This window comes from Streptomyces sp. NPDC039465 (assembly GCF_055639315.1).
This window is the reverse complement of the sequence record NZ_JBVKAP010000002.1, coordinates 1-222,123: the sequence shown is the minus strand read 5'-3', so window position 1 is coordinate 222,123 and position 222,123 is coordinate 1. Positions and strand designations below refer to the sequence as shown.

The window sequence follows — 222,123 nt, the reverse complement described above, 5'->3', positions numbered from 1 at the left end:
GCGGGAAAACCATTGGGGTGGTGGGGGCGCCCCCCCCCTGGGGCGGAAAAAAAGGAGGGGGGGAAAGGGGGGCGCTGTTTTTCCAAAGAAAACGCCCCGCCGCCCAGCTCGCGGCCGGGCCGACACGCTCCCGCACTACCGGGAGCCGGCTACACCCGTGCGTGCGTGGTGATGTCCGACTCGAACTGGGTGATCATCGCGGGTGTCACGGTCGGACGGCACTGCGCGATCGCCGCCAGATAGTCCTTGGTGCTCGCCCCCGGCGAGCGCGCCTCGCCCAACGGGCCGCCGACCGCGACCAGATCACGCTCGAAGGAACTCTGCGCCGCTATTCGCGCCGCGTGCTCGATGTCGGCCGGGGTGAACAGCTCGCTCGCCGCCACCAGCTGCGCCACGTCCACATCCGGCCGCCCGTCCGTGTAGCGCGACCAGATCGCCGCGCGTGCCACCTGGTCAGGCGTCCCGATCGGGATCAAGTAGTCGAACCGACCGGGCCGCAGGAACGCCGGGTCCAGCGACCGGATGGAGTTCGTCGCGCAGATCAGCAGCCGCTCGTCCCGCTCACGGAAGCCCGGGATGAGCTTCAGCAGCTCGTTGGTCACCCCGTGCATGCCGCCCGGCTGCGCCGGCTCCGTACGCACCGGGGCGATCTCCTCCACCTCGTCGATGAAGACGAGCACCCGCTCCAGCTCCGCGATCCGCGCGAACGCGCTGCGCAGCGCCGCCGCCAGATTCCCCTCGTCCGCCAGCCGGGACGGCAGGAGTTCCACGAACGGCCAGCCGAGCCGCGAGGCGATGGCCCGGGCGAAGGTCGTCTTGCCGGTCCCCGGCGGCCCGAACAGCCCGATCGCCCGCGGCGGCCGCACCCCGTGCCGGGCGGCCCGCTCCGGCTCGGCCAGCGGCAGCACCACACGCCGTTCGATCAGATCCTTCTCCGCCTCCATGCCGGCGACCTTGGTCCACAGGTCGTTCGGCAGGACCCGCCCGCCGAGGTCCTCCAGGAGATTGGCCGCCGGGCCGTGCAGCGGCTCGACCTTCTCGAAGTAGGCGACGGCCGGCTGGCGGGTGTAGCCGGCGTTCAGCAGCCCCTCGCCGAGCAGCTCCTCCTCCGGCAGCACATACGCGATCCGGCCCACCCGCGCCGCGACGAGCCGCCGCTCCAGCTCCACGAGCAGCGCACTCGCCAGACCCCGGCCCCGCCAGGCCGAGGAGATCGCGATCCGCATCACCCAGGCGCGCTCCCCGGCGACGCAGGCGAGCGCCGCACCGATGGGCACGCCTTGGTGGACGGCGACGACGGCGGGCTGCCGGGAGGTGAGCGCGCCGATACACTCGGCGAGCGAGAACACCGACTCCTGGCCGAGCTCGGCCGTGGTGTCGATGAGGTGGACAACGGCAGCGAGATCGCTCTCGCGGTAGTCGTGGATCAGCCAGTTCACCGGTACCGCCCCTCGTTCGTACTGTTCCGGCGAGGCTAGGGGCGCCGGTACGGAGCGGGCTTGTGCCGTCCTGCACAATCCGGAGACCCGAAACGCTACGTTCCGTCACTCGCGCGGACGGCGTCGGAGCCCCGTCGGCTGGTCAGGGCCCCCTTCCCGGGCGCGCCCAAGGGAATGGCCCTCCCCCCGGCCCCGTTCGGGACGGGAGACCGAGGTCAGAGCCGGTGGACGACCTCGCCGCCCACCACCGCCAGTTCGGTGACCGTGCCGGGGATGTCCTCGGGCGCGCAGCGCAGGATGTCCCGGGAGAGCACCACGAAATCGGCGAGCTTGCCCGCGGTCAGCGAACCCCGCTCGTCCTCCAGGAAGTTGGCGTACGCGGAGCCCATCGTGTACGCGTGCACGGCGGTCTCCACATCGACCGTCTCGGCCGGCTGCCACGGCGTGCCGCCGCCGAGCGGACGCCGGGTCACGGCGGTGTAGATGCCGATCATGGGGTCCATCTCGGCCACGTTCCAGTCGCTGGAGAAGGCCAGCACCGCCCCCGCAGCGTGCAGAGTGCGCATCGGCCACGCCTTGTGCCAGCGCTCCTCGCCGACGTTCTCGGCCCAGTCCTTGCCGGGGCCGGCGATCTCCGGGGCGCAGTGCCGGGGCTGCATGCAGGCGACCACGCCCAGCTCCGCGAAGCGCGGTGCGTCGGCCGGGTCGAGGCACTCCACGTGCACGACCTGATGGCGGGCGTCCCGCGGACCGTTGACCTGGCGTGCGTGGGTCACGGCGTCCAGGACGGTACGGATGCCACGGTCGCCGGTGGCGTGCACGAAACACTGGAAGCCGCGCGCGTCGAGCTTGGCGAGCAGTCCGGCGAACTCCTCCGGCGGATAGAACGTCTCGCCCCGGTGGTGGCGGCAGCCCGCGTACGGCTCCAGGAGCGCGGCCGTGCGCGGTTCGACGACGTCGTCGATGTAGAGCTTGAGGGGCCCCACCCGGAGCCGGTCGTCGGCCCACCGCCCGGCGGCCTCGGCGAACTCGTCGAGGTCCGCGTCGCTCGTGCCGCGCGGATGGAACAGCGCCGCCACGATCCGGGACCGCAGTCGCCCCTCGGCGCGAGCGCGCTCGAAGAGGGCCAGATCGTCGAGCGAGTTCTGCGGCTCGACGACGGTCGTGATGCCGTAGCGGATCGCGTCGTCCAGGCTCTTGGCCAGCCGCCCGTACTGCCGGTCCGGCGAGGCCCACGGCACACCGAGTTCGCGCAGCGCCCGGTGCCCGTCGCGCGAGAGGCCCTTGACCGCGAAGTCCTTGATGAATCCGGTGGGTTCGCCGGTGTCCGGATCGGTCACGGCCTCGCCGAACGGCAGGCGCGTACGGTCACGTGTCACACCGAGTCGACGCAGGGCCGCGGTGTTCAGCCAGGCGGTGTGCACGTCGTAGCTGAGGACGAAGGCCGGCAGATCACCGGTGGCCGGGTCCAGGTCGGCCGCGCACGGCATCCTGCCGCCTGGGATGGCCGAGTAGTCGAAGGCCTCCGCCTCGATCCACCGGGCGCCGGGATGCGCGGCCAGCCAGGAGCGGATGCGCCGGTGGATGCCGTCGAGGGTGCGTACGCCCGCGAGCTGGACGCAGGCGTCGTCGGAACCGAGCCGTACGTGGTTGTGCGCGTCGATGAAGCCGGGCAGCACCAGCCGCCCGTCCGCCTCGATCACCTCCGTCTCCGGCCCGATCCAGCCCCCGGCGTCCGCGTCCGGGCCAAGCCAGGCGATCCGCCCGCCGCGCACGGCGAGTGCCTGCGCCTGGGGGAGGGCGGGGTCGACGGTGTGGACGCGGGCACCGGTCACCACGAGGTCGGCGGCGGGGAGGGTGCGGGTCATGAGATGTGCTCCAAGGGTGGTGCGGATCGTGTCGCGGTACGCGGTGGTGTGTGAGGTGTCACATGGCGGTACGGGTGGGGGAGGGGCCGTTCTCGGCCGGTGGCTCGGCCACTGACGACGTGGCTGTCGGTGTGGCCGTACGGGGCCGGGCCAAGGCCCAGTAGGTGAGCCCGGAGACGACCGAGCCGAGCAGGGTGAGGTCGGCGCCGCCCAGTGGCGCGACCAGCGGTCCGGTCCACAGCTCCGAGTCGCAGGTGAGGACGCCGAAGAGCAGTCCGGCCAGCAGGGCGCCGACACCCGCCGGGTGGTAGCCGTGCCGGTACCAGTACGCGCCCGCACGACCGGTGTGCAGCGCCTCGGAGTCGTACCGGCAGCGCCTGAGGACCATGTCGGCGAGGAAGACGCCGGCCCAGGGGGCGAACACCACGATCCGCGAGGCCCCGTGCGGTGGTGCCGCCCTGCGATCCGCCCGTCGCGCCGCCGCGCTCTGGTTCGGCTCCAACCGCGGCGGCACCGGGCGCCGCGGCCGCCGAGGACGGCCTTGCCGCGCTCACGATGTCGGCCCTGGCCGAACGGCTCGGCACCAGCGGCGGCCACATCCTCTACTACTTCGGCAGCAAGGACCGGCTGCTCCTTGAGGCCCTGCGCTGGAGCGAGGCCACCCTCACCGAGGAACGCAAGGCGCTGCTCGCCCGCCGGGTCACGGCCGAACGCAAACTCGACCTGTTCCTGGAGCTCTATCTCCCCCGCGGACCGCGTGACCCGCGCTGGACGCTCTGGATCGAGCTGTGGGCCCGTACCCCCGCCAACGAACAACTCCGGCAGGCCCAGGAGGAGATGGACCTCGGCTGGCAGCAGGACCTCGAAGCGCTCCTCGCCCGCGGCGTCGCCGCCGGCCGGTTCGCCCCCGACCTGGACGTACCCGCCCGCGCCTCGGAACTGCTCGCGCTGCTCGACGGCTTGAGCACCCGCGTCGTCCTCGGCCAGCGCGGCGCCGACCCCCACCGGGCCCTGGCCACGGCGCGCTCCGCGTCGACCCGGCTCGTCGAGCGCGCCTGACGTCCGCTTTGCGCGCGCCTTAGAGGTCATCTCAATTGGTGGTACGGGCAGTGCGAAAGCTCGTTGGCTGACATGGCGCGAAGCGCAGGGCGCTGGGCCAGCGGCCGACCCCCCGCCATCCAAGGCGGCCGTAGAAGGACTCCAGCCCTTCCTTCCCCCGGGCCGCGAGACGCAGTTGCTCGAGCCCCAATTCGTCACGCGCAACGGCCCGCAGTTCCTGCATGAGAGCGGAACCGACACCACAGCCGCGGAAGTCCGGATGGGTCTGGAGGTGGTGGACCGTTCCCCAGTGCGCGACGAGCCGAAAGGAGTCACGCCGGAGGGCGACCCATCCGGCAAGATCCTCCCCGAACCTGGCGACGACGAGACGGCTCCGTGACGGGTCGAGATGACCGAGAAGCTCACCCACGGCCGGCTCGACGTCGTCGTCACGGACAGGCGGAAAGGGGAATCCCGCGGCGCCACCAGCGTTCGTCACCGCGATCCAGCAGTCGATGAGCTGACGCCTCCCGACTCGCCCAAGGCATCACCCGCGAACACTGCGACCGGGTTGGCCCAAGCACTCGGCACCTGGCCCACGCCGTGACCACAACCTGTCCAGGGTCGACAAGCACGCGAGACGGACAGAAGCAAGCACCAGCGCGCTACCAGAAATCAGCAACACGCCTTCTGTCGCCAACGGACCGTTCTCGGCGGTGACCAACAAACGCTGCCGCCTCTCGGCGCCAAAGCCGGCAGGCCCCGTGCCATGCGGTCACCGTGCGTCGTCGTCCGCGTCTTCAAGGGCGGGAGGCTCCTGCCAGGTCAAGGTGTCCAGTGGCCGCGGCAGGTTCCGGGCCGCGCCGGGTACGGCCCTCGTCACCTCAGACGCCTCGTCGCTGAAGAGGGCGCCAAAGGTGCCCGGCGTCCGGCTGGTCGCCGATGCTGCCGGGCTCGAGGTCTTCGTGGTGGTCATCTCGTCCCCCTGATTCGTCCCGGGCCGTGCCCGGCTGAAGGCCGGCACACAGGCCGGCCGCGAAAGCGTATCCGGATTCCGAACTGCGGCTCGAGGAGATTTCTTCGGGCCGCGTTCCCAGGTCAGGCCTGCCCCGCTCCTGACCGGCCGCCCGCCGCTGCTGGCATGCTCGCCCATGCGCGCGTCCGCTGCCGAAAGGTGTCGACCACCCTTCCCGGCCTGCACCCTCACCGCTCGTCCGCCGATTTCCGATCACCCCTCGGAGACCGCCGGATCGGTCTCGCAGTGACCGATTCAGCTCGTACGCCCAGCGGAGAGGCAGGAGTGGATCCGCAGTCTTTCGAGCCCGGCACCGATGGGTCATCAGCCAGGGGCGGAAGTGATGACGCGTCCAGACCTCGGGAAGTCCATGCCTGGCATCGTCCGCCTCTCTGGGACCTGTGCGACGGTTCCATCATCCCTCTTCGGTCCGGGCGTCTGAGTATCCACACTCATGCCGTCGGCCGGTTGACGCGCGAAGATGTGCGGGTCGCTGTCGACGATTCGAAGGAGACCCTTGATGCGTCCGGTGCACCCGGCTCGTGTGGCGCCCGCGTACCCGTACGGCCCGCCGGCGCGCCGGCGGCCGCACGGCGGGTGGTATGCCGTACCGGCCGTCATGACGCTCGGCGCGCTGCTGATCTCTCTCTACGGCGTCCTGTGGGGCCTGATCACGAGGGCGGGCAAGCACATCGTGTGCGACTCGACCACGAGCTGCGCCGCGTCCCCGTACGAGGCGGCCTACACTGCCCCCGGATGGCCCGTCTGGCCCTTCGTCACGGCCGCGACGTTGTTCGTCCTGGCACTGCTGGTGTCCGCTGGACTGTTCGCGGCCCGCCGCAGCAGGCTTTCGCAGGTGACCGCGTGAACGACAGTGCCGGGATGGCGGAGACCCAACCGCCCGTCAACCGACCGGCCCGGCTCAGCACATACTTCGCCCTGGGCGGTGTCGCACTCCTGATGAGTTTCCTCACCCTCTACGGCTGGATGTTTCCGCAGCTCAACTTCACGGGGGCGGTGGCGTGCGGGCTGTTGGCCGTCGTCTGCGGCCACGTCGGGCGCCTGCGCCGACGACGGGACGGGCGAGGCATGGCGTTGCTGGGCATCGTCTGCGGCTGGCTGGTGCTCCTCACTTGCGCGGTGCTCACCACCGTCGTCCTCGTCGTCTTCGGCGGGCTCGCGACCCTGCTGGACCGGCCCTAGCGGTGTGACCGGAACGGTCACGAGGTCGGTGGCACCGACGGTAGAGCCCGGCCGACGGCGCCGCGCGCCCAGGGGCGAAGACCTATGAGGCGATAACCCGGCCGGTGGCTGCCACCGTGTCAGCCGAGCGGGAGTTGGAAGAACCGGGTCGCGAACCGGCCCGGCCACGAGAAGAGGGCGCCGAAGAACGTCAGGTTCCGGGAGTAGGTGGCCTCCAGCAGGATCGCCAGGCCGATGTCCATGCCGTCCGCCCGGCCCTGCCACGTGCCCGTGATGTGGCGCGGGAGGCGCCATTCCGAGCGGGTCACCGTCACGGATGCACCCTCACGCCGCAGCTCGTGCTTCTTTCGCCCGCCCACGGACAGGTACCTGTACGACCGTCCGGCGACCTCGATCCGCAGGGCGCGGCCGTGCCGACTCACGCCCAGGCTCCGCCGCTTCACCTTGGCCTCCCAGCCATCGGTCTGCAGCTCCATGCCGGCCAGGCGTGGCCGCCCGCCATATTCGATGCCGCGGAAGATCATCGACGGTATGCCCTGCCCCACGACTTCGGAGGCGTAGTACGTGTCGTCGTACAACGACTCCACCGGGTAGCGCAGCTCCACCGGATCGAAGCCGTCCACCATCCCGGACCACATGTGCGTCGCCATCCTCCCGGCGTACCCATGGACTCCACCCGTGTACGCCAGCTCGAACCGACCCGTGCTCATTGATCCCCCTCTGCGTGACAACGCCGACCAGTACACCAAACGACGCGAGCTGCGCAGCTACTGGTGGCCGCCGTCACGCAACTGCTCGGAGGACAACACGGCACCGCACTGCGTCGACGCATCCATGAACACCATGGTCGGCTCGGGCGGCACCAGGACGACGTCCACGGCCGGTCCCCGCTCATGGACCGCGCGCCAGTTGGTGGAGCTCGACTTGGCCGGGGTGGCGCACCCGGGGTTGGTCCTCGTCCATGAAGACAGGCACGCGGCCGTCCGCTGTGCCCGCGAACGGTCCGAACTTCCGCCCGGCGGCCTCCGGACCGAGTTCGGGCATTCGACAGAGTGCAGGGCACGCCTCAGCACGGCCGCGTACTGGTCGGCTTCGGCGATGACGGACCGGATCGTCGGCTCGGCCGAGACAGCTGCGGGCAGCAGGCGGCGCTGCTTGCGGTGTTCGCGCTGGAAGGGCAGGCAGACCGCGGCCTCGATCGCGGCGTGCTCGGCGAGCAGGACGGCGGCGCTCTGCGAGGGCGCGGCTTCTCGCTCCCATTCCACGCTGTCGTCCTCGTCGGCGAGGTGGCTCAGCCCCGGTGCGTCCAGGCTGACGTGGTAGACGCCGGTCGTGGTGGCGGTCAGGGTCAAGATGCCGTCCCGGTCGGGCAGCGGTGGGTGTGCTGAAGCGTGCCGTCGGTCCTGTCTCGCGTCCAGTTTCAGGCGGTTGGCAGGGCGGGTCGCGATGGCGAGCGCCCAGTCGAGCAGGTGGACGAGCTCTTCCTGGCCGGCGCTGACGAGGTCGGTGCGGGAGCTGTCCGAGGGCTGACTGCAGAAGTACCGGCCGAGGCGCTGGAGGGCTTCCTCGGGGAGGTCGATGACCGTCTCGGCGCCGAGCGGGAGGCAGCAGTCGCTTCCGTGGACCGTGCCTTCGGCGTACGTGCGACAGCTGCCCGCCCAGCCGCGGGGGCGTACATGCTGGCGTGGGCGGGGTCGCCGAGGAGCACCCTGCAGAGCGGGCGCCCGCTGACCGTGCACACCACGGCCATCCTGCTGGCCTTCGGCGCCGACCCGCAGCTCGCGGATCCCGATGGTCATACGCCGATGCACATGGCCGAGCAGTACGACCACACGCTGGCGGTAGAGCTGTTGCGCAGGCACTTCAGCAGACAAGACGGCGCAGGCATATGAACGTGCAGGCGATGGCCGTGAATGCCAGAAAGTGCTCGGCTTTGCGTTCATAGCGTCGGTGCAGTCGGCGGCAGCCGGCGAGCCAGGACATGGTGCGTTCGATGGTCCAGCGGTGGCGTCCCAACCGCTGGGAGGACTCGATGCCCTTGCGGGCGAGGCGGTGGGTGATGCCGCGTTCGCGTAACCATCGCCGCAGGTGGGAGTAGTCGTAGCCCTTGTCGGCATGCAGCTTGCCTGGTCTGCGTCGCCGGGGTCCCCGGCGGGATCGGATCGGCGGTATGCCCTTCACCAGGGGGATCAGGGCCTGGCTGTCATGCAGGTTCGCTGCCGAGATTCCGACGGCCAGGGGCAGACCGGTCCGCTCGGTGATCAAGTGGATCTTCGAGCCGTATTTGCCCCGGTCCACAGGATTCGGACCTGTCAGGTCCCCCTTTTCAGGGCTCGCATGTTCACCGAGTCGATCGCGCAGCGGGACCAGTCCAGCTCGCCGCGGGAGCCGAGCTCATCGAGGACCAGGCGGTGGAGCTTGGCCCACACCCTGGCCTTCGTCCACTCGGAGAAGCGCCGGTGGGCCGTCGGCCCTGACGGCCCGAATGAAGCGGAAGGCAGCTGCCACGTGCAGCCTGACGTGGCCACGAACACGATCGCGGCCAGCACTTCCCGGTCGCCATGCCGGCGGCGACCGCCACCCTGCGGCCGCGACGGCGCCTCCGGCACCACACGCTGGAACAGATCCCACAACTCGTCCGGAACCAGCCGCTCAACGATCCCCACCACGACCGACAGCGTACCGACCCAACCAATTGAGATGACGTCTTAGGCGCCCGTCTCAGCCGTGCGCCGGGCCGCACCGGTCCGGCGCGTCGGCCCCGGCCCCGGGCTGACACGGCCAAAGAGCCCGGAAGTGGGCAGGCGGCGGGCCGGGCTGGTGGAATGACAAGATCGGCGGTGTCCGGCCGGCGGGGTGCGTGGAGGTGGGCATGTCGGAGCGCGAGGGTTCGTCGGCGCACCCGCCCGGTGAGCACCCGGCGGTCGAGGCCCGCCTGCGCGCCATGGAGCAGGCGGTCGCCCGGATCGGCACCACGCTCGACGAGATCTCCACCTGCCGTGAGCTGGCCGACTTCCTCTGCCCCTCCCTGTGCGACACCGCCGCCGTCGACCTGCTCCCCCGAGGGGCAGCCACGTCAGGACCGCCCGGGGCCGCTGCCGGACAACTGCAGCGGATCGTCGTCGCCGGACACGTGCGACTGCTGGAGGCCCAGGTCGCCGAGGGTGCCCCGCCTGCAGTACGGGCCATGGACGAGGGCCACCCCATCGCCCTGTGGGCCGCCGCGGCCGCCGGCGCGCCGGTCCACGTCGTCTCCGTACCGCTGGTGGCGCACGGCAGCGCCCACGGCGCACTGGTCGCCGTCCGCGCGGGCGGCGCCTTCACCGACCACGAGACGGCGACGATCCACTACGCGGCCCGTCTGGCCGCCGTCCACATCGGGCACGCCCGCCGCCTCGCCGCCACGGAGGAGACCGCGCTGCACCTCCAGCGCGCGCTGGTCGCCGAGCCGGGACGGCCCCACCCCAATCTGGAGATCGCGAGCCGCTATCTGCCGGTCGGGCCGCGAACCCTGGTCGGCGGCGACTGGTTCGAGACCGTACGGCTCCACTTCGGACGCACCCTGCTCGTGGTCGGGGACGTCATGGGGCACGGACTGGACGCGGCCGTCGACATGAACGCGTACCGCACCACCCTGCGCGACGTCGCCTCCACCGACCTGCCGCCGCACCGCGTGCTGCGCCAGCTCGACGCCGCCGTAGCCGAGGACGGCGCCCGCCGCCCGGCGACCTGTCTGCTCATCCGCGTCGACCCGGCACGCGGGGTCGCCACCTTCGCGAGCGCCGGCCACCTGCCGCCCGCGGTCTTCACCGCCGACGGCACGGCCGAGCTGGTGGAGGTGCCCGTCGGACCGCCGCTGGGCACCGGCATGGGCGGCTACGAACTCGCCACCCGCGATGTCACCCCCGCCGAAACCCTGCTGCTCTTCACCGACGGGCTGGTCGAGCGCCGCGGCGAGGACATCGACGCGTCCCTCGCCCGCCTCGCCGCGGTACGCATGCCGCTGGGCGCCGGCGTGGACGAGGTCGTCGACGAAGTCCTGCTCCGGCTGGACGCCCGGCACGCCGAGGACGACGTCGCCGTCCTCGCCGCCCGGATCCGCCCCCGCCCGGCCGACCGGGCACCGTCGGCCTGAGACGGCCCCGGCTACGCCCTGTTGACCGGCCCGCGACCGACCGCGACACTCGATCGCCGGTTCTCCGCCGGCACCGCATCGGTGACGACCGACAGGGGGCCTCATGGCAGGTCAGGTTCTTCCGCACGACGTGCACGGCAGCGGACCCGAGCGGGTCCTCGTGATCCACAACTGGTTCGGCGACCGGTCGAGCTTCGATCCGGTACGGGAACATCTGAACGGGGACGACTTCAGCTACGCGTTCCTGGACTGCCGCGGATACGGCGAGGCCATCGACACCGACGGCGACTTCACCATGGAAGAGGTCGCCGCGGACGCCCTGGCCGTCGCCGACCATCTGGGCTGGGAGACCTTCTCCGTCGTCGGCCACTCCATGGGCGGCAAGGCCGCCCAGCTGATGCTGCTGGACGCGCCGGCCCGGATCCGTTCGATCATCGGCGTCTCGCCGGTGTCGGCGGCCGGCTTCCCGCTCGACGCGGCGACATGGGAGCTCTTCACCGGAGCCGCCGACAACCCCGGCAACCGCAGGGCCATCATCGACAACACCACCGGAGGCCGGCACGGCGACGCCTGGCTGGACGTCATGGTGAAACGCTCCCTGGAGCGTTCCTCCCCGGCGGCCTTCCGCGCGTACCTCGACTCCTGGTCACGCACCGACTTCCACGCGCGCGTGGACGGCAACCCCGTCCCGGTGCTCCTGGTCGCCGGGGCGCACGACCCGGCGCTCGGGGCGGAGGCGATGGCGGCGACCTGGCTGCGGTGGTATCCGAACGCCCGGCTCGAAGTCCTCGACGACGCGGGCCACTACGCCCCCGAGGAGGCGCCGCGCGCGCTGGCCGCCGCCGTCGAAGGCTTCCTGACCCGCTGACCCGCTGACCCGCTGACCCGCTGACCCGATCAGAGTCAGAGGTCGACCGGGGCCACCCGTTCGGGCGGCAAGGTGGAGGGGTGGCGCGCCGGGACGGGTACTCGTTCGGATCATGTCCCTCCCTTCCGGCACGCCGCCCGACGGCGGCCCCGCCCCGCACGGCCACTGGTTCCTGCGGTTCCACCGCCGACTGCTGACCTCGGCCGTAGGACTGGCCTGGAACCGCGGGCGGGAGATGGAACTGATGCACCGCGCGATGGGCTTCGCCGCGCTCAGCCTCCTCACCCTCGTACCGCTCCTGATCGTCGTCGCCTCCGCCGACCTCGCCAGCGGGCAGGGCTTTGCCCGCTGGCTGGTGCAGGGGCTGGGCGTGTCGGAGGTGTCCCAGGAAGAGGTCGAGCGGCTGTTCGGCCAGCCGGGGCAGGCGCTTCAGCGGACCACGGCGTTCGGTCTCGCCGCGCTGGCCGCGTTCGGTGTCACCTTCGGAGCCGCCGTCCAGACCGGCTACGAACGGGCTTGGGACCTGCCGACGGCCCGCTGGCACACGATGTGGCGGCACGTCGTCTGGCTCGCCGTGCTGGTCGCCTGCCTCCTGCTCTTCGTCGGCGCGCCGCCCCCGGCGAAGGCCTCCACCCTGGTGTCCTTCGCGGTCGCCGCCGCCGACGTCTTCGGCGCCTTCCTCTTCTTCTGGTGGTCCCAGCGGCTGCTGCTGTGCGGCCGGATCCGGTGGCGCGCCCTCGCGCCGGGCGCCGCGGCGACCGCGCTCGGACTGTTCGGGCTGCGGATCTTCTCCCAGTTCGTCTTCTCGCCGCTGATCGCCTCGAACGCCGTGACCTACGGCCAGTTCGGGACCGTGCTCGTGCTGCAGTCCTGGCTGGTGGGGGTGGGGTTCGTCGTCTACGGCGGGGCGCTCGTCGGCAGGCTCGTGCACGAAGCCCTCGTCCACCGCAGGCTCGCCCGCCCACCGGAGGACCTGACCGTGCCCTTCTGACCCTTACCAGCGCCATCCAGGCGTCTTATGTCTCCTTGCGGGCGGCGTAATGCCGCGCGGCCCGCACGCGGTTGCCGCACTTCGTCGTGCACCAGCGCCGCGCCGCGTGCGCGCGCAGGAACCACCGGACGCATCCCTGCGCGCCGCACCGCGCCAGCTGCGCCGCGTCCGGGCCGGTCAGCAGGTCCGCGGCGTCCTCGGCGAGGAGGGAGAGCGCGGCGGCCGCCGGGTTGCCGGCGTCCGGTTCGTCGTCGCGGTACGGACCGTCCGTGCCCCAGGCCAGGCGCGGAGTCGACGGGGCGGCGGCCAGCGCCGCGTTCAGCGTGTCGAGATGCGTCCCGGGCGGCCCGCTCCGGTCGCCCCTGGCCTCGAACAGCGCCCGTACGGATTCCCGTAGCCCGAGCAGTCGGCTGAGCTGGCGGCTGCCCAGCGCCACCGCGTCCGGCAGTAGTTCGTGCCGTACCAGCCACAGATGCGCGGCCTCGGGTCCCTCCAACAGGTCGACAGTGCCGTGGCTCAGCGCGAACCGGGTGTTCACCAACGCCAGCGAGACGAACCGCTCCTCGCCGGGGACCGGTGGCTGGTGGAGGTAGTAAGGGGCGTCGTGATCCACGACCTCATGGTAACGCTTGTCATTCTCCGTGAGAACAAGCTAGCGTCTCTCACGGTAAATGTGATTGGAAACCATGAGACGGGAGTCGTGCTGTGACCATCGACGTGGAGAAGGTGCGCCGGGATTTCCCCATCCTGGAACGGACGGTCGACAGCGGCGCCCGCCTCGTCTACCTCGACTCGGGCGCCACGACCCACAAGCCCCGCCAGGTCCTCGACGCCGAACGGGACTTCTATCTGCACCACAACGCCGCCGCGCACCGCGGCTCCCATCAGCTCGCCGTCGAGGCCACCGACGTGTACGAGGAGGCCCGGCGCACCCTCGCCCGGTTCATCGGCGCCGAGGAGAGCGAGGTCGTCTTCACCCGCAACGCCACCGAGGGCATCAACCTCGTCGCGTACGCCCTTGGCACCGCGGGGCGCGTCGGCCCGGGTGACACGATCGTGGTCACCGAGATGGAACACCACGCCAATCTGGTGCCCTGGCAGCAGCTCGCCGAGCGGACCGGCGCGCGGCTGACGTGGTTCGGGCTGACCGACGACGGCCGTCTCGACCTGGACGCCCTCGACCGGCTCATCGACGACACCACCAAGCTCGTCGCCCTCACCCACCAGTCGAACGTCCTCGGCACCCTCAACCCGGTCCGTACGATCGCCGACCGCGCCCATGCCGTGGGCGCGCTCGTCGTGGTCGACGGCGCGCAGTCCGTGCCGCACCGCCGTGTCGACGTCACCGAGCTCGGCGCCGACTTCCTCGTCTTCTCGGGCCATAAGATGCTCGGTCCGAGCGGCATCGGCGTGCTGTGGGGACGGGCCCGGCAGCTCGACGCCCTGCCGCCGTTCCTCACCGGCGGTTCGATGATCGAGATCGTCGAGATGGACCGCACGACCTTCCTGCCGCCGCCGCAGCGCTTCGAGGCGGGAGTCCCGATGACCGCCCAGGCCGCCGGGCTCGCCGCGGCCGTCGACTATCTGGAGGCGCTGGGCATGGACGAGGTGGCGGCCCACGAGGACGCCCTCACCGCCCGGGCGCTCGAACTCCTCACCGCCATCCCGGGCGTACGCATCGTCGGCCCCCGCGACCTCACCGACCGGGGCTCTGCCGTCTCCTTCACCGTCGACGGCATCCATCCGCACGACATCGGCCAGGTCCTCGACGAACGGGGCATCGCCGTCCGCGTCGGCCACCACTGCGCCCGCCCGATCGTCAGCCGCTACGGCATCCCGGCCACCACCCGCGCCTCCTTCTACGTCTACAACACCCTGGACGAGGTGGACGCCCTGGCAGCGGGGGTGCGGGAAGCGCAGGCGTACTTCGGCGGCTAGGCGGCGCGGCGCCGTGCTCGTACGTGCTCGTACGGGCTACGGCGATCCGGGGCGCGCACGGGGCTTGTGGTGGGCGTGGGGCATCGTTACCGTCCGGTAGGTAGATCTGATTGGCTGTCAGGTCGCCCGCTCGGCCCCCCCATGGAAGGAACGTCGATGTCTCTTCTCCGCTCCGGGCTCCTCGCCGCCGCGCTCGCCGTCGTCGCCGGGACGGCATCCGTCCCCGCCGCGCCCGCCCGGGCGGACGACCGCGCCGGACTGCGCGAGGTGATGTTCGTCGGCAACAACTGGGACGGCACCGCCGATGTCATCGGATCCACCGGAGCGCTGACGAAGATCGGCCGGATCAACGTCATCCCGGACAGGGAACAGCGGCTGCGCGAGATCTACCTCAACCCCGTGAAACTGGTCTACTTCCTCGGCATCCGGGAGACCGCCGGCGAAGGACACGACCAGTTCGTCGACGACATGTACTCCACCCCCGACGGAACGGCCGTCGTGGTCTCCCGGCCCAGCTTCGCCGATGTCGTCTCGATCGACCTCGCCACCGGGGCGATCAACTGGCGCTTCCCCGTGTCCGGCTACCGCTCCGACCACATGGCCGTCTCACCCGACGGCACCCGCGTCGCCGTCTCCGCCTCCACCTCCAACACCGTGCACGTCCTCGACGTCACCAGCGGCAAGGAGCTCGGTTCCTTCAAGACCGGCGACAAGCCGCACGAGAACGTCTTCAGCAAGGACGGCCGGTACCTCTGGAACATGGCCATCGGGGAGGTCAACACCGCCCTCGACCAACCCTGGCTGGACTTCACCAAGGGCGACCGCCGTATCACCGTCGTCGACGCGACCACCTTCCGGCCGGTGCGGACCGTCGACATGCGCCAGCGTCTCGACGTATTCGGCCGCGGCGACCTCTCCGACGCCGTCCGACCCGTCGCCTTCACCCCGGACGAGGGCACGCTCTACTTCCAGGTCTCCTTCTTCAACGGCTTCGTCGAGTACGACGTCGCCAGCGACAAGATCACCCGTATCAAGACCCTCCCCAAGAACCCGTCGACCAGTGAGGACCGCACCACCTGGGTCAACGACTCCCGCCACCACGGCATGTCCATGAGCCCCCGCGGCGACAAGCTGTGCATCGCCGGGACGATGGACGACTACGCCACCGTCGTCGACCGTGCGTCACTCCAGGAGGGCCCGCTGGTCCCCGCCTCGAAGCCGTACTGGGCGACGGTCAGCGGCGACGGCGCATCCTGTGTGATCTCCGAGAGCGGCGCCGACCGCGTCACCGCCATCGACTTCGCCACCGGCGCCAAGGTCGCTTCCGTACCCGTGGGGGACCACCCCCAGCGTGTCCGCATCGGCCACGTGGCGAAGGGCTGGACGGGCCCGGCGGCCCGCTGACGGCCCCCAGCCCATCCGCTACCAGTCGATCCGGTCGACGACCCACTTCCGCAGGGCGGTGTCGTCGGCCGGCAGCTCCTCGTCGGCCGCGCACGGCGTCAGCACCAGCACGAAGTGAGTGAGGTACCCGTACGGCCCGTGGTCCTCCAGCGGGCTGAGGACCACGGCGTGCTCGCCGCCGCGCCATATCCGGCAGAGGGCGAACGGACCCATGCTGAAGTGTTCGTCGGTGCGTATCGTCCGCTCCGGCGGGCAGCCGAGCACCTCGCTCACCGTGGCGGCAGCCTCGGTCAGCAGTGCCTCGCACTCGTCGAGCGTCGGGTCCGCCTGGAACCTCCATCCGAGCTCGTCCGCCCACGCTCGGACGTCGCCGGTCAGCCACTCCTCGTTGTCGAGGCCGTCCGGCTCGAACGGATACGCCTCCGCGAAGACCAGGTTGAACGTCGTCTTCATGTCGCCCAGCGGGTTGTTCGCGTCGTAGAAGAGCACATGCCCGTGCCGCGTACGCTCCGCCTCGCACACCAGGTCCGTGAACTCCCAGCCCAGCACCTTCGAGCTGTGGTCGAGGAACTCCTCGTCGGGGACCGGGGCCATCGTGGGGAGGGCCAGCAGTTCACAGACGGCGGCGGCGGTCAGGGTGGAGGCGGCGAGCGCTTTCACGGTCATGCAAACGACCGTACGCGCCACCACTGACAATCCCTCAGGCCGGGCACACACCCGGGTGCCGGACGTCGAGCACGAACCGCTCCGGCGCATGCAAGGTGTACGCCTTGTACACGGGTTTGGTGTCGAAGGCCGCCCCGAAGGTGACCACCCCTTCGAAGTCGCCCGTCATGGCAACGCCTTTGAGGGTGGGCAGCCAGACCTTGACCAGCCGGGGACCTTGGTAGACGGACCGGCCGCGGTCGTCGTGGGCGGCGGCGGGGGAGAGCTTGATCTCCAGGAAGTAGCGGCCGGCGAGCGGCACCTTGTTTCCCGAGCCGTCGTACGTCAGGACCTTGACCGGCTTGACGGTGACCGGCGGCATGGTGCCCTTCACATCGATGACGAGCCGGTCGAAGGAGGCGTGTCCGCCCCAGCGCGCGTTGGTCACGAGCGCGGTGGCGGGCTGTGCCGCACCGGGCGAGGCCGGTGCGGCGGACGAAGAAGCGGAGGCGGGGATCGTGGCACCGATCCCGGCGGTGAGAAGAATGCCCGCGGCGAAGGCCGCGAGGCGCTGACGGTGCAGCATGACGTCCCCCAGTTTCTCCAGATACGGGGACAGTGGTGTCACTGAAGAAGACATCCGGAAAAATCCTATGGTTCCACCTTTGCGGGTGGAAATCACCACGCATGGCGCAGTGGCTGGCCGACGCCCCGGCGCGGACCGGACATGATCACTCACATGTCCGGTCCCGCGGGTGGCTCAGAGCTCGCCCTCGACGCCCGCGCGGCGCTCCGAGTCGTACGCGTCGGTGACGCAGTCCGCCACGCAGTCCGCGTACTCGTAGCGCAGGCGCAGCGCGGCCGCCGCGTCACCGCGCGGGACGTGCGTGCGGCCGAAGTGGTCCCGGGCGATGTCCACGACCGCGTCGACCGTGACGATGGCGGGCTCGCCGTGGGACGCGGCGCCGCGGGCGGAGGCGATGGCCATGTCGGCGGACCGGAGCAGATCCTTGGGGTAGCGCCGGCCCAGCGTCGACTGGGCGCGGGCGGCGGACAGCGGTCGTATCGCGCGGCCCTTCCACACCACCCCCGCCGCCATCAGCGCCAGTCCGAACGCCACCACACCGAAGCCGACCGCATGCGCGGGCTGCATGGAATCCCCCTCTCACCGCCGAAAACGGTCCACCGAATCCATTGCCCAGCGCCGCGCCCCATGACACCGTCGACCGACGGCGGACCCTTGCCGACCGATGCCGGACCGATGCCGGACCGATGCCGAGCGGTGATCAACATGCCGCTGGGCCGACCCAGCGCGCGCCTTCCGGGTCGGAGATGTCAGGATGTCACCATGACGATCAAGGTCTATTTCGACATCACCATCGACGACGCGCCCGCCGGGCGCATCAACTTCAACCTCTTCGACGAGGAGGTCCCGAAGACGGCGGAGAACTTCCGCGCTCTCGCCACCGGCGAGAAGGGCTTCGGCTACAAGGGCTCCTCGTTCCACCGCGTCATCCCCGACTTCATGCTCCAGGGTGGCGACTTCACCCGCGGTGACGGCACCGGCGGCAAGAGCATCTACGGCGAGAAGTTCGCCGACGAGAACTTCAAGCTCAAGCACACCCGCCCCGGCCTGCTGTCGATGGCCAACGCGGGCCCGAACACCAACGGCTCGCAGTTCTTCATCACCACCATCGTCACCAGCTGGCTGGACGGCAAGCACGTCGTCTTCGGCGAGGTCGCCGACGAGGAGAGCATGGCCGTGGTGAAGAAGATCGAGTCGCTCGGCTCGCAGAGCGGCCGCACCTCCGCGAAGATCACCATCGCCGACTCCGGCGTTCTCTGATCGGGATCTGACCCGGTCAGGTCCGCACGGCCCTGGAGCTCTGAGAGCTCCAAGGGGCGTACGGGGACGGACGCGGGTCGCCTCGCCCGAATCGAGGCGACCCGCGCGACCGTGTCCCCGCTCAGCGCGGCCCGTACGCCGCCGCTGTCAGCCGCTCGTACGGGCACCGACAGGCCGGGACGGTCACTTCCTGCCCTGATCCGCGGGCTCGGCGGTCCGGCTCATCAGCCGTTCGTAGCGCTGCCGCGCCGCCTGTGGTGTCCCCAGGCCGAGGCCGAACGCGATCTCCGGCCACGTCATGCCGCGCCCCCGCGCCATCCGGAGCAGGCCGGCCTCCAGCTCGTCCATCTCCCCCCTGGCCCGCGGGACCAGACTGAGCGCGGCCGTGATGTCGGCCCGGTCGACCTCGGGCTCGTCCTCCTCCGTGAGTGCCGCGCCGCTGAGCAGGAACGCGACCAGCCTGACCGCCTCGTGCGGGCCGATCAGCGAGGGATGGATCTGCCTGCCGCGACGGGCGTCCGTACTCGCGTGGCGCTCGGCGATCCGGAATAGCGCCGCCATCTCCCGGTGTGCTCGCGCCTGGTCCGGATCGGGCGGCGTGAAGGGGTCGTTGCCGGCGGGATCCGAAGGGTGAGCGGCGGGCTGCTCCGGAGTGGACTGCATGGCACCAGCATGCGGGCGTACACAAAGCAGTGTCAACGATCCTGGATGAACACTTTGTTTGTATGAGTGGAATCAGGGCCGGTGGGACGTCACTTCAGGATGTTCCGCGCTCGGACCGTCAAGGAGCGGCTGCGGGAGCCCGCGCAGATGCTGGTCGAAGAAGGCGGCCACATAGGTCCGGTTGATCTCCGCCTTCCGCGAGGCCGGCAGCGGGGAGCGGGGCAGCCCGAAGTGCTCCTCGATCACCGGGCTGTCGGAGAAGGTGAAGTGGTCGGTTCCCGCAACGGTCAGCCAGCGCTTCCAGCCGCCCAGCCGCGGCCAGGTGTGGTCCCATGTCGTGTCCTTGCCGCCGGGCCGGTGGACGGCGTCGTCCGTGCCCAGCAGCATGAACGGCCGACCGCCAAGCCCCCCGGCCGGGAGCTCCTCCCAGAACGAGCCGTCCATGTTGATCCCGGCGTCGACGCGCCGGTCACCGGCCATCGCGGAAGCGGCACTCGCCCCGCCGATGGAGTGCCCCGCCATGCCGACCCGCCGCTCGTCGATCATCTTGGCGTGCCGCCACACCGGGTGACGTCCCGTCAGCCGGTCGAGGACGAACGACACGTCCTTGGCCCGCGTCGACGTCGACACACTGCCGTGCACACCACCCGTGTCGACCGCGACGCAGGCGGCGCATGTCAGCATCCGGCCGCCTGGAACGGCGATGCCGAAGGACTCGTAGGCATGGTCGAGCGACGCGACGACGTACCCCCGGCTCGCCAGGTCCTCGGCGAGGCCGGTCAGGGTGTAGCGGGAGACCCCGAAACCCGGCGAGAGCAGGATCAGGGGGTGCTTGCCCTTCGCCGGGCGTGCGTCGCGGCGGCTGTGCGTCCGCATGGCGCTCAGCTCCTCCGCCGGAACTCCCGCGTAGGGCTTGAGCCCCTGAGTGAGGAGCCTGGCCTCCTCGGTGGTGGCGTACGGGGCAGGGCCGCCGCCCGATGAGCGGGCCGCCGGATAGTGGACCGTGACCATGAGCTCCCGGCCGTCGGCGGTCGGCACCCATGGGTCCGTACGGGAACGGTCCAGAAGGTGGAGGACGGAACTGCCCACCGCGTACGGACCGGTGGGGGAGGGGAGTTGAGGACGGTCCGCTCGCGCGGCGGACGCCGTGCCGGCCGAGGCGGGGGCAGCCGTGGCCGGGTCCGCATGGGCGGTGGCGACCGGCAGGGAGAGGGTGAGGGCGAGTGCCGCGGCCGTCGCCGCGCGGATCAGTAAGGGCATGGCCGCGACGCTAGCCGCGCCGTCTCGTGTCGCGCGTCAGACTACGGTCGCGCTTTCGGGGCCCTCTTCGTACGACTTCGGGAGCACATCGGCCGCCTGGGTCCGCAGCCAGCCCAGGAGCAGCCGGACCCGTTCGTCCCGCTCGGGCGGGCGGCGGCTGAGCAGGTGGTAGCTGCTGCCGTCGGGGACGAAGCCGTACGGGGCGGCGAGCCGGCCGCGCTCGATGTCGTCGCGCACGAGCGCGTACGGGCCGATCGCCACGCCGAGGCCGGACTCGGCGGCCTGGAGCGTCAAGGAGAAGTGCTCCAGATGCTGGTGGCCCGCCCCCGCCGCGGCATCCGCGGCCAGGCCGCTCGCCCGGAACCAGTCGTCCCAGGCCCGCGGCCGGGTGCGGGTGTGCAGGAGCGTGGTCTTCGAGAGCCGGGACGGGTCGGTGAGGCGGGCGGCGAGGTCGGGGCGGCAGACCGGTCCCGTCCGTTCGGCGAAGAGGGGGGCACGGCTGATCTGTTCGGGGAACGGGAAGTCGTTGCGCCGGATCGCCACGTCGACACCGTCGTGACGGTCGCGCGCGAAGGAGACGGGACCGCCGCCCGCGGACAGGTGCACGGTGACTTCCGGCGCGTGGACGGCCAGGTCGGGCAGGCGCGGAATGAGCCAGCGCATCAGCAGGGTCGGCTCGCAGGAGAGGGTGAGCGGACCGCTGTCGGCGTCCTCGCGCCGCGCGATGCGCCGCGCCGCCGTGTCGATCCGGTCCAGCGCGTCGCGGATGACGGCCGCCAGCTCCCGCGCCTGCGGCGTCGGCCGCAGCGAACGCGCCGACCGCTCGAACAGCGCGACACCCAGGGCCCGTTCCAGATTCCGTACCTGGCGGCTGACCGCGCCATGGGTGACATGAAGCTCCTGCGCGGCCGCGCTGACGCTCGCGTGCCGGACCACCGCCTCGAACGGCAGCAGCGTGTTCGGAGGCGGAAGGTCAGGCCATGTCATGTGTGAATTCTAGTCATGCTCGTCGTGAGAAAGATTCGCTTGTCCAGGGCTTTTCGCTCCCGGAGGATGGCTCGCATGACTCATCCCGTCACGGATGCCTCCCCTCCGTCAGGGCCCGCCTCGTCCACGGTCGCGGTCCTCGCCGACGACCTCACCAGCGCGGGGGACGGCGCGGCACCGTTCCGCGCGGCCGGGCACGAGGCCCGGATCCTGCTCTGCGATCCGCCGTCCTCCAGCCCGGCGCAGGCTTTTCCGCCGCTCGGTACGGGCGTGACCGCCCTCGACCTGGGGACGCGCGTGCTCGACGCGGCCGAGGCCGCGCACCGCACCCGGGGCGCGGCCCGAGCGCTGGCGGCCGCGGATGTGCTCGTGAAGACGGTCGACTCCACCCTGCGCGGCCATCTGACCTCCGAGGTACGCGCCGCATGGGCCGGGTCCGGGCGGCGTGCGGTGATTCTCGCCCCGGCATTCCCGGCGGAGGGCCGGGTCACGGTCGGCGGGGTGCAGTTCGTACGGGGCGTGCCCGTGCACCAGAGCGAGTTCGCCCGCGACCCGGTCCACCCCGTGACCTGCTCGGACCTCTCTCGCCTGTTCCCCGATGCCGTACTCGTCGGCCCCGACCGGCTCGACCGCCTGCCCCAACTCCTCGACGAAGGCGGGCTGTTCGTGTACTCCGCCGTACGGGACGAGGAGCTGGACGCACTGGTCGCGGCGGTCACGAGGCCCGAGACCGTGCTGTGGGTGGGGTCGCCGGGGCTGGCCGGGGCGCTGGCCCGACGCCGCATCCACACGCCCGCCGCCACCCCGCCGGTCCTCACTCCCCCCCTCCGCCCGCTGGTCGTCGTCGGCAGCGCCAACCCGTCCTCCCTGCGCCAACTCGATCTGCTTCACGCCCGGTCCGGCGCGGACGGCACGACCATCACCGCCGACCCCGGCCAGGCGGTCGCCGCGCTGCGCCGCATGAGCACGCCCGTGCGCACCCTGCGCATGCCCGCCGACCGGCACGCCCCGGCAGCCGCGAGGGCTCTCGCCCGCTCGCTGGCCGACGCCGCGTGCGCGCTCGTCGAGTCGGGGGACGCCGACGCGCTCGTGGTGACCGGCGGCGAGACCGCCGTGACCGTCCTGACGGGGCTCGGTGCCGCCGGTATCCGACTCGTCGACGAACCCGAACCGGGGGTGGCCCGGGGCCTTCTGCTCGGCCCGGGCGGTACGCGTGGCCCGGACACCGTGCCCGTACTCATCAAGGCCGGCGGATTCGGGGACGACGGCACCCTGCTGCGTCTGGCCAAGATCGCCGCGCATCCGTACGGCCAAGGAGGATGCCCGTGAACACCCCTCTGGCGAACACCCCGCTGGCGATCACCATGGGCGACCCCTGCGGCATCGGCCCCGAGATCATCGTCAAGGCCTGCGCCGACCCCCGCCGCACGGAACCGGTCGTCGTGATCGGCGACCCCGGAGTCCTCGCCCGCGCCTGCCGTACCACCGGCGAACGCCTGGAGATCCGTCCGATCAGCCAACCCGGAGAGGCCGCCCACAGACCAGGGACACTGAACGTCCTCCCGGTCGCCGAGGCGGACACCGCGAACCCGGGAGGCGAACCGCTCTCCGGCCTACCATGGGGCACACTCCACGCCCGCGCCGGCGCGGCCTCCTTCTGCTACGTGCAATGTGGCATCGCACTCGCGCTGCGCGGCGAGGTCGGAGCGCTGGTCACCGCACCGGTCAACAAGGAGGCGCTGCGGCTGGCCGGAGTTCCGTACCCCGGCCACACCGAGATGCTCGCGGACCTCACCCGCACCCGCGACTACGCCATGATGATGGCCAACGACGAACTGCGAACTGTGCTGGTGACGGTCCATCAGTCGCTGCGTACCGCCATCGACGCGCTCACCACCGCGCGGGAGCTGGACGTCATCCGGCTCACCCACCGCACGCTGCGCCGCGGTGGCCTCGCCGCCCCGCGCATCGCGGTCGCCGGGCTCAATCCGCACGCGGGCGAGAACGGCCTGTTCGGCCGCGAGGACCAGGAGGTCATCGCGCCCGCGGTCGAGGCGGCCCGCGCCGAGGGCATCGACGCGAGCGGCCCCTGGCCCGCCGACACGGTCTTCATGCGGGCCAGGGCAGGCGAGTTCGACGTGGTCGTCGCCCAGTACCACGACCAGGGCCTCATTCCGGTGAAGTACCTGGGCCTGGAGCACGGCGTCAACATCACCGTCGGTCTGCCGTTCGTCCGGACCAGCGTGGACCACGGCACGGCGTTCGACCTCGCCGGCCGGGGGACGGCCGACCACACAAGCCTGCTGACGGCCCTGCGCCACGCGGCCGTCCTCACATCCCAGAACCGACCGACCGAGACGCCGAGGCACTGACCGTGGACTTCATCTTCATGCTCACCCGCGAGGACCGTACGGTCTCCGACAGCTTGCGCGTCCTCGACGCGGTACGGGACCTGGGCATCGCCCACATCGGCTTCAAGGACGTCGGGGCGGATGCGGACACCCTGCGCCTGCTCCACGAGCGCATCAAGGAGATGGGGGCGACCTCCTACCTGGAGGTGGTGAGCACCGACCGCGACCAGGCCCTCGCCTCCGTACGGACCGCCGTCGCCCTGGGCGTCGACCAGCTGATGGGCGGCACCTGGATCGACGAGACCGTCGCCCTGCTGCGCGGCACCCCGATCGGCTATCTGCCCTTCGCCGGCCGCCCCGAGGGCCACCCGACCCGCCTGGCCGGCGGCCCCGAACGGATCGCCGCCGACTGCCGGCGTGCCGAGGAGGCCGGCTGCGCGGGCGTCGACCTCCTCGCCTACCGCGCCACCGAGGCCGAGCCCCTGGAGCTGGTGCGCGCGGCGCGCGCGGCGACGACCGGCCGTCTCGTCGTCGCCGGCTCGATCACCACGACGGAGCAGATCCGCGCCCTCGCCGCGGCCGGCGCCGACGCCTTCACCATCGGCTCCGCGGCCTTCGACGGTCGCCTCGTCCCGCACGCCGGAACCCTCGCCGCACAGCTCGCCCCGGTGGTCGAGGCGGCGGCAGCGTGATCCGTATGGCACGGCCCCATGTGACACGTGACCCGACGCAGCACCCGGTGACACGCCGCCACGTGACGCGGCGGCGTGTGACGTGTCACCACTGGGCCGTGCAGGCGGGCGTGTTGGCCGGGAGGCCGCGTCGGCCCGTGCCTACAGTGACGCCGTGCCCCGCGCTCCTCACCCCGCAGCCGCCGCCTTCGTCGCCTGCTCCCTGTTCGCCGGGGGGAACGCCGTCGGCGTCCGATTCAGCAACCGCGAGCTGGATCCCCTGTGGGGCGCCGCCGTACGGTTCGGGGCCTCCGCGCTCCTCCTGCTGGCGATCATGGCCGCGCTGCGGCTCCGCCTGCCGCGCGGCCGGGCGCTGGGTGGCGCGGTGCTCTTCGGCACCCTCAACTTCGGGGTCACCTTCGCGCTCGCCTACTACGCGCTCGTACGGATCCACGCCGGCCTGGGCCAGACCCTCCTGGCGCTGGTGCCGCTCGTGGCGCTGCTGCTCGCGGTGGCGCAAGGGCAGGAACGCTTTCGCGCCACCGCGCTCGCGGGCACCGTCTTCGCCGTCGCCGGGGTCGCCCTCGCCTCCCGCGCGTCCCTGGAGGAGTCGGTCCCGGTGCTCTCGCTGCTGGCCATGGTCGGCGCCGTCTTCTCCTTCGCCCAGGCCACCGTCCTCGTGAAGCGGCTGCCCCCGCTCCACCCCGTCACCATGAACGCCGTCGGCATGACCGCCGCCGCGGCGCTCCTGTTCGCGGGCTCCGCCCTGGTGGGCGACGCGTGGCGGCTGCCCGACCGCGCCACGACCTGGTGGGCGCTGGTCTATCTGGTGGTGGCCGGCTCGGTCCTCACCTTCGTCCTCTTTCTCCAGGTGGTGGAGCGGTGGGGCGCGTCCCGGGCCGCCTATGTGTTCGTGATCATCCCCGTCGTCACGATCGTGCTCTCGGCCTGGCTGGATGACGAACCCCTGACCCTGGGTCTGCTGCTCGGCGCTCCACTGATCCTTCTCGGGGTGTACCTCGGGGCGCTGAGACCGGCCCGGCAGCGCGGCACCTGACCGCGCCCGGGCGCCGACGGCGGCCATGTGGCGGGGGTGCCGTACGAGGCGGCTACGGCGGCCGCATAGAGTCGCCGGGAAGTACGTCCTCCCACGACCGTCGACGACGAGGAGCAGCAGCCGTGACCGAGCCGGCGTCCACCGCCCTGCAGCAGGAGATCGCCCGGGATCTCGAGGTGTCCGAGACCTTCGACGCGGCGGCGGAGATCGAGCGCAGGGTCGCGTTCCTCACCGAGCGTCTGACGTCCACGGGGATGCGTTCCCTGGTCCTCGGCATCAGCGGCGGCGTGGACTCCACGACCGCCGGGCGGCTGTGCCAGCTCGCGGTGGAGCGGGCCCGGGCCGCCGGGCACGATGTGACGTTCTACGCGATGCGACTGCCCTACGGCGTGCAGGCGGACGAGAAGGACGCCCAGCTCGCCCTCGGCTTCATCCAGGCCGACCAGGTCCTGACCGTCGACATCAAGCCGGCCAGTGACGCCGCCCTGGAGGCCTGCGCCGCGTCCGGTGTGACCTTCCGGGACGCCCACCACCAGGACTTCGTGCACGGCAACATCAAGGCCCGGCAGCGGATGATCGCGCAGTACGCGGTCGCCGGCGCGCACGACGGCCTGGTCGTCGGCACGGACCACGCCGCCGAGGCCGTCTCCGGTTTCTTCACCAAGTTCGGTGACGGCGCCGCCGACCTCGTACCGCTGACGGGCCTGACCAAGCGCCGGGTGCGCGCCGTCGCGGAGGCGCTGGGCGCCCCGGCCGAGCTGGTCTGGAAGACCCCGACCGCCGACCTGGAGACCCTCGACCCGGGCAAGCCCGACGAGGACGCGCTCGGTGTGACGTACGACGACATCGACGACTTCCTCGAGGGCAAGCCGGTCGGCGAGCCGGCCTTCGCCTCGATCGTGCGCCGTTACCGCCTGACCGAGCACAAGCGGCAGCTGCCCGTCGCTCCCTGAGTCCCCCGCGCGCGGCGACCGCGCGCCACCGCCTCCGCTCGTGCCCACCGGTGTTGTCCACCGGTGGGCACGAGCGGTTTTGGGACGTTGTCGCAGCAGGGAATACCCCGGGGTGGGCGCCGGGGTGGTGTGGTGGTCAACTGGCTGCATAAAATAGAGAGTGTTCTTTATCTTTGATGAGGGGGTGGGTGAGCTCGACGCTGGGGCTGGTCCAGGGGGTGTTGGGGGGTGCGGTTATTGGTGTTCGTGTGGCTGTAGTGAGCGTGGAGGTAGAGATGGCGCGGGCGACGCAGGAGCGCGCTGTGCGGACCCGGGAGGCGATTCTCCAGGCGGCCGCAGAGGTGTTGGACGAGAACGGCTTCGCGGGCGCGAGCATTACGAAGATCGCGGAGCGGGCCGGTTCGACGACAGGCGCGTTGTATTTCCATTTCAAGTCGAAGGAAGGAATCGCGCTCGCCGTGATGCGGGCGCAGCCGGACACGATCGTCCCGCGACTCTCCTCGGTGGGTCTGCAGCGGCTGGTGGACATCACGCTGGTGTGGTGCTGGCGGTTGCAGCGTGACCCCTTGCTGCGGGCGGGTGTGCGGTTGTCGGTGGAGCAGGGGGCGTTCGGCCTGCAGGACGACACGTCGTTCCGCGAGTGGGCCGGAATCATGGAGGAGTGCCTGGCGGAGGCCCGGGCCGAGGGCGATCTGCTCGACTCGGTCGATGCCGCCGAGGTCGCCGAGTTCGTCGTCGGCGCCTGTACGGGAACGCAGCTGCATTCGCAGCTGATGTCGGGCCGATCGGATCTGCCGGAGCGCGTGCTGCGGATGTGGCGCTTTCTGCTGCCCGGCATCGCGACGCCGGAGGCGGTGTCGCGGATCAAGCTGGACCTGGAGCGGGGAAGGGTGGGATGACGGGGTGCTGAGCCGGTTATCGCGAGGGCACGAGGCACGTACGGGCGTCGTCGGCATGGGCGGGTGCGGGGAGCCGGCGGGTTTGGGGCTCGGCGGCGGCGCGCGGCTGCGCATCGTGGTCGCCGGAGCCAGCGGGACGGTGGGGTCGCGGGTGGTGCGCATGCTCGTACGCGGACATGCCGTACGCGCACTGACGAGGGATCCCGCCCGCGCCGCCCGGGCGGGGCTGGCCGGGCGGATCGTGGGCGCGGACCACCACGACGGCCCCGGTCTGGTGCGGGCGTGTGCGGGCGCCGACGCCCTGCTCCTGATCACCGGGGATCCCATGCGCCCCGACCTGGACGAGTGTCTCCTCGTGGCGGCGCGCCGGGCGGGGGTCCGGCGCGTGGTGAAACTCTCCGCGCTGGCGGTGAGCGACCCGCAGGCACGCGACCTGATGACCTGTCGGCAGCGCGAGAGCGAGGAGCTCGTGCGGTCCTCCGGGCTGGAATGGACGCTGCTGCGACCGCGTGCGTTCATGTCGAACGCGCTGGGCTGGGCCGCGGCCGTGCGCGAATCGGGAGTCGTACGCGCGCTGCACGGAGACTCGCGCAACGCGTGCGTGGACCCGGAGGAGGTGGCGGCGGCCGCGGTCCGCGTCCTGACGACACCCGGGCACGCATCCCGTGCGTACGGGCTGACCGGCCCGGAGGCGGTGTCCGCCCGGGAGCAGACGGAGCAGCTCGGGCGGGCGCTGGGGCGGCCGCTCGACTTCGTGGAACTGACCCGCCGTGAAGCGGTCGAGACATGGCGCGAGCGGTATCCCGAACCGATGGTGACCGCGCTTCTCGAGAGCGCCGAGCGGCAGCGGGAAGGCGCGAAACTCGCGGTCACCAGCGGGGTGGCGGACCTCACCGGGCGCGCCCCGGGCCCCTTCTGGACGTGGGCGGCGCGCCACACGCACCACTTCCGCTGACCCGACGCAGGTCCGGTCCGGCCCCTACGGGAGGGACCGGACCGGACGTGTGGACCAGCCTGCGGACTAGAAGGTGAGGTTCCAGGCGTCGATCCTGCCGGTGTCCTGGGACGCGACGTCACCGACGCGCAGCTTCCACGTACCGTTCGCCACCTCCGCGGAGGCGTTGACCGTGTACACCTTGGCCACGTTGTCCGTACCGTCGTTGTTGGCGAAGTCCTCCAGCAGGTACACCGTGCCGTCGGGGGCGACCAGAGAGACGACCAGGTCACCGCGGTAGGTGTGCTTGATGTCCACACCGACCTTGAGGGTGGCCGGCGCGTTTCCGCTCACGCCCGAGACCGTCAGGGGGCTCTCGACCGTGGCGTTGTCCGCGATCGCGACGTCCGTCGTGGTCTCGAAGTACGGCCCGGTGGGCGGCGTGGTGGTGCCGCCGACCGCCTTCAGGGCGTCGGTCTGACCCTCACCGAAGAAGCCGTTCTTGGCGGTCGTCCCGGTGCACCGGCTGTCCGACGGGCAGGCGGTGTCGGTGGCCTGGACGCCGAGCTTGGTGCGGATGTCGGCCGGGGTGTACGTCGGGTTGACGCTCGCCATCAGCGCGGCGACACCCGCGACGTGCGGGGACGCCATCGACGTACCGTTGCTGTTGCCGTACTTCCCGCCCGGCAGCGTGGAGTAGACGCCGCTCGCGCCGTCGCCGCCCGGGGCCGCGATGTCGATGACGCCGTTGCCGTAGTTGGAGTACGAGGCCTTGACGTTGCCCTTGCCCGTCGCGGCCACGGTCACGACACCCGGCAGCTCGGTCGGGATGTCGAGGCAGGCGTTGGTGATGGTGCGGGTGACCGGCGTGGAGTCGTTGGGGCTCTCCGTGTCGGTCGTCTTGTTCGCCAGGTCGAGGTTGGAGTTGCCGGCCGCGGCGATCTGCAGGGAGCCCCGGCTCTCCGCGTACTCCTGGGCACGCTTGACGCCCTCGATGATGGCGGCCTGGTCGACGTTGTCCGGGCAGTTGAACTGCCACGGGTCCGTGTAATAGCTGTTGTTGGTGACCTTGAAGCCGTGGTCACCGGCCCACATGAAGCCGCAGATGGTGTTCTCCGCGAAGAACAGGCTGCTGCCCGGCTCGGCGATACGCACCGAGGAGATCTTCACGCCGGGGGCGACACCGACGACGCCCTTGCCGTTCTTGGCGGCCGCGATCGTGCCCGCGACATGCGTCCCGTGCGTACCGACGTCACGCCAGGAGCCGACGCGGGTGTCCGCCTTGCCGTACGCGCACGAGGCGGAGTCGGCGGCGTTGAAGTTCGGGGCGATGTCCTGGTGCTGGTCGTCCACGCCGGTGTCGAGCACACCGACCTTCACCGACGCCGAGCCGGTGGTCACGCCCCATGCCTGGTCGGCCTTGATCTGGGTCATGTCCCAGCGGGTCAGGCTCTCGGTCAGCGTCGTCGGCGCCTGGGCCGGGTTCGCCGGCAGCGCCGGGTTGTACGCGTCGGCCGGAACGTCCGACGTACGCGTGGCACCGACCTGCTGGACCCCGGAGACCGTGCGCATGGCGGCGGCGAAACCGGTCGAGGTGGAGTGCGCGACGATCACGCCGATCGCGTCATACGAGGCGAAGACCGAACCGCCCTTGGTGGTGACGGCCGCGCGTACGGCGGAGGTGTCACCCGGCGTCGTGATGACGAGGTAGGCGCGGGTCCCGGCGGCCCAGGCCGCGGCTGTCTGCGGCGCGGTCGTCGTGGCGGTCGAGACGGTCGCGGCGGTCGCCGTGGCCGGGGTCACGAAGGCGAGGGTGGCGCCGATCGCGAGGGCGGCGGCCGCGGGGGCCCGGAACCGGGTGCGTATGTGACGTATCAATGCGTCCTCCGAGTCCCGGCATGCCGGTGGGCCGCCGGGCCGAGTGTGTAGGGGGCGAACGCAAGATGTCAGACACGTCGACTGCGGAGGAAGAGGGGAATCCCTTGCCTCGCCGCCGCCCCACCCTGGCAGCGGGCGGACGGCGGGATTCCCCTTGTCGGAAGGGGCTTCCGCGCGGGTGAGGGGGAGTTGAGCGGGCGCGCGGGCGGCACGGAAGGCGGCCCCCGCAGGGGGGCCGCTTCAGGGGAAGGAGGGGGCCGGAGGCCAGGTGGTGGGGGAGCGGGACTACCAGCCGAAACGCCGGTCGACGACCGCGGCGAACTCCTCGAACGTCAGCACCTCGTCGCCGTTCGCGTCAGCCGCGTCGAACAGCGCGGAGGAGCCCTCGACGTCCGAGACACCCCAGAACGGCAGGTCGCCCTGGGCGGCGAGGGTGGGACCCTTCGTCCGGAGCGCGTTGATCACCTCGGAGCGGGTCAGCGTGCCGTCCTTGTTGAGGTCCAGCGCGTCGAACAGCTTCCGGGCCTTGGCACTCATCACGTGTCGTTCCTTCCCGCGACGGTCGACGGTGGCTGTGATTGGCCGGATCGGCCGTCGCCCTCGCGCTTACACCGTGTAACGGCACGGGCCCGGCTTCGGTTCCCGAGCCCGTACTGCTCGTCGATCCGTAACAGTCCGTAGCACCTCTGCGGCTACATGCCGCGCAGCCACGCGGCGAGCGCGTCGAAATCCGCGTCCGTGAGGCCCTGGCGCGGATCGACGCGGTACAGCAGGGCCTGTCCTCGGTGGTGACGGGCCACCCAGCGCCGGTCGGCGTCCGTGATCTCGTCGTCGACCCAGACGAACGGCCGCCCGCCCGCCCGCTCGACCAGGGCGCGCGTCTTCCAGTGAACCCGATGGTGCGCAGCGCCCCGGTCCTGGCCGGACTCCTCAGGCCAGTCCACCACGGGCAGCTCCGGCAGACCCAGCCAGGGGGAGACGCGGTCGTTCGCATCGCCCATCCACGTCGTGGCCCACATCAGCTCGCACGGAAGGGCCTTGAGCCGGGCTCCGTAGGCGGGGTTGATCCGGGACAGCAGCGGGTGCGCGTCGGCGTCGCCCGCGCTCGACCGGTAGGTGGGGTACCCGCCAGGACGCTCCTGCGATGTGGCCCCGAAGGGAATGAGGGGGCCGTCGACGTCGAGGAAGAGGAAGGGGCGCTCTGCGGATCGGGTCACGGCCGCACGATACCGAGCGGGCCGACACCTGCCCGGGCCCGTCTCCTCAGTGCCCGGCATCTCACGTGATTCACCTCTCACCTGTCAACCCATCAGCCCCTTCTGTGCGTATGGCCAGTGAACCCGCACTACGAGGAGCCCCGTTGCACCAGACTCTGAGCGAGACCGCCCGGCCGCCGAAAGCCGCACCCGCGCCCCCGCGGGGAGGCGCTCCGGCCGTCCTTGCGGCCGGTCCGCGGTGGCGGCGGCCGGGATGGACGCGTGCGGCGGGGGTCGCCCTGGGGGCGTACGCAGGCGCCGCGGCGCTGCATCTGTTCGCCCTCGTCCTGCTGGACAAGCCGGGCGGCCCGGGCATCATGGGCCGTCTGGTCGCCTGGGACGGCGGGCTCTACGTCTCGATCGCGGAGGACGGCTACCCGAAGGGCTTCACCTACGGCCCGGACGGCGAACTGACTGGCAACACCCTCGCGTTCTTCCCCCTCTACCCCCTCCTCGTACGAGCCGTCGCGGCGACGACGGGCCTGGAGGCCGCGACCGCGGCCGTCGTGACCGCTCATCTGTGCTGCGCCGCGGCGCTGTTCGCCGTGCTCCAGCTCATGACCCGTCTCTACGGCTCCCGTACGGCCACGATCACCGTCATACTCCTGGCGGGCGCGCAGCCCATGGCCGTGGTCTTCTTCATGGGCTACAGCGAGGCGCTCTTCCTCGCCCTGGCCGCCGCGACGCTGCTCGCCGCCCACCGCCAAGCGTGGAAGACCGCCGGCCTGTCGGCCCTCCTGGCCGGCCTGACCCGCCCCGCGGCCCTCGCGGTCGTGCTCGCCGTGGCCGTCGCGGCCGTGCTCCACATGAAGCGCGAGGCACGCCCGACCGCGCGGCCGCTCATCGCCGTCGCACTGGCCTGCCTCGGCACACCCGCCTACCTCCTGTGGGTCGGCAACCGGCTCGGCCAACTCGACGGTTGGTTCGTCGTCCAGGAAGCCGGATGGGGAACGGCGTGGGACAACGGCGCGGCCACCGTCGAGTTCCTCGCCGCCGCGGTGAGCGAAGAGGGCGGGTGGGTCCCCGTCAGTACGGCGCTTCTGTTGCTCGCCTTGACCGTGGCGGCGGCCATGACCTGGCAGCGGCAGCAGGCGACGTGGCCGCCGCTGCTCGTATACGGCACGACGATGCTGGTGCTCACGCTCGGCCAGAGCAACTTCTACCACTCCAAGCTCCGCCTGCTCATCCCCGCGCTCCTCTTCCTCATCCCGACCGCCCGCGCCCTCGCGACGGCGAGTCGGCGCACCGCGATCACGGTCCTCACCGGGGCGACGCTGTTCGGATGCTGGTACGGGGCGCACATGGTGACGGTGTGGCAGTACGCAATCTAGGCCGTCATCACGTCCGCCGGGGCAGGGTGCTGCTCGTCCGGCCGTCGAGGCGTAATCGGCGAGTAACTGGCGTGTCGGGAGCGGGCGTTGAGGGTTGAATGGGTCCATGACAAAGGTGGGGTTGCTTGAGGGCAAGGTCGTGATGGTGACCGGTGCGTCCAGCGGGATCGGTGCCGCCGCGGCGCTGTTGTTCGCGCGGGAGGGCGCGGCGGTGGTGCTCGTGGCGCGGCGTGAGGACCGTTTGCGGGTGTTGGAGAAGGAGATCGTGGGGGAGGGCGGGCGCTGTGCCGTCGCCACGGGTGATGTGACCGTGATGACCGATGTCGAGCGGGCGGTGAACACCGCGGTGGGTACGTTCGGCAGGCTGGACGGGGCCTTCAACAATGCGGGGTGGGCGGTTGCCGGATCGTTGCTGCATGAGACCGGGGAGGACGTACACCAGCAGATCATGGATGTGAACGTGCAGGGCGTCTGGAACTGCATGCGGGCCCAGATGCCGGCCATGCTGGACTCGGGCGCGGGCGGAGCAGTGGTGAACACCTCCAGCGTGGCGGGGATGCTGGCGACCGGCGCGTCGTCCTCGTACGTCGCGGCGAAGCACGCCGTGGTGGGGCTGACGCGATCGGCGGCGGCCGAGTACGGAGAGCGCGGCATCCGCGTCAACGCGCTGATCGTGGGCTCGACGCGGACCGAGCTGATGGAGGAAGTGCTGGAGCGGACGCCGGAGTTGGAGGCCGCGTTCACCTCCCGCGCCATTCAGAAGCGGATGGCCGAGCCCCGCGAGGTCGCGGAGGCGGCGGCGTGGCTGTGCAGTGACCGGGCGTCGTTCGTGACGGGCACGGCGCTGGCCGTCGACGGCGGCTGGACGGCGGTCTGACGCCGGCCGACTGCAACCGGCGGTCTGACACCGGCCGTCTGACCCCGGCCGGCTGAATCGAGGCCGCTTCCCCTGCCCGTACGGTCGCGTCGCCTCACGGCCCACGCGACCGTACGGGCCGACACACCCGCCCCGCCTCGCTCAGCGCGGCTCGAACCAGTCGGTCATCGCGCGTACTTCGGGGGACGGTTCGCCGTCGGGAGCGGTCCAGTCGCCCGGGCCCTGCTTGTGTTCCCACTCCAGATGCAGGGCGTTCACCGAGTCGACGAGGTCCGTGGCCAGCCGGGCCGCCTCGTAGAGGTCCTGGTCGGGGGTCTGGGAGCTGGCGGCCACGATCTGGCCGCGTACGTGCGCGGAGTGGCCGTAACGGAACCCGCCCGTACCGAGAAGGTGCGGGTCGGTATGGACGGCCTCGCCGTTGTTGCGGCCGAGGCGGCGGTGCGCGCCGGCCTTGGCGGCCGCGTTCGGGAGGAAGTCGGGGCCCCGGTCGCCGATGGCGACGACGCCGAGGACCGCGTCCTCGTTGGGGGTCCAGGGGCCCACCGTGGCGTCCAGCAGGACGAACCCCATCGCCGGGCGGGGGTAGGTGCCGCGCGGGGCGTGCTCCTCGGCGGTGGTGTGGTTCCGCCAGACGCTCGCGGCCCGACGCAGCCCCACCTCCAGTAGCAGGGCGTCGAGTTGCGCGTCGTCGAGCAGGTACGCGTAAGGGTTCCGGCGGTGTGCCACCTGGACCTTCAGGCCTTCGGGCGAGACGGTTCCGACGCCTGTCATGCCGGCCTCCGAGACGTGATGAGGGGTGCGGGAGGCCATCGTGCGATCACGGAGCGGGAAAGATCATCTGTGATCGGGGTCACGTTTGGGGTCGGTCCTGGGGTGGCGCCGGTGACGACCGGGCGAAAGATCGCTGGTAGGGCGGTGTCGTCACGCCGAGTGGCTCATTTTAACACGAACCTTTCATTAATTCTGGCACGGAAAAAGGCGGCCGAAAATCGCCGCTGGGCGATCTGGATTCGGCCAAACCGTGGAATGGGCGGGCGCTCGGTGAATTCGATGCCATCCGGCTCGCCCAACCGGTCTGGACCAATCCCTTGACCGGTCTTGAAGTCGTCCCATAGGTTGCCGATGCAACAAAGCCGGTGTGGCCGGCAGCTAACCGTAGTCGACGGATGCGCATAGGCATCCGGACGGCCTGACGGGACTTTGGGGTGCCCTGTGCGAATTCCCCCGGGCCCGGTATGCAGAACTGCGCAGGATTCCCAGCCCAGGCAGCTGGCTTCGATGTGTAAATTCCGACGGCAGCGACTGAATGAAAGGTTCCATCGTCATGACGGTGAACGCCGGTCTCGCGCGGACTCAGGCATTCCAGCAGGACGGGTTCGCTTCGACCGGAGCACTCCTCTCCCCGGAAGAGGTCCAGACCTATCGTGAGATCTACGACCGGCTCCTCAGCGGCGAGATAGCCAGCGGGGACAAGCGGTCCGACCTCGGTTCCCATGTGCCGCGCCGGGAGGGTGTCCGCGAGAACATCACCCAGATCATGTGGCCCTCGGCGCTCTACGCTCCTCTTCGCGACCTCCCGCTGCACTCCCGTGCGCTGGCCGTGGCACGTGAGCTGATCGGCGACGACGCCATGCTCGACTTCGACATGATGATCCACAAGGCTCCCCGCACCGGGGTGCCGACCCCCTGGCACCAGGACGCCGCCTACTGGGTCGACCTGCCCGACACCCGCGCCGTCTCGATCTGGGTGGCCCTGGACGAGGCGACCGTGGACAACGGCTGCATGTGGTACATCCGCGGCTCCCACCGAGAGCCGCTGCGTCCCCACCGACCCACCGGCGACGGCCGCAACATCGAGACCGACTGCTCCGAGGTCGAGCCCGGTGCCACCGCGGTACCCCTCTCCCCGGGCGAAGCGGTCGCCCATGCCGGCCAGACCCTGCATTACTCCCGGGGTAATACGACGGACCGCAGCCGACGCGCCTACATTCTCAATTACCGGCCCGCCGAGATGATCCGGCTGGAACGGGAACAGGGCATGGACCACGGCCTTGAGAAGAACGAGCGGAAAGTGCGCAACAAAGGCGCTGAAGAATCCGCCGCCTGATCGTCCCTGAGCGTGCCTGGGTGCGGCCGAGTGGATGACAATCCCCGATCCGCCCTTCCGAGCCTTCATGCCCGGGCACCTTTACCTTTCACTCTGCGAGGTACCGCACGATGAATTCTCATAACCCTACGGCCATCACCCCGGCCACGGTCCGGTTGAGCGGTGCGGTGATGACCCATCCGAAACGCATCACCACCGCCCAGCTCCTGGCCGAAACCGATACGGCCGGTCGCATCCGGGTCGTGACCGACCCCGAACCCGACGGCCCGCCGACCGCCCTGCGCTCCGCCGCACTCGCCTGGGCGTGCGTGGACCCCGCCGCCACCCACCACCTGGTCCTCCAGGACGACGTCGTCCTGGCCGAAGGTTTCTACGCCTACGCCGAGCAGATCGCGGCAGCCGTTCCCCATGAAGCCGTCGCCTTCTATGCGGGCTGGGAAGGCCGCACCGGCGCGACCGTGCGCCTGGCGGCGCTCGCCGGGGAGCAGTGGACGTACGCCGTCGAGGAACACGCCCCCTGCCTGGCGCTGATGCTCCCCGCCGACGTGGCCCGCGGCTACCGCGCCTTCGCGGCCGAGCACGGCGTCGGATGGCCGTACGACGTGGTGATGCAGCGCTATTTGAACGCGCTCAGGGTGCCGATCCGGGTGTCCGTGCCCAGCACCGTGGACCACAGCGAAGTGCCCAGCATCGCCGGCAACAGCACCCACGGCTGGCGGCAGGCCGCCCTCTTCACCGACCGGGCCACCCTCCCCACCACTTACGACTGCGCGCAGTTCGCGGTCGTCCCCTTCTACCAGTACGGCGACGCCCGGACGGCGATCCGCGACGGCGAGGACGCCGCCTGGGAGTACGTCGAGACCGAGCGGTACCTGCGACGCCTCGGGCTGGCCGACCGGTCCGAGGCCGCCTTCGCCGCGGCCGGCCCCTCCCCGCTGCCGGAGCACATCGCCCGGCCGGTGTGGGAGACAGGGTTCGCGATGGGGGTGGTCGTGGCCGCCGCCACCGCATCACCGGTGCGGGACGTCACCCGCGCCGTCATGGACTCGCTCGGCCCCGGCGGACTGTGCGAGGACTACACCGCCGAGGAACTGGCCGATCTGATCCCGCCCGTACGGGAACTGGCCCTGGCCGCGTACGAGCAGGGGCGGGCCGCCCACGCGGCAGACCGGCCGAGCACGGAGAGCGGCAAAGGCCGGGTCACCGTCGTCGGCGGAGAGGACGGCTCTGGGCGCCAACTGGCCGGACTCCTACGAGACGTGGGGTACGAGGCCCGCCATGCGCCGGAGGTGACCGCTGCCGAGGACCTCGACGGCGCCATGTACCTCGTCCACCTGGGTTCCCCCGCCACAGGAGAGGGCACGCTCTCCCAGGTGCTGTCGGCCGCGGAGAAGGTGCGGGTCGAGCGGCTGCTCCACGTGAGCTCCGCCGCGGTCTACCGAGGCAGCGACGAGGAGGTCGTCACGGAGACGTCGGTGACCGGGCCGCCGAGCGACCCGCAGGCCCTGGAGTGGTGGCGCCAGGAGGAACAGGCCCGGCGCTGGGGCGAGGACAGCGGCATCGCCGTGCAGGTGTTGCGGCCTGCCGAGCCCGTGGGGCCCGGCATCCACCCGCAGGGCACGGCCGCCCGCTGGATGCACCTCGCCTGGACGCGGCGCTCCCTGCCGCTGGACCGTGGCCGCCGCCACCAGGTGGTGGACCACCGGGACGTGGCCGGAGCGATCGACGCGGTCCTGTCCGCGCCGCCCCGCGAGCGGGTGTTCAACATCGCGTCGGAGGCGTACGGCGAGGAGGAACTCGCCGAGCTGGTCGCCGTGATCGCGCGCCGCACCGCCTGGGAGGACGTGGCCGAGCCCGGCGTACGGCAGGGTGTCATGGCGACCGGCCTGATCGAGCGCGAGCTGTCGTGGCGGCCGTCGGCACCGCTGCGGGAGGGGCTGCGGGCCCTGGCGCAGTGGCTCGCCTGCGACACCCATGACGCCATCACCGGCCTTCCGCAGCTGGGCGCCGACGCCCGTCCCGGCAGCGGCCGGACGGTCGGCGCGGCGCCCTCGGGCTGCAATGTCTGACCAGGCGCCGACCCGGCCCGAAGCCGCCAAGGAGGGCCTGTTCTCACGTGAGTTCGGGGCGGCCACGGCCTGCTTCGCCGCGGTCATGTTCCTCACCGGTTTCGCGGCGCTGGCCGTGGTACCCACCCTCCCGACGGCCGCCCGCGACCTCGACGGGGTATCGCTGTTCCCGCTGGTCGCGGGCTGCTTCGTCGCGGCGAGCCTGCTCGGCGGGGTCCTCGGCGGCCACTGGGCGGACCGCTCAGGTGCCCGAGGCCCGCTCGCCGCCGGAATGGCGCTGACCGTGGTCACGCTGCTGGTCGCGGCCACCAGCACCTCCATATGGCAGCTCGCGGCCGGACGTTTCCTGGACGGTCTGGCGGCCGGGATGGTCGCGGTCGCCATCAACACCGCCATCGGCCAGGCCTACCCGGAACGCCTGCGCCCCCGGGTCCTGGCCTTGATGAGCACATGCTGGATCATCCCGTCCCTGGCGGGGCCCCCGCTGGCCGGGCTGGTCTCCGAATGGTGGTCCTGGCGGGCGGTGTTCTACGGCCTGGCCGTCCTGACCGTCCTTCCCGCGCTCGTCCTGGTCGTCGTCCTGCGGCGCCCCTCCTGGCCGGGCGCCGCTGCGCCGCCCGCCGACGACCAGCCGCCCCGACCGGCCCTGCTGATCGCGACGGTCGTGAGCGTGGGTGCGGCGCTCGGACAGTACGGGGTGTCCGGCTGGGACGTACGCCATCTGCTGTTCGTCGTCGCGGGCCTCGGCCTGCTGGTGGTCTTCGCCCCCCGGCTGCTGCCCGTCGGCACCTGGCGGGCCGCCCGCGGCCTGCCGACCACGGTGCTGCTGCGCGGCCTCGCCTCCGGCACGTACTTCACGGTCGAGGCGTTCGTCCCGCTGATGCTGATCACCGAACGGGACACTCCCGCCGTCGTCATCGGTCTGGCGTTCACCGGCGCCGCCGTGGTGTGGGCGGGCGCCTCCTGGGTGCAGGGGCGGCTGCTGCAGAACATGCCCCGGCACCGGCTGGTCGCCATCGGCGCGGTGGTGATGGCGGCAGCGGTCGCCCTCGCCGTCGCCGGGACCTTCCCCGAAATGCCGGCGCTGACCGCCGCATCGGCCATGCTCGTCGCCGCCGTCGGCATGGGCATGCTGGACCCCTCCCTCACCGTGCTGTCGCTCTCGCACAGCCCGCCCGGCCGGCAGGGCTACGCCAGCAGCGCGATGCAGACCAACCAGAACCTCGGCCAGATCACCGTCATGGCCGTCTCCTCCGCCGTGCTCAACACCTGCCTGGCGTTCGGCACGTCCGAACTGGCCGGCTACGGCGCCGCCTTCGGTCTGCTGCTCGTACCGAGCCTGCTGGTGGCCCTGCTCGCCGGGCGCGCCGGCCGCGGCGCCTGAGCGCTCCCGCGGACGTACGCGTACGCACGGCTGCTCAGTACCCCTCTCCACCTCCCCTTCTCTCATCATGCTTACGAAAGGGACCATCGTGCGCAGTGACCTGGTCGTCATAGGCCTGGGCTACGTAGGACTGCCGCTCGCTCTGGAGGCGTGCCGGTCCGGTATGGCCGTCACCGGCCTGGACCGCGACGCCGACACCGTGGCGCGGCTCAACGACGGCACCTCCCACATCGACGACATCGACGACGAGACGGTCGCCGGTATGCGTGCGGCCGGCTTCACCGCGACGACGGACGAGCGGGTGATCGCCGACGCTGACGCCGTGGTGGTGTGCGTACCGACCCCGCTGTCCCCGCACGGCGGGCCGGACCTGGCCATGGTGGAGGACGCCTGCGCCATGGTCGGCCGCAACCTGCGGCCCGGGACGCTGGTCGTCCTGGAGTCGACGACGTACCCGGGCACCACCGACGAGGTGGTGCGTCCGATCCTGGAACGCTCGGGCCTCACCGCGGGCGTCGACTTCCACCTCGCCTTCTCTCCCGAGCGGGTCGACCCGGGCAACAGGCAGTACGGCATCCGCAACACCCCGAAGGTCGTCGGCGGGTACACCCCCGACTGCACCGCCGCCGCGGCCGCGATGTACGGCAAGGTCGTCGACAACGTCGTCCAGGCCGCCGGCACCCGCGAGGCCGAGATGGCCAAGCTCATCGAGAACACCTACCGGCACGTCAACATCGCCCTGGTCAACGAGATGGCGGTGTTCTGCCACGAACTCGAGATCGACCTGTGGGACTCGATCTCCTGCGCCGCCACCAAGCCCTTCGGCTTCCAGGCCTTCCGCCCCGGCCCCGGTGTGGGCGGCCACTGCATCCCGATCGACCCCAACTACCTTGCCCACAAGGTCCGCACCCTCGGCTACCCCTTCCGGATGGTGGAGCTCGCGCAGGAGATCAACACCCGGATGCCGCGGTACGTGGTCGAGCGCGCCCAGCAGCTCCTCGACCGGGCCGGCACGACGCTCGGCGGGGCGAACGTACTGCTGCTCGGCGTCACGTACAAGGCCGACATCGCCGACCAGCGCGAGACGTCCGCCCGTCATGTGGTGCGGCGCCTGCGGGCGCTCGGCGCCCAGGTGACGTACCACGATCCGTACATACCGGCCTGGGAGGTCGACGGAGCGCCGGTGCCGACAGTCACCACCGCGCTGTCGGACGCCCTGGAGCAGGCGGACGTGACGATCCTGCTCCAGCAGCACCGCGCGTACGACATCGACATGATCGAGCGCCACGCCCGGCTGCTCCTCGACACACGCGGGACGACCCGCCCGCGGCCGCATGTCGAACGCCTCTAGGCCGCGACTGCGAACACGTCACCTCCCCGACTCACTTCTCTCTCAGGAGCAAACTTCATGTGCGGTATCGCCGGCTGGGTCGACTACTCACGCGATGTGACACAACAACAGGACATCACGCGGGCGATGACCAGGACGATGGCCCGGCGCGGCCCGGACGCCGAAGGCATCTGGTGCGCGGAACACGCCGCGCTGGGCCACCGACGGCTGTCGGTCATCGACCTCGAAGGCGGCTGCCAGCCGATGGCGGCCGAGGAAGGCCCCGGCTCCCGAGCCGTCCTCACCTACAGCGGTGAGACCTACAACTTCCAGGAGCTGCGCGGCCAACTCCAGTCGCTCGGACAGCGGTTCAGAACCAGGAGCGACACGGAGGTGGTCCTGCGGGCCTATCTGGAGTGGGGCCCGGAGTTCGTCACCCGCCTGGAGGGCATCTACGCGTTCGCAATCTGGGACCTGGAACGGGAGGAACTGCTCCTGGTCCGGGACCGGATGGGCGTGAAGCCGCTCTACTACGCGCAGACGCCCGCCGGAGTCCTCTTCGGCTCCGAGCCGAAGGCGATCCTCGCCCACCCGGACTTCTCGGCCGTCGTGGACGCCGACGGGTTCCGCGACATCCTCTCGATCGCCAAGGTCCCCGGACAGGCGATCTTCCGCGGCATGCGCGAGGTCCCGCCGGGCTGCACCGTACGCGTGACCCGGTCGGGCCTGGTCGAACAGCGCTACTGGCGCCTGCGGGTGGGCGAGCACACCGACACCCTCGAACAGACCGTCGCCACCGTCCGCGACATGCTCGAATCCATCGTCGGTCAGCAGATGGTGGCCGATGTGCCGCTGTGCACCCTGCTGTCGGGAGGACTGGACTCCAGCTCCCTCACCGCGCTCGCCGCCAAGGTGTCCCGAAGCCAGGGCATCGGACAGATCCGCTCGTGCTCGGTCACCGACGCCGACCCCCGACACGGGCCCGGCACCCCTGCCGCTCCCGGCAACGACGACCACGTCTACGCACGGCTGCTCGCGGAACACGTCGCCTCGGACCACAGCGAACTGCCCCTGCACGCCCCCGATCTGCTGGATCCGGCGCTGCGGGCGTCCGTCCTCGCCGCCTACGACCTGCCCCTCGCCAAGGGCGACGAACACGCCTCTCTGCACCAGCTGTTCGGCATCGTCCGCCGGCACTCCACCGTCGCCCTCTCCGGCGAGTGCGGCGACGAGGTGTTCGGCGGCTACCGCTGGCAGCGCGTCCACGAGACGGTCATGTCCAGCACGTACCCGTGGGTGCACGAGGGCAGGGAGAACTACCAGGGCAACGAGGTCATCTTCGAGCCCGATCTGCTGACCAAGCTCGACCTGGCCACGTACGAGCGCGACACCCACAGCGCCGCGGTCGCGGAGATCGCCGCCCCCGACCACCTCAAGGACCCCGACGAGGCCCGCTACCGCGAGGTCACGTACCTCGCGCTCACCCGCCACGCCCAGGTGCTCTTCGACCGGAAGGACCGGATGAGCATGGCGTGCGGGCTGGAGGTGAGGGTGCCGTTCGCCGACCACCGGCTCGTCGAGTACACGTTCAACGTCCCTTGGGCGATGAAGAGTTTCGACGGCCGGGAGAAGAGCCTGCTGCGTGCGGCGATGCGGGACCTCCTGCCGGAGGCGGTGGCCCAGCGGATCAAGACCCCGTACCCCTCCATCCGGGACGACGCCTACAACCGTGTCCTGCGTGAGCGGCTGGCGGAGGTCGTACGGTCCGGGGAGAGCCCGCTCGCCTCGCTCTTCTCGACGCGGCTCAAGCAGTCGGTGGAGCGGCGGGGGGCCGCGGCGCTGGAGGAGGGCATGAGCCGGGCCGCGCTGGAGACCACGCTCCAGATGGACGACTGGCTGCGGACGTACGGGGTGCGGATAGCGCTCTGACCGGGGCACTTGCCCGGCCGCCCACCCCGCGCGCCGATGTGCCGCGTGGGGTGGACGGCCGGGCAATTCCGCCGGTCCTGCTACGTGTTACTCCCCAAACTTCCTCAACCTTCCCTGTTGTGCCCTGAAGTGAGAGGTGGTTAGGGTGCTTGAGTGAATGATCGTCTCTACTCCGTGGAACAGGTCGCCGAGCGGCTGGGGCTGCATGTGCGCACGGTCCGCACTTACGTACGGGACGGGCGGCTCCCCGCCGTCCGCATCGGCAAGCAGTACCGCATCGCGCACGAGGACCTCGAAGCGTTCACCGGCCGACCGGTGCCCGCGCCCCGCCCGGACGAGCCGGGGGAGACGGAAGGGGGCCGCGGGGCGGACGGCAGGCGGCGGCACACCGACGTGACGAGCGTCGTGGAGATCGACGGTGTCGACACCGCGACGGTCCATCGCCTCACCAGCCTCCTGACGGCCACGGCGACGGGCCCGCGCCCGGGCGGATCCGCCCTGCGGATCGAAACCGTCTACGACGAGGAACGGCGCCGCCTGAAGGTTGTCGTCCTCGGCGGCCTGACGGAGACGGCGCTGCTCTTCGCGTACATGGACGGGGTGCTCGAATCGTGAGTACGAAGCCCATGAAGCCGATCTACTCGTCCCCGACCGGTGCGGAACAAGCCCTTTCCCTGCCGTTCCCCCCTCCACCTCAAGGAACTCTGTCCCATGGCTGACACCCTTCAGCACCTCGCCGGCACACCCGTCTTCGTCTGCGCCCCGGACGGCACTCCACTACGCACCGAGCAGGACGCGCTCGACCTGATCGGCGAAGGCTTCTACCAGGGCGCCAGCTGGGTGGCCGTCCCGGCGGCCCGATTGCCGGAGGAGTTCTTCCGGCTCCGGACGCGCCTCGCGGGCGACATCGTCCAGAAGTTCGTCAACTACCGCATGGGACTGGCCGTCCTCGGGGACATCTCCCGGCACACCGACTCCGGCACGGCCCTGCGCGACTTCGTCCGCGAGAGCAACCGGGGGACTCAGCTCTGGTTCCTGCCGGACCTCGATGCCCTGGGCACCCGGCTGACACCGGCGTGACCCGGGCCCGGTAGGTCAGCGGTCCTGGGAGAGGCGGAGGAGTTCGGCGAACGTCCCGCCGGCGTGGACCAGGTCGTCGTAGCGGCCCTGTTCGGTGATGCGGCCGTGCTCCATGACCACGATGTGGTCCGCGATTCTCGTGTTCTCCAGGCGGTGCGTGATCACGATGGTGATGCGGTCGCCGGAGATCGCCTTGATCTTCTCGAAGATCTGGTGCTCGCCGCGCGGGTCCATCTGTGAGGTGGGTTCGTCGAGGATCAGCAGGGACGGACGCCGGTACAGCGCCCGGGAGCAGGCCAGGCGCTGCCACTGCCCTCCGGAGAGCTCCGCGCCGCCGAACGTCTCGCGGGCGAGGAGGGTGTCGAGGCCGGACGGGAGGTCCTCGATCGCCTCGCGCATGCCGACCGCGTCGACGGCCTCCCACACGGCCGCGTCGTCGTGGGTGCGTGGCTGGCCCAAGGTCACGTTCTCCCGGACCCGTAGCGGCCACTGCGCGAAGATCTGCGGGACGAGGCCGGTTCGGCTCCAGACGGTCGCGGGGTCGACGTCGGCGAGGTCCGCGCCGTTCCAGGAAACGCAGCCCTTGTCGGCCAGGTAGATCCCGGTGACCAGTCGGGTCAGCGTGGACTTTCCGGATCCGTTGACCCCGACCACGGCGACGATCTCCCCGCGTCGCAGGGTCAGGGAGACTCCGTCGACGGCTGCCTTGTCCTTCCCCGGGTAGCGGTAGACCACCTCGTCGAGCCGGATCTCCTCCACCGGCGCGCCGATGGCGAGGCCGCCGCGCTTGGGGGCCCTGTCCGCCGCGTCGGCGAGGAACGTCTGCATGTCGCCGAGGTAGAGGCTGGTGTGGAACACGGCGGCGCCGTTGACGACCACCTGCGACAGGGCGGCCAGCGTCGTCTGCACCGCGACGACCGCGGTCGCGGCGATCGCGAGGGCGACCCTGCCCGTCACGGCGAGCCAGGCCAGCGCTGCCCAGGTGGCGACCAGGAAGACCCCTCCGGCGAGTGCGGAGACCAGCGCGATGCGCAGGGTCCGCGGCGCCGCCGCGAGGGTGCGCCGGTCGCACCGCTCGGACAGGGAGCGGTACCAGAACAGGAGGTAGTCCGTCATGCCGTTGGCACGGACCTCGTCGGCGAACCTCGGCGTCGTCGACCACCAGCGCATCATGCCGCGGACGTTGCGGTCGGCGATGTTCGCGTAGTGGATCTCGTAGTCGACGCGGGCGGTCAGGACGGCCCCGATCCCGGCCGGCAGCACGGCGAGGAGCAGCAGCGGAAGCATCAGGATGTTCAGTACGGACAGGACGCCACCGGCGGTGATCATGCGGATCAGCGCGGACATGAAGCGCTGGGCGTCGGTGACCATCACATGGGTGCGGAGCACACCCATCTCCGCGGCCTCCTGACGGTCGGCGAACCCGTCCACCGCATAGGCGGCGGCCTCGACCCGGCAGACCGCCGCGACCAGGGCGGTGTCGGTCCTGGTGGTGAGCGTCGGCGTGATCCGCCGCTCCGCGTACGTGGCCACCGCGCCCGCACCACGGGTGAGCGCGGCCGCACCGGCCACGACCAGAAGGGCCGGCAGGGCCTCGCGGAGGCGATCGACCACCGCGCCTCCGCCGAGGATCGGCCCCATCGCCCGCGCGGTCGCGGCGAGCAGAACCGCGGCGGCCACCCCCGTCACCACCTGACAGGCCAGTAGCAGTCGAACCGCCCGGCGGTCGGTCTCCCAGGACATCCGGGTGACGTGGCGCAGGACCGACGGGATCTGTGCGCACAGTCTCCAGAAGGAGACCTCATCGAGCGGATTGACCGAGTGCTGACCGCTGTAGTTGATCTCCGCGGGTGGGGGCGGAGGGGGAGTGGTGTCCGGCTGCTTCGGGCTGTGGGTGTCTGCTGAGGTCAACTGCTCCCCCTGGAAGGCTGCTTGGGCGGTCGCTGTCGACGGGCTCAACGAGGGGGAGCGGAATATCGAACACACGTGTTTGAGACGTGGCCCGTTCCGCGTGACGGCGCGGCGAACGGACCGTGCGGGATGCACCGACCCTTGGCGTACCTGCGTACGGTCCGGGAGCACACATGGCCGAAACGCCGCGCCTGAGACGGAGGTTCCGCAAGGGATCTGGGATCTGGGATCCGGGATCCGGGACCGGGGATTCGTGATCCGCGAAACGAAGCCGACCGCGCCGCCGTCAGGGGGCGTTGAGCTCGATGACGCGCCAGACGGTGCCGTACTGCTCGGCCCGGAGCCAGGTGTAGCCCTCCGGGCAGTGGATGGCGACGCGGACCGTCTCCGGTGTGTCCTGGGCGTCCGTGGAGATCTCGTAGTTCTGCAGCTCCTCGACGCACGCCTTCTGCGTGAAGACGTACCGGCTGTCCGTGGCGAGTTCGGCCAGGGCCTCGGGGCACGATCCGCCGGGGACCCTCGCGCGGAGGGTGGGGGAGGCCAGCCCGCAGGCCAGGCCGGCATCGCCGTTCGCCAGCGCGCGGGCGAAGTTCCGGGCCGCGGCACGGGGGTTGTCCGCGGGCTTCGTCAGGTCGTCCGGGGCCGCGGAAGGGGTGGTGGCAGCCGACGGCTTGACCGGGGGCGGCGCGTCGGCGGTCGGTGCCGACGGCCGCGACGTCGGGGTGGGGCTCCCCGACGGGGCCGGCTTGGCGTCGGGGCCGCCGGTGTCCGCTCCGCAGGCCGCCGTACCCGCGAGGAGGGCGAGCGACAGGACGGCGACGTACGCCGTTCGCTTGGTGATCATGACAGGAGACTAGCCAGATGCAGGGCGTCCTCACCCATGGGGCCGGGTACCGGACACCCACGCCGCCATGGGGCCCGAGACAGGGCCGCCGAGCACACCACATGTTCCGGCCAAGATTGCGAAGAGATTGATCAATGGGAAAGGAGGGCTTGCAGAGTCCGACGCCCAACTGATGAGATATTCAAGCCGTTCGAATGAACGCCCGGAACTCCGGCCCCCGTCGTCCAACCTGAGAAGCGCGTACGAGAACCAGCCATCACGGCCTTCGGCCCTCGATGTGGTGCAGCGGGAGGACTGGTACATGGCTTCGGACATCTCTCCTGTCGAACTCACGCATCTGGATGTCCTGGAGTCCGAGGCGGTACACATTCTCCGGGAGGTCGGGGGTGAATTCGAGCGCCCCGTACTGCTGTTCTCGGGCGGGAAGGACTCGCTCGTCATGCTCCATCTCGCGCTCAAGTCCTTTGCTCCCGCACCGATTCCCTTCCCGCTCCTGCACGTCGACACGGGGCACAACTTCCCCGAGGTCATCGCGCACCGCGACCGCGTGGTCGACAAGCACCAACTACGCCTCCATGTCGCCTCGGTGCAGGAGTACATCGACGCGGGGAAGCTGCGGGAGCGGCCGGACGGTACGCGTAATCCGCTGCAGACCGTGCCGCTGACGGAGGCGATCCAGGAGCACCGCTTCGACGCTGTTTTCGGTGGCGGGCGTCGGGACGAGGAGAAGGCGCGGGCCAAGGAGCGGGTGTTCTCGCTGCGGGACGAGTTCTCGCAGTGGGATCCGCGCCGGCAGCGGCCGGAGCTGTGGCAGCTCTACAACGGCCGTCACGCGCCCGGTGAGCATGTGCGGGTCTTCCCGCTGTCCAACTGGACCGAGCTGGACGTGTGGCAGTACATCGCCCGTGAGGGCATCGAGCTGCCGGAGATCTACTTCGCGCACGAGCGTGAGGTGTTCGCCCGTAACGGCATGTGGCTGACGGCCGGCGAGTGGGGCGGTCCGAAGGAGAACGAGCCGGTGCAGACCCGGCTGATCCGCTACCGCACCGTCGGCGACATGTCCTGCACCGGCGCCGTCGACTCCGACGCCACCACGCTGAAGGCCGTGTTGGCCGAAATCGCTTCCTCCCGTGTCACCGAACGGGGTGCGACCCGCGCCGACGACAGGCTGTCCGAGGCCGCGATGGAAGACCGCAAGCGCGAGGGATACTTCTGATGACCACAGCACATGACGGCTCCGGGCCCGAACACCGCACGCGGGAGGAGTCACTGTCGCCCCGCCGGCGCGCACTGCTGGAGCGGCTGCGCGCCCAGCGCTCCTCAAGCGCGCCCCGGCCGGACGGGGCCACCCTGCTGCGTCCCGGCGAAGGTCCACCGGTCGTCCTCTTCCACCCCGTCGGCGGAGACATCCTCTGCTACGGCGAGCTCGCCCGGTTACTGCCCGGCACCTACCCCGTGTACGGCCTGGCCGCGGACGACGCCCTGCGCTCGGACGAGCCCCCCACGCTGCTCGCCCTCGCCGCCCACTACGCCGACCGAATCGTTTCGGCGCAGCTGCGCCCGACCCTGCTCGCCGGCTGGTCCTTCGGCGGCATGCTGGCCTTCGAGACGGCCCGGCTGCTGCGCGCACGGGGCGCCTCCTGCGCGGTCGTGGCGATCGACAGCATGCCCTTCCACCGGGGCGTCCGCCCCGCGGCCCACGAACTGACCCAGGCGTTCGCGCACGACCTCATCCGCTCCGCCGGGCAGGACCCCGACCAGCTGCGCGTGCCCCCGGAGCTGTGGCGGCTGCCCCTGACCGAGGCCGTCCCGGCGCTCCACGGCCACCTGGAGGGCCTGGGCGTCACCGTCGGGCTCAGCGCCGACGAGCTGCTGGACCGCGCCCGGTGCCACCTCAACGCGTACATCGCGCTGGAGACCCACCGGCCCGAGGCCGACGGGCCGCCGGTACGCGTGCTGTGGGCCACACTCACCGCCACCGACCCACTGGTGTGGTGGCGCGAGATCGCCTCGCCTCCGGTGACCGGCACGGCCGTCGAGGCGGATCACTACACCCTGCTGCGCGGCCCGGCCGTCCACCAGGTCTCCTCCTTCCTCCACACCGCCGCCACCGACGCCATGAAGGGCGAGCTTTCATGACCGACCCGCACCCCACGTCCGTCCCGCCCGGCACCGCGACAAGCCTCCGGGCCCTGGTCGCGGCCCTCGCCGCCGGCCGGCCGCAGGCCGTGGCCGTACGCGGAGAGGGCGCGCCCGTCACCTACGCCGCGCTGCTGGAGCGTGTCGACACGCTGCCGGGGCCCCGCGGACCGGTCGTGGAGCTGCCGACGGACCAGCCGCTGGACGCCCTGGCCACACTGCTCGCCCCGAGCGAGGACGGTGCCGACCGGCTCTTGCGGCTGCACACCGCGGGCACCACCGGCCCGGCGAAGAGCGTGCCGGTGTCCGAGAGGGCACTGGCGGCCGTGGTCACGGCCGCCGCCGGAACGATGGGCCTCGGTCCCGAGGACCGGCTGCTCACGCTCGCGCCCGCCTTCCCCGGCAGCGCGCTCGCGGCTCTGCTGCTGCCCTTGGTCGCGGGGGCCGAACTGATCCTGGCCTCCCGTACGGACGCTCAGGGACCGGACCGGGTGCTGAGCCTGCTGCGCGAGCACCGCCCGACCTTCGTCCACGCGACACCGACCCTGTGGGGCCATCTGCTGGCGGCCGGTTGGACGGGCGCACCCGACCTCACCGTGATCTCCGGCGGCGAGGACCTGCCGCTCTCCCTCGCCCACACCCTCACCACGCGCGCGAAGGCGGTCTGGAACGTCTACGGCCAGGTCGAGACCACGGTGTGGGCGGCCCTGGGACAGGTACGGCCCGAGCTCGACGCCGTGCCCCTCGGCGCGCCACTCGCGGGGGCGCGCCTGGAGATCCTGGACGACGACGGCACACCGGCCGTCGACGGCGCGATCGGCGAGCTGCACATCGGCGGTCCCGGTGTCGTCGAGGCGTACGACGACGCCCCGGAGCTGACGGCGCATCACTTCCGGCCGGACCCCCGTTCGGACCGGCCCGGCGCCCGGCTGTTCCGTACCGGCGACTGGGCGCGCGCCCTGCCCGACGGCTCGATCCGGGTGGTCGGCCGGCGGGGCGGCACCTCGGAGTCCTACGGCCCGCCGGTGCCGTACGCCGACATCGAGCAGGACGTACGGCGCATCGACGGGGTGGCACAGTGCGCTGTGGTGCCCCACATCGTCGGGGGCGAGCCGGAGTTGCTGGTCTTCCTGGCCCTGGACGCCGGCGGGACGGCGACCCCGGGCCATGTGGTCGACACGGTGAAGACACTGCTCGGCAACGTCGGGATCGCGCACCAGGTGGTCTTCCGGGCGGCGTTTCCGCTCACCCCCGACGGCCGGGTGGACCGCGCCGAGCTGAGCCACCACGGTCCCGGACAGGAGGGGGCCGAACCCGCCTCCGAGGAGGCCCGGGTCATCGCCGACACCTGGGCGGACCTGCTCGGCATCCCGGATCCGCCCGCCGATGTCAGCTTCTTCGAGCTGGGCGGCCACTCGCTCGCTCTCATGCGGCTCGCGGCCCGCCTTCAGGAGGCGTTCGGGCTCATCGTGCCGGTCGCGGACCTCTTCGAGAATCTCACCATCTCCACACAGGCCGCGCTCGTGGAACGGCTCTACGAGGAGCAGCTGGCCGAGCTGACATAGCAGTCGCGAACAACCCGATCAGGCCTCAGCAGTACCCGAGCGAGGAGTTCTTTCATGGCAGGTCCGATACCGTTCCCTGAACGCCCGTTGCCCGTTCTCGCGTTGTGGAGCGCACCGCGATCCCGTTCCACGGCGTTCTTGCGCATGATGAAGGAACGTGGCGATTTCACCATTCTGCACGAGCCGTTCTCCCATCTCGCCGACTTCGGTTCGGTCGACGTCGACGGGACGAAGGCACACAGCGAAGCGGAATTGATCGAGGCCATTCGGAATCTGTCCCGGTCCGGGCCCGTGTTCTTCAAGGACACCACCGATTTCCCCTATCCGGGTCTGCTGGCCGACGCCCGTTTCCTCCATGACGCGGTGCATACGTTTCTCCTGCGCGACCCCGCCGAGGTCATCGCCTCGCACTTCGCCCTGGCCCCCAAGCTGACCTGCGAGGACGTGGGTATCGAGCGGCTCGCGGAGATCCATGACGCGGTGGCCGCACAGACCGGGGAGACGCCGGTGGTGATCGGTTCCGAGGCGCTGATCACCGACCCGGCCGAAACCGTACGCGCCTACTGCGAGGCCACCGGCATCACGTTCCGCGCCGACGCCCTGTCGTGGCAGCCGCGGATGCTGAACGAATGGCAGTCCACGTCACGCTGGCACGAGTCGACCAGCCGGACCGACGGCTTCACCCCGCTCGCCAGCACGTACGAGCACACCGTGGACAACCATCCGCTGCTCGCCGCCTACCATGCCCACCATCTGCCCCACTACGAGCGGCTGCACGCGCGGCGGCTGCGGTAGCTAGCCGGCCTCGGCGTCCGTGTCCGCCGCCCCGCGCTGTTCCGCGGCGGCCACGGCCCCGGGCGACAGCACCCGGGCGGCCACCAGACCCGCGGTGGCCAGCACCGCCGCACTGACGAAGAACGGCGCCCGCAGCCCGTAGGCATGGGCGACCCATCCCGCGCAGGCCCCGCCGAGCGGTCCGATGCCCACGGCGACCACCCGGAAGGACGCGTTGACCCGGCCGAACAGGTCCCTGGGCACCAGATTCTGACGCAGCGTGATACTGGCGACGTTGCCCAGCGCGACGCTGAGCCCGACGAAGAAGAACGATCCCGCGGCCGCCGCGGGATGCGCGGTCAGCGCGGTGACGACAAACGGCACGGGGGACAGCGCGAAGCGCAGCCGCAGCGTCGCGCCCAGCCCGAGGCGCTCGCACAGGGGCGGCGCGAGCACCAGCCCGACCGCCCCGCCGATCGCGATCACGGCCATGAGCAGTCCGTACGCGCCCGAGCTGACGCGCAGCACCTCCAGCGCGTAGAGGACCGCGATCGACTGCACACCGACGGTGGCGAAGTTGTCGAGCGCGGTCAGCGCGCAGAGTGTGCGCAGCAGACGGTGGCGGGCCAGCCAGCGTCCGCCTTCGGCCATGTCCTGCCACAACGCGCGCAGGGTGATCCGTTCCCGCGCGGGCCCTTCGGCGGAGTCCGGCCGGATGCGGAACACCAGCAGGGCGGCGAGCGCGAAGGACACGCTGTCCAGGGCGAACGGCACCCAGGCGGCGATCCCGAAGAGCAGGGCGCCGACAGCGACCCCCACCAGATCACTGGCGACGCTCTGGCCGCCCTGCAGCCAGCTGTTGGCCACCGGCAGGTTCTTGCGGTCGACCAGGTCGGGCACCGAGGCCGCCTGCGCGTTCATGGTCAGCGTGTCGGCCGAGGCCAGTACGAACGCGACGAGCACGATCAGCGCGAGAGAGGCGGTGCCGGTACCGACGGCCAGGCCGAAAAGACCGACCACCAGGGCCTGGAGCACCGCGACCCGGCGCAGCAGCTGGAACCGGTCCAGCCGGTCGGTGAGCGCGCCGGTGACGGGACCTATCAGGACCCACGGCAGTTTCGCCGCGACCGTGACGGCCGCGATGAGCACCGGATCGCGGGTGAGGGTGGCGGCCAGCAGCGGCAGAGCGGCGAGGTACATGCCGTCGCCGAGGGCGGAGACCAGGGTCGAGCCCCACAGCAGCCGGAACCGGCGGCCGTGCGGCCCCCGCAGCAGGCCGCCGCCCTTCGCCTCGGATCGTGCCTCCCGCGCCGGCATCTAAGGGTGCGGTGCCGGGTCGACGCCGTCGGCCTCGTGCGCCTCACGTTCCGCCGCACTGCGCAGGACACAGAACTCGTTGCCCTCCGCGTCGGCGAAGACGACCCAGCCGGTGCCGTCGGGTTTGCGGTGGTCGGAGAGCTCCTTCGCACCCAGCCGGAGCAGCCGCGCGACCTCCTCGTCGCGGGGCCCGTCCGGCTGGAGGCACAGGTGCACCCGGTTCTTCGTCCGCTTCTCCTCGGGTACTTCGGCGAAGTAGAGGTGGAGTCCGGACGGCAGCTTGATGCTGGCGGTGGAGTCGCCGGGCAGGTCCTCGTCGTGGAGCGGATGCCCTACGACATCGCTCCAGAACCGTGCCAGCTCATAGGCGTTGGCGCAGTCGAAGGCGACGTTGTACACGGTGGATGTCATTGGTCGGTGCCATTCGGTCGATCGTCGGAACTGTCGGAACTCTCGAAACTCTAGGAACTGACGGAAGTCTCGTGACCGCCGGGGCGAGGGAGCTGGGAGACGCTCACGTCACGCAGCCGCGCCGCGTCGGTGAGGGTGCGGGTGAAGGCGTCGCGGAGCCGCGCCAGCTGCGCCGGGCCGAAACAGGCCGGATCGGCCACCAGATGGCCCCTGATCCCGTCGTCGCCACGGCTCACGTCGACGACGAGGTCGTAGCCGACAGGATCGGGCGGCAGCGGGACCTCCGTCATGTCGGTGTCGTCGATGCCGGCCCAGGGCCGCATGGCCTCCCGCAGGACGAGCAGCACCGGCGCGAGCGGCTGCCGGCCCGGCACCCGCGGCGGCGACACCGCTTCGACGATCTTCTCGAAGGGCGCGTTCTGATGACTGAGGGCATCGAGCGCGGTGTCCCTGGCCCGCCGCACCAGCGCGGCGAGGGTGGGATCGCCCGACACGTCCAGCCGCAGCGGCACGGTGTTCACGAAGAAGCCGACGACCTTCTCGAAGTCGACCTGGCTGCGGCCCGCCACCGGAGTGGCGACGACGAGGTCCTCGACGCCGTGGTCGCGGGCGACCACCGCGGCCAGCGCCGCCAGGAGCACGGCGAAGAGCGTGGCACCCTCGGCGCGGGAGAGCCTGTTGAGGGCTTCGGCGGCCGGCCCGGTGATCTCGAAGGTGACCGCGGGCGGCCCGGCGTCGCCGGACGGGACCGCGGGCTCGGCACCGACCCCGCTCAGCTGGACCGGCCGCACGCCGTCGAGCCGGTCGCGCCAGTGGGCGAGCTGCTCCCGCAGGGCACCGGACTCCATGAAGGAGCGCTGCCAGACGGCGAAGTCGGCGTAGCGCAGGGGAAGGTGACCGAGATCGGCCGGGACGCCGGTCAGCTGGGCGCGGTAGAGCCGCCCCAGGTCGTCGCGGAGCAGCTCCATGGACCAGCCGTCCCCGGCGATGTGGTGCATGACGAGTGCGAAGACATGGTCGTCGGGCCCCAGGCGGTACAGACCGGCGCGGAAGACCGGGCCGTCGGCGAGGTCGAAGGGTGTCCGGGCCAGATCGGTCACCCAGGCGCCGGCCAGCCGCAGCCGGGCCTCGTCGTCCGCCGGGGCGTCGTCGGCGGGCTGCCCGAACACCGGCTGGACGTCGGCACCGGACCGGATCACCTGCTGAAGCTGTTCCGTGGCCGGGTCGAAGCGCAGCACGGTACGCAGGATCTCGTGCCGGTCGACGAGGGCACGCAGCGCCTCGCCCAGCGCCGCGGGGTCCAGCGGCCCGCGGATACGGAACGCGTTGACCATGTGGTACGGCGTGTGTCCGCGATGCATGTGGTGGATCAGGTACATGCGCTCCTGGCCGAACGAGGCGGGCACCGTCTCCAGGTCGACGATCGCGGCGCCGGGGCCCACCGGGAGCCGGGACGAGGATCCCTGGGCGCGAGGAGGCACCACCGCGCCGGTGGGGCCGTCGTCCCCGAGCGCCTCGACGGACGCGGCGAGTCCCGCGACGGTCGGCGCCTCGAACACCGAGCGCAGCGGCAGCCGGGGGGCGAGTTCGTCACGGACGCGGGCGAGCATCTGGGTGGCGAGGATGGAGTGTCCGCCGAGGTCGAAGAAGTCGTCGTCGACGCCGACGCGTTCGACGCCGAGCACCCGCCGCCAGATCTCGGCGACGCGTTCCTCCAGCGGGGTGCGCGGTGCGACGTACCGGCGGGCCAGCTCGGGCCGTTCCACGCCCGGTTCCGGCAACGCCGCCCGGTCCACCTTGCCGTTGGCGGTCAGGGGCAGGGCGCTCAGGAAGACGTACCGGGACGGCACGAGATACGGCGGCAGCAGCGCCGCCATATGGGCGCGCAGCGCCTCGGGAGTGACGGGGGTGCCGGGCCCGGCGACCACGTAGCCGGTGAGCGAGGACGCCGACGTACCCGCGTGATGGGCCGCCGCGGCGGCCGCCGTCACGCCCTCGGCGGCGAGCAGCGCAGCCTCGATCTCGCCGAGCTCGACCCGGTGTCCGCGTACCTTCGCCTGATGGTCGCGGCGGCCCTGGTACTCCAGGAGCCCGTCCCGGCGCAGTCGGACGATGTCACCGGTGCGGTAAAGCCTGCCGCTCCCGTCCCGGCCCCCGAAGGGGTCGGGGACGAAGCGCTCCGCGGTGAGTTCGGGCGCGTCGAGGTAGCCGGCCGCCACACCGGCGCCGCCGATGTGCAGCTCGCCCGGTACGCCCACCGGGAGCCGGTGGCCGTGCGTGTCGAGGACATGCACCTGGGTGTTGGCCAGGGGGCGTCCGATCGTGACGTCGTCCGGGTCGACACGGGTCGACGTCGACCAGACCGTGGTCTCCGTCGGGCCGTACATGTTGTGGATCTCGGCCGGGGTGATCTCCCTCAGCCGCCGCACCAGGTCGCTGTCGAGAGCTTCGCCGCCGAGCAGCAGGGTGCGCAGCCGGCCGAGGGCGGCCGCGTCCGGCTCCGCGAGCAGGGCCCGGGCCTGCGAGGGCGTGCACTGCAGATGGGTCACGCCGTGTTCCCGGATCAGCTCGGTGACCAGCGGGTCGACGGCCGGTGCCGAGGGCGCGGGACGGGCGGTCGCGGTGGCCCGGCGGACCTCGTCCAGCAGCGGCAGGGCGTCGAGGACGGCGTCGGGGGCCACACCGAAGTCGATCAGACAGGCGATCTCGTCCACCCCGAGGGCGGTCAGGCGCTCGGCCAGTGCCGCGCACTCCTCCACCGTCCCGATCATCGCGCTGTGGCCCATGTAGCGGGCACAGGCGTGATCCAGCAGGGCTTCCATGTCGTCGTCGGAGAAGTCGGCGGAGCGGATGTCCAGCCCCAGGCCCTCGGCGAGGTTCCGGATGAGCCCGACCGAGGAGCGCAGATAGGACCGGAAGGGCTGCCAGGCGGCCTCCCGCACGGCCTCCCGGTCCCGGCCGACGAAGGTGTGCAGCATCAGCGTCACCTGGCCGTCGCCCGCATGGCCCGCCTCGCGCCAGGCGGCGCGGTACACGGCGAGCTTCTCCGTCAGCTCCTCGACGGACTGCCCGAGCAGATGCGTCAGCAGCCCCACGCCGAGCCGGCCGGCGGTCCGGAAGGTCTCGATGTTGCCCGCGGAGGTGAGCCAGACCGGCAGCTCAGGCTGGACGGGGCGGGGCAGGGTCCGCACCCGCACCTTGTGGTCCCGCGGCCCGGTGAAGGGGACTTCGTCGCCCCGCCACAGCGCCCGGACCTCCTCCATGGCCCGCAGCATCACCTCGTGCCGGTCGTCGTAGCTGTCCTTGGCGAACACGAAGTCGTCGACGTGCCAGCCGGAGGCGAAGGAGAGCCCCACCCGCCCCGCGGAGAGGTTGTCCACGACGGACCATTCCTCGGCGACCCGTACGGGATGGTGCAGCGGCAGCACGACACTGCCGGCCCGGATGCCCACCCGCCGGGTGGTCACGGCCACGGCGGCCGCGAGAGTGGAGGGAGCGGGGAAGGGGCCGCCGAAGGCGTGGAAGTGGCGCTCGGGAAGCCATACGGCGCTGAAGTCGTGGGTGTCGGCGAACCTGGCGCCCTCCATGAGCAGGCGGTACTGCTCCGGTCCCGGCTCACCCTCGGCCGAGCTGGCGAAGTAGAAGAGGCTGAACCGCGCGGCGGAGGAGGGCGCCTGGCCGTCGTCCGCGGCGGCGGCCTGCCCCGGTCCGGGGGCGAGCACCACACGGTGGCCGGAGGCGAGCGTCCACAGGAGTTCCAGGACCGAGATGTCGAACGAGACGCTGGTGACCGCGAGCCAGGTCGCCGGCTCCGGCCGGCCGATCCGCCGGTCCATGGCGACCAGGAAGTTCCGCAGGTTCCCGTGGGTCACCACCACACCCTTGGGGCGCCCGGTGGAACCCGAGGTGTAGATCACGTACGCGGGGCGCTCCGGCTCGGGATCCGCCCAGGGCTCCGGGACGCTCCCAGGCTCGTGCGGGCCGGACCCGCGCGGGTCGAGAAGCGTCACGCCCGACAGCCCGGGCGGCGCGCCGCGTTCCGGCGCCACGACCAGGGCCAGCCCGGCATCGCTCGCCATCTGTTCCAGCCGGGCGGCCGGATACGTCGGATCGAGCGGAACGTACGCCGCGCCGGTCCGCAGGGTGGCCAGCATGGCGACGACCAGGTCCGCGGTGCGCGGCAGGCAGAGGCCGACTCGGGCGCCGGGCCCGGCGCCGTGGGCGCGCAGCCGGGCGGCCAGCGCGTCGGTCCGCCGGCCCAGCTCGCCGTAGCTGAGGCGGTCCTCGCCCGCGACGAGGGCGACGGTGGAGGCCTGCTCCCGTACCCGCTCCCCGAGCCGGGCCAACAGGCCGTCAGCAGGCCGCAGTTCGTTGGCCGTGTCGTTCCACGCCGCCATCAGCCGGAGGTCCGCGTCGGTCGGCAGGGCGAGCTCGGAGACCGGCCGGCGCGGATCCTCGGCGGCGCGGGTGAGGACCGCGCGCAGCAGGTCGACCAGGGCCTGCGCGGTCGGTCCGGAGAACAGGTCGCGGCTGTACTCGCACACGCCCACGATCTCGCCGTCCCGCCGGACGAGCTCCAGCGCGAGGTCGAAACGGCACCTGCCGTTGTCCAGTTCCGCCATCTCCACGGCCACGCCCGGCAGTTCGAACTCTGGCATGGGGACGTTGTGGAAGCCGAAGTGCACCTGGTACAGCGGCGTGTAGCCGACGTCACGCGGCGGACGCAACTCCCTGACCAGGCGTTCGAACGGCAGCCGGTCGTGGCCCAGAGCACCGAGGACCGTGTGCCGGACACGGGCCAGGACGTCGTCGAAGGCCGGGTCGCCGGAGAGGTCGGTACGCAGCACCAGGCTGTTGACGAAGGCCCCGATCGAGGCCTCCAGTTCGGGGTGCGTCCGGCCCGCGACGGCGGTGCCGACCACCATGTCGTCCTGCCCCGACCAGCGGCGCAGCACCAGCTTCCAAGCGGCGAGAAGCACCATGAACGGTGTCGCGGAGGCTTCCCGGGCCAACCGGTCGACCGCCTCGCTCAGCTCCCGCCCGAGAGCGAGCGGCACGCGTCCCCCGTGCGACGACGGGACCGCCGGGCGCGGCCGGTCCGCGGCGAGCTCCAGCACGGGCGGCGCGCCGGCCAGGGTCTCGCGCCAGTACGCGAGGTCGTCGGCGAGCACCTCGTCGGTGAGCTCGCCCCGCTGCCAGGCCGCCCAGTCGCCGTACTGCACCACGGGCCGGTTCTCGGGCTCGCCGCCCGCCACCGCGGCCCGGTAGCCGGCGACGACCTCGTGGAGCAGGACCGCGCGCGACCAGGTGTCGCCGATGATGTGGTGGTTGACGACGGTCAGCAGCGCCTCGCCGGGGGACAGGCGCACGAGCACGGCCCGGAAGAGCGGCCCGCTCTCCAGGGACAGCGGCCGCGCGGCCTCGGCGGCGGCCAGCCGTTCGGCACGCGCGCGATCGGCGCCGGGCAGCTCGACGACGTCCAGCCGGAAGGCCGCCTCGTCCCGTACCCGCTGGACCGGCCGGTCTTCGCTCGCGTCGATCACGGTGCGCAGCGCCTCATGGCGTGCCACCACACCGGCCAGCGCCCGCTCAAGGTCGACCACACTCAGCGCTCCGGTCAGCCACAGGGCCGCGTACTCGTTGAGGGCGGCGCCTTCCGGGTTGAGCTGGTCGACGAACCACATGCGTTCCTGTCCGAAGGACAGCGGGGCCGCGGAGCCGTCGGGCCGCGGTGGTACGACGGGCTGCCGCCGGGGCCGCACGGCGGCGCCGGAGATCCGCTCGCGCAGCCGCTCGCGCTGTTCGGGGGTGAGCCGGGCGAGTCGTTCCTCGCGGTTTTCGGCCCGCGGGCTACCGGACGAGGACTCCGCGCTCATGACCCCTCCAGGTCGGCGATGATCAGGTCTTCGATGTACGGGGCCAGTTCGGCGACCGTGCCCCGCTCGAACAGCGCCCGGACGGGCACCTCCACGCCGTACAGGGCGCGGACGCGGGCGGCGAGCTGGGCCGCCATCAGGGAGTGCCCGCCCAGGTCGACGAAACTGTCGTGCACGCCGATCCGTTCGACTTCGAGCAGCTCCTGGAGCACGGTGGCGAGCTGTTCCTCCAGTTCGCCCTCGGGCGCGGTGTACGGGGTGTCGAGGTCGGGGCGCGGGTGGTGCGCCGCTCCGGCCGTGCCCGGTTCGGCGGATGCGTCGACCGGCCCCGCCGCGCGGGCGCACTCCGGTGGATCGACCCAGTACCGCTGCCGCTCGAACGGGTAGGTGGGCAGGTCCGCCCGGGGCCCGGGAGCCAGGTCGTCGTCCCGGCGGACCGGTACGCCATGGGTCCACAGACTGCCGAGGGCAAGGAGCACGCTCGTCGGCTCGTCGCCCCCGCCCTCGGCACCCGTGGGCCTGGGCAGCGGAGCGGCGGCGCGGAGCAGGCCGGGCAGCCGGGCGCCGTGGGCGAGGTCCGTCAGGACCGAACCGGGGCCGGTCTCGACGAGCACCGGCCGCCCGGGGCCCTCGGACAGGGTGCGCAGTCCGTCGAGGAAGCGGACGGGGACCCGCATCTGACGCAGCCAGTACTCCGGGTCCGTGGCCTCGGCGGGGGTGATCCAGGTGCCGGTGACGTTGGAGACGAACGGGACCGTGGGGGCGGTCATCGGCGTGCCGCGCAGGGCGGCCTCGAAGGCGTCCCGCACGTCGTCGACCATCCGGCTGTGGAAGGCGCGGTCGGTGGCGAGCCGCACGGTCCGTACGCCGCTGTCGGCCAGTGCGGCCAGCGCCCGCTCCAGCGCGTCGGCGGGACCGGACAGCACCGTCGAGCCGGGGCCGTTGACGGCGGCGAGGTCCAGGCCGTGCGTGGCGGCGAACTCGCCCGCCCGCTCGGCGTCCCAGGGCACGGCGGCCATGGCGCCGGGCGGCAGCGCGGCGAGGAGTCGGCCGCGTTCGGCCACCAGACGCAGCGCGTCCGACAGGGTGAAGACCCCGGCCAGGCACGCGGCCGTGTACTCGCCGAGGCTGTGCCCGAGCAGGGCGCCCGGCTCCACGCCGCGATGGCGCCACAGCGCGGCGAGCGCGTAGCTGACGGTGAACACGGCCGGCTGGGTGATGTCGGTGCGGCGCAGCCGTTCCCCGTCGGCGAGCACCTCGCGCAGGTCCAGGCCGAGTTGGGGCCTCAGCAGCTGCGCGCACTGGTCGACGGCGGCGCGGAACACCGGCTCGGCCGCGTACAGCCCCTGCCCCATACCGGCGAACTGGGCGCCCTGCCCCGGCAGGAGGAACACCGGGGTCGGGGCCTGCGCGCCGGTCCGTCCGTCGGTGACGCGCCGTCGGTCGCCGCCGGTCAGGGCGCGGAGCGCCGAGCCGGAGTCGCCGGCCACGACGGCCCGGCGGTGCCTGAGCGGGCGCCGGCCGGTGCGCAGGGTGCGCACGACCGGACCGAGATCCTCCGTGGGGTGTGCGGCGAGGTGTGCGGCGAGCCGGTCGGTGGCCGCGTCCAGGGCCGACGCGGTGGCCGCGGAGAGCTCGATCAGCTGCGGGCCCGTGGCGGGCGGGGCGGGCGTGGGGGCGCTGCCCGCTTCGAGGATCACATGGGCGTTGGTGCCGCCGATGCCGAAGGCACTGACCGCCGCGCGGCGCGGCCCGTCCGTGACGGGCCACGGTTCCAGATCGCGGGGCACGAAGAAGGCACTGCCGTCCAGTGCCAGTTCCGGGCTGGGTTTGTCGGTGGCCGCGAGACTGGCGGGTATCCGGCCGTGCCGGAGCGCGAGCACGGTCTTGATGAGGCCGGTGATCCCGGCGGCGTTGTCGAGGTGGCCGAGGTTGTACTTGGCCGAGCCGAGGCCGCAGCGGTGCGTGCCCCCGGCCGCGCCGTACGTGGCGTGCAGGGCGGCGACCTCGATCGGGTCGCCGATGGGGGTCCCGGTGCCGTGCGTCTCGATGTAGCCGACGCCTGCCGGATCGATGTCGGCCATCGCCAGGGCCTCGTGGATGACCTCGGTCTGCCCGGCGACGCTCGGGGCGGTGTAGCCGACCTTGCGGCCCCCGTCGTTGTTGACGGCGGAGCCCAGGATCACGGCGTGGATACGGTCGTTGTCGGCGAGCGCGTCGGACAGCCGCTTGAGGACCACGATCCCGCTGCCGTTGCCGAACACGGTGCCGTTCGCGGCCTCGGCGAACGGCCGGCAGTGCCCGTCCGGAGACTCGATGCCGCCCTCGGTGGGCAGATAGCCGGAGTGGCTCGGCAAAGTCACCGTCACCCCGCCGGCCAGGGCGAGGTCGCATTCGTGGCTCAGCAGGCTCTGCGCGGCGAGATGGACGGCGACCAGCGAGGTGGAGCACGCGGTCTGCACCGTCAACGCGGGTCCGTGCAGGTTCATCTTGTACGCGATACGGGCCGCGACCTGGTCGGGGAGATTGCCCTGAAGCACCATCGGCATCCCGAGCCGGGCGAGGACGTCCTTGCGCGGCAGCAGGTTGTTGATGAGGTAACCGCTGAGCATGGCGCCCACGTAGACACCGACGGGCCCCGCCACCCGGCCCGGCTCCCAGCCCGCGTCCTCCAGCGCCGTCCAGGCACATTCCAGCAGGATCCGCTGCTGCGGATCGAGGACGGAGGCCTCGGCGGCGCTGTACCCGAACAGTTCGGCGTCGAACATGTCGACGTCGTCCAGCGCTCCCTTGACCGGCATGTACGCGGGATGACCGACGAGTTCGTCCGGGACGCCCGCGGCGCGCAGCTCGTCGGCACCGAACCTGCGGATGGCGCTCGTGCCCCGGCCGAGCAGGTCCCAGAGGGCATCGACGCCGTCCGCGCCGGGGAAGCGGCCCGCCATGCCGATCACCGCGACGCGATCGATGTCCGGCGTTGTCGTGTCGGCCGGTTCGGCCGCGGATCCGTTCACAGTCGCTCTCCGGGGTCGTACGGGGGCTGCTCGGGGTCGCTGTCGGGGGCGGGGCCCGGTCGGGGCCCCGGCACACCGGGCCGGTCGGGTCCTGTCCGGCGGGCCCGCGACAGCTGGCGCAGCGCGGTGCGGCGTTGCCGGGCCCGCGGTGCCTCGCCGCCGGAGGCGCCCGGCGGTTCCGGCCGCCCGAGGACATGGGCGGCGAAGTCGGCGATCGTCGGGTGGGCGAAGATGTCCACCAGCCGCACCGGCGTGTGCAGGCGTTCGTCGAGGAGGATCTGCAGCCTCGCGGCCTGCAGGGAGTTGCCGCCGGCCTCGAAGAAGCTGACGGTGCGGTCCACCTGGCCGACCTGGAGGATCTCGCGCCACGCGGCGGCGATCAGCTCCTCGGTCCCCGCGCGCGGTGCCTGGCCCGCCCCGACCGCGGTGTCCGCCCGGCCGGGGGCGGGCAGCCGCCGCCGGTCGATCTTGTTCGTACGGGTGCGGGGCAGCGCGTCGAGGACGACGACGGTGTCCGGCACGGCGGCCGCCGCCAGGGTGGCGGCGAGATGGGCGCGCAGCCGCGCCGGTGTGGGCGCGTCCGGTCCGGGTGTGGTCGGCACGGCATAGGCGGCGAGGACCGGTTCGCTGCCGGCCTCGTCCCCCTGGTGCGCGACGACGGCCGCTTCCAGGACGCCGGGATGGGCCGCGAGCACGGCCTCGACGGCGGAGAGTTCGACGCGGTTGCCGCGGATCTTCACCTGGGTGTCGGCGCGGCCGCGGAACTCCAGCACGCCGCGGGTGGTCCAGCGGCCGATGTCGCCGGTGCGGTAGAGGGCCCCGCCCGGTTGCCACGGATCGGGCACGTAGGCCCGCGCGGACTCCTGCGGCCTGCGGTGGTAGGCGCCGGCCAGGAAGTCGGAGCGGATGTACAGCTCGCCGTGCACGCCGGTCGGGCAGGGCCGCATCGCGGCGTCGAGGACGAGGACCTCGCGGCCGGCCAGGGGGCGGCCGACGGGAGTCCGGGCGTCCCGTGCCGGGCCGGGTTCGACGACGTGGTGCGTGGCGAGGATGGACTCGGTCGGGCCGTACAGATTGTGCAGCCGGGGCCGGCCGTTCTCCAGCTCCGTGCGCCAGCGCTCCACCAGGGCGGTGGGCAGCACCTCGCCGGCCAGCAGGACGTCCTTGAGGTCGGGGAGGTGGGCCGCGCGGTCCGGGCCGGGGTGGGCGCGGTCGACGACGTCGGTCACCAGCCGGAAGAAGGAGGGCACCGTCTCGAACTGGGTGATGCGCTCGGTACGCAGCCACTCCACGACGGCGATCGGGTCGCGCCGGATGTCCGCGGCGGGCAGGCACAGCGTCGCCCCGGCGAGGAGCGCGGCGAACACCTCCGTGTAGGCGGCGTCGTAGGTGAAGGGGGACCACTGGGCGATCCGGTCCGCCGGCCCGATGGCGAACCGCTCGATCTGCCAGTGCGCGAACTGCGCGAAGGTGGCCTGGCTGAGGAACATTCCCTTCGGTGTGCCGGTGGAGCCCGAGGTGTAGACGAGGCAGAGCGCCTCGCTGTGCCCGGCCGGGTCCGGTGCCGGCTGCGGGGCCTGCGTGGGGGCGGGCGCGGACGGGTCGACGGTGAGCACGGGCGGACCGGTTTCGGTCAGGACGCTCGCGCGGCGTTCGGCGTGGTCCGCGGTGGTGATCAGCAGCGCGGGCTCGGCGTCCTGAAGGATCTCGGCGAGGCGCAGATCCGGGTCACCGGGCTCCAGACAGACGAAGGCCCGTCCGGCGGCCAGCGCGCCGAGCACCGCGGCGATCTGCACCGCTCCGGTGGGCAGGAGGAGGGCGATCACGCCCTTTGTGCCGCGGGCCCGCTCCAGGACGTGTGTCCCCAGCAGGTCCGCCCAGCGGGCCAGTTCGGCGTAGGTCACCGTCTCGGTGGCGCAGCGCACGGCGGTCGCCGTCGGGGCGGCGGCGGCCTGCCGCCGGAACAGTTCCACGACGGGGGTCGTGTGGGCGGCGCGTTCGCGGCCCGCCGGGGCCGCCGGGAGCGGCGAGCGGTCGTCGAGCGGGACGGTGTCGAGACTTTCGTCGGGCCGTGAGGTCCCGGCGGTCAGCAGGGTGGTGAAGGAGCGGCTCATCCGCTCGGCCGTCTCCCGGTCGAAGAGCCCGGTGGCGTACTCGAGTTCGCCGTCGAGGGTCTCGCCCTCGTCCCCCAGGGCCAGCGTCAGGTCGTACTTGGCGTACGGCGTCCGCAGCGGGGTCACACTGCCGTCCAGACCGGCCAGGCCCGGGCGCGGGAAGCGGTCCTGGAAGACGAGCGAGGTCTGGAAGAGCGGGGTGCGGGTCGCGTCGAAGGGCCGGCCGAGCCGGTCCAGGAGGCGGTCGAGGGGAGCCCGCGGATGACTCAGGTCGATCAGTGCGCGGGTGCGGATACGTTCCACCAGAGCGGCGAAGGAGGGGGCCCCTGAAAGGTCGAGCCGGACCGGCAGCACGGACACCAGACAGCCGATCGTCCGCTCGGCCCGGGGGTCGGCGCGGTTGGCCACGGGGACGCCGACGACGATGTCGTCGGTGCCCGCGTACCGGGCGAGCAGGGTGCCGTACGCCGCGAGCAGCACCATGAACGGGGTGGCGCCCAGCCGCGCGGCGAGCCGGCGGACCGCGCGGGTCTGTTCGGGAGTGAGGCGTACGGGAACGGCGTCGCCGCGTATGTCGCGGATCGGCGTCCTGGGGTGGTCCGTGGGCAGTTCGAGGACCCCGGGATGGTCCGCGAGCCGCTCGGCCCAGTGGTCCAGGTCCGCGTCGTCCAGGGGGTCCCCGGGCACGAGGTCGGCGTACGGGGTGCCGGGCGGGGCGGGCGGGGGAGCGGTGCCGGTGCGGTGCGCGTAGCAGGCGCCGAGGTCGTCCATCGCCACGGCGACCGACCAGCCGTCGGCGGCGATGTGATGCATGGACACGACGACGAGGGTCTCGTCCTCGGCGGTGCGCATGGCGAGGGCACGGATCATCGGCGGCCGGGCCAGGTCGAAGGGGCGGGCCGCCTCGGCGGCGGCCAGCTCCTCGGCCGCGGCGGTACGCCGACCGGGCGGCAGCGCGGTGAGGTCGACGAACCGCAAGGGGCGTTCGGGCAGGTCGCCGGGGAGGACGACCGGCTCCTGGCCGCGCAGCGTGTAGCCGTGGCGCAGGACGTCGTGGCGGCGTAACAGGTCCCCGAAGGCGGCTTCGAGCGCGGCGGTGTCCAGCGGGCCGGTGAGCCGCAGCGTTCCCGCCATGGTGTACATGGCCGTGTCGGGATGGACCCGGCTGTGCAGCCAGAGCTGGCGCTGCTGGTCCGAGAGCCGGCCCGGGACGGAAGCGGTGGCGTCCGGCGCCGGATCGGCCGGGGGCCGGGGCGCGGCCACGGCGGAGGTCGTGAGGTGGGCGGCGAGCGACGCGATGGTGGGGTGCTCGACGAGGTCGGCGAGCCGCAGGCCGGTGCCGAACGCCTCCCGTAACCGGGCGACCAGCTGGGACGCGCCCAGGGAGTTGCCGCCGAGGGCGAAGAAGTTGTCGTGCCGGCCGAGCGACTGCGGCGGCGCCCCGATGATCTCCCCCCAGAGGTCGGCGAGGGCGCGCTCGGTGTCGGTGCGCGGGGCCTCGGAGGTGGCGGCGACGGGGGCGGCGGTACGGGCCTGTCGGGCGAGTGCCGCGCGGTCGATCTTTCCGCTCGGGTTCAGGGGCAGTTCGGGCACGACGACGATCGCCGAGGGCACCATGACGTCGAGCAGCCGCCCGCGCAGCCCCTCGCGCAGCGCGACCGGGTCGAGGGCGCCGTCACCGGCCGACGGGTCGGCGACGACGAAGGCGACCAGCCGGGTGGGGTGTTCGACGAGCTGGACGGCGGCCTGGCGCACCTCGGGCCGGGCGGTGAGCACAGTCTCGATCTCGCCGAGCTCGACCCGGTGGCCGCGGATCTTCACCTGCTGATCGCCGCGGCCGAGCAGGCTGAGCCGCCCGTCGGGCAGTCGGCGGGCGAGGTCCCCGGTGCGGTAGACGGTACGGCCGGACGCCGGCTCGACGGGGTCGGGGACGAAGGCGCGCGCCGTGAGCTCCGGCTTGTTCCAGTAGCCGGCGGCCACTCCGGTCCCACCGATGAGGAGTTCACCGACGGCGCCCACCGGCAGCAGCCGTCCCCGGGCGTCCACGACATGACAGTAGGTGCGGGCCAGGGGGCGGCCGATGGTGATGTCGGCGCCGTCGCGGACCCGGTCCAGGGTCGACCAGATGGTGGTCTCGGTCGGCCCGTACAGGTTCCACAGTTCGGCGGTGGTGCGCAGCAGGTCGTCGGCGAGCCGTGGGTCGAGGGGTTCGCCGCCGCTCAGGGCGCGCAGCTGTGGCCTGCCCTGCCAGCCGCTGTCCAGGAGCAGCCGCCACAGCGACGGGGTGGCCTGCATGACCGTCGCCCCCACGGCGTCCAGCAGCGCGGCGAGCGCGGCGCCGTCGCGGCTGAGGTCGTCGGGGACGATCTCCAGCCGGGCGCCGGCGACCAGGGGCGCCAGGAGCTCCAGCAGGGAGATGTCGAAGGAGAGCGAGGTCGCGGAGACGAGGACGTCCGCGGCGGTGAGGCCCGGTTCGTCGACGACGCTCGCCAGCAGGTTGGCGAGGGAGCCATGGGTGACGGCGACGCCTTTGGGCTCGCCGGTGGATCCGGAGGTGTACATGAGGTAGGCGAGCGTGTCGCCGTCCGGCGGGGCGATCGGGGCGGACGTGTCCTCGGCGTCGACGCCCCCGGTCAGCAGGGAGTCCAGGGCGCGCGCGGTAGGGCATGCATCGGCCCAGGCGGGGCGTTCCCCGGTGTGTACGAGCAGGGTGGCGCCGCTGTCGGCGAGGGTGGTGCGGGCCCGGGACTCCGGCTGGTCCGGCCGGACGGGTACGTACACCGCGCGCCGCCGCCAGATGGCGAGGAGCAGCGGGAGGAGGTCCGGCGTACGGCGGGCGCAGACGGCGACCCGGTCGCCCGGCGCGACGCCGAGCCGGGCGGCGATGGCCGCGGCGCGCCGGTCGACCTCGGCGTAGGTGAGGGTGTCGCCGCCGCTGCCGACGGCGATCCGGTCGGCGTGGGCGACGGCCTGACGGCGGGCGGTCTCGACGACGGTGGGCGGCGCCGCGGGCGCGCCCTCAAGCGCGTGCGCCACCTCGCCGAGGAGCGCCCGGCGTTCGGCCTCGGTCATCACCGGCAGGTCGGCCACGAGGGTGTCCGGTGCGTCGACCGCCGCGGCCAGCAGCCGCTCGAAGGCGGTCGCGAACCGCCGGACGTCGTCGGGGGAGTAGAGGGCGGTACGGAATTCGAAGCGGGCGCGCATCCCGTCGCCGTCCGGGCGCACCGTCAGGGACAGGTCGTACTTGGCGGTGCCGCTGTGCGCGGGCACCTCATGGGCGGTGACTCCGGGCAGCACGAACTCGGTGGCGGGGCCGTTGTGCACGGCCAGGAGCAACGGGATGAGCGGGGTGTGGCCGGCCCCGGCCGAGGCGGGCGCCAGCGAGTCGAGGACCTGGGTGAGGGGTACGTCCTTGTGCCGCAGAGCCCCCTTGAGGGTCTGCCGGACGCGGGAGAGCAGCGTACGGAACGTCGGCGTCCCGGAGACGTCGGTACGGCAGGCCACCACGCTGATGAGGGGGCCGAACATCTCGGCGAGCCCGTGGCCTCCTCGGGTGGCGACCGGCATGCCGATGACGACGTCGTCGTGGCCGCCGTACCGGTGCACGAGCGCGGTGAAGGCGGCGAGCAGGGTGGCCGCGGTGGTGGTCCGCTCCGCCCGGCTCGCCTCCTGGATCCGTCGCGTCAACGCGGGCGGCAGTGTCACGTCGTACACGTCGCCCGTGTGGTCCGGGACCGCGGTGCGCGCGGCGGCGGTCGGCAGTCCGGCGTCGGGCGGGTCCTCGAGCCGCATCCGCCAGTAGTCGAGGCCCTCCTCGTCCGGGTCGCGGCGCGTCTCGGACCAGGCGTGGTCACCGAACCGGGGTGCTTCCGCCACGGTGAGAGGCTCCCCCGACACCAGTGCCGCGTAGCCGCCGCTGACGTCCCCGAGCGCGAGCGCCATCGACCAGGCGTCCGCGACGATGTGGTGCGCGACGAACACCAGGACGTGGTCGTCGGGGGCGAGCCGCACCACATGGACACGGGCGAGCGGCGGGCGGCTCAGGTCGAACGGCTGGGCCACCAGACGCCGGACGGTGCCGGCCAGCGTCGCCGGGTCCGGCCGGCCCGGCAGTTCGACGACGCTCACCGGCAGGTCGACGTCCTCGGCGAAGCGCTGCGCCGGGGTGCCGTCCACGGTCTCGACGGCGGAGCGCAGCGCCTCGTGCCGGCGCAGCGCCCCGGCGACCGCCTTCTCCAGCGCGGCGATGTCGAAAGCGCCGGTCAGGCGGTAGGCCATGGCTTCGTTGTGGAGCGGGACGCCGTCCGCGACCTGCTGGGCCCGCCAGATGCCGAGCTGAGCCGGGCTCAGCTCGATCCGGTCGGCGGTGTCGGGCCGGCGCTGCGTCCGGGTGTTCATGGTGCCTCCGGGTGTGCTCACCAACTCAGGCCGAAGCGGTCGATCCATTCCTGGGCCCGGGTCGTGACGAACTCGCGGGCGATCTCCATGTCCTCGTTGAGCACCCGGTCCTCGCCGAGGGAGGGGACGACCTCGCGGAACGCCTTGAGGATCTCGGCGGCGGGCTGGGAGGCTTCGAGTTCGGCGTTCATCTCGACGGCCTGGGCCGCGAGCATGAGCTCGATACCGAGCACGTACTCGGTGTTGTCGAGGATCTCCAGGAGCTTGAGGCCGGCGGTGCCGCCCATGCTCACATGGTCTTCCTGCAGCTGGCAGGTGGGGATGGTGTCGACGCTCGCCGGGTGGGCCAGCGTCTTGTTCTGGTTGACCAGGGCGGCGGCGGAGTACTGGGCGACCATGAACCCGGAGTGGAGGCCGGGGTTGGAGGTCAGGAAGTCGGGCAGGCCCCGGGTGCCGGAGAGCAGCTGGTAGCCGCGCCGTTCCGAGATGCTGGCCAGCTCGGCCACGGCGATCGCCAGCGAGTCCATCGCCATCGCGGTCGACTCGCCGTGGAGGTTGCCCCCCATGAGGACCTTCTCCTCCTCGGCGAAGAAGAGGGGGTTGTCGGAGACTCCGTTGCATTCCTCCTCGATGACCTCGTGGGTGAACCGGATCATCTGGCGCGCCGCCGCGTGGACCTGGGGCAGGCAGCGGAAGGAGTACGGGTCCTGACGCGACTTGTTGCACGTCGACAGGGAGTCGTGGTTGCTGCCGGCGGTGAGGGTGCGGAGGTTGTCGGACACCAGCCGCCGGTGCACGTTGAGCGAGGTGCTGTGGTACAGGTCGTCGTAGAACGTACTGCCGCAGCTGAACGCCTGGAGGCTCAGCGACGCCACCACGTCGGCGCAGGCCGACAGCTGCCGGGCGCGGTGCACGGCGCTCGCGGCGATGGCGTTGATGTACTGCACGCCGTTGGTGAGGGCCAGTCCGTCCTTGGAGCGCAGACGGATCGGCTCCAGACCGGCTTCGTCCAACGCCGTACGGGACGCGACGAGTTGGCCCTTCCAGTGGACCTGGCCGAGCCCGAGCAGGGGCAGGGACATATGGGCGAGCGGGGCGAGGTCGCCGCTGGCTCCGACGGTGCCCTTGGCCGGGATCGCGGGGATGATCTCCGCGTTCCACAGCGCGAGCAGTGCCTCGACCGTCTCCAGGGAGACTCCGGTGCGTCCGCTGCGCAGGGTGAGCAGCTTGTTGAGGACCACCAGGCGCGCGATGTCCTCGTCGATCGGCTCGCCGACGCCGCAGGCGTGTGACAGCACGTGGTTGTACTGGAGTTCCTCGACCTGGGAGGGCTCCACCCGGGTCTCGCACAGGGACCCGAAGCCGGTGTTGACGCCGTAGACGTGCTCGTCTCCGCGGGCGAGGACGTCCACGAACTTCCGTCCGGCGAGGATCTGTTCCCGTACCTCCGGGGACAGTTCGATCTGCTGCCGGGTGCGCGCGATCTCGATCAGCTGGGAAAGCTCATAACGGTCCGCCGTAAGCGTGTGCATAACTCCCCGAAGTTTTTGGTCCCACCGCGTCGTCCGTGCGGGGATCAGCCGCGAAGGCTCTTGCGAACCGTCTCCGATTCGGCATCCCAGTCCGGCACTTCGAACGCCAGTTCATCACGACAGAAATCTCGCCAGGCTGCCGAGTCGTCTGCATGGAGGATTTCCGCGTCCACCATCGGATCGGCTCGGACGGTCAATGATTCATCGATGAATACGAGTGAATCCGGGTCGCCTTTTCCCGGCCATCCGGGAAAGCGATTCAAGGTGCGGGCCTCATACGCTCGATAATAGATCGGCACCTTCAGGAGGCTAACAACCGTACGCTCCTGTCCGCAATAGAAAGATCGATGTGACCTACCTCACAGGCCCGGTTTCCGGGTCTCGTCCGCCGATATCGTTCCCAGACGCCGGCCACTTCACGGGAACGTCGTTCACGAAGGGTCAGAAATTGTCTTCAACTCCAGCACTCACGGTAGTCAAATGCGGCGGCAGCGATGCCATCGACCCGGTCTCCTTATGCGCGGACGCGGCCGTTCTTCGGCGCCGTGGCGAACGCGTCGTCATCGTCCACGGCGGAGCGGCGGAAATCGCGCGGGTGGCCCATGAAATGGGGGTTCCGCTCCGGGAAATCCAAGCCCCCGACGGCATGGTCAGCAGATATTCGGACGCGGCTCTCGTCGACGTGCTCACCCTCGCCATGGCCGGCCGCGTGAAGCCACGCTTCCTGCGCGCCCTCGCCGCCGAGGGGATCCCCGCCGTCGGACTCACCGGGCTGGACGCGGCGGTCGTCCGCGCCGCCCGCAAGGGCCCGCGCCGGTCGGTGGAGAACGGACGCGTCCGGCTGATCAGGGACGACCTCAGCGGGCGCATCGGCGAGGTCGATCCGACCGTCCTGCACACGCTGCTGCGTGACGGAGTCACCCCGGTCCTCTCCCCGCCCGCCCTCGGTGACGAGGGCGGGCCGCTCAACGTCGACGCCGACCGGATGGCCGCCGCCGTCGCCGCGGCCCTCGGCGCCGACCGTCTGATCCTGCTCACCGCGGCACCCGGCCTGCTGCGCGAGGTGTCGGACGAATCCACCGTCCTGACCAGGTACGCCCTGCCCGCGGAGGGCCCGGCCCCGCACGCGGCGAGCGCCGGCATGCACCGCAAACTGCTCGCCGCCCGTGAAGCCCTGCTCGGCGGCGTAGCCCAGGTGCGGATCGCCGACGGCCGGGTGCCGGACCCGCTGACCGGCGCGCTGGCCGGCGCCGGAACGGAGCTCACGCTCGCGGGGTGACGGCCACCGCCCGGCGGGCTCATCCCGGGGCCGGCGCGGGTGCCTCCGGCGCCCCGCGCCGCGCCCCGGCCAGGGCCACGACCCGGACCGACAGCACCGCCGCGCAGCACAGCCCGGCCACGGCGACCAGCACGCTGAGCGCGGGCCAGACGTACGCCGCCTCCAGCCGGGACAGATCCACGCCACCGCCCGCGAGGCTCGCGACCTGCGGAAACCACATCAGCACGGCGACGGGCACAAGCAACGGCAGCAGCCGGACCACCGGGATCCACACCGGCCCGCCGGCCCGGAGCCGCGCCCAGCGCCGGGCGCGCGCCACGCCCCGGACGGCAAGGACCAGCACCCCGACCGTCAGCGCGGCCAGGAGCACATCGGCGTACACCCGGCCCGGCCCGCCCGCCTCGGGCTGCCGGCCCTCGACGAGCGCCACCACCCCCTGCGCCAGCGGGTAGGCGTCCGTGACGGTCAGCACGAACCCGCCGTTGGTGAGCACGGCCACGCCGTACCCCTCCTCCGGCAGGAGCACGGCCTCCGCGCTGAACGTGAAACACGCACCGCCGTGACCGAGCTGCGGATTCTTGCCGTCCGGCCGCCGGAACTCCCATCCGAGCCCGTACTTTCCCTGTTTCCCGGACGGCGTGTGCATCAGCCGCACCGATTCCGCACCGACAATGCGCACACCATTCGCGGCCACTCCGTCGTTGTTCTGCACCGCCAGCCACTTCGCCATGTCGTCGGCCGTGCTGATGATGTCGGCGGCACCCGCGAGATACCATTCCGGCTCCGCCATGGCGATTTCCGCCCCGTAGGCGAAGACATGTCCTTCGGATACCCCCGGAAACCCATTCCGGGTGGTTTCGGCAGTGGTCGTGTTCTTCATCCCGACGCGGTCGAAAATATTCCGTTCGAGATAGGTCCCGTACTTCTCGCCGCTGACCACCTCGACCAGCCGGGCGAGCACATGGAAATTTGGGTTGTGGTAGTGGTAGGCGCTTCCCGGATCGCTCGCCAGTTTCGCCGACCGTAACCTTCCGACGGCCTCCTCGGTGGAACGCGGCTGTTTCTCCCGTTTCTCCGCGAAGGTGCCGTCCGACATGCCGGAGGTCTGGTCGAGCAGCTGTCCGACCGTGATGCGGGCACCCCGCGGATCGTCCACCGTGAACGCCGGCAGATAGTCCCGCACCGGTCTGTCGAGAGAGACCTTGCGCGCTTCGACGAGCTGCATCACGGCCAGCGCGGTGAACGTCTTGCTCAGCGACGCCACCGGGAAACGGGTGGACCCGCCGACCCGCTTCCCCTCCGACGTCGTGCCGTACCCGGACACATGCAGCGTCCGGTCGCCCTTCGTCACGGCGACGGCGGCGCCCGGCAGACCGGTCCGGTCGAGGTAGTCGCGGACATAGCGGTCGACGGCGGCGCCGTCGAACGTGGCCGTGCTCTCCGCCGCGACGGCCGCGCCCGGAGCCCACCACGCGCCGAGCACGAACAGCACGGTCAGTACGAGCGCAGCGCCTGGGCGTCCGGCCCTGCGGGGATGGAGCATGTCCGCCTCTTCACCTGTCGGTTCGGATCGGTGGCCGTGGGCCAGCGAAGGGGGTTCAGGGTGCGTACGGGGCGAGATTCCGGCTCACCTCGGCCTCCGGCATCGCCTCGATGCGGTCGAGGGTCTCCGCCAGCACGCCCGGCGCGACCCGCGCGATCAGTTCCTTGTGCAGCAGCTGCGCCATCCGCTCCACGGTGGCCGCCCCGGAGAGCAGCGTCGCGAGAGGGAGGTCCACACCGCTCGTCTCCCGGACGCGGGCCAGCAGCCGGGCCGCCGCCAGCGAATGGCCGCCGACGCCGATGAAGTCGTCCCGGACACCGACCCGTTCGACGCCGAGCACCTCCGCCCACACGCCTGCCACCCGCTCCTCGAGCGCGGTGCGCGGAGCGAGGAACCCCTCACCGTGCACACCGTCCGGGCTCACCGGGGGCAGCGCCTTCCGGTCGGTCTTCCCGTTGGCCGAGACCGGCAAGGACTCCAGGACGCGCAGAGCGCCCGGAACCATGAAGCCGGGCAGCCGCTCCGCGAGGAACGTGCCCAGCGCGGCGGGATCCGTCGTCCGGTCCGCGCAGACCGCGTACCCGGCCAGGTACGTCTCGCCGGCCGGGTCGGTCCGCGCGACCACCGCGGCGGCCGTGACATCGGGGTGTTCCCGCAGTACGGCCTCGACCTCGTCGGGCTCGACGCGCTGGCCGCGGATCTTGACCTGGGTGTCCAGCCGGCCGAGGTACTCGAAGGTGCCGTCGGGCAGTCGACGGGCCCTGTCCCCGGTGGCGTAGAGCCGCTCCCCGGGAGCGAAGGGGTGGGCGACGAACCGCTCGGCCGTCAGGTCGGGCCGGTCGTGGTAGCCGCGGGCCAGCTGGACCCCGCCGATGTACAGCTCGCCCGCGACGCCCGCCGGCAGCGGTTCTCGGTGCCGGTCCAGCACATGCAGCTCGACACCCGGGACCGCGGCGCCGATGGGGATGCGGCCGGGCGGCACTGGCGCGGTGACCTGGTGGGCGCTGACATCGATCGCCGCCTCGGTGGGCCCGTAGAGATTGTGTAGTTCGGCGCCGGGACAACGGTCCAGGAAGGACCGGGCGAGGTCGGGCGTCAGCTCCTCGCCGCTGCACAGCACCCGCCGCAGATGCGGGTGCGGCTGGGGCGGCCACTCCAGGAACACACTCAGCATGGAAGGGACGAAGTGACACAGGGTGATCCGCTGCTCGTCGAGCAGCTGGTGCAGATGGCCGGGGTCGCGGTGACCGCCCGGCTTGGTGTGGACGAGCGTCGCCCCCGTCACCAGGGGCAGCAGCAGCTCCCAGACCGAGACGTCGAAGCTGACCGGCGTCTTGTGCAGGACCCGGTCGGCCGCCCCGACACTGTGGAGGTCGCGCGCCCAGCGCAGCCGGGACGCCAGACCGGCATGGGTGTTGACGGCCCCCTTCGGGTGTCCCGTCGAACCGGAGGTGTACAGCACATAGGCGGCCTGCTCGCCCCGCAGCGCGACAGCGGGTCGCGTCTCGGGGGCTTCGCCGATCCGCCGGTCGCCCACGTCGACGAGCGGTGTGTCCGGGGCGCACGGCCGTAGCGCGGAGAGCCGGTCGGCCGAGGTCAGCACGGCGCTGGGCCGCCCGTCCGCCAGCAGCCGGCCGACCCGCTGGGCCGGGAGGTCGGGGCCGATGGGCAGGTACGCGCCGCCCGCCTTGAGGATGCCGAGCACCGCGACGCTCAGGTCGGCCCCCCGGTCCAGACAGACCGCGACCCGGTCCTCGGCGCCGACGCCGAGCCCGGCAAGGTGGTGCGCCAACCGGTTGGCGGCGCGGTCCAGCTGACGGTACGTCATGGTCTGGCCGTCAGGGTCCACGACTGCGTCCGCGTCCGGGGTGGCATCCGCCTGCGCCTCGAACCAGGCGGGTACGAGCGGCCCTTCGGCGACCGGCAGCCCGGCGCGGGCCTCCCGCACGATCCGGTCGCGCTCCTCGGCGCTCAGCAACGGCAGCCGTGACACCGCACGCTCCGGGTCGGCGACGCCTTCGTCCAGGAGCCGCAGCCAGGCGTCGGTGAACCGCCGGGCAGTCGCCTCGTCGAACGGGCCGGCCGCGTGGACCACCCGGCCCTCCAGCGACCCGTCCGGCAGACGCCGCAGCCGTACGTCGAGCTCGGCCCGCGCGTGCGGCGCCAACGGCACGATCACGTCCTCGTCGACGGGTGCGTCGTCCAGCGTCATCAGATGCCGCAGGAGCGGCTCGGCGCCGCCCGTGGGCGCGGCGGCGCGTGCGATCCGCCCAAGGGGAGCGTCCCGGAACTCCACCGCCCGCCGCCACTCCGTCTGCAGGCGCTCCACCAGCGTGCCGAACCCGGGGTCCCCGCCGAGGTCGACACGTAACGGCAGCACCACCGTGAAGGGCCCGACCACGCCCGGTGGGGCGGTCCTGCCCCCGGTCTCCGTACCGGTCAGCACCCGGCTCTCGCCCGACCAGCGGGCGATCACCGACGCGAAACCGGCCGCGAGCACCGTGAACGGCGCCACCTCCCGCCGCTCGGCGAAGCGCTCCACGCGCCGTACGAGCGCGGCGGGAACGCGCATCGTCACGTGGGCGGTCGGCGTGCCCCCCTCCCGTGTCCCCCGGATCCCGTGGGCGGGCCTGGCCGGGGCCGCGTGGGCGAACACGTCTCGCCAGTGGTCCGCCGCCGCGCCGTCCGAGGGCTCTTCGGGGGATGACCACACGGCGGTCGCTGGCGGGGCCGGCGCCGGATCGACCTCCTGCCCCGCGCTCAGCAGGACGTACGCCTGCTCGCACTCCCGCAGCAGGATCCGCAGCGAGGGTTCGTCCACCGCGACCCGGTGCGCGACGAGCACCAGCGCCCACCGCCCGCCGGGGAGGTCGCGGAGCACCAGCGCCCGCAGCAACGGGGGACGCGACAGCTGGACGGCCGGCCAGGTCCCCAGGTCGTCCAGGTCCGTCGGCAGCGGGCCGTCGACGACCTCCACCAGCGCCTCGGGGGACTCGGGGGACTCGGTGGCGACCGTGAACTGCCGCACCTCACCGCCCGCTTCCTGCCGCACTCCGGTGCGCAGGACCGGATGCCGGTCGCACACCGTGCGCAGGGCCGCGCCGAGCGCATCCAGGTCCGGAGCGCCCTCCTTGCGAGCCGCCACCGCCAGCAGCCGCGCCTGACCGGCCCCCAGCAGATCCAGGAGCCACTCCCGTTCCTGCTGCCAGCCGGCGGGCGAGCCGGGGGAGTGGTCCCCCGACGGCGCGTCCACGCCCTGCGACCGCGCGTGCAGCCGCATCAGCTCCAGCGTGAGCAGCGCCCTTCTCCGGGCGCCCAGACCGGCCAGGCGGCGTGCCACGGTGCGCGTACCCCTCATCCTTCCGCCTCCTCTTCGGTCAACTGGAGCCGGCTGAGCGTGGTGAGCGCGCCGGCCAGCACATTGATGCCGCGCAGATACTCGTCCAGATGGATCCGTTCGGCGTCGCTGTGGTCCAGCTTGCTGTCGCCGGGTCCGTAGGTCGCCATCGGTACGTTCCAGACCTCGGCCAGGGTGTTCATGTCGGAGGTGGCCGTCTTCACCTTGCTCCGGGGCGTGCCGCCCTGTTCGCTGATCGAGCGGCACAGGGCGCGTACGACCGGATCGCTGCGCGGTACCCGGCACGCCGTCACCGCGTTGAGCACGTCCACCGTGCCGGCCGGCAGGCGCCTGCGAAGCTCCGCCGACAGCCCTTCGATGTCGAAGCCCGGTGGGATACGGACGCTGAACTCGGCCACGGCGGAGGTGAGCCCGGCCTCGATCGAGACGAGCGTGGCGCCGGGGGTGTCGAAGGTCAGGTGCGAGGCGTCCGGGCCCAGGATGTCGAGGAGCTCGGTCCAGGCGAGCGCGGCCAGCTCGGAGGCCTTCGGGCGGGGATTGCTCGGATGGGTGGCCTCGCACTCCACCCGGTACAGCAGATCCAGCTTGCCCTTGTAGCCGATGGCGACGCCGGACCAGCCGCTCGGTTCACCGATGATCACCGCGTCCGGTTTGGGGTGGCTGCCGCGCAGGTGCATCGCGCCGCGCGAACCGGGCGTCTCCTCCTCCACGGCTCCCACCACGACCACCCGCCCGCGGAAGTCCCGCGCCCTGACGGCCGCGCAGATCATGGCGGCCAGCGGTCCCTTGGCGTCGACGGCGCCCCGCCCGTGCAGCCATCCGTCCTCGATCCGCACGGGTACGGTGCCGGACACCGTGTCCATGTGACCGACGAGCATCACCGTCGGCCCCGGCCCCCGGTCGATCTCCCCGATGACGTTGCCGACCTCGTCCAGACGAGCGTCGAAGCCCAGCGCCCGCAACTCACCGACGAGGTGCTTGGCCAGCTCGGCCTCCGCGTACGACACGGAGGGGATCTCCAGCATCGACTTGAGCAGCGCGGCGGCGTAACTGTCGTCGGCCGCGCCGTCGCGGTACGTTCCGTCCATCCGCCTCTCCCCGCTCACACCGGATGCAGGCCGGGGAACTCCAGCCCGAGATGTTCGGGCCAGCCCTGCCGTACGTTGAGGCATTGCACCGCGTTCCCGGCGGCGCCCTTCATGAGGTTGTCGAGCGCGCCGACGGCCGTGACCGTGCCGTCCTCCTCGTCGACGGCGTAACCGACGTCGCAGTAGTTCGTACCGGAAAGGATCTTGGGTTCGGGGAGGCGGTAGGTGCCGCGGCGGTGGGCGACCACGCGGACGAAGCGTTCGTCCGCGTAGGCCCTGGTGAAGGCGGCCCGCACGGCCGCCGTGCCGGTGCCCTCGGTGAGGGGAGCGCGGCAGAGCACCTGCACTCCGCGCACGGCCTCGACGCCGGTGGCCGACATCCGTACCCGCCGGCCGATCTCCTGGGCCACCTCGGCCTCATGGCGATGGCCGAGCGGCGCGAACACCCGCATGGCCCCGCTGCGTTCGGCATGGGTGTTGGCGGGGCCGGCGGTGGCGCCCGAACCGCTCGATCCGGTGCGCGCGTCGACGGCGACGGGCCCGTCGAGGAGTCCCGCGGCGGCCAGCGGATGGAGGGCGAGCACGGCGGCGGTGGCCATGCAGCCGGGCACGCTGATCCGGTCGGCCGCGCGGATCCGGTCGCGGTGGAGCTCGGGCAGTCCGGTGGCGAAGGTGCCGAGCAGCTCCGGGGCGGCGTGCGGCATCCCGTAGTAGTGGGCGAACCGCTCGGCGTCGCGCAGCCGGAAGTCGGCGGACAGATCGATCAGGCAGCGGCCCAGGGACAGGTACTTCTCGATCCCGCCCATCACCTCCGTGTGCGGCGCCGCCACCAGCACCACGTCGTGGCCGCCCAGCGCGGACGGCGGGACGAAACGCAGATCGGTCAGCCCGCGCAGATTCGGGTGCGCGCCGTCTACCCGGCGTCCCGCGAGCCGCTCGGAGGTGACCGCCGCGACGGTGACCCGCGGGTGGCACAGCAGCAGCCGGAGCAGTTCGCCCCCGACGTAGCCGGATCCGCCGACGATCGCCACGTCCACCATCAGCGCCCCACGGCCAGCAGATGGTCGACCATACGCGCGGCGACGTCCACGTCGTCGCCCAAGGCGCTCTGGAGTCCGGCGAACTCCACCCGGTCGTTGACCTCCAGCACGTACATGTTCCCGTCCCCGTCCTCGATCAGATCCACGCCGCCGATGTCCGCCCCGGTTGCCTCGGCCGCGGCGAGCGCCAGCTTGGTGATGTCGTCCGTCGGCGTGCAGCGCCTGACGGTTCCGCCGCGTGCCACGTTGGTACGCAGGTCCTCGCCGACCCGGTAGGTGGCGCCGACGACCTCGTCGCCGACCACGAGCACCCGGAGGTCCCGCCCCGGCTTGTCCACCAGTTCCTGCACATACACGTGGTGCTGGTGGGGCGAGGGAAGCGCGGCGATGTACTCGAGGACGGTGACGGCGGTCCGGCGGTCCGGCACCGGCGTCACGAGCCGTCCCCACGATCCGACGAGCGGTTTCACGACCGCCGGGTACCCCAGGGAATCCAGCGCCTCCAGGGCCGCCTCGGGCGTGAGCGCCAGCGCCGTACGCGGGACGGGCACACCCGCCGCGCGCAGCGCCAGCGTGGTCCGCCACTTGTCGCCGCACACCTCCGCGGCCTCGGCCCGGTTGACCACCCGGGCGCCGCGCGCCTGGAGGGTACGTGCCGCCTGGACGGCCCGGCTGTGTCCGATCTCGCGGTTGAGCACGGTCGCCCAGGGGCTCGGCGTACCGTCCGCCGCGGACCACAGGCGCCGTGCGTCGACGTGCACCGGATCGGCGCCGCGCCGCCGCAGCTCCGTCAGGAGACGCTTCTCCTCCACCCGCACGCGCGACGCGACGACCGCGACGGCTCCCCCGTCCCCAGGGCTCATTCGCCCCAGTCCTCCTCGACCTCCGGCGCGAGGGCGAGCAACGGCGGCTCCTTGCCGACGACCTCCAGCTCACTGCGGCAGTCGGCACAGTCGACGACCTCGTTGAGGTGCACCTCGCCGGTCAGCACCACCGGGGCGTCACACTCGGGGCAGATCCACATCCGGACCGTTCTCCTTCCGATACGGCACGACGCCCACGGCGCCGTGTTCCGACAGTGCGCGACGGACCTCGCCGGCGATTGCGGCCGCCGTGATTCCGGCTCCGTCGAGCAGTTCCTCCTGGGTCCCGACGACCCGTACGAAGTCGTCGGGCATCCCGATCCGCAGCACCCGGCGGGGCGCGGATCCGGCAAGTACCTCGGCGACGGCCGAGCCGAGCCCGCCGGTCCGCCAGTGCTCCTCGACGGTCACGACCAGCGCGGCCCCGTCGACGGCCGCCGACAGGCCGTGCTCGTCGAACGGCTTGAGCGTGTGCGCGTGCAGCACGGCGGTGTCGATTCCGGCGGTGGCCAGCCGCTCGGCGGCGGCCAGCGACCGGGCCACGGCCAGGGGCCCGGTGGACACGATCACCACGTCCCGGCCGGGACGCAGGGTCTGGAGCCGGCCGAGGACCGGCTCGTCCGCGTCCGGCAGCGGCGGCGTCGCCTTGCGTCCCAGCCGTACGTACACCGGTCCTGGGCAGTCGGCCAGCTGCCCGAGGAGCGAGACCAGACCGCGGGAGTCGCCCGGCACCACCACCGTCATATGGGGCAGGGCCCGCATGACGGCGAGGTCCTCCAACGACTGGTGGGTCGGACCGAGATGGCCCGACGACACGCCCCCGTGGGTCGCCACGATGCGCACCGGCAGCTGGTTGTAGGCGATGTCGATCTTCACGGCCTCCAGAGCGCGGGTGGCCGCGAAGGTCGCCATGGTGTGGACGAACGGGATCCGCCCCGAGGCCGCCAGACCGGCGGCCACACCCATCATGTTCTGCTCGGCGATCCCGACGTTCACATAGCGGTCCGTCGCCTCCTCGAAGTCGACCCCGGCGAACAGGCCGGTGTCCGTGTCGAGGGCGACCAGCCGCGGATCGTGACGCATCAGCCGCACGAGTTCGTCGCGGTAGACATGGCGGGTGGCCGGGTTCGCCTCCGCGGGCCGTGCCTCACTCATCGGCGGGCCTCCCCTGCGGCGTCCAGCGCCCGGTGGGCCCGCAGCGCGATCCTGGCCGGCAGCGTGGCGTAGTGACTGGAGGTCTTTCCGGCGGCGAAGGGCAGGCCCTGCCCCTTCACCGTGCGGGCGATGACCACGGACGGCCGGCCCGGCACGAAGGGAGCCGCGTCGAAGGCCTCGGCGAGCCGGGCGTGGTCATGCCCGTCGACCTCACGGACCTCCCAGCCGAACGCACGCCACTTGTCCGCCAGCGGCTCCAGGGCGCAGGTGTCCTCGGTGGCACCGGCCAGCTGAAGACCGTTGCGGTCGACGACGGCGATCAGATTGTCCGCGTTCTGCGCGGACGCGCACATGGCGGCCTCCCAGGAGGATCCTTCCTGCAGTTCGCCGTCGCCCAGCAGGACGAAGGTCCGGCGTCCGGTGCCGTCCAGCCGGGCGCCCAGGGCGAAGCCGAGGCCCAGGGCCAGCCCGTGCCCCAGGGAGCCGGTCGGCATCTCCACCCCAGGGACCTCCCGCACCGGATGCCCCATCAGGGGCCCGGCCGACGTGCCGTATCCGGCCAGCCGGTCGGCGGGGAAGAAGCCGCGCTCGGCCAGCGTGGCGTACAGGCCGATCGCGCCGTGCCCCTTGCTCAGGAGGAAGACGTCGCGCCCGGCCCAGTCCGGGCGGCCGGGATCCACCCGCAGCGTCCTGAAGTACAGGACCGTGAGGATGTCCGCCATGGACAGGGAGCCGCCCAGATGCCCGCCCTCCGGCCCGGCGCACATGTCCACGATGTGGTGCCGGATGCGGCGCGCGTGCTCGGCGAGCGTGTCGAGGGAGTCCACCGCGTGCGGTGCGTCCGCCGTCGTCATCGTGCCCTGGCCATCTGCGCGACGATGTCGAGATTGCTCCACACCTTGTCGAAGGCGTCCGCGTAGAGCTGGAGTGCGGGGCCCGCGTCGGGATGCAGGTGACGTTTCTGCAGGGTCAGGGAATCCTCGACGACGGCGCGCGCCGTGCGGCAGTGGGCCTGCGGAGGCTCCTCGGCGGCGGCCCAGGGGTAACCGCGGCCGAAGCCCGTGCGCTCCGTGAAGACGGTCTGCTCCGGCAGCGGCATGAGCTGGTAGCGCGAGACCGGGACGCCCTCGGCCCGCAGCAGCCGGTGCACGACCCGGCGGAAGTCCGCGGGCGCCACACCCTCCAGACCCGCCGCCGCGGAGTCGAGGCGGAAGCGCAGGATGTGCCAGGCGTGCGTGCAGCCGTCGGCCACCGTGGGAACGGTCAGCCCGGGCAGCTCCGCGAGCCGGGCGAGGAACTCCGGCACATGGCGCCGGCGCGCCGCCTCGTAGTCGTCGAACCGGTCCAGCTGGGACAGGGTGAACGCGGCCTGCACCGCGTTCATCTTGTAGTTCCAGCCCAGGCGGTACGACACGTAGTCACGGTCCTTGCCGGGCGTGATGACCTCGCCGAACTCCCGCGACATCCGGGCCGCCGCGGCGGTGTCGGCGTCGCGTACGGTGACCAGTCCGCCCTCGCCGCAGGTCGGCAGGTTCTTGGTGACCTGGAGACTGAACACGCCCGCGTCGCCCAGGGAGCCGACGGGACGTCCCCGCCAGCTCGCTCCATGGGCCTGGGCGGCATCCTCGACGACCGCCAGTCCGTGCCGGCCGGCGAGGGAGCCCAGGGCGTCCATGTCGGCCGGGTGGCCGTGCAGATGCACCGGCAGGATTGCGGCGGTGCGCGGCGTGATCAGCGCCTCGACCGACGCCGGGTCGAGGGTGAACGTCACCGGGTCCACGTCCGCGAAGACCGGGACCGCCATCTGGTGCAGCGGTGCAAGCCCGCTGGCGATGAAGCTCAGGGACGGCACGATCACTTCGTCACCCGGACCGATACCGAGCGCCGCGAGCGCCAGGGCGAGGCCGGTCGTTCCGTTGGAGGTGGCCACACAGTGGTCGACCGCGCACCGGCGCGCCCAGCTCTCCTCCAGCAGGCTCACGGCCGAAGGCCCGTCGACGTCGGACACGAACCCGCCGCCGTCCAGGACGGCGAGCACGGCCTTGCGGTCGTCCTCCGTCACCACAGGCCAGGGGAACGAACGCTGTTCACGGGGGACCAGAGCGGCGCCACCGAAGGCGGCGAGCTTCGTCGGATTCCTCACGCGTCCACCTCAGACCGATCCGGCCGCGGCGCGTATGCGCACCGGCAGCGACGTGATGCCGTTGAGGAAGTTCGACGCCAAGTGCCGTACCTCACCGGTGAGTTCGACCTGCTCCACCCGGCGCAGGAACTCCTCGACAAACATCTGCAGCCCGAACTGGGCCGTCGAGTTGCCGATGCACCGATGGGCACCGAAGCCGAACGCCACATGGGGATTGGGCCGCCGTCCGGGATCGAAGACGTACGGGTCGGTGAACACGGACTCGTCGCGGTTGGCCGAGGCCAGCCACGCCGCCACGAGACCGCCGGCCGGGATCACCTCGTCACCCAGCCGCACCTCCTCGGTGGTGCGGCGCAGCAGATGGTTGACCGGGCTGGACCAGCGCAGCGTCTCCTCCACCAGGTCCGTCACCGCGACACCCTCGCCCCGGACCCGCTTCCACAGATCGTCGCTCTGCGCCATAGCCAGCACGAAGTGCGCGGCGGCCTGCGGCACGGTCGGATTGGCCCCCATCAAGAACGCGTAGCAGTTGAGCACGACCTCGTCGTCGGTGATCGGACGGCCGTCGATGGTCAGGCCCAGCAGGCGGGTGACGAGGTCCTCGGCCGGCGCGGCGCGGCGCTCGGCGATCAGCTCCTGGAACACGGTCATCAGGAAGACATGAGCCTCCATCAGCGTGGCCGCGGCGTTGCCCGTGGTGTAGGCGGGGTCCTCCGGAGCCATGCTGGCGACCGTCCACCGGGTCGTCTCGGGCCACAGCCGCTCGGGAACGCCGAGGACATCACCGGCCACCGCCATCGGCAGCGCGGCGACCAGGGCGGCGATGTCGCACTCCCCTTGCCGGAGCGCGCCGTCGATCAGAGCGCCCACCCTGGCCCGTACGCGCTCCTCCTGCGCGCGCATGACGTTCATCGACAGCGTGGAGATCGTCCGGCCGCGCACCATGCCGTGCCGGGGCGGATCCATCAGGTGGATCGCCTTGCCGCGAGCGCTGTCCCCGTTGCCGAGAACGGTGAGCATGGTGCTGTACGCGGAGCTGAACCGGCTGGTGTCACGCAGCACGTCCAGGACGTCCTGGTGCCGGTGGACCGACCAGAACGGGGTGCCGTCGGCGGTGGTCTGCCGCCAGACGGGCGCCTCGGACCGCAGCGTGCGCCATACGGCGTGCGGGTTCCCCGAGCGGTACAGCTCCGCGGGGAAGACGTCGATGTCCGCGAGGGCCACGGGCTCGGGGACGGTGGTCGTGATGAACATTCAGGCTCGCTCCGCTGCTGTCGTCGTCAACCGCTGCTCGGCCAGGGCGGCCAGCCGGCGGGCGCCGGCCTCGCGCCACAACCGGGCGGGCGGGCCGAACCTGCTCGCGCCCTGCCGGACGGCGAGGAAGAAGTCATGGACCGGGTTGTCGCGGCGCATGCCGCGCGCGCCGTGCGTCTGGACGGCGACGCGTACGGTGCGTACGGCGGCCTCCGCGGCCTGGGCCACGGCCGAGACCGCGTCCAGCGCGAACGGCTCGTCCGCGTCGGCGGCCCACGCCGCCCGGCGGATCAGCAGGGCGAGCGCCGACAGCTCCACGTCCGCCCGCGCCAGCGGGAACGCGACGGCCTGGTTGTCCAGGACGGGACGGCCGAACTGCCGCCGCGTGGCGGCGTGCCGTACGGCGAGCAGATGCGCGCCTTCGGCCAGCCCCAGCAGGTACGCGGCATGACGCACCCGGGCCCGGGCCAGCACGCCATGAGGGTCCTCGGGCGGCCGACCGGTACCCAGATCGCCGATCACCTCGTCCGCCCGTACGGACAGCCCGTCCACGTCGAGCCGCACCACCGGCGTACCGGTGGCGGTGGCACGTCGGCGCCAGGTCGGCGCGTCCAGCAGGACGAGCAGCGTCCGGTCCGCCGCGGCGACGGCCACGACACGGCCGGCGTCCAACTGCCCGGTGTCGTCGGTCATCACCGCGCCGGCCAGCTCCCAGCCGTCTTCGGTCCGTACGGCCACCGGCGGCCGCCCCGCGCCGGCCGTCAGCAGGTCGAGCCCCGCCGCGAGGACCGAGGTCTTCCCCTCCGCGACGGCGGGGGCCAGGCCCTGCGGATCGCCCGCCGCGCGCAGCGCGTCCAGGGCCAGCGCGCCGCCGGAGTACACATCCGGCAGCGCGCGCCGGCCCAGTTCGCGGCAGACCACCACGCCGCAGCCGAGACCGAGGTCAAAGCCGCCGGCGTCCACCGCCGCCTCGAAGGCGGGCGCCTCCATCTCGCGCAGCGCGAGGAGCACGTCGGCGGGCCCGGAACCGGCCGCGAGACGGCCCCGCACGGTTGTGGCGAGCCGGTCCACCAGCGGGTCGGGTCGCAGATCCATCGTCAGTTCACCCCCGCGTCGCCACGGTCGAACGCCGAGGCGACCAGTTCGAGCATCATCTGGGACGTGCCGGCGGAGAGCGTCAGTCCTGGTGCCTCCCGGTAGGCGGCTTCCAGGACGCCGAGGTCGGCCGGGGCCAGATCCCCCAGGCCGTAGCCGAGACCGTGGGCGAGCGAGGCCCAGCAGGCGACCTCCTGGGCCGTCTCGCTGGTGTGGTACTTGGCCCGGGCGGCGGCCACCGGATCGACGACGTCCCGGTCGAGCCCGCCGATCACGTCCCAGGCCAGCAGCCGGCCCGCGTCGACGGCGGCACCGAGGCGGCCGATCCGTTCCAGCAGCGTGTCGTCGTCGGTGGCGGTGTCGACACCGGCCAGCGCCTTCCCGTACCAGCGCGCGGCCTTCAGCGAGTAGTCGAGACCGGTCCGCTCGATCGCCAGGCAGCGGTTGAGCAGTGCCCAGCCCTCGCCCTCGGCGCCGAGCAGGTCCGCCGCCTCCACCCGGGCGCCGTCGAAGACGACACAGTCGAACTGCTCGTCGGCGACGCTCGCGATGGTGGAACGGCGCACCCCCTCGGCGTGCAGGTCCACCAGGAACAGACTGATGCCGTCGTACTTGCTCGCCCCCGTGGCGGTCCGCGCCGCACACAGGCCGATGTCGCTGAACCCGCTCTTGAGGCCGTAGACCTTGGTCCCGGTCAGGCGGTATCCGTCGCCGTCCCGGACCGCCTCGGTCCGCAGCGAGGCGAGGTCGGAGCCCACGTCCGGCTCGGTGTAGAGCACGGTCGCGAACCGGTCCCCGCTCGCCAGGGCCCGCAGGTACCTCGCCTGCTGGTCCGGCGAGCCCGCCTGGAGCAGGAACAGGCCGACGATCTGCACGCTGAGCACATGCAGCATGTCGGGCACACCGCCGTGCACCAGCTCCTCGACGACCGCGGCGGCCTCGGCATGTCCCACGCCGCGCCCGCCGTGTTCCTCCGGCCAGTTCACGGCGAGCAGCCCGTGCCGTCCCAGCAGGCGGTAGAGCGGCCGTACGTCCGGCTCCGGCTCGCCCGCGAGTGCGGCCAGCGCGGCGCGGGTCTCCTCCAGCGCCAGCACCTCCCGCACCTCGCCACGAAGGCGGGCCTCACCGTCGGCGGTTGCGAAGTTCACGACTCCCCTTCCCCGGCCGACGAGCCCATGATCCGGTCGACCTCCTCGTCGGACATGTGCTCCAGCAGGTCCAGCAGTTCGTCGTCGGGCAGGGCGGCCACCCGCTGCCGCTCCACGAGGGCGGCGAGCCCGGCGACGGTCGGGTCCTGGAAGAAGTCCGCCACGCTGATCTCCACCTCGAAACGGCGGCGGATGCCGGAGATGAGCTGCGCGGCCTGAAGGCTGCTGCCGCCCAGTTCGAAGAAGCCCGTGACCACGTCCGCCCGTACGAGACCCAGGGCGGGGGCGAACAGCTCTTCGGCGATGATCCGTTCCGTGTCGGAGCGCGGCGCGGTGATCACCGCCCCGCTCTGCCCGGCCGGAGCCGCCGGAGCGGGCAGGGCCCGGCGGTCGACCTTGCCGCTCGCCGTCAGCGGCAGTTCGGGGAGCACGACGACGTGCTGCGGCACCATCGTGGGCGGCAACCGGTCCGCGAGTCCCGCGCGCACCTGCTCCGAGGTGAGTCCCTCGGCCCCGGGGGCGCCCACATGGGCGACGAGCGAGACCTGCCCCCGCGGATCCGTCCAGGCCTGCACATGCGCCTGCCGGATCCCGGGCAGCGCGATCAGCGCCGCCTCGATCTCGCCGGGTTCGATCCGTACCCCGCGCACCTTGATCTGACGGTCCACCCGGCCGAGGAAGACCAGCGCGCCGTCGCGGCGCCGTTTGACCAGGTCGCCGGTGCGGTAGAGCCGGCCGCCGGGGGCGGTGCCGAACGGGTCGGGGACGAACCTCTCCTCCGTGAGCCCCGGCGCGCCGAGATAGCCACGGGCCAGCCCCTCACCGCCGATGACCAGCTCCCCGGGTGCGCCCAGCGGCACCGGCTGCAACCGCTCGTCCAGCACATGGGCGACGTGGTTCGTCATGGGCAGTCCGATCGGCGGCGAGCCGTCCCAGTCGCCCGCGCACTCCTGGACGATCATGGTCACGGTGCACTCGGTGGGACCGTAGCCGTTGAAGAACCGGGACACCTTGTTCCACCGGTTGACCAGCTCGCCGGAGAAGGCCTCACCTCCGACGAAGGAGATACGCAGCCGCTCCAGAGGGGCCGGGTCCAGCAGCGCCATCACCGTCGGCGGCAGATCGATGACGGTGATGCCGGAGTCCTGGAGCATGGCCTGCAGCCGGTCCACGTCCAGCCGCGCGGTGTCCTGCGCCACATGCAGCTCGGCGCCGGTGAGCAGGGCCGAGAACATCTCGAAGACGGAGACGTCGAAGGTGTAGGAGGCGTAGCCCAGCACCCGGTCGGCCGGGGTCAGGTCGAAGAGCTCCTGCGTCGAGGTGATGAAGTTGACGACGCTGCGGTGCTCCACCAGCACGCCCTTGGGAGCACCCGTACTGCCCGACGTGTAGATGACGTACGCGAGATCGCCCGGCTTCGTCGTGACCGGCGGGCGGTCGGCGGGCAGGGCGGACAGTTCCCCGGCGACGGCGTCCAGCGCCAGGGAGGGGGGACCGTCGGCCGGCAGACCGGCCACGAGATGGCCGAGCGTGACCACGAGACGAGGCCCGGCGTCCCGCAGGAGCGTGGCCAGCCGCTCGCGCGGATGCCCCGGATCGAGAGGGACGAACGCCGCGCCCGCCTTGAGCACCCCGAGGACGGCGGTCACATAGGAGCAGCCGCGCGGCAGGGACAGCGCGACCAGGTCCCCGGGACGTACGCCACGGATGGTCAGCAGACCCGCCAGCCGGTTGGCCTGCTCGTCGAGCTGACGGTAGGTGAGCCGCTCGTCCCCGGCCACCACGGCCGTGGCGTCGGGCGTGGCCGCGGCCCGCTCGGCGAACCAGGCGTCCACCGAGATGTCGCGCGTGGGCCTGGTCTCACCGCTGCCGCGGCGCACCATCGCCTCGCGCTGGTCGGCGGGGAGCAGCGGGGCGTGCGCCGCGACGGTGTCCGGGTCGGCCACCAGGGCCCGCAGCACCTCGCGGTAGTGCGTCTGCATGCTGTCGATCGTCTCGGCGTCGAACAGGTCGACGCAGTACTCGACATCGATCGACGACTCATGGCCGGATTCATACATCTGCCAGGTCGTGTCAAATTTCGCGGTGTGCGTTTCCGGGCCGTCGAAATCGACGTCAATTCCGTGCAGCGGCATCGACTGGCGGCGCTGCGGCAGGAGAAATGCGTTCTGTACCAAGGGAGAACGTGCGGGGTCACGGGTCGGGGCGACCGCCTGCACGATACGTTCGAAGGGAAGCTCCACATGAGCGAAGGCACCCCGGACGACTCCGTCGACCCTGCGGATCAGCTCCCGGAACGTCGGTTCCCCGCCCATGTCGACCCGGAGCGGCATCATGTTGACGAAGAAACCGATGAGCGATTCGAGTTCCAGGCGGCCACGGACACTGGTGGAACAGCCGACCACCAAGTCGTCCTGCCGGGTGTAGCGGTGCAGCATGGTGAGGAAGACGGACACATAGACCGCGTAGGGAGTGGTGTCCATCTCCTGGGCGAGCCGGTGGACCGCGTCCACGACGTCCGCCTCGACGGGCTTACGGGCGAATGCGCCACGGAAGGTGAACTGTTCCGGACGGGGCCGGTCGGGAGGTAATTCGACGACCGGCACGTCCTTGAGCGTGGTGCGCCAGTAGGAAAGCAGCCGGTCGAGTTGCGGCCCTGCCAGCCATTCCCGCTCCCACAGCGCGAAGTCCGCGAACTGCACGTGAATTTCCGGGAGATCCGGCTCGCGCCGTTCCACCGCGGCGCCGTAGAGCTCCGCCAGTTCCGCCGTGAACACCTCGCTGGAGGTGGCGTCGAAGACGGAGTGGTGCACCACCCAGGCGAAGTAGTGCTCCTCGGGTCCCGTGCGGTAGAGCGCCGCCCGCCACAACGGGCCCTCGCCGAGCGCGAAAGGACGCCGCACCAGCTCCCCGGCCAGCTCCCGGCAGCGGTCCCGTCGCTCCTGCGGGCCGTCACCCGTGACGTCGGTGACCGGAAGAGCGACCGCCGGGGCGGGGGAGACGACCTGCACGGGCCCGGAGTCGATCTCCCGCAGCGAGGTGCGCAGCGTCTCGTGGCGCTCGACCACGGACCTCAGGGCCGCCTCCAAGGCGTCGGTGTCCAGCGCGCCGCGCAGCCAGATGCCGGCCGGGATGTTGTAGGCCGACATGCCGGGGGAGAGCCGGTCGAGGAACCACAGCAGGTCCTGCGAGTAGGACAGCGGGGCCGTGTCGCCCCGCTTGCGCGGTGTGGGCCGGTCCTGGACCGTCCCCTCCTGGCCCGAGCGCAGCAGCGCGAGGAACTTGACGCGCCGTTCGAGCGGCAGCCGTCCGAGTCGTTCTCTGATGTCACTCATGGCCCTGCTTCCGCACGGTCGATTCGGATCCCGCCGTCGCGCACCCCGTCATGACTCCGCCACCGTGGAAAGGGTGCGTACGGCCTGTTCGTAGGCCTCGGTCAGCCGGGCACCGTGGTGCTCCAGCCGGGCCGCCCAGGCGGCCGGCTCCCGGTGCCCGTGGGCCGCCGACACCCGTAGCGGTGTCCAGCGGTGGGCCACGGTCTCCACCCGGCGGCCGGCCTCCGCCAGCGCCGGGGAGTCCCAGGCCCGGCCACGGGCGCGCAGCAGTTCACCGTGGAGCGCGGCCTGGGCCTGCATGGCCCAGCCGAACGTGTACACCTCGGCCACGGCGGCGCCGTCCCCGGCGTGCGCGGCCGCGACGACCTGTTCGGTGAACCGCCGCACGCCGGCCAGGCCCGTGAGAGCGCCGCCGTCGTCAGGTCCGCTCCCGGTGTCCCGGAACTCCGCGAGGTTGGCGCGCAGGACGGCGCCCAGACGTTCGGCCGTGAGCGCGGGCACCCGTTGGGTGACCCGTACGTCGAGCCAGCGGGCAGCGGCGGCGGCCCCACTGAAGAACACGTCCTGCTCGTCGGCCGGGTTGCCGGACTGCCAGGCGCGCAACAGGTCGGGCAGGTCGAGGCGACCGTAGTGAGCCGGTGGCATGGGGTCGGAGACGAGGGCCGCACCGCCGCGGCGGTCGACGTCCCTGACCACGATGAGGTGCGCCGCGTGCACGTCTCCGTACGCGGGCCGGAACGGCAGATGAAAGTTGTCCACGGCGATGACCGGCAGGCGCCCCGCGGACAGCGCCTCCTCCAGCGCCGACAGGGGGTCGCCGGGCGGCGCGGTGCGCCAGCGGGAGGTCACCGGCGAGTGCGGCAGGACGCTTCCCGCGAGGTCGCCGGGACGGCGGCATGGCCAGTAGTACTCCTCGGGGCGCACGTCCCCCGGGATGAACCGGAACTCCCAGCCCAGACCGAGTGTGTCGAGGGGTTCGGCGCCCGCGTGGGTGAGGACGGCGGCGAGGGTGGCCTGCAGACAGCTGACGGGGTCGCGGTACCACTGCTCGACGCGGGCTCCGAGCGGAGCGGCGGAGACTGTGGGGACGGTGGCCACGCGATCAGCTCCGTCCGGGGCGGCAGAGCGTGGCGGCGAAGACATGGAGTGCGATGTTCCGCGGCAGGCGCAGCGCCCGTAGCGCCCCCCGTCGTACCACCGGCACCCGCTGACACCACAGCATGCCCGGTACGCCGCGCTGCACATGGTGGGGGTAATGCATCACCGACGTGGCGAAGGCCTGGCTCTCCCCGAAGTGAGGAGCGGCTGCCCAGAAGTCGGATATTCGTATGTGCTCGAAGTCGACGGCACCGTCGTCGAAATGGAGGGCGATCTCGTCCTCGACCCGGCGCTCCCCGGCGGCCAGCAGGTAAATCCAGTCGAAACGGCCGGGCGGAAAGGAAAGCAACTGCCCGTCGCTGCGCACGTTGTCGAACTGCCCATGCCCGGCCTCCGGGAACCGAAACGGCACACCGTCGACCACGGTCTCTTTTCCGGCAGGTAACTCGGCGACCGGGAGAGAGTTTCTCCACACGTTGAACGCGCCGACACCGGTGGCGGTTTCGGCGGTGACACCAACATTGTTGTACGCGTCGCTCAGATCCAGTGGAACGAATTGCCAGGCAGGCGTATCCGTCTGGTTGTGACCCGGTACTTCCGATTCGGTCCTCAATAACTCCGCGCTGTTACGAGACGTCACCCCTGGGGTTGACATGCTCCTCCACGGTTGTAGTCACCGACTGACTCCGAGAGCTGTTTAGGTTCCCAATTGTTATCACCGCACCCCCTGTGCAGCAAGGTTTTTTCGTCGTAACGGGCTCTCACCGGCGATCCTCAATGATGTTGGCCGGTTTCCGCTTCATGGAAGGGTGGCGACGGCCAGGTTCGGCCATGCATCTCGGGATATGGGCGATTTACGCCCGGGTTACGTCAGCCACTCTGCACGGTCGTCTGCGGGCAAACGCCGTTCCGAAGGCCGATCTTGTGCTAAGCGCGCGAATATGTACGGCACGTTTGTTTTCCAGCGGCCGTATGGCTCGCCTCGCTCTCATGGGCAACGAAATCCGTAGTCGATGCGCACCTCGGCCATCGATTCGTAAGTTACTGAGGGGTTTTCCTTCAAGAAACACGGTCAGCCACCTTGCGCGACGCCCCGCCCGTCCGTAAGGATCTGTGTCCGGCCCGGGCCGTTCGCCCCAGCCCCCTCATGCCTCCCTGTCTGGACGCCTGGCCGCGCACCGGTAACCCCGGGCCGCCAGCCGGTGAACCGCCTGATCCGCGCGGCCGCCCGGATGCCCCCTTCGAGGCTCTCCCCGCGACCCCGCCGTCGCGCTCCCTCTCATTCACCTACCTCAAGGCAAGGCAGAGATGGCACCACCGGCCTCACGCCGACGACTCCCCGCCACCCCGCATCCGGTGGACGAGGTCCTTCCGCTCCCCAAGCTCTCGCTCTACGGCTTCCAGCACGTCCTGGCCTTCTACGCCGGCGCCGTGCTCGTGCCGGTGATCCTCGGCAACAGCCTCGGTCTCTCGCGTGAGGAGCTCATCTACCTCATCAACGCCGACTTGGTCACCGCCGGAATCGCCACCATCATCCAGGCGTGGGGCTTCTGGCGGATCGGATCCCGGCTGCCGCTCGTACAAGGGGCCACCTTCACCGCCGTCTCACCGATGATCGCCATCGGCCAGGGCGCGGGAGGCGGCACCGCGGGGCTGCTGGTGGTCTACGGCGCCGTCATCACCGGCGGTGTCGCGGCCTTCCTCTTCGCCCCCTTCGCCGGGCGGCTGGCCAAGTACTTCCCCCCGATCGTCACCGGCACCCTCCTGACCGTCATCGGCATCGTCCTCATACCGGTGGCCCTCCAGGACGTCGGCGGCGGTTCGACCCTGATCGGCGGACCCGGCTACGGCGACCCGGCCAACCTCGCCTACGCCGGCGGCACGCTGCTCTTCATCCTGCTGGTCGTGCGCTTCGGCGGCCCGTTCCTGCGCAGCATCGCCGTCCTGCTCGGGCTCGTCGGCGGAACGGCCGTCGCCTGGCTGCTCGGCGACGCCGACCTCGGCGCGGTCGACCAGGCCGACTGGCTCGGCGTCAGCACCCCCTTCCACTACGGCCTGCCGACCTTCTCCCTCTTCCCCATGCTGGCGATGGTCGTCGTCATGCTCATCACCATGGTGGAGACCACCGGAGACGTGTACGCCATGGGCGAGATCACCGGCCGGAAGGTCGACGGAGACACGGTCAGCCGGGCCCTGCGCGCCGACGGCGTCGCCACCGTCCTCGGCGGCGTGCTCAACTCCTTTCCGTACGTGGCGTTCGCGGAGAACATCGGCCTGGTCCGGATCTCCCGGGTCACCAGCCGGTTCGTCGTCGTCGCGGCCGGAGTCTTCATGATCCTCCTCGGCCTGGTGCCGAAGGCCGGCGCCGTCGTGGCCTCCGTACCCCATCCCGTGCTCGGCGGCGCGGCCGTCGCCATGTTCGGCATGGTCGCCACCGTCGGCATCCAGATCCTCGCCAAGGTCGACCTGCGGGAGGAACGCAACGCCCTCATCCTGGCCGTCAGCCTCGGCGCGGCCATGCTGCCGACGGCCGTCGCGCCGTTCTTCGAGCGCATGCCGACCGAGGTCCGGGCCGTCCTGGGCAGCGGGATCACCCTCGGCACCCTGACCGCCGTGCTCCTGAACCTCTTCTTCCACGCCTTCGAGAGCCGGCGGAAACGGGAGGACATCGACTGGGACGGTCTCGCCGAGTACGACGACGGCACGGGCCCGCAGACCGCCACGGCCCGCTGACCCGCCCGCCCCGCCGAGCCCACCGCCCCGCGGGGCCACCCACCGAGGTGATCCGTACGTGTCCCACCCACCGTTCTCTCCCACCCAAGCCCGGGCCGCCCGCCTCTGCATCGGCCTGACCCCTGACCAGGTCGTCGCCTCGATGGCGCAGCTGGGGGTACGCCGCCCGCCCGAGGCCGTCGTTGCCTGGGAGGCGGGCACGGTGGCGCCCTCGGAGGCCGAACTCTTCGCGCTGGCCGACGCATTGTGGTGCCCCGTCCCCGTCCTGATGGCGCTACAGCCCCGATCGCTGCGCGAGCACCGCCTGGCCCGGCAGTTCACCGCCGAACGGCTGGCCCAGCGCATCGGCATGGACGTACACGACTACGCGCGGGCCGAGAACGACCACCGATGGAGGGGAACCGACCGGCAGACCATGCTCCTGGCGGACGCGCTGGGCCTCGAAGCGGAGGAGCTGCTGCGCATCATCGGCCGGGCCGGTGAGCTCGACGGTCTGCTCCGCCAGGCCGTCGAAGGGCGCTGGAAGCAGTACACCGCCCCGCTCGCCCGGCTGGTCGGCGCCCCCGAGCGCAGGGTGGCCCAGGCACTGCGCACCCTGCACCAGGAGTACGCCGGGTTCAACGAGCGCTACATGGGCCACCTCGTCGCCCGCAGCGATCACGCACGGCTCAAGGAGATCGCCACGGAACGCGCCCGGTGGCTGCACGCCCTGTCCGACCGCTTCCTCCACCTGGCCGGCCACGACACCCGGCCGTGACCGTGCCGACCGGCACCCTTCCCGCTACGTCCTGGTGCCGGCGGGCGGTGGGGTCGTCGGGGCGGGGGAGGGCGACTGCGGCACGTCCAGGACGAAGTCGAAGGTTCCCTCGCGTGTCCTGCCGACGTCCCGGACGGTCATCAGCAGGCGCGCGTCGAAGATCGCGTCGGTGTTGTTGCGCGGTTCGTCCGGGAAGTACAGCTGGGTGGTGAGCACGGGCCGGTTGGGGGCCTGCACCTTGACGTGGATGTGCCGGGTGCGTCCCGGATAGAGCCCGGGGACGATGGTGGACAGCCGGAAGGCGCCCCGGGCGTCGGTGAACTGGTGGCCCCGAAACGCGTATCCCGTGTTGTCGTAGGCGCCGTTGACGTCCGCCTGCCAGAAGTCGAGCAGGGCGCCGGCGATGGGCAGGCAGGCGCGGCCGAAGACGTATCCGGCGACGGTGAGCCGGATGCCCGGGGTGCTGGGGCGCACCAGCGAGGTGCGGTGCGGGGAGTTGGGCTTGAAGTACGGCCCCTCCGTCTGCGGGACGGTGGGGTCGTCGCCGTCGTCGCAGGCCGGTGTCGGTTCCAGGCCGGTCGCGGCGCCACCGGCGTGCTTGCGGGCGAGTGCGACTCCGGTCCCCGCGAGGAGCGGCACGGCGCCGACCGCCGCGGCCGCTCTGAGCAGGCTCTTCCGGCTGACCGGCCGGGCGCCGGCGGGCGGGACGGCCGTGGTCTCCGGCTCGTGGTCGTGGGGGGAGGGCATGCGCGTGCTCCTTCGCGTCATGGGGAGGTGCGAGTGAGGGACGGTGCCGGACCATGGGGGGACGGAGCGGTCACGGCGAGGAGGGTCGTCAGCTGTCCGCTCGGCCCGGCACCGCGCGAGCCAACCTACGGGCCCTCCTTGGGGCCCGCGAGGGACGCGATCCGGGGATCGTGGTGTTTTCCTCCGACCCCGGCCCGGAACTCCTTCGGTGTCAGCCCGGTCTCACGCCGGAAGAAACGGCTGAAGTAGGAAGGGTCCTCGAAGCCGGTCTGCCGTGCGACCTGCCGGACCGTCAGGCCGGTCGCGGCGAGGAGCCGTTTGGCCTCCAGGGTCTGCTGCTGACGGATGAGCCGCCCGGGGGTGTGACCGGTGGCCTGCTTCACCAGGGCATGCAGATGCCCCGCGGAGACCCCGAGTTCCCGGGCGTACTCCGGTACGGAACGCAGCTCGGCGTCCGGCCGCGCGATCAGCCGGGTGAAGGACGCGGCCAGCTCGGCGGCGCGCCCGGCGGCCGGGCAGGGGCCCGGCTCGGAGGCGCGCAGCGCCCGTACGACCAGGATGTGCAGATAGGCCCGGAGCACACCGGCGTACCCCTCGCGCAAGGCGGCGTACTCACGGTGCATCTCGGTGAACAGTCCGGCGATGTCGGCGTTCTCGCCCGTGAGCCGCAGCCATGGCCGGCCGGCGAGCAGACGCAGCGCCCCGGCGTCCTCGGGGTGGGAGAGCAGGAAGTCCTCGTTGAACAGCACGACGTCACCGGTCAGACCGTCCGCGTCCTTCCAGTAGTGCACCTGGCCGGGGGTGATGACGCATAAATGCGGTGGCTCGAGCGGCCAGTGCGCGAGATCGAGCACATGCGCGCCCCGGCCGCCGGTCACATGCACGATCTCGTAGAAGGTGTGCCGGTGGGGGAATCCGGCCCTGGACAGCGGGCCGATGGAGTCGAAGGAGCCGATGGCGAAGGGCATCAGATGCGGCAGCGGGACCTCCAGCCGGTGCAGCGGGAGGTCCGGCGTGCGGGCCGCGGTCATGGGGTGGTCCGTCGCTCGAACATCCGCCCAGTCTGGGACGGGCTGCGGCCAATGGCCCAGACCATCCTCGGTCGTTCGGGCCGCAGCTGTCAGCGGGTGGACGCCGGGGGCCGCCGCCCCGTGCCAGGGCCGGCGAGGTGGCGTTCGAGAGGGGTGCGGTAGCACGGCGTGACCCGGATGCCGCCGAGGAAGGCGGTCAGACGTCCGATCTCGGTGTCGATGGCGGCGCGGGCCTCTTCGCCGGGGTCGGTGAGGAGGTGGTGGCTGATGTGCCCGTCGGGGTGCTGTGCCCAGCCGCCGATGATGCGGCCGTTCCACCAGACGGTGGGGCCGATGTTGCCGTTGCGGTCGAAGAGAGCCGCCGTGTGGGCGGGGTCGAGGTACCAGTCGCGGTGGCGCCAGCCCATGGCCGTGGGGTCCAGGCCCGGCAGCAGCACCGCTCCGGGAGCCTCGACGGCCGGGACCGGATCCAGGTCCTCGGGCAGGAGGTAGCCGGTGCCTTCGTCGAGTTCGACTGCCTCGGCGCCCGTGGCGGCCAGGGCCTTGCGCGTGTCGGTGAGGTTCCAGCCGGTCCACCACTTCAGGTCGTCCACCGTGACCGGGCCGTACGCCGTGAGGTACTGGCGGGCCAGCGTGGTTCTGGCCTCTGCGGCGGGCAGTTCGGGCAGCGGTCGGGCGGGCGCCCAGCGGAACTGCGCCGAGGTCCATGACCCGGCCGGACGGGACCGGCGGATCCGGCCTTCGGCGGCCAGCACTCCGAGGACGGGGGAGCTGGCCCGCTGGCGGGACTCGTACGACTTGCCGGCGAAGGTGACGAACTGCTCGCGCAGGTCGGACACGTCGTCGGCGAGCTGGGCGGCCGTGGCCTCGCCCCGGTCGGCGAGTGCCTCCAGAACCGCCTGCTCGACCGCGTGGTAGCGGTCCTCGTCCCAGCCCAGGGAGCGGCTCAGGGTGGCGAGGGCTTCGGTGCGGTGGCGCCGCGAATCGGCGACGGTGGCGGATCTGACGGCCGGGGCGAGATCGGCGGGGACGACGAACATGGTGCGGCGCATGCACCGTATGCGCTCCAGTGCGAGCGGGCTGTCGTAGAGGGAGCGGTCGATGGACGCGGCGGCGGGTTCCTTCATGCGGGCCGCAGCGGCGAGGAAGACGGTCGCCGGGTCGGTGGCATGCAGGCCGATCAGGGCCTCGGCCACCTCCTGGGCCGACTCCTTGCGGAGGTGCGGTGCGAGGAGGTGACGGGCCGTGAGCCGATCACGCCGCTGGGCCGCGCTGATGCGGGGGAGGGCGGTCACGCTCAGCGCACGACCTTGATGCCGAAGTGGCCGCCGAACTGGTGGCCGAGGCCGAAGCCGAGGCCGAAGCCGATGGCGGAGTGCATGTGGGCGTACATCTCCATGCCCCGGGCGCACACGAGCGGCCCGAGGTCGAGGATGTCGCTCCAGCCGTACGCCTTGAGGAGATCGGTGGCCCGCTGCTTGGCGTCGGCGTGGTCACCGGCGACGAACATGGTGTGGTCCCCGCCGCCCACGCTCCGGGGGTCGACCACGGTGGTCTGCTCCTGGGTGACGAAGGACTTGACGACCTTGGCGTCCGGCAGGGCCCGCTGGATCTGCTCGCCGAGACTGTCGGTGTCGCACGGGTCCAGCTTCGGCATGACGCCCCACGGCGTGGGCCAGGGGTGCTCGCTCTCGTGCTGGTAGATGAACGGCACCGCGTAGTCGATCAGGGTCTTGCCTGCCAGCTGACCGGCGATGGCGCTCAGCGCGGCCATGGCGTTGTGGCCGTCGATGCCGCTGATGACCACCTCGTCGGCGGCGGCCGCGGCCTCGCCGACGGGCAGCAGGGTGATCCCCGGGTGCTCGGCGAGGAACTCCTTGTAGGGGGCGTTGCCCATCATGTCGGGCTCGGTGCGGGCGAGGGTGCATTCCACGTCGCGGGTGCCGACGTAGACCTCGTGTCCGAGCTCGAGCAGCTTGGCGGTGTGCGCGCGGGCACCGCCACCGGTGCCGAGAACGGCGATCTCCATGAGGAACCTCCTGGTTTGATCCGCTTGATCTATTTGATCCGATTCAGACGGATCCACCATAGGAGCCTTTGAGGACACGAGATGTCCTTTGACTCGGGCAGAGTGGGGGTCATGACGAGTGACATGACCGTACGGATGCTGCGGCTGCTGTCCCTGCTGCAGGCCAGGCGGGAATGGTCCGGGACGGACCTGGCCGACCGCCTGGAGGTGACCGTCCGTACCGTCCGCCGGGACGTCGACCGCCTGCGTGGGCTGGGCTACCCCGTCGACAGCGCCCGCGGCCACGCCGGCGGCTACCGCCTGAGGGCCGGCACCGACCTGCCTCCGCTCCTCCTCGACGACGACGAAGCCGTTGCCGTCACCGTCGCCCTGCGCACCGCCGCCGGTCTCGCCGGTCTGGAGGAGACCGCCCTGCGGGCCTTGGCCAAGTTCGAACAGGTCCTACCGCGCCGCCTGCGCGGTCAGGTCTCCGCCCTGCAGGCATCCCTCGCCGGCATCACTTGGGAAGACCGTGGCCCCCACGTCGACCCGACCCTGCTGGCCACCCTCGCCCTCGCCTGCCGCGACCACGAGATCATCACCTTCGACTACACCACCCGCCACGGCACCCCCACCGCGCGCCGAGTCGAACCCTGTCACCTGGTCGCCTCCGGTGACCTCTGGTACCTCCTCGCCCACGACACGGAGAGGAACGACTGGCGCCTGTTCCGCCTCGACCGCATCACCGACCCCGCCTTGACCGCGGCCCGCGTCCCGGCCCGCTCCGTACCCGGCGGCGACCCGGCGGTCTTCGTCGCCGCCCGTCTCTCCGCGGTCCCCACCCGCTACCGCGCCGTCGCGACGGTCCGCGCGCCCGCCGACCACATCCGCGCCCGAACCCGCGGTCTCGCCACCCGCGTCCAGTCCGTCGACGAGAAGACCTGCCGCGTCGACGCCTCGGACGACTCCCTGCCTCGTATCGCCCGGACCCTGGCCTGGTTCGACACCGACTACACCCTCGACGCCGACCCCGAAGTCCTCACCCACCTCCGCGAAACGGCCCACCGCGCCCTGCGCGCCACCGGCTGACCCGTGGTTCCGGAGGGCGCCGTCGAGTTCTCCGCCGCGGCGGCTGAGCCGGGCTAGGCTCTGTCTCCTTGGTCAGCGTCGGGCTCAGATGAGGATGCCCGCGAGGTGCAGGGCAGCCTGGCAGGCGATCGCGAGCTTGTCGGTTCGTGTGGCCAGGCCGCGCCACTGCTTGAGGTGGTTGATGCACCGCTCGACAGTGTTCCGCTGCTTGTATGCCTCGCTGTCGAAGCCTGGCGGATGGCCTCCGAGTCTGCCTCGCCTCAGGCGGTGGCCAACCTGGTCGGACGGCTGTGGAATGACAGCGCGGATGCCCCGACGCCGCAGGCGGGTACGGATGGCGCGTGAAGAATACGCACGGTCGGCCAGGACGGCGAGGGGCCGGGTTCGTGGCCTGCCCGGGCCGCTGCGGGGCACGCGGATGCCGGACATCACCGTCTCGAAGGCGGGTGCGTCACCGGCCTGGCCTGCGGTAAGGGTGAAGGCCAGAGGTCGTGCCCGGCCGTCGGCGGCCAGATGAACCTTCGTGCTCAGCCCACCGCGGGAACGCCCGAGGGCGTGATCAGCGGGTTCGGCTCGGTCGGCTGCCCCCTTGTGAGTGCGCCGGCGGCGTGCTGATGGGCTCGGACGATGGTCGAGTCGACCGACACGGTCCAGTCGATGTCGTCCTCGGCATCGGCTGCGGCCAGGAGAGCGGCGAGGATGCGTTCCCAGGTGCCGTCGACGGCCCATCTGATCAGGCGCTTGTGAGCAGTCTGGAACGGACCGAGCACGTCCGGCAGGTCTCGCCACGGCGAGCTGGTGCGGTACTTCCACGCGATGGCCTCAAGTGTGCGGCGGTGGTCAGCCCACCGCCGCCCGCGAACGGGATCGGCCGGCATCAGTGGCGCGATCCTGTCCCACATCGCATCAGTGATCACTAGTCGGACAGACACATCCAGTCAACCGAGCAACCAGCCAGGCGGACACGTGTCAGGACTGCCCATCCCAAGCCGGAAGTTCGGTGGCGGTGACAATGCTGCGGACGCCCAGGTTCGCCCGCCGGGCCGGGGCTGTCTGGTCAACAATGACGGAGCAGCCGGCCCACTGCCCGCCGCATTCCTCGACCATCGACCGCACCGCTGACGCCTGGCTACCCGTCTCGATCCAGTCATCGACCAGCAGCACCCGGTCCCCGGGGCCCACCGCCGTCCGCTGCAGACGCAGCTCCTGGCGAGTACCCCGGTAGTCGGGGTCGCTGCACCTGGTGACCTTCTTCCCAGGGAAGATGCCCTCGCCCTTGCGTACCGCGACGAAGCCGACGCCGAGCTCGACGGCCACTGCCGCGCCCAGCAGGAAGCCCCGCGACTCAATGCCGCAGACGGCCGTGACGCCGTCTTCCCGGAACGGCCCGGCCAGTCCACGGACTACCGCAGCAAGAGTTTCGGGGTCACGAAAGACCTGCCAGACGTCAGCGTGGCCGCCGATCCAACGGAAGCGTTCAAGGACCAGACCGCGCGCGTGAGACATCATGATCGTGAGTCTGCGGACGAATCGGCAGCCCAGGCAACCGGATTCTCCGCTCGGGGGATACAGACGGGCAGGCGGCACTCCACCTTCGCCGGGATCCTCATCTGGGCCCGACGCTGACCAAAGAGACAGAACCTAGCCCTCCAGGGCGGTGGGCCGGGCGGCGGCCTCGGACGCCGCGTCGGTCGCGGCGCCGGCGAGGATGGCGTCCAACAGGCCCGGGTACCTCGCGTCGAGGTCCTGCCGGCGCAGGGAGAGGAGGTTCTCCCGCCCGGAGGGCCGCTGCCAGATGACTCCGCTGTCCCGCAGCACGCGCCAGTGGTGGGTCATCGTCGACTTCGACACCCCGTCGAGGATGCTGCCGCAGTTGTGCTCCCCGCCGTCGTTGAGCACGCGCACAACGGTCAACCGCATCGGGTGTCCCAGGGCGGACAGGACGTCTTCGATGCGGATCTGCTCGCGATCGGGGTGACGGGCGGTCATTGTCCCACCGTACCGCGACAGTCGTGGCGACGGCCCCGGCCCCCTGTTGCGGTTGATTCGACTGTACGTGAATATACGTACAGTCGAACTTGACCGGGGCTGCCCGCCCCTGAACCGAAGAAGGGCCGACCCTCCCATGTCCATTTCACCCCCGCCCCCGCGGCGGCCGGGACTGAGCCTCGCGCTGCTCGCCCTCGCCCAACTCATCTTCTCGCTCGACCTGAACATCGTCTTCGTCGCGCTGCCGGACATCGGGGCGGACCTCGGATTCCCGGGCCAGACACAGCAGTTGGTGGTCAGCGCCTACGTCGTCCTGGCCGGCGGCTTCCTGCTGCTGGGCGGCCGCGCCGCCGACCTCTTCGGCCGACGGCGGATGTTCGTCCTCGCCCTGGCCCTGTACGCCCTCTCGTCCCTGGCCGGAGGAATGGCCGGCAGCCCCGCGGTCATCATCGCCGCCCGGGCCGTCCAGGGCATCGGCGGAGCCCTGCTGCTGCCTTCGACCCTGTCCCTGATCAACACGCTGTTCGAAGAAGGACCCAAGCGCAACAAGGCGCTCGCCGTGTGGGGCGGCGCGGGAGCCAGCGGCCTGACCGTGGGCGCCCTCCTCGGCGGCGTACTCACCGAGTCCTACGGCTGGCCGGCCGTCTTCTACGTCAACGTGCCCCTGGCCGGCATCGTGGCGCTGGCCGCTCTCGCCGTCATCCCCCGCGACGAAAAGCCCACCGAGAAGCGCCCCTTCGACCTGCCCGGCGCACTGGCGGCAACCGGCGGCGCCACCCTGCTGGTGTTCGCCCTCGTCGAAGGGCCGGAGATCGGCTGGACCTCCACCACTGTCATCGGCGCCTTCATCACCGCGGTCGTGCTCCTCGTCGTCTTCGCGGCCGTGGAAGCCCGCAGCAAGGACCCGCTCATGCCGCTGCGCCTCTTCCGCAACCGCAGCCTGCGCACCGCCATCACCGTGACGTTCCTCTACATGGCCACGTTCGGCACGCTGCCCTACTTCCTGACCGTGCTGCTGCAGACCGTCCACGGCATGAGCGCCCTGGAGACCGGCCTCGCCTTCCTCGTACCGTCCGTGGCGATCGCCACCGGCACCCAGCTCGGCGAACGCCTCACCACCCGGCTCGGCACCCGCACGACCCTGCTCACCGGCTTCGTCATCGGCGCCGTCGGCACAGCCGTCCTGGCCGTCGGCTTCGACAGCGACGCCTCCTACCTGACCGCCGTCCCCGGACTGATCGTCTCCGGAGTAGGCCAGGGCATCGTCTGGACCGCCATGTGGATCGCCGCCTCCACCGGCGTCGCCCCCGGCGAACAGGGCATCGCCAACGGCCTCGCCTCCACCACCCTCAACCTCGGCAACGCCATCGGCCTGGCCCTGCTGACCGCCGTCGCCGACGCGGGCACCGAGGGCAAGACGGGCGACGCGTTACGCGCCGCCACCGCCGACGGCGAGTTCCTCGTCGTGCTGCTCACCGCGGCGGGCATGGTCCTCGGCCTGCTGATCACACTCGGCCTGCCACGCAAGGCCGCCGACGCCCCCTCGCCGGCCATGGAGGACCCCGTGCTCACGCCACGGTGAGCCCGGCGGCGCGACCACGCGGACGTTCCCGTCAGCCGCACTGCCAGGTGAACATCGCGCGGTCGAAGCGCCGTTCGGCCAGATCCTCGGGGCGTATGAGCCAGTACAGGACGCCGCAGTCGCCCCACATCATGTCGGCGTCGTCGTCCGAGTCGAACTGGGCGAGCAGCGTCCAGCGCAGGGCCTCGTCCTTGATGCGGGGGTCGACCCACGGCGGACTCCCCAGCGCGCCGCGGGCGACCTCCGCCTCCACCTCGTCCTGCACCGGGTCGGCATGGCCGCCGACCCGGTGCTCCGTGCCCTCGGAGTGGTCCCACATGGCGTCCTGGAAGTCCTCGCCCCACACGGGGTGGTCGTCGGACATCGGCGCGAACTCCCGGTAGACCACCGGGTGCCAGAGATACGGCGCCGTCGTCTCCACGCGCGCCGTCAGCGGCACCTCCGGGTACGGCCGAATCCCCTCCGGCGCCGCCCGCTCGGCGACTGGAACCCCCGCCGGTATGTACAGCACACGTGCCCCCGCCCACGAGTCGGGCTCGTCGGGCGCGACCACCGCCACGCCGCCGTCCAGCTGCCCGTCGAAGTAGAAGAAGACCAGCGTGCCCTCCGTCGGCAGGTCGATGTCGAGCGCGGCGGAGGGCAGGGCCGCGCAGTCGAGCGAGGCGACGAAGGCGAGCGGGCCGTGCCCCTCCCACTCGGGCCACCGCTCGCTCTCCGGCAGTTCGGGCAGTCCACCGAGGCGTCCGACGACCGTACGGACCGCCTCGCCCCCGTCGGTGCCTTCGTCCGTGTCCGCGCCCGCGGCCCGCTCCAGACGCAGGCCCGGCCGCAGCAGCCCGATCCACCGCTCGGCGATCTCGTGGGGCAGGTGCTCGCGGGCAAGGACGTGCAGCGCGTCGGCTGTGCTGTGGCTCATGCTCCGATCATGCACCGCCCCACTGACAACGGACCGACCAGGCCGTCGATCGCGTCGCCGTAGGGGTGCTGTTGCGGTATCAGCAAACTTTCTGGGCCGAAAGGCGATCCCGGACAGAAGGTGGGCCCGTGACCACGACATCGCTCCCCACTCAACCCGCGCTGAGTGCGCGCCGGCGCTGGACGGTGCTCGCCGTCTGTGCGCTGAGCATGTTCCTCGTCGGCCTCGACACCACCATCGTCAACGTCGGCCTGCCCGTGATCGGAGAAGGCCTGGGCGCGGACACCCGCAGCCTGGAATGGGTCGTGGACGCCTACACCGTCGTCCTGGCCAGCCTCCTCATCGCCGCCGGCGCGCTGGCGGACCGCTTCGGGCGACGCCGCGTGTTCCGGTGCGGCCTGGCCGTCTTCGGCATCGCGTCCCTCGCCTGTGCGCTCGCCCCGTCGCTCGGCTTCCTCGTCGTGGCCCGGGCCGCCCAGGGAGTCGGCGCCTCGATGCTGAGCCCCGTCGCCCTGGCCATCGTCGTGAACGCCATGCCCGACCCACGGGAGCGGGCCCGGGCGATCGGCGTATGGGCGTCGGTCTTCGGCCTCAGCATGGCGGCGGGCCCGGTCACCGGCGGGGCGCTCATCGAGGCGTTCGGCTGGCGATCGGTGTTCTGGATCAACGGACCGATCATCGCCGCCGCACTCGTCCTGGTCGCCGTCTTCGTGCCAGAGTCCCGCGGGCAGCGCGCCCGGCGGCTCGATCTGCCCGGCCAGGTGCTCCTCACGCTCGCCGTGTGCTTCTCGGTGGCCGTCCTCATCGAAGGCCCCCGTATCGGCTGGACTTCACCACTGGCCATGACCGGTTACGCGCTGATCGTGGCGACGACAGCCGGGTTCATCCGGGTGGAGCTCCGCCACGGCGAACCCCTGATGGACCTCGGACTCTTCCGCCGACCGCTCTTCGCCACCTCGGTGCTGGGCGCCATGGCCGTGTTCATCGCCCTGAACGTCAGCCTGCTGCTCACCACCTTCTACCTCCAGCACGCCCGCGGGTGGACGCCGCTCCAGGCAGGCATGGTGACCCTGCCCATGGCGCTCGGAGCGACCCTGTGCGCGCCGTGGGCCGGCACCCTGGTGGGGCGCCTCGGACCGCGGCGCCCACTCGTCCTCGCGGCCGGCTTCACCACCGCCGGCGGCCTGTGCATGGTGAACCTCGCCCAGGACACGAGCGTCCTTGTGCTGCTACTGGCCTACCTGCTCATAGGCATCGGATTCGGCTTCGCCAACGCCCCGCTCACCAACACCGCCGTCAGCGGCCTGCCGCCGTCCCGCGCGGGCGTCGCCGGGGCTATCAGCTCCACCGCACGCCAGGTCGGCGCCGCGGTCGGCATCGCGATCGCCGGCGGCCTGGTCGCGGACGTGAGCCCCGTAGGCCTCGCCCGAGCCTCCCGCCCCGGATGGCTGCTCGTGACGGCCTGCGGCCTGTTCCTCTTCGTCGTGGCGCGAGCCTCCCGGCCGGTGACCGACCGTAACTCGTGATCTTTCCCCGCGTTGGTCCCCGAGGGGCCTCACCCGTCCGGCACCGCCGGCTGCCCGGCCCCGACCCGCATCGATCCGCATCCGTGCCTCGTCACGAACCCACGGAATGCCTGAGGGACTCGCCATGCACCACATCGCCAAGAAGATCGCCTCGGTCGTCGGAGCGGCAGCGGCGGCGCTCGGCTGCGTCATCGCCTCAGGCCCGCCCGCCGCGGCCGCCGGCAAGTGGTGCAACCACTCGGTCTGCATCGAGACGTACGACACCGGCACCTACCTGGGCCGGGTGGAGGTGTCCGTCACCAATACCAACCAGCCGAACCGCATCTCCGCCCGCGTCTGGACCACCAACGGCTGGAGCGCCCACACCAAGGTCGAAGACGTGGCCAAGTTCCGCACGTACCGGGACCAGGCATACCCCCAGCGCCACTTCCCCGCCGGCACCCGGCTCTGCGCGGAAGGCTTCCGCGGCGGCGCGAGCGTGGGGCTTCCCTGCGTCACCCTCACCGCCGAGTAGGGTCACCTCCAGGACGTTGTCACTTGGGGGGCTGATGACGACAGCGGACGCACTGTCCATCGTCTTCGTGCACGGCACTCGGTTCAGCGCCGGCCAGTGGAGCACGCAGGTCGCCGCGCTCCGTGACGAATTCCCGGTCGCCGCCGTCGACCTGCCCGGCCACGGGGAGCGTAGGGCCCAGCCCTGGAGTCTGAGCGCGGCGACGGAGATCATCGCTTCCGCGGTGGACGCGCTCGGCCGCGGGCCCGCGCTGGTGGTCGGGCACTCGCTCGGCGGATACGCCTCGCTGGAGTTCGCCAGGCGGTGCCCGGACCGACTGCGCGGCCTGATCCTCGCCGGAGCCAGCGCCTCCACCTGCGGTCCATGGACCACGCCCTACCGGTGGGTGGCCCGGCTGGTCCCCCGGATACCGGCGGACCGACTGGCCCGCTGGAACGACCAGTTGCTGCGACGGCTCTACCCACCGCACGTGGTGGAGGCGACCATCCGCTCCGGCTACGCCTTCCACACCCTGCCGGCCGCCTGGGACGAGGTACTGGGACGCTTCGACGCGGGCGCGATGCGCCATGTGAAGGCACCCGTACTGATTCTCAACGGCGAGAAGGACAGCCTCTTCCGGGCAGGGGAGTCGGACTTCGCCCGCGCCCACCCGCACGCCCGCGTCGAACTGATCCCGCGCGCACGGCACCTCGCCAACTTCGACGCCCCGGACGCCTTCACCGACGCCGTCCGCAGATTCGCCCGCCAGCTCCTCGCCGACGACTGAGCAGACTTTTCTACGCCTGACGCTCCTGGGCGGCCGTGACCTCGTCGCCGTACTCGAAGGCCCACGCACCGAACGCGTCGATCGGCCCCAGCAGCGTCCTGCCCAGAGCGGTGAGCCCGTACTCGACCCGAGGCGGCGCCTCACGATACGTGCGCCGCTCCACCAGCCCGTTGAACTCCAGGCGCCGCAGCGTTTCGGTGAGGACCTTGGAGCTGATGCCGCCGATCCGCTCGCGCAGTTCACCGGGCCGTGCCGGCCCGTCGCGCAGCGCCCACAACACCACGGCGTTCCAGGTGTTGGAGAGAAGGTCGAAGGCGAGGCGCGCACGGCAGTCGGCGAGGAAGGCGTCGGTCGTCACACACCACATGGTGCCTGACGGGCTTTCTAGTGTCTTCCCGGAAACGTTCGGAGCACGTACGGAAGGGACGACTGATGAGGATCGGCGTACTGGGAACGGGCAACATGGCCGACGCGCTCGCCACCCACTGGGCGCGGGCAGGCCATGAGCTGCTCGTCGGCGGGCGGGACGCACAGACGGCGCTGAGCCTCGCGACCCGCATCGGGGGCGGAGCGCGGCACGGGAGTCCGCGCGAGGCGGCCGAGTTCGGTGAGGTGGTACTGGCCGCGCTGCCGTACGGCGCGGGACAGGAGGTGGCGCGAGAGCTGCGCGCCGCCCTTGACGGGAAGGTCCTGCTCGACTGCTCCAACCCCGTCGGCCCCGGCTTCCGCCTGCTGACGCACGACGGCGGATCGGCCGCGCAGCGCCTGGCCGCGGCGGCTCCGGGGGCCCGGGTCGTCAAGGGGTTCAACCTCTGCCACGAGGACGTATGGCGCATGACCCCGCCCGCTTTCGACGGGAGGCCCCTCGCCGTCCCGGTCTGCGGCGACGACGAGACGGCCCTCGTGCTTGTACACGAGCTGGTACGGGACGTGGGCTGTGAGCCCGTGGCAGGGGGAGGCCTCGAACGGGCCGGGCTGCTGGAGGCCACCGCCGCCCTCTTCATCGGCCTGTGGGTCGGCGAGGGAGCGGACGCCCAGGCCATCGCCCCGCCCCTGGCGTACGCGACGGGACCCGGCGGCGGCTCCTGATCGGCACCCCTGCGTTGAATGCGCTGAGTAACGGCGACGGCCGCCATTCGTGGGGCATATGCCGACGCCCCGGGACGTTATCCACAGCTCGGCACGCTCGGGCCCTAGCTTGACTACGGTAAGTGACACATCCTCACGCCCCGGGAGCCGAAAATGTCCCCTCAAGAAGTCGCCTCCCGCGGGAGTGCGGTCTCCCCCACGTTCTGCGCCGTCGCGCCCAGCCCCGAACTGCGCCAGCGCATGCTGGAGGAGCTCGAGCAGTACCGTGGCGGCCCAGGCGAGCTGTCGAGCCTGCTCGCCTGGGCACGCACGCCACGGCCGTTGGGTTTCGACGACGGCACGATCTATCCGCCGGAGGAGTTCCCTGCGGGCACCCCCGAGGCCGTCATCAACTCCGCGGCCGCCGAGCGCGCGCCGCTGCGCGGCACCCTGCGGGCCATCGTCGTCCTGGTGGACTTCTCGGACCAGCCGATGACGGCGACGACGGCGGACATGGAGAAACTGTTCTTCTCGCTCGGCGCGATGCCGCAGGGAAGTGTGCGCGAGTACTACCGCGAAGTGACCAACGGTCTCATCGACATCGTCGGTGAGGCCGTCGGTCCGTTCCGGATGCCGGAGACATTGGCGTGGTACGCCAACAACAACTTCGGCATCGGCAAGCCGACCGGAACGCAGCGTGCCCGGGACATGGCCAAGCACGCCGTGGAGGCGGCCGACCCGGTGGTGAACTTCGCGCCGTACGACAACGACGGGAACGGCTTCGTCGACGCCTTCATCGTGGTGTTCGCCGGGCGGGCCGGCGACGAGTCGGGAAACCCGGGGCACATCTGGTCGCACAAGCACATCCTGCCCGCGGTCCACAACGCGGACGGGACCAAGGTCTTCGGCTATCTCGCCATCTCCGAGCAAGCGAAGATCGGGGTCTGCGCGCACGAACTCGGGCACCTGCTCTTCGGTTTCCCCGACCTCTACGACATCGACGACTCCTCGGAGGGCGTGGGCCGCTGGTGTCTGATGGGGTCCGGCTCGTGGGGCGGCGGCGGTGAGCGGCCGACCCACCCCTCCGCCTGGTGCAAGGTCAACCAAGGCTGGGCCACCACGAAGGTCGTCACGACCAGCGGGAGCGAGTCCTTCACGGACGTGAAGGCCAGCCGTACCGTCCACCGGCTCTGGAAGAACGGCGCGGGCGGCAGCGAGTACTTCCTGATCGAAAACCGCCAGCGAACCGGATACGACGCGTCCCTGCCCGGCGAGGGGCTGCTGATCTGGCACATCGACGAGAACCAGCCGAAGAACAACGACGAGAACCACTACAAGGTCGGCCTCGTGCAGGCCGACAACAAGCGGGACCTCGAACTCAACCGGAACCGCGGCGACGACGGCGACCCCTTCCCGGGCAGCAGCGGCAACACCACCTTCTCCTCCTCCAGCACGCCCAGCTCACGCTCCTACGCGGGCGCCGACACCTGTGTGTCCGTCACCCGGATCTCTCCTTCCGCCACCACGATGACCGCGGCCGTGTCGGTCTCCTGTGGAAAGTCGCCGATCAAGGAGGTCAAGGAGTTCAAGGAGCCGTTGAAGGAGACGAAGGAGCCGTTCAAGGAGCGGAAGGACTTCAAGGACCGCAAGGACGGCGTCAAGGACGGCCTGAAGGACGGCGTCAAGGAAGACTTGAAGGACGGCCTGAAGGACGGCAAGGAGCCGTTCAAGGAGCAGATCAAGGACGGCAAGGAGCCGTTCAAGGAGCTGATCAAGGACGACAAGGAGCCGTTCAAGGAGCGCAAGGACATCATCGACGTCCAATTCCCGCAAGCCTCGTCCGGACCGGCCGGTGAGGAAGGGACCTCCGACCCCACCGCCGCCGCCATCCTGGATCTGCAGACCCGCCTCACGGCGCTGGAGCACTCCGTCGGAGGGACGGCCGATCAGTCCGAGCCCTTCATCGGCACCGACCTGCGACCGGATCTGGTCGGCGGGCCGCAGTACGGCGCGGACGCCGCGTCGCTGCAGGAGGCTGTCGAGTCCGGCGACGCGCAGGCGAAGCGCGCGTTCGACACCCTGCCCCAGCTGTGAGCGGAATGCTCCTGGTCCTGGCACCCCCCGGCGACATGGGCGCGGTCGCGGTGACCCGCGAACTCGCCGCCCGCGTCGGCCACGACCATGTCCTCGCCCTCACCCCGGCCGAGCTGGCCCGCGCCCGGTGGAGCCACCGGGTGACCGCTCGGGGAGCGCCCTCCACCCGGATCACCCTGCCGACCGGAACCGTGCTCCACGACGAGGACATCGGCGCGGTCCTGAATCGGCTGACGCAGATTCCGCCCGCGGCCGGGGCCCCGAAAGCGGCGGCCAAGGACCTGGTCTACGCCTGCAGCGAGCGTCAGGCGCTGGCGGCCAGCTGGCTGCTGTCGCTGGCCCCTCGGGTGGCCGGCCTGATCAGCGCGTACGGAACCGTCCACGGGCCCGTCTCTCCCACCACGGCGCTGATCCACGCCGAGCGGTGCGGGCTGCCGGTGGCCCGGCGGGGCGGCGCCACGCGCAGCGGCCTGATCGGACGGCCGGCTCACGGGGAACGGCATGTGCCGCGGCTCGCCTGGCCGGGCGGACGAGGCTCCCCGGTCCCCGTGGACGTCGTGCCCGAGCAGCCGACGGCGGACTGCGAACGCCTCCTCGTCGCCGGCGATCGCGTCGTCGGCCGCCATACCGGCTACACGGCACACTGCCGTCGCCTCGCCGGCGAACTGGGCACCCCGCTCTTCGAGCTCCGGCTCGCTCCCGGGGCGAGTGGCCCCGTCGTGACGGACGTGAACCTGTGTCCGCGGCTCGACGACGCACGGCACGTCGCCGCCACCGCCGCGCTGCTCGTGGCCCTCGCCGAACAGCCGACCAGGAGGCAGTCGTGATCCTTTTCTACGGCCGTACGGACGACCCTCCGCTCACCCGCGCGATCCGCGCGGCCAGGGGCGCCGACCTCGACCACCTGGTCATCGATCAGGCCCGCCTCTCCCGCTACGACCTCGTCACCGGCACCGGTGCGCTGGACGGCGTACTGACCATGGAAGGGATGAGAGTCCCGCTCGCCGAGGTGTCCGCCGTCTACGCCCGCCCGCTGGAGCCTCCCGCGGGCGGGGATCCGGCCGCCCGGGCCCGGGTGGCGGCGTTCCAGGAGTGGTTCGTCGCCTGGCTGGACACGACCCCCGCCTTCGTGGTGAACCGGCCACGCGCCATGGAGTCCAACTCATCCAAGCCCTACCAGGCACAGCTCATCGCCCGTACGGGGTTCGCCGTACCCGAGACGCTGGTCACCGACGACCCCGAGGAGGCCCTCGACTTCCGCGCCCGCCACGGGCGCATCGTGTACAAGTCCGTGAGCGGCATTCGCTCCATCGTCAGGGAGTTCACGGCGGCCGACGAGAGCCGGGTCCACCTCGTCCGGGGACTGCCGACACAGTTCCAGGCGTACGTGCCCGGCCGCGACGTACGCGTCCACGTCGTCGGCGAGGACGCGTACGCCGCGGCGGTCGACTGCGACGCCATCGACTACCGCTACGCCGACGACCAGGGCAAGGACGCCGCCCGGTTGACCCCGCTCGACCTCTCCCCGGACACGGCCCGCCGCTGCGTGGACCTGGCACGCTCCCTGGGCCTGCCGCTCGCCGGCATCGACCTGCGGTGCACACCGGACGGCGAGTGGGTGTGCTTCGAGGTCAACCCCATGCCGGCCTACAGCTACTACGAGGAGCACACCGGCCTGCCGATCGCCATGACACTCGTCGGCCTCCTCGACGGCGAGCGAGTGGCCGTCCCGGCAGGGGCCTGATCGTCGTGGTCCAGTCCGTCGAGAACCTCACCGTGCTGACGCTCCGGCTCCTCGCCCGCACCGCCCACCCCCGGCTGGCGGACTGGGACCTGGTCACCGCCGAGGTGCTCTCCACCGCGCCCATGCCGGGCGTGGCGGACCTCATCTCGCCCAATCTCACCACGGGGCGGATCAGCCTGGGAATCCGGCGGGAGCTCCTCCACGACGTACCCGTCGGAGCCGTCCTCAGGCTGCGGGCGAAGCTCGGCTCCTCGGGCGACATCCTGGCGGAGCCGCATCCGGATCCCGCCGACTTCCAGGTCGAGCGGGCCTGACGCACCGCCGCCCACGGGAGCGCTTCGCCGTCCCGTGGGGGGTGTGTCAGATGTGGGAGGCGGCCAGTCCCCGCAGGCTCGCCGCTTCCGGGCGGGCGTGGCCGTCGGTCCAGCTGCCGAGGGCGATCTCGGCGGTGATACCGGGGCCGAAGCCCGCGATGAGGCCGCGGGCCTCGTCGTCGGCGCCGCCGTCCGCGCAGAAACGGTCCAGGGCGTCGAAGACCACGGCGCTGGCGATGTTGCCGCGTTCGGTGAGCGTGGCCCGGCTGTAGCGGAACATGGCCGCGGGCAGCCGCAGATGTGTGCCGAGGTCGTCGAGGATGCGGGGGCCGCCCGCGTGGACGATGTAGAAGTCGAGGCCGGCGATGTCCCAGTCGCGGTGCCTGCCGAGGTCGGTCATGGCGGGCGCGAGCTGGGCCATGGTGCCGGGGACCCGCTTGTCCAGCATGAAGTGGAAGCCCGTGTCACGGACCGCGTAGGAGATCCAGTCCTCGGTGCCGGGGACCAGATGGGAGCCGTTGTGCTCCAGTCGTACGCCCCGGCCGCCTTCGCCCCGTACGACCGCGGCGGCGACGGCGTCGCCGAAGAGACCGTTCGACAGCAGATTGCCGACGGCGAGGTCGGTGGGCTGGTAGCAGAGGGAGCAGAACTCGCACGACACGATCAGCACGTTCGCCCGCGGGTAGGCGGTGCAGAAGTCGTGGGCGCGGTTCACGGCCGCACCACCGGCCGCGCAGCCGAGCTGGGCGATCGGCAGCTGCCGGGTCTGCGGGCGGAAACCCATGGTGTTGATGAGCCAGGCGGTCAGGGACGGCATCATGAAGCCGGTGCAGGAGACATAGACGATCATGTCGACGTCCTCCGGACCGAGACCCGCGTGCTCCAGCGCCCGCCGTACGGTGTCGGGGACCCGCGCCTTGGCCTCGGCCTCGTAGAGCGCGTTGCGGGCGGTGAACCCGGGGTGGTCGAGGGTGGCGGCCCGTGAATCCGCGCGAGCCGGACGCCCGGCTGCCCGGCGAGCGGCGAACCGGGCGGCGGGGGAACCCGGTCCACCGCCGCGCCGAGCAGACTCTCGTCGATGACCAGGGCGACGAGCGGTCCCGGGGTCTCCCGGTGGAAATGGCCGGCTGCGGCGAGGACCGCCTCGGGCGCGCAGACGCAATGGACCGTGCCGTCGCGGGGCGTTGAAGGCGGGGTGTACGGCCCGTCGGGGTCGGCGAGCCAGGCGTCGAGAGGGGCGATATGGAAGATCACCGGGTTGTTATAGCCGCTCATGATCATGGCGCCCGCCACGCCCGCTTCCCCTACCGGGCCCTACGCCGCCCGTCCCGGGCCGCCGACCTGCTCGTGACCGGCTGCGGACGCTACGGCCGCCGTGCGTGGACGGTACGCCGACTCATCCCTACGGGTGACGCGTCGCCGCAAGCCCCCCGGCAGAATCACCGACCTCAGCCAACGATCATGAAACGGGGAGTCACGACATGCGTGTGGTGTTCTCGACGTACGGGGCGCGCGGAAGCGTCGAACCGATAGCGGGACTCGCGGTGCGGTTGCGGGAACTCGGCGCGGAGGTCCGGGTGTGCGCGCCGCCGGACAAGGAGTTCGGGGAGCGGCTGGCCGAGCTTGGCGTGGAGATGGTGCCGACCGGGGCGCCGGTGCGCCAGGTGGTGACCACGGTGACGCCGGGGTCGGCGGTGGGCTTGGCGCAGCGTGCGGCCGATTTGATGGCCGCGCAGTTCGACACGGTCGCCTCGGTGGCCGAGGGATGCGATGCGCTGGTGGCGACCGGCCCCTTGCCGGTCACGGCCGGCGCGCGGTCGGTGGCCGAGAAACTGGACATCCGCTACGTCCACGCGAGCCACCAGCCGGTCATCCTGCCCTCGCCGTACCGCCGGCCGCCCGCGCGGAGGGGCCGGCCGTTGCCACCGGACGCGACCGACAACCGGGCGCTGTGGGACGAAGACGCCCAGATCGCGAACGCGATGTTCGGCGACATGCTCAACACCCAGCGGGCGGCGGTCGGCCTGCCCTCGGTGGACAACGTCCGCGACTACGCCTTCACCGACCAGCCGTGGCTGGCCACGGACCCGACCCTCTCCCCGTGGCAGCCGACGGACCTCGACGTGGTGCAGACAGGTGCCTGGATCCTGCCGGACGAACGCCCGCTCCCGGCCGAGTTGGTGGCGTTCCTGGACGCCGGCACACCACCGGTGTACGTGGGCTTCGGCAGTACGCCCCTGAGCGCGCCGAAGGACGTGGCCCAGGTGGCCATCGAGGCCGTCCGCGCGCAGGGCCGCCGCGCGGTCGTCTCCCGCGGCTGGGCGGACCTGGCCCTGATCGACGACCAGGACGACTGTTTCGTCGTCGGGGAGGTCAACCATCAGGCACTGTTCCGGCGGGCGGCCACCGTCGTACACCACGGCAGCGCGGGCACGACGACAACGGCCACCCTGGCCGGCGCGCCTCAGGTGGTGGTGCCGCAGGGGGCGGACCAGCCGTACTGGGCCGGCCGAGTGGCCGACCTGGGCATCGGCGCGGCACACGACGGTCCGGTGCCGACCACCGAGTCCCTGTCGGCCGCGCTCACAACGGCCCTGACCCCCGAGACCCGCGCACGCGCGACCGCCGTGGCCGGCACGATCCGCACGGACGGGGCGACGGTGGCGGCGAAGCTGCTGCTCGACGCCGTCGGCGAAGAGAGGCGGCCGGCGCCCGCGTGAACCACGCGGGATGGTCGGGCCGGGGACGGGTGCGGCCCACCGCGGCGGCGTGGACGGCGGGCTCGGAGGGAGCAGCGGCTGGCGGGGGCCCAGCGGGATCTCTTGACCTCAAGTGTGGTTGAGCTTCTAGCGTCGTCGGTGACGAAAGGAACTCGACTGTGACGACATTGGTGACGGGTGCCACCGGGAACACCGGCCGGCATGTGGTGGCGGAGCTGGTCCGACGAGGAGAGCGCGTTCGGGCCCTGACGCGGAACCCGGCCGCGGCGGCGGAGAGGTTCCCGGCCGCGGTGGAGCTGGTCGCCGGCACGCACACCGAACCGGAGAAGCTGGACGCCGCTCTCGACGGAGTCAGCCGCTTGCACATCACGGTGACCGCGGGACTCGCCGAGGTCGGGCCCGAGTTGGTGGAGCGGGCGGTTGACGCGGGCGTACAGCGCATCACCGTACTGTGGGGTGGCTGGGTCGGACCGGTCGAGAAGGCTGTGGCGGACTCGGGTGTGGAATGGACCCGACTGGAACCGCAGGAGTTCATGTCCAACACGCTGACGTGGGCCGAATCGATTCGGGCCGAGGGCGTCGTGCGCGAGCCGTACGACTTTCCCAGCGCGCTCGTCCACGAGGCCGACATCGCGGCGGTGGCGGCTGTCGCGCTGCTCGACGACGGCCATGCGGGGCGTGCCTACAACCTGACCGGACCGGAAGCGCTGACGCCGCGTGAGCGGATCGCGCTCCTCTCCCAGGCAGTCGGCCGTGACATCGCCTTCGCCCCGATCACGCACGAGCAGGCCATCGACAGGCTGATGGCGACCGGTGTCTCCCGGGCGGACGCCGAATACGTCGTCGGCTGGTACGCCGCTCCCAGCGACGACTCGACGACCGTCGTCGACACCGTCGAGCGGGTGACCGGCCGCCCGGCGCGTACGTTCGCGCAATGGGTGGCGGAGCACGCGGAGCGCTTCTAGCGTGTGTCCGGTCGGTCAGCCGGCAGGGCCCCCGGACACGCCTCGGGGCAACAGAGGTTTGTCGAGACGCTCCAAGCCCGGCTGGACAACGTTGTGCCGGTTCAAGATCACCGAGTTCATCCGTACGGCCGCAGACTTGCAGGACGCGGTGGCCAGACGGCCGCCGCGTCCTTGTCCGTGACGACACCTGGGACACCACACCGTGAGCGAACGCGTCATTGCGCCCAAGAGCCGGGGCTTCCTCTTCCTCGACTCCCATCCTGGCGGCTGCCGACAGCTGGTGGACGAGATGTGGCAGGCCGTCCCCGCCCCGGTCACCGCCGGGGGCGAAGGGCCGGTGGCTCTGATCATCGGCTCCTCCGCCGGGTACGGCCTGGCCGCCACGATCGCGGGCCTGGCCCGGGTCGGTATACGCGGCATCGGCGTGTGCTTCGAGAAGGCGCCCGCGCGGCGCACCGGCACGGCCGGCTGGTACCGCACCGCCGCCACCGCCCGGCTCGCCCAGCAGCACGGGCGGGACATGGTCTTCCTCAATGGCGATGCGTTCAGCGACACGATGAAGGAGCAGGTCGCCGACCTCCTCGCCGAGCGGTTCGGGGGACGACTCGACTTCCTGATCTACTCGGTGGCCGCGCCTCGCCGCACCGACCCGGACAACGGCAACGTTTACGCCTCGGTCCTCAAGCCGATCGGCTCGCCGTACACCACCAAGACCCTCGCCTTCGGCGAGGACGGCGCCCCCGAGGTGACCGAGGTCACCACCGCGCCGGCCGAGGGCGACGACATCGAGCAGACCGTGGCGGTGATGGGCGGCACCGACTGGGAACGGTGGATCACGTACCTGGCCGACCGGTCCCTGCTCGCCGACGGCTTCTCCACTGCCGCCCTGTCCTACATCGGCTCGCCCCTCACCGCGGCGATCTACCGGCAGGGCACCATCGGCGCCGCGAAGTCCCATCTGGAAGCCACCGCCCGTACGTTGGACGAGCGTCTCGGCAAGACCCTGGGCGGCCGGGCCGTGACCTCGGTCAACGCCGCCGCCGTCACCCAGTCCTCCACCGCCATCCCCGGCATCGCCCTGTACGTCGGGCTGCTGCGCGGCCTCCTCGGCGACGCCATGGTGCCTCCGATCGGTCAACTGGTGGAGCTGTGGGACCAGCTGACCGGCGCCCGTCCCCTCGACGTCGACGACGAGGGCCGGGTCCGCCTCGACACCTGGGAACTCGACCCCGCCGTACAGAACGCCGTCGCCGAACGCTGGTCCACCGCCACCAGCGACACCATCACCGAACTCGCCGACCTCGACTGGTTCAGCGACGAAGTCCGCCGCCTCTACGGCTTCTCCGTCCCCGGCGTCGACTACACCGCCGCTGTCGAAACCGACGTCCCCTGGCCCACTCCCACCACCTGACCCGCGGTCCCATGGCCCTCACCCTTCCGGGGGAGAGGGATCGTCCCGGCGGTCGACGTGCCGCACACCGGGCGATGTGACGCTCAGGCCATGACCGATGTGAAGCAGGCACCAACGACCATCCCTTGGCAGCACAGGTGGGGCAAACAGCCACGGATCGTGGGGTGGGCCACGGTGGGCTGGGCGGTGCTCCAGGGAACGACCGCTCTGGCGTGCGTATGGGCGGGTGCGTCGGGTACAGCCGTGGGCGCCAACCAGCCGCCGGTGGGCCTGGCCTGGTTCGCGGCGGCGGTGGCCGTACTGGGCGGGGGGTCGGCGACGGCCGCCGTGCGAGGGCGTGACCGACGTACCGTACGGGGGCTGTTGTGGGTGGCCTGCGCCCTGTCCGCGGTCACGGCGTTCAGTCTGCTGATGGACGTGGTCGGGCTGTTGTTCGCGCAAGGTGTCGACAATGTCGCCGCCGCGGTGCTGCACGCCCTGGGCATGCTGGGCGCCGTTCTCCTGGCCGCCACGAGCTACGCGCAACGGCCGGCGGCCTGCGCCCGGTGCGGCCATGTACACGAAGCGGTCGTCAGGCCGCAGCCGTCCCACGCTCCCCGCCGTGTGCGCCTGGTCGCGTACGGCGGGGTCCTCGGCTTCGTCCCGTACCTGGGGATGAAGCTGACCTGGGCGCTGGGCGGGACGTTCGCCGGGATCAGCGGTGCGGAGCTGCTGCGGATCTCGGAACGCAACGGAGCCTCCGGCCTGTGGCTCACGCTCGAATCGTGGGGCGTGGACGGGACCGTACTGCTCGCCGCCCTGGGGATCTTCCTACTCTTCGGACTGATCCGTCCCTGGGGCCAGGTCTTTCCCCGCTGGGCCCTCGGTCTGAGCGGCAGGAGAGTGCCGCGTTGGCTGCCGCTGGTGCCCGCGCTGATCGGAGTGACGACCCTGGTGCCCTACGGCGTGCTGGGCGTCGGCTACTTGGCCCTGGTCTCGATGGGTGGCGCCTCGATGCGGCTCGGTGACTCTCCTACGTTGCAGGACGCCCTGCTGATGGGCTGGGTGGGCCACGCGGGCTTCGCCGTCTACGGCCTCGGGCTCCTGGCGGCCACCCGTTCGTACTGGCTGCGCACCCGCCCCGTCTGCTGAGACCTTCCCGCGGGGCGCGGGCAGCTGGCCCGCGACGATCGCGGCCAGTGAGAGTCCGAACCCGAGGAGCTGGATCGGACCCAGGGTCTGGCCGAGCATGACCGCGCCGAGAACCGCGGCGACCAGCGGCGAGAGCAGGACGAGAACCGCGACCGAGGCGACGGGCAGGGTGGTGAGGCCGCGGAACCACACCACGAAGGCGAGGAGGCCGCCGACCAGGCCGAGCCAGAGGTAGCCGAGGGCGGCGGGAAGGTCGATGGCGGGAGGCGCCCCCTCGACGAGAAAGGTGAGGGGCAGCAGGAACAGGCCACCCGCGGTGAGTTGCCAGCCGGCGAAGGCCGCGGGACCGGCCCCGGCCGGACGCCCCCAGCGCTTGGTGAGCGTCACCCCGAGCGCCATCGTGACCGCGCTCCCGAGCCCGGCCGCGACGCCGACGACGTCGAGTGCCGCGTTCGGCCCGATCACCACGAGGCCGACGCCGACCGCGCCGACCAGTCCCCAGGCGAGGCGCCAGGCGGAGAGGGGCTCGCGGAGGACTGCCACGGCGAGGACGGCGATGACGATCGGCTGGGCCGCCGCGAGGGTCGCGGCCACGCCTCCTGGCAGGCGTTCAGCGGCGATGGAGAGCAGCGGGAAGAGCAGCCCGATGTTCAGCACGCCGAGCGCCGCGGCTTTTCCCCACCACGCCCCGCGCGGCAGCGTCCGGGCTATCACCAGGGCGATCAGGCCTGCGGGGAGCGCACGCAGAAGCGCCGCGAACAGGGGGTGTCCTGGCGGGAGGAGTTCGCTGGTGACGACATAGAACGTCCCCCACGTGAGGGGAGCGAGTGCCGTGAGGAGAGTGCGCGGCAGGTTCGCGCGGGAAACAGCGCCGGTCTCCTTGGAAACCCTCTGTGCTGCGGGACTTGTCATGCTCGAAGTCTCGGTCGGCAGCGATCAATGAGTCCAACACATGTTTGTCACTCTATCAATCGCGATACAAGATGGATCGATGGACCTCCAGCAGATGCGCTACGTCATCGCCGTCGCCGAGACGAACAGCTTCACCCGGGCCGCCGAACGATGCCTGGTCGTTCAGTCCGCCCTCAGCCACCAAATCGCCCGGCTGGAAAAGGAACTGGGCGCCAGGCTCTTCGAGCGCACCAGCCGCCGGGTGCGCCTGACCCCGGCGGGTACGGCGTTCCTCCCGGCTGCACGCCAATGCCTGGACGCCGCCGAGCGTGCGGCCGCCGAGGTCGCCGCCGCCGTCGGAGAGGTACGCGGACGCCTCGCCGTAGGCCTGATCCCCACGGTCGCCGCGGTCGACATCCCTGGCGCGCTGCGCGACTTCCGCCGGCGGTACCCCCATGTGCGCGTCAGTCTGCGGGTGGGCGCGAGCGAGGAGCTTGCCGAGCAGGTCGGGCAGGGAGCCCTCGACGTGGCGTTCCTCGGCCTGCCCACCACAGCGCGGCCTCACGGTGTCGCCGCCCACGAACTCGCCCGCGACCGGCTCGTGGCCGTGGTCGCGCCGGACCACCCACTCGCCGGCGAACCGGCGGTCGACCTGCGCAGACTCTCCTCCGAGGTCTTCGTCGACCTCCCACCCGGAACGGCAGGCCGCGCCCAGTCCGACCAAGCCTTCTCAGCCGCCGGCCTCAGCCGCGACGTCGCCTTCGAAGTGACCACCGTCGACTTCATCATGGCGCGCCTGGTCGGCCAGGGCCTCGGCATCGCCATGCTCCCCTCCGCGTACGTTTCCCAGCTCCCCGGCGTCACCACCATCGAGATCACCGACGCACCGACCCGCGTCGAGTACGCCATCTGGAACCACGCGACCCACACCCCGGCGGCGACGGCCTTCCTCACCACGCTGGGCATCCCGGCCACGCTCGGCTCGGAGTGACAGCCGTGAGCACGCCGTCCTCGTCGGATACCGGTGCGGCCCAAGCCCGCCGAGGGCTGTCCGTCCAGGGCGGATGGAAAAGGCAAGGAGGTGTTCCCACTCCTTGCCACTCTCAACTTATAGCGCACAGGGGGGCTTGCGGCAAGGCCCCGGTCATACCGCAGAATCGCTGGCCTAAGGCCAGGACCTGCGGAAACGGTGCAGGCCGTGGCCTCGGACTGGAGCTGCTGACATGAACCCCCCGACTGCGAGGACTCCCCTGACCACCAGCGCGTTCAACCTTGCCGACCACCTTTCCCCCAAGGCCGACCCGACCCTGATCGCCGGCGACGAGCAGCACTTCGCGGCTATCGCGGAGAGCCTTGAGCAGGCCATCGCCGAACTGTCCGACCGTCTCGATGCCCTGCGCAAGGCGCCCGGCGGCATCGGCCGGGAGGCCATGGAGCGGGACATGGAGATCCACCGGCTGTCCGGTCGTCTGCGCGCCCTGCGCCGCTTCGGTCTGGACCTGTGCCTCGGACACGTCGTCAGCGCGGACAACTCCGAGCCCGTGTACATAGGACGGCTCGGCCTGACCGACAGCACAGGCCGTCGACTGCTGCTCGACTGGCGTTCCCCCGCGGCCGAGCCGTTCTTCGCGGCGACCCACGCCAACCCGATGGGCCTGGCGAGCCGCCGCAGGTACCGCTGGACCCGCGGCCGGATCAGCGACTACTGGGACGAGGTGTTCACCGCGGAGGGGCTTGAAGGGCACGCCGCGCTCGACGACCAGTCCGCCTTCATCGCCAGCCTGGGCAGCAACAGGTCGAGCCGCATGCGGGACGTACTCTCCACCATCCAGGCCGACCAGGACGCCATCGTCCGAGCGGAATCCCGCGGCGCGCTCGTCGTCGACGGCGGGCCGGGTACGGGCAAGACCGTCGTCGCCCTGCACCGCACCGCCCACCTCCTCTACTCCGATCCCCGTCTCGGTCACCGTCGCGGCGGCGTACTCTTCGTCGGTCCGCACCGGCCCTACCTGGCGTACGTCGAAGACGTCCTGCCCAGCCTCGGCGAGGAGGGCGTGCAGACCTGCACGCTGCGGGACCTCGTCGACGAAGGCGCCACGGCGGCGGTCGAGACCGACCCGGAGGTGGCCCTCCTGAAGTCGTCCGCGGACATGGTGAAGGCCATCGAGGGGGCTGTCAGGTTCTACGAGGAGCCGCCCGCCGAGGGGATGACAGTCACGACCGACTGGGCCGACCTCTGGCTGAGCGCCGACGACTGGGCCGAGGCGTTCGAAGCGCCAGGACCGGGGACCCCGCACAACGAAGCGCGCGAGCTGATCTGGGAAGAGCTGCTCACGATCCTGATGGACAAGCTCGACGGCGACGTCTCGCCCGAGCAGTTCCGCAAGTCGCTCATGCAGGACAGGGAACTGGTCAGCACCCTCAACGGCGCGTGGCCGCTGCTCGAAGCGGCCGACATCGTCGGCGACCTGTGGTCGGTCCCCGCCTACCTGCGGATGTGCGCGCCCTGGCTCGATCGCGAGGACGTACGCAAGCTGCAGCGCAAGGAGGCCCCCCAGGCCTGGACGGTGTCCGACCTACCGCTGCTGGACGCGGCACGTCAGCGGCTCGGCGACCCGGAGGCGTCCCGCCGCAAGCAACGGCACGACGCCGCTGTCGCCGCCCAGCGCGAGCGCATGACGCAGGTCGTCGACAACCTGATCGCCGCCGCGGCCGACTCCGGCGCCGACGGTGACGACGGCGAAGGCCTGGTGACGATGTTGCGCGGCAAGGACGCCCAGGTCAGCCTGGTCGACGAGGCCGAACTGCCCACCACCGGCCGGGACCTGCTCGCCGGCCCGTTCGCGCACATCGTCGTGGACGAGGCCCAGGAACTGACCGACGCGGAATGGCAGATGCTGCTGCTCCGCTGCCCGTCCCGGAGCTTCACCATCGTCGGGGACCGGGCGCAGGCCAGGCACGGGTTCACGGAGTCGTGGGAGGAGCGGCTGGAACGGGTCGGGCTGAACCGGATCACCATGGCCTCTTTGAGCGTCAACTACCGCACGCCGGAAGAGGTCATGAAGGAAGCCGAGCCGGTCATCCGGGCCGCGCTCCCGGACGCCAACGTGCCGACCTCCATCCGCAGCAACGGCCTCCCCGTCGTGCACGGCTCCGTCGCGGATCTGGACACGGTCCTCGACACCTGGCTCGCCGCCAACGCCGACGGGATCGCCTGCGTCATCGGCGACCCCACGTTCCGGGAGACGTCCCGCGTCCGGTCGCTGACCCCGGGGCTGTCGAAGGGCCTCGAGTTCGACCTCGTCGTCCTCATCGACCCGGAGACGTTCGGCCAGGGCATCGAAGGAGCGGTCGACCGCTATGTCGCGATGACCCGAGCGACCCAGCAACTCGTCATCCTGACCAGCTCCTGACGAGCTCCTGACGGGCCGTCCTCGTGAGCTGAATCACGATCGTGGACTGTCACGGTTCTCCGACGCGGCGTGTCTCGATGGGCGTGCGAAGAAAGGAGTCGGGGCATGGCTGAGGACGCCTTCAGCGAGCACCGTCCGCTGCTGTTCACCATCGCCTACGAGATGCTGGGCAGTGCCGCCGACGCCGAGGACGTGCTGCAGGAGAGCTACCTTCGCTGGAGCGGGGTCGATCCGGCCACCGTAGGGCACCCGCGCGCCTATCTGGTGCGCGTGGTGACCCGGCAGGCCCTCAACCACCTGCGAGCGGTCAAGGCGCGGCGCGAGGAGTACGTCGGGACGTGGCTGCCCGAGCCGATCCGTACCGCGCCCGACGTCGGCGAGGACGTGGTCCTGGCCGAGTCGGTGTCCATGGCCATGATGCTCGTCCTGGAGACACTGAACCCGCACGAGCGTGCGGTGTTCGTGCTGCACGACGTGTTCGGCTACACCCACGGCGAGATCGCCGCCTCGATCGGCAGGACCGAGGTCGCCGTCCGGCAGATCGCCCACCGCGCACGCCAGCATGTGCACGCGCGGCGCCGCCGCTTCGAGCCCGACTCCGACGCCGCGCGGGAGGTCGTCCAGCGGTTCCTCCTCGCGGCGGCGAGCGGTGAAGTGCAGGGACTGATGGACTTGTTGGCGCCCGATGTCGTACAGATCTCGGACGGCGGAGGAAAGGTGGTCGCCGCCCGCCGGCCGATCACCGGCCGCGCCGACGTCGCCCACTTCGTCCTCGGCGTCCTCCGCACCACCACCACCGCGACGACCCAGGTCGAGCACACCGCGTACAACGGCATGCCCGCCGCACGGTTCCTCAACGACGGCGTGCTCGACTGGCTGGTCGCGTTCGAGATCGACAACGGGCGGATCACCGGCCTCTACGGCATCCGCAACCCGGACAAGCTGCACAGCGCCGATGCCGTGCGGCCACTCGACAGAGGAGGACGACAGACATGGAAACCATGACCGTCGAGCGCGTCATCGACGCCCCGATCGACGAGGTGTTCGCCTGGCTCACCACCACCACCAACTACACCCGTTCACCACTGGTGGTGCGCTGCCGCCTGACCCGGCGCGGCAAGGGCGCGCCCTACGGTGTCGGCGCGGTGCGCAGCCACCTCTGGCTGATCGGCTGGTTCCGGGAAAGGATCACGACGTACGAGCCGCCGTACGCCACCGAGTACGTCGTCGAGCGCAGCCTGCCACCGTCCAGGCACGAACTCGGCCGCATGACGTTCACCGCGGTCGACGGCGGTACGCACGTGTGCTGGACCACCCGGGCCGAGATCCCCGTCCCCCTGATCGGCGCCCTCCTCACCCGGCACTTCGCGCGCCCGATCATCACCCGTACCTTCGGCAACATCCTCGACGCTGCCAACACCGCGCTGGCTCAACGCACTCGGTCGGCGCGGGCCTGACGACCCCGATGCAGAGCTACGCCCGGGTGCTGGTGTGCACGGCGGCGAACACTCCCCGGGCGCGGGTGCCACCCGGTATCTGCCAGGAGCCGGTGACGTGGCCGATCGCTCCCCGCGGAGGAAGGAGCGGGCCGTCCGGGGCGGGCTTCAGGACCCGGTGCAGGCGGAGGGTCGTGCCCTGCGGCGTGGTCAGTCCGGTGCCCTCCTGATCGTCGGTGGTGGTGAAGTCCGTGGAGAGGGAGCCCTCACCGGTGTACGAGGCGATGACCTCCGGGTCGGGGACGTCGCTGATGTTCTGATCCTGGGCCTGCACCCGCCCCTCGATCAGGGCCAGCAACTGGGCGCCCATCACGGGGTCGTGGCACCCGTCATACGCCCAGCGCTGCCCCAGCACACCATGCTCCATGGTGCCGACGAGGGCGTGCTCGGCACCGTCGAGCGGGGCGCCGCGGTAGGTGAGCGGGACCAGGTAGGTGGCCGGGTGGGGGCCGGAGGCGTCGGTGACCACGATGAACTCGATCCCGACCTCGCCCTGCGGATCGTCCAGCCGGAAGCCGCCGGCCTTCGCCAACTGCGGTTCGCCCGCGCCGGCCTGGTACCACGGACGGGAGGGAAGCCAGGAGGTGAGCAGTTCGAGCTTGGTCGGCTTGAGGACGGTCTGGTGGATGACGGCCATGGTGATGGCTCCCTTCCGTTGAGCGGATGCGAACCCTCACACCTTCGCATCCGCGCGGGCTGACAGGGCGGTTGTCCAATCGGCAAGATCCAAAAGAGGGTCGGTGGTCAGACGATCAGGAATGGAGAAGCGCCGGTCGCCGAGCCGCTACTAACGTGGCGGCCATGGACATCACCATTCACACCACCGCCCTTCCTCATGACGACCCGGACGCCTCCCTGGTCTTCTACCGGGACACCCTCGGCTTCGAAGTCCGCAGCGACGTCGGACAGGGCAAGATGCGCTGGATCACGGTCGGCCCCGTCGGCCAGCCGGGCACGTCCATCCTCCTGGCACCGCCGGCCGCCGACCCGGGCATCACCGAGGACGAGCGCCGCACCATCGCCGAGATGATGGCCAAGGGCACCTACGGCTGGATCCTGCTGGCCACCCGGGACCTCGACGGCACCTTCGAGAAGGTGCAGGCCGGCGACGCCGAGGTCGTCCAGGAGCCGACCGAGCAGCCGTACGGCATCCGCGACTGCGCATTCCGTGATCCCGCGGGCAACCTGATCCGCATCCAAGAGCTCCGCTGAGCCGTCCGGTCATGGACCGGGCCTCGGTGGCGTCCTCAGACGCCGGCGAACATCGACGAAAGGTTCCCTCATGTGTCACCCCGCATGGAGACGCGCACTCGTCGCCGCGCAGCGACTGGGCGACCTCGCACGACTGCGCCGCGTCCGCGACCGGATCGACCGGGAGTACGCGCAGCCGCTGGACGTCGAGGCGCTCGCCCGCGACGCGGGCATGCCGGCCGGGCACCTCAGCCGGGAGTTCCGGCTCGCGTACGGCCTGTCGCCGTACGCCTACCTGATGGCACGTCGCATCGAGCGCGCCGCGGCGCTGCTGCGCCACGGCGACCTCGGCGTCGTGCCGAAACAACCGATCAGTTTCGAAGAAGCCACCGTCCGGGCCTCGCACCTAGCCTGAACTGGCCCCGGTCAAACCCCTAAGAGAGGAAACCCGCCATGAAGGACACGCAGACCTCCGCCAAGAAGTACGACGGATTCACGGAGGAGGAGCGGGACGCGATGAAGGAGCGCGCCAAGGAGATGAAGGCGTCGGCGCGCCGCGGCACGCGTGCCGCCAAGGCGGACACGGAGAGCGAGGTGCTCGCGAAGATCGCCGAGATGCCGGAGGCGGACCGCATCCTTGCCGAGCGGATCCACGCCATAGTCAAGGCCGACGCGCCGGTCCTCACGGCGAAGCTCTGGTACGGGATGCCCGCGTACGCCAAGGACGGCAAGGTCGTCTGCTTCTTCCAGAGCGCGCAGAAGTTCAAGTCCAGATACGCCACGCTCGGCTTCAGTGACCAGGCGAACCTCGACGAAGGCACGATGTGGCCGACCTCCTTCGCCCTGACGGAGCTCACCCCCGCCGACGAGGCCCTCATCGGTGCGCTCATCAAGAAGGCGGTGAGCTGAGGCCGTCACCCGGTCCCGGTGACCGGCACCGGGCTCACGGTCGGCGCCTGCGTGTCTTCCTGCGCGTCGACCGGTGCGGACTCCCCGCCCTCCTCCTCCGCTTCGTCGGCCGCTTCGATCATGCTGCGCACGAGCGGAGACAGCAGCGTCCCGAGCAGGGTGGCCGTGGCGATGGCGCCCAGGGTGATGCCCCACGCGACCGGGCCCAGAGGGGTGCAGCCGAAGAACTGGCTGACCCCCGGCGTCTGGATGATGCCCGCGAGCACCCCCGCCGAGCCCAGGCCGGCGAGCAGAACATGGCGGTCCAAGCCGCCCGTGATGAGTGTCTGGGCCAGCTGGGTCCCGACGACCGCCGCGAGCGCGACGGTACTGGCCCGCGCCGCGCGCCCCGTCAGGCGGGCCGCGCCCCAGGCCAGGCCCGCCCCAGTGGCGGTGGTCAGTCCACGCAGCAGCATCTCGGCGGTGAGCGCCGAGCCCAGGGAGCGGTGGGGGCCTTCCATCAGGAGGCGCTCGGCGGTCTGGCCCGTCGGCTCGCGTACGGCGATCGCCAGGGACGGCGCGAGGTCGGTGAGGAGGTTGACCAGCATGATCTGGCGGGCGTTCAGGGGGGTGCTGCCGGTGAGCGCGGAGGCGAGGACGCTGAAGGTGACCTCGCCGAGGTTGCCGCCCAGGAGAATGGCGAGCGCCGCCCGGACGGAGGTCCACATGGCCCGGCCCTCCATCAGGGCCGAGACGATCGTCTCCAGTCGGTCGTCGCTGACCACCAGATCGGCGGCCGCGGTCGCCGCGGGGGTGCCCCGCCTGCCCAGGGCTATGCCCACGTCCGCGAGCCGGATCGCCGGCGCGTCGTTGGCGCCGTCGCCGGTCATCGTCACGACGCGGCCGATGCGTTGGTAGGCCTGGACGATACGGACCTTGTGGTGCGGGCTGCACCGGGCGATGACATCGACCGTCGGAAGGAGCTCGTCGAGCGCGTCGTCGTCGAGCTCGTCCAGCTCGGCTCCCGTGCACACCTTCGGCTCCGCCACGTCGCTGATGGTGGCGGCGATGGCATCGGCGGTCGCGGGATGGTCCCCCGTGATCATCACGGTCTGTACGCCCGCCTCCCGCAGACGCGCGGTGGCGGGCGCCGCGCTCGTACGGACCGGGTCGGCGAGCGTGAGGAAACCCAGGAACTCCAGGTCGCGCACGGCGTCGTCGGTGAGCTCCTCGCCCTTGTCCATGGTCCGTTCGGCCACGGCGAGGACCCGCCGTCCCGCGCCCGCCAGCTTCTCGGCACGGGCGGTCAGTTCACCGAGCCCGTCCTTGTCGAGGCGGGGCTTCTTGCCGCCCTCCCGTCGCCGCGTACAGCGTTCGAGAACGTTCTCCGGGGCGCCTTTCACACTGAGCAGCACGCCGTGCGTGGTCTGTCCGGAGGTGGCGTGGTAGGCGCGGGACGGCTCGAACGGCAGGCTGTCCATGCGCCGCCAGCGGGCCGCTCCCTGCCGCGCGGCGACATGGGCGCGGCGCGCTCCCGCCGTCACCGCCCGGTCGGTCTGGTGTGCCATGGCCTCCGCCTGCCGGGCCGGGGGAGTGGCCCGCAGCGCCGCCGCGAGCACCTGCTTGCGCGGGCCGTCCAGCGCGTCGACGGGCAGTGCCTCGTCCGCGTCGCTCACCTCCGCGAGCTGGAGCTTGCCCTCGGTGAGCGTCCCGGTCTTGTCGAAGCAGAGGACGTCGGCGCGGCCGAGCGCCTCGATGGTGCGGGGGTTGCGGACGAGCGCACCGGCATCGGCCAGTCGGCGTGCGGCGGCCATCTGGGCGGCGTTGACCAGGAAGGGAAGCCCTTCGGGGACCGAGGCGACGGCGAGATTGACCGCCGAGGCGAGGTTGTCGGTCAGAGGCCGGCCGTGCAGCAGTCCTGAGGCGGCGACCGCGGTGACCGAGCCGAGCGCGACCGGCAGGCTGGCCCGGGTGAGCGCGGTCAGCCGGGCTTCGACGCCGGTTTCGGGGGCCGCCTGCCGTGCGGTGGCCAGGCTCCGGCCGACCTCGGTGGCCGACCCGGTGGCCACCACGACCGCCACGGCGCGGCCCGCGGACACCGTGGTGCCCTCGTAGAGCATCGAGCGGCGGCCGGTGAGTTCGGCGGCGACCACGGGAGAAGGATCCTTGCTCACGGAGAGCGACTCACCGGTCAGGGACGACTCGTCGGCCTCCAGACCTTCCGCCTCAAGCAGTCGGCAGTCGGCGGGCACCACGTCCTCGGGGCCCAGGACGACGACGTCGCCCGGCACCAGGTCGCCCGCCGCGACCAGGCGTTCGCGGCCTCCCCTGCGCACCCGCGCGCCGATCGCCGAGCGGGCGAACAGCTCCGCGAGGGCCCGTTCCGTCCTCACCCGCTGGAAGCCGCCGACGAGCGCGGACGTCCCCGTGATGGCGGCGACGAGCGCGCCGTCCGTACGGGAGCCGAGGGCCGTGGACAGGGCGGCGCCCGCGGCCAGGATCGGAGTGAGCGGGTTCGCCAGCTCTTCGATGAACGCCCAGGGCAGCGTGAGCCGCGCCGGTTCGCCCGGTGCGGAGGCGCCCCTGGCACGGGCGGCCGCCTCGTCGGCGCTCAGTCCGTCCGAGCCGCTGCCGAGGCGCTCCAGCACCCGGTCGGCAGGCATGAGGTGCCAGGGAACGTTGCTCACCGGCGGGGCGAGCGGGCGGGCGAGAAGCTGCCGGGCCCGCCAGCCGCCGAGACAGAAGGCGAACCCTCCCGCCGTGTCGCCGACGCCCAGGGCCCGGGACGTCGCCAGCCGCGGTCGCGCCCGCAGGGCCGCCACCGCGCCGACTCCGCTGCCGCCGGCGGCGAGCATCGCGCTCTCGTGGTCGACCCTGGCGGCCACCCCCACGGCATCCACGATCAGCCCCGCCGATTCCAGGTCGGCGCCCACAAGAAGGTGCGCCCCCCACGGCGGGGGTTCGCCCTCCAGCTGGACACCGACTCCGCAGTCGGCCGCGGCCAGCGCCCGCCGGTTCCCGGAGAGTACGAGGACGACCGCGCCGTCCGCCTGGAGCCCGCGCACCGAGGCGACCAGCCGCCCGCCCGCCGGGACCACGGCGTCCGCGAAGGAGAGCCCCGGCTTGTCCCGGTCGGTCGCCAGGACCACGCGGGCACCCGCCCGGCGCGCCGCGGCCACCACGGCGTCCGCGCCGTGGGCCTTCTGCGCGGAGAGTCCGGCCACGGCCTGGAGCCGGCGGCCCTTGGCCAGCCCGATCACCCGCTCGCTGCCCCTGCGCCGCAGCCGCCCTTCGGCCTGGCGGCCCGTACGGCCCGTCAGGTCCAGGTCGGCGAGCGGCCCCAGCGTCCAGCCCGCTTCATGGTGGGTGGTCCGCAGCGGTTCGTCCGGGTCGAAGAGTGCGAAGAGCCGCTCGGCCGTCAGTTCCGGGTCGGCGCCGCTGAGCACTTCCAGGTCGACGGGTTCGTACCGGTCGCTGCGCAGCGTGGCCTCGTCGAGGAGTACGGTGTCGACCTGGCCCAGCCGCCGGAGGGCGCCGCGGTCCATCGTCACGACACCGCGCAGGGCCAGGGACCGGCCGAGGGCGGTGGCGAAGCCCTCACGCCCGGCTTCCGGGGCCTTCGGGACGGCCGAGAGGGCCACGGCCAGGGCACGCCGGAGGCCGACGAAGGGGATGGCGGCCGCGCCGGCCGCGGTGCCGACCGCCGCGGCCTGCCGGGCGTAGCGGTCCGTGACGTCCCGGGGTGTCGCGCCGGGCCGTTCGACCACGAGGGGTTCGGCCGCCGCGTCCTCGGGGCCGCGTACCAGCCGGGGTTCGGCTTCCTCCCAGGCCTTCCGCTCGGCGGTGGCCTCGCGCCACTGCGCCTGCCGCTTGACGACGTCGAAGATGATGCCGCCGCCGCGGGTCGCCACACCCTTGGCCAGTGCGCTGATCACGGGCAGCAGCGACTCCGTCTGCTCCGGGGTGCTGAGCGCGGCGACCAGATGCCGCAGGTCCGGGTGGTACCTGAGCGCGTCGACGAGCGCCGGCACCTCGGGCGGCAGCCTGACCCAGGGCGCGACCAGCCGGGCGGTGGAGATTCCGAGCCCGACCGCGTCCGCCGTCAGCGCGGACAGTGTCTGGCGGGTTTTCGGGCCTTCACAAGGGTGGTGCGGTTCGGGGCACCATTCGTCGAACTGGTCCGCTTCCTCGGGGCCGTGGGCTTCGGCGTGTTCGACCAGTGCGATCAGTTCCCGCTCGTCCGGTTGCGCAGCCCCCACGGCCACGACGACCCGTTCGGAGGGGGCGTTCACGCGCGCCCACAGCACACCGGGATGGCGTTCCAGTACGCGCTCCACCCGCCGGGCGACCCGCTCGCCCTCCGGGCCGTGCACGCCGTGGACCTCGATGTAGCAGCGCCCCGGGCGCCACCAGACGTCACGCCGCGGAAGCCCGACGGCGACCGCCAGACCGCGTACTCCTGCCGTGACGCCCGACGTCAACCACCCGATCGGGGAAGGCACCCACATGGCTCCAGTTTCATGCACCGGTCCCGGATGGGCCATGCAAGAGGGGGCATAAGCGGTTTGTCCACTGTTTCGCATCGTCGGGATGTGAGATCCATGACGGCACCCAAGAACACCGGCAAGCGTGAGTCCGCGGGCAAGGCGAAGGCCGCGAAGGCCGCGGAGGGCATGGGGCCCGGGCCGGTTCCTGAGCACGCCGACCAGAGCGGCGGCACCGCCACGAAAGAGCGCGAAGAGCGCACCATCACCGTCACCGTCCCCTCCTTCGACAAGGTGGCGAGCGGCGCGGTGAACGCGGCGATGCTGCCCGTGGCGCTGGCCCGCCAGGTCCTGCCCGCGAAGCGCGGCGTCCCGGTCTATGTGGGACTGGGGGTGCTCGGCGTCGCCGACGTCCTCGAATGGCCCGTCGCCATCGGCTTCGGCGTCTGCTACGCCATGCTCCGCCGCCGCAACCAGGGCGCCACGCCGTCCACCCCGGGCCCCGGCACGCCTTCCGCCACGCGGCCCGCGGCCGCCTGAGGCCCCGCCCAGGGATGCGACCGGGATCGCCCGGCTCCGGGCGGAGCCGGGCGCACGGGGAGGCACGTACCGGCGGCGGAGGAGAGGCTGACGTGCGGCCGGGCGTGCGGCCGGGGCATCACCGTCCGCGCGCCGCTCGTGGCGTACCATTTGTCCGGTTCGGACTGATCTGGCAGTACCGCCGATTCCGCCCACGCAGCATCCGGCATTCGGCGCTCGTGCCTGACGGACGGGCAGGACGGAGCGCGTCATGAATTCCGCGACAGAGAGTCACTCCACGGCCGAGGGCACGACAGGGAGCGCGGCGGAGAGCCAGGGCGAATCCCGGCGGTTGCACGTCGCCGACGCCCCCGATGCCGCACGCTCCGCCCCGCCGCGCCGTGACAGGGCCGAGAACCGAGCCCCGGGCGAGGCCAGGACCCTGCCGAAGGATCACACCCAGGCGATCCTGGAGACGACCAAACAGGTGGCCGTGCTGCTGAAGGCGTCCGGCTACCCCTTCGCGCTCGCCGGCAGCGTCGCCGCGCACGCGCACGGCGTCCCGGCGGTCCTCCAGCACGACACGGACTTCTGCATCCGGCGCCAGGACGTCGACGGCGTGGTGCAGACCCTGCGGGAGGGCGGCGTGGAAATCGTGCCCAGCCCGGAGGACTGGCTGGTCAAGGCCCGCGCCGGCGGCGAGGAGATCGACCTGATCTTCGAGCTCTCCCACCGGCCCGTGACCGACGACATGCTGCAGAAGGCGCCGGTGCTGGCCGTCGACTCCGTCCGCATGCCGGTCCTGGCCCCGTACGACATGCTGAGCAGCCGGCTCGCCGCCCTCTCCGAGCAGTACTGCGACTTCGGACGGCTGCTCACCATCGCGCGGGCGCTGCGGGAGCGCATCGACTGGGACGCCCTGCGCAGCGAGTACGAGCAGGAGCCGCTACCCGACGCGTTCCTCTATCTCCTCGAACGACTCGGAGTCATCGAGCCCCGGAAACCCAAGGAGGAGAGGCCATGACCACCGGCGGCACCCCGGAGCACGGGTACCGCATCGCGCGCCTGCGTGAGCGGCTTGCCCGCGACGACATCGCCGAGCTGGGCATCCGGATCGAGGAGCGCGGCGGAGCCTTCCTCCTCTCCGGCACCGTCCCCACGGCCGCGCACCGGGACCACATCCTGCGCATCGCCCAGGAGGAGCTGGGCGACACCGTCGTCGTGCGCTCCGACCTGATGGTCGCCTCGGCGTCCGCGCCCGACCGCTCCGAGGAGCTCCCATGATCCGAATCGCGGCTGTCGGCGACATCCATCTGGGTGAGGATTGCCGAGGCCTGCTCCGCCCTGCCTTCGACACCCTCGGTGACTCCGCGGACGTCCTCCTGCTGGCCGGCGACCTCACCCGCCACGGCACCGTCCCGGAAGCCGAGATCGTCGCCGCGGAGGTGGATGGGCTGCCGGTCCCGGTCGTGGCCGTCCTGGGAAACCACGACTACCACTCCGACCGCGAGGCGGAGGTGACGGCCGTACTGGCCGACGCCGGGGTCGCCGTTCTGGAGGGGGGCGGCACCACCCTGGACATCCGCGGCACCAAGGTCGGCATCGCCGGGACCAAGGGCTTCTGCGGCGGCTACGAGGGCCGCAGCGCGGGCGAGTTCGGCGAGCCGCTGATGAAGGAGTTCGTCCGCTACACCCGCCGCTGCGCGTCCAGCCTGCGCAGCACGCTCGAAGCGCTCGCCGAGGACGGATGCGCCGTCCGGATCGCGCTGACGCACTTCTCGCCGGTGCCGGACACCCTCGCCGGCGAGCCGCCGGAGATCTACCCCTTCCTCGGCAGCTACCTGCTCGCCGAGGCGGTGGACGAGGGCGGAGCAGATCTGGCCGTGCACGGCCACGCCCATCTGGGCGTCGAGCACGGTATGACGGCGGGCGGGGTACGCGTACGCAATGTCGCACAGCCTGTGATCGACCGCGCGTTCGCCGTCTACCACCTGGAGGTGCCGCACTCCTCGGTGCCGCAGGCATCCCTGGCCGGTCATCAGTAGGGGCCATGGCCGGGCATCAATAGATCGGGGCAAACCGGGCAGCTGCCGCGTATGACTGCCAACAACCCCGACCCTGTCAACAACCCCGACCCCGATCCCCGAGTCTCCTCCGGCCTGGAGCCGGGTGGCTCGGTACCGCCGGGCGAGACGCCACCCGCCGAGTCGAGCACGTCCTCGGGCGCGGGCCCGTACGAGCCCCGAAACCGAGGCTGGGCCAAGGGCCCGCTGTTCGTCATCTCCCTGGTGGTTCTCCTGATCGCGGCGTTCTTCCTGGTCTACGCGCTCGTCCTGATCTTCTGAGCGCGGACCGTCCGAGGGCCGCCACCGCTGCCGCTACGGCTTCAGCAGCGTCTTCACCATCCCATCGGCCTTCGCCTGGAACGTCTCGTAGGCCTGCGGCCCCTCCTCCAGCGGCAGCACGTGGGTGGCGAAATGCTCCACGCCCAGAGGATCGCTGTCCGTGAGCAAGGGCAGGATGTCGTCCACCCAGCGCCGGACATTGGCCTGCCCCATGCGCAGCTGCAGCTGCTTGTCGAAGAGGGTCAGCATCGGGATGGGATCGGCCATCCCTCCGTACACCCCGGCGAGGGAGATCGTGCCGCCTCGCCGCACCACGTCGATCGCCGTGTACAACGCGTTCAGCCGGTCGACCCCGAGATGCTCCATGACCCGCTGCGCGAGCCCGCCGGGCAGTTTGGACGTGGCCCACTGCGCCGCCTTGACCAGCGGCGCGCCGTGCGCCTCCATGCCGACGGCGTCGATGACGGCGTCCGTGCCGCGGCCGTCGGTCAGGTCGCGGATCGCGTCGCCCAGCCCATGGTCGTACTCGCGCAGGTCCAGGGCCGTCACCCCACGCGAGGAAGCCCGGCGCAGCCGTTCGGGTACGAGGTCCACGCCGACGACGAGCCCGGCGCCGCGGTGCAGCGCGATACGGGCGGCCATGTCACCGATGGGCCCGAGGCCGAGGACAGTGAGCGAACCACCCGCGGGGACGGCGGCGTACTCGACGGCCTGCCAGGCGGTGGGGAGCACGTCGGACAGGTAGACGAAACGTTCGTCGGGCGGCCCCTCAGGCACCTTCACCGGCAGCGTGTCACCGAACGGCACCCTCAGGAACTGCGCCTGCCCGCCCGGCACCTGCCCGTACAGCTTGGTGTATCCGAACAGCGCGGCACCCGTTCCCCGTTCGCGTACCTGGGTGGTCTCGCACTGCGAGTGCAGGCCCTGCGCGCACATGAAGCACGTACCGCAGGAGACGTTGAAGGGCACCACGACCCGGTCGCCGGGCGACAGGCTCCGCACCTCGGGACCGGTCTCCTCCACGATGCCCATCGGCTCGTGGCCGAGGATGTCACCGGGATCGAGGTACGGGCCCAGGACTTCGTACAGATGCAGGTCGGAACCGCAGATCCCGGTCGAGGTCACCCGGACGATCACATCGGTCGGGTCCTGGATCCGCGGGTCGGGGACCGTCTCGACCCGGACGTCCCTCCTGCCCTGCCAGGTCAGTGCACGCATCGTGTCCTCCCGGTCCGGATAGGTTCCGCGTAGGTTCCGGATAGGTTCGACGGCCGGCCGTCGACGGGCGGGCCGTCCCACCGGCGGGTACCCCGAGGCGGATGGATCATCCTGAATCCGGCCGCGGATCCGAGGCCGTGGTTCTGGCCGTGGTTCCGGCCGTCCGATGTTTCTCCGGCGGCAGACGGGTAGGCGCGCCGTACCGATCGAACCGGTGACAACGGACGGAGTCCCCCGTCATGAAGGTTTCGGACCACATCCTCGAACGCCTCCGCGAGTGGGGCGTCGAGCACGTCTTCGGCTACCCGGGTGACGGCATCAACGGTCTGCTGGCCGCCTGGGGGCGCGCCGACAACGTGCCGCGGTTCATCCAGTCGCGGCACGAGGAGATGAGCGCCTTCGAGGCGGTCGGCTACGCCAAGTTCTCGGGCCGCACGGGAGTCTGCACGGCGACCTCCGGCCCCGGCGCCATCCATCTGCTCAACGGCCTCTACGACGCGAAGCTCGACCACGTCCCCGTGGTCGCGATCGTCGGGCAGACCGACCGCACCGCGATGGGTGGCTCGTACCAGCAGGAGGTCGACCTGGCGGCCCTCTTCAAGGACGTGGCCTCGGACTTCTGCGGCATGGTCACCGTCCCCCAGCAGCTGCCCAACGTCCTCGACCGGGCCATGCGCGTGGCGACCGCCCGCCGCACCGCCACCGCGGTGATCGCCCCGGGGGACGTGCAGGAGATGGAGTACGAGGCGCCCGAGCACGCCTTCAAGATGGTGCCCTCCAGCCTGGGCATGGGCCGATCCGTGGTCGTGGCCGCCGACGAGGACATCGAGCACTGCGCCGAGATCCTCAACGCCGGCGAACGCGTCGCCGTGCTCGTCGGGCAGGGGGCACGCGACGCCCGCCCCGAAGTCGAGCAGGTCGCCGAACTCCTGGGAGCCGGCGTCGCGAAGGCGCTGCTGGGCAAGGATGTTCTGCCCGACACCCTGCCGTACGTCACCGGCGCGATCGGTCTGCTGGGCACCCGGCCGTCGTTCGAGCTGATGCGGGACTGCGACACCCTGCTGGTGATCGGTTCCAGCTTCCCGTACAGCCAGTTCCTGCCGGAGTTCGGCAAGGTGCGGGCCGTCCAGATCGAGCTGGAGCCGTCCATGGCGGGGCTTCGCTACCCCTTCGAGCTCAATCTCGTCGGGGACGCGGCGGCGACCCTCAAGCGGCTGATTCCCTTGCTGCACCGCAAGTCCGACCGGTCCTGGCGCGAGGGCGTCGAGCGGCGCACAGCCCGGTGATGGGAGGTGATGGAGCGGCGCGCCGCCGTGTCCGCCGACCCGATCAACCCGGAGTACGTTGTCCACGCCCTCGACGGTCTGCTGCCCGACGACGTGATGCTCGCCGCAGACTCCGGTTCCGCCGCGAACTGGTACGCGCGGCACCTGCGGATACGGGGCGACATGCGCGGGTCCCTGTCGGGGACGCTGGCCACGATGGGGTCGGGCGTTCCCTATGTGATCGGCGCGAAGTTCGCCCAGCCGGACCGGCCGGCTGTCGCGATCGTCGGCGACGGCGCGATGCAGATGAACGGCCTCGCCGAGCTGATCACGGTCGCCAAGTACTGGACGCGGTGGCGCGATCCGCGGCTCGTCGTCGCCGTCCTCAACAACCGGGACCTCAATCAGGTGACGTGGGAGATGCGCGCCCTGGAGGGAGCCCCGCAGTTCGAGGAGTCCCAGCGGCTGCCCGACGTGCCGTACGCCGCGTTCGCCCGGGAACTGGGCCTGGACGGAGCGCGCGTGGACGACCCCGGGGACGTGGAGTCCGTCTGGCGCCAGGCGCTGACGGGGGACCGGCCGTTCGTCATCGACTTCCGTACGGACCCTGCCGTGCCGCCCATCCCGCCGCACGCCACCCTCGAACAGATCGCCAACGTCGCCGAGGCCGTGGCCCTGGGCGACAGCGACCGGGCATCGGTCCTGCGCCAGGGCCTCAAGGCGAAGGTGCAGAACCTCCTGCCCGGCGGCAGGAGCAAGTGAGGACGACTACGAAGCACCCTTGCCCTGGGACAGCACGTCCGCGACGACCCGCAGATCGGAGACCAGACCGTCGTACACGGCGTCGCGGTCGTCGGCGCGCAGGACTGCCGACGGGTGAATCGTCGCCACAAGGCCTCGCACACCCTCCGCGGCCGCGCCGCCGTCGCCGTCCCCCGCGTCGCCCAGATCCGGCCACGGCAGGAGCGCGCCACGCTGTTCGGTGACGCGGAACGACGAACCGAGCAGCGCTTTTCCCGCCGTGGCACCGAGCGCGACGACCACCTCCGGGGACACGAGCCGCAGTTCGGCGAGGAGCCACGGCCGACACGCCGTCATCTCCCGCAGGTTCGGCGCTTTGTGGATCCGGCGCTTGCCGCCTTCAGGGGTCGTGAACTTGAAGTGCTTGACCGCGTTCGTGACGTACGCCGACTCGGGGTCGATGCCCACGTCCCCCAGCGCCCGCGCCAGGACCTTTCCGGCCGGACCGACGAACGGCCTGCCCTGCCGGTCCTCCTGGTCGCCCGGCTGCTCCCCGAGGAGCAGGAGACGGGCGGCGGTGTCGCCCTCGCCGAACACCGTCTGTGTCGCGTTCTCGTGCAGGGGACATCCCCGGCACTGGGCCGCGGCCTTGCGGAGACCCGGCAGGCCCGCGCGGCCGCCGGGAAGGAAGGGTGTGGCGTCGTACGCCTGCTCCGGCTGCCCGTCATGGGTCGTTCCCATGCCTCGTCACCTCCGCTGTTCCCGCTGAGGCACGGCCGGCACCGGGCCGCCCAGCGCCTGATGCCACCCTGCGCCCGGGCGAGCGCTGCCGCAATCCGGCGTACGGCCGCACGCCGAGAGGGCCCGGGTGACGGGACACGCGCCGCGGCGGCCGTGGATGCCGGGTGGATCGGGCGTGGGCGGGCGAGGATGCGTACGGGAGAGGACGAACCGGTCCTTGTCAGGCGAAAGAAGGCCGCATGAACCACCGAGCTCTGAGCATCTACCTCAACGACCATCTGGCGGGGGCCACGTCCGGAGTCGAGCTCTCCCGGCGCATCGCTGGGGCGCACCGCTCCTCGGCGCGGGCGGGGGAGCTGCGGCGTCTGGCGGACGACATCGCCGAGGACCGGGAGAGCCTCCTCGCCTTGATGGACGCGCTGGACGTCACTCCTCGCCGGTACAAGGTCTACGGCGGGTGGGTGGCGGAGAAGCTCGGCCGGCTCAAGCCGAACGGCCGTGTCTACCGGCGCTCGGGCCTGAGCACGCTGATCGAGCTGGAGACGCTGCGGCTGGGGATCCAGGGCAAGCACGAGCTGTGGCAGGCGCTCCTGCCCGTCGCCACGGAGCACGACGGCTTCGACGAGGAGCGGCTGCGGGCGCTGCTGGAGCGGGCCGCGGACCAGATGGCCTCCGTGGACGAGCTGCACCACACCGCCGCGGAGACCGTCCTGAGTGGCCACCGCGCCTGAGGCCGGCCGGGGCCACCCCCTGAGCGACCTGAGGTGCCGGGACCCTCACGGGCGGCGCCAGGAGTCGTCGTCGAGATGGGAGCCCGCCATGGGGCCCATCCGCAGCATCCCGCCGTCGACCGACCAGGAGGCTCCGGTGACGTAGGAGGCCTCGGGGCCCGCCAGGAACGCGATCACGGCCGCGACTTCCCGGGCGTCCCCAGGGCGCCGCAGCGGAATGCCGCGGCGCGTCACCCTCATCACGTCCTGGTCCTCCTGGCCGGTCATCGGGGTGGCGATCTCACCCGGGGCGACGGCGTTGACCGTGATGCCGTGCTCGGCGAGTTCCAAGGCCATCACCTGCGTGAGCAGCCCCAGACCGCCCTTGGCGGCGCAGTACGGTGCCGCGCCGACGCGTGGCTGGTGCTCGTGCACGGACGTGACGTTGACGATCCTTCCCCCGCCGCCCTGCGCGATCATGCGGCGCGCCGCCCGCTGCCCGCACAGGAAGGGGCCGATCAGGTCGACGTCGATGACCTCCTGGACCTTGGCGTGGTCGAGCTCCAGATACGGTGTCGCGGTGCCGGTGCCGGCATTGTTGACCAGCACGTCCAGGCGCCCCAGATCCTCGGCGAGCGCGTCGATGACATCGGCCGCCTCGGGCAGCCGGGTGAGGTCCATCTCGGCGACGGAGGCGCGCCGGCCGTGGCGGCGCACCTCGGCCGCGGTGGCTTCCGCGCCCTCCCGGTCGGTGTGGAAGGTGATGCCGACGTCCATGCCGTCGGCGGCGAGACGGACGGCCGTGGCCCGTCCGATGCCGGAGTCGCTGCCGGTGATGACGGCGACCGGGGTGTGTGCACCTGCTGAGGCGGACATCTCGCTCCTTCATATGGCATGGCCGGAAGCGCGATTCACGGCCAGGAAGTCACGGCCAGGACGGCTCCTTGCGGGGGACGACCACCAGTTCGGAGACCGCGCTGCCGGCCGGCACCGAGAGCGCGTACAGCACGGTGTCGGCCACGATGTCCGGGCTCTGCAGCATCGACACGTCGGCGTCCGGGAAGCGCTCGAGGATGAACGGCGTCTCCATGCCGCCCGCGATGACCCCGGTGACCCCGATGCCGGGGCAGTCCCGCTGCGCCTCCTTGAACAGCGTGTGGGTGAAGGCGCGCAGCCCCGTCTTGCCCGCCGCGTACGGTCCCGCCTCGGTCCAGGTGCGGTTCGCCGCGGTGGAGAGGATGTTCACGATGTGACCGCCGCCACGGGCCACCATGCGGCGGTAGTTCTCCAGACACAGATACATCGGGCCGAGCAGATTCGTGGTGACCACCCGCGTCACCTCGTCGGCCGTCAGGTGCTCGATCGGCTTGGACACGTCCACGGCGGCGTTGTTGATCAGCACGTCCACCGCATGTCCCTCGGCGTCCAGGTCACGGAAGACGTCCGCCACCATCCGGGCGTCCCGGACGTCCATCTCGACGAAGCGGGCGTCGCACCCGGCGCCGGTCAGGTCGTCGCACAGTTCGCGTGCCATGTCCTTGCGTACGTCCGCCACCAGCACCGACGCCCCGGCCGAGGCCAGTCTCCGGCAGATGGACGCGCCCAGACCGCGCGCCCCACCGGTCACCAGCGCCCGCCTGCCGTGGAGGTCGACCCGTACTCCGCTGTCCATGCTCTCCGCCTTCCGTCACTTGCGTGCGTCCGCGCCCGGCCATGTGCAAGGAGTGACCACTCCGTCTCCCACTGTGGAGCCTGCCGGGGGATCCGGCACGCGGTGCTAGACCGCCGGCCGGACCCCGGTTGCCGCGCGAGCGTGGCCCGCATCACGTCGACGCGCCCGCAAGCGTGCGGGCGAGCCGGAGCAGCGGTTCCTGTGAGCAAGCACACCAGAAGTTCAAGTCGCCGTGTTCCCCAAGGATTTCGGGCTGTCCGCGGCGCCGCTTCCCCACCCCTACCTTTCGATTCGGGCTATTTCTGCAAAACTGGACACCGCTGTGCCCGGAGGCCCGAAGGAGCGCCCGACGAGCGGTACAGCACGCAAGAGTTCCGGCGGAGCGGCCGCACCACGCCTCTCGTAGCCCGCTCTCCGCCGCATCCGCCACAGCCCGGGCATGCTTCCGCGCCCGGGCTCGTCACTGAGTACTGGACTGTGCCCTCTCACTCCAAGGCCCCAGCCGCGCCGCGTCCTGCCCCCGTACGGGACGACCGCTCGCCCTGGCGCTCCCTCAAGTACCGCAGCATGCGCTGGTGGTCCGTCGCCAACTTCGTGTCCAACGCGGGCACATGGATGCAGCTCACGGTGCAGAACCTGCTCGTGCTGCAGATCACCGGATCCGCCGCGGCGACCGGCCTGTCGCTGTCCGTCCAGGCGGCGCCCGGGCTGCTCATGGGCGTCGTGGGCGGCGCCGTCGTCGACCGGTGGCCCCGGAAGCTGACCGCTGCCGTCAGCCAGGCCCTGCTGGGCGCCGTCGCCTTTGTGACGGCCGTCCTCGTGGTCACGGACCAGCTCAACCTCGGCGTACTGATGGCCCTGGCGGCGATCACCGGTCTGATCGCCACCGTCGACGGGCCCGCGTGCGCGCTGCTCGGCAACGACCTGGTCCGCACCGAGGACGTTCCCTCCGCCATCGGGGTCGGATCGCTCGTGCACAACGCGGGGCGGCTCGCCGGGGCCGCGCTGGGCGGTATCACGGTCGGCTTCCTCGGTACGGCCGCCGCGTACGCGGCCAACGGGCTCTCGTTCCTCTTCGTCGCCCTGGTGATCCCCTTCCTGCGTCCCGTACCGCAGGCCGCGCGCCGCCCCGAGGCGCGCCACAAGGCCGCGGACGGGCCGTCGCCCGGCCGGAGCCAGGAGGACAGCCAGGACGACAGGACCGTGCGCCAAGGGCTCATGTTCTTCTTCCGCCGGCCACGGCTGGTCGCGCTCGCCGGCATCACGGGCATCAGCGCCGTCTTCGGCCGGAACTACGGGCTCACCCTGGCGGTCCTCGTCACCGGTCCGCTCGCGGGCGGAGCCGGCGCCTTCGGCACCGTCTCCACCGTGCTCGCGGTCGGCGGCATCCTCGGCGCGGTGCTGGGCGCCCGGCTGCGCAAGCCCTCCGTCCGGCTCGTCGGCACCCTCGCCGCGGCCGGAGCCCTGCTCCAGGTGGTGGCGGGTCTGTCGCCCTCCCTCGCCGTCCTGCTCGTCCTCGTCCTGCCCATGGCCGTCGTCGAGTCGGTGTCGGACACGGCCGGCACGACCATCCTCCAGACGGATCCGCCCGCGCACATGCGAGGACGCGTACTCGGCGTCTGGAACACCATCAAGACCTCGTGGGGTCTCGCCGGACCGCCGCTGCTCGGCCTCCTGATGGAACTGGCCGGGGCGCGGGGCGCTCTCGTCACGGGCGGACTGCTCATCGCCGCTGCCATCGGGGCCGGCTACGTGCTCCGCAGCCGCAGCACCGCGACCACGGTCGTGCTGCGGACGGACGAGCCGCTCGCGGCCGGAAAGCCGGCCCTGACCACCGCCGCCTGACCCGGGGCTAGCCGCCCGGGCGTCCGGGTTCCGGGAGCGCGGCCACCGCGTCGAGGACCTCGTCGACGGTGATCCGCAGGAGCCGCTCGTCCGGCACCGGGCCATGGGCGTCCCCGGGCCGTGGCGAGCGGTCGCCCGTGTGATGCCACAGCACACGGTGGCGGGCGTGTGCGGGAGGCCCCCACAGGCGGGGGGAGACGGGCCCGAAAAGGACCACGGACGGGGTGCCGAAAGCCGTCGCCAGATGCGCGAGCCCGGTGTCCCCCACGATCACGCAGCGGGCGTGCGCCACGAGTGCGGCAAGCTGCTCGAACGGCACGTCGTCCTGCCCGCCCAGCACGGCGTCCGGCGGCAGCCCGGCGCGCTCCGCCACGCTCCGGGCCAGGGCCGCCTCTCCCGCGCCCGCGGTCACCACGACCCGGTGGCCCGCGCCGTGGAGCGCCCGCGCCAGCGTCGCGAACCTGTCGCCGGGCCAGCGGCGGGCGGCGGCGTCGGCACCCGGGTGCACGACGGTCGCCCCGGGCGCGGGGGAGGGCGTCGCCGGAGGGTCGATCATCAGGTCGTCCGCGAGCGCCGGGACGCCGTACCAGCGCAGCAGCCTGCACCAGCGATCCCGCTCGTGCTCGTCCGCACGCCATACGGGACCTCGGATCCCGGGAGTGCCCGCGTGCCCGTACGCGAAGAGCCTGCCGGGCCGCAGCCGCTCCAGCAGCAGATGGCTGGAGGGGCCGTTGCCGTGCAGATCCACGGCGACGTCGGGCGCCCGCCCCTCCCACGCGAGCGACGCGGGGACGGACCGGCCGGGGGCCGAGGCGGGCAGGAGCCGGTCGACCAGACCGATAGCGGCGACCGCTCCCGCAAGCCGCTCCGGAGCGGCCAGGACCACGTCGTGCCCGGGCAGATGCCGCCGCAGCCCCCGCAGCGCGGGCACCGCCGTCAGCAGATCACCCAGCCCGAGCGCCCGCAGAACGAGCACCCGTGGCCGTCGCTCGCCGCTGTCTCCACCCCACGCGCCGGACGCGCGCGTACGCGAGGTCCGCTCGCCGTCCGCCGCGCTGTCGTCCCACGCGCCGGACGCGCGCGTACCGGGCATCCGAGCACCGTCCGCCGAGCCGCCGTCCACGTCAGCCGGCCGGTGGGTGCGCCGCCCGGGCCGCCCGGCGTGCCAGCAGGGTGGTGGAGCGGCCGTCGAGGTAGGGCAGCAGGACGGCCTGTCCGCCCCAGGTGCGCAGGACGGCCGCTTCCGGCAGGTCCTCGACGGAGTAGTCGCCGCCCTTGACCCAGACGTCCGGCCGCAGCCGTTTGAGCAGTTCCACGGGCGTCTCCTCCTCGAAGACCGCCACGGCGTCCACGCTGCCGAGGGCCGCGAGGACACGTACGCGGTCGGCCAGGTCGTTCAGGGGGCGCCCCGGGCCCTTGCGGCGGGTGATCGACTCGTCGGAGTTGACGCACACGATGAGGCAGTCGCCGATGCGTCGGGCGCTTTCGAGCAGTCCCACATGCCCCGCGTGGAGCAGGTCGAAGCACCCGCCCGTGGCGACCACCGTGCCGCCGCGGGCCCTGACCTCCTCGGCGAGGGCGAACGGGTCCGTCCCCGGGGGCCGGGGGGAGCGCGGCGGGGGCGGGCTCTCCCACAGGGCGGGGTTGCCGGCGCCGCCCGCGGTCACGAAGGCGGCGGCTTCGGCGACCGCCCGCTGCACGGCTTCCTCCGGCAGCGCGCCGTCCGCGAGCGCGGCGGTGGCCGCGGCGGCGAAGCAGTCGCCCGCGCCGCACGGATCGCCCTCCGCGCGGTAGGGGGCCGGGACGAGCATCGGTGTCACGTCTCCCGCGCCGGCCAGCAGCACGCCCCGCTCGCCGAGCGTGACGGCGACCGTGGCCGCCTGCCAGCGCGCGGCGAGTTCGGCGCCCCGCTGGGCGTACGCCCTGAGCGACGTGCCGACGCCCGGACTGAGGGCACAGACCTCCGCGGCGTTCGGGGTGACCAGCCTCGCCCCGGCGACGGGCGTGTCGCCCCGCGGATGCGGGTCCCACACCACCGGCGTCCGGCGGGCGACGGCCGAGAGGTGCTCCCGTACCGCCCGGACCGTGTGCCGGCCGTAGTCGGCGACGAGGACGGCGTGGGCCTGGGCCAGCGCGTCGGGCACGGCCTCGCCGGCCTCACCGGGCGTACCCCCGCCGCGGTCGATTCGCACGAGCGGCCGCCCGCTCGCCATCACGCGGGTCTTCACCGGGAGCGTGCCGGCGAGCGGTATCTCCACGAGCCGGACCCTGCCGTGCAGCGCGCGCCGTACGTCCTCGCTGGCCGGGTCGTCACCGAGCGCCGTGACCAGCGTGACCTCGCGTCCGTCGCTCGCGGCCAAGGCGGCGGCGAGGCCCGCACCACCGGGATGGCGACGGTCGCCGGTCACGTCCACGACCGGAGCCGGCGCGTCCGGTGCGAGCCTGGTGGCGACGCCCTCGATGTCGTGGTCCAGCAGGACGTCACCGACCACGACGACCGGCTTGCCCGCGCTCATGACACTCTCCGGTGGACGGCGACGGCCCGCGGCGGGGCGGCTGCCGCCCCGGACGGGCCCGGGGAGCGGCCGATCATGGCGTCGAAGCTCTCGCAGAGCAGGTGAACGGCGACCAGGTGGGCCTCCTGCACGGTCGCCGTCGTGTCGGCGTCGATGCACAGGGCATCGTCCGCGGCCTCCGCCAGCGGGTTCGGACCCGGTCCGGTCATCGCCCAGACCCGCAGCCCGGCGGCCCGGCCGGCCACCGCGGCGGTGATCAGATTGGCGCTGCGCCCGGACGTCGACATGAGGACCAGGACGTCTCCGGGCCGTCCGTGGGCGGCCACTTGGCGGGCGTACACGTGCTCGAAGCCGTAGTCGTTGCCGATGGCGGTCACGCTGGACGTCTCCGCGTGCAGCGATATGGCGGAGAAGGCCGGACGCTCCCGGCGGTAGCGGCCCACGAGTTCGGCGGTCAGGTGCTGCGCCTGGGCGGCGCTTCCGCCGTTGCCCGCGGCCAGGAGGCGGCCGCCGCCCGGTAGGACGCCGGAGAGGTGTACGGCCCAGTCGGCGATCCGGCCCAGGCCGTCCCGGCGGAAGCGGCCGAGTGCGTCCTGAAGTGACTGGCAGTGCCGGTGGGCGCTGTCGAGTGCGTGGGATTCGCTCATCGTGATCGGGGTGGCCTCGGCCTCCGCGGGGGAGTCGGCCGGCCCCGCACCTCCTTCGGGACATCGGTGCTCTCGGTGTGACGGGCCGGCCTGCCGGTGGTCCACGGCGGCCCGCGGGATGGGATCGGCGCCGGCGGACGGGGACCGCCGACCGGTCACCTCGCTCCTGTCGTGGCGTAGCGCTCGGTCAGCACCGCGTCGTACACGCTCTCGGTGACGGCCGCGACCCGGGTCCAGCCGTACCGGCTCAGGACCCGGCGGCGGCCCGCCGCCCCGCACGCGCGCCGCAGCGCCGGGTCCGCCAGCAGCTCGGCGACCGCCCCGGCCAACGCCTTCGGAGCCCGGGGTGGCACGAGCCGGCCCGTCGCCGGATCGGCGACGGTGTCCAGCTGCCCGCCCACGGCGGTGGCGACGACCGGTCTGCCGCAGGCCATCGCCTCCAGCGGCACGATCCCGAACGGCTCGTAGTCCGCCGGGCAGAGCACCACATCGGCGCTGCGCAGCAGCGGCGCGACCTGGTCGCGGGGTATGCCGCCGGTGAGGCGGACGCGGTCCGCGACGCCCGCTTCCCGGGCGAGCCCGCGCAGCCTGCGCACCTCCGGGTCGTCCTCCAGCCGATCCGGCGCGGGCCCGCCGACCACGACGAGCTCCGTGTCGGGCAGCCGGGCCAGGGCGGCGATGGACACCTCCGCTCCCTTGCGCGGGACGAGACGGCCCAGTTGCAGCAGTCGGTAGGGGTACGGGCCGCGTGCGGCGACGGGTCCTTGGGGGGTGAACTGTTCGGTGTCGACACCGCAGGGGACGATGCTGACCCGGTCGGCGGATATGCCCATTCCGGCCAGCTCCATGACCTCGTCGCGGCAGGTGGCGACGATCCGGTCGCAGCCGAGGCCCACCTTCGTCTCACAGCTGACACGCACGGGAGGGCTCGTGTCGGCCGCCTTCTGATGACGCCTCTTGACGGTGCCCAGCGCGTGGTACGTGTGCAGCAGAGGCAACCGCAGGGAGCCGGCCGCCTCCAGCGACGCCAGTCCGGACATCCAGAAGTGCGAGTGCACCAGCTCGGGTGGCCGCACCCGCCACTCCTTTTCCAGGTGGCGGGCGAAGGCCCGCATATGCGGCAGCAGTTCGTCCTTCGGGAGCTGCTCGGGCGGGCCGGCCGGCACATGATGCACCTCCACACCGGCCTGGAGCGGCACGCGCCGCTCCAGGCCGGGCGAGTCCCGCCGGGTGTAGACGGTGACGTGATGGCCGCGGTCGGCGAGTGCGGCGGCGAGGCGGGCGACATGGACGTTCTGACCTCCGGCGTCGACCCCGCCCAGCGTGGCGAGCGGACTCGCGTGCTCGGAGACGAGGGCGATCGACAGCGGGCCGGTGGACGCCGAGCAGTGGGGTGTCATGACCGCACCTCCGTGATCAGCTCTTCCCAGTCGTCCAGGAAGCGTTTGAGGCCGTACCGTTCGACGGCCGCCTCGCGGCCGCGAGCCCCGTCCGCGGCCGCGGCCTCCGGCTCGTTCAGATAGCGGCGCATCGCCCGCGCCAGCACCTCGGGCCGGGTGGAGAGCGTGCCGGTGCCGGCCGGGACCGCCTCCACGGCCTCCGTCGTGGCGAGCGCCACGACCGGCATCCCCAGATGCATGGCCTCCAGGAGGGACAGCCCGAGGGAGGTCCAGCGCACCGGATGCAGATAGAGCCGCCGGCGCGCCAGGGCGGTGTGCAGGTCGCGCTGGGGGAGGTCGGCCGTGCGGCACCGGTTCTCCGGGATGCCGAGCCGGTGAGCGAGACCCTCGGTACGCATGCCGAAGACATCCAGCGGCGCCGCCTCGGCGAGCGCGGGCAGCAGGTCCGTACCGGTGTAACGGCCCCGGCGCACGGGCTCGTTGACGACGACGGCCGCGCGGGGCAGATGCCCGGTGTACAGGTGTCCCGGATCCACGATGCCGTGCTCGATCACCCGCGTACGCGTGGACCCGCAGTCCCAGAACAGCCGGTTGAAGTGCGTGACATGGACGAGGGTCAGGTCGTCGCGGTTGGCGAAGGGGTGACGGGTGTCCGGCACGTCACCGTCCGGGGCGTTGTGCTCCAGGTACACGGCGGGGATGTCCCGGCCCGGGCGGCGGCCACCGAGCCAGCGTTCGGCGAGCTCCAGTTCGTGCGGCCGCTGGAGGACGACGAGGTCGATCTCGGCGTCGCGCAGTTGCTCCGGCGTCGCCTCATGGACCGAGTCGGGCCACGAGAAGGTCCGGGCGCGCCCGAGACCGTCGGGATCGCGGCCGGGCGTCACCGGAACGAGGTAGGTGTGCCGGCCCTGGACGAACGCCGTCGTCCAGGATCCGTGCACGTGCCACAGCAGGATGTTCATACGGTCGCTCCTCGCTCTGTGCCGGAGGCGTCCCCGGGTCTGGACGTGCCGTGGAGGCCGCTCGTCCCGTGGGCGACGGCCGTATCTCGGGTGACCGACGTGACCTCGGTGCCGGACGGGTCCGGGCTGACGCTCGTGCCTCGTCCGTCGCATGCGGCCACCGCCTTGACCACCTCTTCGTCGGACACCCCGTCCAGGCAGGGGTGTCCGGGAACCGGACAGTCGCGGGCCCTGCTCCCCGCACAGGGCGCGTTCTGATCCCCGAGGAGCACATGCGGGACTTGGTACGGCTGCCACCGCTCGGCCGGGACCACCGGCGCGAACGGGCAGACCACCGGGGTGCCCACGGCGGCCGCCAAATGGGCGGGGCCGGTGTTGCCGACCACCGCGACCCGGGCCCCGGCCAGGACGCCCGCGAGCTGGGCCAGGTCCGTCGCACCGCCGAGATCGAGGGCGTGATCCCCGGCGACCTCCGCGGTCAGGTCCTTCTCCGCCGCGCCGCCCGTCACCACCACCCGATAGCCGGCGCCGGACAGCGCGGCCGCCGCGCGCGCCGCCCGTCCCGCGCTCCAGGCACGGGCCGGTACCGCCGCGCCGGGATGGAACACCACGTACGGTCCGGGCCCGGTCAGATGCCTGACATCGGGCGGAGCGATCACGCGCAGCGCGCCGTCGTCCCCGGGCGGCAGCGCGAAGCCCGCGTCCCGGGCCAGGTCCAGGGCGGCCCGCGCCTCATGACAGTGCGAGCCGCGGTGGTGGCGCAGATCGAGCAGAGCGCCCGGATAGTCCTCGCTGTCGGCCGCGACCCAGCCCACGCCCGCGAGCTTCAGCAGCAGGGCGGCCGGGAGCGGACTCTGGTGGTACGAGACCAGGACCAGGGCCCGGTCGAAGCGCCCGGCGGCCACCGTCCCCACCAGCGTCAGCGTCTCCTCCCACGACACGGGCACCGGCCGCAGCCCCACCCAGGGCGCCTCGAACACCAGCACCTCGTCCACGCCCGGCAGGAGCCGGGCCGCCGGCGCACCCTGCGGTCCGCACAGCAGCACGGTGTACGAGGAGCCCGCCGCCACCGCCCGAACCGCGGGCCCGGCGAGAAGCACGTCGCCGGCGCTGTCGAGGCGGACCACGAGGGTGCGGGGGCCGCTCATCGCGGATCCTCCAAGCCCTGTTGTCGCATCACAGCCAGGTCCTCACCGGCCAGGAGCCGCCGGACGGCGTCGATGAGGCTCGGCGCCGTCTCGCCGGCGGCCCCGATCTCCTGCGGCCGGGTGACCGGCGTCGGCACCAGTACCCCGCGCGCCCCCGCGGCGTGCGCGGCGGCGACGTCCGCGCCGATGTCCCCGATGACCACGGTCCGCGCGGCAGGCACCCCGAGCCGTTCGCAGGCGGCGCGCACCAGCCCCGGCGCGGGCTTGCGGCACCCGCAGCCGTCCTCGGGCCCGTGCGGACACACCGCCCACACCGCGAACGGCCCGAAGAGCTCGTCCACCCGTCGCCGCACCGCTTCGACCTGGCGGCGCGTCAGCAGCCCGCGGGCCACCCCCGACTGATTGCTCACCACGCCCGTCGCCATGCCCGCGGCGCGCACGGCGGCGACCGCGGCCCGCGCCGAGGGCATCGGCACGACCCGTGACGGATCCCCGTTGTAGGGCACGTCGGCCACGAGCGTGCCGTCGCGGTCGAAGAGGACGGCCTCCGGAAGGACCAGGTCGGGCTGTCGCTGCCGCACCGGCGGCGTTCCGCGGCGGCCCGGGGGCGGTGGTCCGTCGAAGAGCCACGGAGCCGGCGCCGCAGGGGCGAGGGCCCCCTCTGTGCGGAGCGGGTCCGCGCCGTGGCCGCTCACGGCACCACCCGGTCCCGGACCACGGCCCGCGGAGCGCGCGGCGCCGCTGCGGGCGCGGTCCACGGCGGCGTCCGGCGGTGGCGTACGTACCCCCGCAGCCAGTGCCAGGTCGCCGCCGGGGGGATCAGCACACTCGTGAGCAGCATCGAGACGATCTCGTCGCGGGTCCGCGGCCCCGGCCTGATCCGGGCGGCGGCGAACTCGGCCGTACCGGCGGCCCATCCGGCGGCGCACGCGGTCGCGGCGGTTCGCCTGCCGAGGACCGCGCAGGACATCGACGCCAACGCCGCCCCGGTCACCGCCAGATGCCGGGGCAGCCGCCCGCGGGGTGCGGCGGCGCGCCTCCACCAGCCCCGCCCGTGCAGCCGGTTCATCAGCACGTCGTCGGAGTTGCCCGCCTGGAGCCGTACGGAGATCCAGCGGTCCGCCGGACGGACCGGATGGGTGGTGCGGCGGGTCCCCGTGCTCAGCGACCAGCCCGCGGCCTGCACGCGCAGGGCGAGGTCCGCGTCCTCACGGAAGGCGCGCCGGAACCGCTCGTCGAAACCGCCGACGGCTCGCAGCGCCTCAAGGCGGTAGGCCATGTCGGCGGTGATCCAGCGGGCGGTGGCGAGTCCGGAGGTGTTGCGCTCCCAGTCGGTCGGCGGCCGGTCCGCGGGGAGCGGCACAGTGATCCGGGCGGTGACCCCCGCGGTCAGGTACGACGCCCGCGTGAGGTCGCGCGCCAGTTCCTCGCCCCAGGACGGGCCAGGGACCACGTCGTCGTCGAGGAAGACGATCCACGGCACCGGATCGGCGGCGCGCCAGCCGGTGTTGCGCGCGGCGGCGGGACCGCGGGCACCGCCCGCCACGACCGTGGTCACCGACCGCAGCGTCGAGGGGACCGAGTCGACGGGCAGTGAAGGGTTGCTTGCCGGGGGCCGGTCGTCGACGAGCACCACCTGCACCGGCTTCGGACCGCGGGCCGCCGCCAGCGCCCGGAGGCACACCTGAAGGCTGGGCCGCCCCAGCGTCGGTATCACGACGGCGTACGCGGGGGCCGTCGTCTGCGCCGCGGCCGGGGTCATCGCTCCGCCCCGTTCCCCGCGGCCGAGCGGAAGAAGGAGCCGCGCCTGATGGCGTACGGGCCGATCGCGAGGAGGTCGACGGGGGACGACCCGAAGCACTCCAGGGCATCGCGCGGATCGTCCACCATGGGCCGGCCGGCGGTGTTGAGACTGGTGTTGACCACGACGGGCAGGCCGGTCAGCTTCTCGAACTCCGTGAGCATCCGGGCGACCAGCGGTTCACGCTCCGGATCGACCGTCTGGATACGGGCCGTGCCGTCGACGTGCACCACGGCCGGGATCCGCTCGCGCCACTCGTCCGCCACGTCGTGGACGAAGAGCATGTACGGGCTGGGCATCGGCCCGTCGAAGATCGCGGGCGCGCGGTCGGCGAGCACCATGGGGGCCACGGGGCGGAACTGCTCGCGGCCCTTGACGTCGTTGAGCCGTTCCAGATTGCCCGCGTGGCCGGGATGGGCCAGCAGCGAGCGGTGTCCAAGCGCCCGCGGCCCGTACTCCGAACGCCCTTGGAACCAGGCCACGATGGCGTTGTCGGCCAGCGCCTGCGCCACGGTCGCCGCGATGTCCGCCGGCCGGTCGAACGGCACGGCCGCCGTCTTGAGCCAGGCCCCGAGCTCCGCGTCCGACCAGTCCCGGCCGAGGTCCGCACCCGTCATCGGCTCCGGCTCGTGACCGGCACCGACCGCGAGGAGGAGGGCACCGCCCAGTGCCGTACCGGCGTCACCGGCCGCGGGCTGCACCCACACGCGGGAGAAGGGGCCTTCCCGGGCGACAACGGAGTTGGCGACGCAGTTGAGAGCGACGCCGCCGGCCAGGGTGAGCACGCTGTCGTGGGTCTTTCCGTGCAGCCAGCGCACGAGGTCGAGCAGTGTCTCCTCCAGGACGGCCTGGGCGCTGGCCGCGGTGTCCGCGTGATCCTGCGTCCATGGCTCGTCCGGTCCGCGTGGGGGGCACAGCTCGTGCCAGGGCACGGCCGTGGCGTGGAAGCCGCCGTCGCCCGTGGAGTACACATGGCGGCGCAGCTGCGGCAGCATGCGGGGACGGCCGTGGGAGGCGAGCGCCATCACCTTGAACTCGTCGGAGGAGCGCAGGAATCCGAGGTGCTGGGTGAGCTCCTCGTAGACCAGTCCGAGCGAGTGCGGCAGCTCCTGCGCGTACAGGGCCTCCAGCCGGTCGCCGGTGCGGTGCGCCGCCAGATGCGAAGCGCGCTCCCCACGGCCGTCGAGCACCAGCACCGACGAGTCCTCGGCGCCGGGCGCCGCGAACGCGCTCGACGCGGCGTGCGCCATGTGGTGCGGTACGAACCGCACGAGGGCCGGATCGAGCCCGGGCAACGCGGTGCCGAGGAATCCGGGCGCCTCGCGGGCGTACGCGAGCCTCAGATGGTCCCAGGGGTCGTCGAGCCCCATGGCGTCGGCGGGCCGGGCGAGCGAGGGGTCGAAGGAGTACGCCACGGCGTCGAGGTCCTGCGGACGCAGCCCCGCCCGCTTCAGACACCAGGCGGCGGCCTGCTCGGGAAGCTCCCAGGCGGAGAAGGGCACCGGCCGTTTGCCGTGCTTGCGCCGCGAGAACCTCTCCTCCTCGGCGGCCGCGACGGTGCGGCCGTCGATCACGAGAGCGGCGGCGGGATCGTGGAACAGGGCGTTGATTCCGAGAATGCGCATGGGAGTTCAGGCCTTTCGGCGAAGCGGTCGAAGCCGGCTGCGGAGTCAGGACGGCGGGCCGAACCGCTCAGCCGTCCATGTGGGTGCGGAACCACGCGATGGTGCGCCGCAGGCCCTCTTCGGCGGGCACCTGGGGATCCCACTGGAGCTTGTCCCGGGCCAGGGTGATGTCGGGGCAGCGCACCGCCGGGTCGTCCGTCGGCCGTTCGATGAAGCGGATCTCGGAACGGGAGCCGGTCAGCTCGATGACGAATTGCGCCAGCTCCAGCATCGTGATCTCGGTGGGGTTACCGATGTTGACCGGGCCGCGCATCCCGTGCGCAGCCGCGGCGAGGATCCCGCGCACGGTGTCGTCGACGTAGCACAGGGACCGGGTCTGCAGCCCGTCACCGGTGACGGTGAGCGGCTCGCCCGCGAGCGCCTGCCGTACGAAGGTCGGCACCGCGCGCCCGTCGTAGCCGCGCATACGCGGCCCGTAGGTGTTGAACAGCCGCACGATGGCCGTGTCGACACCGTGGTGCTCGGCCTCCGCGGTGGTGAACGCCTCACCGAAGCGCTTCGCCTCGTCGTAGACGCTGCGCGGCCCGACCGGGTTCACGTTGCCCCAGTACCGCTCGCTCTGCGGGTGCTGCTGAGGGTCGCCGTACACCTCGGAGGTTGAGGCGAGCACGAACCGCGCGCCGGCGCCGCGGGCGAGCGTGAGCGCGTTGCGGGTACCGAGACTGCCGGCCTCCAGCGTGTGCAGCGGCAGGCGCAGGTAGTCCGCGGGGGAGGCGGGGGAGGCGAAGTGCAGGACGAGGTCCGGCTGCCGGTCGATGGTGAGGGGCTCGGCGACGTTGGCCCGTATGAAGGTGAAGCCGGGCCGGTCGCGGAACTCGGACATGTTCTCCAGGCGGCCGGTGCTGAGGTCGTCGACACAGGTGACGTCCGTGCCGGCGTCCAGGAGCGCCGAGCACAGGTGGGAACCGACGAAACCCGCACCACCCGTGACCACCGCGTGCTCCCAGACGTGCGAGAAAGCGTTGTTCATGTCCCTCTCCCTGAATCGGGCAGCCGGCCGGATGCCTGCTTCCATGCGTCCCGGGCCGCGCGGTCCGCGCCCATGCCCCCGCCGAGCGGCGCCGTGCCGTCCGGGCACTCCGTCAGGCTCACTCGGCGGGGCAGCCGGGGCGAGGCGGCGTGGGGCGATCGAGTGAGTCGCTCTGCGTGACCATCGCCGGATCACAGGGAGACCTGGGCGTCTCCACCCGCCCGGGCGTGCTCGCCACCCAGGGGCCCGTGGAGAAGGCGGTCCTCGAGCTGCTGCGGTGACCGCGGTCGGCCGTCCGCATACGTTTGCGGGGCCTTTTCCGAGGTACCCGCAGGAAGTACCGGAAATCAACCGGCCGAGGAGCTGATCCGGGTGGCTGGAGGCAAGAAGATTCGCGGCAAGGCCCAGGAAGCGATCGGCAAGGCCAAGGAAAGGGCCGGCCGTGCGACGGGCAAGGACGATCTGCGCGTCAAAGGCGCCGGCGACCAGGCGGCCGGCAAGGCCAAGCAGGCTGCCGGAGAGGTCGAGGACACCGTGAAGGGCACGGCGGAGGAGACCAAGGGAAAGATCCGCCGGCACAAGTGACGGCTCGGCGCCGCACACACATGGACGGGCCTGGGCGGTTTCTCCGCCCAGGCCCGTCCATGTGTGTGATCGTCGGTCTCGTCAGTCGAGGCCGGGCAGCGGGCGCCGGGCCACCTCGCGGGCGTCGTCCGGTGCGAGGCCCAGCATACGCAGGACCATCTCGGCCAGGTCGGCCGCGGCCTCGTCGCCGTCGAGGTCGGGGCGGGTGAACCTCAGCTCCACCAGGGACAGCAGGGTGCCGCCCAGGGCGGAGACGGCCACGGTCGGATCGACGGGCAAGAAGCGGCCGGAGGCGACGCCGTTCTCCACGTCGCGCCGGGCGCGCGGGGCGAGACCGCGATCGGAGTGGAGGTGGCCGAGACCGCGCAGGCGCAGCACCTGCATGAGTTCCGGATGGGACTCGGCCATCCGGGCGCTGAGCCGCAAGCCCGCCGCGACGAGTTCCGCCGGGTCCTCGATACCGCTCAGGCGCTCGTCGAAGGCCTGGCCGAACTCCTCCAGGGCGTCCGCCACGGCCGCGTCGAACAGCTCCGTCTTCGACTCGAAGTGGTTGTAGAAGGAGCCGAATCCCACGTCCGCGCGCTCCGCGATCGCCTGGATGCTCGCGCTCGTGTCCCCGGTCTCGGCGAGGATCCGCCGGGCGGCGCGCACCAGCGCCTGACGCGTCTCGGCGCGACGCCGCTCGAACCGGTTGCTGGGCGGGGCTGACGTAGGCATGGGGAGAGTCTAACGGCGGCGACGAGATCAACCGCAGTTCTGATGATTCCATCAGTTACTTCTTCCGAGCCCTTGACCTCGGTGGTCGATTCGCTCGCCGTCCTGACCGCGGCGCCGCTCACGCCCGCGCTGCGGGCCCTCACCGAGGGGCTGGGGGCCCGGACCATCCAGGTGTCAGGGATCGGCGACGACGGCACCCTCGCCCGCTGGCTGCGCACCGGCGGCGCCGACGCGGTCCTGCTGCGCCCCGACCGTGTCGTCCTGGACGTCGTCCCGGCGGGCGGCACCGACTTCACCGGATCCGCCGCCTGGGTGCCCCTGCTGTGCACGACCCGACGCCCCGCTACTGCCCGGCAGCCGCGGAGCCGGTGAGTACCGTACGGCAGTCGGACCAGGCGGGCCCGCTCAGCAAGCCACGGAGGCGGGTGAACAGAACGAGCAGCTCCTCGCCCCACTTCTGCCGGAAGGCGGCGTCGATGCGGGCGAGATCCAGCTCGTTGGCGGCGGACAACTCGGCGAAATCCCGCAGCAGTTGCGGCTCCGGCGCGTAGCTGAGGCCGGTGAACCGGTCGTGGAAGGCGGCGCCGGCCCGGCCGAGAGCCGGGTAGGTGGATTTCCGGTCGCACGCGGCGTACAGGTACACGATGCCCTCGGCCTCGTCGCCGATCACCTGCGCCAGGTCCGTACGACGGTCGAGCGACAGCATTGCCGTGGGAAATCCGTCGGTGCCGTAGAACGCATGGCACAGCCCGGCGAGTTGGAGGGCCGGGCGGGCCTTCCACGTGACGAGCTGGGCGTGCACCCGCTGGAGGTGGGCGAGGAGAGTGCCGCCGGGATGGGTGCTGCCGTCGGCGCCGCACTCGCGCAGGAGGGACACGGCCCGCTCAGCCGCGGTCGGGGGAGTGGGCATTCCGCCTCCAAGTCCTGTCTTCTGATGGGTGGTCGGCACCCGTCCGGCGCCTTCGCGCGGTCCGGATCCGCGTGAAGGCGCCGGACGGGTTGCCGCCTGGGCCCGGCAACGATTTTTCGGTGTGCGGTCCTTGCAGTCAATCCTTGGGTTTCCTTCCCTGACCCAAGGTATAGCTTGGGGTTCCATGACCTTGGACGACCTGCGTGTGTTCGTGGCTGTCTGCCGCGCCGGAAGCCTCAGCGCCGTGGCCCGGGACCTGTCGTGCACTCAGTCGGCGGTAAGCCAGCATGTGAAGCGGCTGGAACGCGAAACTGGCATGAGCCTGCTGGAGCGCCAGCCCCGGGGAGTCGTGCCCACGGACGCCGGGCGCATCCTGTGCGACGCAGCGGCCGACGGCATCGCGGGGCTCGACCTCGCGTTGCGCCGCCTCGGCGACCTGGCGAACGGCGAATGCGGCTCCGTACGGGTCAGGACGGGCGGCACGACCGTACGGCACTTCATGGCCGAAGCGATCGTCTCCTTCCGCCGCCGATACCCCAAGGTGAACCTGGAGTTCCAGACCGAGACCTCCAGCCGCCGCTGCTTCGACGTCCTCCTGGCCGGCAATCTGGACCTCGCCTGGATCACCATGGGCGGCCCGGTCCGCGGCATCGAACAGCGCCCGGTCCTCGACCTCCCCTGGGCGCTCGCCACACGGGCCGACGACCCGCTCGCCACCCGACCGCACATCGACGCCTCCGACCTCGCCGGCCTCCGCCTCGTACGCCTCCCGCCGAACTCGACCTCCGGCGCCCATCTGGAGGCCTCCTTCGCGGAGTTGGGCATCCGGGCCGGCTCCGACACGAGCGTCGCCGACTGGGACACGGCCCTGCTGCTCGCCGAACTCGGCCTCGGCCACGCCGTCGTCCCCGCCGTCCCCGCCGCGCCCTCCCTGCCCGGGGGCTCCGGCGACGGCTCCCTGCGGCTGATCCCCATCCCCTCCCTCCCCCCGGTCTCCGTCGGCTGGGCCGTACGCCGCTGGGACGCCCTGCCACCCCTCGCCCGCGCCTTCGCCGACACCGTGGCCCGCAGCTGTGCGAAGAAGCCCATCGCCACGACCGTGACCACGAGCACTGCTCCGTGAGCACCCCGCCTGCTGCACCGATCCCCAGCACAACGCATCACCGTGACGCACTGATCCCCGGCTCCCGGCAGGCCGAGGCAGGGCAGAGCTCGGACCCGGCCCTGGCGGCCAGGTACTGAGGCCGCTTCGCGCGTACGGCCCGCTCAGTCCTCCCCGGCCGGGCAGGTGCCGGCCGGGGGAACGTCCTGGCCGTACCGGGTGAGGGAGCACACCGTGGCGAACGAGATCTTCCACCTGTCGTCCTGACGTACGGCAATGCCGGGCTCGTCGGGACCGACCTTCTGACCGTCGGAGTAGAGGGAGTAGTGGACCGTTGCCCGCTGGTCGGAGGAGAACGTCACGGCGTCGACATGCGCCCGCAGCAGCCTCGACTCCGGGTCCGTCGCCAGCGCCTCGACCATCAGTGCGTACTGGTTGCCGTCTTCGACGACGTCCACCCGCTCCTGCAGGGAGGCGTCCGGGCTGAAGAAGAGCTCCCAGCCGGTGTTGATGTCCTTCTCGGCCGCGGCCGGGTCCTGTGGGGTGGTCGGGGTGGGCGTGGGAGACGCGGGAATCGCGGGCGTGGGCGTTCGGCGCTGGGGTGGAGGGCTGGTGGAGGGGCTGCCGGCCGTGGGCCGCGGAGGCGGTTCACCGGCTTCGTCGTCGCTGCAGGCCGCCGTGAGGAGCAGCCCCGCGACCATCAGGGCCGCTCCCAGGGAGCGTTGTCCCACCGAACTCATGACCGCCACCTGGTCCTCCCGGGTCCATGCCCTGCGCGCTCGTCGTACGCGTACAACTCGTCGAGGAGCGGCTTGGTGACGGCAGGGAGTGCGCGTCGTCGCCGATCACGGACGTGGACCGCGGTGCTGGAATCGCCTCTGTTCGATGGACTATTGTGCGACGATGACTACCGGGACGGCCTCGCGCCACACACGGATCGGTGACCCGGTGCTCTTCTGAGCGCCGTACGGGCCGGTGCGGGCCCGCTGTTCGTTCGAGGGTCCGGCGCTTCCGCGCGGGCTCCGCCTCCGTCGTGTTTGACCACAGGATCGACACGTCAACCACGACAGGAGAAGAATTCATGCCCAGCAAGACGCTGCGGATTCCCACCGCGGACGGCCAGGCCGACGCCTTCGCCGCCTTCCCCGACGATGGCGAGCGGCACCCGGGGGTGCTGCTGTACACGGACGTCTTCGGCGTACGGCCCGAGCTGGAGGAGAGGGCCTGCGAACTGGCCGGACACGGGTACTTCGTACTCGTCCCCCACCTCTACTACCGGCACGGCCCGGCACCGGTGATCGAACTTCCCGAGCACATCGGCGAAGACATCCGTCCGGCGGTCGTCGCCCAGCTGATGCCTCTGGTCGAGGCGCACACCACCGACCGCGCCCTGCGCGACGCCGACGCCTACCTCAGGTTCCTCACCACCCAGCCCGAAGTCAGCGCAGGACCCATCGCCGTGATCGGCTACTGCATGGGCGCCGTCCTGGCGATGCGCACCGCAGCGGCCCACCCCGACCAGGTCGCCGCCGTCGCAGGATTCCACCCCGGCCTCCTGGTCACCGACGCCCCCGACAGCCCGCACCACCTCGCACCCAAGCTCACCGCCCAACTCCACCTCGGCCATGCCGAAGGCGACATGCTGTCCGGGGCCCTCAGCGAGCTCCACCAGACCCTGGACGCCGCAGGTGTCAGCTACACCTCCGAGGTCTACCCGGCCACCGTCCACGGCTTCACGATGTCCGACACCGACGCCTTCAACCCCTCCGCGCTGCAGCGCCACTGGGACCGGCTGCTCCCTCTCCTCAGCAGCACCCTCGCCGACTGAGTGCGTGTTTCTGATCCTGGACCGGGGCCCAAAGCCGTGCGGGCGCTGCTAGCTTGATGATCTACGTGTTCGGGAAGGAACTCTCGACGCCACTGACGAGTGCCGAAAGAAGAGTTGGGGCTGATCACCGTGCGGGGGCTGTCTCACTCTGCTGATGACACGGGAAAGGTAGCGGCACATGCGATTGCGGTTGTGGCGGATTGCCGGTTGCGCGGTGGCTGCGCTGATGCTGGCGGCGGTGACCGGGTGCGGCGGCGGCTCGGAAACCGGAGCGGGCGGCGGTGGGAGCGAGCCGCATCCTGGCCTGCCGAGTGCCGACACGATGGCGGACATCGAGTCGTTCGTCGCCGGGCGCACGACGTGCACGGGCATGCATCTGAAAGCAGAGGACCCGGAGAACGAGTCGGTGGGCTCGGAGTGGGGCGTCAAGGAACGTGGCGTCTGTTACGACGCCGACAAGATGCACATTCGCCTCCTGGCTGTGAACGACATGAAGACGTTCCAGGCGCGAGCCAAGAAGCGAGGTGGAGGCTATTTCGTGGGGAAAAACTTCGCCGTCTATAGCGTGGACCAGGCGACGGTTGCAGCCCTGAAGGAATCCGGGCTGCTGTACCTGTTCTGCGAGGACCCTGCGGATATCCCCAGCGGTTTCAAGAAAGAACCAGCGCTCGTGGACGGGTGTGTGCTGACCAACCACACCGGCTGAGCTGGCTCTGTTCACTTCAAGTGGTTCTGGCACGCTTTCTGTGACGCGCGCACGCTGAGTGACGGCTGCTGCTGCGATCAGCCTTCGGGAAGTTGCCTGAAAATGACCAGGCCCGATTTTGGTGTGGTCGACAGTGCGGCGTCGTGGAAGAGACATCGCCTCCTCTGGAGGGCCTGCTGTTACCGTCCATCGCGGACGTGTCGGTGCTGTCGCTGGAGGTGAGCCACGAGGCGATACACATCGACGTGTGCAGTACGGCGGCCGGGGCGACATGCCCGGACTGCGGGACCGAGTCGTCCCGGGTGCACAGCTCTTACCTGCGGTTTCCTGCGGACGTGCCGAGCGGGGGACGTCTGGTGGTCCTACAACTGCGAGTTCGGCGGTTCTTCTGCCCGGAGTCGTCGTGCGCTCGGCGGACGTTCGCTGAGCAGTTGCCGGGACTGACACGGCGGCACAGCAGATGGACGGAGCGGTTGCGATCAACTCTCGCCGCGGTGGGCCTCACCCTCGCCGGCCGAGCCGGCGCCCGGATGGCACGGGCCTTCGGGATATCCATCAGCCGCAGCGCGGTGTTGCGGCTGCTCGATGCGTTGCCCGAACCCGACGTTCCGGCCCCGCGCGTGGTTGGCGTTGATGAGTACGCCACACGCAAAGGACGGGTCTACGGCACGGTGCTCGTCGACGTCGAGACCCGCCGGCCAGTGGATCTGCTGCCCGACCGAGAGGCGTCCAGCCTGGCCGCATGGCTGGCGCAGCGACCCGGGATCGAGGTGGTCTGCCGGGACCGCGCGCCGTTCTTCGCGGAAGGCGCCACAGCCGGGGCACCCCCAGGCGACGCAGGTCGCCGACCGCTGGCATTTGTGGCACAACCTCGGCGAGGCCGCTGAGCGTGCTGTCGCCCGCCACCGCCAGTGCCTTCGCGTCCTGGTCCCCGATCGCGAGGGGACGGCCGACGAACCGGCGCCGCCCGACGAGAAGGCGGACTCTCCATGGAGGAGCGAGCGATTCGCCAACCGCGTCCGAGCCAGGCACGCCACGGTCCACGCGCTGCTCGAAGCCGGCCACAGCCGCCGTTCCATCGGGCGCCAGTTGAACATGACCCACCGCACGGTCAAGAGCCTCGCCGACGCCGCCAGGCCGGAAGACCTCTTCCGCGGCCAGTGGCAGCACAGCCGGACCTCCGTCCTCGATGAGTACAAGCCCTACCTGGACGAACGTTGGGACGAGGGCTGCACCAACGCCTGGAAGCTCTGGGAGGAGATCGTCCCCTTGGGCTATCGAGGCAGCTACGGCCGGGTCAGCGCCTACCTGCGAGAGAAGCGCACCTCGCCACGGCCGGTCACCGCGCAACCGCCGGCACCCCGCGTGGTGACGAGATGGATCCTCAGCCGACCCGAGACGCTGACCCAGATCGAACAGCTCCGGCTCAAGGCCGTCCTGGCCAACTGCCCTAAACTCGACGCCCTGACCCTTCATGTCCGGTCCTTCGCCCACATGCTCACCGAGCGGCAGGGGGAACGACTCCCGCAGTGGCTCGACGCCGTCCGCCAGGACGACCTTCCCAGCCTCCACACTCTCGCGGCCGGCATCGACCGAGACCGCGACGCAGTCATCGCCGGACTCACCCTGCCCTGGAACTCCGGCGTCGTCGAAGGACACGTCAACAGGATCAAGATGCTCAAGCGCCAGATGTTCGGCCGAGCCGGCTTCGCACTGCTCCGCAAGCGCGTATTGCTGGCCACCTGATCAACCGTCTGGCTCTCGGTGATAGGACTTCCCTCTACGGAAAGAGGATGAAGGGGCGACAGCGTGGACGCAGTAGTAGCGATCAGCCTGATCCGCATGGCCGCTGCAGACTTGGCCATGGAACCCTGGCAGCGCCCCTCGGACGCTTATCTGGTCGAGTTGGGCCTGGACGCCCTGATGGCCGATATCGAAGCTCCCTCGCTTCCCCTGCTGGCTGGCCTCGCGCATGGTGAGTATCCCTAGGCCCGCGAGCTGTTCGACCTTGTGCTGGAGGAGCTGGGTCTGCTGCCGCTGACCCCGGACGATCTTGCCAAGGCGCGATGGACTGCGGCCCGGTGGTGGGCCGGTCAGATTGTGGCGTGCCGACTCGATCCGGTTCACGGAGCCAAGCTGATCTATCAGGAGTCTGCAGCCGAACTCGACTACCCCGACGCGCTGCAACGCATCGTTGACCTGGCGAGAGCACTCGACCTGCCGAACGATCAAACTCCGGACCAGCAGCACATTCGCGACCGGGTCACCTCCGCGGCGCGAGACTTTCTCGCCACAGAAGCGCACCAGAACCACAGGGTTTGAACCTCGTCACATGACCCACCGTGACCGGCTCACGGAAAGCGAGCCAGAACCCTTCAAGTGACAGCGCTTGTAGGCCGGCACTGGGTAGAAGCTGGCTCATGAGGCGGATCCCCCGTGTTATCGGTGAGTCAAGCCTCGTCTGAGCGGTCCTGAGCACACGAACAAGCGGCGGCGCCAGCGCGGGACGGACGACTCGCCGGCCCCGCCCAGTAGAAGCGCCGTCAGTTGCGGTCGGTGCCGGTTTGCTCGGCCAGCTGGGGGTGGCGCCTTTCCGCGCGAGGCGCCTGGTCGGAGGGTGATGGCGGCCCAGGTGATCAGGGTCTCGGAGTGCTGGATGAGCCGTTCGTAGTCCCTCGCATGGCGGCGGGCGTGCATCATCCAGGCGAGCGATCGTTCGACGACCCAGCGACGGGGCAGGATCACGAAGCCGGAGGCGTCCTTGGGTCGGCTGACCGGCTTGATCGTGAGGTTGAGGTGCCGTTTGGCCCAGCCGACGAGCTTCCCGGCGTATGCCGAGTCAGCCCAGACGATCGTGATCTCAGGGTGCATCAGACGCAGGCGGAAAAGGACTTCCTTCGCGGCTGCGGCGTCGTGCAGGTCGGCGGGGGTGACCATGACCATGAGGGGCAGCCGCGGGTGTCCACGACCAGGTGGCGCTTGCGGCCGTTGATTTTCTTGCCCGGGTCGTAGCCGCGGGTGGCTTTCGAGACGGTCTCGGCGGCCTTGACGCTCTGGGAGTCGATCACGGTGGCGACCGCTCGGGGGCCTTTGCCCATCTCGCGGCGGATCCGGCCGGACAGGTGATCGCGGATCTGTCCGATCACCCCGGCAGCGGCCCAGCGGGCCATGAACCCCCAAACCGTCCTCCACGGCGGGAAATTCGCAGGCAGGGCCCGCCATTTGCATCCGGTGTCGACCACGTATCGGATGGCGTCGACGATCTCCCGCCGGGGATGCTTCTCGGGCCGGCCGCCGCGGGTGGTCTCGCAGGCAGGCTCCAGCAACAGCGGTTCGAGCAGGGCCCATTCCGCGTTCGTGGTGTCGGAGGGATAGCGACGCTGACGCATGACTGCGGCTTCCCTCCAGATCGGATGGGCAGGGGCGCCCGGCCTCCGGCCGGCCGCCCCTCGGCGGTGGTCAGGCCGAGACGACGAGGTCGAGGTGGATTCGATGGAGTTGAGCTGGGCGACGATGTGGCGTACCCACTTGTCGCCCGGCTGGGCGGCGGCGTGCGGGGCGACGGTGCCGGTGATGAACCGGCGGAACTCGGTGAGCTTCTCGGTGAGCACGGCCCGCTCGTATGCCTCCAGCGCGGCCCGTTCGGCGCCGAGCTGGTAGCCGTCAGCCCTGGTCCAGATCAGCGGTGGCCAGCCGATTTCGGCGATGACGTCGCGCAGAGCGGCCAGTCCCGACCGGACCTGGCTGGGGGACAGCCCGCTCGGGCGGGTCAACTGGGGAAACAGTAGCCCCCGCAGGTCTGGCCTCGAACAACACGAACCGCAGGGTGTCCGCGTGCCGCTGGGCGGCCTCTCCCCGGCACCGTGAGGCGCGGGGCACGGCTACTGGCCCCGCAGCATGCGGGCGAGCTCGTTGTCCATGTCGACCTTGCCCGTGTCGACCGCGGTCTCGATCCAGTCGAGCGTCGCCCGCACCTTCGCGACGTTCTCGTGCACGATCGTGCGTTCATCCTTGCCGAGAGTGCGGTCGCGCAGGCCGGGAACGGCCCGGCCCGCCGCGGCGACGAACGAGTGGCAGGCGGTGACCAGGTCCAGGAACTCCACCGTCCGGTCGATTTTCCTCACCGCCGGTGCGACGGGGCTGGCGTCGTCCGGCGTCCACCGGGCCTTGCTCCCGGGTGGCGTGAGGATCGCGTCGAACCGTTCCTGGTCGTTCTCGATGTAGGCCAGGATCCGGTGAACGGTGTAAGAGACGCCCCTCTGGCGGCGGTCGGCCGGCCAGCGCGAGGACGTCCACCTCGCCGACTTCACCGTGCTGAACTTCAGGCCGATGTCCTCGGCCAGCCGCGTGAGCGTGGTGGTCAACGACCACTCCGGGGCCACCGCGTTGTAGCCGCCTGGCTCCCTCATCGGCTCGATCTTCAGAGCGCGGTCCCCGATCGTGAACTGCCCGCGCGTCTGCTGTTCCACCACGTTCCGCAGCTCGGCCACGATCTGCTCGTAACGGGGCTGGCTGACGTTTCCGACCTTGTCGATCTCCTCCGGCATGGGTTTCACCACCCATGCGGGCCGCAGCACGGAGCTGACGTCCGTGACGTGGACACGCCCCGCTCATCACCGAGAGTTGGACCGTAAATCCACTGATCACAACGATTGACTACAAATGACCGGATTATGAGCGGAGTTGGACTTAGGATGCGTTCGCGGTGCGGTCACTGTGCCCGCTCGCCGAACGTTTCCTCCGGCGTCGCCAGGCCCTCACCACACACCGCCGCGAGCAGTACACGGCGTTCGACCGCCGATCGACGCCGGCCACCCACCGGGCCTCGCACTCGGGACACCCGACCTCGCCCGCACCGCCCAGCACGGCAGCCGTGAGCCTGCGCAACCGCCGGTCCATACGCCACTGCCTGGCACGACACGCCGCGGAACAGAACAAGGCGTCAGGCCGCGAGCCCGACCTCAGCCGGTCGCCACAAGCCCGACAGTTCCTCTCCCCGGCCCGCCCGGTCCCCTTGGACACCACGCCAGCGTAGAACCCAAGGCTACTGAGATCCGGGGATCAGAAACACGCACTGAGAACGCGCCCTAGCGGTGGAGGGCGTCAAGGACAGGCTGGTGGCTGTGGCGCCAGCCTCCCGCCACCGGTATGGCGTCGGCCAGGTGCGGGTGTCCCGCCGCGAGGGCCGTGTGCAGATGGGGGACCGGTCGCGTAGCGTCCCCCGGCCACAGGCGCACGGCCCCACAGCCCGCCGCGCACGCGACCGCCCCCAGGGTGACGACGGCCGCCTGAAGGCCGGCCACTGATCCGAGCCAGCCCGCCAGCGGGTACGTCAGCAGCCAGCAGCCGTGCGACAAGGAGAACTGCGCCGCGAACAGCTCGGTACGGTCCGCGGGCCCGGACGAGCGGCGGATCAGCCGGCCCGACGGCGTGAGCACCATCGAGGACGCCGCGCCGAACGCGGCCCAGGCACCCAGCAGAGCCGGCCACCGCCACGCTCCCGTACCGGCCGCCGTGATCGCGGCGAGGCCGGCGAAGACCGCGACGATCAGCAGCGCGCCGCGCAGCATGACAGCACGGTCCGAGACCCGGTCGAGCAGCCGCGGCAGCACCAGCGCGACCGCCATGGAACCGGCGCCGTAGGCACCGAGCGCGAGGGCGACGTCCCCGGCGGGGCGGCCGAGGTGCTCGCGGACGTACACGACCGTGTTGACCAGTACGACGGCTCCGGCGGCGGCCACCACGAGGTCCAGGGCGAGCAGAGCGCGCAGCCCTGGAACGGCGAGGAACAGCCGGCCGCCTGCGGTGGCGCGGGCGTAGAGGCCGCCGGTGCGGGGTGCTGCCCCGGACTTCGGCACGGTCACGGAGACCACCAGGACCGCGGAGGCCAGGAATCCGACGACGGTGCCGCTGAAGAGCCAGTTGTACGTCGTCACCGACAGCAGGACGGCGGCGAGACCGGGACTGAGCAGGCTCTCCAGGTCGTAGGCGAGCCGGGACAGCGACAGGGCCCGGGTGTAGTCCCGCTCGTCGGGCAGCACCTCCGGTATCGCCGCCTGGAAGGCCGGCATGAAGGCGGCGGAGGCGGCCTGGAGGACGAAGATCAGGGCGTAGACCTGCCAGACCTGGTCGACGAAGGGCAGAGCGAGCGCGGCTCCCGCCCGCAGCAGGTCGGCGCCCACCAGCAGCGCCCGCCGCGGCAGCCGATGGGCCATCGCGCCCACAGCGGGGGCGATCACGACGTACGCCACCATCTTGATCGCGAGCGCGGTGCCGAGGACCGACCCGGCGTCCGCACCGGCGATGTCGTACGCGAGCAGCCCCAGCGCGACCGTGGCCAGACCGGTCCCCACGAGAGCGACGACCTGCGCCGCGAAGAGGTGGCGATAGGTGCGATCGCCGAGTATCGAAAGCATGGCGTGGCCCCTTGCCCCGACGGTTGGGTCAGCACCCACAACTATACGTTCATGTGCGCATCTGCGCACATGGCGATCTGGGGACCCTGAAAGGCCGGAAAGCGCGAGAGGGAGCTCTACCCTGTCTGCATGGCCGTTCGCGAACCCCTGTCAGTTGCACCCGACGCGCATCTGCGTACCCCGGACAGCGCGCGCCTCGCCGAGGCGACCGAGGTGTTCGCCATGCTGGCCGACCCGACCCGGCTGCATCTGCTGTGGCTCATCGCCCAGGAGGAGTCGGACGTCTCCTCCCTCGCCGAGCGCTGCGAGGCTTCCCGGACGGCGGTGAGCCAGCACCTGGCGAAACTCCGGCTGGCAGGACTCGTGGACACCCGCCGGGAGGGACGCCACGTCTTCTACAGCCTGCGCGACGGACATCTGCGCCGCCTCGTCCTGGAAGCCCTCAGCCACGCCGACCACCGCGTCAGCGGCACGGCACCGCACGACTGAGATGTACGGGACACCTGGCGCGGCGGCCGGCCGACGGGGACTCATGCGAACATCCTCCAGATGACTTCGCCAAAGATCGTTTTCGACCAGCTGACCTCGCCCGCCGACGTCACACCGTCCCGCCTTCAGCGCCTTGCCGAGTGCTGGGTCGAGGTCACCAACGCCGGCGGCGCGGCGGGATTCCCTTTCCCGCCCGTCGACGTTGCGCACGTGCGACCCGCCCTGGACGCCCTCGTCGATTCCCTCGCTCCCGGCACCAGCCGCCTGGTCACCGCGAGCATCGACGGGGAACTGGCCGGCTGGCTGAACGTCCGGCGCGACCCGTTCGCCCTGATCGCCCACTGGGGCACCGTCCACCACGTCCAGACCCGAACCACCGTGCGGGGCCAGGGAATAGGAGCGGCCCTGATGCACGAGGTGCGCCGCATCGCCCGGGACGAGATGGGCCTGGAGCAGTTGCACTTGGCAGCCCGCGGGGGAGTGGGTCTGGAGGACTTCTACGGACGACTCGGGTGGAAGGAAGTCGGCCGATGGCCGGGCGCTCTACGGCTGTCCGTGGGCGACGATCGCGACGAAATACTGATGCTGCTCGCGCCTCTCTGAGACCGCGTTACTCCCGCGATCCATGAGAAGCGGCCTGAGCCCCCTGCGCGCGACAGGTCCTGTCCCCGCTGGGGAGCCGGCCGTCGGTGAGGTAGGCGCGGATGACCCCGATGACACAGGTGTTGTCCTGGCCGACCCCGTGGCGGTGGCCGCCTTCGAGGGTGAGCAGCCGGGAGCTCGGGAGCAGGTGCCGCAGGACCCGTGCGCCTCGGTAGGGGGTGCGAGGGTCGCCGGTGGCGGCGGCGATGAGGACGGGCGCGTCCTCCCGGATGGAGGTGGGCTGTTCGCGGGGCGGCGTGGGCCAGAAGGCGCACGGCGTGATGTTGTGCACGGTGGGGCCGAAGAGGGGGTGGGAGCGGCGGCTGCGTTGGATGTCGTGCCAGTACGTCTCCGGGTCGTGCGGGGCGGCGACGTCGCCGCACAGGATGGCGGTCGCGACACTGCCGTACGCGGAAGCCGCCCCGGTGAACAACCACTCCAGCGAGTCCCGAAGGCCCGCATCCGGAAGCGCCGGCTTACCGTCGGCGGCCTTGCCCAGCACCGTCAGCGCGCCGGCGAGCGCCTTCCGCTCGCTCTGCGCGTCACTGACCAGGTGGTGCAGCAGCAGTACCGGCACCACCGTGTCGTCCACCCGGAACACCCGCGGGGGCGCTCCGACGACCAGCGGCCGCTCCGCTGCGGCCCGCGCGATGCCGTGGATCCGCTCCAGCACCTGAGCGCGGGTGCGACCGAGCCCGTACTGCGCATGGCGGTGCGCCGCCCACGTCGCCCAGGCGGAGAGCGCCGCCTCGTTGGCCGGTGCCGTGTCCCTCAGGAGCCGCGTGTCGTAGCGCAACGGGTCCATGGGCCCGTCGAAGACGGCACGGTCGAAGCGGCCGGGGAACATCTGGGCGTAGACGGTGCCCAGATAGGTCGCGTAGGAGAAGCCGTAGTACGAGATCCGGCGTTCCCCCAGGGCCCCGCGCACGATGTCGAGATCGCGAGCGGTGTTACGGGTCGTCGCATGGGGCAGCAGATCGGACCGCGTACGGAGGCAGCGATCGGCGAGGTCCTTCTGGAAGGTGACCTGGCGTTCGAAGCTGCGACGGGTGAGGCCGGCGGAACGCAGCGCGTGGCTGGTGGGCCACCGGCAGTCGAGGGGTGCGCTGCGCCCGACGAACCGCGGGTCGTAGCCGACGACGTCGAAGCGTGAGGCGATGCCCGCCATGGCGGCAGGAGGCTCGGAGCCGTTCTGGAGCGCCGAATCGCCCGGACCGCCGGCCACCAGCACCATCGTGCCGATCCGGTGCGCGGTGTCGGTGGCCGCGACCCGGGACATGGCCACCACGGTCGTACGGCCGCCGGGATCGCCGTAGTCCAGCGGAACGGTGATCCAGGCACACCGCGCACCCGCCTGCTCCAGCCGTTTCCCGGCCCCGTCCTGCGGGCCCCGTACGCAGCTCGTCCACTCGACACGCTGGTGGTAATAGCGAGCGAGCGGATCCGGAGGCCCGCTCGCGCCCGTCAGTGACACGAGGATCGCGAGCCCCGTGGCGCCGGTGAGTAAACGGCGGATTCCGGTGATCATGCACCTCACGCTATGGGCCATGCCCGGGCCTGTCCTGCCACGTGTCACCCGCACGGCCAGCTCGTACGGGGGAATCCGGCCAGGAATCCTGCCCGCACCCCGCCTCCGGCCGCGATGCTGACGACCAGCAATTGGAGCGGACCGAAGCGGACCGAAGCGGACGGAAGGCTGGGGGAGATTGAGCGGGACGAAGGCGGAGCTGCTGCTGCGGGTGCTGGCCGACGGCGACGCGGATCCGGAGGTGGTGGAGCGGCAGTCATGATGGCTGCGCGACGAGTTGGCGGAACTGGAGGTCGGCTCGCTCTCGGCGGTCGCGGGGAGGGAATCGGTTCCCGGCGCCAAGGGTGACGGCGAAGTGGTCGGCGCGTTGCTGGTGACGCTGGCGCAGTCGCCGCCGCTGCTGACGGCGGTGTTCGACGTCGTGTGCGACTGGCTCGGCAGGCTGCGCGATGCGCCATGCACGGTACGGGTCGAGATGGAAGGAGACGTGCTGGAGCTGTCCAACGCCTCGCCGGACCAGCAGGACCGGCTGATCCAGGCGTTCGTGGCCCGTCATACCCGATGAGCTCGGAATCCTCGATGAGGTCGGCGTCCCAGACGACCTCCGCACATCCGACGACCTCCGACCCGCGGCGCTTCGCTCTGATCATCGCGAGCGACACCTTCGCGGATCCCGCTTTCCGAGCGCTGCGGGCCCCGGCTCAGGATGCGGCGGAGCTCGCGCGGGTGCTGGCCGACGACCAGGTCGGCGGCTTCGCCGTGCGGACCTCGGTCAACGAGGCCGCACACACGGTGCTCGAGCGGATCGAGGAGTTCTTCGCGGACCGCCGGCCGGGTGATCTGCTGGTGCTGTACTTCACCGGGCACGGCGTGAAGGACGATTCCGGTGAGCTGCACTTCGTCTGCCGTACCACCAAGTTGAACCGCCTCGCCTCCACCGCCGTGTCGGCCGCGTTCGTCAACCGGTGCATGGACCGGTGCCGGGCCCGCAGCATCGTGCTGCTGCTGGACTGCTGCTACAGCGGGGCGTTCGCCCGCTCGATGCTGACCAAGGCGGAGGCGGCGACCGTGCAGGTGGCCGAGCAGTTCCCCGGCCGGGGTCGGGCCATCGTCACGGCGTCACGCGCGCTCGAGTACGCCTTCGAGAACGGCGAGCTGACCAGCCCTTCCGGCACTCCGCAGCCGTCCCACTTCACGTACGCGCTGGTCACCGGCCTGGACACCGGCGCGGCGGATCGTGACGGCGAAGGGCTGATCACACTCGACGAGCTGTACGACTTCGTGCACGAGCGGGTGCGGGAGGTGAGCCCTCGTCAGACGCCGGGTCTGTGGCAGCTCGGAGTGGAGGGGCGTCTCGTCATCGCCCGCTCCCGCACGGCCCCGGCGGATGCCCGTCTCACCGACGTCCTGGAGTCCGCGGACGGGCCCCTGAGGCCGGTCTCGCTGTCCGCGCCCGTCCGCCTGGTGGTGTGGCAGACGGTACTGCTCGCGGTGTGCCTGGGACTCATGATCGAGGGGTTCCTGCACATGGCGTTCATTCGCGGGATCTTCTTCATCTGGCTCACCGGGATGGCTGCCGACGCCCTTCACCGCGGAATGGGCGGTGTGTGCTTCTCCGACCAAGGAATGCTGGTGCGCTCCGCGTTCCGGACCCGGCTGATCCCATGGCGGGACGTGGCCGGCGTCGAAGCCCTGAGGACCCCACTGGGGCGCTCGGTCCTGGTGCACCGAATGACCTCCCTGAACATCTCCCAACGGCTCACCCTCCGCTCCCCGCGCACCCACCTGTTCGCGCGCGACCCCGGCTTCGACGCCAAGGTGGAGGCGATCCAGCACTGGCGTGACCGCCTCTCGCCCGTGCCGCGTACCGCCCCGATGGCTGTCGTGGGCCGCCTCTGGTACCTCGGCGCCAACCTCGCCGTGCCCGCCATGATGCTCACCCTGGCCCTGTCCTTCGACGGCTGCTACTGGAGCCAGAGCTGGTGGCCATGGCGCCACGAGGCGACCTCACTCCCGGCCGCCTGCAAGGTCCTCGACCCGCTACCGGCAGCCGATCCCGTCACCGCGCTCATCGGCCGGGACGAAGGAAATCCCGACGAGGACGAGGAGTTGGGACAACAGACGAGCAAGTGCCAGTGGGGGAGCGGGCCCGACGCACGACTCACGGTGACCTTCCACCGCTACGACAGCTTCGTGGGCAAGACCGGCACCGAAAGAGCCCGCAACACCTTCAACGACACGCTGGGAATCGACTTCCGAAGCAGCTGGCGGCGGCCACTGACGGCTCTCGGCGACAAGGCGGTCATCCACGACCCCGCCAAGCTGCAGCCGGACCGCATCAACCGCATTGGCGTCCTGATCCTGAAGACCAACGTGGTCGTCCACATCTCGTACGAGGGCGAACTGCCACCCGGCCCCGCCGCCCAGGAGGTCGAACGGCTCGCCCGCCTGACGATGACCGAGATCGGGCCGTCCTTTCGGCACCGCCTGTTCGGTCTGGTCGAGGTCTGATGAGGGGAGCCGGGGCTAGTAGTGCTTCGTTAGGTTCTGGGTGTCCCGCACCGGACGCCGACCGAGCTGCCCCGCGCGGGGTCGAAGTGATCCGAACGAGGCTCGGCTTCGGCGCGTTCTGCGCGGTCGGCCGGATCCACTCTGGCAGCAGGTCAGGATGCGAACGTCACGAGTCCAGCAAACGGGTCAAGCGCACGGGCACCGATACCGATACGTAAATCCCCGGCCTCAGCGGCTTGGGCCGGGACCGCACGTGGTCAAAGGGGCTGGAGCCGGGCGCGAAGGAGGCAGAACTCGTTGCCCTCTGGGTCGGCCAGGACGTGCCAGTTCTCGGTGCCGGTCTGGCCGACGTCGGCGGGCCTCGCGCCGAGAGCGAGCAGCCGTTCCAGCTCGGCGTCCTGGTCGCGGTCGGTGGCGTTGACGTCGATGTGCAGTCGAAGCTTCCCAGTCCGCGGGGCGCTGCTGGGGCTGAGGACGAGGGTGGGCTGGGGGCCGCCGGAGCCGGCGTCGGGCGGCCCGATCTCGATGCTTCCGTCGTCCTCCCGGCCGAGTTCGACGTAGCCGAGGACCTGGCTCCAGAATGCGGCGAGGCGGCCGGGGTCGGCGCAGTCGATGACTAACTCACTGATGCGGCATGCCATGCCCGTCAGTGTACGTAGACAACCCGAGGGTCGATCAACACCGTTGATGCCGCCGGCGCCGCCTCACGTTCGGACAGATCTGGGCAGGGGAACCTCCGTGCTTTCTCAGCTGGCGTGAAGGATCCGGAAGCGGTCGGGTTCCGCCGGGTCTCGGTCAACGACTTGGATGGGCGTCCGAGCCCATTGCCAAACGCTGATGCCTGGCGTGCGGGAGAACTGGATCTGCCCGCGGGTGCCTTCGACTGCGATGCGCGGCCAGGATTCGGCGGTGCGCGCGCGGTCCGTGCCGTGAGAACGCAGCACGTCGGCGAGGACGGCGACCGTGTCGTAGCCCTCGAAGGCGACGAAGGAGGGCGCTTCGGCCAGCCGCTCGCGGAGGGCCGTCTCGACTCGTGCGCCGAGTGGGCTGAGGCGCTCGGGCAGGTAGCGCAAGAAGGGGATCGCGGCGCCGTCATCGCCCAGCAACGTCACCCACTCGGCGAACTCCGGTTGCCCGGCCGGAGCACCGATCATGATCTCGGCGAGACGCTGGTCGCGGCGGACAGACTTGACGATCGGCACGGCCGGCTCCGGGTGGCCGACCAGAAGAAGGAGGGCTGTCGCGCCATTGTCGACGAGTTCGTCGCACAGGGCCGCGGGGGTGAGCGCGCTCATGTCGAGTTCGATGACGGTGCCGCCGCGTGATGCGAGGTGGTCCCGCAGGATGCGAATCCCAGCCGCCCAGTAGACACTCGGCTGGGCTGCTACGGCGATGCGGCTGTGACCCGCGCCGAGAAGGAAGTCCGCGTAGACCTGCCAGCCGCGGGACTGCGGCGGGGAGAGGCGCGCGACGCATTCCGTTGGCTGTTCGGTGAGCGCGTCGAGAACCGCTGACGAGCAGAGGAACGGCAGGCCGAGGGCGTCGGCCCTGGCGGCAGCGGCGCGAGCGACGACGCTGTGATACTCCCCGGCCAAGGCAGCCACGCCCAGGCGAGCCAATTCATCTACGGCCGCCGCGGCCTTCTGTGGATCAGCCGCGGTGTCTCGGACCACCAGCTCGAGTGGTCTTCCGTCGATCCCGCCGGCGTCATTGACGTCGCGAACGGACAACTCGAGTCCAGCGAGCAAGTGTTGGCCCGCCTCGACCCAGCCAGGCCGAGTCAGCGGAACGAGAGCGCCGATCTGGACGGAGGATCCGTCAGTCCGCTCCACTTCAGGGGGCGATGGTGGCGTATTCATACGTTGACGTCTCCCGTGTGACGATTCGGGTGCAGTTTGTCCGGATCGCAGAGTGGCAAGGCCCAGTCAGCCGGCAGAGCGCGTTGAAGTGGGGGCAGGCGTACTCACCTCGGCAAGTCAAGATCATTCGGACGGGCAGCTTACCCACGCTCAAGCCCGCGATCTAGGTGTATTGACCCGCAGGGTTGTTTACTCGGTTGATCGGCGGGTTGCCGTCGAGTGCGGTGTGGCAGCGGTGGTGGTTGTAGGCGTGGGAAGTCTGTGAGGGCCGTGATGCGTTCGGTGTTGCTGGTGTAGGGCGTAGGTAAGCCCATTCGTCGAGCAGGGTGCGGTGGAAGCGTTCGACTTTGCCGTTGGTCTGCGGCCGGTAGGCGCGGGTGAGGTTGCCCGCCGCGCCGAGGTCGGCCAGGACGGCCTTCCAGGCCAGGCCCGTGCGGGCAGCAGGGGGCCGCAGAGGCCGCGCGTCAGTGGCTGGTGGATCCCCTGCGGATCATCGACATCAGCAGCCGGTAAGTTTCGAGGTCGGCGGCCGCGACGAGTCCGCGGCCGGCTTGTCCGCCGCACTGCCGCGCAGCGCCACGTTGACGGCCACGAGCATGTTGCCGACGGCGTAGTTCAGAGTGCCGCACAGGGGATCCACCAGCCACTGACGCGCGGCCTCTGGGAGAACCGCGTGAACCGCCACGACATCCGCTTCACCGGCGCATGGCGAGCACCGCTCGCGCCGGACGCCGTGTACGCGAAGCTCGCCGACATCGGGGACTATCCCTCCTGGTGGTCTGCCTTCCGCTCGGTACGGCAGACCGGCGAACGCGAGTGCCAGGTCGTCATCGGGTCCCTGTTGCCCTACGAACTGACGGCCCGGCTCACACCCGTCGTAGAGGACCCGATCGCGCGCGTCCTGGAGGCGGCGGTGGACGGCGACATCGCGGGAAGCGTCCGCTGGGCCGTAGAACCCGACGACCACGACGGTTGCCTGGCCCGCTTCACCGAGCACGTCATCGTGCGTCAGCCCGCTCTGCGACGCTGGATGCCACTGGCGCGGCCCTTCTTCCACCTCAATCACGCCCTGGTCATGCGGTCCGGTCAGCATGGCCTGACCGCCTGGGCAGACCAGGCGCGGTAGGGCGGTGCTGCGTTCGGGAAGAGACGGGGTCGACCGTGCCCTGGTCGAGATGTCAGTCCGGCGCGCCCCGCAGAGCGACGACGCGATCGGGTCGGCCAAGGGCCTCCGATCGGATCCAGTACCCGGCCTGCTCCGCGCCGGTGGCCCTCAGGTGCTCACGCTGCCCTGGCGGGGCCAGGGCGTCGTTGTAACTGTCGCACGGGCCGTCGCTGTCGTCCGCGAAGAGACATCTGTACGCGTAGAGCCGGCCGTCGTGATACCACTCGTGCCGCACCACGGGCATCCGAAGGATGCGCTCGAACCAGTCGGCCGCGAGCGTCGCAAGCGTGTGGGGAGTGCCGGTGGCGTCCAGTGCCAGCCTGGTTCGCGGCTGCGGCAGCCAGTAGAAGTCCTGATGGACGAGGCGGTCTCCGCTGACCGTGGGCCCGGTCAGATGCAGGCCGATGCGCAGGGGCCACCCGAGCGACCCGTCGCCGAGACCCCCACACATCACCAGCGAGGAGTCGTCCTCGGGCCGCCCCACCCAGCTGACGGCAGGTGGGACCTTCCACGCTGCGGCACGTTCGCGCAGTGCCGCCACGAAGGCGCGCTCGGTCCGGTCCAACTCGGATTCGGTCTCTGGGTCATCGCTCACGAACCACGGGTCTTCCGTCACGCCGTCACCGTATGTCCCGCGCGGGAACGCGCGCTCAGGCACCCTCCATGAGGCACCACGGAAGTTGAGCCAGAACCCGAATTCGGGCAGCGTTTGCTCATGACGTCGGGAGGCGGCCGATGTGGGCGAGCAGCGAAGCGGCACCGTCCTCTGCGGCGATCCCGCGGGCGAGTTCGGCTGCGCGGCGGTGGTGGGCCGGCTCGGACAGGCAGGCCGTGATCGCCTCGCCGAGGGCTTCGGAGGTGAGGTCCTGGAACGGCAGAGGCCGGGGAGCAACTCCTAGCCGGTACAGTCGAGACGCCCAGAACGGCTGGTCGGCCATGACGGGTACCGGCAGGGCGGGTACGCCAGCCCGCAGTCCGGCTGCGGTGGTCCCTGCCCCGGCGTGGTGAACGACGGCGGCGGTGCGAGGGAAGAGCCAGTCGTGCGGGACGTCGCCGATGGCCAGGACGTCGTCGCCGCAGCCGCTCAGATCGGCCCACCCCGCCTGCACCACCGCGCGCACGCCTGCTCGCATAACCGCCGCGGCCACCAGCTCACTGAGCCGTTCCCCCTGCCCCGCCGCCATACTGCCGAACCCGATGAACACCGGGGGCGGACCGGCCTGGAGGAAGTCGACCAGTTCGGCCGGGGGGTGCCAGCCGTCCGGCCGCGCGGGCCACCAGTAGCCCGCCACTTCGACCCCGGACGGCCAGTCCTCGGGGCGCGGCACCACCAGCGGGCTGAAGCCGTGGAAGACCGGTCGGATGTCCCCCGGTGCCGAGGACGCGTCGGCGGGCAGCCCGAGGCGGGCGCGCAGCCGGGTCACGGCGCCCGCGAAGACCCCGTCCGCGCGCCTCAGCACGTCCCGGCCCGCGGCGAGGTTGCCCTCCGGCCCCAGGCCGTCGGCGCTCCGTGCGTTGGGCAGCGGGAACTGTCCGGTGGCGAACGCCGGTGCGAGGTAGGTGCCGAAGACGGGGACGCCGAACGCTTCGCCGGCCGTCAGGCTGAGCGGTGCCGGGCCGAAGGGGGTGAGCAGCAGGTCGGCTCCGCCCGACACGGCCTCAGCCACCCCATCGGCGAGCCCGTCCGTGTAGGCCCTTGTCATCGCCTGGACCTCCTCCCGCGACGCCGCCCGGGACCAATCCCGGATCAGCGCCTGCGGATCTCCCGGCACAGGCCGGTAGTCGAGACCGCACCCGCCGACGAGTGCAGCGAAGGACGGGTGAGCGGCCACGGCGACCTGATGGCCCGCGTCCAGCAGGTGCCGCCCCAGGCCCGTGAAGGGCGCGACGTCTCCGCGTGAACCGGCAGTGATGATCAGAATCCGCATGAAGCGATTCTCGTCGGCGAATGCCGCCCGGTCACCGGCGCAGGACAGGGGATCCCTCAGCCCAGCTGCCTGCCGGAACCGGGCGGCGACCATCGCGCGAACTTTCGCCTCGGGGTGGCGGGCGAGCCGGGCGACGGCGTCGGCCGGGGTGTGCCGGTTCCAGGTCAGGGGTGCACCGTGTCGTCCGCGAAGCACTGCTCGACGAGCGCGGGGGACAGGGCGCACGTGCCGAGCACGTGCGGCTTGCTGAGCGAGCCGATGGACGGCAGCTTGGCCTCCACCGCTTCCGGGGCCAGCTCCCAGCTGCACTCCTGCGCCGCCTTCCGTACTGCGGGGTCGGGGTCGTCGAGCAGGGCCCCCCGCTGCGCAGCGGTGAGCGACTGCCACCTCCAGGCGGCGCGTTCACGGAGCCCGGGATGCTCGTGCCCGGCCATGGAGCGGTAGAAGGACAAAGGGATTTGCCGGGAGAAACTGAGCTCCTCGACGATCTCCTGTTCGGTGAGCATGCCGTCCTCGCCCCCGTCCCGGGCGGTCAGGAGGGTGACGAGGATGTCGTCCGGCAGTGGCCGGACCCATCGGGGACGGGGACGGGGGCCGCCGGCGAGCCGCCCGCGGACGATCCCCGACGGGCCCGTTGCCAAGGGGGCGAGTCGTGCGGGGCGATGTGCTGGTTGCCCGCGAGCGCGCGGCGGATCCCTCTGGCAGGGTGTTGGAGGGCTGCGTCGATGACGGCGTCGGGCAGGTCACGACCCTCGCACATCAGCAGGCCGGCCTCACCGGCCGCTCGATCCACCAGGCGTATCAGTACGTCGGAGGGCAGCCGCCGGATTCAGGGCGATGCCGCGCAGCCACGGTTGATGCAGAGAGTCGGACACCACCTCATCCTGCCACCTCCTCCCGCCCGGACCGGGCCATGTGGCGACCACGTCGGCGGCACTCACCGGCGGCTCCGTCCGCAGGCTTCGTCCAGGAGGCGGGGGCCTTGCTCATCGTGCGTGCGCTGACCGTATGCGGCACGCCGCCAGGCTCCGCAGCCACCCCTGCCAGGGGATCGCACGACGCAAGGTGCGCAACGGCGGCGCGGCATCTGGGGTGTCCGGTCGCGGGCAGCGGCGGATCAGGTCGCGAGAGCCGCCGTCGGCGTCACTGCCGACAAGCTCCGCGGGTCTGGTCGGCCGTCGCGAAGTGGTGCTCCGTCGGCTTCAGTACTTCGTAGAGATAGCCGAAGTACTCCGTTCGTGCCGTTCCGGTGAGCACCGCCAGCAGGAAGGCGAGGCATCCCATGTCGTGGTGCTCCCACAGGGGGCCACGCCCCTCGTTGTAGAGGACGGTCCACTCGTCGGGGTGCTGACCGGGGTGCGCCAGCCAGTACAGGAACGCCCCCGTGCCCTCCTCGAACGCCCACGGCACGACACGCGCCCCCGCGTCCAGCAGGCCGGCGGGTTTGTCCTCCACTTCCCACAGGCTCGCCAGGATCTCGTCCCGTTCCGCCGTCTGTGTGTGCAGGTCGCAGTCGTCGTAGGCAGAGTTGGGGACGAGCAGCCAGATCGCATCGTCGAAGATGCCGGCGCCGTAGGCCTCGACAAGCTGCTTGTAGTCGGCGGGCAGAGCCACACCGAGGGCGCGCTCGGCCTGCGCCCAGTCCACCGCGGGCGGCGGATCGGCGGGCGGGGGGCAGAGGCGGACGAGGGCATCCAACGCGATCACTGAACGCACCCTACGGGAATCCCACGACGGGCCTGTGAGCGGGGGCGGCAGGCCGGGCGACCATCCGCATCGGCTCCGCCCAGGTAACCGCTTGCTGAGGTGAACACCTTGGGACGCCGAGAGCGTGCATCCGGCGGGTAGTCAATTTGTGTTCTCCCTACAAGTCGCAGGTGTGAATTCCGGTGCAGGTGCCACTCGTGAGCGGCTGTGTGTGCTGGCGAAGATGATCACGACCGGTGGTCAGACCGGTCAGGACATCACGCAGGGGGAAGTGCATGCAGAACGGATACTCGGTCTTTGCCGGGACGATGGCCGACCTCACATATCCGCAGGTGGAGGCGGCGGCAGCAGCGGGCGCGTGTGTCCTGCTACCCACGGGCGTCATCGAGCAGCACGGCCCTCATCTGCCGCTGGGCACCGACGCCTACGGCGCCTACCAGCTCTGTCGGATGGTGAAGGAGGAGCTGGACCAGCACCAGGTACCGACGCTGATCGCCCCACCAGTGTTCTGGGGCGTCAATCAGGTTTCCGGTGCCTTCGCCGGGACGTTCCGCACACGCCCCGAGACCGCGGCCGCACTGCACTTCGACATCATGGAATCCCTTGCCACAGACGGCTTCCAGCACATCTTCGTGATCAATCATCAGGGCGACATCGCTCACAATCGGATGCTCCTCGACGTCGTGACGCGCCGACACGAGGCGGGCAGCACGGGAGTCGTCCTCATCGAGCCCGACTTCATCGCCGACCGCCTGGGCGAGGCGGCGAAGACACCCGCTATGGCCACGTTCGCCATGCAGCCGTTGTTCGAGGGCCTGGAACTGACCGGTGAACTCGGTGTCCATGCCGAAGAGATCGAGAGCGCGTTGATGATGCGCTGGTTCCCTGAGCTCGTCGATTACGACGCCATGACCGAGCTTCAGCCGACGGGACTCGGGCCGGCGGACCTGGCTGAATGGCGAAAAGGCGGTGAACACGCTCGCAGGGTTACGCCGCAGGGCTACTTCGGCGCGCCCAGCCCGCGCGACCCGTTCCTATGGCGCTTCTATCAGCGCATGGCCCGTGCCATGGCCCATGCCGTGGCCGGTTCGCTCGCCGCTCAGGCAGGGGGCGTGGAGGGTGCTTCTTCGGAATCACCTAGCTGACCAGCCGACGGTCGCGGCCTTGTCGTAGCGAGTGGCCGGTCCGCCGCATCAACAACCACTAACCGGACAGACTCATCCGATCAAGTGACCAGCCCACCAACGGGACACGCTCTAGTCTCTGGGCCGTGAGCAGCGAAGCGGCAGGTCGCACGGCGGCGGATGCAACGGCGGGCAAGGAAGCGGGTACGGAAGCGGGCGCGGGATCGCGATCGGATTCGGTCACGACTGCGGCTGCGGACGCGGGCATGGGTTCGGAAGCGGCGAAGGGGCGTGGCGGCGAGGGAGTGGCGCAAGGGCCCGGGAGCGCAGGGGCGGAGGAGGTGGCTGCGGCGGAGGGTGCCGGTGGGGCGAGGTACCGGAGGGAGGAGCTGGCTGCCGCGGCCGGGGTGAAGGTACGGAACCTGCGCTACTACCAGGAGCGTGGACTGCTGCCCGCGCCACGCCGCGAGGGCCGGATCGCCTGGTACTCCGAGGACCATCTGGCCCGGCTGCGGCTGATCGACGACCTGCTCGGCCGGGGTTACACGGTGAACGGCATCGCCGAACTGCTGGCCGCCTGGGACCAGGGCGGCGGGATCGCCCAACTCCTCGGCGTAGAGCGGGAGATGACGCGGGGCTGGGTGCAGGAGGAGCCGGTCACGGTGAGTCTCGACGAGCTGCGGGAGATGTTCGGTCCGGCGGCGACGCCGCAGGACACCCGGCGGGCGGCCGAGCTGGAGTACGTACGGGTCCAGGGGGACAGCGTCACGTTCCCAAGCCGGCGGTTGCTGGAGGTGACCCAGACGCTGGTGCGGCTCGGGGTGCCACTGGCGGAGATCCTGGACGCGGGAGAATTCGTACAGATCCAGGCGGCTGCGCTCGCGGACCGGTTCGTCGGCCTTTTCCGGCGGCATGTGATCGGGCTGGACGGCCTGGAGCGGCTTTCGGTCGCCCAGTTGGATCACGTCGCCCAGGCGGCAGGCGCCCTGCGTCCGGTGGCGGGCGACGTCGTGGCCGCGGAATTCGCGCGCGCGATGGCTCGGCGGGTGGAAGCGGAGGTGGCCGCTCTGCTGCGTACGGAGCAGTAGGGATTGGCCGAAAGGGGGCAGTCCCGCAACCTTGCCAACCGCTATTGGCACTCTTACATTCAACTCCACGGTCATACCGGCGAGTAACGATCTCGGCCGCCGCGAGCACGCCGGTGCTGACTGCTTCGCACTCCACTTCACCCCACCCACCCATGTGAGGGGATCCGACATGGAGCACGACTTAGACGACGGCAAAGTCAGATGGCGGCGCTTCGCCGTTCTGACGGTTCCGGCCGTCGCCCTGACGGCAAGCCTGGGCATCGCGCTGGCCCAGGGAGCGCTGGCCGCCTCCTTCGCCGTCTCGGGCCAGCAGTTCAAGGTCTCCGCCAAGAGTCTGACTGGTGAGGGCTTCGTCCAGTACGGCAGCGTGGACGTCAACGCCCGCGACGAGCTCATCCCCGTGGCCGTCACGGCCATCAAGAAGGCGGAGCTGAACAGCCTCTGCCAGTCGGTGGTCACCTCGCTGCCGGTGATCGGCGACATCTCGCTCAACCTGACGGCCGGAAAGAAGACTCCGGTCGAGGCGACGAACCTCTTCGTCGACGCCACCCAGCTCTCCGGCAACGCGACTTTCACGAACATCGAGATCGGCCGCGACGCCTCCACCCTGGACAAGGGGCCGGACGGCGCCCAGGGGATGCAGGACCTCTTCTCGCAGCAGGCCGACACCGTGAAGATCACCGACCTGAAGCAGACCGCCTGGGCCACCAACGCCGGCACCTTCACGCTCTCCGGCTTGGATCTGAAGATCAGCAAGGGCGCGAAGGAATGCTTCTGACCTCCGTACGGACGCGGTTCCGGCGGTGGCGTCGGTCCCGGCCGTTCTGGGGCGGGCTCTTCGCAGTGATCGCCGGGGCCGAGATCTGCGTCCTGCCGCTCGCACCTCTGAAGGTCATGCTCACCCAGGGCGTGGCCGGGATCCCGTCTGTCCTCATGGGTCTGGTGATGATCCTGCTCGGCGTGTCCGTCTGGTTCGCCCCGCACTACCGGTCACTCGCCGGGATCGTCACCACCCTCATCGCCACCGCCGCCCTGGTGCTGTCGAACCTCGGCGGCTTCCTCATCGGGACGCTGTTGGGCATCCTCGGCGGAGGCCTCATGTTCGCCTGGCAGCCGCGCGTTCGCAGGTCCCGTACGCCGAAAGCATCCGGTACGGCCGAAGGGTCTGGTACGGGCGTGGTGGCCGGCGGGGCGGGCGGGACCGGCGAGGCGGCCGAGGCCTCTGCGGGCAAGACCTCAGCGGCCGAGGCGGCTCATCTGCCCGCGACCTCCGATCGATCAGCCTGATCGGATGCCCGGATCGGACACGGTGTCGTCCGGCCCGCAGCCGGACGACACCGTCCAGCAGACACCGTCCAGCACCACGACACCGTCCGGTGCCCGAACGACGGGTCCCTCACTCCACCCCCTCACTTCACCCCCCTCGCTCCACCCTCACCCCGTTCAATCATCCCCATGGAGAGTTGTCATGAGCCGAACATCCTCCTCCCTCGCCCTCGGACTGCTCGCAGCCGGCGCGCTGACGCTGGGCTCCGTGTCCGCCACCGCCGCGCCCGTACCCCTGGCGGGCCCGACCACGGTCACTCCGGCCGGTCACGCCTTCAAGGCCACGCTGAGCGGCAAGGCCACTCTCAAGGCCGGCTCGGTCACCGTGACCTGCACGGTCTCCGTGGCCACCGGTACCGTCCCGGCCGCTCCTGGCAACCACAACGCCGCAGGGCCGGTCTCCTCGCCCATCTCCGCCCCGACCTACAGCTCCTGCACCTCGAGCATGCCCGGCGTCACCCCGACCGTGACCACCAGCGGCGCCTGGGCGGTGTCGATGCAGCATGGCACCCCCATCACCGCGACCATGACCGTTCCCGCGGGCGGCCTCAAGGTGACCACCTCGGGCCTGGCCACGTGTACGGTCGTCACCGCTCCCACCGCCGCGGCCAGTGTCCCGGGCGCCTGGGCCAACGGCGCCCCGTCGTCCCTGACCTTCACCAACGCCTCGGTCCCGGTCAAGGTCACCGGCGGATTCGGCTGCCCGACCAGCGCGACGACCTCCACCTTCAACGCCGTCTACTCCGTGGCCGACACCACGGACCCGGCCAAGCAGATCACCGTCACCCCGTAGCCGCATCCCGTCCCGCGCCGCCGGGGCGGCGGTACGGGACGTGACGGCGCCCACGGGCGCATCGCCGCCGTACGGATCTGAGCCAGCCCGTACGGCGGCACTCGCCGTGCCGGGGTAACCGGGGCCCGGGGCCGCTCAAGCGGATGACGCGGATCACGAAGTCGCGAGGCGCAGGAGTAGAGACGAGACGAATCGTCTTGCTATAGTTGGGGCATGCATTTCTTCTACTTTCTCTGAGTCCGGGCACGGCCCACGCCGCCGTTTCTGCTGCCCGTAGACACTTCGCATCCCAGGGAAAGTCACATGCGCGAACGCGCCCATACCGCTGTGCCCGCTGCCGTCGCCCAGCTGTCCGTCAAGGACATCAGCAAGTCTTACGGCACCCGCACCGTCCTCGACCAGGTCTCCTTCACCGTCCGCCCGGGCGAGAAGGCCGCCGTCATCGGCGAGAACGGCTCCGGCAAGTCCACTCTGCTGCGGCTGCTCGCCGCGGTCGAGACGCCGGATGCCGGGGAGATCACCGTCAGTTTCCCCGGCGGCACCGGCCACCTCGCCCAGACCCTCGAACTCGACCCGGACCGCACCGTGCAGGACGCCGTCGACCTCGCCTTCACCGAGCTGCGCGACATGGAGCGCCGACTGCGCGCGGCGGAGGAGCATCTCGGCGAGGCGTCGCAGGACGAACTCGCCGCGTACGGCGACCTGCTGACCGCGTACGAGGAGCGCGGCGGATACGAGGCGGACGCCCGCGTCGACGCCGCAATGTACGGCCTCGGGCTCGCCGGGATCACCCGCGACCGGGTGCTCGGCTCGCTCTCCGGCGGCGAGCAGTCGCGGCTCGCGCTCGCCTGCGTCCTGGCCGCCGCCCCCGAGCTCCTGCTCCTCGACGAGCCGACGAACCACCTCGACGCGGCGGCCGTGCGCTGGCTCGAGGAGCACCTGCGCGCACACCGCGGCACCGTCGTCGCGGTCACCCACGACCGCGGCTTCCTGGAGCGCATCGCCACCACGATCCTCGAGGTCGACCGGGACGCGCGTACGGTGCACCGGTACGGAGACGGCTGGGCCGGCTACCGCGCCGCGAAGGCCGCCGCCCGACGCCGCGCGGAGCAGGAACACGCGGACTGGCTTGAGGCGGTGGCTCGTACCGAGGAACTGCTCGAGGCCGCTGGGAAGCGACTGGCCACCACAGGCAGGGACCCGCGCCAGGGCTTCGGCAAGCACCGCCGCTCACACGAGGCGAAGCTCGGCGGGCAGGTGAGGGCCGTCCGGGAGCGGCTGGCCCAGCTGCGGCGCAACCCGGTGGCGGCGCCACCTACACCGCTGCGGTTCACGGCAGCGCCGCCGGAGGCAGGCGGCGAGCATCCGGTCGACCGCCCGCTCGCCGAGCTCGACGGCGTCACGGTCGGCGAACGGCTGTGTCTGGACGGGCTGTTGACGATCGCGCCCGGGCAGCGACTGCTGGTCACAGGGGAGAACGGGGCAGGCAAGACGACACTGCTGCGTGTCCTGGCGGGCGACCTGGAGCCGGATGAGGGTGAGGTACGCCGCCCTGCCCGGATCGGCTACCTGGCGCAGGAGCTGCCGCCACGCTCCACGCGGCTCCCGCTGCTCGCTGCCTTCGCGGCTGGGCGGCCTGGGCTGCCGGAGGAGCACGTGGAACAGCTGCTGGCGCTGGGCCTGTTCCACGAGGAGGACCTGCATGTCCCGGTCCTGGCGCTGTCCGCGGGCCAGCAGCGGCGGCTGCAGATCGCGAACCTGGTGACCCGTCCGGCGGACCTTCTCGTACTCGACGAACCGACGAACCACGTCGCGCTCGACCTGGTCGAGGACCTGGAGGCGGCGCTGGCGGCGTACCCGGGTGCGGTGGTCGTGGTCTCGCACGATCGGGGCTTCCGCGAGCGGTTCCCGGGGGAGCGGCTGGAGCTAAGCGACGGCCGGAGGCGCTGAACCGGCAGCCCGTAGGTGGGCCTGCGGCCTCAGACGGCGGGGGAGCCGAAGGTGTCGCGTGCCCACGGAATCGACCGCTTCCAGCGGGAGGTCTTCCCCGCCAAGGCCGGGCTCTTCGCCCACCTGGCCACCAGCCACGAGCCCGGCACGCTGTTCATCAGCTGCTCGGACGCGCGCGTCGTGCCCGAGCTGATCACCCAGACCGAGCCCGGCGAGCTGTTCGTCATCCGCACCGCCGGCAACCTCGTTCCCGCGTACGCCCCGGGCCCGGACGGGGTGGCCGCCGGCGTCGAGTACGCGGTTGCCGTCCTGGGCGTTACGGACATCATCGTCTGCGGGCATTCGGCCTGCGGCGCCATGACCGCCCTGGCCGAAGGCCACGACCTGACCGACGCACCGGCCGTTGCCGACTGGCTCCGCCACGCCGATGCCTCCCGGGCCCGTACGCCGGCCCCGGCAGCGGGCGAGGACGCGGTCGCGGCCTTGGTGCGGCAGAACGTCGCCGCGCAGCTGGCGAACCTGACCACGCACCCCGCCGTAGCCCGTGGCCTCGCCGACGGCAGCGTGCGGCTGCACGGCTGGGTCTTCGACATCCCCACCGGCACCGTCGAAGAACTCGCCACCGGCGCCCGCCCGGCCCGCGCAGCCTGAACCCCTTTGATCTCGTCCAGGGCAACCCCGCCCCGGACGCCCACGAACCCGCCGCCCCCGCTTCGGTGGACGGGCCCCCTGAAAGGAAGCCCCTCATGGTGCACGCCCAGTTCGACAACGGTGCCCGACAGCAGCTCGCGATCGCCGCGGTCGAGGCCAAGACCCGCAAGGACCTTTCCTGGCAGCGGATCGCCGACGCCGCGGGCCTTTCGGTCGCGTACGTCACCGCCGCCGTACTCGGCCAGCACGCCCTGCCGGAGACGTCCGCCAAGGCGGTCGCCGAGCTGCTGGAACTGGACGAGGACGCGGCGATGCTCTTCCAGACGATCCCGACCCGCGGCTCCATCGGGGGCGGTATCCCGACCGACCCGACGATCTACCGCTTCTACGAGATGTTCCAGGTCTACGGCACCACCCTCAAGGCGCTGGTTCACGAGCAGTTCGGGGACGGCATCATCTCGGCGATCAACTTCACACTGGACGTGAAGAAGATCGCCGATCCTGAGGGCGGCGAGCGCGCGGTCATCACCCTCGACGGCAAGTACCTGCCCACCAAGCCCTTCTGAGCATCCAGGCAGGACAGCCCTCCAAGGGCGGGCCGGACGACCATGTCTCGTACCGGTCTCACGGCCAACCGGGGTGATTACGCTTTGCTGTTCAAGCAGGACGGTTCTGCGCCCGCAGAACGGCGCAGGTCAGCCGTGGTGGCGCCCACCAGGGCGACGGCGCCGAGGCATAGCAGGCCACCGGTGACGAGGGCTGTCGCTCCCGAGGTGGCGTCTGCGACGAGGCCGCCGCGCATGTTGCCGATGTCGGGCCCGGCTTGCCCGACGATCTGTTCAGCAGCGCCGATGCGGCCAAGTAGCTCCTGGGGGGTGTGCAACTGGACGACGGTGCTCCGGGATACGACGGAGACGGTGTCGGCCGCCCCGGCTATGACGAGGAAGGCCAAACCGACCCATGGGTCGGATGACATGCCGAACAGCGTCAACGCCACACCCCAGGTGGCGGATCCGCCCAGCATGACCAGGCCGGGGCGGGGCAGCCGGGTGAAGGTCCCGGAGAAGAGGGACGCCGCGACGCCGCCGACGGCCATGGCGGTGAGGAACAGTCCGAGAGTCCGCGGGTCGCCGCCGAATCGTTCGGCGTTGATCAAGGGAAACAGGCTGATGGGCATCGACAGCACGGTGGTGGCCAGGTCCGTGAGCAGGGCTGCGCGGATGATGGGAGTGCGGCCCAAGAAAGCCAGACCGTCCAGCACTCCGCCCAGGCCAGGCCGTGCGGGCTCCTCTCCGGGGCTCATGCGCGGCAAGCTGAACGCACCGTAGAGCGCGGCGACGAAGGTGAGGGCGTCGATCAGGTAGCAACCGCCGACTCCCAGTGCGCCCACGATCAGTCCGCCCAGCGCGGGACCGATCAGCATGGCGCCCTGGAAGGCGATTCGGCTCAGCGCCAGTCCCGCTGCCAGTTGGTGCTTCGGCAGCAGGTGCGGAATGAAGGTGCGCGAAGCCGGGCCGCTGCCCGCGACGAAGCAGGACTGGGCTGCGACCAGCCCCAGCACACCGCCGACCGGAAGGTGCCCGAGGAATCCCTGCAGCGCGAGGAGGAGCGAACAGACGGCTTGCCCGCCGGTCGTGAGCAGATAGAACCTCCGGCGGTCCACCCGGTCGACGAGCGACCCGGCGAAGAGTCCGAGCGCGACGAGTGGAATCGCCTGTGCCAGCCCGACGGCGCCCGTCCAGGTGGTGCTCTTCGTCATCTGCCACACCTGGAACATCACGGCGACGAGTGTCATCTGGCTGCCGAATCCAGACAGCGTCTGGCCGAGCCACAACCGCCGGAACGCTGGTGACGACCGCAGCGGAGTGACGTCGAGCAGTGTGCGCCTCAGCCCCATGTGGGGTCCTCCGCCAGCTTCTCGGCGATCCGCTCGTGGAAACTCTTGCGCTCAAGGGCCTGCTCGATGTCGGTGACGACCCGGGAGAGCGGGTAGGGGATCTCAGCCTCAAGGTCGGCGAGGGCAGCCTCGGTGGCGCGCCACTCCGCCGCCAGGCGGCCGACGACGCGGCGGGCCTTGTCGGTGAGCGTCACCTTCTTGCTGCGCGCGTCGTCGCCCGGGATGGTCTCCACCCAGCCGGCCGCGCGCATCGCGGTGACCTTCTGGCTGAGTGCCGAATGGGTGCGGTGGACCGACTCGGCCAGTTCGGTGATGGTCATCGGTCCGCGGGCGTGGAGCCGGAGCAGCTCCATGACGAAGCTCGGTTTGAGCCCCTCGATCTGTTCTTCGGAGTAGATCCGGGCGATGTCGGCGTCCATCGACGCCTGGAGGAGACGCAAGGGCCGCCAGAGGCTCTGCTGCGTCGGGTCGAGTGCATGAGGGTCGGCCATGGGCGCATCGTAACAGCGCTTATATAAGTGCTGTTGCTTTTTTTGCCGCGCCGGCGTCGTTGCGTCGGCAGGCCGGGCGCCGGAGCGCGCACCCGCTGGTGATCAATGATCAACTACGGTGGCAACGATCAAGCTTCGACGAAAAGGTGAGTAGAAACTGATGCAACCGACGTTCGTACTGGTTCACGGAGCCTTCGCGAATTCCTTCTCCTTCGCACCGCTCCAGGCCGAACTCGGCCTCCTCGGGCACCGTTCGGTCGCCGTCGACCTGCCCGGCCACGGATTCGGGGCGACCTACACCCGCGCCTATCAGGCGCCGCAGGACCTCGAAGAGTTCGCCACGACGCCCGGCTCGATCAAGGGGGTCACGCTCGCCGACAACGCCGCGCACCTGATAGGGATCCTGGAACGGGCCAAGCGGAATGGGCCCGTGATCCTTGTCGCCCACAGCCGCGCCGGCGTCACGGTCACGGCCGTGGCCAACGCGCGCCCTGACCTGATCGACCGCATCGTCTACGTCTCGGCCTGGTGCCCGGTGGCTCTCGAAGCCGGCGCCTACTACGCCGAGCCGGAGATGGCCTCGGTCGACGCCGCTTCCCTGGCCTCGGCGATGACCGGCAACCCCGCCGAACTCGGCCTGCTCCGCGTCAACTTCCGCACCGCGGATCCGGACGTGCTCGCGGCGCTGAAGGCGGCCTTCCTCGCCGACGGCACCGACGAGGAGTTCCTGACCTTCCTCAACACCTTCCAGCCTGACGAGAACCTGGACTTCGGCACCTCCACCGACCGGGCGCAGGCAGCCACGTGGGGCCGCATCCCGAAGACCTTCATCCGCCTGGCCGACGACACGAGCATGCCGCTCGCCATGCAGGACCGGCTGATCCGCGAGGGCAACGAGCTGACGCCGGACAACCCCTACGATGTCCGCACTCTCGAGGGCAGCCACCTGAAGTGGCTGGTCGACCCGGCACCGGCGGCCCAGGTCCTCGGCGAACTCGCCGCGCTCACGGCCCCGTAGTACAGCCGGGGCGATGGCGCGCCGGCGGTGCCGGGCGGGGGACTGTACGGCCCGGCACCGCCGTCGAGGGCGGTTTCGAAGAGGGCGGAGCCAGGGTCGACGACGAGACGGCCGCGGCAAAGCTCATCCTCGGCTCACGCCGTGGTGGCCGCCGCGGCGGTGGAACATCGCGCGGTACTCCCTCGGCCGCTGGCCCGTATGTCTCGCGAAGATGCCGCTGAACGCCCCGGGGTCGCGGTACCCGACGTCGGCGGCAATGCCGGCGATCGTCATGTCCGTTGTCTCCAGCAGGTGCCTGGCGCGACGTACCCGTACGGTCTGCAGGTACGCGAGTGGCGTCTCGCCGGCTTCGTCGCCGAAGCGACGGAGCAGGGTCCTCGTGCTGACGTGGAACTCCTGGGCGAGGCTGGGCAGGTCATAGCGAGCACTGAGGTGCTGGTCGAGCCACCGCTTGACGCTGAGGGAGAACTCCCTGCCCACAGTGGGGATGAGCCCCGAGTCGACGTACGGAGCCTGCGTGGAACGTGCGTCGTCGACAAGCGCGATACGCGCCGTGCTCCGGGCGACACGGGGGCCGTCGTGCTCACGGATGAACCGCAGCGCGAAGTCGTACATGGCGCTGAAGGCCGCCGTGGTCGTCACCCCCCGGTCGGTCACGACCAGCTTCTCCGGGCGGAGGCGCACGTCGGCGTACCGGCGGGCGAACCGATCCGCGAACAGCCACGACGTGGTCGCTTCGCGCCCGCCGAGCAGCCCGGCTTCAGCGACCAGGAAGGCGCCCACGCAGATCGATACGACAGCGGTCCCCGACGCCGCCTGCGATCGGATCGACGCCACTTCCGGTCCCAGCTCGGCGAGCGTCGCGTCGAGATCGAGCGTGGGCGACAGCTCGAAGCCCGGCACGATCAGGACATCCACGGGCCGAACCGCCGAGACGTCGAGAGCCGAACCACCGGACGCGAGCACACGCCGCCGGGGCGAGACGACCTTCGACTCGTAGGCCGGCTCGGCCGACCCGTGCGCCGCGGCGACGTGAGTGGCCATGGCCAGGAGGTCGGGGACTCCGTACACCTCCGACGCGAAGCAGCCAGGGTAAGCCAGCACTCCCACTCGCAGCGGACTCATGCGACCCCTCCCGCGCTTCGAACGGGTGGCGATATTACCGGGATATGTGGCGATGCCGCCGCTTCTCAGGAGTGCGGCGCGCTCGTCATCATCTCGGTCATGACAATCATGCGAGGTCAGAGCGACCCCTTGGACGACTTCTCACGGAGAACCGTCAGCGTCGATGACGTCGACAAAACCGTGTACGTGGCCGGGGCGGGACCGGCCGTCATCCTCATGCCCGAGATGCCGGGCATCAGCCCCGACGTCGCGCGGTTCGCGCGTTGGGTGCGCGATGCCGGCTTCTCCGTGTACCTGCCCTCGCTCTTCGGCGTCGACGGTGCCTATCCGCTCGCCGAGGCGCGCGAGACCGTCGTTCGACGCGCGTGCGTCAGCGCCGAGTTCCGAGCCTTCGCCGGTGGCGGCACAAGCCCCGTCGTCACATGGCTGCGCGGCCTCGCCCGCCTGGCGCACGCCGAGCGCGGCGGGCCCGGCGTCGGTGCCGTAGGCCTCTGTTTCACCGGCAACTTCGCCTTGACCATGGCGCTCGAACCCGCTGTCATCGCGCCAGTGGTCAACCACCCGTCGCTGCCCCTGGATGACCCCGGCGGTCTGGAACTCAGCGACGAGGACGCCGCTGCGGTGGCTGAACGCGTAACGCGAGACGGATTGAAGGTTCTCGCCTACCGCTTCGACAACGACAGATGGTGCACCGGCCAGCGGTTCGCGGCTTACCGGGCGCTGCTCGGGGACGCATTCGACGGCCGCGTACTCCAACCCGAGACGGCGAACACGAACCCTCCGCCCTTCTTCCGCGATGTCGTCGGCTGCGCCCACAGCGTCGTCACGGCCCACCTCGTCGACGAGGCCGGCCACCCCACCATGCAGGCACGGGACGAGATCATCGCCTTCCTGGCGGAGCGGCTCGGGACGCGGCCGGAATAGGCCCTGGGCGCTCCGGCACAACCACCCGTTGCCCGCAGGCCGCGCAGCCGGAATCCGGCGGCCATGCGGTCCACGCGCCGGTTCAGGGCCGCTTACGTGAGGCGGGTGTCGCCGTGCACGAGCGCGGTCCGTGGTCCGGGCCCGCCCGTTGGGGACGCGCCGTCAGCCCATCCGAAAATAGTAGCCATGGACATAGTAGCCATGTACTCTATTTGGCATGAGCAAGGGTTCACCGGGCCCCACGCCCGGCTTCCTGGTGTGGCGGCTCGCCAACAAGTGGCGCGTCGCGGTCGATCGCGCGGTGGCTCCGCTGGGCCTCACCCACGCGCAGTACGTACTGGTCGCGTCGCTGCACGGCATGCAGCGCGCCGGCGAGCGCCCCAGTCAGCGCCGACTCGCCGACCGCACCGGCCTGGAGGCGCTGTACGTCTCGAAGCTGGCGCGCGCCCTGGAGTCGGCCGGCCTGATCGAGCGCACCCGCGATCCCCGCGACCCGCGCGCCGTACAGCTCGCCCTCACCGAGCAGGGCCAGACCGTCACGCGGCAGGCCATCGCGGTGGTCCAGGAACTGCTACAGCAGTTGCTGGAGCCGCTCGGCGGCCTCGACGCCCCGCGGACGCGCGCGTTCACCGACGAGCTGACGACCCTGCTCGACGCACCTCTCGCTCCATTCGCTCCATCCGTACCGAACGACGAGAGCACTAAGGGGACAACACCATGACCACCACCGCATCCACGACCACTGCATCCGTCGCCGACTCCCGCGCCCTCGGCCTGGCCCACTACGCCGCCCGCGGCGTCCTGGAGCACGTCCTGACCCGGCACGGCATGACCTTCCAGGAGCAGATCGCCCTGCGCGCCGCCGTCACCGCCGACGCCCCGCGCACGCCGGACGACCTGGTCACCCAGGTCCGGGGCTCGCTGAAGGCCGATCCGGCCGACATCCGTGCCTCTCTCGACGAGCTGCTGGCCAAGCAGCTGCTCGTCGCGGACGGCGCGCACCTTCGCCCCACGGATGCGGGGCGCGAGCTGCTCGCCGCCGTCGGCGCGGAGATCGCCCCCGTCAGCGCCCGCGTCTGGGGCGGCATACCCGCCGAGGACCTGGCCGCCGCCGGCCGCGTCCTCGCCCTGGTCACCGAGCGCGCCAACGCGGAGCATGCGGCGCTGACCGCCTCCACCGCCTGACTGTCCAGCCCTCCACCCAGCCCCGGTGCGCCCGTACTCCCGGCTGGGTGATCTGGAACACGTCCCCGGAAACGTGAACCAGCCGGCGTCGTGCGGGCGATAGAGAGGGCGTGAGACTGCTGCGCCCCACAGGGGGAGATCCTGACGACGACGCGGCGCTGCTGCGCGCGGTCGCGCGCGGTGACGCGGAGGCCCTGGCGACGCTGTACGACCGGCACTCCGGCTGGCTGCACGCCCGCCTGACCCGCCGCTGCGGCGACCCCGAGACCGTACGCGAGGTGCTCCAGGACACGTTCGTGACGGTCTGGCGCTCGGCGGGGACCCACCGGGGCGGAGAGGCGGGCGGCTGGCTGTGGGTGATCGCGGCGCGGCGGCTGGTCGATGCCTTGCGCGCCGCGGAACGCACCGACCGGATGCCCGCGGTCGCGCCGGCGCCCCCGGCGCCCTCCGCCGAGGACCGGGTCCTCGCGGGACTTGAGTACGGGGACGTGGGCGCCGCGCTCGACCGTATCTCGCCCGAACTGCGGGAGGTGCTGCGAGCGACGGTCGTCGACGGGCTGACGACCCGTGAGACCGCGCGTCTGCTCGGCATCCCCGAGGGCACGGTGAAAAGCCGCGCCCTGCGGGCCCGCCGCGAACTGCGCGCCGCACTCGGCCCGGCCGCGCTGGGAGGTCTCGCATGAGGCCTGGCAAGAGTTCCGGCATGAGGGCTGACATCAGCGCCACGCCCTGGCATGTGACCGACGCTCAGGCCGCGTCCTACGCCGCCGGTTCGGCGCCGGAGACGGACGCCTGGTCGCTGGAGAAGCACGTCGAGTCCTGCGGCGGCTGCGCGGCTCGCGTCTCCGCCGCCGTCCGCGCGACCACCGCGGGGCCGGAGCTGGCCGCGATCCGCGCGTCGCTCCTGACCGCGGCCATGACGCCCCGAGCCGTCACGGGGCGGCTCGGGGGTGTGGACGCCGGCGGCCACAGCCCGTCTGCGCGCCCGGGCGTGACCCACTTCGCGCGCGCGGGCAGGACCCACTTCGCCGCCCGCGCGCTGTGGGCGGCGGGGCCCGCGGTGCGAGGGGCCTGGGTGGTGGCCGTGGTGCTCGTCGGCGCGGCGGCCGTCGCCCTCGCATACGGGGCCGGTTACGGCGCCGCGCGCCAAGTGCTGCTCGCTGTGGCGCCGGTTCTGCCGCTCGCCGGTGTCGCGGTGTCGTACGGGCGTCACGCGGACCCGATGTACGAGATCGGGGCGTCGACGCCCGCCGGCGGACTCCGGCTGCTGCTGACCCGTACGGCGGCCGTGCTCGCGGTGAGCGTGCCGCTGCTGACGGCGGCCGGGGCCGTCCTGCCCGGCGGGTCCGGCGGCCCGGGCGCCGCGGCCTGGCTGCTGCCGGGCCTCGCACTGACGCTGGCGACACTGGCGCTCGGCTCGTTCGTCGGGTGCCGCGCGGCCGCGACCACCCTCTCCACCGCGTGGCTGCTCGCGGTGGCCGGCCCGGTCGTCGGCCGGCCGGACACCGACTCCCTGCCGCTCGCCGCCGACCTCGTACGTCTCCTGTCCGGCGCCGCAGCCCAGGGCGCCTGGGCGGCGGGCGCGGTGGTGTGCGCGGGACTGCTCGTCCTGCGGCGCCGTTCCTTCGACCTCATGGAGCCCCGATGACCACGACCGTGGCGGTGCGCGCACTGACCGTCCGGCACCGCAGAACCGTCGCGCTGAACGCCGTCGACCTGGACTTCGGTACCGGCGTGCACGGTCTGCTCGGCCCCAACGGCGCGGGCAAGACCTCCCTGATCCGGGTCCTGGCGACCGTCGCCGCACCGGCCGGCGGGCGGATCGAACTGCTCGGCCGGGACGTGGGCGCGCACCGGGAACGGTCGGCGGTACGGCGCGCGCTGGGCTACCTGCCACAGGAGTTCGGCCACTATCCCGGCTTCACGGTCCGGGAGTTCGTCTCGTACGTCGCGTGGCTGAAGGAGATGCCGGCCGCGCGGGTTCCGGCGGCGGTGGAACGCGCGGTGGAACGGGTCGGGCTCGCGGACCGGATCGACACGAAGATGAAGACGCTGTCGGGAGGCATGGTGCGGCGCGCCGGCATCGCGCAGGCGATCGTGAACGAGCCGGAACTGCTGCTGCTCGACGAGCCGACAGCCGGGCTCGACCCTGAGCAGCGCGTCGAGTTCAGAGCGCTCCTGCGCGACCTGGGCGCCACCTCGACCGTCATCGTCTCCACCCATCTGGTCGAGGACGTGGCGGCGGCCTGCCAGGAGGTGACGCTGATCGAATCCGGCCGGATCGCCTACCGGGGGACGACGGCCGAACTGACCGCCCTGGGCCGGGACAGCGGCGACGACTCCGACGGCAACGCCATCGAACGCGGCTACACCGCCGCCCTGTGCGCCCACCGGGCGTCCCTTGCGGAGGCCGCCCGATGACCGCCGCCTCCGCCCCCGACCCCGTCCTCGACAACGCCGCGCCCGCTCCGGCCCCCGCACGCGCGCGTGCCCGTGCGGTCCGTCCCCTGTTCACCGAAATGCGCCGGGGAGTCGGGCCCTGGGCGGGCGCCGCGCTGGCGCTGACCGTCGCGATCGCGATGTACGGCAAGGCGGACTACGTCGACGGCTGGCAGAACCGCTGGGGCGAAGCCACGAGTCTGCTGCGGACCGCCGGGCTGCTCCTCGGCGGCCCGCTCGCGGTCGCCGCCGGATGCTGGCAGGGCGGCCGGGAACGACGCCGCGGTACGGGGGACTTGTGGGAGTCCACCGCCCGCCCACCGCTACGCCGTGCGCTGGTCGCCGCCGCGCCCGTCGCCCTCTGGCCGGCCCTCGGGTACCTCCTCGCCGCCACCGGCTGCCTGCTCGCCACCTGGCCGTACGTGAGCGCCGGGTGGCCCGACCTCCTGCTCGTCGTGGCCGACGCGATCGCACTGGCCGCCCTCGGTACGCTCGGCTTCGTCGCGGGCCGGGTGATCCCATGGCGGCTCACCGCCCCGCTGCTCGCCGCCGCGACCTACGTCGTCCTCGGCTTCCCCGCCTACGGGAACACGCCCTGGCAGTGGCTGGATCCCGCCATGGACCATCACTACAACTGGGACACGGCGGTGTGGTGGTTCGCCCCCGCCTCGATCGTGTGGACGGGCGGCCTGGGCCTCGCGGCGTTCCTCGGGTACGCGGCCCGGTGCCGGGTCATCGCCCTGCCCCCGCTGGCCGCCGCCTGCGCCGCCGCCGTGCTCATCGGTACCGGCAACGGCGGCCAGGGCCCGTGGCGTACGGACACGGCGGCCGCCCGCCTGGTCTGCGACGACGGCACGCCTCAGGTGTGCGTGACGGCCGTCGACCGCCGTCTGCTCCCTCAGGTCTCCGCCGCGCTCGCCGGTCTCAACGACGCGCTGCGGGGCGTTCCCGGCGCCCCCGCCCGGTGGGTGGACGGCCCGCGCCCGGCCGGTCCGGAGGAAGTGCTGCTGCCCACCCCGGCCTCCGACTCCCTGAGGGGCCGGCTCAGGGATCCGGGCGCGTACGCCCACGGCGCGGTCCAGTACCTGTTCTCCGAGTCCTGCGAGGACGAGGACTACGGGCACCCTGGCTGGGCGCGCGCCTCGGACGTCAACTCCGCCGTCATCCAGTGGCTCGCCCCCTCCGCCGCGTACGAGCCGGTGCTCACCGACCAGAGCCGGTCCGACCTCGCCCGGCTCAAGGCCAAGTCGCCTGCCGAACGGCGCGCGTATCTGGCGCGCTATCTCGCCGCCGACCGCTGCGAGGCCACGGAGGTGCCCGTCCCATGACCGCCTTCGTCCTCTACGCCCGCTCGCGGGTCCTGCCCGCCACCCTCGCCGTCCTCCTGGGCGCCGCGCTCGCCGCCGCCTGGAGCGCGCGGTGGCTCCAGGAGCGGCCCGAGTTCGACCACACCGCGCGCGTGCCGGTGGTCGTACTGGTACCGCTGCTCGCCGCATCCGCCGTCGGCACAAGCCTGTACACGCACAGCGACGAGCTGGACCGGACCGCCGTGCGGTCCTGGTGGCCGCGCCGGCTGACCCATCTGCTGGTGCTGACGGCCCTGTCCGCGGCCCTGCTGGCGCTGGCGGTCCCCGGCCGCCCCGACGCGTTCGGCGCGCCCGCGATGGTACGCAACGTGCTCGGCGCGACGGGGGTGACCGCGGCGGCGGCCGCGCTGTTCGGCGCCCGCCTGAGCTGGCTGCCGATGACCGTATACACGAGCGCCGTCTATCTCGCGGCCCCGCCCGTCCCCGGCGGCTACGCGGCTGTCTGGGCATGGACGATGCAGCCCGGCCCGCAGCGGGCGGCGTGGGCGGTGGCGCTGACCGCATTCGTGCTGGGTACGGGGCTGTTCGCGCTGCGGGGACCGCGCCCCGAACGCCGGGGGATGTGAGCGGACCGGGCCGCCGGAGAACCGCGCGAGCGTGGCGTGGGGCAGCCCCTCGTGCCGCCGCGGGCCCGGCCGGGGACTAGGCAGGACGTACAGGCCCGCGGGAAGCTGCCCTCCTACATGTGCGGCTGGTTGTAGTACCGGGCGAACTGCTCCAGGTACGTGGGCTCGCCGGTCTGCTTGACCTCGTCGAACTCCGGAGCGTCCTTGATCTGGTCCTTCGTCCGGTCGACGTAGACCTTCTCCTCGGTGATGTCGATCCGCTTGATGATCCCGGCCGGCAGCAGGACGTGCTTGCCGAAGATCCAGACTCCGGTGTCGACGACGATGTAAGAGGCGCCGACCTCCTCGGAATGCTTGCTGATCTTCCCGATGGCACCGTCGGTGGCCTCGACCTTGTAGCCGATCAGGTCAATCCCCTGCTGGAAGCCTGCAGCCGGGTGGTAGCCCCAGATGTCGAACTCGCTCACAGCGATACCTCTCCGATGGGTGACAGATCACGGATACCTGCCGGGGATACCTGCCGGATTTGACCTAACGGATAACGGAAGCCCGGAACACCCACCCGGCTGCCCACCGTCCCTCCGGCCATCCGGGTGACTCGTCCGGACGGGACGGGGCTGGGCCGGACCGGACCGAGGGGCAGACTTGACGGTCAGTGCTTGTCGGGTCGCGGAGCTTGGGGCTTGCGGTGTTTGCCGGTTCCCGGGCCGAGAGGGTTGGGTGCCGGCCCAGGAGTGAGGGAGGAGCCTTCTGCAGCGTCGGGGTAGAGGATGCGCTGTGCCTCTGCCAGGTTCGGCACGATGGAGTGCGGTTCCCAGGCATAGCCGTTCCATCGCTCGATGATGCGGGGCGCGTCGGGATTCACATGGGAGCCCCTCGGGCCTTCACCGCTGGTGACCGGCGCGGCGCGCAGTCGGCCGATCTTCGCGTCACGGCGCTCCGCCCAGTTCGACAGCGGCTCGTCGTCCATCGCGCTTCCCCACGGCTAGGCGGCTGTTCTCTCAGGAGGGTAGCGGCCAAGGCCGGTCCTGCCGGTCCTGATTGGTCAGGCGAGACGGTGCTGCCGACGCAGTGCCGGGTTGCCCCCGGTCCAACGCGTGTTGGCCTTGGATGGTGGGGAGCTGTACGGCTCCGCCCGCCCGGTCACGTAGATAGCCGCAGGACATGTGCGTCAACGTGTCCGCCAGCTCCCCAGGGTGAGCCCCGCCGCCGGCACACACAGACGACCTATGTGGAGGACACAGCCCGGTCCTTACCGGCCCTGATCAGCAGGACGGCCGGCACCAGCACCAGGATCACCGGCGTCGGCTCCATGATGGCCGCTCCCACGATCCCCCAGGCAGCGAGGACCCAGCCGATGGCCGGCGGTACGTGGACCTCGCGGCGCGCCAGGCTCAGCACGAGTGCGCCTAGCAGGATCAGCGGGAGCGCGAAACTCCCGATCGAGGCCCAGAAGGCGCCGGCGGCACCGGCGGGGTGTATGAACTCCTCGCGCGGCAGGTTCCACAGCGCGCCGGTCAACCAGTCCCCGAGGTACTGCGTGTTCTGTGCTCCCAGCACCACAAGATGCAGCGTTCCCAACGACTGCAGAATCCATCCAGCCCAGCGTGTCATGCGTCGCCCCCTTACGAAACCAACAGTTCCGAAACGACTAGTACCGTAACATGGTTGTATGGCACGACCCCGAGACTCCCGCGTGGACGAGGCGATCCTGACCGCCACGCGCGAACTGCTGGCGGAGAGCGGATACGCCGGACTCACCATGGACGCGGTGGCCGAGCGCGCCCGGATCGGCAAGGCCGCGATCTACCGGCGCCACGCCACCAAGCAGGAGATGGTCTTCGCGGCCGCCGTGCACGGCGCCGACCTGCCGGCCCCGCCCGACACCGGCACACTGCTCGGGGATCTGACCGCGCTGGTACAGGAGATCGTGGACCACCTGACCAACCCGGCCGCGGCCGCAGCGATCCCCGGGCTGATGGGCGACATCGCCGGCTCCCCGGAGCTGGCCGCGCGCTTCGAGGACACCATGGTCACGCGCCAGCAGCTGGGGATCGGGCAGCTCCTCGACCGGGCGGTCGCGCGTGGGGAGTTGACCGCCGCACCGGATGTGGCCCTGGTGCACGCCCTGGCGTCCGGGCCGGTCTTCGCCGTGATCTACGTCCAGAACCGCACACCGGAGCGGCTGCCCGAGCAACTGGGCGCGGTCCTCCACGCGGCACTGACCGCCGCCCCCTCGCCGACCGCATGAGATCTGCCGTGCGTCCTTGCTCGGGCCGGGCGTCCAAACGCTGCCGCACCGAGCGGCATAGGGAATTCACCTGAACGGAAGTCATTGCCGCGGCCACTCCCTCATCGGACGGCCCGCGCCTTCGGGCGCATGGGGTCTGTCAGCAGGTGGATAACTCGACAACGGTGTCTTGGGCAGCCGACCGCCACGGTGTTAAGCGCCTTGTCACCAGGCCCCTCAGCCGTATTCGGCTGCTGCGGCGCTTCCCGGACTCCTGCAGACAGAGGACAGCACTCCCGCGCGGCGGCGCCAGTGTGGCCGGAGGAGGTCAGTGGTGGGTGGCGGCGACGGTGATGCCCACGCCGATCAATGCGATTCCGCCCCCGCCACCGACCAGCGAGAGGCGGCGGTCCGAGCCAGCGAACCAGGTGCGGGCGGCCGAGGCGCCCAGTCCCCACAGGGTGTCGCAGAGCAGGCCGATGACAGCCGGGACGAGGCCCAGGATCATCATCTGGAGTGGGACGCGGCCGGCGTCGTGGTCCACGAACTGTGGCAGGACCGCGGCGAAGAAGACGAGGCCCTTCGGGTTGGTGACGCCGACGAGGAGTCCATCCAGGATCGTGCGCAGGTCGCTGCGTTTCTCGTCCGCCGTCAGAGTCACGTCGGCGCGCAGGCGGTCACGGTGGCGGAGAGCCTGTACGCCGAGGTAGATCAGGTAGGCGGCGCCGGCGAGTTTCACTGCCGTGAGGGTCGTGGCCGAGCCCTGGACCACGGTGCCCAGGCCCAGGGCCACGGCAAGCACGAGTGCGTAGCACCCCAGGAGGTTGCCCAGGACGGTGGCGAGGGCGGTGCGGCGGCCGTGGGCCAGGGCCCGGCCGATCACGAACAGGACGCTGGGTCCCGGGATGGCGATCACGACGAGCGACATCGCGGCGAACGCCAGAAGGTTCGAGGTGGACACCATGGGCCGGGTGCTTCCTTGGTTCGTGCGCGGTGCCGGTTCGGCACGGCGCAGTTGCTGTGCGGTGGATCGCCCCATTGGGCCGTGCGGCTCGGGGCGGGGCTATCGGTGCAGAAGTGTGACGTGGGCCCGGGGTAGCCGGGTCAGGACCGTGGGGTGCGCTTGGAGAGTCCGGTCGGCGGATCCGGCGCCGCAGTAGACCGGCTGGTCGGATTCGGAGACCGCCGTGTCGATCAGGCAGGGCACGCCGGGGCGGTGGCTGATCGGTGCGATGCCTCCGGGGACAAGGCCCTCCTGCCTGAGCAGGTCGGCACCGGCGGCGCGCAGACTCGAACGGCTGGTGCCGACGGCAGTAGCGAGGCGGGCGAAGTCGACGCGGTCGTCCGCGCGCAGGGCCACCAGCAGGAGCGGGATCTCGGGGCTCGTGAAGGCGAGCGTCTTCACCGCTTGTGACCAGGGGAAGGGCAGGGCCTGACGTTCGGCAACGGTATGCGCGGGGGCGTGCTCGTGAATGGCGTACGCGCTGCCGTCCGCGTCGAGCACGGCTTGCCACGGCGCTTCGGGGGTGCTCATGAGGAGCCTTCGGGTTTCGGCCCGGGATGCGTGAGGGCGGCGTTCATGGGGCCTCCAGGGGTTGTTCCCAGAGCCTGATCGACCCGGCCGTATCTGATCAACTGATTGTGGAATCATGCAATCGTGATCTCGATGCGTTTCACCGAGACGGCCGCTGAGGACCTCGCGTTCTCCGTCTCACCCTTGCTCGAAGCGGTGCATTCCTGGCATGCGCTCACCGACCCCGGACACCACGCCCTGCACGTCCCCTGGGTACGGCGCTGCCGCCGGCTCCCCGCGGCGCTGCGCCGGCAGATGCGGGAGCACGGCTTCGTGGTGGCCGACTACATCCCGGCCTTCTTCGAACGCCGGGCGGACGATCACGACGCGGACTTCGGCGACCAGCTCTCGGCAGTGCGCGCGCTGCCGGCCGAGCATCTGGCCGCCGAGCTCGCCCAGACCCTCGTCGACACCACCCGCTACGACGGTCACGACCTGGTAGAGGACACCACCACCCGCGATGCCGCCCTCTCCGAGCTGCGGCAGACCGACCCTGGCCGGGCCGCACGGCTGGATGACGTCCTCACCGATCCCCGGCCGATCGTGGAGGACGCGCTCACCGTGCTGGAGGACTACTGGAGTGCCGCCTTCGCCGAGGAATGGCAACGCGTCGAACCCACCCTGTACGAGGCGATCGCCGGCGCGGGACAGCGGATCGCCCACCAGGGCGTCTTCCCGATGCTCCGCACCCTGGTACCGCAGATCCGCATCGACCCCGCACAGCGGACACTGCGACTGGACCGCCCGCACGACCACGACATCGCCGTCACCCCGGCCCGCCCGGTGACCTTCACCGCCAGCCACTACGTGTGGCCCCACGTCCGCGTCACCTGCGACGCCCCTTGGCCCCTCCGGATCACCTACCCGGCACTGTCCCTCGCCCCCGCCTCCGCCCCCCGCCCCGCGAGCCAGGAGGAACTCCTCTCCGCACTGCGAGCCCTGGCAGCCGCACCACGGCTGCACATCGCGACCTGCCTTGCCGCGCAGAGCCGCAGCACGCAGGAACTCGCCACCCTCCTCGGCCTCTCGCAATCCGTGATCTCCCGCCACCTCCAACAGATGACCCAAGCGGGACTGACCACCACCCGACGCGACGGCTACTACGTCCTCTACTCCCTCAACCCAACCCGCCTCGACCAGATCGCCGCGGCCATCACCGGCCTCACCACACCACACAACTGAGCCAGCTGCCCAGGCTCCGCGAAGTCCATGACGTCAGGAGCCACGTTCGACCGCCATCTATAACCGCCTCCCGCACAGGCGGCAGATGCTGGGCCCTGGAGGCATTCCAGGTTCTGGGCGGGGTGCCGTCCGTCCATATCCGTTACGACAACCTCAAGCCCGCGGTGAAGCAGGTGCTCTTCGGCCGTTCCCGCGCGGAGACGACGCGATGGGTGGCGTTTCGGTCGTGGTATGCGTTCTCGCCCTTTTACTGCGGGCCTGGTGAGGAAGGGGCACACGAGAAGGGCGGCGTCGAGCACGAGGGTGGGCGGTTCCGGCGCAAGCACCTGGTTCCCGCACCGCAGGTGGAGAGTCTGGCTGAGCTGAACGAGCGCCTGGCGGCGATCGACGCGGCGGAGGATGCCCGGCACGTCCATGGCCGTCCCACCTCGATCGGCTTCGACTTCGAACAGGAACGTTCCGCCCTGGCACCGCTGCCGGCGGACGAGTACGACACCGGCAGCGATCTGATGCCGCTGGTCCACCGCAACGGGCGGGTCACCGTCCGCCAGGGCTACTACTCGGTGCCCGCCAAGTTCATCGGCACGAAGGTGCGGGTGAAACTGCGGGCGAACGAGGTGTGGGTCTATGAGGGCCGCAAAGTGGTCGCCCGCCACCTGCGGCTGACGCGCCGTTACGCCTACCACGACATCCTGGATCACTACCTGGAGATCCTGCTGGTCAAGCCGGGCGCGTTCGCCGGGGCCGCCGCTTTGGCTCAGGCCCGCGCGGAGGGCGGCTTCACCAAGGTGCACGAGGCGTTCTGGGCGGCTGCGAAGAAGAGGTGCGGCGACAAAGAGGGCACCCGGATGCTGATCGAGGTGCTGTTGCTGCACAGGCAGCTGCCCGCCGCCGCGGTCATCGCCGGAATGGCCACGGTCCTCAAGGTCGGCTCCGTCAGCACGGACCTGGTCGCAATCGAGGCCCGCAAGGCCATCGAGAACAGCGGTATGGAAGACGCCGGGCCTACCGGCTTCCAGAGCGATGACGCTGCCCCTGGCGAGGGGAAGGACGACTCCACAGCCCAGGACGCGCACGGTGACGGGGCGAAGGTGATCCCGCTGCACACCCGGCGCCTCCCGCCGGATCCACGTCCCGCGCTGCCGGACATAAGTAAGTACGACCGGCTGCTGACGCCAGTGGCTGACACCACGAGGAAGAGAAAGGGCACCAGCGCATGAGCCCCACCGCCACCGCCAAGCCGGCCTCCGAGCAGATCCCGGCCACCCGGATGCCGCTGCCCGAGAGCGACCCGGAAGATGCCCTGATCGATGAGGCATGCCGGGACCTGCGTCTGCCCGCCTTCCGGGAGCGGTTCGTGGAACTCGCGGCCACCGCCCGGCGCGAGCAGTCCTCCTACAAGCAGTTCCTGCTCGACATGCTGCAGGTCGAACGCGCTGACCGGGATGTCCGCCGCCAGCAACGGCTGGTGAGGTCGGCGAAGTTCCCCCGGCCCAAGCGACTGGAAGACTTCGACTTCGACCGCAACCCCCACGTGCTGCCCGAGACGGTCGGTGACCTCAAGAGCACCTCCTGGGTGCGTGAGGGCCGCCCGCTGGTGCTGATCGGTGACTCCGGCACCGGAAATCGCATCTCCTGATCGGAGTCGGCACGGCGATCGCCGAGGCCGGTCTGTCGGTCCGCTACACCACCACCTCCGCGCTGGTGAACGAGCTCGCCGAGGCCGACGCGGCCCGCCGACTGTCCTCGGTGATCGCCCGCTACAGCAAGGTCGATCTTCTCTGCCTGGATGAGTTCGGGTATCTGAATCTGGACAAGAAGGGTGCCCGGCTGCTGTTCCAGATTTTCATCGAGCGTGAGGAATGCAAGGCGACCGCGGTGGCCACCAACTCACCGTTCGCAGAGTGGGACAAGATCTTCGCCGACCCGAGGCTCTGTGCGGCCATCGCCGACCGGATCACTTTCCGCTGCACGCTGATCCAGACCGGCACGGAGTCCTACCGATACCAGGCCACCGAGGCCGAACGCCAGGCGAAGCCGGCGCAGTGACCGATGCCCTCTGGTGCGCGCCCCAGCCCGCGCTTGCGGGACGACAGGTCTTAAGACTCGGATGGGTGGGGCTCCTTCTGAGGGACGGGCTGCACCGGGTCACCGGGTGCCGTGGTAGGCCAGATTCACGGCCAGAGCAGCCACGGGCAGACAGAAGAACACGGCCCAGGGACCCAACTGGTGGTCACGAACCCGCAGGTGGGCACAGAGTGCACCAAGGAAGTACAGCACGAGACCGATGGCAGCGAGCATGCCCAGCACCGGCACGGCGAACCCGGCCAGCAGCCCCAGCGCCCCCAACGCCAGCAGTGTGCCCAGCGGGCGCATCCAGGACCGGGGCACACGCAACTTGTCCGCCTGGCTCTTGGGGTAGTCGTGGCCGATGAAGTTGGCGATGGCGGCCGAACCGTTGACAGCCGAGGTGAGGAGGGTGACCACGAGGTAGGCGGCAAACACGAGAAACTCCTTCTTCTGCGCGAGAACGACGGTTGGGTGTTCGTCTCCTTGACGAAGACAGCACCTCAAGATGTGACACGCCCTGTCAGAGCAGCCCCTCGGGGGGAGCCGCACCCGACTCGGATTGTCAGTCCGTCGGGTTAGATTCCGCGCATGAAGAGGCGACGCGCTCCGGGCCGGGAAGACGACGGTTGGCCTGACGAGGAGGACGAGTGCCGCCTCTGTAGCGGGCCCGTCTATCCGGAGGAGGGCTTCGCCGCTGGATTGCGCTGCTACTTGTGCGCCGCCGCCGAGCGGCAGGCCAAGAAGTACGGACTGACAGTCTGGCAGGTGAACGCCATCCTCCGCGCACAGGATGACGCGTGTGCAATCTGCGGAGAGAGCCCCGGCGACGCCGCCAGCGAAGGACCCTCGTACTGGCAGATCGACCACGATCATGCCTGTTGCTCCGGATGCGCTAAGTGCGTTCGCGGACTGCTCTGCATGCCCTGCAACGCACGCGGCGTTGCCTGGTACGAGAACCTGGACGAGGCACGACGGGATTGGCCACGCATGAATGCCTACCTGTCAGATCCGCCAGCTCGCCGGCCAGAAGCCCGCGTTCAGTGGCTCGACATGGACCGCGTGCGTGGCAGGGAGGGCTCCTCCTTCGCGGCAGCGAGAGACGCGTTCACCACGGCGATGGATCGCTATCAGCCAAGCCTCAGCTCGGAGCAGTAGTCGGCAATGGCGAGCACTGCCGCAGACTGCTCTCCAGGCTCAGGTGGGTGCAACTAGATGCGCACGCGGCGACGATCGCCCTCGGCGACTAGGAGTCGCTCGAAGGCTCAGTAGATGGTCTGGAGCCGATCCCTTGCCAATCAAGTTTGTCGCCGCAGGTCAGCGCGCAGCAGACTACTGACTTCGCTGTCCAAGGACAATCTGCTGCCGGGCGGATCCCCCGCATAACAGAGCCGGGCCCTTCTGAACCGCGCCTGTCAGGGACACGGGGCAAGAGGGCCCGGGACAACCAAAGCTATCGGTTCACACCCGCATCATTACCGTGGACACTCCCGCCCGCCCTGGCGCAGCCCGATGTCACCCGATAGGGGTGGCTCCCATTCTCGTTGCCGATCATGGACTCGCGTCGCTGTCCATCCCCTTCACGGACAGAGCAACGAGGCTCCCATTCCCGTTGCCCGAGCGGCTCCCGTTCACCCTGTCAAAAACAGTCGGCGGGTGGCAACCCCCCTCGCCCAGCGGATCACGCACGGAGCCAGAGTCGGATGGCGGCGGTGGCGCGCTCCCGGCGGTGCCGCCGGGAGCGCTCCGCTCCGCTTCCGGGCAATGTGAATGCCAGTGCTTCCGCGCCCCTACAGCGTCAGCTGACGCCATGATCGTGGCTCGGCTGGCCCGGGCTGCCCCGAGGACCGATCACTTACGCCAGAACAGGTGGTGCGTCACGCCGCTCGGGCTGGGCACTACCTCCAGGTGGAACCGGTCGAGCAGCTCATCGGGGGACTGCCAGAGCCGTAGTCCGGACCCGAGCTTCACCGGCGAGACTGCCACATGCATGGTGTCGACGAGGTCGGCGTCGAGGAACTGCCGGATGGTGGTCACCCCACCACCGAGCCGGACGTCCTTGCCCTGCGCCGCCTCCCGAGCCTGCTCAAGGACCGTGGCCGGGTCGCCGTCGACGAAATGGAACGTGGTGTCGGAGAGTGTGAACGAAGGACGCTTGTAGTGGGTCATCACGAAGACCGGAGTGCGGAACGGGGGCTTGTCACCCCACCAGCCGCGCCACTCATGGTCGTGCCAGGGTCCTCGCTGGGGCCCGAACTTGTTGCGGCCCATGATCTCGGCCCCGATGTTGCGTGCGTAGTCTCGCGTGAAGTAGTCGTCGAGGCCTCGGCTGCCCCCGGGATCGGTGCGCATGGGCCAGCTCGCCGTGGCGCCCGCCCAGGCGAACAGCTTCTCGGGATTGGCGTGGCCGAAGGGACTCTCAAGGCTCTGGTCCTCGCCGGCACCGATGCCGTCACTCGAGACGCTGAAGTTCTGCACTCTCAGTAGCTGGGTCACGTGTTGCTCCTCTGTCGGCGATCACGGTAGCGAGATCTGTTGGCAGTAACGGTGGTGAGACTCTTCGGGCCGGGCAAACTCATCGCTGCGTCCATGCCCAGTCAGAAACTGGGCCACCCAGCATCCCGACCTGGCAGGATTGCCGGGCCAGCCGGTGGCGGCTCTGCTCAACGACTTCGGGCGACGGAGCCGACCATGAGGCGGCTGTCCGGGAGCTCACCGACTGACGCGGCGTCGATGCCGTCATCGACCCGGGTGCGGCGCGAGTTGCCTACGTGCCCAGGCGCAGCTCGCTCCGCTCGGCCGTGTGGTGACGCTCGGCCCCGCCAGCGGCCAGTTACACGGCGCTTGCGGGGGACTCCTTCTGGCCCGGTACGGGGTACGGATTCGACGACGGCTACCAGGCCCATCGCCGCAGCTCCTGACTCCTGCCAGGCGATCCAGATGATCACCGTCGCGTACAGGCGGCCACCGAAGACCGAGAGGGGCCGTGAACCCCACAGGAGCAGTACCGGCCCCTGCCGGTCCGGCGACGCTGCCCGACGGGTGGAAGGTGAGGCCCAGTTCGTCGAGTGCTGGGGGAAGGAGGTCGGGGACGTGCGCAGCCAGAGCCGGATCGAGGGGGCGGTGACCACCCCCTGCGCGCAGTCGGCGGTGGCGCTGGCGCCGGTGCTAGCTCTGTGGGACGTCCTTGACGAACAAGATGCCGTCGCTGTCCGTCAGGTGGGTCGGGTCGAGCGGGGCGTAGCCGAACCAGGGGGAGACGCGGGGTGCAGGCCGTGTGGCGGCGAGGGCGGTGGTCAGCCGCCGGGAGTCGATGATGCAGCGGTCCTCCGGGAGCGCGTACAGGAGCCCTTCGAGGGTGTCCGGCGGCGGTGTGTCGACGCCCTGGTGCCGGATCGTGCCGAGGGCCGTGGCCACGAAGGCGTACTCCTCGCCGAGTTGGCTGTTCACCAGCGCACCGGCGCTCCACCACTCCACCGGCCCCTGCCACATCCGCATCGTGCTCTTCTCCCGCTGGAGATGGGAGTTGTGGGCGTAGACCAGCGCCGGGCCACCGGCGGCGAGGGCGAGGAGGTTGTGGGCCATCATCTGGTCCCGCACACCCAGCAGCCGGGCCATGCGGGCCGGTGAGGTGTCGGCCATCCAGTGGTGGTAGCGCAGCAGGCCGGTGGCGGTACGCCCGTACAGGCGTGCCCGGTCCCACTCGTCCCGCGAGGTCGCCGCGAGCAGGTGCGGCATCTGCTCGTCGAGCAGCGCCACCAGATCGTCGGCGAGCAGCCTCAGCTCCCCGGCCTCGGCCGACTGCCCCACGGACTGGGACGGGTCCATCATCGCGGCGGGATTGGTCCACCGGTCGTCGGTGCCGAGCAGGCGGTTGAGTGTTTCCGCGGTGCAGGGGAGCAGGTCAGCATCCACCCGGGCCGCGAGGTAGCCGTGGAGTGCGGTGAGGGCCTGCCGGGGGCTCGCGGCGCCGGTGATCTCCAGCGGGCCGTCGAAACCGGCGAAGCGGAGCCGCTCGGACGCGGGGCGGCCGTCGTTGTAGGCGCGCAACCAGCGTACGAGCTCGCGGTTGGCGGCGTAGGTGCCCCAGTCGTGGCTGAATCCGTGCTCCATGACCTCGTCGAGGGTGCCCGTGCCCGAGGTGACGTGGTCGTCCACGACCAGGCCCCTCATGCAGTCGCTCTCGATCGCGATCGTCCGGTAGCCCTCCTGCTCGACGAGCTGCCGGAAGAGCTCATTGCGCAGTTCGAGCAGAGCGTCCTCGCCGTGGGTGGGCTCGCCCAGGGCGAGCAGCCGGGGCCGGGCCGGGAGCAGCCTCATGAGGGCGGCAGCGTCGACGGCATGGGCGGTGTCCTTGATGTCAGTCGCCATGCCTTCAACGCTATCGTTGAACCTCCGGTGGAAACTTTTCCACGATATCAGCCGGAATATCGCCGGTATATCGTCAGTTCCATGGTGCCAAACCTTCAAAACGGTGAACGGCTCCGGCCGGTTGATCTGGCGCGTGGCCACGGTCTGTCCACGCAGGCGATCAGGAACTACGAGGGGTCCGGCATCCTTCCGGCCGCCGGTCGCACACCCCACGGCTACCGCACCTACACCTCGCTGCACGCGACGGCCCTGCGCGCGTTTCTTGCCCTGGTGCCCGGCCACGGCCATCAGACGGCGACGTCGATCATGCGGGCCGTGAACCAGGGCGCGGTCGATGAGGCGTTCCGCCTCATCGACGAGAGCCACGCCCAGCTGCTCGACGACCGGCGGACCCTCCAGGCCGTGAAGAGCGCCCTCCGCGACCTGGAGCCCACCACGGCGCCCGAACCCGAGTCCACCATCGCGCCCGAACACGGAATGGGGTCCGAGCCGGCCGCGGTGTACGGGCCCGGCGGCACGTTCATCGGGCCGCTCGCCGGGAAGCTCGGAATCCGGCCCGCGACGCTGCGCAAATGGGAGCGTGCCGGACTGGTGCGCCCGCGCCGCGACCCGCTGACCGGGTACCGCGTCTACGACGAGGCCGACGTACGGGACGCCCGTCTGGCCCACCAGCTCAGGCGGGGCGGCTACTTGCTGGAGCAGATCGCCCCGCTGATCGCCCAGGTGCGGGCGGCCGGCGGGCTGGAGCCCCTGGAGGCCGCACTGGCCGACTGGCACGGTCGGTTGTCCGCCCGCGGGCGGGCGATGCTGACCGGGGCCGCGGAGCTGGAGGCGTACCTCCGTGAGCGCGGATGAACATGCTTCGTCAGCCGGAGAGAACAAGAGTCACCAACGATTCCGTCCCGGCCGTCCCGGCGTCCCGGCCGTCCCGCCCGCCGATGCGGCCTGGTCCCGCGTGGAGCCGTAACTCCCCATCGACCGGAGCCGGTTCACTCAGGGCGGCAAGCGCCACCGCGCCCGCCGCAGGCCATCCGAGAGACACCAACGCGGCGGAGTAGAAGGTCGGCCACCGCTACGACACCGCCGGGCGTCACACCGAGCGCACGCGCACTACCCCCTCAACGGTGAATCGGACGGTGGTGAGACTGCCCGCGGGCCGGGCAGACGGGTGTCTCCGGTGGCGAGGTGGTTCTGAAGCCGTGCGTGGCGGAACTGGTAGACGGGGCCCACCTGGCGCAGCAGGCCGAGCCGGTGGGCGTGGGCCAGGAATGCTTGCAGCCGCCACGGCAACCGTCGACGCGCCGCGAGTACGCATCGTGCGACGGCGTAGTGCGGCCAGGCGCAGGCGACCAGTGCGAGAGTCATGCCGACGGGGCCGTACCACAGCATGCTGAAGGCGATGATCTCCAACGTGTGGCTCATCGATCCGTGGCCGCGGGATTCGAATGTATCCAGCGCCGTATTGGCGACGGCGATCAGGATCGCGCCCGTGGCGCCGTGGAGGACGGCGACGAGGCGGTCGGCGCGGACGGAGGAGGTGGGGGTGGTGAGGTCGTGGACAGTCGCGGTGTCACGCGTCCATTGCAGTGCTGCCTGTCCCACTCCGATGACCGCACCGAAACCCAGACCGAAGGGCCACGCTGTGTCCCATACGGGTTCGTCCGCGATGTCGTAGACCTCGATGATGCCGTACAGGTGCAGAGTGGCTCCGCCGAGACCAGCGGCGACGGCGATGGTGAGGGCCGCGCGCAGCAGGCGGCGGCGCCAGTGTCGGAGGGTGAAAGCGCCCTGACTCGGCGCTTGCGGTGGCGCCGGCCGGCCCGCGCTGATGAGAACCATCAAGAGCGAGAAGCTGAACCAGCAGGCGGCCCGCAGCAGCTGCTCCACCCTGGCGTCGTCCCCCACCACGAAGCAGCGGATGGCGACGTCGACCGCGATGGCTGCCGCGCCGCCGCAGATGCTGGTGCCCAACACGGCAATGCTCCAGCGGACGTTGCTACCTGTGCGCACCATGGTTCGGGCACCGACCGCCTGAAGGACGACCATGCCCGTCACCCAGGGGGCGACCAGAAAGAGGTAACGAAACAATTCTGTGGCGTCCTGCCGCCAGCCTGCCAGTGGCAGAAGGAGGAGAAAACCCGTGGCAGTTGCGGTGAGTCCCCAGATCAGCGCGCGGGCATTCGCACGGGAAAGGGCCGGGATCCAGGCGTACAACCGCCACCAGACGAGGTCGTAGGTCCTCTCGCGTTCAAGACGAGAAGCCAGATAGGTGAGGTAGCGGTTGGCGTGCTCCGGAGCCCATTGACGTGCGGCCGGGTCTCGTTGCTGGGCGCGTGTATAGAGGGTCGGCAGGAAAGCGTTGAGCAAGTGGCGCTCGACGGCCGAGCTGTCCGGGAAGCGGTCGGCGTCGGTGAGTTCGGCAGGGTCGCCGGGTGCGTCGGCGTAGATGGATCTGGCGAGTGTCACCATCAGTGGGCTGGAGAGTGCCTGGGCGGCGGGGCCTTGCGGATGTGTCTCCAGGTGGTTGGCCAGCTCGTCCCAGGAGCGCTGGCGAAGGCCGGGCGGGGTGGCCAGACGCAGCAGCGCCAGGGCGTCTCCGGGACGGACCGGCGACGGGGTGATGACTGCCGCTCCGGTCAGGACGCCGGCGTCGGCCACGGTGGTGGTGTAGTCGTCGGTGCGGCAGGTGAGCACCAGCGGGGTGTGCGGGTCGAGGGTGTCATTGAGGGCCATGAGCACTGCGGCGCGGCCTGCTTCTGGGCGCTCGTCGAGGGCGTCGAGCACGGGCAGGATACGGCCCTCCGCGAGCAGGTCCTCGATCGCACTGGAGCCAAAAGTCTCGATGTCGGCCAATACGGGGTAGTCGGCGGCGATCTGGCGCCGCAACCATGCCTGTACGCTCTCGCGCGCGGGATCGAACGATGCCAGCGAGAGCAGTACCGGCACTGGCTCGTTCGCGTCACGGTCGCCCAGCAGCGCGAGGGTGAGCAGCACCGCGAGGGTGGTTTTGCCCGATCCGGGCGGTCCCAGGGCAACAAGGCGGCGGCGCGGCAGGCCACGGAAGGCGGCCGCCAGGTCGTGTGGTGCGTCAGCCCGGCAGGTGACCGGGTCGCCGATCAATTGCCGGTGGTCGCTGACATCGGGCAGCGGGCAGTCGGTCCACAGCACGGGCAGCGGCGCCGGATCGAACAGTTGGCGCAGCACGGCCTCGTCCTGCCACTGCCGGCGCACAAGCCGCGCCAGCACCTGTGCGGCCTCCGTCACCTGTCCCGAAGTCGACCGGCCGCGGGGGTTGCGGCGCCACGCCCACACCGCCATGACCCCGAAGGCGCCGGACACAGCTGCCACCACTGAGCCGACGTCCGAGGCGCCTTCGAGGCTCGTCAACCCCGCTGCAACCACCAAGCCGACGACCAGGGCCGCGCACAGCAGCCACGTGAGCATCCACCGCCACCGCATGCCTACCCCCCGGGGCCCGTACCCATGGCACGGTCACCAATCTTCCTCGCCGGTCCCCTGCCACCGCGGCGGTAAAGGCCTGCGTTCACCCGGACTGAGTACGCGACAGCCATGGCAGCGGCAGGCTGGTGAGGTGTGATGCGCAAAACAAGAGGCGGACACTGCCATTCCTGCCCGATTCCGGGCAGAAATATGGACGTTCTATGGTTCCCGGCCTAGGGTGATCGCTCATGACCACCCTAGACGCTATAGGGACTTTCACCCTGATAGTGGGACTCCTCACGCTCACTCCCGGACTGGATACCGCACTCATCCTGCGCACCGCGGCGCTCGGGCACCGCCGTCGCGCCTGGGGCGTGGTCCTCGGCATCCAGAGCGGCACGCTGGTCTGGGGCGTGCTCACCTCGCTCGGTGTGACCGCGCTGCTGACCGCGTCTCACCTCGCATACGAGACTCTTCGTTGGGTCGGAGCCGCATACCTGGTGTGGATGGGCGGCAGGCTGCTGTGGGCCACCTGGCGCCGCTCAGCGAGCGAGAGCCCGCAGACAGCGGAGGCCGGGGGCGAGACCGGGACCGGGGGCGCGACCGGTACCGGGACCGGGACGGGCGTCGAGGCCAAGGCCAAGGCCAAGGCCAGGGCCAGGGCAGGCGCCGGCGACACCCTGCTCGGCGGCTGGCGGCAAGGGATCGTGACCAATCTCCTCAACCCGAAGATGGGTGCCTTCTACGTCGCGGTGCTCCCGCAGTTCCTTCCCGCCGACGCCTCACACCTCGCACCAGGCGTGCTCCTGGCCGGTGTCCACATCGTGCTGGCCGTCGTCTGGGCATGCGCGCTGATCGCCTGCGCGCACGTGCTCCGAGACCGTCTGCAACGGCCCTCCGCCCGCCGCCGCCTCGACCGCGTCACCGGTACGGTCATCGCCGCCTTCGGCATCCGGCTCGCGCTCGGACAGTGAGGCACCGGTCGACGCGACCGTACGCCGCCCGACCGTACGCCATCCGACCGTACGCCGTCCGACAGTCGCCGAACGGGCAACCCGCACATCACCCGAAGCGAAAGGGCATCCCCATGGGCTCGCTCCCCACCAGCATCGAGGCCGTGGTCTTCGACTGCGACGGCCTGCTGGTCAACACCGAAGCCTGCTGGACCGTTGCGGAAGCGGCCATCTTCGCCGCGCACGGCCATCCCTTCGGTCCCGAACAGAAAGCCCTGGTCATCGGCCGCACCGTGGAGGCCGCCGGAGAGGCCATGGCCCAGTACCTCGGGCGCCCCGGCACCGGCGCCGAGCTCGCCGCCGAACTCCTCGAAAGAGTCCGCAAGGAGCTCGCCCGAGGCGCCGCGGCCCTCCCCGGGGCGGCAGAACTGGTGCGCGCCTGCCGGACGACCGTCCCCATCGCCGTAGCCAGCAACAGTCCTCGGGAACTGCTGGACGTGGCACTGTGGTCGGCCGGTCTCGCCGACCACTTCCCCCACTCGTTCGCCGCCGACGAGGTACGTTCCCCCAAGCCCGCACCAGAGCTCTACCTCAGGGCGTGCGAGACACTCGGTGTGGCCCCCAAGCGTTCCGTCGCCTTCGAGGACTCGGCAACGGGCATCGCCTCGGCGCGTGCTGCCGGGCTGTACGTCGCGGTCGTACCCTCCCTTCCGGGACCTGACCTCGACCACGACTGGCTCGGCGCCAGCCTGGCCGATCCCGAATTGCGGGACTGGGCCAGGGGTCTGGGCCTGGAAACTGGGGCATGACGCCGCCTGCTGACCACCCCCGGTGCACCCCGGCCCCCTTGACGTTCGCCTGGCGTTGACCGGGGCCTGATGACAGGTCAAAGTCGTTGCCAAGGGCAGCTTTTGGTGCTGGAAGTGGCGCAAGAGGTGTTCTGCCCGCACGTTCCCCAAATGACAGCGGTGGCGCTGCACCACTTCCACGAACGGCACCACACCCCGAAGGGAGCGATCAGCGCATGACCAAGCCTGAGAACGCGGGATACGACTACGACGTCGTCATCAGCGGAGCCAGCCTCGCCGGCAGCGCCGCGGCGATCCTGCTCGCTCGACGCGGTGTCCGCGTCGCACTGCTGGAACGCCGCTCGGACCCCGAAGCGTACAAGGTGCTGTGCACCCACTCCCTCACGGCCTGCGCCTACCCGGTGCTGGACGAACTCGACCTCATACCCGCTCTTGAGAAGGCGGGAGCCGTCCGCAACGAGGCCCGCTGGTACACCCGCTGGGGATGGATCGAGCCGAGGGCCGCGCCGACGGGCCCCGCGCTACCGTACGCGTACAACATTCGGCGCAGTACCCTCGACCCGTTGATCAGGTCTCATGCGGCGGAGACCCCCGGGGTCGATCTGCTCCTCGGTCATCATGTGACCGGGCTGGTCCGGGAAGCCGGGCGAACTGTGGGTGTGCGCGCGTCGACGCCACAGGGCGAGCACGAGATTCGGGCCCGCCTGGTGGTCGGCGCCGACGGCAAGGACTCGGCCGTCGCGAAGTTCGCCGGGGTGCCTGCTCGGCTGTACGAGAATGCGCGGTTCGGCTATTTCGCGCACTTCCGCAACCTTCCGCTGCACGCCGGGATCGCTCACACCTGGTTTCTCGAGCCTGACATGGCGTACGGGTTCCCGAACGACGACGGGGTGACGGTCATGGCGGTGCTCCCGGAGAAGAAGCGGCTGCCGGCCTTCCGGGAAGACCTGGAGGGCAGCTTCTTCGACTTCGTCCGCGCCCTCCCCGAGGCGCCGCCCATCGACTCCGCCGAACGCATCACGAAGATCACCGGCACGGTCAACTACCCGCTTCACAGCCGCAAGACGACCGCACCGGGCGTCGCGCTCGTCGGTGATGCCGCCTTGACCAGCGATCCCCTGTGGGGAGTGGGATGCGGGTGGGCTCTGCAGTCCGCGCAATGGCTGGCAGAGGCGGTCGCCTCGGCCGCAACCGGTCGGGGCGATCTCGACAGGTCCCTCGCGGTGTACGCCCGCAGACACCGGCGCCGGCTGCGCGGTCACCAGGAACTGGCCGTTGACTTCGCCAAGGCTCGTCCCTTCAATCCCGTGGAACGGCTGATGTTCTCGGCGGCAGCGCGCGATGAGTCGGTGGCGCGGCACATGCATCTGTTCGCATCCCGCCTGATCGGTCCGCTGCGATTCTTGAACCCTGCGGCGCTGGCCAAAGCTGCGGCCGTCAACATCAAGCATCGCGGGGCGACCTCGCCGCCCGCACACCTGTCACAGACAGGGTCCTGACCGGCTTCCCGGGCGGTCCGCCCCACCCCGAACAACCCGGAGAGGGAACTCTTCCCGCCCTGCCCCGCCCCACCGGTGACGGGCGTGCCCGCCGCCCGTAGAGGCTTGCTGGTCACATCTGTCTGATGATCACTGTGCTATTCAGGGGCAATGATCGTTCCCAACGCATGCGGCAAGCCGTTTGACGCGGTGCTGTGCGACCTCGACAACGTGGTGCGGTTCTATGACTTGACCCATTTGGCCCGGCTGGAACAGCTGGCTGGACTGGCCGAGGGGGCGACCACGGGCGTGGCCTATGCGCCGGAGGTAGACCTCCCGCTGCTTCTCGGCCAGATCAGCAAGGAGGAGTGGGTGGATTCCATCGTGCGGGGGCTCACGGGAGATGTCTCGCCGTCGCAAGCCCGTGAGCTTGGAACAGCACTCGCCGAGGCGCCATTCTGGGCTGACGAGGTGGTCGTCGCCATGCTTCGCCGGGTCCGGGAACACATACCGCTTGTTCTCGTGACCAACGCGACCTTGGACTTGGAGAGCGACCTGAAGTCGCTGGGGCTGTCTGATCTCGCGGATCATGTGGTCAGCAGCGCCCGCGTGGGGGCGGCCAAGCCCGACCGAGCGATCTACGAAATCGCGGCCAAGCGAGCGGGGGCGGCCATGGAGCGGTGTCTCTTCGTGGACGACAGGCTGGAGAACGTCGAGGCCGCAGTCGCGCTGGGGATGACGGGAGTGCACTACCGCCGGCCTGAGGATCTCCAGGAGATGCTGGCTCTCGTGACCACCGACTGTTGAGCCGGTGCAGCGAAACCGTCTGCTCGCCGGGCGGCCGCTGATACCGGCGAGCGTACCCACCGACCACCCCGGTCGTAAGAACCTGCACGCGGGCTGGGAACACTGCGGCGCGGCTCGCGGCTCGCGGCTCGCGGCTCGCGGGTCCGGTCTGAGACGTCTCTTGACCTCAAGCGCAGTTCAGCTTCTAGCGTTGCGTTCCGTACAGCGCCAAAGGTGGCCCTGGACGGACCGGGCCACAACAAGCTGATTGAGGATGACGTTTGATGAGCACTGCCTCACAGATTGATGCTCCGCCCGCCGTGACCGTGATCGGTTTAGGCGAAATGGGCTTCACACTCGCGAGAACCTTCCTGGACGGTGGGCATCCGACCACGGTGTGGAACCGTACGCCCGAGAAGGCCGACGCCCTGGTCGCCAAGGGAGCCGAGCGGGCCGCGACCATCCGCGAGGCTGTCGCCGCCAGTCCGCTCGTGGTCGTCAGCGTGAAGGGCACCGCCACGGCCCGCGAGCTTCTGGAGTCGTCGGGTGACGCGCTTTCCGGCCGAGCCGTGGTCAACCTGACGGACGGGACATCGGCGGAGGTCAGGGCTGCGGCGGACTGGGTCACAGGCCAAGGCGCGCAGTACCTCCACGGGCAGATCATGACCATCGCTCCGGGCATCGGGGGAGCGGAGACAGTGATCTTCTACGGTGGTTCTGACGCCGTGTACGACCGCTACCGGCCGACGCTCCAGCTCATCGGCGGCCGGGGAACCCTGATCGCGGACGACGCCGGTATACCGACCCTGTACGGAATGGCCGTGCACGACACCATGTGGGGCACGCTCAACGGATTCCTGCACGCGGCCGCTCTGCTGTCCAGCGAGGGCATCGAGGTGAAGCGGTTCCTGGACGACGCCAAGGCGTCCGTCTCCGCACTGTTGGCGTCCTTGCCGATGATCGCCGACGAGGTCGACCGCGGCGAGTACGCGACGGAGTACGGAGCACTCCAACACCACCGGCCCTCTCTCGAGGACCTGGTCCACGAGAGCAAGGCACGGAACATTGATGCCGAGTTCCCCGGCTACACCCTCGGCCTCGTGAACAAGGCCCTAGAAGATGGATATGCCCATGAAAGTTACTCACGTCTGATCGAGCACTTCAGGGGGTAGTGCTTGGTTGCCAGCCAGTTGCCAGCCAGTTGCCAGCCAGTTGCCGGCCGCCCCCTGAGCAGGGACGCCGCGATCCGCCTCGCCCAGATGGTTGGAAACGGCCCACACCTCCGCCGCCCGCCTCCTCGGCATCCCCCCGGCGTCCTGATGCCCGCCCTCGGAAGCCGCCGTTATCCATCGACCGTGGATGGCGGCCGGTGTCAGGATGCCGGTATGACGATCATCATCAAGGGGGACAACACCCCGCTGCCCGGAGGCCCGTTCCGCATCACCGTGGCTCGCGAGGGGCGGCCGGGCACCCCGCTGGTGGCCGCCACGGCGGTGCTGCTGGACGCGACGGGGCGGGTTCGCGGTGAAGCCGACGTGGTCCGGGGGGACTGGCCCGCCCACCCCTCGGGCGCCGTACGGCACCTGGGCGGAGCGGCGGAGGGCGGGCTCCTCGTCCAGCGGCTGGAGGTGGACGAGGAGGCGGTGGAACCCTCCGTACAGCGGGTGCTGATCGCCGTCCTCGCTGCGGGCGGGACGTTCGGAGCGGTCGCCGGGCTGTCCGTGGAGGTGGCCGGCGGCGAGGGCCCGGCGGTGGCGCGGTACGAGGTCACGGACGCCGGTGGGGAGACCACGCTCGTGCTCGGCGAGTGCTACCGCCGCAACGGGGCTTGGCGCTTCCGCGCTGTCGGCCAGGGCTACAGCGCCGGACCGGCAGCGCTCGCCGCCGACTACGGCATACCCGCCGAGGCCCTCCCGGCCGCGCCGGTGCCGGGCCCCGCGATGACCGAGGTCAGCAAGGAGGCCGCCCCGCCCCCGGGCGTAATCCTGGGCCTGACCACGGGCAAAACCGTCCCGGGTGGGGCCCCGACGGCAGCCGGGGGCCGCCAGGACGCAGGCGGGGGCCCGGCAGCGAGCCCCGCCCCGGCGGCGGCCGCGGGCGTGCCCGCGAGCGGGGCCCAGGTGGCAGCCCAGGCGGCGTCCCTGGCGGCCTCCCTGGCGAAGGTGCTGGGCCCGGTGGCCGGGTCGGAGCAGGGGGCGGTGCCCGTCCCCGCGAGCGAGGTGTTCCACGAGGTGCACGGCGAAGGAGACCAGGTCCTCTCCTTCGGCCGGCCGGCCCCGAAGGGCCCGCTGATCATCGAGATGTCGGTGGCTGGCGGCGGCCGCTTCACCGTCGCCACCCTCGACCGCGAGGACGCGCAGGAACAGGTCCTCATCAAGACCACCGCCCCGGTCCGGGAGGCCCGGGTCCTTGCCGTACGCGGTAAGCGCGCCCTGCGGCTGCGCGTCGAGGCGGCGGGCGCCTGGACCCTGCGGGTGCTGTCGCTCGGAGCCGCGCGGCAGCTGGACGGCACCGTCTCCGGCACCGGCACGGACGTACTCCTGCACGACGGCCCCGCCGCCGACCTGACCCTGAGCCACCACGGACCGGGGTCCGCCCGCTTCGAGGTAGCCACGGCCCGGCTCGACCTCACGGAGCCGGCGCGGCTGAAGCCGCTGGCCGACGACGACGGCCGGGTCGAGGCCACGCACCCGCTCCCGGCCGGGCCGCTGCTGGTGCTCGTATCGGCGGAGGCCGGCTGGACCGCCGAGCTGACGCCCGCGCCGGGACACCACCGCACCCCGGAGGAGGCCGAGCGGGCCCGCGCCCTGTCCCTGGCCACCGGCGTCTACGAGGGGCGCGGGACGCTGGAGCTTACCGTGGTGAACCCGGAGCCCGGCCGGCCGGCGGTGGTGGAGTTCGAGCGGACCCGGGTGCCCAAGCGGCACAGCTGGTTCTGGATCTGGCGGCTCGACGAGAAGGGCGAGGTGGACCAGCTGAGCATCTACTCCACCACCAGGGACGCGCGGGGGCAGCTGCTGGTGTTCGCCAAGGGCGAGCCCGAGGTGCGGGTGAGGGTCGAGGGCTCCGGCGACTGGCGGCTCCGGGTCCGTCCGCTCGACACGGTGGAGGCCCTGGGCAAGAGCGCCAGGGGACGGGGACAGGCCGTGCTGCGCTACGCGGGCCCGCCCGCCCTGATCCGGGCCACGTGCGACGGTTCCGAGGACACCACCGGCTATGTGCACACCGTCCAGCCGGACGGCACCAGCGACAGGGTCGGCCGGATCGGCATCCTGGTCCCGATGACCGGCCCGCTCGCCGTGGGGCCCGAGGGCTGGTGCCACGTGGTCGTGAAGCTGGACCACGCGGCCTCGTGGAAGCTGGAGGTACTGCCCCTTGACGACGTCCGCGAGTTGAAGCGGAAGTTGTCCGGCAACGGCTGGGAGCTGGTGGCGATGACCGGCTCCGCCGCGAAGGTGGAGGTCCGGGTCGACCCCAAGGCCGAGTCCGACGGAATAGTGCTGGCCACCATGGACGCGTACCTGCGCCCCGAACGGCAGCTGTGCCGGGAGCCCGGGGTCTACCTGGTCCCACCCGGCCTGATCGGGGTCCGCACCTCCGAGAAGTGGAGCCTGAAGGTTCGCCGCTGACCGGTCCGCCCGTCCCCGCCGCGCCGGGCGGAACCCGCCCGGCGCGACGGCTCGTTGACGCCGGCCACCCCTCGACCCCGAGCCGCTGGCGCGCGACCGGCTGGAGCGTCCACCAGCTCGGAACGGCACGGCTTCATCGGAACACTCATGTGATCTTCTGTTCAGAAGTGGTCCTAGCATTGGTCCATGCCCAATATGCCGTCACGGGTCGAACTGTGCCCGCTCACCCTCGCCGACCAGGATGAGTTCTGCTCGCTCGTGAGGGCCAGCACCGAGCTCCATTTGCCGTGGATGCAGCTGCCCGCGACCGCTGAGGAGTTCCACGGCTGGATGCGCCGCTTTGAAGACGGCACTAACCGGGGCTTTCTGATCCGCGTTCAGGAGACCGGTGCAGCTGCTGGCATGGTCAACATCAACTCGATCATCCGGGGCCGCTACCAGGGCGCATCCCTCGGCTACGCGGCTTTCGCCCCGTCTGCGGGGCGGGGTTACATGGCCGAAGGGCTCACCGTCGCCCTGCAGCACGCCTTCAACGACCTGCGGCTCCACCGGCTTGAGGCGAACATTCAGCCGGCGAACAAGCCGTCCTTGGCCTTGGTCCAGCGCCTGGGCTTCCGCTACGAAGGTCTGTCGCCCGCCTATCTCTATATCAACGGGGCCTGGCGCGACCACGAACGTTGGTCCATCTCCGCACCATCCCCCTGGACGCCCGATCCTTCCCTTCCCGAGATCTAGGTGCGTACCGTACGGGTACGCCGCCGAATCCCATTGACGAGCTGTCGTTTCGTCCACCTCGGCGAGCTGTTCACGGGTTTGGGTTCTGGCTCACATTCCGTGAAGCCTCCACGCTGAGTGACGGTTGTAGTCGAGGCGCTGGATCGATTGCTGGCCCTGGGGGCGAAGGGTTCGCTGGACGGACTTGGCTTCCACGGGCCGTACTATCAGCCACACCGCACCCGCACCGCGCTCGAAATGACGGATCGTCAGAGATGGTTCACGGTGGCCGCGCTGTCCGACCAGAGCCAGTTCACGGGCGAGTACTGCTTCTTCAGCGCGGTGCGCTCGCGCCCGTAGCCCTTCAGCGCGGCCTCCACAGCCACCGCCAGGTCGTCCAGGTCCTGTGGCACTGGCACCCGCAGCAGCAGGCGCTGCTTGCGGTGTGCGAGGAGCAGTTCCCCTGCGGGTGTGCACTCCAGCAGGGCGAAGTGGACGAGGGGCTTGAAGGGCTTCTCCGCAGTGGACATCCTGGCGCGCAGCACCCCGTCGGCGCTCCACGCGTACAGGCCGTAGCGGTTGAGATGGAAGGCACGGGCGCGGTACGGGTCGGCGACGACGGTGAAGTCGAAGCCGGTGAATGGGCTGTCCTCACGCAGGTGCAAGCCTCCCAGCCGGCCCTGCAACACCCCGTGGTCGTCGACGAGGGCGAAGCTGAACTCCTGGCCCCGGTTGGTCGAACGGTAGGTCTTCCCGAAGACCGGGATGACGAACAGGTCGTCGCCGAGCGCTGCCGGGCGGGTCATCGTGGAGTCGAGATAGCCGTAGAGGCTGCCGCTGGTCCCGGTGAGCTCCGACAGGGCCTCGGTCAACGAAGGCGATGGCCGGTTGCCGCGCCCCACCGGCTCGTCGCCGTACCGTACGTGCGCGTACGCGTCGGCGTCGCTCTGGCAGTCGGTGCGCGCGTCCAGGGTCGCGATGGCGCGCAGCACGGGCTTGCGGCCCGGGACGAGGGTTGTGCCGGGTTCGGAGACGGCGACGATGTTGGGGTGGGCGCCGGCCCAGTTGCTGAGCCCGTACTCGGAGGTCATGCACAGCAGCCGACCCGCGGGGGTGACGGCGATCGACGCGGCGAACGGGTCGTCCCCGGAATCCTGCTGCTTCTCCCAGCCCCAGGACATCGGCCAGGAGGCGAGGACCTCATCCAGGTCCGGGGACAGGAGGTGGGTGCTGCCGGGCTTGGAGCTGACGGCGACCGCGCCGTCCGGGAGGACGGCCAGGGTCGTCACGTCGCCCTCCGGTATGGCCGACGGGCCGCCGCCCGGAACCGCCTGTCCGAACACGGCGGTGGCGGTGGGCTTTCCGTCGGAGCCGTGACGGGTAATCAGCTGGTAGCCGAAATCCTGCTCTGCGGGGTCGGCCGAGCCGGCTGCATGCCCGCGGTAGCGGCGCAGGCCGGTCAGCACGTAGGTGTCGCCAGCCGCCGTCGCCACCGCGTGATCGACCCTGAATCCCCATTCGCCGGCTTCGGGGTCGAGATGGTGGACGTCCAACAGGGACGCGGGCGCGGTGATCGGCAGCAGTGTCATACCGGCATCCTCTCCCCCGCCACTGACAATCGGGCGAGTGGGCCCTGGGGAACGCGAAACTGGCCCGTACCGGGTGCGGTGTAGCTGACAGTTCGGCCCGTGGAAGAAATGGGGCTCCGGCTGGAGGAGTTACTGTTCCCGTCGATCGCCGACGTGACGGTACTGTCCGTCGCCGTGAACGACGAGGCGGTACACATAGAGGCCCGAAGCACGGTGCCCGGGGCCATCTGTCCCGGATGCGGGATCCCACGGAAAGTGAGCCCGAACCCGGGTTTGGACGGCACTGGGGCTGAGGAGGGCCGGCCCATGAGGTCGGCGCAGGGCGGGCTTTCAGGTGCCGTCCTGGCTTCGGCTGCGGATTGTCGACATCAGCAGCTGGTGGGTTTCGAGGTCGGCGGCCGCGACGAGTCCGCGGCTGGCTTGTCCGATGGGGGCGCCGTCGATTCCCGTAACGACGCAGCCGGCGGCCCGGCACAGAGCGATACCGGCGGCGAAATGTACGCTCCCGGACAGGTCGCCGCCGTCGGTGACGTATGCGGCGCGCTTGCCGGCGGCGACCCAGGCCAGCGCCAGCGTCGTGGAGACGACCCGGGGCCGGAACCGTTCCACGAAGTCGGGGTGGGCCAGCAGGTCCACGGCCCGGAACCCGGGCGCGCTGGGGAACGGCGGGTCCAGGTTGACATCCACGAGTTGGGTGGCGGGCGTGGGCGCCAGCTGGGCATCGGCGCCGTCGTGCCGCACCCAGGCGGTCTCACCGTCGGTGAAGAAGACCTCGCCGCTGAACGGGTCAGCCACCGCCGCCGCACCGCCGCGCAGCGCCACGTTGACGGCCACCAGCATGTTGCCGACGGCGTAGTTCAGCGTGCCGCACAAGGGATCCACCAACCACTGGCGCGTGGCGTCGGCAGCACCCTGCTGCCCGCCCTCCTCGCCGAGCACAGCGTCAGTGGGGCGGGCGGCATGGATGACGTTGAGGATTGCCTTCTCGGCCTCGACATCGGCGGTGGTGGCGAAGTCCCCGGCGCCTTTGTCGATGCGGGTGAGCCGCTGGCCGTACATGGTACGCACGATGTCCGCACCGGCACCCGCCGCAGCTATCGCAACCCCAGCATCGTCAAGGGTCCTATATGAGTTGATCACGTTGCGCAGGATATCGGCGGCACCGGCAGTGGATCTCCGCCTACCGGGCCGGCGCCGAACATGCGCGCAGCGGGCCTGGCGGGGGAGGCATCCGCAACAGCGGTGCCGCTCGACACACCTCCCGCTTGCCTCCCTAGGACCCCTAGGATAAAACTAGGCCCCCTAGGAAGATGGAGAGCGCATGGTGCGGGCAGGGCTGACGGCGGAGCGGGTCACGATCGCGGGCGCCGAGTTGGCGGACGAGGTCGGGCTCGACCGCGTGACCATGTCTCAGGTGGCGCGGCGGCTCGGCGTCAAGGACGCGAGCCTCTACGCGCATGTCCGCGGTCTGGCGGATCTGCGCGGACGAATCGCACTGCTGGCGGCGGACGAGAAGACCATCCGCATCGCGGAGGCGACTGCCGGGCGGTCGGGCAAGGACGCGCTGATCGCGTTCGCCAACGCCTGGCGGGAGTACGCCCACCGGCATCCGGGCCGCTACATGGCGACGCAGACCCCGATCCAGATCGACCCCGAGCTGGCCGCGGACGCGCCAGGACCGCGGCGCTCCGTCGAGCTGACCTACGGCATGCTGCGCGGCTACGGACTGGCCGAGCCCGATCTGACCGACGCGGTCCGCCTGCTGCGCAGCACATTCCACGGGTTCGTCGCCCTGGAGGCCGCGGGCGGCTTCGCGCACAAGCGGTCCTCGCAGCACTCCTGGCTTCGCGCCCTCGACGCCCTGCACATCCTCCTGGAGAACTGGCCCCCGTCCCGAGCAGGAGACGCATCATGACCGACCCGACCACCGGCAGCCTGCGCGTGAACGGCGCGACCCTGCACTACGAAGTACGCGGCCAAGGCCCGCTCCTGCTGCTGATTCCCGGAGGATCGGGCGGCGCCGCCGCCTTCGACGGCATCGCCGACGACCTGGCCGCCGAACACACCGTCGCCACCTACGACCCGCGCGGCATGTCCCGCAGCACGCTGGACGACCCCGAGGCCGAGCAGAGCGTGGCCGAGCACGCCGACGACGCGCTGCACATACTGGACCTGCTGTCGCCCGCCGAGCCCGCCCGCGTGTTCGGCACCAGCTCGGGCGCGATCGTCGCCGTACACCTGCTCACCACCCGCCCCGAGCGCGTCGAACGCCTTGTGGCGCACGAACCGCCGCTGGTGGAGGTCCTACCGGACGCCCCCGAACACCGCGCGCTTCTCGCGCGCGTGCAGGAGACGTTCCGTACCCAGGGGCTCATGCCGGCGATGGCCGTATTCGCTGCGGGCCTGAAGAAGGACGGCGACAGCGCCGAGCCGAAGGCCGAGACCCAGCTTCCGCCCCAGGCGGCGGCGCGGGCTGAGCAGACGATGGCCAACCTGCCGTACTTCGTCGGGCGCATCGTGCCCCGTTTCATGTCGTACGTCCCGGACATGAACCGGCTGGAGACGCTGTCGGATCAGCTCGTTCTCGCCGGCGGCCAGGACTCACGTGGCGAGCTGACGTACCGCCCGGCCGCTCTCATGGCCGAGCGCCTCGGTATGGAACTCCTGCACTTCCCTGGCGGGCACGTCGGCCTGACCACGCACCCCGCCCAGTTCGGCGAACTCCTTCGCAAGGCATTCCGCGTCTAACTTGATCTTTAACGTGCGCCGTCGAACGGTGCGTCGTACTTGATCACTCGGTTCGGTGTCCGCCGTACACGGAAGCGGCCTTCGTCTGAACATGTGCTCCGACCAAGGAACACACACGTCCAGCACGAAGGCCGTGAGGATGAGTCTGCTGCATCGCGATGTCCGGCGAGAGCCGCCAGCCGAACTGTCACGCTTCCGGGGCGAGTTCTACTCCTGTCTCACCGCTCGTTCGGATGCGCTGTTCGAGCTGGCGGATGCGGTTCTGTGCGGGGATAGGCCGGTGAGATCGCTGGCCGAGCTGTCGCTGGTGGGCGAACATCGCCGTGGACACGGAGGACTCTACGCCGCTGTCTCAAAGGGCCGGGTCGACGCGGATCGGATGCGGCAGGCCCTGGCCTCGGTGTCGCTGCCGCGGGCGGCCGATGGCCGGCTGGTCCTGGCCGTCGATGTCACGTGCTGGCTGCGGCCGGACGCCCACACCTCGCCGGAGCGGATCCTGTGCCACACCTACGGCCGGGGCAAAGACCAGCACATCCCCGTTCCCGGGTGGCCGTACTCGATCGTCTGCGCGCTGGAGCCGGGCCGCAGCTCGTGGACCGCCCCGCTGGACGCTCTGCTGTCTGGCACCCGGAGACGACACCGCCACCGTCACCGCCCGGCAGCTGCGCGAACTGGTCGAGCGGCTGATCACGGCAGGCCAGTGGCAGGTCGGCGACCCGGATGTCCTCGTCATCGCGGACGCGGGATACGACGCACCCCGCCTGGCCCACCTCCTGCGGGATCTGCCGGTGAAAGTCCTGGCCAGGATGCGGTCGGACCGCGTCCTGCGCAGGCCAGCCCCGCCGCGGCAGCCTCACACCATGGGCCGGCCGCCCCGGCACGGCGGCGAGTTCGTCTTCGGGCAGCCCGACACCTGGGGCACCCCGGACACCCACACGGTCACCGACACGCGCCTCTACGGCACCGCCGTCGCCCGGTCCTGGGACCGGCTCCATCCCAAGCTCACCCACCGTTCTTCCTGGGCCGCGGCCGACGGCACCCTCCCGATCGTCGAGGGGACCGTGATCCGCCTGGACATCGATCATCTGCCCAGCGGAGCCACCCCGAAGCCGGTCTGGCTGTGGTGGTCGGGCACCGGCGCCACCGAAGCGGACACCGACCGA

At 71.3% G+C, this 222,123-nt stretch carries 194 protein-coding genes and 12 pseudogenes; 107 read left to right on the top strand and 99 right to left on the bottom strand.

Annotated features, from left to right (window positions below; translation table 11 throughout):
- Positions 1-149: 149 nt before the first annotated feature.
- The 3 genes from ACZ7LT_RS07200 to ACZ7LT_RS07190 form a co-directional block, all read right to left on the bottom strand.
- Positions 150-1,439: an ATP-binding protein gene (locus tag ACZ7LT_RS07200; RefSeq protein WP_471234988.1), complete on the bottom strand. Its 1,290-nt coding sequence runs from the start codon at positions 1,437-1,439 to the stop codon at positions 150-152.
- Between the two features lie 215 nt (positions 1,440-1,654).
- Positions 1,655-3,307, bottom strand: coding sequence for an amidohydrolase (locus ACZ7LT_RS07195; RefSeq protein WP_471234987.1), 1,653 nt, complete (start codon positions 3,305-3,307; stop codon positions 1,655-1,657).
- A 58-nt stretch (positions 3,308-3,365) separates the two neighbouring features.
- A complete protein-coding gene (locus ACZ7LT_RS07190) occupies positions 3,366-3,734 on the bottom strand; it encodes a cytosine permease (protein WP_471234986.1) in 369 nt (122 codons plus the stop codon).
- A 23-nt stretch (positions 3,735-3,757) separates the two neighbouring features.
- On the opposite strand from ACZ7LT_RS07190, the gene ACZ7LT_RS07185 reads away from it, so the two are divergent.
- Complete coding sequence (locus ACZ7LT_RS07185) at positions 3,758-4,366, top strand: TetR/AcrR family transcriptional regulator (RefSeq protein WP_471234985.1); 609 nt, start codon at positions 3,758-3,760, stop codon at positions 4,364-4,366.
- Between the two features lie 31 nt (positions 4,367-4,397).
- Here ACZ7LT_RS07185 and ACZ7LT_RS07180 read toward each other — a convergent pair whose 3' ends face one another.
- On the bottom strand, positions 4,398-4,775 hold the full coding sequence (locus ACZ7LT_RS07180) for a GNAT family N-acetyltransferase (RefSeq protein ID WP_471235600.1): 378 nt from the start codon (positions 4,773-4,775) through the stop codon (positions 4,398-4,400).
- Between the two features lie 1,105 nt (positions 4,776-5,880).
- Between ACZ7LT_RS07180 and ACZ7LT_RS07175 the strand changes: the two genes are divergently transcribed.
- Together ACZ7LT_RS07175 and ACZ7LT_RS07170 are read left to right on the top strand one after the other, a co-directional pair.
- Complete coding sequence (locus ACZ7LT_RS07175) at positions 5,881-6,228, top strand: hypothetical protein (protein ID WP_471234984.1); 348 nt, start codon at positions 5,881-5,883, stop codon at positions 6,226-6,228.
- Between the two features lie 14 nt (positions 6,229-6,242).
- Positions 6,243-6,563: a hypothetical protein gene (locus tag ACZ7LT_RS07170; protein WP_471234983.1), complete on the top strand. Its 321-nt coding sequence runs from the start codon at positions 6,243-6,245 to the stop codon at positions 6,561-6,563.
- Between the two features lie 119 nt (positions 6,564-6,682).
- On the opposite strand, the gene ACZ7LT_RS07165 is transcribed toward ACZ7LT_RS07170, so the two are convergent.
- The 3 genes from ACZ7LT_RS07165 to ACZ7LT_RS07155 form a co-directional block, all read right to left on the bottom strand.
- Positions 6,683-7,213 carry a hypothetical protein gene (locus ACZ7LT_RS07165; protein WP_471234982.1) on the bottom strand — a complete coding sequence of 177 codons (531 nt, stop codon included), beginning with the start codon at positions 7,211-7,213 and terminating at the stop codon, positions 6,683-6,685.
- Positions 7,214-7,330: 117 nt separating this feature from the next.
- Positions 7,331-8,425 (bottom strand): hypothetical protein, encoded by a 1,095-nt coding sequence (locus ACZ7LT_RS07160; RefSeq protein WP_471234981.1) that lies wholly within the window; start codon positions 8,423-8,425, stop codon positions 7,331-7,333.
- Between the two features lies 1 nt (position 8,426).
- Positions 8,427-9,223, bottom strand: a protein-coding gene (locus ACZ7LT_RS07155; RefSeq protein WP_471235599.1) for an IS5 family transposase whose coding sequence is annotated in 2 segments (ribosomal slippage) — positions 8,427-8,887 and positions 8,887-9,223 — 798 coding nt in all. Because the reading frame shifts where the segments join, the coding sequence is not laid out codon by codon here.
- A 212-nt stretch (positions 9,224-9,435) separates the two neighbouring features.
- Here ACZ7LT_RS07155 and ACZ7LT_RS07150 point away from each other — a divergent pair.
- The 3 genes from ACZ7LT_RS07150 (at position 9,436) to ACZ7LT_RS07140 (ending at position 12,557) form a co-directional block, all read left to right on the top strand.
- Complete coding sequence (locus ACZ7LT_RS07150) at positions 9,436-10,698, top strand: PP2C family protein-serine/threonine phosphatase (protein ID WP_471234980.1); 1,263 nt, start codon at positions 9,436-9,438, stop codon at positions 10,696-10,698.
- A gap of 103 nt (positions 10,699-10,801) precedes the next feature.
- Positions 10,802-11,566, top strand: a complete 765-nt coding sequence (locus tag ACZ7LT_RS07145) for an alpha/beta fold hydrolase (protein WP_471234979.1) — start codon at positions 10,802-10,804, stop codon at positions 11,564-11,566.
- 112 nt (positions 11,567-11,678) lie between these two features.
- Positions 11,679-12,557 carry a YhjD/YihY/BrkB family envelope integrity protein gene (locus ACZ7LT_RS07140; RefSeq protein WP_471234978.1) on the top strand — a complete coding sequence of 293 codons (879 nt, stop codon included), beginning with the start codon at positions 11,679-11,681 and terminating at the stop codon, positions 12,555-12,557.
- Positions 12,558-12,582: 25 nt separating this feature from the next.
- On the opposite strand, the gene ACZ7LT_RS07135 is transcribed toward ACZ7LT_RS07140, so the two are convergent.
- Positions 12,583-13,170, bottom strand: a complete 588-nt coding sequence (locus tag ACZ7LT_RS07135; protein WP_471234977.1) for a CGNR zinc finger domain-containing protein — start codon at positions 13,168-13,170, stop codon at positions 12,583-12,585.
- A 92-nt stretch (positions 13,171-13,262) separates the two neighbouring features.
- Here ACZ7LT_RS07135 and ACZ7LT_RS07130 point away from each other — a divergent pair, with 92 nt between their 5' ends.
- Both ACZ7LT_RS07130 and ACZ7LT_RS07125 read left to right on the top strand, forming a co-directional pair.
- Positions 13,263-14,495, top strand: a complete 1,233-nt coding sequence (locus ACZ7LT_RS07130) for a cysteine desulfurase (protein ID WP_471234976.1) — start codon at positions 13,263-13,265, stop codon at positions 14,493-14,495.
- A gap of 156 nt (positions 14,496-14,651) precedes the next feature.
- Positions 14,652-15,899 (top strand): YncE family protein, encoded by a 1,248-nt coding sequence (locus ACZ7LT_RS07125; RefSeq protein WP_471234975.1) that lies wholly within the window; start codon positions 14,652-14,654, stop codon positions 15,897-15,899.
- Positions 15,900-15,917: 18 nt separating this feature from the next.
- Here ACZ7LT_RS07125 and ACZ7LT_RS07120 read toward each other — a convergent pair whose 3' ends face one another.
- The 3 genes from ACZ7LT_RS07120 to ACZ7LT_RS07110 form a co-directional block, all read right to left on the bottom strand.
- The gene (locus tag ACZ7LT_RS07120; RefSeq protein WP_471234974.1) at positions 15,918-16,565 is read right to left on the bottom strand and encodes a hypothetical protein; all 648 of its coding nucleotides are present in this window, start codon (positions 16,563-16,565) and stop codon (positions 15,918-15,920) included.
- 34 nt (positions 16,566-16,599) lie between these two features.
- Positions 16,600-17,130 carry an AMIN-like domain-containing (lipo)protein gene (locus ACZ7LT_RS07115; protein ID WP_471235598.1) on the bottom strand — a complete coding sequence of 177 codons (531 nt, stop codon included), beginning with the start codon at positions 17,128-17,130 and terminating at the stop codon, positions 16,600-16,602.
- A gap of 174 nt (positions 17,131-17,304) precedes the next feature.
- The gene (locus ACZ7LT_RS07110) at positions 17,305-17,697 is read right to left on the bottom strand and encodes a hypothetical protein (protein ID WP_471234973.1); all 393 of its coding nucleotides are present in this window, start codon (positions 17,695-17,697) and stop codon (positions 17,305-17,307) included.
- 195 nt (positions 17,698-17,892) lie between these two features.
- On the opposite strand from ACZ7LT_RS07110, the gene ACZ7LT_RS07105 reads away from it, so the two are divergent.
- On the top strand, positions 17,893-18,390 hold the full coding sequence (locus ACZ7LT_RS07105; protein ID WP_471234972.1) for a peptidylprolyl isomerase: 498 nt from the start codon (positions 17,893-17,895) through the stop codon (positions 18,388-18,390).
- Positions 18,391-18,573: 183 nt separating this feature from the next.
- Here the strand turns inward: ACZ7LT_RS07105 and ACZ7LT_RS07100 are convergent, their stop codons facing one another.
- The 3 genes from ACZ7LT_RS07100 to ACZ7LT_RS07090 all read right to left on the bottom strand — a co-directional run bounded on the left by ACZ7LT_RS07100 (position 18,574) and on the right by ACZ7LT_RS07090 (position 21,300).
- The gene (locus tag ACZ7LT_RS07100; RefSeq protein ID WP_471234971.1) at positions 18,574-19,053 is read right to left on the bottom strand and encodes a DNA-binding protein; all 480 of its coding nucleotides are present in this window, start codon (positions 19,051-19,053) and stop codon (positions 18,574-18,576) included.
- Between the two features lie 72 nt (positions 19,054-19,125).
- Positions 19,126-20,313, bottom strand: a complete 1,188-nt coding sequence (locus tag ACZ7LT_RS07095) for an alpha/beta hydrolase family protein (protein WP_471234970.1) — start codon at positions 20,311-20,313, stop codon at positions 19,126-19,128.
- A 36-nt stretch (positions 20,314-20,349) separates the two neighbouring features.
- On the bottom strand, positions 20,350-21,300 hold the full coding sequence (locus ACZ7LT_RS07090) for a LysR substrate-binding domain-containing protein (RefSeq protein ID WP_471234969.1): 951 nt from the start codon (positions 21,298-21,300) through the stop codon (positions 20,350-20,352).
- A 75-nt stretch (positions 21,301-21,375) separates the two neighbouring features.
- Between ACZ7LT_RS07090 and ACZ7LT_RS07085 the strand changes: the two genes are divergently transcribed.
- From ACZ7LT_RS07085 to ACZ7LT_RS07055, 7 genes are all read left to right on the top strand, one after another.
- Entirely contained in the window at positions 21,376-22,629 is a 1,254-nt protein-coding gene (locus ACZ7LT_RS07085; RefSeq protein WP_471234968.1) for a four-carbon acid sugar kinase family protein, read from the top strand.
- On the top strand, positions 22,620-23,672 hold the full coding sequence (gene pdxA, locus ACZ7LT_RS07080; RefSeq protein ID WP_471234967.1) for a 4-hydroxythreonine-4-phosphate dehydrogenase PdxA: 1,053 nt from the start codon (positions 22,620-22,622) through the stop codon (positions 23,670-23,672). The genes ACZ7LT_RS07085 and pdxA overlap by 10 nt, the downstream gene beginning before the upstream one ends.
- Positions 23,673-23,674: 2 nt before the next feature.
- Positions 23,675-24,343 (top strand): HisA/HisF-related TIM barrel protein, encoded by a 669-nt coding sequence (locus ACZ7LT_RS07075; protein ID WP_471234966.1) that lies wholly within the window; start codon positions 23,675-23,677, stop codon positions 24,341-24,343.
- 154 nt (positions 24,344-24,497) lie between these two features.
- Positions 24,498-25,379, top strand: coding sequence for a DMT family transporter (locus ACZ7LT_RS07070; RefSeq protein ID WP_471234965.1), 882 nt, complete (start codon positions 24,498-24,500; stop codon positions 25,377-25,379).
- A 122-nt stretch (positions 25,380-25,501) separates the two neighbouring features.
- The gene (gene nadE, locus ACZ7LT_RS07065) at positions 25,502-26,332 is read left to right on the top strand and encodes an ammonia-dependent NAD(+) synthetase (RefSeq protein ID WP_471234964.1); all 831 of its coding nucleotides are present in this window, start codon (positions 25,502-25,504) and stop codon (positions 26,330-26,332) included.
- Positions 26,333-26,607: 275 nt separating this feature from the next.
- Positions 26,608-27,231 carry a ScbR family autoregulator-binding transcription factor gene (locus ACZ7LT_RS07060; protein ID WP_471235597.1) on the top strand — a complete coding sequence of 208 codons (624 nt, stop codon included), beginning with the start codon at positions 26,608-26,610 and terminating at the stop codon, positions 27,229-27,231.
- A gap of 55 nt (positions 27,232-27,286) precedes the next feature.
- Positions 27,287-28,186 carry an NAD(P)H-binding protein gene (locus ACZ7LT_RS07055; RefSeq protein WP_471235596.1) on the top strand — a complete coding sequence of 300 codons (900 nt, stop codon included), beginning with the start codon at positions 27,287-27,289 and terminating at the stop codon, positions 28,184-28,186.
- Positions 28,187-28,252: 66 nt separating this feature from the next.
- Here the strand turns inward: ACZ7LT_RS07055 and ACZ7LT_RS07050 are convergent, their stop codons facing one another.
- The 3 genes from ACZ7LT_RS07050 to ACZ7LT_RS07040 all read right to left on the bottom strand — a co-directional run bounded on the left by ACZ7LT_RS07050 (position 28,253) and on the right by ACZ7LT_RS07040 (position 31,260).
- Positions 28,253-30,043 (bottom strand): S8 family serine peptidase, encoded by a 1,791-nt coding sequence (locus ACZ7LT_RS07050; RefSeq protein ID WP_471234963.1) that lies wholly within the window; start codon positions 30,041-30,043, stop codon positions 28,253-28,255.
- A 285-nt stretch (positions 30,044-30,328) separates the two neighbouring features.
- A complete protein-coding gene (locus ACZ7LT_RS07045; protein ID WP_471234962.1) occupies positions 30,329-30,580 on the bottom strand; it encodes an EF-hand domain-containing protein in 252 nt (83 codons plus the stop codon).
- Positions 30,581-30,735: 155 nt separating this feature from the next.
- Entirely contained in the window at positions 30,736-31,260 is a 525-nt protein-coding gene (locus ACZ7LT_RS07040) for an HAD domain-containing protein (RefSeq protein ID WP_471234961.1), read from the bottom strand.
- Between the two features lie 143 nt (positions 31,261-31,403).
- On the opposite strand from ACZ7LT_RS07040, the gene ACZ7LT_RS07035 reads away from it, so the two are divergent.
- Both ACZ7LT_RS07035 and ACZ7LT_RS07030 read left to right on the top strand, forming a co-directional pair.
- On the top strand, positions 31,404-32,630 hold the full coding sequence (locus tag ACZ7LT_RS07035) for a hypothetical protein (RefSeq protein ID WP_471234960.1): 1,227 nt from the start codon (positions 31,404-31,406) through the stop codon (positions 32,628-32,630).
- Between the two features lie 106 nt (positions 32,631-32,736).
- Positions 32,737-33,507, top strand: coding sequence for an SDR family NAD(P)-dependent oxidoreductase (locus ACZ7LT_RS07030; RefSeq protein WP_471234959.1), 771 nt, complete (start codon positions 32,737-32,739; stop codon positions 33,505-33,507).
- Between the two features lie 141 nt (positions 33,508-33,648).
- Here the strand turns inward: ACZ7LT_RS07030 and ACZ7LT_RS07025 are convergent, their stop codons facing one another.
- Entirely contained in the window at positions 33,649-34,278 is a 630-nt protein-coding gene (locus ACZ7LT_RS07025; protein ID WP_471234958.1) for a hypothetical protein, read from the bottom strand.
- 553 nt (positions 34,279-34,831) lie between these two features.
- Here ACZ7LT_RS07025 and ACZ7LT_RS07020 point away from each other — a divergent pair.
- The 7 genes from ACZ7LT_RS07020 (at position 34,832) to ACZ7LT_RS06990 (ending at position 43,406) form a co-directional block, all read left to right on the top strand.
- Positions 34,832-35,614: a phytanoyl-CoA dioxygenase family protein gene (locus ACZ7LT_RS07020; RefSeq protein WP_471234957.1), complete on the top strand. Its 783-nt coding sequence runs from the start codon at positions 34,832-34,834 to the stop codon at positions 35,612-35,614.
- 170 nt (positions 35,615-35,784) lie between these two features.
- A complete protein-coding gene (locus ACZ7LT_RS07015; RefSeq protein ID WP_471234956.1) occupies positions 35,785-37,683 on the top strand; it encodes an NAD-dependent epimerase/dehydratase family protein in 1,899 nt (632 codons plus the stop codon).
- The gene (locus ACZ7LT_RS07010; protein WP_471234955.1) at positions 37,676-39,067 is read left to right on the top strand and encodes an MFS transporter; all 1,392 of its coding nucleotides are present in this window, start codon (positions 37,676-37,678) and stop codon (positions 39,065-39,067) included. Before ACZ7LT_RS07015 ends, ACZ7LT_RS07010 begins: the two co-directional genes overlap by 8 nt.
- 88 nt (positions 39,068-39,155) lie before the next feature.
- The gene (locus tag ACZ7LT_RS07005) at positions 39,156-40,418 is read left to right on the top strand and encodes a nucleotide sugar dehydrogenase (RefSeq protein WP_471234954.1); all 1,263 of its coding nucleotides are present in this window, start codon (positions 39,156-39,158) and stop codon (positions 40,416-40,418) included.
- Positions 40,419-40,475: 57 nt separating this feature from the next.
- Positions 40,476-42,326 (top strand): asparagine synthase (glutamine-hydrolyzing), encoded by a 1,851-nt coding sequence (gene asnB, locus ACZ7LT_RS07000; protein WP_471234953.1) that lies wholly within the window; start codon positions 40,476-40,478, stop codon positions 42,324-42,326.
- A gap of 153 nt (positions 42,327-42,479) precedes the next feature.
- Positions 42,480-42,941 (top strand): helix-turn-helix domain-containing protein, encoded by a 462-nt coding sequence (locus tag ACZ7LT_RS06995; RefSeq protein ID WP_471234952.1) that lies wholly within the window; start codon positions 42,480-42,482, stop codon positions 42,939-42,941.
- Positions 42,942-43,037: 96 nt separating this feature from the next.
- A complete protein-coding gene (locus ACZ7LT_RS06990; protein WP_471234951.1) occupies positions 43,038-43,406 on the top strand; it encodes a DUF4180 domain-containing protein in 369 nt (122 codons plus the stop codon).
- A gap of 15 nt (positions 43,407-43,421) precedes the next feature.
- Here the strand turns inward: ACZ7LT_RS06990 and ACZ7LT_RS06985 are convergent, their stop codons facing one another.
- Both ACZ7LT_RS06985 and ACZ7LT_RS06980 read right to left on the bottom strand, forming a co-directional pair.
- The gene (locus ACZ7LT_RS06985) at positions 43,422-45,317 is read right to left on the bottom strand and encodes an ATP-binding cassette domain-containing protein (RefSeq protein ID WP_471234950.1); all 1,896 of its coding nucleotides are present in this window, start codon (positions 45,315-45,317) and stop codon (positions 43,422-43,424) included.
- A gap of 286 nt (positions 45,318-45,603) precedes the next feature.
- On the bottom strand, positions 45,604-46,161 hold the full coding sequence (locus ACZ7LT_RS06980) for a hypothetical protein (RefSeq protein ID WP_471234949.1): 558 nt from the start codon (positions 46,159-46,161) through the stop codon (positions 45,604-45,606).
- Between the two features lie 301 nt (positions 46,162-46,462).
- Here ACZ7LT_RS06980 and cysD point away from each other — a divergent pair, with 301 nt between their 5' ends.
- The 4 genes from cysD to ACZ7LT_RS06960 are packed head-to-tail and all read left to right on the top strand — an operon-like array spanning position 46,463 to position 50,660.
- On the top strand, positions 46,463-47,377 hold the full coding sequence (gene cysD / locus ACZ7LT_RS06975; RefSeq protein ID WP_471234948.1) for a sulfate adenylyltransferase subunit CysD: 915 nt from the start codon (positions 46,463-46,465) through the stop codon (positions 47,375-47,377).
- The gene (locus ACZ7LT_RS06970) at positions 47,377-48,300 is read left to right on the top strand and encodes a thioesterase domain-containing protein (RefSeq protein WP_471234947.1); all 924 of its coding nucleotides are present in this window, start codon (positions 47,377-47,379) and stop codon (positions 48,298-48,300) included. The genes cysD and ACZ7LT_RS06970 overlap by 1 nt, the downstream gene beginning before the upstream one ends.
- Complete coding sequence (locus tag ACZ7LT_RS06965) at positions 48,297-49,865, top strand: non-ribosomal peptide synthetase (RefSeq protein WP_471234946.1); 1,569 nt, start codon at positions 48,297-48,299, stop codon at positions 49,863-49,865. Before ACZ7LT_RS06970 ends, ACZ7LT_RS06965 begins: the two co-directional genes overlap by 4 nt.
- Positions 49,866-49,919: 54 nt before the next feature.
- Positions 49,920-50,660, top strand: a complete 741-nt coding sequence (locus ACZ7LT_RS06960; RefSeq protein ID WP_471234945.1) for a sulfotransferase-like domain-containing protein — start codon at positions 49,920-49,922, stop codon at positions 50,658-50,660.
- Here ACZ7LT_RS06960 and ACZ7LT_RS06955 read toward each other — a convergent pair whose 3' ends face one another.
- Genes ACZ7LT_RS06955 through ACZ7LT_RS06925 form a run of 7 tightly spaced genes read right to left on the bottom strand, consistent with a single transcriptional unit; the run spans position 50,661 to position 69,600 of the window.
- Positions 50,661-51,956, bottom strand: coding sequence for an MFS transporter (locus tag ACZ7LT_RS06955; RefSeq protein ID WP_471234944.1), 1,296 nt, complete (start codon positions 51,954-51,956; stop codon positions 50,661-50,663).
- The gene (locus ACZ7LT_RS06950; RefSeq protein WP_471234943.1) at positions 51,957-52,367 is read right to left on the bottom strand and encodes a VOC family protein; all 411 of its coding nucleotides are present in this window, start codon (positions 52,365-52,367) and stop codon (positions 51,957-51,959) included.
- Between the two features lie 50 nt (positions 52,368-52,417).
- The gene (locus ACZ7LT_RS06945; protein ID WP_471234942.1) at positions 52,418-58,243 is read right to left on the bottom strand and encodes an LLM class flavin-dependent oxidoreductase; all 5,826 of its coding nucleotides are present in this window, start codon (positions 58,241-58,243) and stop codon (positions 52,418-52,420) included.
- The gene (locus ACZ7LT_RS06940) at positions 58,240-61,257 is read right to left on the bottom strand and encodes a type I polyketide synthase (protein WP_471234941.1); all 3,018 of its coding nucleotides are present in this window, start codon (positions 61,255-61,257) and stop codon (positions 58,240-58,242) included. Before ACZ7LT_RS06940 ends, ACZ7LT_RS06945 begins: the two co-directional genes overlap by 4 nt.
- Positions 61,254-67,769 (bottom strand): amino acid adenylation domain-containing protein, encoded by a 6,516-nt coding sequence (locus ACZ7LT_RS06935; protein ID WP_471234940.1) that lies wholly within the window; start codon positions 67,767-67,769, stop codon positions 61,254-61,256. The genes ACZ7LT_RS06940 and ACZ7LT_RS06935 overlap by 4 nt, the downstream gene beginning before the upstream one ends.
- Before the next feature lie 17 nt (positions 67,770-67,786).
- Positions 67,787-69,301 carry a histidine ammonia-lyase gene (hutH, locus tag ACZ7LT_RS06930; protein ID WP_471234939.1) on the bottom strand — a complete coding sequence of 505 codons (1,515 nt, stop codon included), beginning with the start codon at positions 69,299-69,301 and terminating at the stop codon, positions 67,787-67,789.
- Positions 69,302-69,345: 44 nt separating this feature from the next.
- Complete coding sequence (locus ACZ7LT_RS06925) at positions 69,346-69,600, bottom strand: hypothetical protein (protein WP_471234938.1); 255 nt, start codon at positions 69,598-69,600, stop codon at positions 69,346-69,348.
- A gap of 50 nt (positions 69,601-69,650) precedes the next feature.
- On the opposite strand from ACZ7LT_RS06925, the gene ACZ7LT_RS06920 reads away from it, so the two are divergent.
- Positions 69,651-70,580, top strand: coding sequence for a [LysW]-aminoadipate kinase (locus tag ACZ7LT_RS06920; RefSeq protein WP_471234937.1), 930 nt, complete (start codon positions 69,651-69,653; stop codon positions 70,578-70,580).
- Positions 70,581-70,599: 19 nt separating this feature from the next.
- On the opposite strand, the gene ACZ7LT_RS06915 is transcribed toward ACZ7LT_RS06920, so the two are convergent.
- Genes ACZ7LT_RS06915 through ACZ7LT_RS06845 form a run of 15 tightly spaced genes read right to left on the bottom strand, consistent with a single transcriptional unit; the run spans position 70,600 to position 90,340 of the window.
- The gene (locus tag ACZ7LT_RS06915) at positions 70,600-72,123 is read right to left on the bottom strand and encodes a serine hydrolase domain-containing protein (RefSeq protein ID WP_471234936.1); all 1,524 of its coding nucleotides are present in this window, start codon (positions 72,121-72,123) and stop codon (positions 70,600-70,602) included.
- A 55-nt stretch (positions 72,124-72,178) separates the two neighbouring features.
- The gene (locus ACZ7LT_RS06910; protein WP_471234935.1) at positions 72,179-75,481 is read right to left on the bottom strand and encodes a non-ribosomal peptide synthetase; all 3,303 of its coding nucleotides are present in this window, start codon (positions 75,479-75,481) and stop codon (positions 72,179-72,181) included.
- A complete protein-coding gene (locus ACZ7LT_RS06905) occupies positions 75,478-76,569 on the bottom strand; it encodes a M20/M25/M40 family metallo-hydrolase (protein WP_471234934.1) in 1,092 nt (363 codons plus the stop codon). The genes ACZ7LT_RS06910 and ACZ7LT_RS06905 overlap by 4 nt, the downstream gene beginning before the upstream one ends.
- Positions 76,570-76,583: 14 nt before the next feature.
- Positions 76,584-77,609, bottom strand: coding sequence for an N-acetyl-gamma-glutamyl-phosphate reductase (gene argC / locus ACZ7LT_RS06900; protein ID WP_471234933.1), 1,026 nt, complete (start codon positions 77,607-77,609; stop codon positions 76,584-76,586).
- A complete protein-coding gene (locus ACZ7LT_RS06895) occupies positions 77,609-78,472 on the bottom strand; it encodes a RimK family alpha-L-glutamate ligase (protein WP_471234932.1) in 864 nt (287 codons plus the stop codon). The genes argC and ACZ7LT_RS06895 overlap by 1 nt, the downstream gene beginning before the upstream one ends.
- Entirely contained in the window at positions 78,469-78,633 is a 165-nt protein-coding gene (locus ACZ7LT_RS06890; RefSeq protein ID WP_471234931.1) for a lysine biosynthesis protein LysW, read from the bottom strand. Before ACZ7LT_RS06890 ends, ACZ7LT_RS06895 begins: the two co-directional genes overlap by 4 nt.
- Positions 78,611-79,627, bottom strand: coding sequence for a transketolase family protein (locus ACZ7LT_RS06885; protein WP_471234930.1), 1,017 nt, complete (start codon positions 79,625-79,627; stop codon positions 78,611-78,613). Before ACZ7LT_RS06885 ends, ACZ7LT_RS06890 begins: the two co-directional genes overlap by 23 nt.
- Positions 79,624-80,481 (bottom strand): transketolase, encoded by an 858-nt coding sequence (locus ACZ7LT_RS06880; RefSeq protein ID WP_471234929.1) that lies wholly within the window; start codon positions 80,479-80,481, stop codon positions 79,624-79,626. Before ACZ7LT_RS06880 ends, ACZ7LT_RS06885 begins: the two co-directional genes overlap by 4 nt.
- The gene (locus tag ACZ7LT_RS06875) at positions 80,478-81,770 is read right to left on the bottom strand and encodes a DegT/DnrJ/EryC1/StrS family aminotransferase (protein WP_471234928.1); all 1,293 of its coding nucleotides are present in this window, start codon (positions 81,768-81,770) and stop codon (positions 80,478-80,480) included. The genes ACZ7LT_RS06880 and ACZ7LT_RS06875 overlap by 4 nt, the downstream gene beginning before the upstream one ends.
- A gap of 9 nt (positions 81,771-81,779) precedes the next feature.
- A complete protein-coding gene (locus ACZ7LT_RS06870) occupies positions 81,780-83,024 on the bottom strand; it encodes a cytochrome P450 (RefSeq protein ID WP_471234927.1) in 1,245 nt (414 codons plus the stop codon).
- Entirely contained in the window at positions 83,025-84,119 is a 1,095-nt protein-coding gene (locus ACZ7LT_RS06865) for an acyl-CoA dehydrogenase family protein (protein WP_471234926.1), read from the bottom strand. It abuts the gene before it with no gap.
- A gap of 2 nt (positions 84,120-84,121) precedes the next feature.
- Positions 84,122-85,267, bottom strand: coding sequence for an acyl-CoA dehydrogenase family protein (locus ACZ7LT_RS06860; protein WP_471234925.1), 1,146 nt, complete (start codon positions 85,265-85,267; stop codon positions 84,122-84,124).
- A complete protein-coding gene (locus tag ACZ7LT_RS06855) occupies positions 85,264-88,602 on the bottom strand; it encodes a non-ribosomal peptide synthetase (RefSeq protein ID WP_471234924.1) in 3,339 nt (1,112 codons plus the stop codon). Before ACZ7LT_RS06855 ends, ACZ7LT_RS06860 begins: the two co-directional genes overlap by 4 nt.
- 48 nt (positions 88,603-88,650) lie before the next feature.
- Complete coding sequence (locus ACZ7LT_RS06850; RefSeq protein ID WP_471234923.1) at positions 88,651-89,700, bottom strand: BtrH N-terminal domain-containing protein; 1,050 nt, start codon at positions 89,698-89,700, stop codon at positions 88,651-88,653.
- 4 nt (positions 89,701-89,704) lie between these two features.
- Positions 89,705-90,340 (bottom strand): hypothetical protein, encoded by a 636-nt coding sequence (locus tag ACZ7LT_RS06845; RefSeq protein WP_471234922.1) that lies wholly within the window; start codon positions 90,338-90,340, stop codon positions 89,705-89,707.
- Positions 90,341-91,056: 716 nt separating this feature from the next.
- Here ACZ7LT_RS06845 and ACZ7LT_RS06840 point away from each other — a divergent pair.
- Together ACZ7LT_RS06840 and ACZ7LT_RS06835 are read left to right on the top strand one after the other, a co-directional pair.
- Positions 91,057-92,433: a nucleobase:cation symporter-2 family protein gene (locus tag ACZ7LT_RS06840; RefSeq protein ID WP_471234921.1), complete on the top strand. Its 1,377-nt coding sequence runs from the start codon at positions 91,057-91,059 to the stop codon at positions 92,431-92,433.
- 58 nt (positions 92,434-92,491) lie between these two features.
- Complete coding sequence (locus tag ACZ7LT_RS06835; protein WP_471234920.1) at positions 92,492-93,190, top strand: helix-turn-helix domain-containing protein; 699 nt, start codon at positions 92,492-92,494, stop codon at positions 93,188-93,190.
- Between the two features lie 24 nt (positions 93,191-93,214).
- On the opposite strand, the gene ACZ7LT_RS06830 is transcribed toward ACZ7LT_RS06835, so the two are convergent.
- The 4 genes from ACZ7LT_RS06830 to ACZ7LT_RS06815 all read right to left on the bottom strand — a co-directional run bounded on the left by ACZ7LT_RS06830 (position 93,215) and on the right by ACZ7LT_RS06815 (position 96,997).
- Positions 93,215-93,937 carry a dioxygenase family protein gene (locus ACZ7LT_RS06830; RefSeq protein WP_471234919.1) on the bottom strand — a complete coding sequence of 241 codons (723 nt, stop codon included), beginning with the start codon at positions 93,935-93,937 and terminating at the stop codon, positions 93,215-93,217.
- A gap of 125 nt (positions 93,938-94,062) precedes the next feature.
- Complete coding sequence (locus ACZ7LT_RS06825; protein ID WP_471234918.1) at positions 94,063-94,968, bottom strand: helix-turn-helix domain-containing protein; 906 nt, start codon at positions 94,966-94,968, stop codon at positions 94,063-94,065.
- 89 nt (positions 94,969-95,057) lie between these two features.
- A complete protein-coding gene (locus ACZ7LT_RS06820) occupies positions 95,058-96,263 on the bottom strand; it encodes a winged helix DNA-binding domain-containing protein (protein WP_471234917.1) in 1,206 nt (401 codons plus the stop codon).
- Between the two features lie 2 nt (positions 96,264-96,265).
- Positions 96,266-96,997 carry an NADPH-dependent F420 reductase gene (locus ACZ7LT_RS06815; protein WP_471234916.1) on the bottom strand — a complete coding sequence of 244 codons (732 nt, stop codon included), beginning with the start codon at positions 96,995-96,997 and terminating at the stop codon, positions 96,266-96,268.
- A gap of 111 nt (positions 96,998-97,108) precedes the next feature.
- On the opposite strand from ACZ7LT_RS06815, the gene ACZ7LT_RS06810 reads away from it, so the two are divergent.
- Positions 97,109-98,065 carry a helix-turn-helix transcriptional regulator gene (locus ACZ7LT_RS06810; RefSeq protein ID WP_471234915.1) on the top strand — a complete coding sequence of 319 codons (957 nt, stop codon included), beginning with the start codon at positions 97,109-97,111 and terminating at the stop codon, positions 98,063-98,065.
- An 84-nt stretch (positions 98,066-98,149) separates the two neighbouring features.
- Here ACZ7LT_RS06810 and ACZ7LT_RS06805 read toward each other — a convergent pair.
- From ACZ7LT_RS06805 to ACZ7LT_RS06795, 3 genes are all read right to left on the bottom strand, one after another.
- Positions 98,150-98,997, bottom strand: a protein-coding gene (locus tag ACZ7LT_RS06805) for an IS5 family transposase (RefSeq protein WP_471234914.1) whose coding sequence is annotated in 2 segments (ribosomal slippage) — positions 98,150-98,661 and positions 98,661-98,997 — 849 coding nt in all. Because the reading frame shifts where the segments join, the coding sequence is not laid out codon by codon here.
- A 37-nt stretch (positions 98,998-99,034) separates the two neighbouring features.
- Positions 99,035-99,574: a phosphoribosyltransferase family protein gene (locus tag ACZ7LT_RS06800; RefSeq protein ID WP_471234913.1), complete on the bottom strand. Its 540-nt coding sequence runs from the start codon at positions 99,572-99,574 to the stop codon at positions 99,035-99,037.
- A gap of 132 nt (positions 99,575-99,706) precedes the next feature.
- Entirely contained in the window at positions 99,707-100,054 is a 348-nt protein-coding gene (locus ACZ7LT_RS06795; RefSeq protein ID WP_471234912.1) for an ArsR/SmtB family transcription factor, read from the bottom strand.
- A 136-nt stretch (positions 100,055-100,190) separates the two neighbouring features.
- Between ACZ7LT_RS06795 and ACZ7LT_RS06790 the strand changes: the two genes are divergently transcribed.
- A complete protein-coding gene (locus tag ACZ7LT_RS06790; RefSeq protein ID WP_471234911.1) occupies positions 100,191-101,636 on the top strand; it encodes an MFS transporter in 1,446 nt (481 codons plus the stop codon).
- 31 nt (positions 101,637-101,667) lie between these two features.
- On the opposite strand, the gene ACZ7LT_RS06785 is transcribed toward ACZ7LT_RS06790, so the two are convergent.
- Positions 101,668-102,552 (bottom strand): YwqG family protein, encoded by an 885-nt coding sequence (locus ACZ7LT_RS06785; RefSeq protein WP_471234910.1) that lies wholly within the window; start codon positions 102,550-102,552, stop codon positions 101,668-101,670.
- Between the two features lie 128 nt (positions 102,553-102,680).
- Here ACZ7LT_RS06785 and ACZ7LT_RS06780 point away from each other — a divergent pair, with 128 nt between their 5' ends.
- From ACZ7LT_RS06780 to ACZ7LT_RS06770, 3 genes are all read left to right on the top strand, one after another.
- Entirely contained in the window at positions 102,681-104,078 is a 1,398-nt protein-coding gene (locus tag ACZ7LT_RS06780; protein ID WP_471234909.1) for an MFS transporter, read from the top strand.
- A gap of 106 nt (positions 104,079-104,184) precedes the next feature.
- Positions 104,185-104,592, top strand: a complete 408-nt coding sequence (locus ACZ7LT_RS06775; protein WP_471234908.1) for a hypothetical protein — start codon at positions 104,185-104,187, stop codon at positions 104,590-104,592.
- A 34-nt stretch (positions 104,593-104,626) separates the two neighbouring features.
- Positions 104,627-105,358: an alpha/beta fold hydrolase gene (locus ACZ7LT_RS06770; protein ID WP_471234907.1), complete on the top strand. Its 732-nt coding sequence runs from the start codon at positions 104,627-104,629 to the stop codon at positions 105,356-105,358.
- A 10-nt stretch (positions 105,359-105,368) separates the two neighbouring features.
- Here the strand turns inward: ACZ7LT_RS06770 and ACZ7LT_RS06765 are convergent, their stop codons facing one another.
- Positions 105,369-105,716: a winged helix-turn-helix transcriptional regulator gene (locus tag ACZ7LT_RS06765; RefSeq protein WP_471234906.1), complete on the bottom strand. Its 348-nt coding sequence runs from the start codon at positions 105,714-105,716 to the stop codon at positions 105,369-105,371.
- Between the two features lie 74 nt (positions 105,717-105,790).
- On the opposite strand from ACZ7LT_RS06765, the gene ACZ7LT_RS06760 reads away from it, so the two are divergent.
- The 5 genes from ACZ7LT_RS06760 (at position 105,791) to ACZ7LT_RS06740 (ending at position 110,578) form a co-directional block, all read left to right on the top strand.
- Positions 105,791-106,447, top strand: a complete 657-nt coding sequence (locus ACZ7LT_RS06760; RefSeq protein WP_471234905.1) for an NADPH-dependent F420 reductase — start codon at positions 105,791-105,793, stop codon at positions 106,445-106,447.
- A 153-nt stretch (positions 106,448-106,600) separates the two neighbouring features.
- A complete protein-coding gene (locus ACZ7LT_RS06755; protein ID WP_471234904.1) occupies positions 106,601-108,520 on the top strand; it encodes a M6 family metalloprotease domain-containing protein in 1,920 nt (639 codons plus the stop codon).
- A 5-nt stretch (positions 108,521-108,525) separates the two neighbouring features.
- A complete protein-coding gene (locus tag ACZ7LT_RS06750) occupies positions 108,526-109,347 on the top strand; it encodes a hypothetical protein (RefSeq protein WP_471235595.1) in 822 nt (273 codons plus the stop codon).
- A complete protein-coding gene (locus tag ACZ7LT_RS06745; protein WP_471234903.1) occupies positions 109,344-110,264 on the top strand; it encodes an ATP-grasp domain-containing protein in 921 nt (306 codons plus the stop codon). Before ACZ7LT_RS06750 ends, ACZ7LT_RS06745 begins: the two co-directional genes overlap by 4 nt.
- A 5-nt stretch (positions 110,265-110,269) precedes the next feature.
- Positions 110,270-110,578 (top strand): hypothetical protein, encoded by a 309-nt coding sequence (locus ACZ7LT_RS06740; RefSeq protein WP_471234902.1) that lies wholly within the window; start codon positions 110,270-110,272, stop codon positions 110,576-110,578.
- A gap of 46 nt (positions 110,579-110,624) precedes the next feature.
- Here the strand turns inward: ACZ7LT_RS06740 and ACZ7LT_RS06735 are convergent.
- Positions 110,625-111,551: pseudogene (locus ACZ7LT_RS06735) on the bottom strand (type III polyketide synthase); the annotation flags it as partial.
- A gap of 508 nt (positions 111,552-112,059) precedes the next feature.
- Between ACZ7LT_RS06735 and ACZ7LT_RS06730 the strand changes: the two are divergent.
- From ACZ7LT_RS06730 to ACZ7LT_RS06715, 4 genes are all read left to right on the top strand, one after another.
- Entirely contained in the window at positions 112,060-113,298 is a 1,239-nt protein-coding gene (locus ACZ7LT_RS06730; RefSeq protein ID WP_471234901.1) for a glycosyltransferase, read from the top strand.
- Positions 113,299-113,456: 158 nt separating this feature from the next.
- Positions 113,457-114,263, top strand: coding sequence for an NmrA family NAD(P)-binding protein (locus ACZ7LT_RS06725; protein ID WP_471234900.1), 807 nt, complete (start codon positions 113,457-113,459; stop codon positions 114,261-114,263).
- A gap of 202 nt (positions 114,264-114,465) precedes the next feature.
- The gene (gene fabV / locus ACZ7LT_RS06720) at positions 114,466-115,674 is read left to right on the top strand and encodes an enoyl-[acyl-carrier-protein] reductase FabV (RefSeq protein WP_471234899.1); all 1,209 of its coding nucleotides are present in this window, start codon (positions 114,466-114,468) and stop codon (positions 115,672-115,674) included.
- A gap of 90 nt (positions 115,675-115,764) precedes the next feature.
- Positions 115,765-116,805 carry a hypothetical protein gene (locus tag ACZ7LT_RS06715; RefSeq protein ID WP_471234898.1) on the top strand — a complete coding sequence of 347 codons (1,041 nt, stop codon included), beginning with the start codon at positions 115,765-115,767 and terminating at the stop codon, positions 116,803-116,805.
- An 18-nt stretch (positions 116,806-116,823) separates the two neighbouring features.
- On the opposite strand, the pseudogene ACZ7LT_RS06710 reads toward ACZ7LT_RS06715, so the two are convergent.
- A pseudogene (locus ACZ7LT_RS06710) lies at positions 116,824-117,717 on the bottom strand (EamA family transporter); the annotation flags it as partial.
- 79 nt (positions 117,718-117,796) lie between these two features.
- On the opposite strand from ACZ7LT_RS06710, the gene ACZ7LT_RS06705 reads away from it, so the two are divergent.
- The 4 genes from ACZ7LT_RS06705 to ACZ7LT_RS06690 all read left to right on the top strand — a co-directional run bounded on the left by ACZ7LT_RS06705 (position 117,797) and on the right by ACZ7LT_RS06690 (position 122,566).
- A complete protein-coding gene (locus tag ACZ7LT_RS06705) occupies positions 117,797-118,687 on the top strand; it encodes a LysR family transcriptional regulator (protein WP_471234897.1) in 891 nt (296 codons plus the stop codon).
- Positions 118,688-118,919: 232 nt separating this feature from the next.
- The gene (helR, locus tag ACZ7LT_RS06700) at positions 118,920-121,109 is read left to right on the top strand and encodes an RNA polymerase recycling motor ATPase HelR (protein WP_471234896.1); all 2,190 of its coding nucleotides are present in this window, start codon (positions 118,920-118,922) and stop codon (positions 121,107-121,109) included.
- 105 nt (positions 121,110-121,214) lie between these two features.
- The gene (locus tag ACZ7LT_RS06695) at positions 121,215-122,114 is read left to right on the top strand and encodes an RNA polymerase sigma-70 factor (protein WP_471234895.1); all 900 of its coding nucleotides are present in this window, start codon (positions 121,215-121,217) and stop codon (positions 122,112-122,114) included.
- The gene (locus tag ACZ7LT_RS06690) at positions 122,102-122,566 is read left to right on the top strand and encodes an SRPBCC family protein (RefSeq protein ID WP_471234894.1); all 465 of its coding nucleotides are present in this window, start codon (positions 122,102-122,104) and stop codon (positions 122,564-122,566) included. Before ACZ7LT_RS06695 ends, ACZ7LT_RS06690 begins: the two co-directional genes overlap by 13 nt.
- Positions 122,567-122,582: 16 nt before the next feature.
- Here ACZ7LT_RS06690 and ACZ7LT_RS06685 read toward each other — a convergent pair whose 3' ends face one another.
- Entirely contained in the window at positions 122,583-123,242 is a 660-nt protein-coding gene (locus ACZ7LT_RS06685; RefSeq protein ID WP_471234893.1) for a maltokinase N-terminal cap-like domain-containing protein, read from the bottom strand.
- A gap of 164 nt (positions 123,243-123,406) precedes the next feature.
- Between ACZ7LT_RS06685 and ACZ7LT_RS06680 the strand changes: the two genes are divergently transcribed.
- The 3 genes and pseudogenes from ACZ7LT_RS06680 to ACZ7LT_RS06670 all read left to right on the top strand — a co-directional run bounded on the left by ACZ7LT_RS06680 (position 123,407) and on the right by ACZ7LT_RS06670 (position 124,705).
- Positions 123,407-123,817 (top strand): VOC family protein, encoded by a 411-nt coding sequence (locus tag ACZ7LT_RS06680; protein ID WP_471234892.1) that lies wholly within the window; start codon positions 123,407-123,409, stop codon positions 123,815-123,817.
- A 70-nt stretch (positions 123,818-123,887) separates the two neighbouring features.
- Positions 123,888-124,151: pseudogene (locus ACZ7LT_RS06675) on the top strand (helix-turn-helix domain-containing protein); the annotation flags it as partial.
- A gap of 98 nt (positions 124,152-124,249) precedes the next feature.
- Positions 124,250-124,705, top strand: a complete 456-nt coding sequence (locus ACZ7LT_RS06670; protein ID WP_471234891.1) for an iron chaperone — start codon at positions 124,250-124,252, stop codon at positions 124,703-124,705.
- Between the two features lie 5 nt (positions 124,706-124,710).
- Here ACZ7LT_RS06670 and ACZ7LT_RS06665 read toward each other — a convergent pair whose 3' ends face one another.
- Positions 124,711-129,192, bottom strand: coding sequence for a cation-translocating P-type ATPase (locus tag ACZ7LT_RS06665; RefSeq protein WP_471234890.1), 4,482 nt, complete (start codon positions 129,190-129,192; stop codon positions 124,711-124,713).
- A 93-nt stretch (positions 129,193-129,285) separates the two neighbouring features.
- Between ACZ7LT_RS06665 and ACZ7LT_RS06660 the strand changes: the two genes are divergently transcribed.
- The 5 genes from ACZ7LT_RS06660 to ACZ7LT_RS06640 all read left to right on the top strand — a co-directional run bounded on the left by ACZ7LT_RS06660 (position 129,286) and on the right by ACZ7LT_RS06640 (position 132,032).
- On the top strand, positions 129,286-129,708 hold the full coding sequence (locus ACZ7LT_RS06660; protein ID WP_471234889.1) for a hypothetical protein: 423 nt from the start codon (positions 129,286-129,288) through the stop codon (positions 129,706-129,708).
- 250 nt (positions 129,709-129,958) lie between these two features.
- On the top strand, positions 129,959-130,711 hold the full coding sequence (locus ACZ7LT_RS06655) for a nucleotidyltransferase family protein (protein WP_471234888.1): 753 nt from the start codon (positions 129,959-129,961) through the stop codon (positions 130,709-130,711).
- A complete protein-coding gene (locus tag ACZ7LT_RS06650) occupies positions 130,708-130,971 on the top strand; it encodes a BON domain-containing protein (protein WP_471234887.1) in 264 nt (87 codons plus the stop codon). The genes ACZ7LT_RS06655 and ACZ7LT_RS06650 overlap by 4 nt, the downstream gene beginning before the upstream one ends.
- The gene (locus ACZ7LT_RS06645; protein ID WP_471234886.1) at positions 130,968-131,732 is read left to right on the top strand and encodes a metallophosphoesterase family protein; all 765 of its coding nucleotides are present in this window, start codon (positions 130,968-130,970) and stop codon (positions 131,730-131,732) included. The genes ACZ7LT_RS06650 and ACZ7LT_RS06645 overlap by 4 nt, the downstream gene beginning before the upstream one ends.
- Before the next feature lie 51 nt (positions 131,733-131,783).
- Positions 131,784-132,032: a DUF6480 family protein gene (locus tag ACZ7LT_RS06640; protein WP_471234885.1), complete on the top strand. Its 249-nt coding sequence runs from the start codon at positions 131,784-131,786 to the stop codon at positions 132,030-132,032.
- A 33-nt stretch (positions 132,033-132,065) separates the two neighbouring features.
- Here ACZ7LT_RS06640 and ACZ7LT_RS06635 read toward each other — a convergent pair whose 3' ends face one another.
- Entirely contained in the window at positions 132,066-133,250 is a 1,185-nt protein-coding gene (locus ACZ7LT_RS06635) for a zinc-dependent alcohol dehydrogenase (protein ID WP_471234884.1), read from the bottom strand.
- Positions 133,251-133,489: 239 nt separating this feature from the next.
- Between ACZ7LT_RS06635 and ACZ7LT_RS06630 the strand changes: the two are divergent.
- Positions 133,490-135,277 (top strand): annotated as a pseudogene (locus ACZ7LT_RS06630) (thiamine pyrophosphate-requiring protein).
- Between the two features lie 6 nt (positions 135,278-135,283).
- Here ACZ7LT_RS06630 and ACZ7LT_RS06625 read toward each other — a convergent pair.
- Positions 135,284-135,997 (bottom strand): UdgX family uracil-DNA binding protein, encoded by a 714-nt coding sequence (locus ACZ7LT_RS06625; RefSeq protein WP_471234883.1) that lies wholly within the window; start codon positions 135,995-135,997, stop codon positions 135,284-135,286.
- Between the two features lie 239 nt (positions 135,998-136,236).
- On the opposite strand from ACZ7LT_RS06625, the gene ACZ7LT_RS06620 reads away from it, so the two are divergent.
- The gene (locus ACZ7LT_RS06620) at positions 136,237-136,728 is read left to right on the top strand and encodes a hypothetical protein (protein WP_471234882.1); all 492 of its coding nucleotides are present in this window, start codon (positions 136,237-136,239) and stop codon (positions 136,726-136,728) included.
- 45 nt (positions 136,729-136,773) lie between these two features.
- On the opposite strand, the gene ACZ7LT_RS06615 is transcribed toward ACZ7LT_RS06620, so the two are convergent.
- A complete protein-coding gene (locus ACZ7LT_RS06615) occupies positions 136,774-137,583 on the bottom strand; it encodes an SDR family oxidoreductase (RefSeq protein WP_471234881.1) in 810 nt (269 codons plus the stop codon).
- A 49-nt stretch (positions 137,584-137,632) separates the two neighbouring features.
- The gene (locus ACZ7LT_RS06610; RefSeq protein WP_471234880.1) at positions 137,633-138,379 is read right to left on the bottom strand and encodes an SDR family oxidoreductase; all 747 of its coding nucleotides are present in this window, start codon (positions 138,377-138,379) and stop codon (positions 137,633-137,635) included.
- A gap of 567 nt (positions 138,380-138,946) precedes the next feature.
- Between ACZ7LT_RS06610 and ACZ7LT_RS06605 the strand changes: the two genes are divergently transcribed.
- Positions 138,947-140,224: an MFS transporter gene (locus tag ACZ7LT_RS06605; RefSeq protein WP_471235594.1), complete on the top strand. Its 1,278-nt coding sequence runs from the start codon at positions 138,947-138,949 to the stop codon at positions 140,222-140,224.
- A 7-nt stretch (positions 140,225-140,231) separates the two neighbouring features.
- Here the strand turns inward: ACZ7LT_RS06605 and ACZ7LT_RS06600 are convergent, their stop codons facing one another.
- The 10 genes from ACZ7LT_RS06600 to ACZ7LT_RS06555 form a co-directional block, all read right to left on the bottom strand.
- On the bottom strand, positions 140,232-141,317 hold the full coding sequence (locus ACZ7LT_RS06600) for a glycosyltransferase family 9 protein (RefSeq protein ID WP_471234879.1): 1,086 nt from the start codon (positions 141,315-141,317) through the stop codon (positions 140,232-140,234).
- A 31-nt stretch (positions 141,318-141,348) separates the two neighbouring features.
- Positions 141,349-142,740, bottom strand: a complete 1,392-nt coding sequence (gene rfaE2 / locus ACZ7LT_RS06595) for a D-glycero-beta-D-manno-heptose 1-phosphate adenylyltransferase (RefSeq protein ID WP_471234878.1) — start codon at positions 142,738-142,740, stop codon at positions 141,349-141,351.
- A complete protein-coding gene (locus ACZ7LT_RS06590) occupies positions 142,737-143,387 on the bottom strand; it encodes a D-sedoheptulose-7-phosphate isomerase (protein ID WP_471234877.1) in 651 nt (216 codons plus the stop codon). The genes rfaE2 and ACZ7LT_RS06590 overlap by 4 nt, the downstream gene beginning before the upstream one ends.
- Positions 143,388-143,542: 155 nt before the next feature.
- The gene (locus tag ACZ7LT_RS06585; protein ID WP_471234876.1) at positions 143,543-144,787 is read right to left on the bottom strand and encodes a glycosyltransferase; all 1,245 of its coding nucleotides are present in this window, start codon (positions 144,785-144,787) and stop codon (positions 143,543-143,545) included.
- On the bottom strand, positions 144,784-145,749 hold the full coding sequence (locus ACZ7LT_RS06580) for a glycosyltransferase (protein WP_471234875.1): 966 nt from the start codon (positions 145,747-145,749) through the stop codon (positions 144,784-144,786). The genes ACZ7LT_RS06585 and ACZ7LT_RS06580 overlap by 4 nt, the downstream gene beginning before the upstream one ends.
- On the bottom strand, positions 145,746-146,897 hold the full coding sequence (locus tag ACZ7LT_RS06575) for a glycosyltransferase family 9 protein (protein ID WP_471234874.1): 1,152 nt from the start codon (positions 146,895-146,897) through the stop codon (positions 145,746-145,748). Before ACZ7LT_RS06575 ends, ACZ7LT_RS06580 begins: the two co-directional genes overlap by 4 nt.
- The gene (locus ACZ7LT_RS06570; protein ID WP_471234873.1) at positions 146,894-147,478 is read right to left on the bottom strand and encodes an HAD-IIIA family hydrolase; all 585 of its coding nucleotides are present in this window, start codon (positions 147,476-147,478) and stop codon (positions 146,894-146,896) included. Before ACZ7LT_RS06570 ends, ACZ7LT_RS06575 begins: the two co-directional genes overlap by 4 nt.
- Positions 147,479-147,588: 110 nt before the next feature.
- Positions 147,589-148,659, bottom strand: coding sequence for a glycosyltransferase family 2 protein (locus tag ACZ7LT_RS06565; RefSeq protein WP_471234872.1), 1,071 nt, complete (start codon positions 148,657-148,659; stop codon positions 147,589-147,591).
- Positions 148,656-150,323 (bottom strand): carbamoyltransferase family protein, encoded by a 1,668-nt coding sequence (locus ACZ7LT_RS06560; RefSeq protein ID WP_471234871.1) that lies wholly within the window; start codon positions 150,321-150,323, stop codon positions 148,656-148,658. Before ACZ7LT_RS06560 ends, ACZ7LT_RS06565 begins: the two co-directional genes overlap by 4 nt.
- Before the next feature lie 67 nt (positions 150,324-150,390).
- Positions 150,391-151,353 (bottom strand): UDP-glucuronic acid decarboxylase family protein, encoded by a 963-nt coding sequence (locus tag ACZ7LT_RS06555; RefSeq protein WP_471234870.1) that lies wholly within the window; start codon positions 151,351-151,353, stop codon positions 150,391-150,393.
- A gap of 372 nt (positions 151,354-151,725) precedes the next feature.
- On the opposite strand from ACZ7LT_RS06555, the gene ACZ7LT_RS06550 reads away from it, so the two are divergent.
- Complete coding sequence (locus ACZ7LT_RS06550; RefSeq protein WP_471234869.1) at positions 151,726-151,938, top strand: CsbD family protein; 213 nt, start codon at positions 151,726-151,728, stop codon at positions 151,936-151,938.
- A gap of 81 nt (positions 151,939-152,019) precedes the next feature.
- Here ACZ7LT_RS06550 and ACZ7LT_RS06545 read toward each other — a convergent pair whose 3' ends face one another.
- Complete coding sequence (locus ACZ7LT_RS06545; RefSeq protein WP_471234868.1) at positions 152,020-152,655, bottom strand: TetR/AcrR family transcriptional regulator; 636 nt, start codon at positions 152,653-152,655, stop codon at positions 152,020-152,022.
- Positions 152,656-152,742: 87 nt separating this feature from the next.
- On the opposite strand from ACZ7LT_RS06545, the pseudogene ACZ7LT_RS06540 reads away from it, so the two are divergent.
- Positions 152,743-153,027 (top strand): annotated as a pseudogene (locus ACZ7LT_RS06540) (bifunctional 3-(3-hydroxy-phenyl)propionate/3-hydroxycinnamic acid hydroxylase MhpA); the annotation flags it as partial.
- On the opposite strand, the gene ACZ7LT_RS06535 reads toward ACZ7LT_RS06540, so the two are convergent.
- Positions 152,999-153,565 carry a DUF6817 domain-containing protein gene (locus tag ACZ7LT_RS06535; protein WP_471234867.1) on the bottom strand — a complete coding sequence of 189 codons (567 nt, stop codon included), beginning with the start codon at positions 153,563-153,565 and terminating at the stop codon, positions 152,999-153,001. The pseudogene ACZ7LT_RS06540 and the gene ACZ7LT_RS06535 overlap by 29 nt on opposite strands.
- A gap of 184 nt (positions 153,566-153,749) precedes the next feature.
- Between ACZ7LT_RS06535 and ACZ7LT_RS06530 the strand changes: the two genes are divergently transcribed.
- A complete protein-coding gene (locus ACZ7LT_RS06530; RefSeq protein ID WP_471234866.1) occupies positions 153,750-154,688 on the top strand; it encodes a LysR family transcriptional regulator in 939 nt (312 codons plus the stop codon).
- A gap of 143 nt (positions 154,689-154,831) precedes the next feature.
- On the opposite strand, the gene ACZ7LT_RS06525 is transcribed toward ACZ7LT_RS06530, so the two are convergent.
- Positions 154,832-155,407, bottom strand: a complete 576-nt coding sequence (locus tag ACZ7LT_RS06525) for an MTB12 C-terminal domain-containing protein (protein WP_471234865.1) — start codon at positions 155,405-155,407, stop codon at positions 154,832-154,834.
- A 341-nt stretch (positions 155,408-155,748) separates the two neighbouring features.
- Here ACZ7LT_RS06525 and ACZ7LT_RS06520 point away from each other — a divergent pair, with 341 nt between their 5' ends.
- From ACZ7LT_RS06520 to ACZ7LT_RS06500, 5 genes and pseudogenes are all read left to right on the top strand, one after another.
- Positions 155,749-156,495, top strand: a complete 747-nt coding sequence (locus ACZ7LT_RS06520) for a dienelactone hydrolase family protein (protein ID WP_471234864.1) — start codon at positions 155,749-155,751, stop codon at positions 156,493-156,495.
- Between the two features lie 178 nt (positions 156,496-156,673).
- Entirely contained in the window at positions 156,674-157,201 is a 528-nt protein-coding gene (locus tag ACZ7LT_RS06515) for a hypothetical protein (RefSeq protein WP_471234863.1), read from the top strand.
- Positions 157,202-157,365: 164 nt separating this feature from the next.
- Positions 157,366-158,947, top strand: a pseudogene (locus ACZ7LT_RS06510) (ISL3 family transposase).
- Between the two features lie 63 nt (positions 158,948-159,010).
- Entirely contained in the window at positions 159,011-159,190 is a 180-nt protein-coding gene (locus ACZ7LT_RS06505) for a hypothetical protein (RefSeq protein ID WP_471234862.1), read from the top strand.
- Between the two features lie 21 nt (positions 159,191-159,211).
- The gene (locus tag ACZ7LT_RS06500) at positions 159,212-159,523 is read left to right on the top strand and encodes a hypothetical protein (protein WP_471234861.1); all 312 of its coding nucleotides are present in this window, start codon (positions 159,212-159,214) and stop codon (positions 159,521-159,523) included.
- A gap of 163 nt (positions 159,524-159,686) precedes the next feature.
- Here the strand turns inward: ACZ7LT_RS06500 and ACZ7LT_RS06495 are convergent.
- The 4 genes and pseudogenes from ACZ7LT_RS06495 to ACZ7LT_RS06480 form a co-directional block, all read right to left on the bottom strand.
- Positions 159,687-160,590 (bottom strand): annotated as a pseudogene (locus ACZ7LT_RS06495) (IS5 family transposase); the annotation flags it as partial.
- Between the two features lie 70 nt (positions 160,591-160,660).
- Positions 160,661-161,080 (bottom strand): annotated as a pseudogene (locus tag ACZ7LT_RS06490) (RacP protein).
- Between the two features lie 2 nt (positions 161,081-161,082).
- Positions 161,083-161,748: a DUF6192 family protein gene (locus ACZ7LT_RS06485; protein ID WP_471234860.1), complete on the bottom strand. Its 666-nt coding sequence runs from the start codon at positions 161,746-161,748 to the stop codon at positions 161,083-161,085.
- 540 nt (positions 161,749-162,288) lie between these two features.
- Positions 162,289-163,617 (bottom strand): MFS transporter, encoded by a 1,329-nt coding sequence (locus tag ACZ7LT_RS06480; RefSeq protein WP_471234859.1) that lies wholly within the window; start codon positions 163,615-163,617, stop codon positions 162,289-162,291.
- 129 nt (positions 163,618-163,746) lie between these two features.
- Here ACZ7LT_RS06480 and ACZ7LT_RS06475 point away from each other — a divergent pair, with 129 nt between their 5' ends.
- Both ACZ7LT_RS06475 and ACZ7LT_RS06470 read left to right on the top strand, forming a co-directional pair.
- Entirely contained in the window at positions 163,747-164,106 is a 360-nt protein-coding gene (locus tag ACZ7LT_RS06475; protein WP_471234858.1) for an ArsR/SmtB family transcription factor, read from the top strand.
- A 60-nt stretch (positions 164,107-164,166) separates the two neighbouring features.
- Positions 164,167-164,709, top strand: coding sequence for a GNAT family N-acetyltransferase (locus ACZ7LT_RS06470; protein ID WP_471234857.1), 543 nt, complete (start codon positions 164,167-164,169; stop codon positions 164,707-164,709).
- Between the two features lie 7 nt (positions 164,710-164,716).
- Here ACZ7LT_RS06470 and ACZ7LT_RS06465 read toward each other — a convergent pair whose 3' ends face one another.
- Positions 164,717-166,276, bottom strand: a complete 1,560-nt coding sequence (locus tag ACZ7LT_RS06465) for an alpha/beta hydrolase (RefSeq protein ID WP_471234856.1) — start codon at positions 166,274-166,276, stop codon at positions 164,717-164,719.
- A 265-nt stretch (positions 166,277-166,541) separates the two neighbouring features.
- Here ACZ7LT_RS06465 and ACZ7LT_RS06460 point away from each other — a divergent pair, with 265 nt between their 5' ends.
- Together ACZ7LT_RS06460 and ACZ7LT_RS06455 are read left to right on the top strand one after the other, a co-directional pair.
- The gene (locus tag ACZ7LT_RS06460; protein WP_471235593.1) at positions 166,542-166,841 is read left to right on the top strand and encodes a hypothetical protein; all 300 of its coding nucleotides are present in this window, start codon (positions 166,542-166,544) and stop codon (positions 166,839-166,841) included.
- 14 nt (positions 166,842-166,855) lie between these two features.
- Positions 166,856-168,787 carry a caspase family protein gene (locus ACZ7LT_RS06455; protein WP_471234855.1) on the top strand — a complete coding sequence of 644 codons (1,932 nt, stop codon included), beginning with the start codon at positions 166,856-166,858 and terminating at the stop codon, positions 168,785-168,787.
- Positions 168,788-169,044: 257 nt separating this feature from the next.
- Here ACZ7LT_RS06455 and ACZ7LT_RS06450 read toward each other — a convergent pair whose 3' ends face one another.
- The 4 genes and pseudogenes from ACZ7LT_RS06450 to ACZ7LT_RS06435 form a co-directional block, all read right to left on the bottom strand.
- The gene (locus ACZ7LT_RS06450; protein WP_471234854.1) at positions 169,045-169,428 is read right to left on the bottom strand and encodes a VOC family protein; all 384 of its coding nucleotides are present in this window, start codon (positions 169,426-169,428) and stop codon (positions 169,045-169,047) included.
- Positions 169,429-169,533: 105 nt separating this feature from the next.
- Complete coding sequence (locus tag ACZ7LT_RS06445; RefSeq protein ID WP_471234853.1) at positions 169,534-170,646, bottom strand: ABC transporter substrate-binding protein; 1,113 nt, start codon at positions 170,644-170,646, stop codon at positions 169,534-169,536.
- 163 nt (positions 170,647-170,809) lie between these two features.
- Positions 170,810-171,025, bottom strand: a pseudogene (locus tag ACZ7LT_RS06440) (integrase core domain-containing protein); the annotation flags it as partial.
- 177 nt (positions 171,026-171,202) lie between these two features.
- A pseudogene (locus ACZ7LT_RS06435) lies at positions 171,203-171,307 on the bottom strand (inositol monophosphatase family protein); the annotation flags it as partial.
- A gap of 12 nt (positions 171,308-171,319) precedes the next feature.
- Between ACZ7LT_RS06435 and ACZ7LT_RS06430 the strand changes: the two are divergent.
- A complete protein-coding gene (locus tag ACZ7LT_RS06430; protein WP_471234852.1) occupies positions 171,320-171,772 on the top strand; it encodes an SRPBCC family protein in 453 nt (150 codons plus the stop codon).
- Positions 171,773-171,824: 52 nt separating this feature from the next.
- Here the strand turns inward: ACZ7LT_RS06430 and ACZ7LT_RS06425 are convergent, their stop codons facing one another.
- The 4 genes from ACZ7LT_RS06425 to ACZ7LT_RS06410 all read right to left on the bottom strand — a co-directional run bounded on the left by ACZ7LT_RS06425 (position 171,825) and on the right by ACZ7LT_RS06410 (position 175,446).
- Positions 171,825-172,406 carry a hypothetical protein gene (locus ACZ7LT_RS06425; RefSeq protein WP_471234851.1) on the bottom strand — a complete coding sequence of 194 codons (582 nt, stop codon included), beginning with the start codon at positions 172,404-172,406 and terminating at the stop codon, positions 171,825-171,827.
- A 118-nt stretch (positions 172,407-172,524) separates the two neighbouring features.
- Positions 172,525-173,739: a glycosyltransferase gene (locus ACZ7LT_RS06420; protein ID WP_471234850.1), complete on the bottom strand. Its 1,215-nt coding sequence runs from the start codon at positions 173,737-173,739 to the stop codon at positions 172,525-172,527.
- Between the two features lie 164 nt (positions 173,740-173,903).
- The gene (locus ACZ7LT_RS06415; protein ID WP_471234849.1) at positions 173,904-174,380 is read right to left on the bottom strand and encodes a hypothetical protein; all 477 of its coding nucleotides are present in this window, start codon (positions 174,378-174,380) and stop codon (positions 173,904-173,906) included.
- Between the two features lie 502 nt (positions 174,381-174,882).
- Positions 174,883-175,446: an SMI1/KNR4 family protein gene (locus tag ACZ7LT_RS06410; protein ID WP_471234848.1), complete on the bottom strand. Its 564-nt coding sequence runs from the start codon at positions 175,444-175,446 to the stop codon at positions 174,883-174,885.
- A 275-nt stretch (positions 175,447-175,721) separates the two neighbouring features.
- Between ACZ7LT_RS06410 and ACZ7LT_RS06405 the strand changes: the two genes are divergently transcribed.
- The 8 genes from ACZ7LT_RS06405 to cynS all read left to right on the top strand — a co-directional run bounded on the left by ACZ7LT_RS06405 (position 175,722) and on the right by cynS (position 182,944).
- Positions 175,722-176,591: a creatininase family protein gene (locus ACZ7LT_RS06405; RefSeq protein ID WP_471234847.1), complete on the top strand. Its 870-nt coding sequence runs from the start codon at positions 175,722-175,724 to the stop codon at positions 176,589-176,591.
- A 284-nt stretch (positions 176,592-176,875) separates the two neighbouring features.
- Positions 176,876-177,658, top strand: coding sequence for a MerR family transcriptional regulator (locus ACZ7LT_RS06400; protein WP_471235592.1), 783 nt, complete (start codon positions 176,876-176,878; stop codon positions 177,656-177,658).
- Between the two features lie 169 nt (positions 177,659-177,827).
- Positions 177,828-178,436 (top strand): DUF6230 family protein, encoded by a 609-nt coding sequence (locus ACZ7LT_RS06395; protein ID WP_471234846.1) that lies wholly within the window; start codon positions 177,828-177,830, stop codon positions 178,434-178,436.
- Positions 178,427-178,945 carry a DUF6114 domain-containing protein gene (locus ACZ7LT_RS06390; RefSeq protein ID WP_471234845.1) on the top strand — a complete coding sequence of 173 codons (519 nt, stop codon included), beginning with the start codon at positions 178,427-178,429 and terminating at the stop codon, positions 178,943-178,945. Before ACZ7LT_RS06395 ends, ACZ7LT_RS06390 begins: the two co-directional genes overlap by 10 nt.
- Positions 178,946-179,126: 181 nt before the next feature.
- The gene (locus tag ACZ7LT_RS06385; protein WP_471234844.1) at positions 179,127-179,777 is read left to right on the top strand and encodes a hypothetical protein; all 651 of its coding nucleotides are present in this window, start codon (positions 179,127-179,129) and stop codon (positions 179,775-179,777) included.
- A gap of 303 nt (positions 179,778-180,080) precedes the next feature.
- Positions 180,081-181,727 carry a ribosomal protection-like ABC-F family protein gene (gene abc-f / locus ACZ7LT_RS06380; RefSeq protein ID WP_471234843.1) on the top strand — a complete coding sequence of 549 codons (1,647 nt, stop codon included), beginning with the start codon at positions 180,081-180,083 and terminating at the stop codon, positions 181,725-181,727.
- A 51-nt stretch (positions 181,728-181,778) separates the two neighbouring features.
- The gene (locus tag ACZ7LT_RS06375; RefSeq protein WP_471234842.1) at positions 181,779-182,378 is read left to right on the top strand and encodes a carbonic anhydrase; all 600 of its coding nucleotides are present in this window, start codon (positions 181,779-181,781) and stop codon (positions 182,376-182,378) included.
- Between the two features lie 95 nt (positions 182,379-182,473).
- The gene (gene cynS / locus ACZ7LT_RS06370; RefSeq protein ID WP_471234841.1) at positions 182,474-182,944 is read left to right on the top strand and encodes a cyanase; all 471 of its coding nucleotides are present in this window, start codon (positions 182,474-182,476) and stop codon (positions 182,942-182,944) included.
- Positions 182,945-183,021: 77 nt separating this feature from the next.
- Here cynS and ACZ7LT_RS06365 read toward each other — a convergent pair whose 3' ends face one another.
- On the bottom strand, positions 183,022-184,275 hold the full coding sequence (locus tag ACZ7LT_RS06365) for an MFS transporter (RefSeq protein ID WP_471234840.1): 1,254 nt from the start codon (positions 184,273-184,275) through the stop codon (positions 183,022-183,024).
- The gene (locus tag ACZ7LT_RS06360; protein ID WP_471234839.1) at positions 184,266-184,766 is read right to left on the bottom strand and encodes a MarR family winged helix-turn-helix transcriptional regulator; all 501 of its coding nucleotides are present in this window, start codon (positions 184,764-184,766) and stop codon (positions 184,266-184,268) included. Before ACZ7LT_RS06360 ends, ACZ7LT_RS06365 begins: the two co-directional genes overlap by 10 nt.
- A gap of 160 nt (positions 184,767-184,926) precedes the next feature.
- Between ACZ7LT_RS06360 and ACZ7LT_RS06355 the strand changes: the two genes are divergently transcribed.
- Positions 184,927-185,784: an alpha/beta fold hydrolase gene (locus tag ACZ7LT_RS06355; protein ID WP_471234838.1), complete on the top strand. Its 858-nt coding sequence runs from the start codon at positions 184,927-184,929 to the stop codon at positions 185,782-185,784.
- Between the two features lie 123 nt (positions 185,785-185,907).
- On the opposite strand, the gene ACZ7LT_RS06350 is transcribed toward ACZ7LT_RS06355, so the two are convergent.
- Positions 185,908-186,828: a GlxA family transcriptional regulator gene (locus ACZ7LT_RS06350; RefSeq protein WP_471234837.1), complete on the bottom strand. Its 921-nt coding sequence runs from the start codon at positions 186,826-186,828 to the stop codon at positions 185,908-185,910.
- 180 nt (positions 186,829-187,008) lie between these two features.
- On the opposite strand from ACZ7LT_RS06350, the gene ACZ7LT_RS06345 reads away from it, so the two are divergent.
- The 8 genes from ACZ7LT_RS06345 to ACZ7LT_RS06310 all read left to right on the top strand — a co-directional run bounded on the left by ACZ7LT_RS06345 (position 187,009) and on the right by ACZ7LT_RS06310 (position 193,390).
- Complete coding sequence (locus ACZ7LT_RS06345) at positions 187,009-187,833, top strand: dienelactone hydrolase family protein (RefSeq protein WP_471234836.1); 825 nt, start codon at positions 187,009-187,011, stop codon at positions 187,831-187,833.
- Between the two features lie 217 nt (positions 187,834-188,050).
- Positions 188,051-188,554 carry a MarR family winged helix-turn-helix transcriptional regulator gene (locus ACZ7LT_RS06340; protein ID WP_471234835.1) on the top strand — a complete coding sequence of 168 codons (504 nt, stop codon included), beginning with the start codon at positions 188,051-188,053 and terminating at the stop codon, positions 188,552-188,554.
- Positions 188,551-189,018 carry a MarR family transcriptional regulator gene (locus ACZ7LT_RS06335; protein WP_471234834.1) on the top strand — a complete coding sequence of 156 codons (468 nt, stop codon included), beginning with the start codon at positions 188,551-188,553 and terminating at the stop codon, positions 189,016-189,018. The genes ACZ7LT_RS06340 and ACZ7LT_RS06335 overlap by 4 nt, the downstream gene beginning before the upstream one ends.
- A 110-nt stretch (positions 189,019-189,128) precedes the next feature.
- Positions 189,129-189,701: an RNA polymerase sigma factor gene (locus tag ACZ7LT_RS06330; protein ID WP_471234833.1), complete on the top strand. Its 573-nt coding sequence runs from the start codon at positions 189,129-189,131 to the stop codon at positions 189,699-189,701.
- Between the two features lie 20 nt (positions 189,702-189,721).
- The gene (locus ACZ7LT_RS06325) at positions 189,722-190,666 is read left to right on the top strand and encodes a zf-HC2 domain-containing protein (RefSeq protein WP_471234832.1); all 945 of its coding nucleotides are present in this window, start codon (positions 189,722-189,724) and stop codon (positions 190,664-190,666) included.
- Positions 190,663-191,439 carry an ABC transporter ATP-binding protein gene (locus ACZ7LT_RS06320; protein ID WP_471234831.1) on the top strand — a complete coding sequence of 259 codons (777 nt, stop codon included), beginning with the start codon at positions 190,663-190,665 and terminating at the stop codon, positions 191,437-191,439. The genes ACZ7LT_RS06325 and ACZ7LT_RS06320 overlap by 4 nt, the downstream gene beginning before the upstream one ends.
- Complete coding sequence (locus ACZ7LT_RS06315; protein ID WP_471234830.1) at positions 191,436-192,785, top strand: hypothetical protein; 1,350 nt, start codon at positions 191,436-191,438, stop codon at positions 192,783-192,785. Before ACZ7LT_RS06320 ends, ACZ7LT_RS06315 begins: the two co-directional genes overlap by 4 nt.
- Positions 192,782-193,390 (top strand): hypothetical protein, encoded by a 609-nt coding sequence (locus ACZ7LT_RS06310; protein WP_471234829.1) that lies wholly within the window; start codon positions 192,782-192,784, stop codon positions 193,388-193,390. Before ACZ7LT_RS06315 ends, ACZ7LT_RS06310 begins: the two co-directional genes overlap by 4 nt.
- A gap of 113 nt (positions 193,391-193,503) precedes the next feature.
- Here the strand turns inward: ACZ7LT_RS06310 and ACZ7LT_RS06305 are convergent, their stop codons facing one another.
- The 3 genes from ACZ7LT_RS06305 to ACZ7LT_RS06295 form a co-directional block, all read right to left on the bottom strand.
- Positions 193,504-193,857: a PRC-barrel domain-containing protein gene (locus ACZ7LT_RS06305; RefSeq protein ID WP_471234828.1), complete on the bottom strand. Its 354-nt coding sequence runs from the start codon at positions 193,855-193,857 to the stop codon at positions 193,504-193,506.
- A gap of 185 nt (positions 193,858-194,042) precedes the next feature.
- Complete coding sequence (locus ACZ7LT_RS06300) at positions 194,043-194,360, bottom strand: DUF6087 family protein (protein WP_471234827.1); 318 nt, start codon at positions 194,358-194,360, stop codon at positions 194,043-194,045.
- A 257-nt stretch (positions 194,361-194,617) separates the two neighbouring features.
- Positions 194,618-194,950: a DUF6463 family protein gene (locus ACZ7LT_RS06295; protein WP_471234826.1), complete on the bottom strand. Its 333-nt coding sequence runs from the start codon at positions 194,948-194,950 to the stop codon at positions 194,618-194,620.
- Positions 194,951-195,062: 112 nt separating this feature from the next.
- Here ACZ7LT_RS06295 and ACZ7LT_RS06290 point away from each other — a divergent pair, with 112 nt between their 5' ends.
- Positions 195,063-195,641 (top strand): TetR/AcrR family transcriptional regulator, encoded by a 579-nt coding sequence (locus ACZ7LT_RS06290; protein WP_471234825.1) that lies wholly within the window; start codon positions 195,063-195,065, stop codon positions 195,639-195,641.
- A gap of 307 nt (positions 195,642-195,948) precedes the next feature.
- On the opposite strand, the gene ACZ7LT_RS06285 is transcribed toward ACZ7LT_RS06290, so the two are convergent.
- Together ACZ7LT_RS06285 and ACZ7LT_RS06280 are read right to left on the bottom strand one after the other, a co-directional pair.
- Positions 195,949-196,584: a LysE family translocator gene (locus ACZ7LT_RS06285; RefSeq protein ID WP_471234824.1), complete on the bottom strand. Its 636-nt coding sequence runs from the start codon at positions 196,582-196,584 to the stop codon at positions 195,949-195,951.
- A gap of 99 nt (positions 196,585-196,683) precedes the next feature.
- Complete coding sequence (locus ACZ7LT_RS06280) at positions 196,684-197,154, bottom strand: YbaK/EbsC family protein (RefSeq protein ID WP_471234823.1); 471 nt, start codon at positions 197,152-197,154, stop codon at positions 196,684-196,686.
- Positions 197,155-197,286: 132 nt separating this feature from the next.
- Here ACZ7LT_RS06280 and ACZ7LT_RS06275 point away from each other — a divergent pair, with 132 nt between their 5' ends.
- From ACZ7LT_RS06275 to istB, 3 genes and pseudogenes are all read left to right on the top strand, one after another.
- Positions 197,287-198,375: an ArsR/SmtB family transcription factor gene (locus ACZ7LT_RS06275; protein ID WP_471235591.1), complete on the top strand. Its 1,089-nt coding sequence runs from the start codon at positions 197,287-197,289 to the stop codon at positions 198,373-198,375.
- A gap of 164 nt (positions 198,376-198,539) precedes the next feature.
- Entirely contained in the window at positions 198,540-199,595 is a 1,056-nt protein-coding gene (locus ACZ7LT_RS06270) for a Mu transposase domain-containing protein (RefSeq protein ID WP_471234822.1), read from the top strand.
- 50 nt (positions 199,596-199,645) lie between these two features.
- Positions 199,646-200,424 (top strand): annotated as a pseudogene (istB, locus tag ACZ7LT_RS06265) (IS21-like element helper ATPase IstB).
- A 99-nt stretch (positions 200,425-200,523) separates the two neighbouring features.
- Here the strand turns inward: istB and ACZ7LT_RS06260 are convergent.
- On the bottom strand, positions 200,524-200,880 hold the full coding sequence (locus tag ACZ7LT_RS06260; protein WP_471234821.1) for a DoxX family protein: 357 nt from the start codon (positions 200,878-200,880) through the stop codon (positions 200,524-200,526).
- A gap of 153 nt (positions 200,881-201,033) precedes the next feature.
- On the opposite strand from ACZ7LT_RS06260, the gene ACZ7LT_RS06255 reads away from it, so the two are divergent.
- Positions 201,034-201,600: an endonuclease domain-containing protein gene (locus ACZ7LT_RS06255; protein ID WP_471234820.1), complete on the top strand. Its 567-nt coding sequence runs from the start codon at positions 201,034-201,036 to the stop codon at positions 201,598-201,600.
- Positions 201,601-202,293: 693 nt separating this feature from the next.
- On the opposite strand, the gene ACZ7LT_RS06250 is transcribed toward ACZ7LT_RS06255, so the two are convergent.
- A complete protein-coding gene (locus tag ACZ7LT_RS06250; RefSeq protein ID WP_471234819.1) occupies positions 202,294-202,938 on the bottom strand; it encodes a dihydrofolate reductase family protein in 645 nt (214 codons plus the stop codon).
- A gap of 672 nt (positions 202,939-203,610) precedes the next feature.
- Positions 203,611-204,813, bottom strand: a complete 1,203-nt coding sequence (locus ACZ7LT_RS06245; protein WP_471234818.1) for an erythromycin esterase family protein — start codon at positions 204,811-204,813, stop codon at positions 203,611-203,613.
- A gap of 81 nt (positions 204,814-204,894) precedes the next feature.
- On the opposite strand from ACZ7LT_RS06245, the gene ACZ7LT_RS06240 reads away from it, so the two are divergent.
- The gene (locus ACZ7LT_RS06240; RefSeq protein ID WP_471234817.1) at positions 204,895-205,668 is read left to right on the top strand and encodes a TioE family transcriptional regulator; all 774 of its coding nucleotides are present in this window, start codon (positions 204,895-204,897) and stop codon (positions 205,666-205,668) included.
- Between the two features lie 255 nt (positions 205,669-205,923).
- Here the strand turns inward: ACZ7LT_RS06240 and ACZ7LT_RS06235 are convergent, their stop codons facing one another.
- On the bottom strand, positions 205,924-208,257 hold the full coding sequence (locus ACZ7LT_RS06235) for an NACHT domain-containing protein (protein WP_471234816.1): 2,334 nt from the start codon (positions 208,255-208,257) through the stop codon (positions 205,924-205,926).
- A 245-nt stretch (positions 208,258-208,502) separates the two neighbouring features.
- Between ACZ7LT_RS06235 and ACZ7LT_RS06230 the strand changes: the two genes are divergently transcribed.
- The 7 genes from ACZ7LT_RS06230 (at position 208,503) to ACZ7LT_RS06200 (ending at position 216,644) form a co-directional block, all read left to right on the top strand.
- Complete coding sequence (locus ACZ7LT_RS06230; RefSeq protein WP_471234815.1) at positions 208,503-209,228, top strand: LysE family translocator; 726 nt, start codon at positions 208,503-208,505, stop codon at positions 209,226-209,228.
- Between the two features lie 113 nt (positions 209,229-209,341).
- Complete coding sequence (locus ACZ7LT_RS06225) at positions 209,342-210,016, top strand: HAD family hydrolase (RefSeq protein ID WP_471234814.1); 675 nt, start codon at positions 209,342-209,344, stop codon at positions 210,014-210,016.
- Positions 210,017-210,231: 215 nt separating this feature from the next.
- Complete coding sequence (locus tag ACZ7LT_RS06220) at positions 210,232-211,515, top strand: NAD(P)/FAD-dependent oxidoreductase (protein ID WP_471234813.1); 1,284 nt, start codon at positions 210,232-210,234, stop codon at positions 211,513-211,515.
- Positions 211,516-211,665: 150 nt separating this feature from the next.
- Positions 211,666-212,301 carry an HAD family hydrolase gene (locus tag ACZ7LT_RS06215; RefSeq protein WP_471234812.1) on the top strand — a complete coding sequence of 212 codons (636 nt, stop codon included), beginning with the start codon at positions 211,666-211,668 and terminating at the stop codon, positions 212,299-212,301.
- Positions 212,302-212,564: 263 nt separating this feature from the next.
- Entirely contained in the window at positions 212,565-213,452 is an 888-nt protein-coding gene (locus tag ACZ7LT_RS06210; RefSeq protein ID WP_471234811.1) for an NAD(P)-dependent oxidoreductase, read from the top strand.
- A gap of 213 nt (positions 213,453-213,665) precedes the next feature.
- A complete protein-coding gene (locus ACZ7LT_RS06205) occupies positions 213,666-215,909 on the top strand; it encodes a TerD family protein (RefSeq protein WP_471234810.1) in 2,244 nt (747 codons plus the stop codon).
- A 186-nt stretch (positions 215,910-216,095) separates the two neighbouring features.
- Positions 216,096-216,644 carry a GNAT family N-acetyltransferase gene (locus tag ACZ7LT_RS06200; protein ID WP_471234809.1) on the top strand — a complete coding sequence of 183 codons (549 nt, stop codon included), beginning with the start codon at positions 216,096-216,098 and terminating at the stop codon, positions 216,642-216,644.
- 248 nt (positions 216,645-216,892) lie between these two features.
- On the opposite strand, the gene ACZ7LT_RS06195 is transcribed toward ACZ7LT_RS06200, so the two are convergent.
- Both ACZ7LT_RS06195 and ACZ7LT_RS06190 read right to left on the bottom strand, forming a co-directional pair.
- On the bottom strand, positions 216,893-218,212 hold the full coding sequence (locus ACZ7LT_RS06195; protein ID WP_471234808.1) for a hypothetical protein: 1,320 nt from the start codon (positions 218,210-218,212) through the stop codon (positions 216,893-216,895).
- Between the two features lie 330 nt (positions 218,213-218,542).
- Positions 218,543-219,352, bottom strand: a complete 810-nt coding sequence (locus ACZ7LT_RS06190) for an inositol monophosphatase family protein (protein ID WP_471234807.1) — start codon at positions 219,350-219,352, stop codon at positions 218,543-218,545.
- Between the two features lie 181 nt (positions 219,353-219,533).
- Here ACZ7LT_RS06190 and ACZ7LT_RS06185 point away from each other — a divergent pair, with 181 nt between their 5' ends.
- The 3 genes and pseudogenes from ACZ7LT_RS06185 to ACZ7LT_RS06175 all read left to right on the top strand — a co-directional run.
- On the top strand, positions 219,534-220,127 hold the full coding sequence (locus tag ACZ7LT_RS06185; protein WP_471234806.1) for a TetR/AcrR family transcriptional regulator: 594 nt from the start codon (positions 219,534-219,536) through the stop codon (positions 220,125-220,127).
- Entirely contained in the window at positions 220,124-220,960 is an 837-nt protein-coding gene (locus ACZ7LT_RS06180) for an alpha/beta fold hydrolase (protein ID WP_471234805.1), read from the top strand. The genes ACZ7LT_RS06185 and ACZ7LT_RS06180 overlap by 4 nt, the downstream gene beginning before the upstream one ends.
- Positions 220,961-221,099: 139 nt before the next feature.
- Positions 221,100-222,123, top strand: a pseudogene (locus ACZ7LT_RS06175) (transposase); the annotation flags it as partial.

Excerpts from the sequence above, each read along its gene's own strand:
- helR (WP_471234896.1), top strand. The coding sequence starts at position 118,920 with ATGAACCCCCCGACTGCGAGGACTCCCCTGACCACCAGCGCGTTCAAC.
- ACZ7LT_RS06890 (WP_471234931.1), bottom strand. The coding sequence starts at position 78,633 with ATGTGGATCTGCCCCGAGTGTGACGCCCCGGTGGTGCTGACCGGCGAG.
- ACZ7LT_RS06620 (WP_471234882.1), top strand. The coding sequence starts at position 136,237 with ATGAACCACCGAGCTCTGAGCATCTACCTCAACGACCATCTGGCGGGG.
- ACZ7LT_RS07125 (WP_471234975.1), top strand. The coding sequence starts at position 14,652 with ATGTCTCTTCTCCGCTCCGGGCTCCTCGCCGCCGCGCTCGCCGTCGTC.
- ACZ7LT_RS06750 (WP_471235595.1), top strand. The coding sequence starts at position 108,526 with ATGCTCCTGGTCCTGGCACCCCCCGGCGACATGGGCGCGGTCGCGGTG.
- ACZ7LT_RS06960 (WP_471234945.1), top strand. The coding sequence starts at position 49,920 with ATGGCAGGTCCGATACCGTTCCCTGAACGCCCGTTGCCCGTTCTCGCG.
- ACZ7LT_RS06575 (WP_471234874.1), bottom strand. The coding sequence starts at position 146,897 with ATGAGCGGCCCCCGCACCCTCGTGGTCCGCCTCGACAGCGCCGGCGAC.
- ACZ7LT_RS06965 (WP_471234946.1), top strand. The coding sequence starts at position 48,297 with ATGACCGACCCGCACCCCACGTCCGTCCCGCCCGGCACCGCGACAAGC.
- pdxA (WP_471234967.1), top strand. The coding sequence starts at position 22,620 with ATGCCCGTGAACACCCCTCTGGCGAACACCCCGCTGGCGATCACCATG.
- ACZ7LT_RS06865 (WP_471234926.1), bottom strand. The coding sequence starts at position 84,119 with ATGGATCTGCGACCCGACCCGCTGGTGGACCGGCTCGCCACAACCGTG.
- ACZ7LT_RS06530 (WP_471234866.1), top strand. The coding sequence starts at position 153,750 with ATGACCTTGGACGACCTGCGTGTGTTCGTGGCTGTCTGCCGCGCCGGA.
- ACZ7LT_RS06610 (WP_471234880.1), bottom strand. The coding sequence starts at position 138,379 with ATGGACAGCGGAGTACGGGTCGACCTCCACGGCAGGCGGGCGCTGGTG.
- ACZ7LT_RS06590 (WP_471234877.1), bottom strand. The coding sequence starts at position 143,387 with ATGAGCGAATCCCACGCACTCGACAGCGCCCACCGGCACTGCCAGTCA.
- ACZ7LT_RS06470 (WP_471234857.1), top strand. The coding sequence starts at position 164,167 with ATGACTTCGCCAAAGATCGTTTTCGACCAGCTGACCTCGCCCGCCGAC.
- rfaE2 (WP_471234878.1), bottom strand. The coding sequence starts at position 142,740 with ATGAGCGCGGGCAAGCCGGTCGTCGTGGTCGGTGACGTCCTGCTGGAC.
- ACZ7LT_RS07060 (WP_471235597.1), top strand. The coding sequence starts at position 26,608 with ATGGCGCGGGCGACGCAGGAGCGCGCTGTGCGGACCCGGGAGGCGATT.
- ACZ7LT_RS07100 (WP_471234971.1), bottom strand. The coding sequence starts at position 19,053 with ATGCAGTCCACTCCGGAGCAGCCCGCCGCTCACCCTTCGGATCCCGCC.
- ACZ7LT_RS06825 (WP_471234918.1), bottom strand. The coding sequence starts at position 94,968 with ATGACCGCGGCCCGCACGCCGGACCTCCCGCTGCACCGGCTGGAGGTC.
- ACZ7LT_RS06635 (WP_471234884.1), bottom strand. The coding sequence starts at position 133,250 with ATGCGTGCACTGACCTGGCAGGGCAGGAGGGACGTCCGGGTCGAGACG.
- ACZ7LT_RS06200 (WP_471234809.1), top strand. The coding sequence starts at position 216,096 with ATGCCCAATATGCCGTCACGGGTCGAACTGTGCCCGCTCACCCTCGCC.
- ACZ7LT_RS06555 (WP_471234870.1), bottom strand. The coding sequence starts at position 151,353 with ATGAACAACGCTTTCTCGCACGTCTGGGAGCACGCGGTGGTCACGGGT.
- ACZ7LT_RS06915 (WP_471234936.1), bottom strand. The coding sequence starts at position 72,123 with ATGCTCCATCCCCGCAGGGCCGGACGCCCAGGCGCTGCGCTCGTACTG.
- ACZ7LT_RS06980 (WP_471234949.1), bottom strand. The coding sequence starts at position 46,161 with ATGATCACCAAGCGAACGGCGTACGTCGCCGTCCTGTCGCTCGCCCTC.
- ACZ7LT_RS06315 (WP_471234830.1), top strand. The coding sequence starts at position 191,436 with ATGACCGCCGCCTCCGCCCCCGACCCCGTCCTCGACAACGCCGCGCCC.
- argC (WP_471234933.1), bottom strand. The coding sequence starts at position 77,609 with ATGGTGGACGTGGCGATCGTCGGCGGATCCGGCTACGTCGGGGGCGAA.
- ACZ7LT_RS06945 (WP_471234942.1), bottom strand. The coding sequence starts at position 58,243 with ATGAGCGCGGAGTCCTCGTCCGGTAGCCCGCGGGCCGAAAACCGCGAG.
- ACZ7LT_RS06535 (WP_471234867.1), bottom strand. The coding sequence starts at position 153,565 with ATGCCCACTCCCCCGACCGCGGCTGAGCGGGCCGTGTCCCTCCTGCGC.
- ACZ7LT_RS06300 (WP_471234827.1), bottom strand. The coding sequence starts at position 194,360 with ATGGACGACGAGCCGCTGTCGAACTGGGCGGAGCGCCGTGACGCGAAG.
- ACZ7LT_RS06680 (WP_471234892.1), top strand. The coding sequence starts at position 123,407 with ATGGACATCACCATTCACACCACCGCCCTTCCTCATGACGACCCGGAC.
- ACZ7LT_RS06650 (WP_471234887.1), top strand. The coding sequence starts at position 130,708 with ATGACCACCGGCGGCACCCCGGAGCACGGGTACCGCATCGCGCGCCTG.
- ACZ7LT_RS06815 (WP_471234916.1), bottom strand. The coding sequence starts at position 96,997 with ATGGAGATCGCCGTTCTCGGCACCGGTGGCGGTGCCCGCGCGCACACC.
- ACZ7LT_RS07175 (WP_471234984.1), top strand. The coding sequence starts at position 5,881 with ATGCGTCCGGTGCACCCGGCTCGTGTGGCGCCCGCGTACCCGTACGGC.
- ACZ7LT_RS06625 (WP_471234883.1), bottom strand. The coding sequence starts at position 135,997 with ATGGGAACGACCCATGACGGGCAGCCGGAGCAGGCGTACGACGCCACA.
- ACZ7LT_RS06655 (WP_471234888.1), top strand. The coding sequence starts at position 129,959 with ATGAATTCCGCGACAGAGAGTCACTCCACGGCCGAGGGCACGACAGGG.
- ACZ7LT_RS06195 (WP_471234808.1), bottom strand. The coding sequence starts at position 218,212 with ATGACACTGCTGCCGATCACCGCGCCCGCGTCCCTGTTGGACGTCCAC.
- asnB (WP_471234953.1), top strand. The coding sequence starts at position 40,476 with ATGTGCGGTATCGCCGGCTGGGTCGACTACTCACGCGATGTGACACAA.
- ACZ7LT_RS06245 (WP_471234818.1), bottom strand. The coding sequence starts at position 204,813 with ATGGCGACTGACATCAAGGACACCGCCCATGCCGTCGACGCTGCCGCC.
- ACZ7LT_RS06465 (WP_471234856.1), bottom strand. The coding sequence starts at position 166,276 with ATGATCACCGGAATCCGCCGTTTACTCACCGGCGCCACGGGGCTCGCG.
- ACZ7LT_RS06790 (WP_471234911.1), top strand. The coding sequence starts at position 100,191 with ATGTCCATTTCACCCCCGCCCCCGCGGCGGCCGGGACTGAGCCTCGCG.
- ACZ7LT_RS07115 (WP_471235598.1), bottom strand. The coding sequence starts at position 17,130 with ATGCTGCACCGTCAGCGCCTCGCGGCCTTCGCCGCGGGCATTCTTCTC.
- ACZ7LT_RS07025 (WP_471234958.1), bottom strand. The coding sequence starts at position 34,278 with ATGACAGGCGTCGGAACCGTCTCGCCCGAAGGCCTGAAGGTCCAGGTG.
- ACZ7LT_RS06325 (WP_471234832.1), top strand. The coding sequence starts at position 189,722 with ATGAGGGCTGACATCAGCGCCACGCCCTGGCATGTGACCGACGCTCAG.
- ACZ7LT_RS06730 (WP_471234901.1), top strand. The coding sequence starts at position 112,060 with ATGCGTGTGGTGTTCTCGACGTACGGGGCGCGCGGAAGCGTCGAACCG.
- ACZ7LT_RS06390 (WP_471234845.1), top strand. The coding sequence starts at position 178,427 with ATGCTTCTGACCTCCGTACGGACGCGGTTCCGGCGGTGGCGTCGGTCC.
- ACZ7LT_RS06230 (WP_471234815.1), top strand. The coding sequence starts at position 208,503 with ATGACCACCCTAGACGCTATAGGGACTTTCACCCTGATAGTGGGACTC.
- ACZ7LT_RS06775 (WP_471234908.1), top strand. The coding sequence starts at position 104,185 with ATGCCTGAGGGACTCGCCATGCACCACATCGCCAAGAAGATCGCCTCG.
- ACZ7LT_RS06420 (WP_471234850.1), bottom strand. The coding sequence starts at position 173,739 with ATGCGGATTCTGATCATCACTGCCGGTTCACGCGGAGACGTCGCGCCC.
- ACZ7LT_RS06335 (WP_471234834.1), top strand. The coding sequence starts at position 188,551 with ATGACCACCACCGCATCCACGACCACTGCATCCGTCGCCGACTCCCGC.
- ACZ7LT_RS06340 (WP_471234835.1), top strand. The coding sequence starts at position 188,051 with ATGAGCAAGGGTTCACCGGGCCCCACGCCCGGCTTCCTGGTGTGGCGG.
- ACZ7LT_RS07145 (WP_471234979.1), top strand. The coding sequence starts at position 10,802 with ATGGCAGGTCAGGTTCTTCCGCACGACGTGCACGGCAGCGGACCCGAG.
- ACZ7LT_RS06755 (WP_471234904.1), top strand. The coding sequence starts at position 106,601 with ATGTCCCCTCAAGAAGTCGCCTCCCGCGGGAGTGCGGTCTCCCCCACG.
- cynS (WP_471234841.1), top strand. The coding sequence starts at position 182,474 with ATGGTGCACGCCCAGTTCGACAACGGTGCCCGACAGCAGCTCGCGATC.
- ACZ7LT_RS06605 (WP_471235594.1), top strand. The coding sequence starts at position 138,947 with ATGCGCTGGTGGTCCGTCGCCAACTTCGTGTCCAACGCGGGCACATGG.
- hutH (WP_471234939.1), bottom strand. The coding sequence starts at position 69,301 with ATGCACACGCTTACGGCGGACCGTTATGAGCTTTCCCAGCTGATCGAG.
- ACZ7LT_RS06760 (WP_471234905.1), top strand. The coding sequence starts at position 105,791 with ATGAGGATCGGCGTACTGGGAACGGGCAACATGGCCGACGCGCTCGCC.
- ACZ7LT_RS06290 (WP_471234825.1), top strand. The coding sequence starts at position 195,063 with ATGGCACGACCCCGAGACTCCCGCGTGGACGAGGCGATCCTGACCGCC.
- ACZ7LT_RS06545 (WP_471234868.1), bottom strand. The coding sequence starts at position 152,655 with ATGCCTACGTCAGCCCCGCCCAGCAACCGGTTCGAGCGGCGTCGCGCC.
- ACZ7LT_RS06640 (WP_471234885.1), top strand. The coding sequence starts at position 131,784 with ATGACTGCCAACAACCCCGACCCTGTCAACAACCCCGACCCCGATCCC.
- ACZ7LT_RS06185 (WP_471234806.1), top strand. The coding sequence starts at position 219,534 with ATGGTGCGGGCAGGGCTGACGGCGGAGCGGGTCACGATCGCGGGCGCC.
- ACZ7LT_RS06665 (WP_471234890.1), bottom strand. The coding sequence starts at position 129,192 with ATGTGGGTGCCTTCCCCGATCGGGTGGTTGACGTCGGGCGTCACGGCA.
- ACZ7LT_RS06385 (WP_471234844.1), top strand. The coding sequence starts at position 179,127 with ATGAGCCGAACATCCTCCTCCCTCGCCCTCGGACTGCTCGCAGCCGGC.
- ACZ7LT_RS07170 (WP_471234983.1), top strand. The coding sequence starts at position 6,243 with ATGGCGGAGACCCAACCGCCCGTCAACCGACCGGCCCGGCTCAGCACA.
- ACZ7LT_RS06405 (WP_471234847.1), top strand. The coding sequence starts at position 175,722 with ATGCAGAACGGATACTCGGTCTTTGCCGGGACGATGGCCGACCTCACA.
- ACZ7LT_RS06480 (WP_471234859.1), bottom strand. The coding sequence starts at position 163,617 with ATGCTTTCGATACTCGGCGATCGCACCTATCGCCACCTCTTCGCGGCG.
- ACZ7LT_RS06220 (WP_471234813.1), top strand. The coding sequence starts at position 210,232 with ATGACCAAGCCTGAGAACGCGGGATACGACTACGACGTCGTCATCAGC.
- ACZ7LT_RS06895 (WP_471234932.1), bottom strand. The coding sequence starts at position 78,472 with ATGAGCCCTGGGGACGGGGGAGCCGTCGCGGTCGTCGCGTCGCGCGTG.
- ACZ7LT_RS06685 (WP_471234893.1), bottom strand. The coding sequence starts at position 123,242 with ATGGCCGTCATCCACCAGACCGTCCTCAAGCCGACCAAGCTCGAACTG.
- ACZ7LT_RS06255 (WP_471234820.1), top strand. The coding sequence starts at position 201,034 with ATGAAGAGGCGACGCGCTCCGGGCCGGGAAGACGACGGTTGGCCTGAC.
- ACZ7LT_RS06210 (WP_471234811.1), top strand. The coding sequence starts at position 212,565 with ATGAGCACTGCCTCACAGATTGATGCTCCGCCCGCCGTGACCGTGATC.
- ACZ7LT_RS07090 (WP_471234969.1), bottom strand. The coding sequence starts at position 21,300 with ATGACATGGCCTGACCTTCCGCCTCCGAACACGCTGCTGCCGTTCGAG.
- ACZ7LT_RS06670 (WP_471234891.1), top strand. The coding sequence starts at position 124,250 with ATGAAGGACACGCAGACCTCCGCCAAGAAGTACGACGGATTCACGGAG.
- ACZ7LT_RS06690 (WP_471234894.1), top strand. The coding sequence starts at position 122,102 with ATGGAAACCATGACCGTCGAGCGCGTCATCGACGCCCCGATCGACGAG.
- ACZ7LT_RS06455 (WP_471234855.1), top strand. The coding sequence starts at position 166,856 with ATGAGGTCGGCGTCCCAGACGACCTCCGCACATCCGACGACCTCCGAC.
- ACZ7LT_RS06345 (WP_471234836.1), top strand. The coding sequence starts at position 187,009 with ATGACAATCATGCGAGGTCAGAGCGACCCCTTGGACGACTTCTCACGG.
- ACZ7LT_RS06240 (WP_471234817.1), top strand. The coding sequence starts at position 204,895 with ATGGTGCCAAACCTTCAAAACGGTGAACGGCTCCGGCCGGTTGATCTG.
- ACZ7LT_RS06310 (WP_471234829.1), top strand. The coding sequence starts at position 192,782 with ATGACCGCCTTCGTCCTCTACGCCCGCTCGCGGGTCCTGCCCGCCACC.
- ACZ7LT_RS06365 (WP_471234840.1), bottom strand. The coding sequence starts at position 184,275 with ATGGGGCTGAGGCGCACACTGCTCGACGTCACTCCGCTGCGGTCGTCA.
- ACZ7LT_RS06225 (WP_471234814.1), top strand. The coding sequence starts at position 209,342 with ATGGGCTCGCTCCCCACCAGCATCGAGGCCGTGGTCTTCGACTGCGAC.
- ACZ7LT_RS07110 (WP_471234973.1), bottom strand. The coding sequence starts at position 17,697 with ATGCAGCCCGCGCATGCGGTCGGCTTCGGTGTGGTGGCGTTCGGACTG.
- ACZ7LT_RS06785 (WP_471234910.1), bottom strand. The coding sequence starts at position 102,552 with ATGAGCCACAGCACAGCCGACGCGCTGCACGTCCTTGCCCGCGAGCAC.
- ACZ7LT_RS06445 (WP_471234853.1), bottom strand. The coding sequence starts at position 170,646 with ATGAATACGCCACCATCGCCCCCTGAAGTGGAGCGGACTGACGGATCC.
- ACZ7LT_RS06560 (WP_471234871.1), bottom strand. The coding sequence starts at position 150,323 with ATGCGCATTCTCGGAATCAACGCCCTGTTCCACGATCCCGCCGCCGCT.
- ACZ7LT_RS06645 (WP_471234886.1), top strand. The coding sequence starts at position 130,968 with ATGATCCGAATCGCGGCTGTCGGCGACATCCATCTGGGTGAGGATTGC.
- ACZ7LT_RS07195 (WP_471234987.1), bottom strand. The coding sequence starts at position 3,307 with ATGACCCGCACCCTCCCCGCCGCCGACCTCGTGGTGACCGGTGCCCGC.
- ACZ7LT_RS07165 (WP_471234982.1), bottom strand. The coding sequence starts at position 7,213 with ATGGCGACGCACATGTGGTCCGGGATGGTGGACGGCTTCGATCCGGTG.
- ACZ7LT_RS07020 (WP_471234957.1), top strand. The coding sequence starts at position 34,832 with ATGACGGTGAACGCCGGTCTCGCGCGGACTCAGGCATTCCAGCAGGAC.
- ACZ7LT_RS06855 (WP_471234924.1), bottom strand. The coding sequence starts at position 88,602 with ATGAGTGACATCAGAGAACGACTCGGACGGCTGCCGCTCGAACGGCGC.
- ACZ7LT_RS06585 (WP_471234876.1), bottom strand. The coding sequence starts at position 144,787 with ATGACACCCCACTGCTCGGCGTCCACCGGCCCGCTGTCGATCGCCCTC.
- ACZ7LT_RS06525 (WP_471234865.1), bottom strand. The coding sequence starts at position 155,407 with ATGAGTTCGGTGGGACAACGCTCCCTGGGAGCGGCCCTGATGGTCGCG.
- ACZ7LT_RS06520 (WP_471234864.1), top strand. The coding sequence starts at position 155,749 with ATGCCCAGCAAGACGCTGCGGATTCCCACCGCGGACGGCCAGGCCGAC.
- ACZ7LT_RS06885 (WP_471234930.1), bottom strand. The coding sequence starts at position 79,627 with ATGAGTGAGGCACGGCCCGCGGAGGCGAACCCGGCCACCCGCCATGTC.
- ACZ7LT_RS06565 (WP_471234872.1), bottom strand. The coding sequence starts at position 148,659 with ATGACCCCGGCCGCGGCGCAGACGACGGCCCCCGCGTACGCCGTCGTG.
- ACZ7LT_RS06830 (WP_471234919.1), bottom strand. The coding sequence starts at position 93,937 with ATGCCCTCCCCCCACGACCACGAGCCGGAGACCACGGCCGTCCCGCCC.
- ACZ7LT_RS06990 (WP_471234951.1), top strand. The coding sequence starts at position 43,038 with ATGGCTGACACCCTTCAGCACCTCGCCGGCACACCCGTCTTCGTCTGC.
- ACZ7LT_RS06810 (WP_471234915.1), top strand. The coding sequence starts at position 97,109 with ATGACGAGTGACATGACCGTACGGATGCTGCGGCTGCTGTCCCTGCTG.
- ACZ7LT_RS06615 (WP_471234881.1), bottom strand. The coding sequence starts at position 137,583 with ATGTCCGCCTCAGCAGGTGCACACACCCCGGTCGCCGTCATCACCGGC.
- ACZ7LT_RS06580 (WP_471234875.1), bottom strand. The coding sequence starts at position 145,749 with ATGAACATCCTGCTGTGGCACGTGCACGGATCCTGGACGACGGCGTTC.
- ACZ7LT_RS07015 (WP_471234956.1), top strand. The coding sequence starts at position 35,785 with ATGACCCATCCGAAACGCATCACCACCGCCCAGCTCCTGGCCGAAACC.
- ACZ7LT_RS07105 (WP_471234972.1), top strand. The coding sequence starts at position 17,893 with ATGACGATCAAGGTCTATTTCGACATCACCATCGACGACGCGCCCGCC.
- ACZ7LT_RS06360 (WP_471234839.1), bottom strand. The coding sequence starts at position 184,766 with ATGGCCGACCCTCATGCACTCGACCCGACGCAGCAGAGCCTCTGGCGG.
- ACZ7LT_RS07150 (WP_471234980.1), top strand. The coding sequence starts at position 9,436 with ATGTCGGAGCGCGAGGGTTCGTCGGCGCACCCGCCCGGTGAGCACCCG.
- ACZ7LT_RS06485 (WP_471234860.1), bottom strand. The coding sequence starts at position 161,748 with ATGCCGGAGGAGATCGACAAGGTCGGAAACGTCAGCCAGCCCCGTTAC.
- ACZ7LT_RS06355 (WP_471234838.1), top strand. The coding sequence starts at position 184,927 with ATGCAACCGACGTTCGTACTGGTTCACGGAGCCTTCGCGAATTCCTTC.
- abc-f (WP_471234843.1), top strand. The coding sequence starts at position 180,081 with ATGCGCGAACGCGCCCATACCGCTGTGCCCGCTGCCGTCGCCCAGCTG.
- ACZ7LT_RS06450 (WP_471234854.1), bottom strand. The coding sequence starts at position 169,428 with ATGGCATGCCGCATCAGTGAGTTAGTCATCGACTGCGCCGACCCCGGC.
- ACZ7LT_RS06285 (WP_471234824.1), bottom strand. The coding sequence starts at position 196,584 with ATGGTGTCCACCTCGAACCTTCTGGCGTTCGCCGCGATGTCGCTCGTC.
- ACZ7LT_RS07055 (WP_471235596.1), top strand. The coding sequence starts at position 27,287 with ATGGGCGGGTGCGGGGAGCCGGCGGGTTTGGGGCTCGGCGGCGGCGCG.
- cysD (WP_471234948.1), top strand. The coding sequence starts at position 46,463 with ATGGCTTCGGACATCTCTCCTGTCGAACTCACGCATCTGGATGTCCTG.
- ACZ7LT_RS06280 (WP_471234823.1), bottom strand. The coding sequence starts at position 197,154 with ATGAGCACCCCCGAAGCGCCGTGGCAAGCCGTGCTCGACGCGGACGGC.
- ACZ7LT_RS07095 (WP_471234970.1), bottom strand. The coding sequence starts at position 20,313 with ATGCCCTTACTGATCCGCGCGGCGACGGCCGCGGCACTCGCCCTCACC.
- ACZ7LT_RS06695 (WP_471234895.1), top strand. The coding sequence starts at position 121,215 with ATGGCTGAGGACGCCTTCAGCGAGCACCGTCCGCTGCTGTTCACCATC.
- ACZ7LT_RS06795 (WP_471234912.1), bottom strand. The coding sequence starts at position 100,054 with ATGACCGCCCGTCACCCCGATCGCGAGCAGATCCGCATCGAAGACGTC.
- ACZ7LT_RS06215 (WP_471234812.1), top strand. The coding sequence starts at position 211,666 with ATGATCGTTCCCAACGCATGCGGCAAGCCGTTTGACGCGGTGCTGTGC.
- ACZ7LT_RS07030 (WP_471234959.1), top strand. The coding sequence starts at position 32,737 with ATGACAAAGGTGGGGTTGCTTGAGGGCAAGGTCGTGATGGTGACCGGT.
- ACZ7LT_RS06905 (WP_471234934.1), bottom strand. The coding sequence starts at position 76,569 with ATGGACGGAACGTACCGCGACGGCGCGGCCGACGACAGTTACGCCGCC.
- ACZ7LT_RS06235 (WP_471234816.1), bottom strand. The coding sequence starts at position 208,257 with ATGCTCACGTGGCTGCTGTGCGCGGCCCTGGTCGTCGGCTTGGTGGTT.
- ACZ7LT_RS06705 (WP_471234897.1), top strand. The coding sequence starts at position 117,797 with ATGGACCTCCAGCAGATGCGCTACGTCATCGCCGTCGCCGAGACGAAC.
- ACZ7LT_RS06910 (WP_471234935.1), bottom strand. The coding sequence starts at position 75,481 with ATGAGGGGTACGCGCACCGTGGCACGCCGCCTGGCCGGTCTGGGCGCC.
- ACZ7LT_RS07045 (WP_471234962.1), bottom strand. The coding sequence starts at position 30,580 with ATGAGTGCCAAGGCCCGGAAGCTGTTCGACGCGCTGGACCTCAACAAG.
- ACZ7LT_RS07085 (WP_471234968.1), top strand. The coding sequence starts at position 21,376 with ATGACTCATCCCGTCACGGATGCCTCCCCTCCGTCAGGGCCCGCCTCG.
- ACZ7LT_RS06275 (WP_471235591.1), top strand. The coding sequence starts at position 197,287 with ATGCGTTTCACCGAGACGGCCGCTGAGGACCTCGCGTTCTCCGTCTCA.
- ACZ7LT_RS07140 (WP_471234978.1), top strand. The coding sequence starts at position 11,679 with ATGTCCCTCCCTTCCGGCACGCCGCCCGACGGCGGCCCCGCCCCGCAC.
- ACZ7LT_RS06515 (WP_471234863.1), top strand. The coding sequence starts at position 156,674 with ATGCGATTGCGGTTGTGGCGGATTGCCGGTTGCGCGGTGGCTGCGCTG.
- ACZ7LT_RS06935 (WP_471234940.1), bottom strand. The coding sequence starts at position 67,769 with ATGAACACCCGGACGCAGCGCCGGCCCGACACCGCCGACCGGATCGAG.
- ACZ7LT_RS06320 (WP_471234831.1), top strand. The coding sequence starts at position 190,663 with ATGACCACGACCGTGGCGGTGCGCGCACTGACCGTCCGGCACCGCAGA.
- ACZ7LT_RS06395 (WP_471234846.1), top strand. The coding sequence starts at position 177,828 with ATGGAGCACGACTTAGACGACGGCAAAGTCAGATGGCGGCGCTTCGCC.
- ACZ7LT_RS06970 (WP_471234947.1), top strand. The coding sequence starts at position 47,377 with ATGACCACAGCACATGACGGCTCCGGGCCCGAACACCGCACGCGGGAG.
- ACZ7LT_RS06770 (WP_471234907.1), top strand. The coding sequence starts at position 104,627 with ATGACGACAGCGGACGCACTGTCCATCGTCTTCGTGCACGGCACTCGG.
- ACZ7LT_RS06205 (WP_471234810.1), top strand. The coding sequence starts at position 213,666 with ATGACGATCATCATCAAGGGGGACAACACCCCGCTGCCCGGAGGCCCG.
- ACZ7LT_RS06880 (WP_471234929.1), bottom strand. The coding sequence starts at position 80,481 with ATGACGACGGCGGACGCACCGCACGCGGTGGACTCCCTCGACACGCTC.
- ACZ7LT_RS06180 (WP_471234805.1), top strand. The coding sequence starts at position 220,124 with ATGACCGACCCGACCACCGGCAGCCTGCGCGTGAACGGCGCGACCCTG.
- ACZ7LT_RS06950 (WP_471234943.1), bottom strand. The coding sequence starts at position 52,367 with ATGACATCCACCGTGTACAACGTCGCCTTCGACTGCGCCAACGCCTAT.
- ACZ7LT_RS07010 (WP_471234955.1), top strand. The coding sequence starts at position 37,676 with ATGTCTGACCAGGCGCCGACCCGGCCCGAAGCCGCCAAGGAGGGCCTG.
- ACZ7LT_RS06475 (WP_471234858.1), top strand. The coding sequence starts at position 163,747 with ATGGCCGTTCGCGAACCCCTGTCAGTTGCACCCGACGCGCATCTGCGT.
- ACZ7LT_RS06870 (WP_471234927.1), bottom strand. The coding sequence starts at position 83,024 with ATGTTCATCACGACCACCGTCCCCGAGCCCGTGGCCCTCGCGGACATC.
- ACZ7LT_RS06660 (WP_471234889.1), top strand. The coding sequence starts at position 129,286 with ATGACGGCACCCAAGAACACCGGCAAGCGTGAGTCCGCGGGCAAGGCG.
- ACZ7LT_RS06800 (WP_471234913.1), bottom strand. The coding sequence starts at position 99,574 with ATGATGTCTCACGCGCGCGGTCTGGTCCTTGAACGCTTCCGTTGGATC.
- ACZ7LT_RS06600 (WP_471234879.1), bottom strand. The coding sequence starts at position 141,317 with ATGCCCGGTACGCGCGCGTCCGGCGCGTGGGACGACAGCGCGGCGGAC.
- ACZ7LT_RS06715 (WP_471234898.1), top strand. The coding sequence starts at position 115,765 with ATGACCGATGTGAAGCAGGCACCAACGACCATCCCTTGGCAGCACAGG.
- ACZ7LT_RS06350 (WP_471234837.1), bottom strand. The coding sequence starts at position 186,828 with ATGGCCACTCACGTCGCCGCGGCGCACGGGTCGGCCGAGCCGGCCTAC.
- ACZ7LT_RS07120 (WP_471234974.1), bottom strand. The coding sequence starts at position 16,565 with ATGACCGTGAAAGCGCTCGCCGCCTCCACCCTGACCGCCGCCGCCGTC.
- ACZ7LT_RS06955 (WP_471234944.1), bottom strand. The coding sequence starts at position 51,956 with ATGCCGGCGCGGGAGGCACGATCCGAGGCGAAGGGCGGCGGCCTGCTG.